The organism is Cytophagales bacterium, from assembly GCA_033344775.1.
Taxonomy (GTDB): domain Bacteria; phylum Bacteroidota; class Bacteroidia; order Cytophagales; family Cyclobacteriaceae; genus JAWPMT01.
Genome location: JAWPMT010000004.1, coordinates 1,730,147 through 1,960,832, shown reverse-complemented (window position 1 = coordinate 1,960,832; position 230,686 = coordinate 1,730,147). Strand labels below are relative to the sequence as shown.

The 230,686-nt window shown below is 43.4% G+C and carries 179 protein-coding genes and 1 other RNA gene (2 of these 180 cut by a window edge); 109 read left to right on the top strand and 71 right to left on the bottom strand.

Annotated elements, in window-relative coordinates:
• Positions 1–664: the 3' portion of a molybdopterin-synthase adenylyltransferase MoeB gene (gene moeB / locus R8G66_17125; protein MDW3194100.1), read on the top strand. Its footprint begins 473 nt before the window's first position; the window shows 664 of its 1,137 coding nt (coding positions 474–1,137); its start codon lies off the left edge, out of view; its stop codon occupies positions 662–664.
• On the opposite strand, the gene R8G66_17120 is transcribed toward moeB, so the two are convergent.
• Positions 661–1,611, bottom strand: a complete 951-nt coding sequence (locus R8G66_17120) for a hypothetical protein (GenBank protein ID MDW3194099.1) — start codon at positions 1,609–1,611, stop codon at positions 661–663. The two genes, moeB and R8G66_17120, sit on opposite strands and share 4 nt — an antisense overlap.
• A 136-nt stretch (positions 1,612–1,747) precedes the next feature.
• Between R8G66_17120 and R8G66_17115 the strand changes: the two genes are divergently transcribed.
• The gene (locus R8G66_17115) at positions 1,748–2,587 is read left to right on the top strand and encodes a hypothetical protein (protein MDW3194098.1); all 840 of its coding nucleotides are present in this window, start codon (positions 1,748–1,750) and stop codon (positions 2,585–2,587) included.
• A 69-nt stretch (positions 2,588–2,656) separates the two neighbouring features.
• Here R8G66_17115 and R8G66_17110 read toward each other — a convergent pair whose 3' ends face one another.
• Positions 2,657–3,556, bottom strand: a complete 900-nt coding sequence (locus tag R8G66_17110; GenBank protein MDW3194097.1) for a formyltransferase family protein — start codon at positions 3,554–3,556, stop codon at positions 2,657–2,659.
• Positions 3,557–3,757: 201 nt separating this feature from the next.
• Here R8G66_17110 and R8G66_17105 point away from each other — a divergent pair, with 201 nt between their 5' ends.
• The 9 genes from R8G66_17105 to R8G66_17065 all read left to right on the top strand — a co-directional run bounded on the left by R8G66_17105 (position 3,758) and on the right by R8G66_17065 (position 28,227).
• Entirely contained in the window at positions 3,758–4,921 is a 1,164-nt protein-coding gene (locus R8G66_17105; protein MDW3194096.1) for an ABC transporter substrate-binding protein, read from the top strand.
• A gap of 178 nt (positions 4,922–5,099) precedes the next feature.
• Positions 5,100–5,696 carry a tail fiber protein gene (locus R8G66_17100; GenBank protein ID MDW3194095.1) on the top strand — a complete coding sequence of 199 codons (597 nt, stop codon included), beginning with the start codon at positions 5,100–5,102 and terminating at the stop codon, positions 5,694–5,696.
• A 73-nt stretch (positions 5,697–5,769) separates the two neighbouring features.
• Positions 5,770–6,246: a hypothetical protein gene (locus R8G66_17095; GenBank protein ID MDW3194094.1), complete on the top strand. Its 477-nt coding sequence runs from the start codon at positions 5,770–5,772 to the stop codon at positions 6,244–6,246.
• Between the two features lie 322 nt (positions 6,247–6,568).
• Positions 6,569–20,752 carry a Calx-beta domain-containing protein gene (locus tag R8G66_17090; GenBank protein ID MDW3194093.1) on the top strand — a complete coding sequence of 4,728 codons (14,184 nt, stop codon included), beginning with the start codon at positions 6,569–6,571 and terminating at the stop codon, positions 20,750–20,752.
• Between the two features lie 18 nt (positions 20,753–20,770).
• Positions 20,771–21,679: a type IX secretion system membrane protein PorP/SprF gene (locus R8G66_17085; protein MDW3194092.1), complete on the top strand. Its 909-nt coding sequence runs from the start codon at positions 20,771–20,773 to the stop codon at positions 21,677–21,679.
• 11 nt (positions 21,680–21,690) lie between these two features.
• The gene (locus R8G66_17080) at positions 21,691–23,658 is read left to right on the top strand and encodes an OmpA family protein (GenBank protein ID MDW3194091.1); all 1,968 of its coding nucleotides are present in this window, start codon (positions 21,691–21,693) and stop codon (positions 23,656–23,658) included.
• Between the two features lie 117 nt (positions 23,659–23,775).
• A complete protein-coding gene (locus R8G66_17075) occupies positions 23,776–24,090 on the top strand; it encodes a helix-turn-helix transcriptional regulator (protein MDW3194090.1) in 315 nt (104 codons plus the stop codon).
• A gap of 6 nt (positions 24,091–24,096) precedes the next feature.
• The gene (locus tag R8G66_17070) at positions 24,097–26,745 is read left to right on the top strand and encodes an ABC transporter permease (protein ID MDW3194089.1); all 2,649 of its coding nucleotides are present in this window, start codon (positions 24,097–24,099) and stop codon (positions 26,743–26,745) included.
• A 96-nt stretch (positions 26,746–26,841) separates the two neighbouring features.
• Complete coding sequence (locus R8G66_17065) at positions 26,842–28,227, top strand: Gfo/Idh/MocA family oxidoreductase (protein ID MDW3194088.1); 1,386 nt, start codon at positions 26,842–26,844, stop codon at positions 28,225–28,227.
• On the opposite strand, the gene R8G66_17060 is transcribed toward R8G66_17065, so the two are convergent.
• Positions 28,224–29,123, bottom strand: a complete 900-nt coding sequence (locus R8G66_17060) for a DUF5050 domain-containing protein (protein MDW3194087.1) — start codon at positions 29,121–29,123, stop codon at positions 28,224–28,226. The two genes, R8G66_17065 and R8G66_17060, sit on opposite strands and share 4 nt — an antisense overlap.
• 83 nt (positions 29,124–29,206) lie before the next feature.
• Between R8G66_17060 and R8G66_17055 the strand changes: the two genes are divergently transcribed.
• The gene (locus R8G66_17055; GenBank protein MDW3194086.1) at positions 29,207–29,572 is read left to right on the top strand and encodes a cupin domain-containing protein; all 366 of its coding nucleotides are present in this window, start codon (positions 29,207–29,209) and stop codon (positions 29,570–29,572) included.
• Here the strand turns inward: R8G66_17055 and R8G66_17050 are convergent.
• From R8G66_17050 to R8G66_17040, 3 genes are all read right to left on the bottom strand, one after another.
• Positions 29,557–30,663 carry an acyl-CoA desaturase gene (locus R8G66_17050; protein MDW3194085.1) on the bottom strand — a complete coding sequence of 369 codons (1,107 nt, stop codon included), beginning with the start codon at positions 30,661–30,663 and terminating at the stop codon, positions 29,557–29,559. The two genes, R8G66_17055 and R8G66_17050, sit on opposite strands and share 16 nt — an antisense overlap.
• Before the next feature lie 90 nt (positions 30,664–30,753).
• Positions 30,754–31,182: a peptidylprolyl isomerase gene (locus R8G66_17045; GenBank protein MDW3194084.1), complete on the bottom strand. Its 429-nt coding sequence runs from the start codon at positions 31,180–31,182 to the stop codon at positions 30,754–30,756.
• Between the two features lie 32 nt (positions 31,183–31,214).
• A complete protein-coding gene (locus R8G66_17040) occupies positions 31,215–32,189 on the bottom strand; it encodes a polyprenyl synthetase family protein (GenBank protein ID MDW3194083.1) in 975 nt (324 codons plus the stop codon).
• 243 nt (positions 32,190–32,432) lie between these two features.
• On the opposite strand from R8G66_17040, the gene R8G66_17035 reads away from it, so the two are divergent.
• A complete protein-coding gene (locus R8G66_17035) occupies positions 32,433–34,097 on the top strand; it encodes a 1-acyl-sn-glycerol-3-phosphate acyltransferase (GenBank protein ID MDW3194082.1) in 1,665 nt (554 codons plus the stop codon).
• On the top strand, positions 34,075–35,124 hold the full coding sequence (locus R8G66_17030) for an NAD(P)H-dependent glycerol-3-phosphate dehydrogenase (GenBank protein MDW3194081.1): 1,050 nt from the start codon (positions 34,075–34,077) through the stop codon (positions 35,122–35,124). Before R8G66_17035 ends, R8G66_17030 begins: the two co-directional genes overlap by 23 nt.
• Before the next feature lie 5 nt (positions 35,125–35,129).
• On the opposite strand, the gene R8G66_17025 is transcribed toward R8G66_17030, so the two are convergent.
• On the bottom strand, positions 35,130–36,377 hold the full coding sequence (locus R8G66_17025; protein MDW3194080.1) for a M48 family metallopeptidase: 1,248 nt from the start codon (positions 36,375–36,377) through the stop codon (positions 35,130–35,132).
• Positions 36,378–36,470: 93 nt separating this feature from the next.
• Complete coding sequence (locus tag R8G66_17020) at positions 36,471–37,910, bottom strand: hypothetical protein (protein MDW3194079.1); 1,440 nt, start codon at positions 37,908–37,910, stop codon at positions 36,471–36,473.
• An 858-nt stretch (positions 37,911–38,768) separates the two neighbouring features.
• Here R8G66_17020 and R8G66_17015 point away from each other — a divergent pair.
• The 3 genes from R8G66_17015 to R8G66_17005 all read left to right on the top strand — a co-directional run bounded on the left by R8G66_17015 (position 38,769) and on the right by R8G66_17005 (position 42,515).
• Positions 38,769–40,628, top strand: coding sequence for a tetratricopeptide repeat protein (locus R8G66_17015; GenBank protein MDW3194078.1), 1,860 nt, complete (start codon positions 38,769–38,771; stop codon positions 40,626–40,628).
• 138 nt (positions 40,629–40,766) lie between these two features.
• Complete coding sequence (locus tag R8G66_17010; GenBank protein MDW3194077.1) at positions 40,767–41,537, top strand: response regulator; 771 nt, start codon at positions 40,767–40,769, stop codon at positions 41,535–41,537.
• Positions 41,538–41,780: 243 nt separating this feature from the next.
• Positions 41,781–42,515 carry a LytTR family DNA-binding domain-containing protein gene (locus tag R8G66_17005; protein ID MDW3194076.1) on the top strand — a complete coding sequence of 245 codons (735 nt, stop codon included), beginning with the start codon at positions 41,781–41,783 and terminating at the stop codon, positions 42,513–42,515.
• 28 nt (positions 42,516–42,543) lie between these two features.
• Here the strand turns inward: R8G66_17005 and R8G66_17000 are convergent, their stop codons facing one another.
• Entirely contained in the window at positions 42,544–44,094 is a 1,551-nt protein-coding gene (locus tag R8G66_17000) for a hypothetical protein (GenBank protein MDW3194075.1), read from the bottom strand.
• 76 nt (positions 44,095–44,170) lie between these two features.
• Positions 44,171–44,578 (bottom strand): EVE domain-containing protein, encoded by a 408-nt coding sequence (locus tag R8G66_16995; protein MDW3194074.1) that lies wholly within the window; start codon positions 44,576–44,578, stop codon positions 44,171–44,173.
• A 145-nt stretch (positions 44,579–44,723) separates the two neighbouring features.
• Here R8G66_16995 and R8G66_16990 point away from each other — a divergent pair, with 145 nt between their 5' ends.
• From R8G66_16990 to R8G66_16970, 5 genes are all read left to right on the top strand, one after another.
• Entirely contained in the window at positions 44,724–45,737 is a 1,014-nt protein-coding gene (locus R8G66_16990) for a glycosyltransferase family 9 protein (protein MDW3194073.1), read from the top strand.
• Positions 45,738–45,838: 101 nt separating this feature from the next.
• Positions 45,839–46,318: a histidine phosphatase family protein gene (locus R8G66_16985; GenBank protein ID MDW3194072.1), complete on the top strand. Its 480-nt coding sequence runs from the start codon at positions 45,839–45,841 to the stop codon at positions 46,316–46,318.
• Between the two features lie 191 nt (positions 46,319–46,509).
• Positions 46,510–46,755: a helix-turn-helix transcriptional regulator gene (locus R8G66_16980; GenBank protein MDW3194071.1), complete on the top strand. Its 246-nt coding sequence runs from the start codon at positions 46,510–46,512 to the stop codon at positions 46,753–46,755.
• 57 nt (positions 46,756–46,812) lie between these two features.
• The gene (locus R8G66_16975; GenBank protein MDW3194070.1) at positions 46,813–47,733 is read left to right on the top strand and encodes a type II toxin-antitoxin system HipA family toxin; all 921 of its coding nucleotides are present in this window, start codon (positions 46,813–46,815) and stop codon (positions 47,731–47,733) included.
• Complete coding sequence (locus tag R8G66_16970; protein ID MDW3194069.1) at positions 47,693–47,857, top strand: hypothetical protein; 165 nt, start codon at positions 47,693–47,695, stop codon at positions 47,855–47,857. The genes R8G66_16975 and R8G66_16970 overlap by 41 nt, the downstream gene beginning before the upstream one ends.
• 117 nt (positions 47,858–47,974) lie before the next feature.
• On the opposite strand, the gene hslU is transcribed toward R8G66_16970, so the two are convergent.
• The 3 genes from hslU to lon are packed head-to-tail and all read right to left on the bottom strand — an operon-like array spanning position 47,975 to position 52,831.
• Positions 47,975–49,351 (bottom strand): ATP-dependent protease ATPase subunit HslU, encoded by a 1,377-nt coding sequence (gene hslU, locus R8G66_16965; protein ID MDW3194068.1) that lies wholly within the window; start codon positions 49,349–49,351, stop codon positions 47,975–47,977.
• A gap of 7 nt (positions 49,352–49,358) precedes the next feature.
• Positions 49,359–50,360 (bottom strand): type IX secretion system protein PorQ, encoded by a 1,002-nt coding sequence (gene porQ, locus R8G66_16960; GenBank protein MDW3194067.1) that lies wholly within the window; start codon positions 50,358–50,360, stop codon positions 49,359–49,361.
• A complete protein-coding gene (lon, locus tag R8G66_16955) occupies positions 50,357–52,831 on the bottom strand; it encodes an endopeptidase La (protein ID MDW3194066.1) in 2,475 nt (824 codons plus the stop codon). Before lon ends, porQ begins: the two co-directional genes overlap by 4 nt.
• Positions 52,832–53,085: 254 nt before the next feature.
• Between lon and R8G66_16950 the strand changes: the two genes are divergently transcribed.
• From R8G66_16950 to R8G66_16935, 4 genes are all read left to right on the top strand, one after another.
• On the top strand, positions 53,086–54,990 hold the full coding sequence (locus R8G66_16950; GenBank protein MDW3194065.1) for an OmpA family protein: 1,905 nt from the start codon (positions 53,086–53,088) through the stop codon (positions 54,988–54,990).
• Positions 54,991–55,144: 154 nt separating this feature from the next.
• Positions 55,145–55,684, top strand: coding sequence for a sigma-70 family RNA polymerase sigma factor (locus tag R8G66_16945; GenBank protein ID MDW3194064.1), 540 nt, complete (start codon positions 55,145–55,147; stop codon positions 55,682–55,684).
• Positions 55,681–55,935: a hypothetical protein gene (locus R8G66_16940; protein ID MDW3194063.1), complete on the top strand. Its 255-nt coding sequence runs from the start codon at positions 55,681–55,683 to the stop codon at positions 55,933–55,935. The genes R8G66_16945 and R8G66_16940 overlap by 4 nt, the downstream gene beginning before the upstream one ends.
• 4 nt (positions 55,936–55,939) lie before the next feature.
• On the top strand, positions 55,940–56,608 hold the full coding sequence (locus R8G66_16935; GenBank protein ID MDW3194062.1) for an energy transducer TonB: 669 nt from the start codon (positions 55,940–55,942) through the stop codon (positions 56,606–56,608).
• 173 nt (positions 56,609–56,781) lie between these two features.
• Here R8G66_16935 and R8G66_16930 read toward each other — a convergent pair whose 3' ends face one another.
• Together R8G66_16930 and R8G66_16925 are read right to left on the bottom strand one after the other, a co-directional pair.
• Positions 56,782–57,321 (bottom strand): biopolymer transporter ExbD, encoded by a 540-nt coding sequence (locus R8G66_16930; GenBank protein ID MDW3194061.1) that lies wholly within the window; start codon positions 57,319–57,321, stop codon positions 56,782–56,784.
• Positions 57,322–57,461: 140 nt separating this feature from the next.
• Positions 57,462–60,434, bottom strand: a complete 2,973-nt coding sequence (locus R8G66_16925; protein MDW3194060.1) for a DUF2723 domain-containing protein — start codon at positions 60,432–60,434, stop codon at positions 57,462–57,464.
• A 193-nt stretch (positions 60,435–60,627) separates the two neighbouring features.
• Between R8G66_16925 and R8G66_16920 the strand changes: the two genes are divergently transcribed.
• The gene (locus R8G66_16920) at positions 60,628–62,142 is read left to right on the top strand and encodes an FMN-binding glutamate synthase family protein (protein MDW3194059.1); all 1,515 of its coding nucleotides are present in this window, start codon (positions 60,628–60,630) and stop codon (positions 62,140–62,142) included.
• A 108-nt stretch (positions 62,143–62,250) separates the two neighbouring features.
• On the opposite strand, the gene R8G66_16915 is transcribed toward R8G66_16920, so the two are convergent.
• On the bottom strand, positions 62,251–63,606 hold the full coding sequence (locus R8G66_16915) for a hypothetical protein (protein ID MDW3194058.1): 1,356 nt from the start codon (positions 63,604–63,606) through the stop codon (positions 62,251–62,253).
• 234 nt (positions 63,607–63,840) lie between these two features.
• Between R8G66_16915 and R8G66_16910 the strand changes: the two genes are divergently transcribed.
• Together R8G66_16910 and R8G66_16905 are read left to right on the top strand one after the other, a co-directional pair.
• The gene (locus R8G66_16910) at positions 63,841–65,694 is read left to right on the top strand and encodes a carbamoyltransferase (protein ID MDW3194057.1); all 1,854 of its coding nucleotides are present in this window, start codon (positions 63,841–63,843) and stop codon (positions 65,692–65,694) included.
• Positions 65,695–65,860: 166 nt separating this feature from the next.
• Positions 65,861–66,220, top strand: coding sequence for an SxtJ family membrane protein (locus tag R8G66_16905; GenBank protein MDW3194056.1), 360 nt, complete (start codon positions 65,861–65,863; stop codon positions 66,218–66,220).
• Between the two features lie 48 nt (positions 66,221–66,268).
• Here R8G66_16905 and R8G66_16900 read toward each other — a convergent pair whose 3' ends face one another.
• Positions 66,269–66,916 carry a sulfate ABC transporter permease gene (locus R8G66_16900; protein MDW3194055.1) on the bottom strand — a complete coding sequence of 216 codons (648 nt, stop codon included), beginning with the start codon at positions 66,914–66,916 and terminating at the stop codon, positions 66,269–66,271.
• 69 nt (positions 66,917–66,985) lie between these two features.
• On the opposite strand from R8G66_16900, the gene R8G66_16895 reads away from it, so the two are divergent.
• Positions 66,986–68,179: a tetratricopeptide repeat protein gene (locus R8G66_16895; protein MDW3194054.1), complete on the top strand. Its 1,194-nt coding sequence runs from the start codon at positions 66,986–66,988 to the stop codon at positions 68,177–68,179.
• Here R8G66_16895 and R8G66_16890 read toward each other — a convergent pair.
• Positions 68,176–69,153: a glycosyltransferase family 4 protein gene (locus R8G66_16890; protein ID MDW3194053.1), complete on the bottom strand. Its 978-nt coding sequence runs from the start codon at positions 69,151–69,153 to the stop codon at positions 68,176–68,178. The two genes, R8G66_16895 and R8G66_16890, sit on opposite strands and share 4 nt — an antisense overlap.
• A gap of 84 nt (positions 69,154–69,237) precedes the next feature.
• Here R8G66_16890 and R8G66_16885 point away from each other — a divergent pair, with 84 nt between their 5' ends.
• From R8G66_16885 to R8G66_16870, 4 genes are read left to right on the top strand one after another with little or no spacing between them, the layout of a single operon-like run.
• On the top strand, positions 69,238–70,539 hold the full coding sequence (locus tag R8G66_16885) for a hypothetical protein (protein MDW3194052.1): 1,302 nt from the start codon (positions 69,238–69,240) through the stop codon (positions 70,537–70,539).
• Positions 70,536–71,621: an acyltransferase gene (locus tag R8G66_16880; protein MDW3194051.1), complete on the top strand. Its 1,086-nt coding sequence runs from the start codon at positions 70,536–70,538 to the stop codon at positions 71,619–71,621. The genes R8G66_16885 and R8G66_16880 overlap by 4 nt, the downstream gene beginning before the upstream one ends.
• A 5-nt stretch (positions 71,622–71,626) precedes the next feature.
• Positions 71,627–72,775: a glycosyltransferase gene (locus R8G66_16875; GenBank protein MDW3194050.1), complete on the top strand. Its 1,149-nt coding sequence runs from the start codon at positions 71,627–71,629 to the stop codon at positions 72,773–72,775.
• 1 nt (position 72,776) lies between these two features.
• On the top strand, positions 72,777–74,084 hold the full coding sequence (locus R8G66_16870) for a hypothetical protein (GenBank protein ID MDW3194049.1): 1,308 nt from the start codon (positions 72,777–72,779) through the stop codon (positions 74,082–74,084).
• Positions 74,085–74,375: 291 nt separating this feature from the next.
• Here R8G66_16870 and R8G66_16865 read toward each other — a convergent pair whose 3' ends face one another.
• Genes R8G66_16865 through R8G66_16855 form a run of 3 tightly spaced genes read right to left on the bottom strand, consistent with a single transcriptional unit; the run spans position 74,376 to position 75,728 of the window.
• Positions 74,376–75,092 (bottom strand): SDR family oxidoreductase, encoded by a 717-nt coding sequence (locus tag R8G66_16865; protein ID MDW3194048.1) that lies wholly within the window; start codon positions 75,090–75,092, stop codon positions 74,376–74,378.
• A gap of 4 nt (positions 75,093–75,096) precedes the next feature.
• The gene (locus tag R8G66_16860) at positions 75,097–75,486 is read right to left on the bottom strand and encodes a MaoC/PaaZ C-terminal domain-containing protein (protein ID MDW3194047.1); all 390 of its coding nucleotides are present in this window, start codon (positions 75,484–75,486) and stop codon (positions 75,097–75,099) included.
• Between the two features lie 2 nt (positions 75,487–75,488).
• The gene (locus R8G66_16855; GenBank protein ID MDW3194046.1) at positions 75,489–75,728 is read right to left on the bottom strand and encodes an acyl carrier protein; all 240 of its coding nucleotides are present in this window, start codon (positions 75,726–75,728) and stop codon (positions 75,489–75,491) included.
• Positions 75,729–75,801: 73 nt separating this feature from the next.
• Here R8G66_16855 and R8G66_16850 point away from each other — a divergent pair, with 73 nt between their 5' ends.
• The 20 genes from R8G66_16850 to R8G66_16755 all read left to right on the top strand — a co-directional run bounded on the left by R8G66_16850 (position 75,802) and on the right by R8G66_16755 (position 107,693).
• A complete protein-coding gene (locus R8G66_16850) occupies positions 75,802–77,526 on the top strand; it encodes an HAD-IIIC family phosphatase (protein MDW3194045.1) in 1,725 nt (574 codons plus the stop codon).
• Between the two features lie 145 nt (positions 77,527–77,671).
• Positions 77,672–79,006: an MBOAT family O-acyltransferase gene (locus tag R8G66_16845; protein ID MDW3194044.1), complete on the top strand. Its 1,335-nt coding sequence runs from the start codon at positions 77,672–77,674 to the stop codon at positions 79,004–79,006.
• A gap of 3 nt (positions 79,007–79,009) precedes the next feature.
• The gene (locus R8G66_16840) at positions 79,010–79,948 is read left to right on the top strand and encodes a hypothetical protein (GenBank protein MDW3194043.1); all 939 of its coding nucleotides are present in this window, start codon (positions 79,010–79,012) and stop codon (positions 79,946–79,948) included.
• Between the two features lie 19 nt (positions 79,949–79,967).
• Positions 79,968–80,684 (top strand): class I SAM-dependent methyltransferase, encoded by a 717-nt coding sequence (locus tag R8G66_16835; protein ID MDW3194042.1) that lies wholly within the window; start codon positions 79,968–79,970, stop codon positions 80,682–80,684.
• A 10-nt stretch (positions 80,685–80,694) separates the two neighbouring features.
• Positions 80,695–82,548, top strand: a complete 1,854-nt coding sequence (gene asnB, locus R8G66_16830; GenBank protein ID MDW3194041.1) for an asparagine synthase (glutamine-hydrolyzing) — start codon at positions 80,695–80,697, stop codon at positions 82,546–82,548.
• A 1-nt stretch (position 82,549) separates the two neighbouring features.
• On the top strand, positions 82,550–83,728 hold the full coding sequence (locus R8G66_16825; GenBank protein MDW3194040.1) for a hypothetical protein: 1,179 nt from the start codon (positions 82,550–82,552) through the stop codon (positions 83,726–83,728).
• Entirely contained in the window at positions 83,725–84,522 is a 798-nt protein-coding gene (locus tag R8G66_16820; protein ID MDW3194039.1) for a formyltransferase family protein, read from the top strand. The genes R8G66_16825 and R8G66_16820 overlap by 4 nt, the downstream gene beginning before the upstream one ends.
• A gap of 6 nt (positions 84,523–84,528) precedes the next feature.
• Positions 84,529–85,668: a glycosyltransferase family 4 protein gene (locus tag R8G66_16815; GenBank protein MDW3194038.1), complete on the top strand. Its 1,140-nt coding sequence runs from the start codon at positions 84,529–84,531 to the stop codon at positions 85,666–85,668.
• On the top strand, positions 85,655–86,707 hold the full coding sequence (locus tag R8G66_16810; GenBank protein ID MDW3194037.1) for a glycosyltransferase: 1,053 nt from the start codon (positions 85,655–85,657) through the stop codon (positions 86,705–86,707). The genes R8G66_16815 and R8G66_16810 overlap by 14 nt, the downstream gene beginning before the upstream one ends.
• The gene (locus tag R8G66_16805) at positions 86,704–87,912 is read left to right on the top strand and encodes a hypothetical protein (GenBank protein ID MDW3194036.1); all 1,209 of its coding nucleotides are present in this window, start codon (positions 86,704–86,706) and stop codon (positions 87,910–87,912) included. Before R8G66_16810 ends, R8G66_16805 begins: the two co-directional genes overlap by 4 nt.
• The gene (gene wecB / locus R8G66_16800; protein MDW3194035.1) at positions 87,902–89,020 is read left to right on the top strand and encodes a UDP-N-acetylglucosamine 2-epimerase (non-hydrolyzing); all 1,119 of its coding nucleotides are present in this window, start codon (positions 87,902–87,904) and stop codon (positions 89,018–89,020) included. The genes R8G66_16805 and wecB overlap by 11 nt, the downstream gene beginning before the upstream one ends.
• Positions 89,017–90,237 (top strand): hypothetical protein, encoded by a 1,221-nt coding sequence (locus tag R8G66_16795; protein ID MDW3194034.1) that lies wholly within the window; start codon positions 89,017–89,019, stop codon positions 90,235–90,237. The genes wecB and R8G66_16795 overlap by 4 nt, the downstream gene beginning before the upstream one ends.
• A 53-nt stretch (positions 90,238–90,290) precedes the next feature.
• Positions 90,291–91,424, top strand: a complete 1,134-nt coding sequence (rffA, locus tag R8G66_16790) for a dTDP-4-amino-4,6-dideoxygalactose transaminase (protein ID MDW3194033.1) — start codon at positions 90,291–90,293, stop codon at positions 91,422–91,424.
• Positions 91,406–92,365 carry a GNAT family N-acetyltransferase gene (locus R8G66_16785; GenBank protein ID MDW3194032.1) on the top strand — a complete coding sequence of 320 codons (960 nt, stop codon included), beginning with the start codon at positions 91,406–91,408 and terminating at the stop codon, positions 92,363–92,365. The genes rffA and R8G66_16785 overlap by 19 nt, the downstream gene beginning before the upstream one ends.
• Entirely contained in the window at positions 92,362–93,042 is a 681-nt protein-coding gene (locus tag R8G66_16780) for a class I SAM-dependent methyltransferase (protein ID MDW3194031.1), read from the top strand. Before R8G66_16785 ends, R8G66_16780 begins: the two co-directional genes overlap by 4 nt.
• Positions 93,011–93,907 (top strand): formyltransferase family protein, encoded by an 897-nt coding sequence (locus R8G66_16775; protein ID MDW3194030.1) that lies wholly within the window; start codon positions 93,011–93,013, stop codon positions 93,905–93,907. The genes R8G66_16780 and R8G66_16775 overlap by 32 nt, the downstream gene beginning before the upstream one ends.
• On the top strand, positions 93,897–94,652 hold the full coding sequence (locus tag R8G66_16770; protein ID MDW3194029.1) for a sulfotransferase: 756 nt from the start codon (positions 93,897–93,899) through the stop codon (positions 94,650–94,652). Before R8G66_16775 ends, R8G66_16770 begins: the two co-directional genes overlap by 11 nt.
• Positions 94,645–96,090 (top strand): MOP flippase family protein, encoded by a 1,446-nt coding sequence (locus tag R8G66_16765; GenBank protein ID MDW3194028.1) that lies wholly within the window; start codon positions 94,645–94,647, stop codon positions 96,088–96,090. The genes R8G66_16770 and R8G66_16765 overlap by 8 nt, the downstream gene beginning before the upstream one ends.
• A 63-nt stretch (positions 96,091–96,153) precedes the next feature.
• A complete protein-coding gene (locus R8G66_16760; protein MDW3194027.1) occupies positions 96,154–106,860 on the top strand; it encodes a PKD domain-containing protein in 10,707 nt (3,568 codons plus the stop codon).
• Positions 106,861–107,207: 347 nt separating this feature from the next.
• Positions 107,208–107,693 carry an Lrp/AsnC family transcriptional regulator gene (locus R8G66_16755; GenBank protein MDW3194026.1) on the top strand — a complete coding sequence of 162 codons (486 nt, stop codon included), beginning with the start codon at positions 107,208–107,210 and terminating at the stop codon, positions 107,691–107,693.
• Between the two features lie 19 nt (positions 107,694–107,712).
• Here R8G66_16755 and R8G66_16750 read toward each other — a convergent pair whose 3' ends face one another.
• From R8G66_16750 to R8G66_16740, 3 genes are read right to left on the bottom strand one after another with little or no spacing between them, the layout of a single operon-like run.
• Positions 107,713–108,753 (bottom strand): hypothetical protein, encoded by a 1,041-nt coding sequence (locus tag R8G66_16750; GenBank protein MDW3194025.1) that lies wholly within the window; start codon positions 108,751–108,753, stop codon positions 107,713–107,715.
• A gap of 40 nt (positions 108,754–108,793) precedes the next feature.
• Positions 108,794–109,867 carry a glycosyltransferase family protein gene (locus tag R8G66_16745; GenBank protein MDW3194024.1) on the bottom strand — a complete coding sequence of 358 codons (1,074 nt, stop codon included), beginning with the start codon at positions 109,865–109,867 and terminating at the stop codon, positions 108,794–108,796.
• Positions 109,864–110,634 carry a class I SAM-dependent methyltransferase gene (locus R8G66_16740; GenBank protein MDW3194023.1) on the bottom strand — a complete coding sequence of 257 codons (771 nt, stop codon included), beginning with the start codon at positions 110,632–110,634 and terminating at the stop codon, positions 109,864–109,866. The genes R8G66_16745 and R8G66_16740 overlap by 4 nt, the downstream gene beginning before the upstream one ends.
• A 108-nt stretch (positions 110,635–110,742) precedes the next feature.
• Here R8G66_16740 and R8G66_16735 point away from each other — a divergent pair, with 108 nt between their 5' ends.
• Complete coding sequence (locus R8G66_16735; GenBank protein MDW3194022.1) at positions 110,743–111,189, top strand: hypothetical protein; 447 nt, start codon at positions 110,743–110,745, stop codon at positions 111,187–111,189.
• A 161-nt stretch (positions 111,190–111,350) separates the two neighbouring features.
• On the opposite strand, the gene R8G66_16730 is transcribed toward R8G66_16735, so the two are convergent.
• The 3 genes from R8G66_16730 to tsaD form a co-directional block, all read right to left on the bottom strand.
• Positions 111,351–111,857 carry an HNH endonuclease gene (locus tag R8G66_16730; GenBank protein MDW3194021.1) on the bottom strand — a complete coding sequence of 169 codons (507 nt, stop codon included), beginning with the start codon at positions 111,855–111,857 and terminating at the stop codon, positions 111,351–111,353.
• Entirely contained in the window at positions 111,854–112,318 is a 465-nt protein-coding gene (gene smpB / locus R8G66_16725) for an SsrA-binding protein SmpB (protein MDW3194020.1), read from the bottom strand. The genes R8G66_16730 and smpB overlap by 4 nt, the downstream gene beginning before the upstream one ends.
• An 80-nt stretch (positions 112,319–112,398) precedes the next feature.
• On the bottom strand, positions 112,399–113,400 hold the full coding sequence (tsaD, locus tag R8G66_16720; protein MDW3194019.1) for a tRNA (adenosine(37)-N6)-threonylcarbamoyltransferase complex transferase subunit TsaD: 1,002 nt from the start codon (positions 113,398–113,400) through the stop codon (positions 112,399–112,401).
• 72 nt (positions 113,401–113,472) lie between these two features.
• On the opposite strand from tsaD, the gene R8G66_16715 reads away from it, so the two are divergent.
• Positions 113,473–117,921, top strand: a complete 4,449-nt coding sequence (locus R8G66_16715; protein ID MDW3194018.1) for a translocation/assembly module TamB domain-containing protein — start codon at positions 113,473–113,475, stop codon at positions 117,919–117,921.
• Positions 117,922–118,119: 198 nt separating this feature from the next.
• Here the strand turns inward: R8G66_16715 and R8G66_16710 are convergent, their stop codons facing one another.
• The gene (locus tag R8G66_16710; GenBank protein ID MDW3194017.1) at positions 118,120–118,869 is read right to left on the bottom strand and encodes a DUF3667 domain-containing protein; all 750 of its coding nucleotides are present in this window, start codon (positions 118,867–118,869) and stop codon (positions 118,120–118,122) included.
• A gap of 160 nt (positions 118,870–119,029) precedes the next feature.
• On the opposite strand from R8G66_16710, the gene R8G66_16705 reads away from it, so the two are divergent.
• From R8G66_16705 to R8G66_16695, 3 genes are all read left to right on the top strand, one after another.
• Positions 119,030–119,425 carry a hypothetical protein gene (locus R8G66_16705; protein ID MDW3194016.1) on the top strand — a complete coding sequence of 132 codons (396 nt, stop codon included), beginning with the start codon at positions 119,030–119,032 and terminating at the stop codon, positions 119,423–119,425.
• A 16-nt stretch (positions 119,426–119,441) separates the two neighbouring features.
• Positions 119,442–119,830, top strand: an RNA gene (rnpB, locus tag R8G66_16700) — RNase P RNA component class A.
• Between the two features lie 54 nt (positions 119,831–119,884).
• Positions 119,885–121,036, top strand: coding sequence for a sigma-54 dependent transcriptional regulator (locus R8G66_16695; protein ID MDW3194015.1), 1,152 nt, complete (start codon positions 119,885–119,887; stop codon positions 121,034–121,036).
• Between the two features lie 279 nt (positions 121,037–121,315).
• On the opposite strand, the gene R8G66_16690 is transcribed toward R8G66_16695, so the two are convergent.
• On the bottom strand, positions 121,316–122,287 hold the full coding sequence (locus tag R8G66_16690) for an acyl transferase (GenBank protein ID MDW3194014.1): 972 nt from the start codon (positions 122,285–122,287) through the stop codon (positions 121,316–121,318).
• Positions 122,288–122,334: 47 nt separating this feature from the next.
• Between R8G66_16690 and R8G66_16685 the strand changes: the two genes are divergently transcribed.
• Entirely contained in the window at positions 122,335–123,063 is a 729-nt protein-coding gene (locus R8G66_16685; protein ID MDW3194013.1) for a hypothetical protein, read from the top strand.
• 100 nt (positions 123,064–123,163) lie between these two features.
• Entirely contained in the window at positions 123,164–123,907 is a 744-nt protein-coding gene (locus R8G66_16680) for a hypothetical protein (GenBank protein MDW3194012.1), read from the top strand.
• Positions 123,908–124,158: 251 nt separating this feature from the next.
• Here the strand turns inward: R8G66_16680 and R8G66_16675 are convergent, their stop codons facing one another.
• Positions 124,159–126,573: a transketolase C-terminal domain-containing protein gene (locus R8G66_16675; GenBank protein ID MDW3194011.1), complete on the bottom strand. Its 2,415-nt coding sequence runs from the start codon at positions 126,571–126,573 to the stop codon at positions 124,159–124,161.
• 286 nt (positions 126,574–126,859) lie between these two features.
• Here R8G66_16675 and ald point away from each other — a divergent pair, with 286 nt between their 5' ends.
• Positions 126,860–127,972: an alanine dehydrogenase gene (gene ald / locus R8G66_16670; GenBank protein ID MDW3194010.1), complete on the top strand. Its 1,113-nt coding sequence runs from the start codon at positions 126,860–126,862 to the stop codon at positions 127,970–127,972.
• 3 nt (positions 127,973–127,975) lie between these two features.
• On the opposite strand, the gene R8G66_16665 is transcribed toward ald, so the two are convergent.
• Together R8G66_16665 and R8G66_16660 are read right to left on the bottom strand one after the other, a co-directional pair.
• Entirely contained in the window at positions 127,976–128,437 is a 462-nt protein-coding gene (locus R8G66_16665) for a type I restriction enzyme HsdR N-terminal domain-containing protein (GenBank protein ID MDW3194009.1), read from the bottom strand.
• Positions 128,412–129,710 (bottom strand): MFS transporter, encoded by a 1,299-nt coding sequence (locus R8G66_16660; protein ID MDW3194008.1) that lies wholly within the window; start codon positions 129,708–129,710, stop codon positions 128,412–128,414. Before R8G66_16660 ends, R8G66_16665 begins: the two co-directional genes overlap by 26 nt.
• A gap of 282 nt (positions 129,711–129,992) precedes the next feature.
• Between R8G66_16660 and R8G66_16655 the strand changes: the two genes are divergently transcribed.
• From R8G66_16655 to R8G66_16645, 3 genes are all read left to right on the top strand, one after another.
• Positions 129,993–131,333, top strand: coding sequence for an NAD(P)/FAD-dependent oxidoreductase (locus R8G66_16655; protein ID MDW3194007.1), 1,341 nt, complete (start codon positions 129,993–129,995; stop codon positions 131,331–131,333).
• 198 nt (positions 131,334–131,531) lie between these two features.
• Positions 131,532–131,894 (top strand): response regulator, encoded by a 363-nt coding sequence (locus R8G66_16650; GenBank protein ID MDW3194006.1) that lies wholly within the window; start codon positions 131,532–131,534, stop codon positions 131,892–131,894.
• A 53-nt stretch (positions 131,895–131,947) separates the two neighbouring features.
• A complete protein-coding gene (locus R8G66_16645) occupies positions 131,948–133,852 on the top strand; it encodes an ABC-F family ATP-binding cassette domain-containing protein (protein ID MDW3194005.1) in 1,905 nt (634 codons plus the stop codon).
• Positions 133,853–134,059: 207 nt separating this feature from the next.
• Here the strand turns inward: R8G66_16645 and R8G66_16640 are convergent, their stop codons facing one another.
• From R8G66_16640 to R8G66_16610, 7 genes are all read right to left on the bottom strand, one after another.
• On the bottom strand, positions 134,060–134,230 hold the full coding sequence (locus R8G66_16640; protein ID MDW3194004.1) for a hypothetical protein: 171 nt from the start codon (positions 134,228–134,230) through the stop codon (positions 134,060–134,062).
• Between the two features lie 325 nt (positions 134,231–134,555).
• Complete coding sequence (locus R8G66_16635; GenBank protein MDW3194003.1) at positions 134,556–135,746, bottom strand: glycosyl hydrolase 53 family protein; 1,191 nt, start codon at positions 135,744–135,746, stop codon at positions 134,556–134,558.
• Positions 135,739–137,592, bottom strand: coding sequence for a glycoside hydrolase family 13 protein (locus R8G66_16630; protein MDW3194002.1), 1,854 nt, complete (start codon positions 137,590–137,592; stop codon positions 135,739–135,741). Before R8G66_16630 ends, R8G66_16635 begins: the two co-directional genes overlap by 8 nt.
• Positions 137,592–139,178, bottom strand: a complete 1,587-nt coding sequence (locus R8G66_16625) for a RagB/SusD family nutrient uptake outer membrane protein (GenBank protein MDW3194001.1) — start codon at positions 139,176–139,178, stop codon at positions 137,592–137,594. Before R8G66_16625 ends, R8G66_16630 begins: the two co-directional genes overlap by 1 nt.
• 10 nt (positions 139,179–139,188) lie before the next feature.
• On the bottom strand, positions 139,189–142,251 hold the full coding sequence (locus R8G66_16620) for a TonB-dependent receptor (protein MDW3194000.1): 3,063 nt from the start codon (positions 142,249–142,251) through the stop codon (positions 139,189–139,191).
• A gap of 22 nt (positions 142,252–142,273) precedes the next feature.
• The gene (locus tag R8G66_16615) at positions 142,274–145,369 is read right to left on the bottom strand and encodes an alpha-amylase family glycosyl hydrolase (GenBank protein ID MDW3193999.1); all 3,096 of its coding nucleotides are present in this window, start codon (positions 145,367–145,369) and stop codon (positions 142,274–142,276) included.
• A gap of 73 nt (positions 145,370–145,442) precedes the next feature.
• Positions 145,443–146,906 carry a SusF/SusE family outer membrane protein gene (locus tag R8G66_16610; protein MDW3193998.1) on the bottom strand — a complete coding sequence of 488 codons (1,464 nt, stop codon included), beginning with the start codon at positions 146,904–146,906 and terminating at the stop codon, positions 145,443–145,445.
• A 541-nt stretch (positions 146,907–147,447) separates the two neighbouring features.
• Here R8G66_16610 and R8G66_16605 point away from each other — a divergent pair.
• On the top strand, positions 147,448–148,470 hold the full coding sequence (locus R8G66_16605; GenBank protein MDW3193997.1) for a LacI family DNA-binding transcriptional regulator: 1,023 nt from the start codon (positions 147,448–147,450) through the stop codon (positions 148,468–148,470).
• Position 148,471: 1 nt separating this feature from the next.
• Here R8G66_16605 and R8G66_16600 read toward each other — a convergent pair whose 3' ends face one another.
• A complete protein-coding gene (locus R8G66_16600) occupies positions 148,472–149,131 on the bottom strand; it encodes a hypothetical protein (protein ID MDW3193996.1) in 660 nt (219 codons plus the stop codon).
• Between the two features lie 134 nt (positions 149,132–149,265).
• Between R8G66_16600 and R8G66_16595 the strand changes: the two genes are divergently transcribed.
• Positions 149,266–149,700: a BLUF domain-containing protein gene (locus R8G66_16595; GenBank protein MDW3193995.1), complete on the top strand. Its 435-nt coding sequence runs from the start codon at positions 149,266–149,268 to the stop codon at positions 149,698–149,700.
• Positions 149,701–149,833: 133 nt separating this feature from the next.
• On the opposite strand, the gene R8G66_16590 is transcribed toward R8G66_16595, so the two are convergent.
• Positions 149,834–150,433 carry a hypothetical protein gene (locus R8G66_16590; GenBank protein MDW3193994.1) on the bottom strand — a complete coding sequence of 200 codons (600 nt, stop codon included), beginning with the start codon at positions 150,431–150,433 and terminating at the stop codon, positions 149,834–149,836.
• Positions 150,434–150,722: 289 nt separating this feature from the next.
• Between R8G66_16590 and R8G66_16585 the strand changes: the two genes are divergently transcribed.
• The 5 genes from R8G66_16585 (at position 150,723) to R8G66_16565 (ending at position 154,712) form a co-directional block, all read left to right on the top strand.
• The gene (locus R8G66_16585) at positions 150,723–151,262 is read left to right on the top strand and encodes an HD domain-containing protein (protein ID MDW3193993.1); all 540 of its coding nucleotides are present in this window, start codon (positions 150,723–150,725) and stop codon (positions 151,260–151,262) included.
• A 53-nt stretch (positions 151,263–151,315) separates the two neighbouring features.
• Positions 151,316–151,801, top strand: a complete 486-nt coding sequence (locus R8G66_16580) for a TlpA disulfide reductase family protein (GenBank protein ID MDW3193992.1) — start codon at positions 151,316–151,318, stop codon at positions 151,799–151,801.
• A 102-nt stretch (positions 151,802–151,903) separates the two neighbouring features.
• A complete protein-coding gene (locus tag R8G66_16575) occupies positions 151,904–153,277 on the top strand; it encodes a pyridoxal-phosphate dependent enzyme (GenBank protein ID MDW3193991.1) in 1,374 nt (457 codons plus the stop codon).
• A 102-nt stretch (positions 153,278–153,379) separates the two neighbouring features.
• Positions 153,380–154,144 carry a glutamate racemase gene (murI, locus tag R8G66_16570; protein ID MDW3193990.1) on the top strand — a complete coding sequence of 255 codons (765 nt, stop codon included), beginning with the start codon at positions 153,380–153,382 and terminating at the stop codon, positions 154,142–154,144.
• A complete protein-coding gene (locus tag R8G66_16565; GenBank protein MDW3193989.1) occupies positions 154,137–154,712 on the top strand; it encodes a sugar O-acetyltransferase in 576 nt (191 codons plus the stop codon). The genes murI and R8G66_16565 overlap by 8 nt, the downstream gene beginning before the upstream one ends.
• 4 nt (positions 154,713–154,716) lie before the next feature.
• On the opposite strand, the gene R8G66_16560 is transcribed toward R8G66_16565, so the two are convergent.
• Together R8G66_16560 and R8G66_16555 are read right to left on the bottom strand one after the other, a co-directional pair.
• Positions 154,717–155,268: a hypothetical protein gene (locus tag R8G66_16560; protein ID MDW3193988.1), complete on the bottom strand. Its 552-nt coding sequence runs from the start codon at positions 155,266–155,268 to the stop codon at positions 154,717–154,719.
• A 33-nt stretch (positions 155,269–155,301) separates the two neighbouring features.
• A complete protein-coding gene (locus tag R8G66_16555) occupies positions 155,302–155,736 on the bottom strand; it encodes a hypothetical protein (GenBank protein MDW3193987.1) in 435 nt (144 codons plus the stop codon).
• 87 nt (positions 155,737–155,823) lie between these two features.
• Here R8G66_16555 and R8G66_16550 point away from each other — a divergent pair, with 87 nt between their 5' ends.
• Positions 155,824–156,633, top strand: a complete 810-nt coding sequence (locus tag R8G66_16550) for an RNA polymerase sigma factor (GenBank protein MDW3193986.1) — start codon at positions 155,824–155,826, stop codon at positions 156,631–156,633.
• Positions 156,623–157,066: a hypothetical protein gene (locus R8G66_16545; protein MDW3193985.1), complete on the top strand. Its 444-nt coding sequence runs from the start codon at positions 156,623–156,625 to the stop codon at positions 157,064–157,066. The genes R8G66_16550 and R8G66_16545 overlap by 11 nt, the downstream gene beginning before the upstream one ends.
• Positions 157,067–157,070: 4 nt before the next feature.
• Here R8G66_16545 and R8G66_16540 read toward each other — a convergent pair whose 3' ends face one another.
• The 4 genes from R8G66_16540 to R8G66_16525 form a co-directional block, all read right to left on the bottom strand.
• On the bottom strand, positions 157,071–157,637 hold the full coding sequence (locus tag R8G66_16540; GenBank protein MDW3193984.1) for a DUF922 domain-containing protein: 567 nt from the start codon (positions 157,635–157,637) through the stop codon (positions 157,071–157,073).
• A 123-nt stretch (positions 157,638–157,760) separates the two neighbouring features.
• On the bottom strand, positions 157,761–158,666 hold the full coding sequence (locus tag R8G66_16535; GenBank protein MDW3193983.1) for an AraC family transcriptional regulator: 906 nt from the start codon (positions 158,664–158,666) through the stop codon (positions 157,761–157,763).
• A gap of 38 nt (positions 158,667–158,704) precedes the next feature.
• Positions 158,705–159,595: a PhnD/SsuA/transferrin family substrate-binding protein gene (locus R8G66_16530; GenBank protein ID MDW3193982.1), complete on the bottom strand. Its 891-nt coding sequence runs from the start codon at positions 159,593–159,595 to the stop codon at positions 158,705–158,707.
• Positions 159,596–159,805: 210 nt separating this feature from the next.
• Entirely contained in the window at positions 159,806–161,320 is a 1,515-nt protein-coding gene (locus R8G66_16525; protein ID MDW3193981.1) for a serine hydrolase, read from the bottom strand.
• Positions 161,321–161,510: 190 nt separating this feature from the next.
• On the opposite strand from R8G66_16525, the gene R8G66_16520 reads away from it, so the two are divergent.
• Positions 161,511–161,864: a hypothetical protein gene (locus tag R8G66_16520; GenBank protein ID MDW3193980.1), complete on the top strand. Its 354-nt coding sequence runs from the start codon at positions 161,511–161,513 to the stop codon at positions 161,862–161,864.
• Between the two features lie 52 nt (positions 161,865–161,916).
• Here R8G66_16520 and R8G66_16515 read toward each other — a convergent pair whose 3' ends face one another.
• A complete protein-coding gene (locus R8G66_16515; GenBank protein ID MDW3193979.1) occupies positions 161,917–163,866 on the bottom strand; it encodes a T9SS type A sorting domain-containing protein in 1,950 nt (649 codons plus the stop codon).
• A gap of 366 nt (positions 163,867–164,232) precedes the next feature.
• Positions 164,233–164,937 carry a DUF4476 domain-containing protein gene (locus tag R8G66_16510; protein MDW3193978.1) on the bottom strand — a complete coding sequence of 235 codons (705 nt, stop codon included), beginning with the start codon at positions 164,935–164,937 and terminating at the stop codon, positions 164,233–164,235.
• A 148-nt stretch (positions 164,938–165,085) separates the two neighbouring features.
• On the opposite strand from R8G66_16510, the gene R8G66_16505 reads away from it, so the two are divergent.
• Positions 165,086–165,667, top strand: coding sequence for a TIGR00730 family Rossman fold protein (locus R8G66_16505; protein ID MDW3193977.1), 582 nt, complete (start codon positions 165,086–165,088; stop codon positions 165,665–165,667).
• A gap of 127 nt (positions 165,668–165,794) precedes the next feature.
• On the opposite strand, the gene R8G66_16500 is transcribed toward R8G66_16505, so the two are convergent.
• From R8G66_16500 to R8G66_16490, 3 genes are all read right to left on the bottom strand, one after another.
• The gene (locus R8G66_16500) at positions 165,795–166,652 is read right to left on the bottom strand and encodes a universal stress protein (protein MDW3193976.1); all 858 of its coding nucleotides are present in this window, start codon (positions 166,650–166,652) and stop codon (positions 165,795–165,797) included.
• A gap of 166 nt (positions 166,653–166,818) precedes the next feature.
• Positions 166,819–167,301 (bottom strand): gluconokinase, encoded by a 483-nt coding sequence (locus tag R8G66_16495; protein ID MDW3193975.1) that lies wholly within the window; start codon positions 167,299–167,301, stop codon positions 166,819–166,821.
• A 55-nt stretch (positions 167,302–167,356) separates the two neighbouring features.
• Positions 167,357–167,950 carry a hypothetical protein gene (locus tag R8G66_16490; GenBank protein MDW3193974.1) on the bottom strand — a complete coding sequence of 198 codons (594 nt, stop codon included), beginning with the start codon at positions 167,948–167,950 and terminating at the stop codon, positions 167,357–167,359.
• A gap of 94 nt (positions 167,951–168,044) precedes the next feature.
• Between R8G66_16490 and R8G66_16485 the strand changes: the two genes are divergently transcribed.
• The 14 genes from R8G66_16485 to R8G66_16420 all read left to right on the top strand — a co-directional run bounded on the left by R8G66_16485 (position 168,045) and on the right by R8G66_16420 (position 181,263).
• Positions 168,045–169,628, top strand: a complete 1,584-nt coding sequence (locus R8G66_16485) for an ATP-dependent DNA ligase (GenBank protein MDW3193973.1) — start codon at positions 168,045–168,047, stop codon at positions 169,626–169,628.
• Positions 169,625–172,096 carry a ligase-associated DNA damage response DEXH box helicase gene (locus R8G66_16480; protein ID MDW3193972.1) on the top strand — a complete coding sequence of 824 codons (2,472 nt, stop codon included), beginning with the start codon at positions 169,625–169,627 and terminating at the stop codon, positions 172,094–172,096. The genes R8G66_16485 and R8G66_16480 overlap by 4 nt, the downstream gene beginning before the upstream one ends.
• A gap of 200 nt (positions 172,097–172,296) precedes the next feature.
• Positions 172,297–172,725, top strand: a complete 429-nt coding sequence (locus R8G66_16475; protein ID MDW3193971.1) for a DUF2147 domain-containing protein — start codon at positions 172,297–172,299, stop codon at positions 172,723–172,725.
• Positions 172,718–173,380 carry a ligase-associated DNA damage response endonuclease PdeM gene (pdeM, locus tag R8G66_16470; protein ID MDW3193970.1) on the top strand — a complete coding sequence of 221 codons (663 nt, stop codon included), beginning with the start codon at positions 172,718–172,720 and terminating at the stop codon, positions 173,378–173,380. Before R8G66_16475 ends, pdeM begins: the two co-directional genes overlap by 8 nt.
• Before the next feature lie 133 nt (positions 173,381–173,513).
• Entirely contained in the window at positions 173,514–174,056 is a 543-nt protein-coding gene (locus tag R8G66_16465) for a sigma-70 family RNA polymerase sigma factor (GenBank protein ID MDW3193969.1), read from the top strand.
• Entirely contained in the window at positions 174,053–174,964 is a 912-nt protein-coding gene (locus R8G66_16460; protein ID MDW3193968.1) for a hypothetical protein, read from the top strand. Before R8G66_16465 ends, R8G66_16460 begins: the two co-directional genes overlap by 4 nt.
• 37 nt (positions 174,965–175,001) lie before the next feature.
• The gene (locus tag R8G66_16455) at positions 175,002–175,895 is read left to right on the top strand and encodes a permease-like cell division protein FtsX (GenBank protein MDW3193967.1); all 894 of its coding nucleotides are present in this window, start codon (positions 175,002–175,004) and stop codon (positions 175,893–175,895) included.
• A gap of 2 nt (positions 175,896–175,897) precedes the next feature.
• Positions 175,898–176,119 (top strand): DUF3098 domain-containing protein, encoded by a 222-nt coding sequence (locus R8G66_16450; protein MDW3193966.1) that lies wholly within the window; start codon positions 175,898–175,900, stop codon positions 176,117–176,119.
• A 6-nt stretch (positions 176,120–176,125) separates the two neighbouring features.
• Positions 176,126–176,920, top strand: coding sequence for an undecaprenyl-diphosphate phosphatase (locus tag R8G66_16445; protein ID MDW3193965.1), 795 nt, complete (start codon positions 176,126–176,128; stop codon positions 176,918–176,920).
• Positions 176,917–177,609, top strand: a complete 693-nt coding sequence (truB, locus tag R8G66_16440) for a tRNA pseudouridine(55) synthase TruB (protein MDW3193964.1) — start codon at positions 176,917–176,919, stop codon at positions 177,607–177,609. The genes R8G66_16445 and truB overlap by 4 nt, the downstream gene beginning before the upstream one ends.
• Positions 177,596–178,525 carry a bifunctional riboflavin kinase/FAD synthetase gene (locus R8G66_16435; protein ID MDW3193963.1) on the top strand — a complete coding sequence of 310 codons (930 nt, stop codon included), beginning with the start codon at positions 177,596–177,598 and terminating at the stop codon, positions 178,523–178,525. The genes truB and R8G66_16435 overlap by 14 nt, the downstream gene beginning before the upstream one ends.
• Before the next feature lie 40 nt (positions 178,526–178,565).
• Positions 178,566–179,390: a M48 family metalloprotease gene (locus R8G66_16430; GenBank protein ID MDW3193962.1), complete on the top strand. Its 825-nt coding sequence runs from the start codon at positions 178,566–178,568 to the stop codon at positions 179,388–179,390.
• 6 nt (positions 179,391–179,396) lie between these two features.
• On the top strand, positions 179,397–180,779 hold the full coding sequence (locus tag R8G66_16425) for an aminopeptidase P family protein (protein ID MDW3193961.1): 1,383 nt from the start codon (positions 179,397–179,399) through the stop codon (positions 180,777–180,779).
• Between the two features lie 16 nt (positions 180,780–180,795).
• The gene (locus R8G66_16420) at positions 180,796–181,263 is read left to right on the top strand and encodes a hypothetical protein (protein MDW3193960.1); all 468 of its coding nucleotides are present in this window, start codon (positions 180,796–180,798) and stop codon (positions 181,261–181,263) included.
• Between the two features lie 41 nt (positions 181,264–181,304).
• Here R8G66_16420 and R8G66_16415 read toward each other — a convergent pair whose 3' ends face one another.
• Both R8G66_16415 and R8G66_16410 read right to left on the bottom strand, forming a co-directional pair.
• Positions 181,305–182,009: a hypothetical protein gene (locus R8G66_16415; GenBank protein MDW3193959.1), complete on the bottom strand. Its 705-nt coding sequence runs from the start codon at positions 182,007–182,009 to the stop codon at positions 181,305–181,307.
• On the bottom strand, positions 181,999–182,556 hold the full coding sequence (locus tag R8G66_16410) for a sigma-70 family RNA polymerase sigma factor (GenBank protein MDW3193958.1): 558 nt from the start codon (positions 182,554–182,556) through the stop codon (positions 181,999–182,001). The genes R8G66_16415 and R8G66_16410 overlap by 11 nt, the downstream gene beginning before the upstream one ends.
• A 261-nt stretch (positions 182,557–182,817) precedes the next feature.
• Here R8G66_16410 and R8G66_16405 point away from each other — a divergent pair, with 261 nt between their 5' ends.
• The 3 genes from R8G66_16405 to R8G66_16395 are packed head-to-tail and all read left to right on the top strand — an operon-like array spanning position 182,818 to position 192,664.
• On the top strand, positions 182,818–184,698 hold the full coding sequence (locus tag R8G66_16405; GenBank protein MDW3193957.1) for a hypothetical protein: 1,881 nt from the start codon (positions 182,818–182,820) through the stop codon (positions 184,696–184,698).
• Positions 184,688–191,815 (top strand): DUF6443 domain-containing protein, encoded by a 7,128-nt coding sequence (locus R8G66_16400; GenBank protein MDW3193956.1) that lies wholly within the window; start codon positions 184,688–184,690, stop codon positions 191,813–191,815. The genes R8G66_16405 and R8G66_16400 overlap by 11 nt, the downstream gene beginning before the upstream one ends.
• A 24-nt stretch (positions 191,816–191,839) precedes the next feature.
• Entirely contained in the window at positions 191,840–192,664 is an 825-nt protein-coding gene (locus tag R8G66_16395; GenBank protein MDW3193955.1) for a hypothetical protein, read from the top strand.
• A 757-nt stretch (positions 192,665–193,421) separates the two neighbouring features.
• Here the strand turns inward: R8G66_16395 and R8G66_16390 are convergent.
• A complete protein-coding gene (locus R8G66_16390) occupies positions 193,422–194,933 on the bottom strand; it encodes a M43 family zinc metalloprotease (GenBank protein MDW3193954.1) in 1,512 nt (503 codons plus the stop codon).
• Positions 194,934–195,203: 270 nt separating this feature from the next.
• Here R8G66_16390 and R8G66_16385 point away from each other — a divergent pair, with 270 nt between their 5' ends.
• The 4 genes from R8G66_16385 (at position 195,204) to R8G66_16370 (ending at position 199,260) form a co-directional block, all read left to right on the top strand.
• Positions 195,204–195,515, top strand: a complete 312-nt coding sequence (locus R8G66_16385; protein ID MDW3193953.1) for a hypothetical protein — start codon at positions 195,204–195,206, stop codon at positions 195,513–195,515.
• A 235-nt stretch (positions 195,516–195,750) separates the two neighbouring features.
• Entirely contained in the window at positions 195,751–197,733 is a 1,983-nt protein-coding gene (locus R8G66_16380) for an amidohydrolase family protein (GenBank protein MDW3193952.1), read from the top strand.
• A 15-nt stretch (positions 197,734–197,748) separates the two neighbouring features.
• Positions 197,749–198,555 (top strand): bifunctional hydroxymethylpyrimidine kinase/phosphomethylpyrimidine kinase, encoded by an 807-nt coding sequence (gene thiD, locus R8G66_16375; GenBank protein ID MDW3193951.1) that lies wholly within the window; start codon positions 197,749–197,751, stop codon positions 198,553–198,555.
• Between the two features lie 27 nt (positions 198,556–198,582).
• A complete protein-coding gene (locus tag R8G66_16370; protein ID MDW3193950.1) occupies positions 198,583–199,260 on the top strand; it encodes a hypothetical protein in 678 nt (225 codons plus the stop codon).
• A gap of 49 nt (positions 199,261–199,309) precedes the next feature.
• Here R8G66_16370 and R8G66_16365 read toward each other — a convergent pair whose 3' ends face one another.
• The 4 genes from R8G66_16365 to R8G66_16350 are packed head-to-tail and all read right to left on the bottom strand — an operon-like array spanning position 199,310 to position 204,357.
• Positions 199,310–200,050, bottom strand: coding sequence for a LytTR family DNA-binding domain-containing protein (locus tag R8G66_16365; protein ID MDW3193949.1), 741 nt, complete (start codon positions 200,048–200,050; stop codon positions 199,310–199,312).
• Positions 200,040–201,086, bottom strand: coding sequence for a histidine kinase (locus R8G66_16360; protein ID MDW3193948.1), 1,047 nt, complete (start codon positions 201,084–201,086; stop codon positions 200,040–200,042). The genes R8G66_16365 and R8G66_16360 overlap by 11 nt, the downstream gene beginning before the upstream one ends.
• Positions 201,087–201,089: 3 nt before the next feature.
• Positions 201,090–201,923 carry a DUF4249 family protein gene (locus tag R8G66_16355; GenBank protein MDW3193947.1) on the bottom strand — a complete coding sequence of 278 codons (834 nt, stop codon included), beginning with the start codon at positions 201,921–201,923 and terminating at the stop codon, positions 201,090–201,092.
• A gap of 7 nt (positions 201,924–201,930) precedes the next feature.
• Positions 201,931–204,357, bottom strand: coding sequence for a TonB-dependent receptor (locus tag R8G66_16350; GenBank protein ID MDW3193946.1), 2,427 nt, complete (start codon positions 204,355–204,357; stop codon positions 201,931–201,933).
• A gap of 227 nt (positions 204,358–204,584) precedes the next feature.
• Here R8G66_16350 and R8G66_16345 point away from each other — a divergent pair, with 227 nt between their 5' ends.
• The gene (locus tag R8G66_16345; protein ID MDW3193945.1) at positions 204,585–205,706 is read left to right on the top strand and encodes a kelch repeat-containing protein; all 1,122 of its coding nucleotides are present in this window, start codon (positions 204,585–204,587) and stop codon (positions 205,704–205,706) included.
• A gap of 10 nt (positions 205,707–205,716) precedes the next feature.
• Here R8G66_16345 and R8G66_16340 read toward each other — a convergent pair whose 3' ends face one another.
• Positions 205,717–207,189 (bottom strand): hypothetical protein, encoded by a 1,473-nt coding sequence (locus R8G66_16340; GenBank protein ID MDW3193944.1) that lies wholly within the window; start codon positions 207,187–207,189, stop codon positions 205,717–205,719.
• Positions 207,190–207,312: 123 nt separating this feature from the next.
• Between R8G66_16340 and R8G66_16335 the strand changes: the two genes are divergently transcribed.
• Positions 207,313–207,870, top strand: coding sequence for a hypothetical protein (locus R8G66_16335; protein ID MDW3193943.1), 558 nt, complete (start codon positions 207,313–207,315; stop codon positions 207,868–207,870).
• Positions 207,871–207,951: 81 nt separating this feature from the next.
• Positions 207,952–209,709 carry a tetratricopeptide repeat protein gene (locus tag R8G66_16330; GenBank protein MDW3193942.1) on the top strand — a complete coding sequence of 586 codons (1,758 nt, stop codon included), beginning with the start codon at positions 207,952–207,954 and terminating at the stop codon, positions 209,707–209,709.
• Between the two features lie 85 nt (positions 209,710–209,794).
• On the opposite strand, the gene R8G66_16325 is transcribed toward R8G66_16330, so the two are convergent.
• The 6 genes from R8G66_16325 to pyrF form a co-directional block, all read right to left on the bottom strand.
• Entirely contained in the window at positions 209,795–210,295 is a 501-nt protein-coding gene (locus R8G66_16325) for a hypothetical protein (protein MDW3193941.1), read from the bottom strand.
• Between the two features lie 270 nt (positions 210,296–210,565).
• Positions 210,566–210,733 carry a hypothetical protein gene (locus tag R8G66_16320; protein MDW3193940.1) on the bottom strand — a complete coding sequence of 56 codons (168 nt, stop codon included), beginning with the start codon at positions 210,731–210,733 and terminating at the stop codon, positions 210,566–210,568.
• A gap of 26 nt (positions 210,734–210,759) precedes the next feature.
• Positions 210,760–211,092: a rhodanese-like domain-containing protein gene (locus tag R8G66_16315; protein ID MDW3193939.1), complete on the bottom strand. Its 333-nt coding sequence runs from the start codon at positions 211,090–211,092 to the stop codon at positions 210,760–210,762.
• A gap of 100 nt (positions 211,093–211,192) precedes the next feature.
• The gene (locus R8G66_16310; protein ID MDW3193938.1) at positions 211,193–212,401 is read right to left on the bottom strand and encodes a succinylglutamate desuccinylase/aspartoacylase family protein; all 1,209 of its coding nucleotides are present in this window, start codon (positions 212,399–212,401) and stop codon (positions 211,193–211,195) included.
• Positions 212,394–214,265: a CBS domain-containing protein gene (locus R8G66_16305; protein MDW3193937.1), complete on the bottom strand. Its 1,872-nt coding sequence runs from the start codon at positions 214,263–214,265 to the stop codon at positions 212,394–212,396. Before R8G66_16305 ends, R8G66_16310 begins: the two co-directional genes overlap by 8 nt.
• A gap of 116 nt (positions 214,266–214,381) precedes the next feature.
• A complete protein-coding gene (gene pyrF / locus R8G66_16300; protein ID MDW3193936.1) occupies positions 214,382–215,233 on the bottom strand; it encodes an orotidine-5'-phosphate decarboxylase in 852 nt (283 codons plus the stop codon).
• Between the two features lie 118 nt (positions 215,234–215,351).
• Between pyrF and R8G66_16295 the strand changes: the two genes are divergently transcribed.
• The 7 genes from R8G66_16295 to R8G66_16265 all read left to right on the top strand — a co-directional run bounded on the left by R8G66_16295 (position 215,352) and on the right by R8G66_16265 (position 223,547).
• On the top strand, positions 215,352–217,388 hold the full coding sequence (locus tag R8G66_16295; protein ID MDW3193935.1) for a hypothetical protein: 2,037 nt from the start codon (positions 215,352–215,354) through the stop codon (positions 217,386–217,388).
• A gap of 452 nt (positions 217,389–217,840) precedes the next feature.
• Positions 217,841–218,131: a hypothetical protein gene (locus R8G66_16290; GenBank protein MDW3193934.1), complete on the top strand. Its 291-nt coding sequence runs from the start codon at positions 217,841–217,843 to the stop codon at positions 218,129–218,131.
• Positions 218,131–218,718, top strand: coding sequence for a Crp/Fnr family transcriptional regulator (locus R8G66_16285; GenBank protein ID MDW3193933.1), 588 nt, complete (start codon positions 218,131–218,133; stop codon positions 218,716–218,718). Before R8G66_16290 ends, R8G66_16285 begins: the two co-directional genes overlap by 1 nt.
• A gap of 184 nt (positions 218,719–218,902) precedes the next feature.
• On the top strand, positions 218,903–219,283 hold the full coding sequence (locus tag R8G66_16280; protein ID MDW3193932.1) for a hypothetical protein: 381 nt from the start codon (positions 218,903–218,905) through the stop codon (positions 219,281–219,283).
• A gap of 2 nt (positions 219,284–219,285) precedes the next feature.
• Positions 219,286–220,116, top strand: a complete 831-nt coding sequence (locus tag R8G66_16275; GenBank protein ID MDW3193931.1) for an oxidoreductase — start codon at positions 219,286–219,288, stop codon at positions 220,114–220,116.
• A 180-nt stretch (positions 220,117–220,296) separates the two neighbouring features.
• Positions 220,297–221,184: a universal stress protein gene (locus tag R8G66_16270; protein ID MDW3193930.1), complete on the top strand. Its 888-nt coding sequence runs from the start codon at positions 220,297–220,299 to the stop codon at positions 221,182–221,184.
• A complete protein-coding gene (locus tag R8G66_16265; protein ID MDW3193929.1) occupies positions 221,181–223,547 on the top strand; it encodes an HAD-IC family P-type ATPase in 2,367 nt (788 codons plus the stop codon). The genes R8G66_16270 and R8G66_16265 overlap by 4 nt, the downstream gene beginning before the upstream one ends.
• Here the strand turns inward: R8G66_16265 and R8G66_16260 are convergent.
• Positions 223,538–224,296, bottom strand: coding sequence for a Stf0 family sulfotransferase (locus R8G66_16260; protein ID MDW3193928.1), 759 nt, complete (start codon positions 224,294–224,296; stop codon positions 223,538–223,540). The genes R8G66_16265 and R8G66_16260 overlap by 10 nt on opposite strands.
• Before the next feature lie 159 nt (positions 224,297–224,455).
• Here R8G66_16260 and R8G66_16255 point away from each other — a divergent pair, with 159 nt between their 5' ends.
• Positions 224,456–225,862, top strand: a complete 1,407-nt coding sequence (locus R8G66_16255; GenBank protein ID MDW3193927.1) for an MBL fold metallo-hydrolase — start codon at positions 224,456–224,458, stop codon at positions 225,860–225,862.
• Positions 225,863–225,963: 101 nt separating this feature from the next.
• Here the strand turns inward: R8G66_16255 and R8G66_16250 are convergent, their stop codons facing one another.
• From R8G66_16250 to R8G66_16235, 4 genes are all read right to left on the bottom strand, one after another.
• A complete protein-coding gene (locus R8G66_16250; protein ID MDW3193926.1) occupies positions 225,964–227,217 on the bottom strand; it encodes a metallophosphoesterase in 1,254 nt (417 codons plus the stop codon).
• Between the two features lie 201 nt (positions 227,218–227,418).
• Positions 227,419–227,922 carry an anthrone oxygenase family protein gene (locus R8G66_16245; protein ID MDW3193925.1) on the bottom strand — a complete coding sequence of 168 codons (504 nt, stop codon included), beginning with the start codon at positions 227,920–227,922 and terminating at the stop codon, positions 227,419–227,421.
• 3 nt (positions 227,923–227,925) lie between these two features.
• Positions 227,926–228,276: a hypothetical protein gene (locus tag R8G66_16240; GenBank protein MDW3193924.1), complete on the bottom strand. Its 351-nt coding sequence runs from the start codon at positions 228,274–228,276 to the stop codon at positions 227,926–227,928.
• Positions 228,277–228,376: 100 nt separating this feature from the next.
• The gene (locus tag R8G66_16235) at positions 228,377–229,369 is read right to left on the bottom strand and encodes an AraC family transcriptional regulator ligand-binding domain-containing protein (protein ID MDW3193923.1); all 993 of its coding nucleotides are present in this window, start codon (positions 229,367–229,369) and stop codon (positions 228,377–228,379) included.
• A gap of 205 nt (positions 229,370–229,574) precedes the next feature.
• On the opposite strand from R8G66_16235, the gene R8G66_16230 reads away from it, so the two are divergent.
• Positions 229,575–230,686, top strand: the 5' portion of a protein-coding gene (locus R8G66_16230) for an alkaline phosphatase D family protein (protein ID MDW3193922.1). 436 nt of this gene lie beyond the right edge of the window; the window shows 1,112 of its 1,548 coding nt (coding positions 1–1,112); the start codon lies at positions 229,575–229,577; its stop codon lies off the right edge, out of view.

Here is a 230,686-nt window from a genome sequence, read left to right as displayed (position 1 = left end):
ACAGGTGAGTGTATTTAACTATCAGTTTGAGGATGGTACATCAGGGCCAAACTACCGAGACTTATTTCCTTCACCTCCACCTCCGGGAATGGTGCCAAGCTGTGCCGAAGGTGGTGTGTTGGGAGTATTACCAGGAATTGTTGGAAGTCTGCAAGCATCTGAAGTCCTAAAAGTGATCACAGGAATGGGTGATCCTTTGGTGGGTAGACTTTTTCTTTTTGATGCGCTTCATTTTACCACGCGAGTGCTCAAAGTACAAAAAGATGATGCCAATCCGCTGACAGGAATAGCGCCTTCGATCACTGAGTTAATTGACTATGATGCTTTCTGTGGATTGAAAGGATTAGATGACCTTGGCCAGATCACTGTGACAGAGCTACAAGGCAAAGCTGAGGCGAGCTACACTCTTATTGATGTGCGCGAAACATACGAGTTTGATGCAGGAAACATTGGAGGAATACATATTCCACTTTCTCAGCTAGAAAAACACCTTGAGCAAATTCCCCGAAATGGTGATGTGGTGATCCATTGTAAGAGTGGGGGGAGAAGTCAAAAGGCCGTCGACTTGTTGAAGGATAAATACGGCTACAGCAATTTATTGAACCTGCAAGGTGGTGTGACGGCCTGGCAAAAGGAAATTGATCCTGATCTCGTGGTAGTTTAATCCACGTATTCTATTTCGAATCCGATATCTTCCCCTTTCGGTTTGTCTTCCTGATAGGTGAGTTTCGCTTTTTTTCGAGGAACGACTAAATTATCTAGTATCAACTTCGTGGTAAGTCCGGATTCATTGACTTTGAGCCATTCATCCTCATAGGTTTGAATGGAAGTTTTCATCATCAGCATTTGGTAATCATTCGAAGGAATAGTCAGTTCTGTTTCGTGATTCTTCTCGGGCACATTTTTATAGTCCAATTCGTAAATGCTTCCAATAACTAATTCATCTGGCTGTCCGGCAACTTTGGGGTGTTCCAATGTGGCCTCCACCTTGATATTTTGAGGAACAAAGGTGCCGTCTTCTTTCAGAAATCGTACAAGGTTTCTGGTGAGAGGAACCTGGCATTCTTTTTTGAGAGCGACTTGCATGGTCTCAGAGATAATGATGTCAAATTTTTCATCAAACTGAATCTGAGGATCGGTGCCATCGGCATTGACCCAGGCCTTTACATAATCCGTTAGTTCGAGTTGATCATACACTTTTTGGGCATTGGCCATTGGTACCTGACCAATTTCCAACATGGTGGCTTTGACCTGATTTGAATCAAAGAAATAAGTCAGCGGTGTGAAAAGTGTAGCATAAGGGCCGCATCCTGCGTAGAGTACGTGTACTGAATCCTTGGTCTTCAGTTGATCTGTAATTGCCTGGTAAAGACCTCTAATGAAACGAGCAGAGCGCGCAATGTCTTTGAGGCAATGGGCAGCGGTGATCTGGCTTACAAATTTCCCGTTTTTTGCATCACCGTAGCTTTCATGAGTCAAATCTTCAGCATAAACACCTGCTTTGACACTCAAAATTTCATAGAGTTCATTGGTTCCTTCCCCCCAGGTACCTACTTCTTCTGTGAAAAGAATTTTCTCGGTAGCTGATTTGATTTGTTCGGCTATGCTCATGGTTGTGAAGAGATTATATTTTTTGTCTAATTGTAAGGGCCTAAAATAGAAAATGCTTGCTTAGGAACTAAATTCTTCCTAAAATTATATTTCCACAGACAAATAGTTTCTAACCTTATAACTTATATATAATCAGATGACAACACAGCAAGTAGCATGGACAGTAGACGGTGATGGTAATTTGGCGGTTTTACGCCACGATCAGCAGTCACCTTCCTACACCGCAGATTGGAGAATTTTGGACCTTACGGTTTCTAAAGCAGAGACAGTGATGGTGCTTACCGTCGATGGCGCCTTTACCGTGGTGCATCACGCTCCTGAGGTTTTTCCATTACAGTGGTCAAGCACGGTAATTAATCTGGACAAAGTAAAACATACACCGGCGGGGCAATTAAATCCTGAAATAACGGAAGTGGTGAAAATAGATGCTGCTCCTGATGATACCCTTTACATGGTGTTGAATTCCGGTAAATTGGCTAAAGCCCAACTATCTAAAGAAAGCGGCGCGGAAGTAGAAGCAACCCTGGTCGACGGGGTAGAAAACGTAAAACAGATCAGTGCGGCACCGGATGGCCTCGTGTGGGTAGTGTGTAGTGATCCGAAAATTGGATCAGTAGTAAAGTGGATGGATCCTGAAAAAGGTAAATGGAAAGTGATTCCGGACCTAAGGGATGCACTTCAGGTTACAGGAGGTCCTGAAGGGAAAGCGTATATCATCAATGCTTATTCGGAATTAGCCTACTATACGCAGAAAGGTGCCAAAACGAACATTCCTTGCGAGAATTATGGGGCAAGGGTCATAAGCATTGGGCCTGATGGTCGACTTTGGATGGTTACTTCATATGGAGGAGATGGTAAGGAAGGAGGATCAGTAGTATGCTGGACAGACAATGATGGAGAAAACTGGAATGAAGTACCTGAATCCAATGCAAATAACCTTGATGCAGGACTTATGAAAATAGAAGAATTTGCCTGATTGATTTGATCAGTCGAGATAGAAAAGAAGCTGTTTCAGGAGGAACAGCTTCTTTTTTATTTCACTATACTATTGTCCTAAAATTGTCCCGACCGGTGTGCCAAGCGCGGCGATTTTATTGCCTGAAAAGATGCCTTCGTTCAAAGACAAAATGGTGATCTTTAAGTAATTACTGTCCTTGCATTTCACGACAAGTCCTTGCTCCAGGCTGCTATGAACTACCTCGCCGGGTTGTTTAGCATCCGCATCTGCAACCACCAGACTGGCTGGCATCACTTCATAAATACTTAAGGTGCCTCCTTGCAATACGGTTTTGGCGCCACCATGAACCGGATTACAAGCGTTTACCAGATTTTCGATTTGAAGGGACGTCATTTCATTCCAATCGATCATAAAATCCTGCCCCGACGGCATTGGATGATATTGTGCTCGATCAGCTTCTTGTGCTCGTGGCTTGGTGTCGCCAGCGATCAATTCCTGGACCAGTTGAATGCTCATGTGCGACAAGCGACTGGATAATAATCCGTAGTTTTCTCCCGGAGCAATATCAAAGGATTGTTCTTTGAGAATTAGTCCTGAGTCGAGATCATCGGCTGCGTTGATCTCATGTATGGCCACGTAGGCAAGCAGTTTTCCGCTTTGTAAAGTCCAAAATACAGGATCTGGACCTTTATTTTCCGGTAAAGGTCCGAAGTGAATATTCACCAATTTTGCAGTGTAGGTTCCTGTAATCTTTACAGGATACCCCATGACGATCACCAGATCACAGGAATCATTCACTGGTGGGTTTGTAGGGTCCGCAATGCGGTTGATCTCCATTGGAGCAATCATGTGGCTCAATGGTTCTCGTAACATAGATTCAGCATCAGGGTGTAACATCACCTGTTCCAAAAGTCCCTGTTGATGCAAACTGATCATAAGGGGCATGGGAAGATAAGTAGAGGTGATGATGCCTATTTTTTTGTACATGGTTGTATTTATCAGTTTGGTGTGTTTTATGAAATGAGGCATGAAGTTAAAACCATGACGGAGTTTAGCAAGATTTCTCCGAAAAATATGCGCAAGAAGCAGCGACTATCTAGTCTTCAAAATAATAAATGACTCAAGTTCAAATCTTATAGGAGGCGATAGGGTTCTTTCTATTATTTTAGCGCCAACACCTTCACAGTCATGCATAGAATAATCAGAATAGGCTTTCTCGGAAATCACTCAACCATATATCCTACCTATTCGCAAGACTTCATGGACGGTATCTGGTCAGGGATTCCGGAAAAACTTCATCGATATTTTGAACTAGTACCTGAATTCGTCAGGTTCGGAGATCCAGGGGCCATGGAGCCGGTATTGGAAAAGATGTTGTCCTTTCAAAATGTGGACCTGATCACGGGGATGACGAATTACCGTACTATGACCAATTTTACCCATACCATTAATCAGTTCCAGAAGATCTGTTTGTTCGGTGATATGGGAGAATATGTGCCTTTCATGAATGATCAATCGCCATACATTTTTTACAATAGCTTTCAGTCCTGGCAGTCACAATATGCCATGGGGTATTGGGCGCGAAAGAAATGGGGTGATGGGGGTATAATGGTCCTGGCCAATTACGAGTCAGGGTATCATTTTCACGGCTCATTTCATGAGGGTGTTCAGGTGGCGGAACCTACTCCGATGAAAATGCTGGTCATGAGAAGATACGCTGATCTGGATATCAGTGCAGAGGAAATGCTGATGGAGTATCTAGGTAACTTGAGAAAAGAAGCCCCAAGTTTTGCTAATGCGATGTTCTGTGGGGATGAGGCAGTAGATTTTTTAAGGGTGTACCACAGGGAAGGGTTGCATAAACTTTTTCCACTGGTGGTGACAGCTCCAATGGCTGCTCACGATATATTGAACCAGATATCAAATCTGGACATGACCTTATATGCAGGCTCTATTTGGGACATGGATGCCGAAGATAAATTGAACAAGCAATTCAAACAGGCCTTTGTGAATCGGACAGGGCGCATGCCCAATATGTTTGCTTTGCTTGGATTTGAGATTGGTCAGGCCCTGGAGCAGTTATTCCCATACTTTCAACGCCGTGAATTGGGAAAGATACAGCAGTGGTTGACGGAACAAACCATAGACACGCCCAGGGGCCAACAATCCTTCCATCTGGGATCCCAATATGCAACACCTGTGATCAACATTGAGAAAATCAAGATTGAAAACAATACCGTCAGGAAAATGGTGATAGAGCAGGGCAGGGCACTTCCTTATGACCACAAAGTATTTGAAGAGATTCAAACAGGAGGATCTTCCGGCTATTACAACAACTATATGTGCGTATAACTTGCACAAAAATCATTTTTAGGTTTTGTCCCTTCGATTATTTTCCTAAATTAACATCGAATTACAACATGGCATAGACAAACCATCCATCATGATCTGATACTATTTCGATTTTTGATGTCTGGATTTCGCCGGCTGTCATTCATAATTTTATTAACAACAAAATTTAAAGACATTTATGACTGCTTTTTTATGTACAGTTATGGGCTGGGCGCCAAACTTTGCACCAAGAGATTGGGCTTATTGCCACGGAGCTTTGTTGGCGATCTCCTCTTTTACGGCCATTTACTCACTAGTCGGGACCATTTATGGTGGTGATGGAAGAACGACATTTGCACTGCCGGATCTTAGAGGTCGAGCGTTGATCGGACAAGGTGCTGCCCCTGGTATGCAGCCTTACATCATAGGATATCGAGGTGGTTTGGAATTTGTTACCCTGAACATTCCTGAAATGCCAGCTCACAACCATACCGCTTCTTTATCTGGAGCCTCTGCAACGCTTAACATTGCGCCATATGTAAATAGTGGTAATGGTACTGAGCCAGGTGCGAATGGAAACTACTCGGCCACTACACGATCAGGTATGGTGTCATATAACACCTATGCAACCACAACAGATGGCACCAGAATGGGAGTCATGAATGAAACTGCTGCATTGTCAGGAGCTGTTGCTGTGGGGATCACAGGAAACTCTAACAGCCACGAGAATAGAACTCCATATCAGGTGTTGAACTGGATTTTCTGTACGCAGGGAGTTTATCCTTCAAGAAACTAATCGCGTTAAAAAGTTAAGGTTATTTATAGCCTGTCAATATCTCCAACCCACCATCGGGTTGGAGATTTTTTTTATGGGAAAAGCATACATTCGATACGATTCGCTAGGTAGGCGAGAGCTTTGGAAAGATGAGGATTTACTCATGTCCGATACTCATTTAGAAGAACGAGGTGATTATGAGGAACTGATTGAGAAATGTCAGGGTGATGTTCTCATGTTAGGCCTAGGGCTTGGGACAGTAAATCCCAAACTGGACTATACTCGGATCAATTCTGTTGAAATTGTTGAATTGCATCCGGATGTCATCGAAGTTGTCGCTGAGAGATTCCCGAAAACAAAGGTTCTACAAGGTGATGCCAGGACTTACCAGACGGAAAAAAAATACGATGTGATCTGGATTGATATTTGGGATGATATCACGATCAAGAAACTACCGGAAATGAATGAGATGATCGACCATTGGAAAGGACATTTGAAGCCCATGGGTTGGATCGACTGTTTTTACCGAAAGCAACTACAAGAAGAAGCAGATTTCCAAAAGGGAGAGTAAGGTCGTGGCGTTGCTTTTATTAAGAAAAAACGGTATGGCTTACTTGGCTTATCTGTTCGTCGTATACAAGTTGCGTTAGTTTGATGGTTTTTTCATTTACATCAAGGTTAATACGCGTTCCCATTCGTCGTTATTTTGTGTTAGGCTAGCTATATTTCTTGTTTAGTGTTCTGCCACTTTACTATATTTAACACGGACATTTAATTACAACCAAGCTGATACACCATGTTAACGCTGTTAACCTACGATTCTTTTAAGCGCTTAGGGTCTCTGCTGCTGGGCTCTATTTCTTTTCAATTAATTCAATTGCAACCACTATTATATGCCGAATAATTTTGTTAAAACCATGGGTGCCACTTGGTTAAACCTGGCACTAGCGACGACTTCTATGTCGGCACTGGGCGGACCCGGAGGTTCCTATTACCGATCTCGAAGAGGATACACCTCCCAGAATCAATACCTGGTAGAGACTGGATTGAATCCGATCTCCAGTATCAATTTCCTTGATGTACCAAAGACGGCTGCTGCTGTTGGAGGTATGGATGTTGAAGAGGAGCTTAATTTCCATTTTGAAAAAGGACAAAAAATCAAAGAACTCCTGATCGTGGATGGGGCTGTCCAGAACAAATCGGTATTTCTGTCACAGGATCGTCAAGGTGTAGATATCATTGAAATCGAGTCCGGGCAAAGTGGTATTGTGCAGCTGCTGGCTACCTTGACAAAGTATCGTAATCTGGAAGCGGTCCATGTGATCTCTCATGCCACTTCAGGTAAGTTACAATTAGGGAATGATATCATTGACGCCAAGACCTTTGAAGAAAATGTAAGTGCGTTGGTGGCTTTGAATGGCGCCATCAAGCCTGGTGGTGACTTATTGTTCTACGGCTGCGAGCTTGCCAAAGGTGCTGAAGGTCAACGATTCCTGGAAGTGGTGAAGGGCGATTATGATTTTGACATTGCCGCTTCCAATGACCTGACGGGAAATGATGCAGACAAGGCCAATTGGGATCTGGAGATCCAGACAGGAGACATTGAAGCAACTCCGCTTCCTGAATCCATTGCCTTAAAAGACTTTACCGGAACGCTGCAGTTTACCGGTACGATTGATTTTAGTCAGGTTTCAGTTGCGGGTGCGCTTAATGGTGCTGCTTCCACTGATGCGGAATTTCTGGGTGGTGCGTCAGCCCCGGAATCAAACTACACATTGGTAGTTGATGGTACCACGGCCAGTACTTATGCGTACACTTTGGTAGGGCCAATGGCTGCTCGAATTTCAAGCACAACGATAGTGAACTCGAGCACCAATGAAACGAATATCCGCTTGAGGTTTGATGATAATGCGGCTTTCACAGCCACTAGCCTTTCTATAGGTAACTACTCCACGACCAGAACTTTTACCGTAAAGAGCAGCCTCGGAGTAATAGCCACCTCGTCGGTGACCCAGAACTACGCCAATACAGTTCCGCTTTCTACGAATAATTCGGGCATTACCTATCTGGACATCTATGTGAGTGATGGAATGGGAGGTAAGTCTGCGACTTATTTCGTACTTACTGATTTGGTTATCAGTGGCGGCGGCGACACCACCCCACCAGAAGTCACTTCCATCGTACGTCAATCACCTACCGATGCGACGACCAATGCGACGAGTGCTACCTTCAGAGTTACTTTCGATGAGGATGTAAGTAATGTAAGCACTGATGGATCCGATTTCACCATTTCCGGTGCAGGAGCAGGCGGTACAGCTACCATAACCGGAGCTAGTGCGGTAACAGGAAGTACTGTATTTGATGTGACCGTAGGGTCAATAAATACAGATGGACTATTAGACCTTGGTTTTGCCGGGGGGCAGGACATACAGGATGCTGCGACGAACGCCTTCGCTTTAACTATTAACAGCGAAGAGACCTACACGATTGACCAAACAGGAGCAACGACCTCTGTACCGGATTTGGCCACAACTTCTGATTCCGGAAGTGAAGATGATACCTCTGGGGCAACCAGTGATAACCGGACCTTCGATTTAACGCCTACATTAGAAGGAACTACGGAAGTAGGAGCAGTCGTGGCAATCACATCATCCGCAGTGGGAGGGCTTGGAAATGCTATTGTGGACGGAAGTGGAAACTGGACATTCACACCTTCTTCGGATCTTCCAACCGGTGTACATACCTTCACTGCCCAGGCCACCGATGCCATAGGTAATACAGGTGCTGCTTCCGGCGGGTTAGCGGTAATCTTAGATAATACCGGACCAACCGTGACACTTTCAAGTAGCTCAAGCCCTGGTCCTACCAATGATAATCCCATTCCTGTAACGATCACGTTTAGCGAAGAGGTAGAACGGTTCAAGGAAAATGAAATTACAGTAGGCAATGGAACTACGGGTGATTTTGCCTCAGGCGATAGTACCACGTTTACCGTTAATATTACACCGAGCATGGATGGTGCGATCACGGTAGATGTCGGGTCAGTAGTAACCAACAATGTTGCTGCAGCCATCGCAACGGATCTGGCATTAAATCCTAACTCCGCGGCTACACAGTTTACAATTAATTATGATGGGACAGCACCTACCATAAGTTCTAGTACACCCACAGATAATGCAACCGGTGTTGCTGTGGCCGATGACATTACGATCACCTTCAATGAGAACATTCAGTTCGGTACCGGAGCTTTCCAGCTACGGCAATTAAGCGATAATTCTCCACTCTTTTCAATAGATGCGACAAATCCTACAGGAACAACGAATGTGGCCTCCATTTCAGGAGCTACTTTGACCATTAATCCAGGTACATCTTTAGCGGCAGAGACAGGTTATTACGTATTTATTGTTTCGGGAACACCCTTTCTTGATCTGGCAGGAAATCCCTTCAACGGATTGAACAACAATTCAGATCTGAATTTCACTACGGTGGATGTTACTGCTCCTACTATAACGGGAGTTTCTCTCGCTGCTGATAATGGGCACATCGATGTGACATTCTCAGAGGGTGTATTCAATACTAACGGTGGTTCAGGTGCGCTAGAAACATCAGATTTCTCTTTAAGCCTTACGGGCGGAGCGGCAACCAGCCCTACAGTAACAACTGTAACGAACAATGCTGGTGGAGCCTTGGCTGGTGGAGAAACGACGATAAGGGTCAATTTCTCGGTTACAGGAACTCCTAATGGCAGCGAAACCTTGGAAGTGGACATCACCGATGGCACAAGTATTTTTGATGCAGCAGGAAATGGCGCCGCAGCTAACCAGACGGCTAATAACACGGCGACACTGAATGATCAGGTAGCTCCTTCATTCGTCAGCACTTCTGACGGAGACGATGCTACTTATCGACCTGGACAAACCATCACCTTTACGGCAGACTTGGGTGAAACGGGCTTGACGGTCACTGTAGATGCCTCTGTTTTGGATACCAACTTTGGGTCTGCTTTGGCGTTGGCGGATCAAGCAGATGGTACTTACACCGTTACTACAGGTGTTGTTAATAGTGGTACGATTCAGGAAGGTACGGCAATCGCGGTAACCTTTACCGCCACTGATGCCGCCGGAAACTCCCAAACAGATAACAGCCTCACGCTTCGCATGGATAAGACCAATCCAACACCTACCATCAGTTTTCCTGCTGGAGGTGCGACCAATTCGGCTCCGATTTCCTATACGGTAACTTTCGATGAGGAGATTAACGGTACTACCTTTACTTCCAGTGACATTACATTGGTTGGAGGGACAATTACAACTGGTCCTACTTCGAGTGATAACATCACTTTTACAGGAACGCTTACCCCAACGGTAACCAACGATGACATCAGTTTCAAGATCAACTCGAATAGAGTTTCGGACCTTGTTGGATTAAATAACTTTAAAGATACGACCGGTATTGTCTATGACATTGTTGTGGGAACGATCAGTTCGGTTTCATTAGATGGTTCCAATGGATTCATTGATGTTTCCTTCAGCGAAAATGTCTACAATACGAGCGGAGGTTCCGGGGCAGTAGCAACATCAGACTTTAATCTTAGTTTAACTGGTGGGTCCGCAACCAGTCCTACGGTAACCACGGTAACGACCACAGGAGGCGGAGCCTTGTCCGGTGGTGAAAATGCGATTCGAGTGAATTTCACGGTCACAGGAACGCCTAATGGTTCAGAAACCCTGGAAGTAGACATTGCTGATGGTACTAGTATTTTTGATTTTGCTGGCAATGCTTTTGCTGCCAATCAGACTTCCAATAACACGGCAACACTTAATGATCAGACAGTGCCGGCCATTAGCTCCGTCTCATTAGATGGAAATAATGGCTTTATCGATGTGACCTTCAGTGAAGGTTTATTCAATACCAATGGAGGGTCTGGAGCGGTCGAATCTTCGGATTTTGCGCTTAGTATCACAGGTGGTGCCGCAACAAGCCCTACCGTAACAACTGTAACTAACAATGCCGGTGGAGCCTTGTCAGGTGGTGAGACCACTATCCGCGTGAACTTCACCGTAACGGGTACTCCTAATGGTGGAGAAACCCTGGAAGTAGACATTACAGATGGTACAAGTATTTTCGATGCAGCTGGCAATGCGGCCGCAGCGAATCAAACGGCGAATAATACAGCCTCTTTGAATGATCAGACTGCTCCGGAGATCACGTCAGTATCCCTGGATGCTAGTAATGATTTCATTGACGTGACGTTCAGTCAGGGCGTATTTAACACAGGAGGAGGTTCAGGTGCTGTAGAAGCCTCAGATTTTTCTTTAAGCCTTACGGGTGGAACGGCCACCAGTCCTGCAATAACCAGTGTCACGAATAATTCAAATGGTGCTTTAACTGGTGGTGAAACAGTCATTCGAATTAATTTCAGTATTACCGGAACTCCAGATGGCGGAGAAACCCTGGAAGTAGACATTACCGATGGCGCAAGTATTTTCGCGGCCTCAGGTAATGCTTCGGTAGCAGATCAGACGTCCAACAATACGGCGGCATTGAATGATGAAACAGATCCTGTTTTCACGAGTACCTCTGACGGAGATGATGCCAATTATCGACCTGGACAAACCATCACCTTTACTGCCGACTTAGGTGAGACGGGTCTCACGGTTACCGTGGATGCCTCTGTTTTGGATACCAGTTTTGGATCGGTGTTGGCTATGGCAGATCAAGCTGATGGTACATACACAGTAACTACAGGTGTATTGAATAGTGGCACCATTCAGGAAGGAACGGCGATCGCGGTGACCTTTACGGCCACTGATGCGGCCGGGAATTCCCAGACAGATAACAGCCTAACCCTCTTGCTGGATAAGACGAATCCAACGCCAACGATCAGTTTCCCGGCGGGAGGAAGGACCAATTCGGCGCCGATTTCCTATACGGTTACATTCGATGAAGAGATTGACGCTGCTACCTTTACTTCCAGTGATATTACATTAGTCGGAGCCACGATCACGACTGGTCCTACTTCGAGTGATAACATCACTTTTACAGGGACGCTTACGCCTACGGTGACCGAAGATGATGTCAGTTTCAAGATTAACTCAAATAGAGTTGCTGACCTTGTTGGACTGAATAACTTCAAAGACACTACAGGTATTGTTTATGATATCGTTGCGCCAACCATTGCCATCTCTACGCCCATTGAAGGCGATGGATCGGTAAATGCAACAGAAGATGGGGATGTGACCATTTCCGGTTCAACAACCGGTACAGAAGATGGCCAGTCAGTATCGATCTCTTTTTCTGATGGATCAAGCTCACCCGTTACTGGAACTGCTACGGTTACAAGCAATGCGTGGACCATCACTACTGATGCTGATATCAGCGGTCTGAATGATGGGGCCATCACGATTACGGCGGATGTAGATGACCTTACAGGAAATTCAGCTACTCAGGCAAGTCAGACGGTCACCCTCGATAAGGTTAGTCCTACCATCACAAGTGTAAGTTCCTCGACCCCTAACGGAAGGTATATCGAAGGGAACATGATTGCTATTACGGTGACCTTTAGCGAGGTGGTGAACGTAACAGGGACACCACAGATCACCTTAGAGACGGGCACGACAGATCAGGTCGTTGATTATAGTTCTGGAGATGGCACTAGCACCTTGACCTTCAATTACACCGTACAGGCGGGAGATATAAGTGCGGACCTGGATTATACTTCCACTACAGCCCTCGCTTTAAATTCCGGTACGATCAATGATGGATCAGGGAATGCGGCAACTTTGACGCTGGCTACTCCTGGTGCTGCGAATTCATTGGGAGCGAATAAAGACTTTGTGATAGACACGTCTGTACCGACCATTAGCTCGGTATCACTCGCTGGCGATAACAGTTACATTGATGTGACCTTCTCAGAAATGATCTACAACACGACTGCTGGATTTGGTGGATTAGAGCCGAGTGACTTTAACTTGTCTCTCACCGGAGGAACTGCGACTAGCCCATCTGTTACATCAGTAACGCCGACGACTGGAGGAACACTTGTCGGAGGAGAAACTACCGTTCGTGTGAACTTTAGTGTCACGGGTACTCCTGATGGAAGTGAGACCCTGGAAGTAGATTTAGTCGCATCAAGTGTATTTGATTTGTCTGCAAATGCAGCTGTAGCGGATCAAACGACCAATAACACCGCCACTTTGAATGATGAGACTCCACCAACAATTGCTATCTCTACCCCTATCGAAGGCGATGGAGTGGTGAATGCTGTGGAAGATGGGCACGTAACAATTTCGGGCTCAACATCTGGTGCGGAAGATGGACAAACCGTTTCTATCTCTTTCACCGATGGGTCTAGTACGCCGATTACAGGTACTGCTACCGTGACTAGTAATGCGTGGACGATCACCGCAGATGCAGACATCAGTGGTTTGAATGATGGTACGATCACCATCACAGCTGATGTGGATGATGCTGCCGGTAACGCTGCGACTCAGGCCAGTCAAACAGTGACATTGGATAATGCAATTCCTACTGCTGTGGTAAGCACCCCTTCAGCGGCCATTTCAGTTAATGCACCGAATCAGACCATCAGTGGTACCTCCAATGAGGATGGAGCCACAATCAACGTCTATATCGATGCCAATAACGATGGTGTAGCGGATAATGCTACTTCATTAGGAAATGCCACGGTAAGTAGCGGAGCATGGAGCATCAGTGTCAGTTTAACGGCAGATCAGGCCAATAACTTTGTGGTTGAGGCTTCAGATGCTGCGGGTAACCTTTCCGGGGATGTGGATGTACCTACGATCACGGAAGACAGTTCGGATCCAGCCAGTCCGGTGGTTACATCGCCAGCTTCTGCGATCTCAGTCAATGCGGCAACACAGACCATCAGCGGAACTCACAGTGAAGATGGTGTGACCGTCAATGTTTATGCGGATGCAGATAATGATGGACTCATCGATAACCTCACTCCATTAACGAGCACTACTGTTTCAGGTGGAACCTGGAGTTTGAGTGTAAACCTGACCGAGGATGATGAAAATAACTTTATTGTACGTGCTGAAGATGCGGCGGGAAATACTTCTGGCGAAGTAGATGTTCCTACCATTACGGAAGACAGTACGGCACCTACCATTTCGATTAGCACGCCAATAGAAGGAGATGGTATCGTGGAAGCGGCTGAGTCTTCTGATGTAGAGATCAGTGGTACAACTACTGGTGTTGAAGACGGACAGTCAGTAACCGTTTCTTTCAGTGATGGTACAACTTCTGCAGGACCTGTCAATGCGACGGTTACCAGCAATGCCTGGACTGCTAGTGTGGCAGATATCAGTGCTCTCAATGACGGTAATATTACTGTAACTGCTGATGTAAGTGACCTGGCAGGTAATGCCGCGACTCAGACCAGTCAGACGATCACTTTGGATCAGGCACCTCCTACGATCAGTAGCTCATCCCCAGCGGATGAAACGACCAACGTGGATATTGAGTCTGACCTGACGATCACGTTCAATGAAAACATACAGTTTGGTTCAGGAACTATTCTTTTGAATGATCTGGATAACACCACCACTGATCTAACGATCGATGCAAGTTCTCCAGGAGCTAATGCTTCCATTTCCGGCACAGTATTGACAATTGCTAATCCCAGCGGTTTCCTTGAAGAAGGTAGAAACTATGCCATTCGCATCGCTAGCACGGCGATAGAGGATATTGGTGGAAATGCTTTCGCGGGTATTGCTGATGATGTGACCTTGAACTTCACGACAGAAGCAGCTCCAACGGTTTCCATCGGAGATGCATCAGTTACTGAAGGGAATTCTGGTACCGTAAATGCGACGTTTACTGTTTCTCTGGATAAGACATCTCCAAAGACGATCACCATAGATTATGCCACTTCGGACAATACTGCAACTGCAGCCAACAATGATTACACAGCTGTAACGACTACTACACTGACTTTTAATCCTTCTGAAACATCGCAGGATGTCACCGTGGCGGTGAATGGTGATACCAGAGATGAGGATGCAGAATCTTTCTTCCTGGATGGAACCAACCCAACGAATGCATCATTCGCCGATAATCAAGGGGAAGCGACCATCACGGATGATGATGACGCGCCAACAGTAGCTTTTGCAAGTACGGCTGATGATGGGGCAGAGTCTGTTAATTCTGCAGATGCAGTCGTTCAAGTATCCACGGCTAGTTCAAAAACAATCACTGTAGATTATGCCGTTACGGGTACAGCCACGGGATCAGGTACGGATTATACGCTGGCGGATGGTACGGTTACTTTCGTCGCTGATGATGTCAGTGAACTTGTTACGATTGCTGGTATTGTGGATGATGCGATTCTTGAGACCAATGAGACGGTAATCCTTACCTTGTCCAATCCAGTGAATGCGACCTTAGGTGCGAATACGACCTTCACCTATACGATCAATGATAATGATAATGCAGCCGTAACGATCGGTGACGTTGCCCTTAATGAAGCAGACGGAACAGTTACCGTAACTGCTACCCTCGATAATGCTGTTCAGGGAGGCTTTGATGTGGATGTAACCAGCGCGGATGGAACTGCAAGTACGTCAGCTGGAGATTATACAGCAGTCAATGAAACCTTGACATTCGCAGGTACGGCAGGAGAAACGCAGACCTTTATGGTAAATGTGACAGATGATGCGACGGTCGAAGTAGCTGAAACGATCACTTTGTCATTAAGTGGACTCACTACCTCTGCTCCTGTAGATATTACTGATGACGCGACCGTAACGATCAATAATGATGATGCGGCGGTTGTAACAATAGCGGATGTAACTGCCGATGAAAATTCAGGTACACAAACCATCACGGCGACATTGGATGTAGCAGTAGATGGAGGCTTTGCATTCGATGTATTTACAACAGATGGTACAGCTACGGTAGCCGATAGTGATTACAGCTCAACAGCTGGCTCGACCCTTACATTTAGTGGAAATGCTGGCGAGACACAAACACTTAATCTTTCAGGCTTAGGAGATACCAAAGTTGAAGCAGATGAGACTTTTACAATAGCCATGCGAAATCTTGGTTTTTCTAGTTTCACAGCCGCCGAAATTGATATTACGGATGTTGCAACTTATACAATTACCAACGATGATGCAGCAGCAATAACTATTGGTGATGTATCAGGCAATGAGGATGATGGAGCCATCACCGTGACATTGACCTTGGACAATCCTGTAGATGGAGGATTATCGGTGGATGTTTCTTCTGCCGATGGTACTGCAAGTACGGCAGATAGTGATTACACGGCTGTGACTTCAGAGACATTGACCTTCACGGGTACCTCAGGAGAGACTCAAACATTTACTTTGACTCCTACTGCGGATACCAAGATTGAAGCCAATGAAACAATTACGGCGAGCATGGCTAATTTGATGGTGCCCACTGTAGCATCATCTACCATTACGATCACGGATACAGGTACTATCACCCTGGATAACGATGATACTGCAACCGTGACCATTGGCGATGTTTCTGGTAATGAAGATGATGGGAACATCACGGTAACATTCACCCTGGATAACGCTGTTGATGGAGGATTTACAGTGGACTATGCAACAGCGGATGGCACGGCCATGACATCAGACAGTGATTATACCGCCGGATCTGGAACAGTCAGTTTTAATGGTACTGCAGGGGAGACTCAAACCATACAAGTTGCACCTACATCGGATACTAAAGTGGAAGTAGATGAGACCTTGACGGTGAGTATGAGCAATGTTGCAGCTCCTACAGTGGCAACTTCCGGTGTGACCATCACGGACACAGGAACGATAACAATCTCTAATGATGATGCAGCGGTTGTAACAATAGCCGATGTAACTGCCGATGAAAATTCAGGTACACAAACCATCACGGCGACATTGGATGTAGCAGTAGATGGAGGCTTTGCGTTCGATGTATTTACAACAGATGGTACAGCTACGGTAGCTGATAGTGATTACAGCTCAACAGCTGGCTCGACCCTTACATTTAGTGGAAATGCTGGCGAGACACAAACACTTAATCTTTCAGGCTTAGGAGATACCAAAGTTGAAGCAGATGAGACTTTTACAATAGCCATGCGAAATCTTGGTTTTTCTAGTTTCACAACCGCCGAAATTGATATTACGGATGTTGCAACTTATACAATTACCAACGATGATGCAGCAGCAATAACTATTGGTGATGTATCAGGCAATGAGGATGATGGAGCCATCACCGTGACATTGACCTTGGACAATCCTGTAGATGGAGGATTATCGGTGGATGTTTCTTCTGCCGATGGTACTGCAAGTACGGCAGTTAGTGATTACACGGCTGTGACTTCAGAGACATTGACCTTCACGGGTACCTCAGGAGAGACTCAGACATTTACTTTGACTCCTACTGCGGATACCAAGATTGAAGCCAATGAAACAATTACGGCGAGTATGGCTAATTTGATGGTGCCCACTGTAGCATCATCTACCATTACGATCACGGATACAGGTACTATCACCCTGGATAACGATGATACTGCAACCGTGACCATTGGCGATGTTTCTGGTAATGAAGATGATGGGAACATCACGGTAACATTCACCCTGGATAACGCTGTTGATGGAGGATTTACAGTGGACTATGCAACAGCGGATGGCACGGCCATGACATCAGACAGTGATTATACCGCCGGATCTGGAACAGTCAGTTTTAATGGTACTGCAGGGGAGACTCAAACCATACAAGTTGCACCTACACCGGATACTAAAGTGGAAGTAGATGAGACCTTGACGGTGAGTATGAGCAATGTTGCAGCTCCTACAGTGGCAACTTCCGGTGTGACCATCACGGACACAGGAACGATAACAATCTCTAATGATGATAATGCGGCAGTTACTATCGGAGATGTAGCAGGCAACGAAGATGATGGTAACATCACCGTTACCCTAACTTTGGATAACCAGGTTGATGGTGGCCTGACGGTAGATGTTTCCACCGCAGATGGTACAGCGACTACCGGTGATAGTGATTACACAGCACTCACTGGTGAAACAGTAACTTTCACCGGATCATCTGGTGAGACACAAACGGTGACCATCGCAGCGGCGACAGATGCCAAAGTAGAAGCCGACGAGACCTTAACAGTCAGTATGAGTAACATCACAGCAACTACGGTTGCAACATCTACCATTACCACGACGGACACAGGAACCATCACCATTAATAATGATGATGCGGCAGAAGTGACCATTGTCGATGTGTCCGGAGATGAAGATGGTGGAGCGATTACGGTCACAGCCACTTTAGATAATCCAGTTGATGGTGGCTTTACTGTAGATGTGAGTACGGCGGATGGCTCAGCTACCTCTACAGATTACACTTCAGTAGCAGGTGAGACATTGACGTTCAGCGGAACGGCTGGTGAGACGCAAACTTTCACGGTGACGCCAACTGCAGATAATACAGTAGAAAGTGATGAAACGGTGACCGTATCTATGAGTAACCTTGCAGCGACTAGCTTAGCTGTAACAATAACGGATGATGCTACAGTCACGATCAACAATGATGACGCAGCAGCAGTAACCATCGCCGATGTGTCTGGTGCTGAGGATGGAGGAGCGATTACAGTAACGGCGACTTTGGATAACGCAGTTGATGGAGGCTTTACAGTCGATGTGGCCACAGCAGATGGAACCGCTACTCCATCGGATTATACATCGATCGCGGGTGAGACTTTGACGTTCAGTGGAACAGCAGGTGAGACGCAAACTTTCACTGTGACACCAACTGATGATGCAATAGTAGAAAGTAGCGAGACTTTAACGGTTTCAATGAGCAATCTGGCAGCAACGAACTTGTCTGTTACCATTACCGATAATGCAACAGTTACTATTACCAATGATGATGCCGCAGCCGTGACCATCGCGGATGCGTCTGGTGCGGAAGACGGAGGAGCCATCACGGTTACAGCTACTTTGGATAATGCCGTTGATGGAGGCTTTACGGTAGATGTTGCTACTGCTGATGCTACTGCTAATGCAGCAGACTATACTTCGGTTACCGGTCAGACTTTGACGTTTACCGGAACGGCAGGTGAAACCCAGACTTTCACCGTGACACCAACTGCAGATCAGATTGTTGAAAGCGATGAGAATTTAACCGTTTCCATGAGCAATGTTGCGGCAACGAGCTTATCCGTGACCATAACCGATGGTGCAATGGTCACCATCACCAATGATGATGTAGCAGCAGTGACCATCGCAGATGTTTCTGGTGCTGAGGATGGTGGAGCCATAACGGTTACAGCGACGCTTGATAATGCTGTAGACGGAGGCTTTACGGTCGATGTAAGTACAGCGGATGGTACGGCTACTTTGGCTGATTATACTTCGGTTGAAAGTCAGACCTTGACATTCGCTGGAACGGCTGGCGAGACGCAAACTTTCACGGTGACGCCAACTTCTGATGAGACGGTAGAAAGTGATGAAACAGTCACGGTTTCAATGAGTAATGTTGCAGCAACGAGCTTATCAGTGACTATCACCGATGAAGCAACAGTGACCATCACTAATGATGACAATGCGCCGGTAATAACCGCTGGACAAACGTTCCCGATTGAGGGTGTATTAACAGCGGGCATGGAAATAGGTACTGTGGTGGCAACAGACGCAGATGATGGTACCACGTTCTCTGGCTGGGCCATTGTTAGTGGCAATGCCAATGACGGTTATGCCATCAATGCAACAACGGGTGTACTTACGGTGAATAATCCAGCGGTGATAGATTTAGTGGCCACACCAAGCTACACGTTGACACTAACTGTAACCGACGGCACCAACACCAGTGCAGAGGAGACCGTAACGATAGAAGTGGGAGATGGCATTGCACCAACAGTTACGTTAAGTAGCGAAGTTGGGGAAGTGACAAATGTATCTCCGATATCATTCACAGCGACCTTCAGTGAATTTGTTCAGAACTTTGCTTTGGAGGATCTTACCTTAACCAATGCGACGGCTTCTAACCTGGTAGCGAATGATGCGCAGACGGTCTTTACCTTTGACCTTACTCCAGATGCAGAAGGTCGAGTCACTGTTAACATTGAAGCCGATAAGGCGATCGATGCCGTTGGTAATCCAAATGAGGCCTCAAACACCCTCTCTTATTTCTACGATGTTACGGCTCCAATAGCTACACTAACAACCAGTGCTGCTTCCATCACTAGTGAAACTTCTGCTAGTATCGTGATTGAATTTAGTGAAGTCGTTACCGGACTTGAACTAGAGGACATCCAGACCAGTAGTGGGACGATTTCGAATCTTTCAGGATCAATGAACGCCTATATGATAGACGTTGCCGGACTTAGTGAAGGCATCGCAACCATTACAGTTCCTGTAGGTTCAGCAAGTGACGCAGCCGGAAATGGTAATACAGAAGGCGCTGTTTCCTGGGAGGTTGATCTAACAGGACCATCTGGATTCTCCGTAACTATCCTGAACCCAGCAATCAATGATCTGAATGAAGATAATTTCCAATTTGAAATTTCGGATGGAGAAGCGAGTTCGACATTCATGTATTCGATTGAATCTTCGGGTGGCGGTACGGCGGTTTCTGGTTCTGGTGCGATCGATGCCAATGGAGATGGAAACAGCCTGGACGATATCGATGTTTCTGGTTTAGGAGATGGCTTGTTGACTTTGACCGTAGAATTGACAGATCAGTATAATAACGTCGGAAATACTGCTGCGGATGATGTAAATAAGAATACGGAGGAAGAGAGCAATGGTATTGCACAGGGTTACAGCCCGAACGGTGACAACATTGACGATACCTGGACCATACCTGGAATCGAAGACCTTCCGAATAATGTGGTGACCATCTTTAACCGATATGGTACTAAAGTTTGGGAAACTACTAATTATGATAATGATAATAATGCCTGGGATAGTCAAGCAAACGTGGACAACATCTTTGGTAGTGCAGGACTGCCGGATGGTACCTACTTCTACGTCATTGAGTTCCCGGGAACGAATACAGATACAAAATCAGGTTTTGTAATTCTTAAAAGATAATCGCCAATCCTAGTGAAGATGAAAAGAATATTAGCAATCACAGTTTTTAGTTTGTTCGCCATCGCTGGATTGGTGGCGCAGCAACAAGCGACGTTCACGCAGTACATGTTTAATGGCATGGCCATCAATCCTGGCTATATAGGAAGTCATGACGCACTTAGTGTAACCGCATTAGGGCGTTGGCAATGGGTAGGTCTGGAAGGCGCTCCAAATACCCAGACCATTGCCATTCATTCTCCTGTGCCAAGGAAGAATATTGGCCTTGGCTTACAGATCACACGAGATGCGATCGCCGTAACGGACCTTACCAGCGTAATGGCCGGTTATTCTTACCGCTTGCCAGTTGGCGGAGGTATCCTGAGTATGGGACTTCAGGCAGGGCTACAATCCTACAATGCGGATTTTAGTTCGGTTTATACGATCAATTCTGATCCTACCTTTCAGGAAAACTTCAGTGCCATGAAGCCCAATGTGGGAGCAGGGTTATTTTATTATAATCCGATTTTCTATGTGGGATTATCGGCACCTAATTTGATTAATAACACCATTACCAACGGAGCGACAGATGTTTTCACACAAAGAAGACACTACTTCCTGACTTCAGGAGTGATGATCAATTTGAGTGATAATGTAAAGTTGAAGCCAAATATTCTGGCAAGAGTAGTAGATGGTGCACCAATCTCATTAGATTATAATGTCAACGTGTTGTTCAATAATGTCTTGTGGTTAGGCGTTTCTTTCAGGCCTCCTGAATCTGTGAACTTTCTGATTGAGTTTGAAGTATCTCAAAATTTCCGACTGGGTTATGCGCTGGATTACATCATTGATGAAACACTGAGTGATGTAACCACCACTTCACATGAGATCATGCTGAATTATCGGTTCAAGCTATCCAAAGACAAAGTAGTAACTCCCAGATATTTTTAATGACGACTATCATGCATAAGCAATTACTAACTTACTTATCCCTGATTATGATGTCATTTGGAATGATGGCTCAGGACTTGCCCTATATGGATGGGACCATAAACTATCTGAAAAAAGGGGATTATTTGCTCGAGAAAGGTGCGTATGTAAAAGCATTGAAAGCTTACGCGAAAGGGGCTCAAAAGAACCCAGAAGATTCTTTGCAGTACTTCAGTAAGTTGGCCTACGTGACCAAGGAATTGAATCAATACGAAGAAGCCGAGAAGTATTATGCATTAGCGACGACCTCCGATCCTTCACAAGAGGATATTTTGGGGTACGCAGAAGTATTGGCTGCCAATGAGAAATACGATGAAGCCAGTGACTGGATGTCTAAATATGACGGAGATTCAGAGCTATCAGCAGAAAGAAAGGATGGATTTGATAATGTGAGGAATTTCTATGCAGATTCATTGTCCTATCTGGTCCGGACGGTAGATTTCAATTCAAATGAGAGTGATTTTTCTCCGGCCTATTTTGATGGTGGAATTTTATTTGTGTCTGGCAGAGGAGCAAAAGGTGGACTCTTCCGTGCGCTGGATTTGCGAGAAGAAACGAGCTTTCTTGATCTCTACATGCAAGGAGATGAAGGTATTGCACCTTTCGAATCAGTGAACAATATTTTGCATCAGGGTCCGGTTACGTATTCCGAGCAGCTCGGCCTGCTACTGGTTACCGCTAATCATCCTGAATCATCCAAGAATAAGGACCGGGGCAAAAACACCAACCTTCGAATTTTATTCTTTGAACAGGTAGATGGTGAATGGGAAGAGAAAAGCGAATTCCCCCATAATGATCCGGCCAGTTCGTTGGCCCATCCAACCTTTGATGAAGAAGCACAGGTATTGTATTTTGCCAGTGACATGCCTGGCGGGCAAGGTGGCGTTGATTTATATTCTTCCAAGTACGAAAATGGCAACTGGTCTGCACCAGTTAATCTAGGACCTGAGGTCAATACATCAGGAGATGAAATGTTTCCATTTGTAGATACACGCCAAAATGTACTTTACTTTTCCAGTAATGGATATGGTGGAGTTGGGGGCCTCGATGTTTATCGGGTGGCTATAACCGGTGAGAAAAGAATCGTTAACCTGGGTTATCCTATCAATTCTCCTAAAGATGATTTTGGTTTGATTATCAACAAAGCAGGGGATAGTGGGTACTTGTCCAGTAACAGAGAAGGTGGTGAAGGCAAAGATGATATCTATTCTTTCCTGGTACAACGAGTGACGGTAAGGTCTAAGTTAATCGACTTTCAGACCAAGCAGCCAATCATCGGGAATATCAGAGTAATTGATAAAGACACTGGAAGAGAAGTTCCTTACAGCGTAGAAGGCGATGAAGTGGTGTTTGATGGTATCCAGGGCAAGGATTATAAAATCGTTGGAGATAAGGAAGGGTATGCTGCAAATGAAGTGGACCTAACTGCACCTACGGATACCCGGGAGTTTTCTATTGAAGTACCTATTGAAGCTGAGAAAGTCGCGCCTGCCCATGGCCTGGTAGTGTTGGATCATATCACGGGCAAGCAGTACTTCAAAGTGACTGACGAAGGGGTTGCAGAGATCGACTATAGAGAAGAAGGGGACGAGGTTTTTGAAATCAAAAACGTCTTCTTTGATTTCGACAGTGCGGATCCAAACGAATCTGTGATTGTGATCGATGAATTGGTAAGACTACTGAAGAAATATGATCAGGTACAATTAGAAGTAAAGGCCTTTACGGATAGCCGTGGACCGGAGCACTACAATACTTCACTGGCTCAAAAAAGAGCAGATAAAATCGTTGAAATCCTTCAGCTGAAAGGAGTTGACAAATCGAGAATCTCTCACATTGCAGTCGGAGAAAGTGAAATATACAATGATTGTAAAGAAGGGACAGAATGCTCTGATGAAGACCATGCACTTAACAGACGTGTGGACTTCAGCATTGAAAAGTAACTAATCAGCATAATGCTGATGAGAGCCACGATCCTAATGGGTCGTGGCTTTTTTTTGCTGCAATGTTCTACAAATGTTGAATAAATAAATTATGTTTGTTCTACAAAAGTTGTAATAATGTCAAAGAATCTGGGCTCACTGGAAGAATCAGTGTTGTTGTTAGTGGCGGTAATGCAGGGGCAGGCCTACGGTTATGTGCTGTCGGAGGAATACCACAAGCACTTTGGGAATAGAATTTCGATCAGCGCCATACATACGGTCCTGAAGCGATTAGAAGAAAAGGGTCTCATCCATTCAGAAATGGGAGGCGCAACAACGGAACGTGGCGGCCGTCGCAAACGGATTTTTAAGGTGACCAACTCGGGAACTGAAACGTTGGAAGATCTACAATCACGAAGGATGAAACTCTGGGGTATGTTGGGCCAATCATGATCACGTATGTCTAGTCAGATACATGAGCCAAATCGTTTTGTAAATCGACTGCTTGAATGGTTTTGTTCGGATCGGTTGATCGAAGAAATTCAGGGAGACCTGCATGAGGCCTTCTATTATCGGAGCAAGGAGTTTGGTCCATTTTTGGCCAATGGCTGGTTCTTTCTTGATGTGCTTCGATTCTTTCGCCCAGGTTATATACGGTCCATTGAAACTCAAAATAATCAAATAGCTATGCATCGGAATTATTTAAAAGCCGCGTTGCGTAATTTCAAAAAGAATGGGGGATACAGCACGATCAATTTACTGGGACTTGTGTTGGGCAGTACCTGTTGCCTTCTAATTGCACTTCATATTTCGGAGGAATTCTCCTACGACGATTTCCATGCGGATTCGAAAAATACGTATCGGGTCGTGATGGATATCTATAATAACAATGAACTCACGACGAAAAGTGCACCTATTTATCCAGGGGTAGGTCCTGTGATGACAGACGAGTATCCGGAGGTCCTGGAGTTTGTCAGGATTCTGCCCTTTGGGAGTGGTGTCTATAGTGTACGGCAGCCTGATGGCACCCTGGTCAGGTACAATGAAGATCGTGCGGTCTTTGCTGACCCCAATTTCTTTAAGATGTTTGGCTTCCGGCTCATTGATGGGAATCCAGAGGAAGTGCTCAAATCTCCTAATCAAACCGTGATTTCTGCTTCTACGGCCAGACGCTATTTTGGCGATGAGAACCCCATTGGTAAGACCATCATTTATCGGGGCACTGAAGAGAATGTAGTGACGGGAGTAATGGAGGATTTTCCTGAAACCTCACACATGCAATTTGATGTCATATCCTCCTTAAATTCCTGGAATGGTTATGAGACCTGGCCTCAGAATTTTGGGTGGTATGACTTTTACACCTTCATTCGTGTCACAGAAGATACGGATCCAATAGCCCTCAATGAAAAAGTCGGTGGATTTCTGGATATAAAGAAAGCAGAGAATTACGCAAGGGAAACGAGTCGGGAACAGCTCTGGATCCAGAATGTCGCAAATATCCACTTATTTTCAAAAGGATTAAGTTGGGAAATGGGTCAAAATGGCGGAGCTAGTCAGGTGTACTTTTTAAGTGCAATTGCTGTATTGATGCTCATTGTTGCATGGGTGAATTTCATCAATTTATCTACCGCAAGGGCGGTTAGAAGAGCAAAGGAGGTAGGGATACGAAAAGTAATCGGAGCGATGCGGGGACATCTCGTACAACAATTCCTGGTTGAAGCATTTTTATACAATTTGTTAGCGCTTTTCCTTAGCCTTTTGCTGGTACTTCTCCTGGTTCCAGGCATCAATAGCCTGCTGGATATTACCTTGGATCGTACCCTACTCTTGTCACCGGAGATTGTAATGGGTGGGATTGGCGCCTTGTTGCTTGGTACGATATTGTCAGGCTTTTATCCTGCATTGGTGCTGTCATCGTTCAAGCCACTTAATATTCTAAAAGGAAGTTTTTATCTCAGAAGATCCAGGTTTGGCTTTCGACAGCTGTTGGTGACCTTTCAGTTTGTGGTTTCTGTTGTGCTGATTTTTGGGACAATTGTTGTCTTTAAGCAAGTGCAGTTCATGCAATCACAAGATCTGGGGCTCAACGTTGCTCAGACCCTGGTATTGAACGGCCCTACTTCCTCTCGAGGAGACGGAGACCTGAATAGTCGTCGGTCCATTTTCAAAGACAGGATTGCCGAGATTTCATCCGTTCAGAACTTCACCATTTCGAACATTGTTCCCGGTGAAGAAAATTTCAGCATTGGTAGTTTTTATACCCGTCAGGATCCGGACGTTCACAGAGATTGCTATCGCGTTCGGGTAGATGAAAACTATTTCCCCAATTTCTCCATTGACGTATTGTCTGGTAGGAATTTCATCAAGGACATGGCTTCCGACTCTAATGCGGTAGTGCTTAATAAGACGGCTGCAACCATGTTTGGCTTTACCGAAGCAACGGCTGTTGGGCAAGTGCTGAATTTCAATAGCGGGTACCCATTGAAAGTAATAGGTGTTGTGTCGGATTATCATCACTCTTCATTGAAAGAATCACTGGATCCTATCATGTTTTCCTATCGGCCGAATGCGGCCAACTACTTTTCCATGAAAATAGCATCGGCAAATATTCCTGAAACCATTTCAAATGTCGAGGAATTATGGAACGAAGTATATCCTGACAATCCTTTCCAGTACTTTTTTCTTGATGAATTTTTTAGCCGCCAATACAAAAGTGACCAGCAGTTCATTACTGTTTTTACGGCTTTTGCCATAATGGTCATCGTAGTGGCCTGCATGGGGCTTTTCGGACTGGTATCTTTTACGGTAGAGCAATCGCGCAAGGAGATTGGAATTCGCAAAGTGTTAGGAGCTTCCGCTCAAAAGCTTATGCTCTTGCTTACGCGAGATTATGTAGTACTTATCGCCCTTTCCATCTGTATCTCCTTACCCCTTGGTTATTTTCTAATGACGGAATGGTTAGGTGACTTTGCCTATCGGACTACCATTGGTCCTTTCGTTTATTTAGCAGGAGCTATCTCCATCATACTGATCACATTGATCACCGTCAGTTTTAAATCCATGTCGGCCGCAAATAGTAATCCGATACATTCTCTGAGGGATGAATAATGTAATGATTTGAAGAAGTACCTAGGTGCTTTGGAACAGCAATCACGGTAGAATATCTGATATTGGGCTTAAATTCGGTATTCTAAACATGATGTAATGCCCCAAAGATCACGTAGAAAATTCATCAAAAAGCTTGTAGGTACAAGTGCGCTTGCAGCAGGTGTGCCTGGTTTACTCGAAGCACGCCCGGAAAAAGAATACTTGATATCGCCCAATGAAACTTCCATACTCCAAAACAGTCCCATAAGACTTGGCGCAATTGGTATGGGGATCATGGGGTACAACAATATCCGGACTGCTTTAATGGTGCCTGGCGCAAAGTTGGTTGCCGTATGTGATCTCTATGATGGCCACCTGGAAAGCAGCAGAGAGAATTTCGGTTCAGATTTGTTCACCACCCGCAAGTACAAAGAATTACTGGATCGTGATGACATAGACGCAGTTGTGGTGTCAACTTCGGATCATTGGCACGATAAGATCTCTATTGCCGCCATGAAGAAGGGAAAAGCAGTTTACTGTGAGAAACCTATGGTCCATAAGATCGAAGAAGGGGCTGCGGTAATCAAAACGGAACAAGAAACGGGCCAGGTATTTCAAGTAGGAAGCCAGCGAGTAAGCTCAATTATTTATGAGAAAGCAGGTGAGTTGTATCGTTCAGGAGCGATTGGGGATTTAGTATTGGCTGAAACTTTTAACGATCGTTTTTCAAGAAATGGGGCCTGGCAATATTCTATACCCACGGACGCTTCAGAAAAGTCGGTTGATTGGAAAGGGTTTCTTGGAGATGCTCCCAAAAGAGGATATGATGCCAAGAGGTTTTTTCGGTGGAGAAACTATCAGGATTATGGTACCGGAGTAGCAGGTGATTTGTTTGTTCACCTTTTTTCAGGCCTGCATGTGACGCTAGGTTCTAAGGGTCCCAATAAGATATACGCCAGCGGAGGTTTGCGCTATTGGGAAGATGGGCGAGATGTGCCTGATGTCATGTTGGCTGTTATTGACTATAATGAGGCGGAAACACATCCAGCTTTCAACTTACAGATACGTGTAAATTTTGTTGATTCCAGTGGAGGGGGGTCCTTACTAAAATTGGTAGGTACAGAAGGGACGATGACCATCGGCTGGAATGATATTCGAATCAAAAAGAATAAAATACCCGATGCGCCTGGCTATGGGGGCTGGGATACCTTTGGTACGTTCACTGAAGCGCAACAGGCGGATTATGAAAAGTGGTACAAAGCCAAATACCCGAAAAGTTATGCCATTCAAGAACCCGGAGAGCAAATCTACCGTACGCCGGAAGGATATAGCGATCACCTGGATCACTGGACTAATTTCTTTGAATCCATTCGAAACGGGAAGAAAGTCGTTGAAGATGCTAGTTTTGGATTAAGAGCTGCAGGCCCTTCTCTGGCAACCAATGTCAGTTTATTCGAGCAACGAATAGTCAATTGGGATCCTGAAAAGATGGAACTGATTTAGTCAGATGTAAGCTCGTAGCTCACAAAAGCGAATCGTTTGCTGTCCGGGGACCAGGAGGGAACATTGATGGTGCCCTGACCTCCAAATAATTCAAATAGTTTAGTGATTGGTCCTCCTGTCGGAGAGATCATTCTCAACATGACATTTTTCCACGCCGGATGGCTGCCGGGATCTACTTCGTCAATGTAACTGATGAAGACCACTTGTTGTCCATCTGGTGAAATGTGCGGAAACCAATCATTGTAGGAATCGAACGTCAATTGCTCCTGATTTGAACCATCGGTCTTCATGCGCCAGATCTGCATTCGTCCGGTTCTTACAGAATTAAAGTATATCCATCGCCCATCTGGGGAGTATTCCGGTCCATCATCCAAACCTGCTGAAGAGGTAAGTCTTTTTTCTGTCCCTCCAGCTGTACTGATGGTGTAGATATCGTAGTTGTCATTACGATTGGCGCAGTAGGCAAGCATTTTTCCATCAGGTGACCATCCATGCCAATAGGATGGGCCGGTTGGAGTAACCAGTGTAGGAGTGCCTCCATTGGCATCCACCAAATAAATTCTGGAGCCTTCTGGTTGATCATTGTTTGAAAGGACAATTTGTTGACCATCCGGCGAAATGCCATGGTCGTTGTTGCAGGCGGTTGCAAAATCGGTATCCAGTTTTTGCACCTTATTATGTTTAAGATCAAACTTGAATAGCTCACCACCTTGATTGAATAAGAGATAAGAGCCATCAGGGCTCCAGTTAGGCGCTTCAAAATGAGTAGGCGCTTCATAGACTACCGTTCTTTTGGCTGTTTCCAAATCATAGATCTCAAGTCTGGAGGTTACTTTTTGTGCCTGAATGTCCATCAAGAAAAGACTGGAAATTATTAAACAAACATACCTGATCATGACAAAATCGGTTTATTGCCAAAGATTGTAACAAAGCCAGCGTGAATTAGTCTTAATTTAGGTCAATTAAGCATATAAGTAAAATGGACGTCATTAACATCAAGGATAAATTCGGATCATTTCAGGAACATTGGACTCCCAAAATCATAGGCGAGCTAAATGGGCAACAGGTCAAATTAGCCAAGCTTTCAGGGGAATTTGTATGGCACAGTCATGAAGATGAAGATGAATTATTTATGATCTTCAAAGGCACCCTCATCATGGAGTTCCGAGATCGTACGGAAATAGTCAGAGAAGGAGAGACCATCATCGTGCCACGTGGCGTGGAGCACTTCCCAAGAACAGAAAACGGCGAAGAGGTGTGGGTACTTCTATTTGAGCCGGCAGCTACCAGGCATACTGGAGAAGTTGAGCACGAAAGAACCGTAAACGATCAGGAGTGGATCTGATTTGGGACTAATTTTTCTTGCCCCAGAGATCTTAACATGTCATAGTGCAAAAACAAGGCACCCCACAAGTTCTTTTGTAGGTGATAAGGCATGTTGAATTCTTTTACCGTTTGCTTCACAATCCTGGCAATGGCCGGATAATGAACATGACAAATGTGAGGGAACAAATGATGTTCTATCTGGTAATTTAATCCACCGGAGAGCCAGGTCAGGAATGGGTTTAATTTGAAATTGGTTGTGGTCTGTAGTTGATATAGATGCCAGCTTCTTTCAATTTTATTCTCTTCTTGCTGAATGAAGTCCGAACCAGTAAATACATGGGCAGGCTGGAAAATAATGCTCAAAAGAATTCCTCCGATAATGTGCATCACCACAAACATGGACAGGGTGATGTACCATGGAATACTCAACATGGAGATGGGTAATACCAGTAAATAACCGAAATAGACTACCTTCCAGACAGCAATGTTCAGCAGTCGTTTTATGTACTCATTTTTTTCTTTCAGGATGTTTCGCTGACGGTATTTGTCCAGCATCACAAAATCCTTCGAAGTGACCCAAAAAACTGTTGCAAATGCATAAAGTAACCAAACATACAAGTGCTGAAAGCGGTGAAACCAGTGTCTTGGCTGGTGTGGCGACATTCTCAATAGAAAAGGGATGTCTATGTCATCGTCCGTCTCATCAATATTGGGATAGGTATGGTGAAGTACGTTATGCTGCATGTGCCAGACATAAGCATTTCCTCCCATCAGATTGAGTGTCAGTCCCAGCAGCTTATTGATCAGCGGGGATTTAGCGTAGGAGCCATGAATGGAATCGTGCATGATGCCCATGCCTATACCTGCCATCGCAACACCCATTACAGCCCAAAGCAAATAGTAACTCGCCAGGTTTTGAAATGGGAAGAACAAGATCAATAAATAGGGACCAAAGAATCCGGTTAGCATCATGATGGTCTTGAAAACCATGCGATAATCACCATTCTTTGATATATGATGCTCAGCAAAATAGGAATTGACCCGTGCAGTGACGGTTTTTGAAAATTCCCGATCCAACTCATTGCTGTAACGGAAGTACTGAAACGACATTTTTGGTTGGTTAATTCCAACACAAAGATACCACAAAAATGTCGGCTGCTTTACTGAACGGTTAAGCAGGCATAATATCCGCTGAGATGACTATAAGATCTCCACCAGTTCAATTTCAAAAACAAGCTCTTTCCCTGCCAACTCATGATTGGCATCTAAAAGAACGCTGCTCTCATCTTTCTCAATGATTGTTGCAGGGACTTGTTGACCTGTTTCTATTGTCGCCATCACTTTTTGACCGATCTCAGGGTTCATGCCAGGAGGGAATTGGTTTAATCCCGCCCGGAAAAACAACTTTTCATCTCTTTCACCGTATGCCTGATCCGGTGGAAGGTTTATTGTTTTCTTTTCATTCAATTCCATTCCATTGACAGCCGCATCAAATCCGGCAATCATTTGTCCGGCACCAACCGTAAATTCAAGGGGTTCACGACCAGCGGAGCTATCGAATTGCTCACCATTCGTCAATTTTCCGGTGTAATGAACTCTTACCGTGTCATTAGTCTTAGCAGTAGGCATATCTGTGTGTTTAAGTGGTTGCGAAGATTAGGTTATTTGGTTCTTTCAATGGTAAACTGTACAAGCTTCTCCAGACTCTGTCGGTATTGGGTGTCGGGAAAAGTAGCAAGGATTTCTTGTGCTTTTTGATGATAACGATCCATCGCTTCGATGGCATATTCCAGACCACCGTGTGATTTCACAAAATCGATGACCTCAGTAACAAACTTGGGCTGTTTGGCACTTTTCTTCATCTTATTGATCACCTTTTTGCGTTCTGCTTTGCCAACCTGCTTCAGTGCATGAATCAAAGGCAGGGTCATTTTTTTCTCCTTTATATCGATACCAGTAGGCTTTCCGATTTCGAAAGTACCGTAATCGAATAAGTCGTCTTTAATCTGAAAGGCCATACCAACATTCAGCCCGAATTCTCTCATTCTGGCGACCACTTCTCCATCTGACTTGGCAGAGGAGGCACCGATAGCACAGCAAGCAGCAATAAGGCTGGCGGTTTTTTGCCGGATCACATCATAGTAGACTTCTTCAGTAATGTCCAGTTTTCTGGCTTTTTCCATTTGAAGAAGTTCTCCTTCACTCATTTCTTTGATGGTCTGAGAAATGATTTTCAAAAGATCAAAATCATCATTTTCCAGCGAGACAAGAAATCCTTTTGAGAATAGAAAGTCACCAACAAGTACGGCTATTTTATTTTTCCAAAGGGCATTAATGGAAAAGAAACCCCGACGATAGTGTGAGTCGTCCACCACATCGTCATGAACTAACGTTGCTGTATGTAGCAACTCGATCATGGCAGCACCATTGTAGGTCGTATCGGTAATGTTACCTGAAACGCCTGCGCTCAGAAATACGAACAATGGCCGCATCTGTTTTCCCTTGCGTTTGACAATATAGCTCATGATTTTGTCAAGCAAGACGACATTAGTCTTCATCGACTCTCGGAATTTCTTCTCGAAAGCGACCATTTCTGAGGCCACGGGAGCCTGAATATCCTTGAGCGTTACAGCCATTATTTGCGCACAATATTAATACAGATATTATCCATTGCCTCACGGCTGTTGAGGAAAACATGAGACATGTTTGGTGAGTTTTGTGGTTTTTATAACTATTTAACTATTCAGACACGATAAGTCATGATTTTGTTAAGTGAAAATTGAATGTTCTGCTACTCGGAGCGCTCTTTTTGAGTAATGCTGGCATCTATTTTTGATTATTCTATATTTGCACCCGCAGCTCACTGCAAAGCCCCTTTCATGCGAAAAAACAAGGTTAGATACTCCGAGATCATTTCTAAAACCAGGGAGTGGCCGATATACCAACTATCCAAGAACCGGGACGAGTTCATTCGTGAGGTAACTGATGAATCTTTCGAAAATTTTTTGGAGGTTAGAAAAGGCAGATCTCTTCGAGAAGAGCTGGAAACGACTGTTTACCGGGAAAAACTCAGAATGAAGGCCAATCCATGGCGAGTGGACCCGGCCGATGAAAAAGACTTCTGGTCGGGAATTCAACATCGACTAGTGGAAAGTGAAGGGTTAGCAGATTCTGCTACCAATGAGCAGCAAATTCTTCGTGATATCATCATTCGATACAGTAGCGAGATTGCCGGAAACTTCAGAAAATCTTATTACAAGTTCGCCAAGACATTCGTTACTTTCGGATTTGCCCGATTATTGAATGCTGCGAGAGTTAAAGGCTTTTTGTCTCTGTTTAGCCGGCAGCTTGATCTGGATGATAAAATCCGCATCGAAGGCGAACCGGAGCACATTCGACAACTGGCGCAGAAAGGAACCGTAGTAATGGTCCCTACTCATTTTAGCAACCTGGATTCTATTCTGATAGGCTGGGTGATACAATTTTTAGGGCTGCCAGCTTTCATCTATGGTGCGGGACTCAACCTGTTCAATATCAAGATTCTCGCTTATTTTATGAATAGTCTGGGGGCGTACAAAGTGGATCGCCGCAAAAAAAACCCGGTCTATTTAGAGACTCTGCGTGCCTATTCTACGCTGGCCATTAAAAGAGGATGCCATAGCTTGTTTTTTCCGGGTGGAACCCGTTCTCGTTCAGGCCATATAGAAAAAGCATTGAAATTGGGTCTGTTGGGTACCAGTATCGAAGCGCAACGCATGCTCTATCAGCAAGACAATGGTGAAGACCAAAAAATATTCATCGTTCCTACAGTAATCAATTACCAGTTTACCCTGGAAGCTCCGGCATTGATTCGGGAGCATTTGAAGAGGACTGGTCAGGAACGATACTATGAAGAGAACGATGAGTTTTCTACAAGCTACAAAATCGCAAGTTTCCTTTTCAAATTCTTCACCAAAGGTTCCAATATATCCGTGAGTTTGGGACGGGGTATGGACATTTTGGGAAATTACGTGGATGATGAAGGCAATAGTTTTGACAAAAATGGGAACCCGATCTATCCAAAGGACTATTTTGTGAGTGATGGTCAGGTGACCGTGGATAAACAGCGAGAGCAGACCTACGTACGGATTCTTGCCAAACGAATTGTTGAAGAATTTCATATCTATAATAAGGTGTTTGCGAGTCATCTGGTAGCTTATACCAGTTTCAAGATGCTGGAAAGGAAAAACCCAAAGCTTGACCTTTACCATGTGTTGAGGTTGTCAGAAGAAGACCTGGAATTAGACTATCAGGAATTTAAGAAGTGCTTTAAGAAGCTTCGCAAGCAAATACTTAAGCTGGAAAAGAAAGGTAAAATAGGAATAACGGATCACCTGAAAAACAAGGCTGATGAGGCCATTAAAGAAGGGTTGAAGAACGTAGGGATGTATCATGCCAGAAGGCCAGTGATTCATCGCAAGGAGAAAATTATTGTTCAGGATCCAAATACTTTATATTACTATCACAATCGTCTCGATGGTTATGGACTCGAAAAGCACATCTAAACATATTGGAGTAATCGGGGCGGGTAGTTTTGGGTCTGCCGTGGCCAATATATTGGCGGAGAAAAGTGATAAAGTCCTCCTTCATGCCAGGACTGCAGAAAAGGCCGCTTTGCTAAACGAAACCCGAGAAAGCTCAGGTCACCCACTCAGGCCAAATATTGAGGTGATCCACGATATTGGTAGAATTGGTGCGTCTTGTGATGTGATTTTTCCCGTGGTTCCTTCTGCAAGCTTTCGGGAAATGATGCGGACACTTTCGCCGTTTTTGCGGCCTTACCATATTCTTATCCATGGAACGAAAGGTTTTGACCTAAGTCGGAAATCTACATCTTCGGAAGATCCGGTAAGCAGAGAAGACGTTCACACCATGAGTGAGGTGATCCAACAAGAAAGCTCTGTGGTAAGAGTAGGATGTCTTGCAGGTCCAAATCTTGCTTCGGAAATTTCTCAAGGAAAACCCGCTGCCACAGTGGTGGCCAGTCAATTTGATGAAGTGGTGCAAATCGGCCAAAAACTCCTGAAGAATGACCGGTTTCTTATTTATGGTAGCAGCGACCTGATTGGCATCGAATTGTGTGGTATCTTAAAGAATATCATTGCTTTGGGTGCTGGCTCTGTGATGGGACTGGGACTGGGAGAAAATGCCAAAGCTTTATTCATCAGTCGCGGCCTGGTAGAAATGGTCCATATCGGTAAAGCCATGGGAGGCAATGCACAGGCGTTCTTAGGGCTGGCAGGAGTGGGTGATCTCATGGCCACTTGTTCCAGTAATTTGAGTCGAAACTTCACCGTGGGTAGAAAATTGGCCGAAGGAAAAACCATCGAAATGATTCTGGAAGAAATGGAAGAGGTGGCCGAAGGTGTAAAGACCATAGATATCATTAGAGACCTTTCCAATTCATTTGGTATCCGTTGCCCAATCACGGAAACGCTTTATCGTGTCATTCATCGACAGATCACAGTAGAAGAAGCGCATACCTATCTGATGAAATTTCCATTTCGGGCAGAGATCGACTTTTTGGATTGAGGAATTTATTCCTGCTGATCAACAGATTTCATGGCCCGAACGCGCTCTAAAAGTGGGGGGTGCGAGTAATTCACAAATACATATGCCGGATGTGGGGTCAAGTTGGAAAGATGGTCGCTGCTCATTTTTTTCAACCCTTCAATTAGCGGAGTGCTATCATAGTTTTTTACTGCATATTCATCCGCCTCGTATTCATTCTTTCTGCTTAATTTATTCATGAATATGCCTAATATTCGGGAAAGTGGGCTGAACAGAATCGCGAACGCCAACATATTGAGATGGATCGTTGACGTTTCACCTCCCATAGCTAAGCTTACCTCATTTGTAAAGATCATCCTGGACAATAGGAAAAGCATGATCCCCATTTGAAGGATGGATAAGATCGTTGAGAGAATGATGTGTTTCTTTTTATAATGCCCCACTTCATGTGCGAATACAGCAGTCAATTCTTCGGTAGTGTGATTTGCTATTAAGGTATCAAAAAGCACAACTTTTTTTCGTTTACCAAGGCCTGAGAAGAAGGCATTGCCTTTACTGGAGCGTTTTGATCCGTCCATGACGAAAATATTGGATAGAGGAAACCCTACTTGCTTACTGAAAGCTTCTATCGAAGATTTTAGCTCACCCTCTTCTATGGGTTTTAACTGATTGAATAACGGTAATATCCAGGATGTATAGAAAACATTTATGAACAAGACGAAGACAGTGATGACGATCCAGAAGTAGATCCAAAAATTCGTTCCCATCATTTCAATCAACACCAATAGTACTGATATTAAAAGGCCTCCGATGATGATGGCCAATACATAGCCTTTGATTTTGTCTAGTAGATAAGTTTTGACGGTCGTCTTATTGAAGCCAAATCGCTCTTCGATCACAAAAGTGCTGTAAATAGAAAAGGGTGTGGAAAGGAGATCCGAACCGATAAATATGATGCCGAAAAATATCAGCGTAGAAAATAGATCGGAAGTGCCAGATGTAATGATGGCTTGATCCAGCCAGCCAAACCATCCGAAGTACAAGGCACTTAAAGTCAAAAGGAATGAAAATGTAGCAGTGAAATTGCCGAATTTGCCTGTGACCCTTTGGTACTCCTGAGATTTTTGATATTGATCCTCATCATAAACTCCCGACAGCTCTGATGGAATTGATGCTTTGGAGCTCTTGTCATTAAGGTAACCCAACACTCTTTCCAATAAAAAGTCAAGTACTACAATGGCCAGTAGCAGGTTTAGGATCGCAGATTCCGTCATGATGCGAAGATAAAGGCAAACTCGTGAAAGGGAATAGCTAGCAGCTATGCTCTTCCGGGGTTGGTTAGTGAACTCAATCGTAATATTCTTAGGTCAAGAAGCCTTCAGTTGTCGGGTTCGTAGCATTTTGTTTCCGGTATTGGGTCGGATGATTATGCCAATCAGATCGCTTGCTACTGGTTTTATTTTAGTTGGTTTTACAGGAGTTGAGGGGTGAAAACACAGTGGGAGCTGATCACTACCTTTCGGAAAATTTGGTATGTTTTGGTGCCATTGATTTAATCTTACCAATGCTTCTTTTACTGGGACTTCTTGTTGGCTTGTCTTCAATGTAAATATCGTCCGGTCATTCAATGACAATAGTGCTATGTCTGTTTTCGAGGTAAGGAAAATAATCGTTTCTTCTTCGTGTATGATGGTGTTTCGAATTAATGGTTCAAGGTCTTTTACCTTCAGTACACGATTATCTCCCTCTAGGATGAGTAAGTGATTGTCCAGGGACGCTGTGTGATTCGGCATAGCAAAATGGTCCCGCTTTTGATCAGTATTTGATGTATCCTGATGAGGTGGATATAATTGATTTTGATGATGAATCGCGTCAGAACCGGACTTTTCTTGAGGATCAGCATCTACTTCTGCATTGGTTTTGTCCCCCCCAAGATTCGTTGATTGACCAGATGCTTCTTGCTGGTCTAAGAGGATACCCAATTGGTTGATTGATTCTTCATGTTCAGGGTCTAACTGAAGTATTTTCTCAAGGTATTCAACGGCTTTCTTGGTTTCAACTTTTTGGTGAGCTGTGGTAGCTAACAATTGAAAAAGCATAATGTCAGATTCTTCAAGAAAAGTGCCTTCGTGCAGGTTGATAAGCTCCGCCGCATCCTGATAGGCCTTTTTTTCACGTTTACACACCTTTTGATAGGGATCTACAAGGATTGAGGGAACTCTCATCATGGGTTTTATGCCATGGATATATTCAGTCCAGATGACCATGTCCGCCTTATTTGCTTTACCAAAATCCCGGATTCCTTTTATCCCGGCGGGTGAGGATTTTAAGTGATCACGGTAGATAATCTCCAACTCATCAATACCTAATTCCTCTTTTAATTCTTCGTATCGATTACAAATCAGTTCGCCGATTTGACCTTCGAAATGCTGAATCGCTCCAAATCTCTTGTCGGGTAGAATAAGTAATCTGACTTGCTCATTCGATTGCTGTTTGTTTTCAGCGTTTGGAAAATGATTCGATCGAAAGTCATTCCAGCCATTATAGCCAAGATAATCGCACATGAGGTCAAGGCGATTTTGTCTCACGGAGAACTTCTTTTCCCGTTTATAGATATAGCGATAGTCTCGGATTGTGGCAGGTTGAATACTGCAATCAGCACACGATTTTGAATTGATCTTGCGACTAAGAAAGTGAAAATGGTTTTTCTGAAGGTGTTCGACGGGAGCTTCCACACCTCCTGCCGCTACTACTGCTTCCAGTAGCTTGCAAAAGGTATGAAAATACAACTCGTCATTTACCAGCATGATACATTTAGTTTTAGTCAGGTGTTATGGTTAGCCATCACTTTAGTTATTAGTGAATTGCTGGAATGAAGTTGCTGCCATCTTCTTCTACAGGCAATTATTCTTCGTGACATCTACCATTCATTTCGTGATATGTTAGGTTAGTACCGTGGAGGTATGCGCCGTTGTGTGCGCCTGGCGTGATTGGTAAGAATTCAGCATTTGGGTTTCGGTAGTTACCGATACAAAACAATTAAGTATTTGTTTTTCAGTGAGTTGTATTTCGTTTTGAATTTTTTTTTCGATGTAAGTCGACCGTCACACAGGCTACTTAAGTGTTGATTTAGTCTTGCATCAAGCTCAGCTCATCCGGAGGGCAGCGCTTAGAAAAGAAAGAACATGAAAATAATTAGTACACCTGACATGAACATTTATCGAGGCAACAGATCAGTAGCTGGTCTCTTCCGATTATACGCAATCGGTTGCTCCCTTCACCTCAGTGTCGAACTATTTATTCGAATGATCCTTCCTATCGACCAAGCTTCGTATGTGTCGCTTCATCCTTCTCCAAGGTACAATGGTAAAGGAGTAAGAAGTCTGTACCCGATAGCTCGAAGCACAAGAAAAATTCCTACGAATGAGAAAGTTTTTTGTGCGTATTTCAATGGTAGCTTTTATGATGGTCTCACTAGCAAGTTGTGTGGATGATGGTGCAGAGATAGTTCCTCTGGATGACAAATCCTCACCTACTCTAAATTCGGAGCCAGATGAGTGTAAAAGCGGTAGTTGTTAACAGCCCAAGAAACCAACTGTAATTGCAGCTGGTTTCTTTTTTTTATATCCCTTAACGATATTTAATGAATGTTTAGGAGGGGTGTAATGAATATTTCAAGTCTTTGCTCTGATGTACTGCTGATAAATAGGCAAACAATTGGTCTATGGATTCTTGTTCAGTTATTTGGTTTCCAGTCAATAGCTCAGCATAGTCCTCAGGTAAAAATTGAAACTGGTGACAGCCTTTTTGCTCTAGGTGATTCCAGTTATTTCGATAATGACTATGATGGAGCCATTGATAAGTATTTATTGGCATTGATAGAATACCGCTTGTCCAATGATACAATTAAAACATCCAACACGCTTAATGATATAGGTTTATCATTTAAGAAGTTAGGTTTATTTGATAGTGCTTTGACTTATTACAATTTGGCACTGGAATTGGATTTACTTATGCTCGATTCAGCAAGAATAATTGCGAGATATCGGAATTTGAGTAATCTTTATGTAGATCGAGGAAATTTTACACAGGCTAGTGAAATACTACTTGAGGCACGGGAAATAGCTCTAAAGACAGGTCACAGGAGTTCACTAGGTGGTGTGAATAATGCCTTGGGTAGTTTATATGAAAACCAGGAAGAATTTAATAAGGCAATAAATTACTACCATCAAGCTAAATGGGAATACCAGTGGAATGGAAATCAACAAGGATATGGTATTGCGCTCAACAATTTAGGAAAGAGTTATATAGAATTGGGAATATCTGATAGTGCTTTTTTCTATCTGCATCAGGCTTTGTCAGTCAAAAAAGAGCATTCTAAACCGAACTCAATAGCCTATACACTTCATGATTTAGGTTGCTTGTTTTTAAGTTTGTCATCTTTGGATTCAGCTGAGCAGTATTTTTTGCAAGCGTATGATATGCGAGAAAAGCTTTCGGATCAACTGGGCTTGGCTCAGACTGCTAATGAGTTAGGATTACTGTATCTTAAGATGTCAGATCCATCAGAGGCTTTTTTTTACATAACTCAGGCTCGTAAGTATGCGCAAGCAGAGGGGACACAGAAATTGTTTATAGAAAATACACATACACTCTCCAAATACTATCTTGCCACTGGAGATACTTTATTGGCTTATAATACACTCGATTTTTGGGCGAATCTAAAAGATAGCATCCTAAGTGAATCAAAATTTGAAGTATTGGAACTTCAAAGTGCATTTGAGTTGAAAAGAAAAGAGGAAGAAAGAAAACAACAGGAGAAGAAAGCCTTAAATCAATCTCGAATTGCGGAACAACGTTTATTGATTATAGGAGGTGTGACCGCCGCTGCTCTAATGTTGGTGGGGCTCGTATTGTATGTGATTAGGCAGCGATCTAAAATTAAAGCACTCAATGAGAATTTGAAGCTGGTTAACCGTGACATGTATCATCGCAAGAAAAATGATTACATGCGTCTCTTAAATGAAATATCTGAGACAAATGTGACGATCTCAGAAGACATCAGAGGGCAATTATTAGCTTCGGCTGCAGTAGATGAGTCACTTTATGAAGAGGCATATGATATGGTTGATCTTGATGATTATTTAGATGAACGGCTTGAAGATATTGCAGATGCACAAGGCTTGAGTGCGAAGGAAGTTGCCCTGAGGACTGAATTGGACCGGGTAAAGATTAGCGGACAAAGAGCAACTGCTATATTACTTGTGCTTAATGAGTTAATGACCAATTCAGCAAAACACTCTTTCGCCGATCGAGGAGGTATCATACACATAGTGATATCCGGGGAAAGCGGACATTTAAGAGTTATCTATAAAGACGATGGAGCGCCTTTTGTTTCGAAAGCTAGAAGTGGTGCAGGAATGGGGCAGAAAATCATCGAACAAGTATTGAAGACACTACGAACTGAATTGAGCAGGGAAGTACAAGGACAATGGAATCAGAGCTCATTCGTCATTAAAGTTTGATAGTAACCTAAAACAGCTAACTAAAATTAACTAGACACATATCCCTATTAATAGGTATTTATCCTAACGTCATTTGCGAATTAGTTTGATTTGTTTATTTTTTCGCAAATTAGTCTCTCTAAAAGACCGACCAAATAGATGAATGTCCTATTGGTAGAAGATGATTTGGACCAGGCTACCAAGGTAGCCAATCGCGTCCAACGACACTTGGGGAAGGATACCAACGTACTTGGACCGTATTCGGAATTCAGTGCTGTGCTCAGCATTGTGAAGGAGCAGCAATTTCACCTGGCGCTTATTGATATCCAGTTGAAGAATGATCTCTATGCTGGAATTAATATCGCTGAGACGATTCAGCAGTTCCATCCTGTACCGATTTTATTTATATCGGGAGTGACTGAAAAAGAAGTTGTGGAACGTGCAGACCAGGTCCATTCCAGTGATTTTCTACAAAAACCATATGATGAGCAGAGTTTTTTCAGAGCCCTGGATTATACAATTCAGCGAGTAGACTTAAGTCGTTCTGGTAGTATAAAACGCGTTTTTCGCCCGAGGAATAAAGATCGCTATTGGATCAAGAGTGATCGGTCCGTATATGAAAAAGTAGATCCGAAGCATATAGTTTGTGTCGAAGCATTGGATCATCATTGTCGGTTTTATATCCGTAATGAAAAGCCTATCATCACGAGTGCTAAATTGAAGCAAGAAGTATTTGAAAACGGATTAGGCCCTCTTGGATCATTTTACCTGCTGAATAGAAGTACAATTATCAATCTGGATGAAGTAGATCGGATCGAGGGAAACCAAGTGATCATGAAGGAATTGAAACCTCTGAATAAAAAATCCTTACTGGTTCCTAAGGAAAGAAGAAAGGAATTATTTAATCATTTGGGTATTCCCTTAGATTAAACCTGTCAGGTAGATTTATCCGAAAAGCTTCAATTGGGACGCAAAACCTATTTGGTGGTACGTAAATAATGGTTTGATGTACAGGAAATGATACCCTTCTTCACGACTTGTTGAGTGCGTATCACGAAGTATAAGCAGCACTTCACGAAATAAGTTTTTGATCAGTCGTTAATTCATTCATCTTCCGTAGGCATTGTCAATCTCACTTGAGGTTGATCACTTTTCCATTAGAGCCCGATCGAGATGAAAATACTGACTGCCATTAGTTCATATTCCGGAGACCCCTATAATTTAGAAGAAGCTGTTTTAGAGGCGAGTCATTCGATTGCAGTGAAAACCACGCAGGAGATTTGGCATGTGGATGAGGTAGAAAGTTTGGCATCCTTTCATGGGGCGATATTTCAAATTGAGACAGAAGAGGAATTATACTTAAGTCAGGCCATCATTCAACAGCAAACTTCACGGTTTCCTATTCCTTACCTCTATCTGGTGCAAGGCTCATTTCCATTCGATGTAAATCAGATCAGTCAGCTATTTCCTGATCAGTTGATTTTGACCCCAGTATCCCAGGATCATTTGCGACTGGTGATACGCTTATTTCTGATGAAGATACAACAAGGCTATCACATCAATGGAGTGGAACAGCGAGAAAGGAAGAAGATTTGGTTGACCGTTAAAAGAGGTGTCTATCAAAGTTTAGAGACCGATAACATCAAATGGATAGAGGCAAGTGATCACTACGTAAAAGTCCACACGGACAAGGAGGAGTATGTGATGATTAAAGCTTCCTTAAAAGACTTTTACGAAAAACATCTCAGTCACTTTGAAGACTTCTACCTATTAAATCGCTCCCTGATCATCAATACCACCAAAGTCTCGAAAATTGAGAATGGTAATCTCTATATAGATCAGGACAAACCTTTGAGCATACCTAGAACTAAAAGAGAGGCGGTGCTAGAGGTTTTGGAGGTGGGTTAGTCCCTTACTAGCCTGAAGTTCTCGAAAGCTAATTCACCAACCCCTCGCTATTGTACTGGATCTTGTTGATATAGAAGACCTTGCGACTGGACTTGAAGCCGAGGGAGCCAGGTTTGGAGAGGCTTTGAACACCTGAGGCATAGAAGCATTCTTCGTACCAGTGATCAAGGTCTTCGTCTGAAGATGATTTCGATCGCAATTCTTCCGTATCGTCGTTAAGCTTCACAGGGTTATATGTTTTGCCCTCCACTACGTCGTTCTCTCTTACGATCTTAGATCGAATCTCATTCTCATCTAAATACATTAAGATGGTTTCATCGCTGTAACTACCAACAGCAACAAGCTTGTCTAATGAATAGGTCTGAACATCTTTGATCTTGAAACTGTGGTCCCATACGATTTCGCCGTTGTTATTAAAAGCAACGACAATGGCATGTGTAAATTTATAGCCCATGAATGTGGTAGGTGTTCCACCTCTGTATCCATAGGAGTAGGGTGAGTTGAAACCATTAGCACTGCTGTACCTGGGGTAATACGCTTCTGCAACCATCAGATTCACGCCATTGTCCAATTCACGCATTTCATGAATTAGTAGACGATAATTGAATTTGCTGTTTTTGCCTAAATCTTTTCTTCGTTTGATCCGTGCTTTGATCCGTTGCTCGCGCTTGTCATTGAGGTAGCCAAAGAAATTTTCCAGGTCTGCAAAATTGTGGTACTTGATGAACTGCTGTCGGCCGTTTACAAACTTAGACAAGTACAATCCTTTACTGTAGGAGGTACTTCTTTTAGAGTGCGCCCCGGCTACTAATTGAATGCCATTGTCAAAAGTGGTGGAGGCACCATCAATCAGGTTTTTCTTTTCTCCCGGGGTGATGAACAGGTCCTGCACCATTAGCCCTTCAGAAGTGAAAGTTTTGGCTCGAATCGTGTACTGTCTACTGACAAGTTTTTCACGGACAACTACTGTAAACATTTCCTCATCATCATCAATGATGATATCCATGAGTTGATTCCTGCTTTCGTAGAAACCTGGAAGTACCTTGGGTTTCTTTTCATTTACATTGTAAGTAATGATTGCAGGCTTGCCGTTGACATTACCGCCAAGGATCAAGGTTTCCCCAATTACTTCAAAGTATTCCATTCTGATGGGGAACACCGTGGTGATCTCAAATTCATTGACATTGGCCTCTTCGTCAATTTCATAGACCATGAGGTCTTGCATGCGATACTGCGAGGCAGTGAGTAGCAGGTAATATTTTCCCCCGAAGTATTCATACCCTATCAGTCGCCCATTGATATCGATGAAGAGTGATCTCTCCCATTGCTTCTGCAGTGCGGTATCGAGTTTAGTGAGGTTCCAGTTGAACTTGCCATCAACTTTTTTGTAGGTTTCTTCCAAAACTAACAAACCATCATATCCTCCATTGATGATCGTGAAATCCTGTTGGATTTTCTTCAATTCGAATTCCACACGATTCGGTTGCACCAAAAGATTACTCGTATCTTTCTCCTTTTTCTTTTGTGCTACAAGAGGAAGTTGAATTGCGATGCACAGTAATAACAGAAGCTTTTTCATAGACATGGAGTTATTATGGGGTAACAGCCAAAATTCAAGCCTGTTTATATATAAACAACTATCAATAACATTTCCTTTATGCTTCACTCATTCCAATGATCAAATCAAACTCCTCGACTTTCACAGGTTGTACAGATAATCGTGTGTTTTTTACCAGAACCATTTCTGAGAATCTGTCATCTGCTTTGATCTCATCCAGTGTCACTTTCCTTTTTAAGGGTCTAACCGGAACAAAATCCACTACACACCAGCGCTCATCATTAGTGGTTGGGTCCGGATAGTGCTCGCGAACAACTTCGGCGATACCAACCACTGACTTTTCATTTACGCTGTGATAGAACAGTGCCTGATCACCCACTTCCATGGCCTTCATATTGTTCCGCGCCTGGTAGTTTCTAACACCATCCCAGTGATCTCTGCCTAATTTCACGAAATCATCCCATGAGTAAGTATTTGGTTCAGATTTGATCAGCCAATAATTCATGTAAAAAGTGTTTCAATAAGTTGAACAAACATCCATCAGCAAGGTTCACAGAAAGGAAGTTCCATCTACTTTTACTGGTTATACAATTTAAGTAATTCTTTGGCAATGATTTTCATGTATTCCCCACTTATGAAGCGATTGTAAAATGAAAGTGCTAATTATACGATTTTCATCTGCTGGAGATATTGTACTTACATCACCGGTAATACGGACGCTAAAAGCACAGCTTCAGGATGTGGAAATTCATTACGCCACGAAGCCAGCTTTTAAGGGCATTTTGGAGGCGAATCCCTACGTAGATCAAATTCATGAGCTAGGTGATGGCCTATTCGGGTTCTTTAAGGCATTGAAAAAAGAGTCTTTTGACGTGATCATTGATTTGCATCACAATCGAAGAACCTGGGTGTTGAAGCGCTTACTTGGCGTCAGGTCTTACAACTTCAATAAGTTGAATTGGCAGAAATTTCTGATGGTCCGATTTAAAATCAATCGATTGCCAGCCAAACATATTGTCGATCGGTACATGGACACTGTGGCAGCTTTGGATGTGAAAATGGATGCACTCGGTTTGGACTATTTCATTCCGGAAAAAGATGAAGTTGAAAAGGAATGGCTCCCAGAAACGCATCGAGATGGGTTTTATGCGGTGGTTGTAGGCGGGCAGTATGCAACGAAGCGATTACCTGCCAGACGTCTGATTGAATTATGTGATCGGATCAATAAGCCGATTATTTTATTGGGAGGAAAAGAGGATCAGGCTGTTGGAGAGGAAATTGAACAGTTTTTTGTGCAAGGAGATTCGGATGACCCTCGAGAACAACAATTGCAAAATGAATTAGGAAAGAAGGCGCTGGTTTACAATGCCTGTGGGAAATTCAATTTCAATCAGTCAGCTTCCCTTGTAAAGCAGTCTATTGCCGTTTTTACGCATGATACGGGGTTAATGCACGTGGCGGCGGCTTTCAAGAAGAAGATCTTTTCCATTTGGGGCAACACCATTCCAGAGTTTGGAATGTATCCATACCGAACGCAATTCACCATCTTCGAGAACAAAAAGCTCGGCTGTCGACCGTGTTCTAAAATCGGTTATGGTCAGTGTCCCAAGGGACATTTTAAGTGCATGAACGACCTGTATTTTGATTTCTGGTTGCCAGGGTGACGTAAATCCAGGCACCTCGTTATTCACTGGATTCTTCGTAACTTTCTAATCTTAATTGATCAAATAAACTGACTTTTTGAAAACTTGAACAGCAACTAGTTATGAAAAAGTTATACCTCGTTCGGCATGCCAAATCTTCCTGGAATTTTGATGAGCTCGATGATTATTATCGGCCACTAGGAAAAAGAGGCCGCAGAGACGTAAGTCGGATGGGGCAATTTTTAAAGGATGAAGTTGACACACCAAATTTAATCATTACCAGCGGGGCAAGCCGGGCCTTTTATACCGCACTTCATTTAGCGGATCACTGGAAGTACCCTGAAGAAAAGATCATTATTTCTGACACGTTGTATCACGCGGGTGTGACTGATTTTGAAAATGTAATAAAGGAAGTTCGTGAATTTAATTCGGTTGCCATTTTTGGTCATAATCCCGGGCTCACCATGTTTCACAACAGGATCAATGAGAACTACATTGACAATATCCCCACCTGTGGTATTGTCGGACTTGAGATTGATGAAGCTTCGGACGAAAAGTGGAAAACCAGACGACTTTTTTATCAGGTGCCCAAGGAGCTCTGAAGAGAACATTTATGCTATTAAATGCAGTGTCTTTAAGTTAAGGAAAATGCATCGTCATCGCGAAGGAAATAAAGCGATCTCAAATAAGGTAGTTAAGTAGAATTTCCAATTAGGCTGCATTGCAAGCCTGCTTGCAGTGACCGGAAGTTTAACTAAACTACATTATTTGATTGGTTAATATATTAACTAACATGCTAAAGCTCCAAAATGAGGTTAGCGAAGATCTTTCCGACAAGATTCGTCAGCTCAGAAAGGTGAAAAAGCTGTCCCAGCAGCAGTTGGCCAATAAATCCGGCGTATCACTTGGAAGCCTCAAACGGTTTGAGCGTACGAGTCAAATATCCCTGGAGTCGCTTTTGAAAATCGCGATGGTATTGGGGCGACTCAACGATTTTGATCAATTGTTCCAGCCACAAGATGAATTGCCTGCGACCTAAGATGAAATCATAAAGCCTTAAGATGGAGTTGGAATCCATTGATTGATCCAGGTGAAAATGTCTCTAGAGATACCTGTAGGGAGATTGGCCTTACATCAAGGGAAAATCCTGTTTGAATACTATCCTTCGTTCATTGAACGAGGGTTAAGTATTTCGCCATTCTATTTGCCGTTGCAGGCTGGAGTTCATGTGGGGAAACAACCATTATTTGAAGGGCTGCCTGGTGTATTCAATGATTCACTCCCAGATGGATCGGGACGTTTAATACTGGATCGAGGGGTAATGTCGAAAGGAATTCCTCACCAACAATTGACACCTCTGGACCGATTGGCATACGTGGGTTCAAAGGGCATGGGTGCCTTCATTTATGAACCTGAGTTTCATGATTTGGGAGATAGCTCGAGCGTATTGGATCTTGATGAACTTGATCAAGCGACGAAAGAAGTGTTAGGAGGCGAAGCGCAAGAAGTGATTGATCAATTGCTGGAGCTAGGAGGCAGTTCCGCAGGCGCACGGCCAAAAGTGCTGCTCAATTACGATAGAAAGACGGATACACTTTCACCAACTGGAAAGCACTTAAAGGAGCATGAAGAGCCTTGGATGATCAAGTTTGCTTCCAATATGGATCAGATTGATATCGGTAACATTGAGTACGCCTATGCGCTCATGGCGGAGGTTGCTGGAATTGACATGCCAGAAACTCGTCTCTTTCGAGGAAAGACCAACAAGGCCTATTTTGGAGTGAAGCGTTTTGATCGGGTAGGTACCGAACGAAGGCACATGCATACGGCAAGTGGTTTATTAAATGCTGACCATCGTAATTCAAGCCTGGATTATGAGAATTTGTTTCGGGGCATGCTAGCCCTTGATCCGGATATTCGAGAAGTTGAAAAGCTCTTTCGATTGGCATGTTTCAATGTGATTGCCCATAATCGAAATGATCATAGCAAAGAAGTTTCAAATCAAGAAGGCGAATGAGATCATTGATCAGGTTGCAGAAGTCGTAAATCAATGGTTGCCTTTTGCAGAACAGGCAGAGGTGGGCTCTGATTCTAGAAAGACGATTGGTAAGAAGTTGGAGGCGATGTTGACTGATATATAAACTTTCTTCTTGACTCAATTCCCTTAAGAAGAAAATCAATTTCTCACCCTTTAGGGTCGGGGTATTTGAAATTGATTTTCTAACTCGATAAAATTTATAAAAGCCTTTATTCCAGATTTACAAAATATACTGACTTAAGTCCTTGTCTTTCACCAGGCCGTCTAGCTTGGAAACAACCAGATCTTTGTCGACCAGAACATGGGAATTAGCACTGATCGTATCGGGAATTTCAAACAGGATATCATTGAGGAGTTTACTCATGACCGTATGTAATCTTCTTGCACCAATATTCTCTACTTCCTCATTGATTTGAAATGCGATTTCTGCGATCTCTTCCAAAGCATCATCCTGATAAGTCAATTTCACTTCTTCAGCACCAAGCAAGGCAGTGTATTGTTTGGTCAATGAGTTTTTAGGCTCTTTCAAGATTCGAAGGAAGTCTTCTTTGGTCAGATTCTCCAACTCTACGCGAATTGGGAATCGACCCTGAAGTTCCGGGATCAAATCAGAAGGCTTGGAGAAGTGAAACGCTCCGGCTGCGATGAATAAAATATGATCCGTATTGATGATGCCATATTTCGTATTAACGGCACTGCCTTCTACAATCGGAAGTAAGTCTCTTTGTACTCCTTCGCGGCTTACATCTGGGCCACTCTTACCATTTCTACCGCCAGCGATTTTGTCCACTTCGTCGATAAAGACTATTCCTGTATTGGCTGCTCTTTTGATGGCCTCATCCTTCACCTCATCCATATCGATGAGTTTGGCAGTTTCCTCATCCATCAAGAGTTTTCTGGCTTCCGCGATCGTGACCTTTCTCTTCTTGCTCTTCTTGGGCATCATATTGCCGATCATCTCCTGCAAGTTGATCATGGAAGCCTCGTCCATCATACCGCCGCCAATCATGCCAACTCCTGATCCATTGGGTGCCTGCACATCGATATCAATTTTACGATCATCCAGTTCCCCATTCTTCACCTTTTCTCTGAATCGTTCGCGGGTCTTCTCGTTGAGTTCTTTTTCCTCTGTTGGAGAATCTTCACCTAATGAATGCGTATTGGTGGTCGCTTTCAAAGGAGGGATCAGGGCATCCAAAATGATTGACTCCACAATCTCTGAAGCTTTTTCTTCCACTTCTTCCTTTTTGGCCAGCTTCACCATATTCACCGCTTGCTCGACCAGGTCACGAACCATGCTTTCAACATCCCGACCTACGTACCCCACTTCCGTAAATTTTGAAGCCTCTACTTTGGTGAAAGGTGCCTGGGCGATCTTGGCCAGTCTTCGGGCGATCTCAGTTTTACCAACCCCCGTAGAGCCGATCAAAAGAATATTATTCGGAACAATTTCTTTTTTGATGTCCTCTTTGACATTCATGCGACGCCATCTGTTTCTTAAGGCAATGGCTACATTCTTCTTGGCGTCCTTTTGTCCAATAATGTATTTGTCAAGCTCTCCAACAATCTGGGTTGGAGTAAGGTTAATGTCTTCCATATTTTGGTTAAAATAATTTCTTTATGCGGCTTAGGTTTCCCTGAACACTGAAGGTGCTCATTCCTCCGGCGGCATGATAGGTCGCTCTTGAAAACCTAATGTCCAATTTCTTAATTCTTGCCATGAAGCCCCATGAGAAGCCAGCTCCAAATCCTCCCTGAGCCAATCTTAGTTCTTGATTTCTTAAATGATTGTAGCCGATTAGAAAATTGAATGATTTTCCAATCAGCAATTCCATTCCCAAATTGATGTGCCGGAAGACTTCCTGAAATACGGCGGGGTTTTCCTCACTGTCGATGGTCTTTCCAAAATAAGCCAGATCCGAATCGACAAAATTGTAGGCGGATAGAGAAAATCTTGCTGGCATGTGCTCGGGTTTGAAGCTGATGCCCATGTGGACATCCAGCGGTAACTCCGGATCGATGTTGGCAAAGTTGCTAAATGAGGTTCCTAAATTTTTCAACACCATTCCAAAGGTCAATTGAGAACCGGGTTTTTGGTAAAACCCACCCAGATCTGCCATGATCGCATTGGAGGAGTAGCCTGCAATAGAGGCATTGGCGTATTTGAGACTGGCTCCTAGTACAAATGGGCCGATGCGGTGACTTTTACTCACTCGGAGCATCAAATCGCGTGGTGTAAATGTCCCTAATTCCGTCCCGATCAGGTCACGCTCAGTAAAATCACCATAGTCTACATATGCAATGCCGACAGCTAAACGTCCGGCTTTTCCCACTTCGAATGCCCCGGTCACATTGAGGTAATTGATTCCTCCGAAGAAAGGAGCATAGGCAAAAGCAAAATCGCCGGTTTTTACAGAATCCAACAGTGCTGGATTGTCTGCAACCAAAGTGATGTCTCCCGGTAATGCAGGAACTACCCCGCCTAAAGCCGCGGACCTGGCGCCCGAGGGCAATTGCAAGACACCAAAGGAGTTTTCACCGGACACCTGAGCCATGGCCAGCGAAATGTGAAGACATAGTAATAATGTGGTGATTAGGAATTTCAAGATTTTACGGCTTCATCTGGTATTACGAATTCTACTGGATTAGCCACCTTTTCATCCATAAGCGCGATGTTCAATACTTCGCTTACATCCTGAACAAAGTGGATGTCCAATCCTTTAACGTAGCTTGCCGTAATTTCTTCGAAATCTTTCTGATTCTTTTCGCAAAGAATGATCTCCTTGATACCTGCTCGTTTTGCGGCCAGGATTTTTTCCTTTATTCCCCCCACAGGCAATACTTTACCACGAAGCGTGATCTCGCCTGTCATGGCCAGTTTGCTTTTGATCTTCCGTTGCGTAAATGCAGATGCCAAAGCTGTGAGCATGGTAATCCCGGCCGAAGGGCCATCTTTAGGAACTGCCCCGGCAGGAACATGCACATGGATGTCGTAATGATCGAATACACGATAATCGAGTCCAAGCAAGTCAACATTGGATTTGAGGAAGGACAAAGCCGTAATAGCAGATTCTTTCATCACATCCCCTAGCTGTCCACTTAAAGTTAGTTTACCTTTTCCTCGGCTGAGGCTTACTTCTATGAATAAAATTTCTCCTCCTACAGAGGTCCAGGCCAGCCCAGTGGCCACACCAGCGAAGGAATTGTTTTCATAAAATTCTTTATCGAAAACCTCGGGCCCCAGAATTTTACGGACTGACTTCTCAGAGATCTTAGAACTGGTCTTTTCTTCCATGGCGATGGATTTGGCCACATTTCTGCATAGTGCGGCAATTTTCCTTTCCAGGTTTCGAACACCAGATTCACGGGTGTAATCATTGATCACTTTCTGCACCGCTTTCTGATCGAAGGAGATATCATCCTCCTTCAGGCCGTGCTCTTCTCTTTGTTTAGGGATCAAGTGTTTTTTCGCAATCTCAACTTTCTCCTCCTGTGTATAGCCATTGATCTCTACAATTTCCATCCGGTCGCGAAGTGCCGGTTGGATAGTATCTAGTGAATTGGCCGTCGCAATGAACAGGACTTTTGAGAGGTCATAGTCCACCTCTACATAATTGTCCTTGAAAGCTGTATTCTGTTCTGGGTCCAGTACTTCTAATAAAGCGGAGGAAGGATCACCTCTGAAATCAGAACTTACCTTATCGATCTCATCCAGAATGAAAACCGGGTTGGAAGATTTGGCACGTTTGATGTTCTGGATCACTTTGCCGGGCATTGCGCCAATGTATGTTTTTCGGTGCCCTCGGATCTCCGCTTCATCGTGAACGCCACCCAGCGACATCCTCACATATTGCCTTCCGAGTGCTTCAGCGATTGACTTTCCAAGCGAGGTTTTCCCTACGCCGGGAGGGCCATATAAACAAAGGATGGGCCCTTTCAGGTCATTTTTTAGTTTTCGAACTGCCAGATATTCCAGGATTCGGTCTTTCACTTTGTCGAGACCGTAATGTTCTTTATCCAGTACCTCTGATGCGTTTTTCAGATCGAAATTGTCCTCCGTGACTTCACTCCAGGGCAGGTCTACCAATAACTCGGCATAACTCATGGCTACGGGATATTCCGCTGCCGAAGGGTTCATGCGTGCAATTTTGTCCAGCTCTTTTTTGAAATGTACAGCCACTTCTTCGGGCCAATCTTTTTCCTGTGCTCTTTGCTTCAAGGTATTTAATTCCTGATCCGGACCTTCCTGGCCCAGTTCATCTTGCAACACTTTCATTTGCTGACGCAAAAAGTAGTCCCGTTGCTGCTGGTCTATATCTGTGTGTACCTTGTGTTGGATCTCCTGCTTCAATTGTAGCATCTGGATATCCTTCAACATGAATTTTAGTAGCTTTTCTGCCCGGGTTTGGGGGTCGTCTATTTCCAGCAGCCCTTGCTTTTCATGCACTTCCGCATTGACATTGGAACTCAGGAAATGCGTCAGGAAAGCTGTGTTATCTATGTTGTCCAGTGTAGATTGAGCTTCTTTCGGAATCTCCGGATTGAGCTTCATGATCTTGTTGGCCGCTTCCTTCAAGGATTGCTGGATCGCAATGATTTCCTCTTCGTCTCCATCCAATGTGCCTTCCTGTAGTAATTTGAACTCAGCAGTGATATAAGGCTCTTCTTGAACTGACTGAATCAATGAAAAGCGTTTTTGCCCTTGGATGATGATCGTCGTATTGCCATCTGGCAGCACCAACATCTTGATGATTTTGGCGACTGTACCTACCTGATACAAGTCCGAAAACGTCGGATCTTCTATTTTGATGTTTTTTTGAGCCACTACACCGATGATGCGGTCACCTTTGTAAGCCTTCTTGACCAATTTCGTGGACTTTTGTCTACCAACAGTGATAGGGATCATCACCCCAGGAAAAAGAACCGTATTTCTAATTGGAAGTATGGGCAGTGGCTGTGGTATACTATCGTCAGAAATCTCTTCCCCATCCTCAGGGCTGATGATCTGGATCAATTCATCCGTTTCTTCATCAAGAAATTCGGGGAACAAGATTTGAAAGTCTCTTTTTTCGTTCATATAAGACAATATGTCAAATTGGCAGGTGTTTTATAAATACATGCCTTTTTTGAATGCAGTTATTAAGGGTTCAAGAGGTATGCCAAATTAAAACTTAGTCCGTATTTAGTATTATCTTTAATTAAAATGCAACTTTGACTGACTTTTCGTCGGATATGAACAGGTGCGTTTCCATAAGGTGTTGGTTGCTTTTGGGTTGTTTACTCATGGTGCTGTGGAGTGATGCCCAATCACGAAGGAGGAATAGAGCCGTCGTGCCAGTGGACTCGTTGCCCTCAGATGTCGTCCTGAACATTTATCAATTTGAAAACATCAACAAGATAGCGAACTATTACGACGAAGGAAAACTCAATCGAATCAGAAAGCTGGAGCAAGAAAAGCGCTGGGAAGAATTGTTCGTAGCGCTAAAGGATTATGTAGGGAATTTTGGGGTTCGGAATTTCTACAAAGACACCCGAATGATTTGGCGGCTTGCCAAACTCACCGAACTTTTCGGGGATTATGAAGAGGCACGTTCCTTGTACCGACTTGTCCTTCGACATCACCACCAAGGAATCGATATACGAGAAATTGAGATTTACTACGACTCACTGAACAATAAGGAGGCTGAACAATACGTACCCATCGAATACTATTACGAGCTGGTGGAGCATCGTAAATTGATTGATACCTTGCGGCCACCGAGAGGGGTATTGCTCAATATGGGAACATTGGTCAATAGCAGTAAGGCGGATTACGGACCTACCCTTAGCTTCGATAACGATAAGCTGATTTTCACTTCCAAACGAAACAACCTTGAATTCTCTATCAATAGAAAGGAGAACGAGGATTTATTCATGAGTACGCTTGATGATTTGGGTTATTGGTCGGAAGCAAAACCCTTGAAGGCGATCAATTCCTATTATAATGAAGGAAGTGCTGTATTGAGTCGAGACGGTAAAACCCTTTTCTTTTCTCGTTGCAATTGTCAGAATTGTATCGGTGATTGTGATTTGTTCATGTCCGAAATGCAAGCGGACAGTACCTGGGGTCAGGTTCAAAACCTCGGCATCAACGTCAATAGCGTAGGTTGGGATTCACATCCCGCATTAAGTCACACGGGCGATACGTTGTATTTTGCCTCCGACCGATTAGGAGGATTTGGCTTAGCCGATATCTACTATACCTATAAGGAAGGTGACGCCTGGGCGCCTGCCAAAAACCTGGGGCCGGTGATCAATACCCGGAATAATGATGTCAGTCCTTTTTATCATCCGGTCTTTGATGTGCTCTATTTCACCTCGAATGGACAGCTCTACAGTTTTGGAGAATATGACATTTTTAAATCGCACAATGTAAACGGAGATTGGTCCGAACCCCATAATATTGGTCCTTTGGTGAATGGGAAAGGCAGTGAGTTCTATTTTACTATCGATAAATATTCGACCAATTTGTTTTACGCCAGATCGGCTACACGGGACTTGAATAAACAAGACTTGTACTCTTTTCCGCTTCCGATGGAGGCTCAGCCTTTGGCGACAACCCGTTTCAGAGGCTCGTTGACCGATTCAATTACAGGTACTCCCTTCCGGGGAATTGTAACGATTATTGACATGGATGAGGGGATAGAAGTGGCTCCCCGGTTTTTACAAGCAGACGGAACTTTTGAATTTAATCTAATTGATCAACGGAACTACCTGTTGGTAATCCAGGGAGATGATTTTTTCAGGATAGAAGAAGCTTTTTTCCTGGATGGACCAATGACACTTGATCGAGTTACAGAGCCTTTGGCAGCCAGAGTAAAATTTGAGTCCATTGAATTTGAAGTCGGGCAAGCAGAGTTGCTACCGGGTATGTACGGAGACCTTAACAAGATCGTGAACTTCTTATATGACAACCTTGATTTCAAATTGAAAATATCTGGTCATACCGATTCCTTTGGGGCCGAAGATTTCAATTTAGCTTTATCAAAGGACCGGGCCAAAGTGATCCGTGATTATATTGTTCTCTTTGCAGGAATTCAGCCAGATAGAGTGGAGCACGATGGTTATGGAAGTTCACAGCCCATCGTAGAGGAAAACTCTGAAGAAGATCAGGCACTCAATCGCAGGGTAGAGTTTGAGATCTATCGACCAGGAAGGGAAACGCCGGCGGCCGAAACCCAAGATGGAGATCAATAATTAAACTTTTCTTACACTTGAATTTCACGGAAATTAATTCTCTATCATCAGGATTTATTCGTTCATTATTCTGCCCTTAAAGAATAATTAAAAATTTTCTCAAATTCCCTGTGACTTTCGGCATGCTTTTGGATTATGGGTTAAAAAGATCCGAGTGCCGGAAGCGAAACAACATATTGATCATCAGGACGAGCAGCAATGGATAGCTGAAGCTCAGCGAGACCCTCAAGGTTTCGAGCCGCTATACAATCGCTATTATGATGAGATCTTTCGATTCATCTATCGGCGTACCGATCGCGAACAGCTCACGGCTGACATTTGCTCGCAGACGTTTTACAAAGCGCTGCTAAACCTCAAGAAGTACCAGTGGACAGGAAGGCCATTTGTTGCCTGGTTGTACCGGATTGCTTCCAATGAACTCAATCGTCATTTCAGAGATCAGAAACCTGTTTTTGTCATTGAAGAAGACAAAATGTGGGATTCCTTTCAGGAAGTGGAGATGAGCCCGGACATAGAGAGTTTGATCCAGGTTTTCTCGCTATTGACAGATGAGGAAGTCCATCTCCTGGAGCTCAAATATTTTGAGCAAAAGACCTTCAAGGAGATTGCAGACATTCTGGATTTCACAGAAAGTGCGATCAAGATGCGCTTGTATCGATTATTGGAAAGAATGAAGCAAATGTTACCGCCATGACGAGACGTAATTACAAAGTAAGACGTGCCTTGTTCAAGGAAGGCCAATATCAACAGCATAGGAATTTTCGACAGTTCCGGGAGCAATACCGGGAGCGACGCAGAAAGGATTGGCGGATGAAAATTGCCATTGGCATCGCCATATTGATCTTGCTGGTTACGCTGATGTTTGGTGTTTCTGCGGAAAGCACAGATCAGCGATTACAGAACTATAGTGAGATCGAATTCAAAAATGCAAACCAAAAATTATAGAATTATGGAACAAAAGAAGAATCCGGAAAAAGACCTGGAACGAAGCAGGTCTCCTTTACTGGCCCTGGGTATGGTGGTTAGTTTGGCCATTGCGATAACAGCTTTCGAGTGGCGGACGATTCAGGAACCTATTGTGGATCTTGGTGTAATTGATGACCAATTTCAGGATAATGAGATCATTCCCCAGACCATCCAGCCACCACCAGAGCCTCCAAAGCCCAAGGTGGTTTTGACGAAGGTCGTAGAGACCAAGGAAGAAGTGGAACCGCCAGAAGATCTGATTATTCTGGAACCTGAGGAATTCGATCCGGGAGAAATCTTAATTCCTTATGAACCAGAGGAAGAACCTGTTGAGGAAGTCTTGAGTTTCGTTGAGGAAATGCCTAGCCCGGAAGGAGGAATGCAAGCTTTTTATAGTTTCTTGTCCAAGAAAATGAAGTACCCCAAACAAGCTCGTAGAATGGGCATGGAAGGCAAGGTTTTCGTCCAATTTGTGGTAAACGAGGAAGGAAAGATGACAGATTTAGAAGTAGTCCGAGGCATTGGTGTGGGGTGTGACGAGGAGGCTTTACGGGTGATGAAACTGGCTCCTGACTGGAATCCTGGTAAGCAAAGAGGCCGCCCTGTCAAAGTGAGGATGGTGGTGCCGATCTATTTCCACTTGAAAAATTAATAGTTGCGTTTGTTAAGCGATGAGAGAGGAGGCTGACTCGAAAGAGTTGGCCTTTTTTTTATACAACCCTGACAGGGCTGATATCCGTTTTTGGGTAACCCTGTCAGCGTTTCTTATCGAAAGATAGACAGATCGAAATGTCGCACTTCGACAGGCTCAGTGGGACATGATGATCAATCAGGCTCTGCAATCGAGATATTCATCGGGATTCCATCTTTTCCTTTTCGATACAAGCCATATTCGTCAACATTTTGATGATTCAGACTCAGGTATTGAGTTGGAGTAAGTCCTACCCGGCCCGCATAGATTTCGTAGTAGGCCTTTTTTGTTTCATCCAGCGCGATTATGAAGTGGCTGTATTTGGTGCCTCTACTTGCTTTGATGGATACGATCGCATCTTTTGGACTATCAGAGAGATTCGGATCCAGACCCTTATTCAAGACAAAAGTTTTGATCTCTTCACTAATTCCCTTAAGATCTGACCGTATCTCACCTTCAATCAGATATTGATCATTAGCATTGATCAGAATATTGAACAAATTCCTTTCGTGAATTTCAATTTCAACCTCCTTTTCAGGTGGAGGGGGTAGTTTAAGTAGTAATCCTTTGTCTCGTTTGATCGTTGTGGTGACCAGAAAAAAGATCAACAGTAAAAAGGCAATGTCCGCCATGGAGCCACTATTGATGGTGGGCTTTTGAGGTCTTGTAAGCATAGCATTTTTGGTTTTTGATACTAAGCTTATAATCCTGAAAAGGCCGAAAGTCACACATTTGAGCTAAAGTCATGCCCAAAGAAAAAGGTCAACAACTCGATGGCTACTGACCTTTTACATATCATTGATGGCGAAATATTCTAATTATAATACTGCTTTAGTACATCGGCGTATTTCGTCGCTAGTTCATTTTCTCCATGGATTCTCAGCGATCTGCTGATTTCACTAAGAGAAAGCAATCTTCTTCTCATTTCCAGGTCTTCGAAGTTACCCTGATCGGCGAAATACCCCAGCCACTCTTCTGCTTTGGTGCCTACTTCGTTGGCAATGTTAAGTGCAAGGTCATTTTCGCCTACTTCGAACAATAAGCCCATTTGCTGAACAGAGAAGAAGTCATATGGAATCACCTCATTGGGCATCACTTCCAGAGATTTCTTCAATACTTCTGCTGCTTTTTCATAATCACCCTTTTCAATGTAGGCATTGGCCAAAGAGTTAAAAGAAGAACGATGATTCAGACAGAAATTTCTATAATCTTCTGTGTTGTATGTATCAGGATCCGACAACCCTCTCCAATGGAATTTATTCATCAGGTTATCGTACATCACATCCGTATTGATCAGGAATTCTCCAGTATTTGATGTGTATTCGATAGGCATCAATCTATAAGTCAAACCTTCTTGTACCACATGCTTGCTCAGGTCCATGCTAATACTTCTCAAGGAAGTCGTATTGAAATAGATTGGTCTTTTCCACTGGCTATTGATGATCAGGTCAATGATCGCAAGGTCCTTTTTCTCAATCCCTCGGCCTTTCACCGTCCAGGTCAGTCGATCTGTGAAATACTGAGAAAGCTCTGAAGTTTCATAAGGTACAGTAGTCAATTCTCCTTCCTGGATCAATTTCGAAGTATCGACTTTTAGGAACATCGAACGAGCAGGAACAGCATTGTAGGCACTGATCATGGTGGGTACCTGTAGACCAGGATGTTCCTTGGCAATCAGTCCCATGTATTGCTCTGCATTGATTGCTCCTTTGATGTTAGGCTGTTCCACGACAGGTAAGTAATCATTCAATCCACCTTGTTGATAATCTTTCAACGTCAATCCGAAAGGCAAAGGATCAGACTCGTAAGCCTGACGCATCATTTGCTCGATGTACCAATCCGTATTGAAGTAACTCAATACCACCACTCGAACGTCTGTACGGTAGCCTTCTACCTCCTGCACGTACCACAAGGGGAATGTGTCATTATCCCCGCCGGTAAATAAGATCGCATTTGGAGCACAACTATCCAGGTAGTTTTTAGCTGCGTCCACGGAGAAGAATCGGCCTGTTCGATCATGATCATCCCAGTTTTCACTGGCCATTAGCGTTGGAATACCCAGGCACAGGAAGGAAGCTGCCACCGCAATGATGGTCGCATTTCGTTTCGAAGAACCACTCAATAACTCATAAAGTGATAGCACGCCAAATCCGACCCAGATCGCAAATACATAATAGGAGCCCGCATAGATGTAATCTCTTTCACGAGGTTCAATCGGTGGTGAATTGAGGTAGAGTACCAGCGCTGCTCCTGTCAGGAAGAACAACAGTAAGGTGACCCCAAAATATTTTGGACTTTTATAATATTGAATGAAAGCACCCAGCAAGCCCAGGAGCAAGGGAAGCATAAAGTAGATGTTCCTTGCAGGGTTATTAGCTAGTTCTGTTGGTAGTTCTTCAAATGCATCGCTGATACCCACCCAGTCTGCATCTTGAATGTCTGATGCACGTCCTGAGAAGTTCCACATGAAATAGCGTAAATACATGTGGCCCAATTGATGCTTCCGCATGAAAGCAATGTTGTCCGAGAAAGTTGGTTTTTCACCCTCACGCAAGCCAGTAATCTGACGATAGCGCCTTTGATGACCTCCATCCGGGCTTTTGCTGTACATACGGGGAAGGATCGTAGAATGCGCGGGATCGTACTCGTATTCTACCTTGTAGTCTTTGACGATGTACTCATCATCACCCTTCATGTAGACAGGATCTCCCTTTTTCTGATCGATCAGGTCTGCGGTGAAGTACTGACCTTTCATCAGTGGCCTGTTGCCGTACTGCTCCCGCTTCAGGTAGCTTACGTATTTGATCAGGTCTTCAGGGTTGTTCTCATCAATTGGTGTATTGTAGTTAGATCGGATCAATACGACCATGTACGAGGCATAACCGATCAGGATGAAAGTAAGGCAAAGCATTGCCGTATTCAATACCAGCTTTTTCTGTCTTTCAGAGAAAATGATCCCATAGATCAAAGCGCCAAAAAATAGCAGTAAGAAAATAATTAAACCGGAGTTGAATGGAAGCCCAATCGTATTCACGAAAAAGATCTCAAAACTTCCGGCCATTGATGGCAATCCGGGGATAATGATGTTGTTGACCAGAATGATGACCGCACCACCAATTCCCATGGTAATGATGGCTCCTTTCCAGGTCCAGTTGTCATATTTTTTGAAATAGAAGATCAGTGCCAATGCGGGGATTGTAACGAGGTTCAACAAGTGAACTCCGATGGATAAGCCCATCATGTAAGCAATGAGGATCAGCCATTTGTTAGAGTAGCTCTCGTCTTTGATGGTTTCCCATTTCAGCATCGCCCAGAAAACAAAGGCTGTGAAAAATGAAGACATGGCATATACTTCGGCTTCTACCGCAGAGAACCAAAACGAATCAGAGAAGGTACAGGTGAGCGCCCCTACGAATCCGGCGCCGATGATGGCGATGGTTTTGCCAAGGTGCTCTTCGCCTTCTTCCAGATTAACTACTTTTCGAGCCAGGTGAGTGATGGACCAGAAGAGGAACAAAATGCTGAAAGCAGCACTCAATACACTTAGGATGTTGATCCAATACGCCACTTGAGTTACGTCACCCAAGGCCAGCATGGAAAAAAGTCGACCCATGAGCAGGAAAAATGGTGCTCCGGGTGGGTGAGGTACTTCGAGCTTATAAGCCGTGGCGATGAACTCTCCACAATCCCAGAAGCTCGCAGTTTCTTCCACGGTGAGTAGGTACACTACCAGAGAGAAGAAAAAAGCGGCCCATCCCGCTACATTATTAATTAGCTTGTATCCCATGCTTTGTAATTATAGACTGGCGAAATTAGCAATTAATCAAAAATTAACGGAGGCGAGAATCGTCGTTTGAGTGAATTAACAAATTTTTACACGGTTGGTTGTATTTTAAACAATGTCAACTGTCCAACAAATTGAATGTCAAGATGTTTTTAACATTGAGTGACAATCTGGAATCCCTAAATCTGAAACCCCGATGAAAGTAAGACCCGCATTTTTTCTAATTGCCTTTTTAGCCATTGCTACAATAGTTTCCATATCCCTATTTGTAGTGCCCATTTGGAGCGCTTTCATCATTGTCGGTCCGTTGATTTTAATCGGAGTTGTGGACGTTTTGCAAACCAAACAGGCCATTCGGCGCAATTTTCCGGTGATCGGACATGGCCGATATCTGTTGGAAAAAATCCGTCCCGAGATCATGCAATATTTTGTGGAAACAGACACAGAAGGTCGCCCCATCAATCGAATTTACCGCTCAATGATCTATCAAAGAGCTAAGGGGGTGAATGATACTTCGCCGTTTGGGACACAAATGAACGCGTATGAAGCAGGTTACGAATGGATGGAGCATTCCATGTATCCAAAAGCATTTGATGAGATAAATCACGATCCGCGGGTCACAGTCGGTGGACCAAACTGCAAGCAGCCTTATGATGCAAGCCTATTGAACGTTTCAGCGATGAGCTTTGGAGCGCTTTCCAAAAATGCGATCCTGGCCTTGAATGGAGGAGCCAAAGACGGCAATTTCGCGCATAATACCGGTGAGGGTGCTATCAGTCCTTATCACAAAGGGCCCGGGGGCGATTTGATCTGGCAAATAGGTACAGGATATTTCGGATGTCGAGACGATGAGGGGAACTTCAATCCCGAGTTATTCAAGGAAAAAGCAACAGATCCTCAGGTCAAAATGATTGAGATCAAGTTGTCTCAGGGAGCTAAACCTGGACATGGGGGGATTTTGCCAGGTGAAAAAAATACGCCCGAAATTGCGGCAATCAGACACGTTCCAGTAGGCAAAACCGTGTTTTCACCTCCCTACCACAAGGCATTTTCTGATGCAGAAGGATTGATGAAATTCATCCAGCAATTGCGTGATCTTTCTGGTGGGAAGCCCATCGGTTTCAAAATGTGTCTGGGTAGGAAAGAGGAATTTTTGGAATTGTGCGATGCTGTTAAAAAATCAGGAACAGGACCAGATTTCATTACTGTAGATGGTGGAGAAGGTGGGACTGGTGCCTCTCCGGTCGAGTTTTCCAATTCTCTAGGGACACCCTTGATAGAAGGATTGTCATTCATTCACTGTACTCTGGCGAGTAAAGGCCTGAGAGACGACATCAGAATATTTGCATCTGGTAAAATCATTACCGGCTTTGATATGATACGTGTGTTGGCATTGGGGGCGGATGCTTGTTATAGCGCCCGAGCCATGATGATGGCCTTAGGATGTATCCAGGCACTCGAATGTAATCACAATACTTGCCCGGTTGGTGTAGCCACTCAGGATAAAGTGCTTCAAAAAGGACTGAACCCTGCCGACAAGCGTGTCCGGGTGAAGAATTTCCATGAAAGAACGATCGAGTCGTTTGTGGAAATGCTAGGAGCAGCAGGTTTGACGTCTCCGACAGAAGTAAGCAAAAAGCACATTTTTCGACGCGTTGAGATGCATGAAGTGCGGTCTTACGAGGAGTTATATCCGTCAGTCACCGCTTGATAGGCCGCAACCTATTTATCTTGAACTGACCGAAGAACAGGTGAAGTTTGTGAATACACCGATCAATCAATTTACACAGGGGTGAGTGAGCCGCCTGTCTCTAATGTTTTACTGGATGATCTCGCTATCGAGTAATTGCAGGCCAATGAATTGCGCTATTTCATGATACCCGGATGCTGTAGGGTGCCCGTCAAATCGATAGAAATATTTGTTTTTCTCTTCTAACGCCAGGAAATGGTCGGTTAATTCCATGTATGAAATTTCATGCTGTGCTGCGACGGATCGGTAGATTGAGTCTACATGATTGTTTTCCAGAAAATACTTGCTAAGTACATCGTTAGGAGTCCTTTCTGTTAAATGCCCGGTAAATTCAGGCGTTGGCAGGTTGAGCATCACAAAATCACTGTAATATTTTGTGCAAAGCGCTTTCATGCTTTGAAGGTCTTTGCTGAAATTTCGTGTGGCTTCAAGTGTTAATGGATGATTTGGGTTGTTATACACCATATGACGATAAGATAATTCGACAGCATAGATGAGCATACTTGGATTCAAATTACCCGTTTCATAGAGCTGCCTCACCGTATCGGATAAAAAGTGGTACTGCTTACGTGTCAACGGAGACATTTCTTCTAATCTTTCTTTAACGGCGTTTTTGCGAAATTCGACTATGTCGATATTTTCCGGAGATTCCTCATCAATTAGGCCTTTGATCAATTCCAAACCGTAGTTTTTGAAAGCGTAGATCACGGTTTCTGAAACAGTCGGTTCATCATTGGCATAGGGAGAGTAATTATTCTGAGACATTTGAGCAAGGTCATCCAATTGAAGTACGCCTACTAATACCAGGTCTGGCTTCAAGAGTGGGACTACTTGTTTCATGTATTTGAGATAGTCCGTCGTATATCTTCCTTTCTGCCCACAATTAACTACTTCAATTTTTCTGGAAAGACTATCATTTAGTAGCACCTCCAATTTCTTTGGCCAGCTATTTTCTACCTCTACTCCAAAACCTTCTGTCCAGGAGTCACCAAAACATAAAATTCTGAACTGATCCTTTTTATCAATAGTGATCTCTCTATCTCTTAGTCCTAGTGAGTTGGTGCTGACCTCATAGTCATATTCTACTGACTTGAACCGGATAGTTGTGTTTTTTGGAAAGATGAGCCCTTCAGTTGAATCTTTTTTATACTTTCTAGTGAAAGAGCCGAAAACAACGACCAAACCCAATAAAATTGCTAAAAAAGTAAAACTAAACAGGTTGTTGCCAAAACGCTTTTTCACATTCGTTTTACGCAGATACCAGATGAAGAAAAGACCAGTGAAGAGTATTAAACTATGGAATAAGATCAGGAACTTATTGGTCATTAAAAACGTATCTGAATAGAGATACATGAATGTGCCTGGGTTCCAAAAAACGAGTGCTATTCCGACGAATACCGAATGGATCTTATTTTCTTTTTCCATTTTGATCTGAATAAACTGATTGCCTTGAGTTCAATGGCCCACGACTGACAGAAACTACTTCTTTAGGAATTCTTAATGGCAATTATTCCGTCAAAGTGTTGAAATTTCCTCTAATAAAACTAGAACAACAAATTCACTTAATCTTGCAGTAGAAGAATTTAGAAATTACATCTTTCCTGATCCCGTGGAGTTCTAAATTAGAGAACAGGGAACTTTCTGAATCCGAACATCAAAATGAAAATACTTGGAATCTCAGCGTTTTACCACGACTCGGCAGCGTGCTTGATCATAGACGGGAAGATCGTAGCCGCCGCACAAGAGGAGCGTTTTTCCAGAAAAAAGCATGATGCTTCCTTTCCGAGCGGCGCAGTTTCCTATTGTATGGAAGAGGGAATGGTCTTGCCAGAGCAGATTGACAAGATTGTATTTTATGACAAGCCGCTGCTCAAGTTCGAGCGACTCCTGGAAAGTTACTATGCCTTTGCTCCGAGAGGCTTAACCTCTTTTATTGCCTCAATTCCAGTTTGGTTGAATGAAAAGATGTTTCTGAAGCGACTCATTCGAAAAGAGTTGAAGCAAATTGGTTTTTCTAGTGTACCTAAAGTGTTGTTTACTGAGCATCATTTGTCACATGCAGCCAGTGCATATTACCCGTCGGGTTTTCAGGATGCCGCTATTTTGACGGTGGATGGCGTAGGAGAGTGGGCTACTGCTTCCATCTGTAAAGGAGAAGGAAACCAAATCGAGGTATTGAAAGAATTACGATTTCCGCATTCCCTGGGACTTTTATATTCCGCATTCACCTATTTTCTGGGCTTCCGGGTGAATTCCGGAGAGTACAAATTGATGGGGCTGGCTCCTTATGGAAATCAGGAAGATCCACAGGTGAAGGAATTTGAAGCCATCATAGAACGCGAATTGATTGATATTGCTGAGGATGGATCTATTTGGCTTAATCAGAAATACTTCAATTATGCTACTGGTCTCAGGATGGTGTTCGACAAGAAGTGGGGCAAACTGTTCGGGATGTCCAAAAGACTGCCCGGAGATGAGTTGGAACAAAAACACTGCAACCTGGGATTAGCTATTCAAAAAATTACTGAACGGGTGGTGGAATTGATGGCGATGGAGGCAAAACGTATCACAGGGAGTGAAAACCTATGTCTTGCAGGAGGAGTTGCTTTGAACTGTGTGAGTAATGGGAAACTTCAAAAGAAAGGCATTTTCAAGAAAATGTTCATCCAGCCAGCGGCTGGAGATGCGGGTGGAGCTTTGGGGGCAGCTTTAGCAGTACATCATATTTATGAAGATCAGCCTCTGACACAGGTGCAAGGAATGGACGGGATGGAAGGGTCTTTTTTAGGGCCTGCCATTGCTGAGAAAGACGTGTTAATGGTGAATAGTAGCTACAACGCACAAGCCCACAAGATGGAATACAATTCTCTTTATGCAGAGGTAGCCAATTACATCGATGAAGGTAAGGTTGTTGGATGGGTACAAGGTCGGATGGAGTTCGGCCCAAGGGCATTAGGTGCCCGAAGTATTTTGGGAGATCCCAGAAATCCTGAGATGCAAAAGAAATTGAACCTGAAGATCAAATATCGGGAGTCATTTCGGCCTTTCGCGCCATCGGTATTGGCAGAAGATGTAGGAGACCATTTTGAATTGGAATCAGACAGTCCTTACATGTTGCTGGTGCAGCCTGTGGTCGAGAAAATCAAGCGGCCCCTGCCCGAAGGATATGGGGATTTGAATGTCAAAGAGAAGTTGTATTACGAACGCTCGGACTTGCCGGCGATCACTCACATTGATTATTCTGCCCGGATTCAAACGGTGCATCAAGAGACGAATCCACATTATTGGAACCTGATCCATGCGTTCAAGCAAAGGACCGGTTGCAGTGTGGTAGTCAATACCAGCTTCAATGTACGTGGTGAACCGATTGTATGCACGCCAGATGATGCGTACCGATGTTTCATGCGAACAGAAATGGATGTTTTGGTGGTCGGGCAATACCTCTTCTTAAAAGAAGAGCAACCCGATTGGGACAAGAAAGATGATTGGCAGGAAGAATTTGTTCTAGATTGACAATAATGACAATTCGATTGGTCAAGCAAAGAATCTTAACTCAGTGCGTCATTCCAGAATTTTCTGGCTTAAAATTTCTTCAGAGTCAGAAAATATCAGGAATCTCTTCACGCGCTGTATGCTTAACCAATCATTTGGAAGGTGATAAAATTTTGGATGATTTAAAATGAAACAACAAGATTATAAAACGGTACTGGTCATGGTGCTGGGCTTACTCATCATCGCGATCTGGCGGGAGTGGACCTGGCTGACCTACACATCGATTGGGATCGGACTGGCAGCGGTCATTTCAAATCGAATCTTAACGCTCATCGTGAAAGGATGGTTTGGACTGGCCAAAGTGCTTGGCTACATCAATTCACGTATCCTGCTCACTGTCGTGTATGTATTGATACTCATGCCGCTTGCTTTTCTGAGCAGAATGTTTGGCAACAATTCAGTTCAGCTAAAGAAAAAGAATGGCGAATCCTATTTCGAAACGCGGAACCACAAATACGTCAAAGCGGATTTGGAGAATCCGTGGTGAGGGGATTTCTTTTTAACTCCGAAGCTTCAAGGCTCTGACTTGGAACTGCTACCCATACACCAACGAATAGAAAATCAACCAAAGCACCATGCCCAGTACATAGCTTGAGAGGACCACATACGTGGAAATCGAGATTTTTTTACCACTCAGCAAAAAGACACCTGCAATCAATGAGAGGGAATAGAGTACTTCGAAAATGTTCAGTGATTTAAAAACATAATGCCATCGCCCGGGCAGCGTTTGGAAATCGAAAAAGTTCATCAGGGAAAATGGGTAGAAGGCCTGGTATTGTTCGAAACTGGCTTCTGAAACAAAAACAGTGAACCAAATTACTTTGAACGCTTCAGGAAAGAGAAAGACCACTTCTGCGAACATGACCCACTTCCAAAGCTGCGTAAACGTGAGCCGGTAACCGAACATAAAACAGCCCATCCAAAGCAAGAAGGTCGTAAAAAGGAATTTCCAGGCAAGGAAAAAGGGTACTGATAAGTACTGCAAGCCAAAAATGATGTCAAACACCCAGAATTCACCCCTTTCCTGCAAGATTTCAAAAGCCGCTATGCTGTCAATGATAAATAGCCGCTTAAGTAATAAAAGTGCGATGTAGAGAAAACACAGCAACAGAAAAAAGACCGGGACGTTGAAGTTATACCAATCGGAAAAAAACTTTTCTCGATTGCGTTGGAGCCATTCCATTTTTCGCATTTTAAATTCGCAAAGTAAATTGAAGGCTTGATATCTGGTGAAGTTGAATCAACATAATTTATGACCGGCAGAAATTTTCTATTTCGTGTGGCCCTTTTGCTTCCAGTATTGGTGAGCTTCCAATCATATGCTCAGCAGTGGATGGTGCCGGTGGATAGTGCCAATAAGAGTATTCTCACCAATCCTCACATCCAGTTTGAAGCGACGGAGGCCATTGATGACATGTACAACTTCAACTTTGAACGTGCAAAGAACGGCTTCAATGCGCTGAAGAAACAATATGGCTGGCACCCATTGCCTTATTTTCTGCAGGGCATGAATAACTGGTGGCAAATCATTCCGCATATTCCTAACGAAACGTATGACGAAGCCTTCTATGCCGAAATGGACACGGCACTTATCCTATCCAAGCGATTGTACGAAGAGGTCAATGAAGTAGAAGGTGCTTTTTTCCTGGCGATCACGCATGCTTTTAGAGGTAGGCTGCTTTCTGAGCGGGGACAATATGCCAAATCTGCCGTTGCGGGTCGTAATACGCTGAAATACCTTGGTGAAGTACGAGGTAAGACGGATTACAGCCCGGAGATCCTTTTTGCAGATGCCCTTTTCAATTATTACGCCGTATGGATCCGTGAAAATTACCCGTTGCTCCGGCCACTTATGGCCCTGTTTCCAAAAGGAGACAAAGGTTTGGGCATTGCCCAATTGAAGGAGGTGGCGAATAATGCTTTTTACAGCCGTACGGAAGCACAGTATTATCTCATGCGGCTATTGGCGCTTGAAGAAAATGACATGATCGGAGGTGTAAGGATGGCGAGCTACCTTCATGAGTCTTACCCAAACAATGCCTATTTCCATCGGTTTTATGCACGTCTCTTGTACCAAACAGGAAAGTACCGCCAGGCCTCAGAAGAATCCAAACTTATCCTCGCCCGCGTTGATAGTGCTTATCAAGGGTACGAATCCAACTCTGCACGATATGCGAGTTTCTATCTCGGACACATCAACGAATTGCAATACAAGTACGAGGAGGCCATCGGTTATTTCAATCAGGCCATTGCACATTCCGAAAAAATCGGAGCGACCGATAAAGGCTATTACTTCTATTCCTTTTTGCACCTGGGCCGCATCGAAGAAAAGAACGGAAACGAGGACAAAGCCCGTGAGTACTACAAAAAAGTGAGAAAAGTCTCCAAACGCAGCCACGGGGCCAACAAACAAGCCAAAGCGGCATTGAAGCGGCTGAGATCTTAGATTTCAAATAAGCTTAAAAACTTTTCCCGGATGGCATTTATAGAATAATTCGCTTCAATATGCTTTCTTCCGGCGGAACCCATCTTTTGCCGCTTGCTTTCGTCAAGGATCAATTCTTCCAGGCGAGTTTTCCAGTCTTCTGTTTTGGTACAAAGAAATCCGGTCAACCCATCCTTCACGACTTCAGTGTTGACACCTACGGGTGATACTAACGCAGGGATACCAGATGCTCCATACTGAATGGCTTTAAAACCACATTTTCCTTTTGACCAAATATCATCTGTCAATGGCATGATGCCTATGTCAAATTTTTGAAGGTCTGAAACTTCGCTGGATTGAGTCCAGGTAATGAATTCAAAACCCGTGATCGGTAGTTCCGGATTTTTATTGGCGATCACGGCAAATTTCACTTTCTGCTTTTTACACAATTCATCCAGTGTGGGAACTAGAGGAATGAGGTACTGCAATGTGGAATGTGAGCCCGTCCAGCCAATGGTAATATCCGGATGTTCTTCATTGGCTGGAAGGTGATAATTTGTGTCCACAACTGTGGGTATCACTTCGACCTGATCGGAAAACTTTCTAGCAAAATCAGCAAGGTATTCATTGCCAGCAGATACTTTCCAACTCCACTGGCAAATTTTTTTGACTTTAGATTTCCACTTGACCAACCGGATCAGTGGGTTTGTCTCATTGGGATCTGGTAACCAAATGGCATCATCAAAATCGTAAATGATTTTCTTACGCAGGATTTTGGCAATGATCCATTCGAATATGGGAGGTCCCGCAGGAGTCAGCTCTCTATGGATGAAAATGATGTCGGAAGAAGGAACTTTGAGGAGGTGAGCAATTCTTCTGAAAAAACCTCCCAATATGCTGACGAGTCGACTGATCGCGCTTCCTTTATAGATTATTTTCCACCCATTCATCGAAAGAAAAGAGTGTGTATCAACCTGCCACCCCTTTTCTTTCATACTTTTGATCAATAATTCGAAACGAAAACGTTGAGAAGGCGCTTGCCCCAAAGGATACGGCACTAGCAGGAGGATCTTCACTGTATGACGACTCAGGATTTATTTGTCACGCCAATTTATATCATTCTTTTTAGTCTGATCGCTTACCTAATCAGACCTTTTGCCACGACACCTTACACAAGACAATACTTTATGCCAGCACTTTGGGTGAAATTCTTTGGTGCGATCTTATTGGGACTCCTCTACCAGTTTTATTATGGAGGAGGAGATACCATTAATTATTTCAACTATGGAAGCCGATGGATCTGGGAAGCTTTTTTGGTAGATTTTGAACAAGGAATTTCGTTGCTCCTTGATTCTGGGGGCAATAACAGAGATCCGGAAACATTTAGCTTTAACTCCAAAATTTGGTACTACCGAGACCCTAAATCGTACGCGATTGTAAGGATTACCGCAGTTTTTGATTTATTCACCTTTCATACTTATTCAGCAACGAGTCTGTTTTTTGCGACATTTAGTTTCAGTGGGCTATGGGCACTTTTTTCAAAAATCGTAACGAGATATCCCTATGTAAAGCCGCGAAATATTGCAATATCCATCCTTTTTGTTCCTTCAGTGATCTTTTGGGGTTCGGGAATACTGAAAGATACAATTACCCTCGGGGCATTAGGGTGGTTGATTTGGGCACTGATGAACCTGATCGAAAAAAGATTTGCGATTAAGTATTTAATCGTTCTTTGTATAGCCGCGATTCTTATTTTAGGAATTAAGAGTTATATTTTATTAGCATGTATTCCCGCTGTTATTATTTGGGTGTCTGTAAAATATTCTAATCGAATTCATGGGAAGTTGAAACTGGTTGCTACACCCTTGATTTTAGCAATAACGGTGGGATTTGGATTTTTAATATTGAGAAGTATTTCTTCCATTAATAGTGAGTATACCCTTGAGAATTTTTCCAGACGTGCGGCTATTACAGCTTATGACATTCGCTATGGTTGGGGTGCCCGAGGTGGCGGAGAAGGTGGCTATGATATCGGTTTGCCTGACGGATCCGTACAAAGCTTAGTTAGACTAATACCCGCAGGGGTTAATGTGAGTATTTTTCGACCCTATATTTGGGAGGTCCGCAATCCGCTGATGTTGCTTTCTGCGTTAGAATCATTGGTGATTACCATTCTTTTTTTAGCAACCCTCTACAAAAGAAACTTAAGGATGATCACAAAAGATCCATTCCTTTCTTTTTGTCTGGTTTTTAGTTTGATTTTTGCTTTCGCAGTTGGGGTTAGTTCATTCAACTTCGGTACGCTAATTAGATATAAAATTCCGATGACACCTTTCCTATTTCTATTTTTGTTTATCGGGCAATATTCCAGGAAATCTTGAAGAAATTATACTTTCCTAATCTTGATGGCCTTCGGTTTTTTGCTTTTTTGGCTGTGTTCTTTGCTCACAGTTTTTATTCAGAAGAGACCTACATTCAGGAACATGCTTTGTATCAAGCCTTCCGGTCTATTGGACATCTGGGCATCTTCGGCGTTAATTTCTTCTTCGTATTAAGTGGTTTCCTGATTACATTTTTGCTGATCAATGAAAAAGAGAGTTTTGGAACAATCAGTTTACGTAATTTCTATATCCGCCGTGTTTTAAGAATATGGCCTCTTTATTATTTCATTATAGCCGTTGGCTTTTTTGTTATTCCGACAATTCAACGGGATATTTTGGGGTCTTCCTACGAGGAAAGTGCCAATATTTGGCATTACGTTTTTTTCATCAACAATTTTTTTGATCAACCTTCCTCCGCCGTACTCGGTGTGCTTTGGTCCATTGCGATTGAAGAACAATTTTATCTTTTTTGGCCTGTTTTTATAAAGATATTTACACGCCGCTATTGGCCGGCTTTCTTCCTTTCTATCATAGTATTCTCCGCCATATCCCGGACATTTTATATTGGCTACGGGTATCAACATACTTTGTCTTGTATCTCAGATCTGGCTATTGGTAGTATGATGGCCTATTTTGCCTTTTACTCTTCAAAATTTAAGGAGACTTTTTCACGGATGAAGTTTTCATATATTGCAATAATTTATGTACTGGGTGGTAGCTTGTTCTTTTTTAGATCCTATTGGGCTGATGTAGCATGGCTGTATTTGAATGAACGCCTTTTATTCTCGTTGTTCTTTTCCTTTATCATACTAGAGCAGTGTTATTCTGAACAACCCTTAAAGCTTGGGAGATTGAAACTCATCACCAACTGGGGGAAAATTTCTTATGGCCTGTATATGCTTCATTTTGTGGCGATTTATATTGTAGCTAAGGTATTTGAACTGATCGTCCATGAAACTTTGGTCTCCGTGTTGCTTTTTGAACCGATGATGGCTTTTGTGATTTCAATCCTCTTGGCATTTCTAAGCTTTAATTTTTTTGAAAGCTATTTTCTTTCATGGAAAAAGAAATTTAACCGATAGTATTTGTGAACGTATTGCACACATTTTCCAATTACTTAAACCTTTCTGAAAACTGGGCTTATCGTCTGATTTCTAATATTCCTGAGGTGAAAACTTTTATAACAGCGGATCAATATAGGAAGACGAATTTTTACGATTCTAATTTTGAATTTGTGGAATTTCCCTTGACATACGTTGATGAAAGAATCCCATTAAATACGGCACTTAATAAGGTTATTGCGCAGGTAAGAAAAACCAATCCGCGATATGTCGCTCGGATTTTAAAAGACCGTTCCATAAATGTATTACACTCCCACTATGGCTATTCTGGATGGAATCATAGGAAAATAGCAGATCTGCTGAATATCCCACACGTGATATCCTTTTACGGTTGGGATTATGAGAAATTCACTTTTCTGAATCCTTCCTGGAAACCCAAGTATCAGAAACTCTTTGAAATTGGAGATAAGTTTTTGGCTGAAGGAAGCCATGCTAAGCAACTAATGGTGAAGATAGGATGCCCGGAACAGAAGGTTGATGTGGTTCGACTGGGTGGTGATATTGAGTCCATACCTTTTCAATTAAGGCAACGCAAAACTTCTAATTTTCGACTAGTCCAAATTGCTAATTTGACAGGCAAGAAAGGCCATGTATACACAATAGAGGCCTATGCTTTGGCGAAAGCAAAACGATCGGATATTTCTCTTACGATCATAGGGAATGGGCCAGCTTCATTTAAACAAGAACTTGTCAGCAAAGCAAGACAGCTCAATGTTCTGGAAGATATCGAATTCATCGATTATGTGAATTTTGATCATTTGCATGATCTTCTTTTGGACTATCACGCCTTTATTCATCCAAGTTGCTATACGGAAAACTTAGATAGCGAAGGCGGTGCTCCCGTTGTGTTGATTGATGCTCAGGCGACAGGTTTGCCCGTGATCAGCACAACCCATTGTGATATTCCCGATGTTGTGATTGATGAAAGCACTGGTTTTTTATCACCTGAGAAAAATAGTGAAGCCGTTGCCGAAAGTATCGTTAGATTATTTGACTTGTCTCAATCTGATTTTGATCAGATGTCCATCAAGGCCCGATCACACATGGAGGATACTTATGACATTTCGAAGAACTCCAAATATTTGAGAGGGATTTATGGACAGTTATTAACTTGAAATGAAGAAAATCCTTATCATCACTTATCAATTTCCTCCGGATAATATCATTGCTGCTTATCGGCCTCTTGCCTATGCCAGGAATTTCCCGAAACACGGTCTTGAAACAACGGTAGTCACTCACCTTTGGGAGAAAACACCTGATCAGTCTGCCTGGCAATACCATGATTCGGGTACGAGTCCTTTTTTGGAGGAAGTGGAGCATTATAAAGTTTACAGAGTTCCGAGAGAGCAGACCTGGCATCAGAAATTGTATTTAAGCCTTATCAAAGTTCCTGGTTTATCGAAGGTGATGACATTCCTACTAAATGTTTTTGGTTTTTTTGATTTAGATCTAATTGCTTCTTATCTGTGTTTTAAGCGTTTTCTGAGAAGCCATCTCAAGGATCATTCATACGATTGTGTGCTTACATTGTACAGTCCGTTTTACAACCTAAGGTTAGCGCATTGGGTAGAGCAGCAATACAGAATTCCATTTGTTACAGATTGGAGGGATTTGCATGATTTGCGCCTAGGCAACGAGTCGTTTGTTCCTTCAATAAAAGACCGGATTTATCTTTCTATACAAGAGCGATATATCAAAAAGTATTTGAAACATGCTCTGTTTGTAACCGCAGCGGGTGTTTTTTGGGCAGAGTATTTGGGTAACCTCACAAATAAGAAGGGGTTTGAGATTACGAATGGATATGATGAGACTCTTTTTGATGATGTGAGTCCGTATGTATCGGAAAAGTTTCTTATTTCCCACATAGGCACGTTGTACCCTGATCAAAACATAGAAATATTCTTCAAAGGTCTTGCCCTGTTTTTGGAGGAAAAAGCAACTGATGACGTATTGGTTTCATTTGTAGGACTCAAAGGAAACATGTTAGAGCAGATTGAAAAAATGGCAAGTAAGTACGTCAAACATGGAATTGTACGATGTGAGGGAAGAGTAGAAAGACATAAGGCATTGGAATTAAAGAAGAGTTCTCACGTCTTACTTTACCCTTGTTGGCTTGGAACAAAAGGTATTTACTCGGGCAAGATATTTGAGTACATTGGTAGCCAACGTCCCATATTATTAGCGCCGGGAGATAAAGACTTTTTGGAGAAAACGATAATCGAAGGAAATCTGGGAAGTGCGGCATATGAACCAGAGGGAGTTCGAGATTATTTAGATCTGAAGTTTCAGGAATGGAAGCAATACGGAGATGTACTTTATGATGGGGATAAAAACATGGTCAATAGTTATTCACGAGAGGTTCAAGCAGAAAAATTGGCCAATTATATAAAAAGAGAATTAATTAAAGGGAATGACCTTGTTTAACCATTAGAGACAATACGGAACTTCCCGATACAGTTGATGCGTATTAGTTGGTACAGATCCAAAAAACATTCCACAATATCTCAATAGGTTAAATGAAGGAAATTGGCCAACGGGTGAAATACCTAAAAATTGGAATGAAACGGCCTCTAAACGAATTGTGAAAGCTTTGTTTGATCTAGTGCTTTCTTGATACAGACTCCTGTAGGCCAGGACTATTAAGGTAGTTTAGTGGTTAATCCATAAAAGACAACTGCCTTTTTGATAGTTCGACTGCTCGGATACCTTCATTTTTCAAGTCTTTTCTGCGGCATTGATAATGTGATTGATGCCGGTAGTGTAGGAAGAACTTGTTGAGAAATATGCGATTGCCTCTGCGACATCTTCGATTGGCAGTAAGCCCTTCAAAGGGTGGTTTTCCTCGATGTTTTCCATGATTCTGTCGTCTACACCCAATGGAATATTGGTTTTCATGAGTGATGGACTGATGGCCATCGAGGATACATTGAATTTAATATTTTCTGTAGCCCATTGCTTGACCATAGACATTAAATAGGCCTTGTTCGCCGTGTATTCGGCCATGCCTACGGTGGGGTTTCCGATGATGTCAGCACTCAATATCGTGATGATTTTACCGTTTCTTCTTTTTCGCAATCCTTTCAAGGCACGATTGGTAATAGCGATGGTGGGCAGAACATTTTGCTCGAAACTTTTTTGGTAATCTTCGATGGTAATTTTATGTGCGTGTGCCCTGACCATTCCAGAAATGGCATTATTGACCAGTACATCAATAGACATCTCATCTATTTGTTCAATAAACTGATCAAGCGAAAATCGATCTCTAAAGTCACAATGAATTGCTTCCGCATTTGCATATGTCCCCTTGATGGCTTCTGCGTTTTCTTTCGAATTGTTATAAGTAAAGAAGACCTTGTTGTGGTGATCTTTAGCTAGTTTATTGGTGATCGCTTCACCAAGACCTGATGCGCCACCGGTGATAAGAATATTCATTAGCTTATATGATTCCAATTTGTACGATACCCTTAGCGATCATTTCTTCCAACTGATTATAGTAAGAGAATTTCAGACTTACAACTTGGAGAACGTCATGGTAGGCTGTTACTTCCGCATTGAGTCGAATTTGATCACCAAGAAAGAATGGTTTGTGATAACTGATCGTCTGCTTGTGAATGATGACATCTCTGGTAGGTAATTGTTCTCCGATGAAATAAGAGAGGAAGCCATTGAGTATGTTTCCGTGCATCACTTTGCCCTTGAATCCCTTTTTCTGGGCGAATGCTTCGTCGGTATGCAGAGGGTTGCTATCTCTGAAAAGATGGATAAAACCTGACCACAATTGCTCAGTGATTTCAAAGTCAAGTTCGAAAGACCTGCCTACTTCCACTTTTAAATCTTTAAAAGAATGGCGTCACACATTTCACCAACATTTTTGAATTCGTTGATTTCGCCACTTTTAAATCTAATTTTAAATGACTTTTCAATGGCAACTACTAATGCAATGTGATTTAACGAATCCCATTCTTCTATATCTTTCGCAGAAGTCTCGTAAGACAAAACAATGTCTTCATTTTCCAACTCATCGATAAAAATTTCATTCACTCGTCGAAGTACCTGATCAAATTCCATAATTTCCAATTTCTTTGCGAATCTAATTACAAGGACCAAGCTTTGAAGGTTCAAGTCAAATCTAATTGGAAGAATGTTAACTGATTTCAAGGGTTTAAGGAAATTAAGTAAAAAGCCCTCAGACGGACTGCCTATTAAAAAACTCGCCATATTAAGTGACTCTTCTACTCAATTTTTAAGACAAGCAATTAAAGGTCATGGATTTGAGAAGGATCTTAATCTTGAGATCTACGAAGGAGCGTTCAATCAGATGGAGTTGGAACTGCTTGACGATCGTTCTGACTTATATGCATTCAAACCTGACTTTATCTTCCTGTTTTTCTCTGCCGAAAAGCTATTGTCGGAGTTTTTGGATTTAGATCCCGGCGACAGAAAGAATTGGAGTCAACTTCACTTAGACCGTATCCAACAACTTTTAGATCTCATCAGAACCAAGAGTAAATCAAACGTTATGGTGAGTAATTGCTGGATGGTAGAGGATGCGGTTTTTGGCAATTATGGGAATAAAGCCATCAGCTCATGGAGGTTCCAGAGCTCCCTTTTCAATGTAGAATTGATGCGGGAAGCACAATCGCAGAACGAGCTTTATGTTGTTGATCTAGAAAAGGTGAAAAGCACTTTAGGGCAGACCATATTTGAGGATGATAGATTGCGGGTCAATGGAGACATTTCAGTGGGATTGGATGCGCTGCCTCAGGTTGCAAAAGTGATCGTTGACATGATTTCCGCGAATTCAGGGAAGGTGAAAAAATGCCTTGTGCTGGACCTGGATCATACCTTATGGGGAGGAGTGATCGGTGATGATGGTATGGAGGGGATTTTACTTGGCGAGTCGGGGATAGGTAGGGAATATTGTAATATTCAACGTTGGGCAAAAGCACTTAAAGAGAGAGGGGTATTGCTTGCCATTTGCAGCAAAAACGATGAGGAAATCGCAAAAGAGCCTTTCAGACAGCACCCTTCAATGATGTTGAGATTAGAAGACATCACTATGTTTGTTGCCAACTGGCACAACAAAGCAGATAATATTAGAACCATCAAGGAGGCATTGAATATTGGATATGACTCATTCGTATTTATCGATGACAATCCTTTCGAACGGGAACTTGTAAGGACCGAATTACCAGATGTTTCAGTACCGGAATTACCCGAAGATCCTGCGGAATACCTCAGTTATATCAGGTCATTAAATCTTTTTGAAGCATCCTCTTATTCTCAAGAGGATGCAAAGAGGACAGAAATGTATCAGCAAGAGGTCAAGCGTGTTGCTGTAAAAAGTTCTTTTACAGACCTGAACCAATACTTACGGAGCCTTGAAATGAAGGCAATTGTAAAGCCTTTTACCGAGAAGGATATTGCCAGGATCTCCCAATTGACTCAGCGTTCTAATCAATTTAACCTTCGGACCATTCGCTATTCTGAATCTGATATTAGCGCCATGATGAGTGATAAGTCTTACCGGACCTGGAGTGTCTTTCTACAAGATAAGTTTGGGGAGTATGGATTGATAAGTCTCGCCATTGCCAAGGTACAAAGCAAACAGTATTTTGTTGATTCCTGGATCATGAGTTGCCGCGTCTTAAAGAGGGGCGTTGAACTTTTGTTGTTGGATAACATCATGAAAAATGCCAAAGAAGATGGAGTAGAGGTTGTACTGGGTGAATATTTGAAAACCAAGAAAAATGCCCTGGTTGAAGATCATTATCCGAAATTAGGATTTACCCATTCTGATCAGAAGTGGAAATTTGAGACTTCAGGGTTTTCAACGCCTACCTATTTTATTGAACAAGTTCATTGATGATCGACAGTCATAAAGCCCTATAGCCTTGTTATTCAATTCAGTTGAGTTTTTCGTATTCTTTCCGATTGTTCTGACGCTTTATTTCATCTCACCGTCCAGGTTTGTATGGATTCCTTTGTTGAGTGCGAGTTATTTTTTTTACATGTCCTGGAAAGCGGAACTGGTTCTGCTGATCATGGGTTATACGCTGCTCAATTATTATTGTGGTCTTTACTATGCTAATGAATCGAACAAGCATAAAAAGTTAGTCTTAAACTTGAGTATGATCATCAATGTCGGTTTGTTGGTGGTCTTTAAATACCTCGGATTCTTTTCTGAAACAGCCCATGACTTAGGAATTCTTTTAGGTATATCTTATGCGATCCCAATCATTAAGGTAGTGTTGCCAGTCGGTATATCTTTTTACACTTTCCAGACCATGGGATACAATTTGGATGTGTACTATAACCGTATTTCACCAGAAAGACATTTAGGGCGATTCGCTCTTTACGTGTCTTTTTTTCCACAACTTGTTGCTGGACCCATTGAGCGTGCAGGCAATCTCTTGATACAATTCAAAATTAAGCCGAAAGTAACTTATGAGAATTTTAGCCATGGGCTGGCAATATTTTTTTGGGGCTTATTCAAGAAGGTAGTGATTGCTGATCGTTTGGCCATATTTGTGGACGCTGTTTATGGAACACCTGCTTCTTTTCAAGGAGAGGTAATGCTCATCGCTGTTTTCTTTTTCTCTATTCAATTGTTTTGTGACTTTTCGGGATATTCCGATATGGCGATCGGCATGTCTTATATGATGGGCTTTTCTCTCATGCAAAATTTCGATTTGCCATATAAGAGTCAGTCGATTACCGAGTTTTGGCGGAGATGGCACATTTCTCTCAGTAGTTGGTTTCAAGACTACATCTTTAATCCGTTAGCCATCTACTTTCGAGATCATGGAAAAGCCGGTGTAATGTTAGGCATATTCATCACTTTCTTTCTAAGTGGATTATGGCATGGAGCTAATTGGAATTATGTTGTTTTCGGCGTGTTGCATGGAGTTATTTTGATTTATGAGTTTCGAACTCGAAAAGCCAGAAAGAAGTTGACGAAAAAATGGAACAAGCTTATGGTTGCATACACATCCATATTTTTGACTTTTTTGTATGCCACATTCACATTCATATTCTTCAGGTCAAGTAGTCTAGGTGAGGCCTGGGTTGTGATCGAGCAGTGCTTTTCAGGATATTCTGTTCATCCATCCGGGATATATGAGGCCATAAAAAGTGTAGGAATGAATAAACTTGACTTCCTAGTCGCATTAGGTTCGCTTGTATTCCTGGCTTTTGTGACGCTATTGAGAAGAAATGAACAGTACCTTCAATTCATGCATGACTACCCTGTTGGGGCCAAGTGGGCAATTAAGCTAGTAATATTATTTGGGATAATCATCTTCGGTGTAGATGGTGGGGATCAATTCATCTACTTTCAATTTTAACGCATGAATCTATTCGGTTTTAAAACGGATTCATTCAAAAGTCGCATCGTTCCAGTGACGATCTTCTCACTGATTTTTGTGCTGATCAATTTTGTGCTGAATCTATGGTATCAGGACGTGATGAATGGTAGTCATATAAGAACTACTGATCGTAATTTTCATACCTATGCCCCGGGAGATTCGATCAAGTACTTGATCCTTGGACAGTCACATAGTTTCGGCCTACTAGGCAATCAGATGGTCAATGGGGTCAATTTTGGTTCTTACGGTGAAGATATTAGTAGGTCGTACTACAAATTGAGGTACGTATTAGAAAGAAATCCAGTTGAATACGTAGTTCTAAATTTTGACCTGGGCGATGTGGACGAACGAACTGGCCTTGGACGTGAAAACCTGTACTATTGGTTGCGATATGTAGATTTTTGGGAACTCGGTCAAGTCAAGGGAGAAATTCTGAACTACTCCTACAAATATGCAAAAGCACGATTCTTCTCCTACGCTGATGGTGAAATGGATGTTTTTGAATATCTGTTTCCCAAGGATCAGAATGATCTGTTGGTCGAAGATTTGGAAAACGCAACGGTAGAGGTTTCGGACAAGTCTGAATACAAGGATTGTCTGGAAGATAAACTTAGTTCCGAAGGGCTGTATTATTTCACTAAAATTATTGAATTAGCTCATTCCAGGTCTGTCAAGTTGGTCTTGTTGAAGTATCCTGTTACTGAGGCTTACTATCATCAGGTAAGCTACTGTTATTCGCCTGACACTTATTATGAAAGACTCATGACAGTATTGAAACCTTATGAAAACATTGAGATTTTGGACTATCAAAAAACCTATTTTGATAGCCTGGAGCTATTTCGCGATAGTAACCACCTTACTGCCGAATTTAGGCCTACTTTTACCAGCATAATTGAACAAGAAATCATCAGTCGATATTGATGTTATTTGATTTACAAGCATGACCGAAGTTTCAGAATTTTATGACGATTATTCCAACTTTCAACATTCAAGAGGGATTAATCATCGTCATCTAAGTATTCAAAGATGGCTTGAGTTTTTTGGTTTAAAAGGAAGTGATCAAGTGCTGGAAATCGGTTGTGGAATTGGAACTCAGACGGAGCTTGTCCTACGTTATTTAACCACCGGCTCGATTACTGGTATTGATATCAGTGAAAAAAGCATCGAACTGGCAAAGCAGCGATTGGCAAAGTACAATAATCAGGAATTGATTGCCGGTGATGTCGTTCAACTAGACATTCAGAAGAAGTATGACATCATACTAATGCCAGATGTATTAGAGCATATTCCGATTGAACAACATGCCAGATTATTCTCAAAACTTGAACTGTTGCTGAAACAAGATGGCTTATTGATTATTCATATTCCTGATCCGGATTCATTAAAGTGGATCAGAAAGAACCAACCTGAGACACTTCAAATCATTGATCAACCGATTGAATTAGGAGAATTACTTGGTAATCTTAAGCATACTTCATTCAAAATAGAATATTTGCATAGCTATAGCATCTATTCAACAGATCCGGATTATCAATTGATCGTCATGAGAAAAAACATAAGTGAAAGGTCCTATAAGAACCGGCAGGCTTTTCTTGATGATTCGTTTTCCCGAAAAGCGAAGCGCAAATTGTCTTATTATTTGAGAGGCTTAAAGTAGTGACCCTGCCATGTGTGGTATTGCCGGTATCGTCAAAAAACATAGTAGCGTCACCAAAGATGAATTAACTTACTTTGAACCTTTTCTGAAAGAAAGAGGACCTGATTCGACTGGTTACTGGAATGATAAAAACGTCGGGCTGGTACATACGAGACTAAAGATCATCGACTTGTCAGATGAGGCCAATCAACCGATGGAAGATGATCGAAGCATCATCGTTTTCAATGGAGAAATCTACAATTTTCAGCGACTAAAAAATCATTTTAACTTATCTGAATACGAATTCAGGACTGATTCGGACACGGAAGTCATTCTGGCAGGTTTTCAGGTATGGGGTTTTGAAGGACTGATGGAGCGATTGGATGGGATGTTTGCGATTGCTCTTTATGACAAACATGAAGAGGTATTATTCTTAGCCAGAGATCGATTTGGTAAAAAGCCGTTGTATTATCATGAAGATGCTAATGGACTTACCTTCTCTTCTGATATACGCTCCTTACAACAGCTCAGGCACGTCAGTATAGACATGTATTCCCTGGCTTACTATTTCAAGGAGCTATCAGTACCTCAACCATCAACAATATGGAAGGAGATCAAACAAATTTCTGGTGGCTCCTACCTTAGATATGATTTGAACAAATCCGAATCAACGTTCAAGAAATTCTGGTCACTAAAGAGCAAAGAAACCATCGTTGATGAGCAAGAAGCACTGAATACTATTGAAGTAGGTCTAAAAGATGCTATTCTCAAACGGATGGTCAGTGATGTGCCTATTGGCTGCTTTCTCAGTGGAGGAATAGATTCCGGCTTGGTCGTATCGATGCTTGCCAGTCACTCTTCCGAGAAAGTAAATACCTACACGGTAGGAATCGAAGGAGGAGCAGATGAACGGGAAGAAGCAAGGCTAGTAGCCAGAAGATACGATACCAATCATGAAGAAATTGTATTGTCTGGGGAAGAGATCGGCCAGGGACTGGATCAAATAATTAGCTATGTAGGTGAGCCATTTGCGGACTCTAGCCTTATTCCAAGCTATCATATCACAAGACAGATCAAGCGTTTCGCGACCGTTGCCTTATCGGGAGATGGCGGCGATGAGTTATTTGGGGGGTATAGTCAGTATTTGCAGGCATATCATGCAGAAATGTTAGCAACCCGATATCATCCAGCTTTACGTCAATTAGCCGTGTTAGGTGATAAAGTACTTGGAAGAATTCAGCGTCGAGAAAATCTTGGTTCCTATCAGGCATTCTTGAAAATGTCTCCAGCGGGTCAATTATCAAGGTATATGGGCTTTGATGATCATATGATGAAGGAGCTGAATCCTGAAATTCCTCGACAAGCTCCTGATGAACTTTTAGATGGTTTATGGGAAAGAACACGAGAAGTTCAGGGACTCACGAAAAAACTAATGATGACCTCTCTGGATACCCGATTGATCAATGATTATCTGGTCAAAGTCGATCGTGCTTCAATGATGAATTCATTGGAGGTCAGGTCTCCGTTTTTGGACGCCAATTTGGCAGAGATCGCGTATTCTATAGATACCAGGCTGATGTATCGCAATGGAAATGCTAAATACCTACTTCGAAAGCTTGCTGAGAAGTATGTAAGAAAAAATGCGATGACAGAATCCAAAAAAGGATTTAGTGTTCCGATTGATCATTGGATCCGGAATTCATTAAAGCAAGACATCCATGGGCGATTGGAAAATCTGAAACAGCGGAATCTAATGAACGCATCGGCAATTGATCGATTGTCTAGCGAGCATCTTCTGAGTAGAGGTGATCACCGTCATCGAATATGGTTACTTTACTGTTTGGAAATCTGGTTCGAGAAGTTTAATCCGAACTTTAGACTATAGTATGGTCCTTAAGTATCCCTTTCCCTATAATGCGTGGTTTACTATTGCCAACGACCCTGATAATACCAATATAAAGGACTGGCGGGAGCTGGATAAGTTCATTTGGCAAGAACTCGGCCTTCCAATCAGCAACAGCCTTTTTGTGCGTTCCTATAATGCCAATTTGCCCGATCAAGTAAACCTTTTTCAGCATCCGGAAATCACTTCTCAATGGCATGATATTATTCACACCTGGGGAGACTATATGCACAGCAGGGGCAAGGGTTTTGACCGGGAGGATGCCGAGGAAGCAATTAAGATTTTGAAGGCACACGGTGTTTCACCCAAGGTTTGGATTGATCACGCCGATTTCATAGGGAATTTGTTACATAATTCTCAAAAAGGTGCTTTACCATATACTAAAGACCTTTCTGGGCATCAATACAAGATCTACACTTATACGCTTGATTTGATCAAACAAATTGGGATTCACTATATCTGGGATGGTGAGTTGACTGAAATCGTCGGACAAGATAGAGCGGTAAATTCCTGGAAGTATTTTTCTGATATTTCTACTTCGCGATTAAAAGCGGTTGTCAAATTCATTTTGCTCAGGTTATTACCTGAAAAGTTCGTACTTCTCCTGAAAATGAAGATTCCCCAAAACCGCCAGTACTTTGTTGAGAAGTTTCCGGATGGTAATTCATTCTACTGCTTTAGAAGATATGGCACCTGGAAAGATGCGGATATTTATGGGCTCGGAAATATCATAGATTCAAAAGTGATCGATCAATTGATTGATCAAAATGGAACAATGGTCACTTACACGCATTTGGGGAAACGACCATTTGATAGATTACAAGAATCTTTTCATATTCCTGATAAAACACGAGAAGCACTTACTTACATTAGGAAGAAATTCGACGAACAGCAATTAATGGTGAGTCCAATCTCGCAAATGCTGGATTATCTGGTGATTCGAGATCATATCAAGATTGATGAGTCTAAAAGCACAGTTCATTTTTATCCAGATGGCATAAGGTATGAAAAACTGGAGCTTGAAGATTTAGGTGATCATGTCTTTAGTTTCAGGTCATCAAAAGTTAATGCCAATGCACTAAAGGTTTTCCTTGGGCAAAAGGAAGTTCCTTTTCATTTGGTGAAACATAAGTCTGATATTTTTTCAATACGGTTCGAATGAAAGTAACACTACTTACCAATAATACTGATGCAGCAAAGGCCCTTGCTGTAAGTATGTTGAGCCAGGGATTGGATCTGGACCGCATGGTCGTTGTTGCTTCCAGAGAACCTTCATTGAGGGATCGATTGGTGAAGTCAGTGCGTGGTGAGCTTTCCAAAATAAAACAGTTGATCACTTTAGATTCAACGACCGGAAAAACTTTAAGATTCGAGCGAAGATGTGCAACAAATGCCCAAAAACATCTGAAGCGATTCATTGGTCAGTATGATTTTAAGAAAATAAGCCATATTCCCACAAAGGTTTTTTCATCTATCAATCATCCACAGTTATTGGAGGAATTCAAACATACTCCCCCGGAAACCTGTATGGTTTATGGTACGGGGATCATCAAAGAAAATCTTTTACAATTGGCGAAGAAGGCGTTTGTCAATGCTCACTGTTCCATTCTTCCGGATTACCGAGGTACAAGGTCAGAGTTTTGGCAATGCTTTCACGATGATTTTGATTCGCTAGGTGTAACCATTCACCTTGTTAACAGTGGAGTAGATACCGGGGAGTTATTGAAACAGATACCCTTGACTAATGTGGAATACTTTGATCCGGATTGGTTGAGAGTTAGCAATACAATAAATATCATTGAAGAATTCCCCAAAATAGTAAAGGCGTTCATTGAGGGAAAAATTATACCGACAGCTCAAGACAGGGCTACTCATACAAGGGCATATCGATTTAAAGATATTACCCTTGAAAAGAGATTGACTGTATATGAAAGAATTCGAAAACAGAGAAAATAGACCATCGTGAATATTCTTTTTCTGGCGGATCCATCTTCCATTCATGACCTCAAATGGATCACTTATCAGGCAGATGAACATCAGCTGTTTTTGGTAAGAAGGGCATCACATGTAAGTCTGCAGGAAGATTACAAACATCAGATTCTGGAAGTAGGGTTCCTTCATGATTTTTCCATTATTCGGATATTTAAGACGATATCTGGCTTCTTGAAACTTCGATCCATCATCAAAACACATAAGATTGATGTTTTTCACGTGTATTTTGTAGAACCCAATATTCTTTGGGCCATCTTCAAACCCTTTTTGGGTGTCAAAATCATTGCTACTACTCGTGGCACAGATATTTTAGTTACCATAAAGAATCACTTTCGGCAATTTTCCCTAGCGAATTTGTACACGCGCATCTTGTATCAAATAGCTTTTCGAAATTGTGATTGCATTACGGGAACATCAAAAGGCCAAAAACAGATGATCCGGGAATTGTTCGGGTTGAGTGATCAAGTGCATGTCATACGAACAGGTGTAGATGTCAGCGCGATGGAAAAAATATCCAGTGGCTCGTCCTTGATTTCAGGAACCAGGAAGTATGTGTTCATGCCGCGTGTTATGAAGCCTCTTTATAATCATGAGTTTACCGTTGAGGCGATTGGCCTTTTGAAGAAGGAGATTTTGGCTGATTATGATTTCGTTTTCATTGATGAAGATGCCCAGGACCAGTCATATGTTAATCGCATCAAAACTTTGATGGAGGATAATGGGGCTGCCAATTTCATATTTTTGACAAGACAAAATCAGGAGCAATTATTTAAACTTTATTATGGTACTAGCCTGGTAATTATGAACCCCATTTCTGATGGGACACCTGTTTCTGGTCTTGAGGCAATGTATTTTGGAAAACCACTTATCCTGGGTCCTTTGGGGTATGATCGAGATGTTTTCGGAGAATGGACTTATATACTTGGTGAATGGAGTGTTCAAGAATTAGCCCATACAATAGAACAAGCCTTCCTCGGTTTTTCTGAAGAAGAATCGATCCAGGCTCGAGAGGTGGTAATTAATTTGGGGAATAGGTCGTCCGAGATGAAAAAGATTTCATCTCTTTACGAAGCTGTAACCGCTTCAGTTGAAAAAAGTGCTTCAACATAAAAACATCTTAATCGTTTCCCCTGAAAGTTGGACACATCTCTTTCTTTCGAAACATCATTACGCAGTGACACTCGCTAGTTTGGGTAATCAGGTTTTCTTCCTGAATCCACCTTCCGGTCGAGAAGCGCTAAAACACACCGAATATGACAACCTTCAGGTTGTAGATTACAAAGGTTTTGTGCCCGGGCTCCGATTTTTTCCGAAAATCATTAGAAAATTGGCGCAACGAAGGGTCTTTAATCAAATTCAAAAGCGGATTGGCTTACCAATCGATGTGGTATGGTCCTTTGATAATTCAGTGTTTTTTGATTTAGATTGTTTGCCAACTCGGGTTATCAGTATCTCACATATTGTTGATCTGAATCAAGACTTCCACTTTGATAGAGCTGCCGGTTCGGCTCACATTTGTTTTTGCTCCACGGAGCATATCTTAACTAAGGCAAAAAGAGTAAATCCAAAGTCTTACTTCATCAATCATGGATATGACAATCAGGTGTCCCGGGGGACTTTTTCTGTAGGTACTTCTCAGTCTTTGAAAGTGGGGTATGCTGGCAGTCTGGATATGGTTTACATCGATTGGGATATAATCGAACAGGTTGTAAAGAAACACCGCCAAATTACCTTTTATTTTGCCGGTAAAACCCACCAGTTCAGGTTGGAAAATGAGGAGAATGCGACGTATGTGGGAAAGCTTAGTAAACCCGAACTTTTTGATTTCTATGATCAAATGGACCTTCTGATCTTAGCGTACAAAGCAGATGAGTACAAAGAACAACTGGCTAATCCGCATAAGATGATGGAATATTTAGGCACCGGTAAACCTATTGTAGCGACACACACACATCATTACAGCGAGTTTTCAGATTTAATTGCTATGAGTAGTACGAATGATCGATGGTCACAAGTATTTTCTGAAGTAGTTGATAATTTTGACTTTTGGTCTGAAGATTCCAGAAATAGAAAACGGAGAAATATTGCGCTTGAAAATACTTATCAAAAACAAGTGGAGAGAATCGGTAGCTTGATAGCGAAATTATGAAAGTACTTTTTGTAAGTGTTGCCTTTCCTCCGAAGCGCGACCCAGAGTGTTTACAGACGGCCAGGTATGTCAAATACCTTAATCAATTCGAGGATGTATCTATCGAAGTGATTACCAGTGCCATGCCCACACTGTATATGCCGTATGATGCAGGACTGGATCAATATAGAAAAGGTTTGTATCAGGTATATGAAGTTAAGTTGCAGGAGTACAAATTACTCAATAGTATCATTCACCGGGTGAAGCCAGGGCTATTATTTCCAGACTCCAAAAGAAGTTTTATCAAACAAGCGCTTGCAGTAAATACAGATAGGCCTGATATCATCTACTCTCGTAGCTTCCCGATAAGCTCAACATTGGCTGCCTATCGACTATCTCTTAACCATCAAGTGCCCTGGGTGATGCATATGAGTGACCCCTGGTCGGCTTATCCGTTACATGATTTTTCACCAGCTATTCACCGGAAACATAAAGCGATGGAAGAGATGTGTTTAGATCGGGCAACGGCCATAACCTTTACGAGCAAAAAAACGATTGAGCTTTACAAATCACTATATCCGCAGCATGTAGATAAGTTTCATTATCAGCCTAATGTTTATGATGACGAAGATGTACAAGATTTGCCACTAGACTTTAATCGAACAATCAAGGTTGTTTATACGGGAGGGATGATCGGTAGTCGAAATCCATCTTACTTTTTTGAAGCATTCAAACAACTTAGTGCGGAAGATCAGGAAAAGTTTGAAATTCAATTTGTCGGACAAGCAGATCGATCCAGTGAAGCAATGATCAATGATTTTTCAGAGAAGGTTGCAGCAAAAGTTACGTACCTGGGACCAAAACCTTATTCGGAGGCCATCAAGTTTCAAAATGAAGCACATTTGTTGTTGCTCGTAGATAACCCTTTGAAACCCGGAGAAGAAGCTATCTTTTTCCCTTCGAAGATTCTGGATTATTTCATTGCAAAAAGAAAAATCATTGCCATTACGCCGCAAAATAGTACGACCAGTGAGGTGTTGAAAGATGAACATCATGTATATCATCATAATGAAACGCAACAATTGGCGGATTTTCTAAAAGAGGCTACTGTCCAGTTCGAAGCACAGAATCATTCCTTTTTTCAGACAGATGCGATCCCTGAGTTTTACTCGGCCAGGTATCAGGCTGGATTGTTATATAAGCTACTAAGCAGTCATGGGAAGTAAAATAAAATTGGTCATCGGTACTCGACCGGAAGCCATCAAGATGATCCCGGTTTTTATGGAACTGAAAGATCAGGGGTTTGAAGTAGAACTCATATCTACCGGGCAACATCGGGAAATGTTATTGCCCATATTTGATCTATTTAATATTGTTCCGGATAGGGATTTGGATTTAATGAAGCCGAATCAGACCCTTTCTCAGTTTGCCTCTTTTGCCTTTGAGAAAATCGAGCAAGCCTTGTCAGAAGATACAAATTTGGTCATTGTTCAAGGTGATACCATTACCGCGCAGATTGCGGCACAGGTAGCTTTTTACAATAAGATTAAAGTAGCTCATGTAGAAGCTGGCCTGAGGACAGGAGACAAGTATTCACCTTTTCCGGAGGAAGTAAATCGGAAAATTATCTCCATTTTGGCGGATTACCATTTCGCTCCTACACAAGTAGCCGTAGATAATCTCGCAAGTGAAAACGTGATAGAAAATGTTTTGATGACAGGGAATACAGTGATTGATGCCTTGTTACGTGCAAAAAAACAGTTGGAATCCGAAAAGATTGCGGAGTTTGAAGATCGGTACAATCATGTATGTTCCCCGGGAGGTGACAATATTCTGGTGACTTGTCATCGAAGAGAAAGTTTCGGAAAAGAAATGGAGGACATTTGCGAGGCGCTTAAGTCACTGGCACAGCGCTACACGACCTACCAGTTCATTTTCCCGGTCCACTTAAATCCCAATGTAAGAGAGGTGGTTTTTAAAATATTAAATGATGTTCCGAATATCCATTTAATTGATCCCGTGCCATATCCGGATATGATTTATTTAATGACTCAATCTAAAATCATTATTACTGATAGTGGAGGCATTCAGGAGGAAGCTCCTGCATTAGATGTTCCCGTGGTAGTCATGCGAAACCATACGGAGCGAATGGAGGGAGTTGAAGCGGGTTGTTCGGTACTGGTGGGCACCAATAAAGATAACATCCAACATGAAGTGTGTCATATATTGGATAATCCAGAGGTCTTTTCAAGAATGGCCAGTGCAAAAAATCCTTTTGGTGATGGACTAGCGGCTGAAAATATCGTGAATCATTTAAAGAAAGATTTTCTTTGAAAAGAACCATTGTTTTTGTTTATAACAGTTTTTCTGATCCACTGTTTCAATCCAACCTTTACCAGTATATCCTGAAGTATCAGAAGTCCTATCCTGGCAAAGTGTGGTTTACGGTCATTTCATTTGAACAAGCCGAATTTGGTTTAAACGCCGACGAGAGAAGCACGATTCATGCGGATTTGAAAAAGTTAAATATTGAATGGATTCCGCTTAAGTGGCATACGGGACAACCTAAAATATTGATCAAAGCTTTTGACTTATTGATTTCTGTTTTAATGGTGGCCAAGTTGCGGTTGAAGGGTTATCGTCAGGTCGTTAGTCTTGGTACTGTGGCAGGAGCATTTAGTCAATTGATTTCGGAAATATTTCGATTGAAACACTTTAACTATCAATATGAGCCACATGGTGAATTTTTGAGAGATTTTGGTTTGATTGGTAGCCTTCCTTTCAAAATATTGAACTTTTTGGAGGACCGTATTGGTAAGAAAGCGGAAGTAATTGCGACAGGTACGAATCACATGCTGGACCGACTGCATTCCAGAAATAGGACTAAGAACTTGTTTCTGGTACCTAGTTGTGTGGACGAGGGAAGGTTCGTTTTTTCAGCTCAGGCCCGGGAGGAAATACGAGAAAAGTTGTCGTTAAGTCCTGATCAGCATGTCTTTGTTTATGCCGGAAAATTGGGAGGTATTTATTATGATGAAGAGCTTTTGGATTTATTCAGCGTATTCGCTGAAAAGATTGAACGATCTTATTTCCTGATTTTGACAGGACAACCAATCGCGCCATTAGAGGAACGGTTGATTCAAAAGGGCATTGACCGCAATCTGTTCTGTATCATGAAAGCCCATTTTTCTGAAATGCCAAATTATTTGAGCGCTGCAGATTTTGGATTGGTATCCGTTCCTCCATTACCGAGTCAAAAGTTTAGAAGCCCAATCAAAGTTGGAGAGTACCTTTGTTGTGGATTGCCTTATTTGGTATGCGAAGGAGTATCTGAAGATGATCATTATGCTCGAGAATACCAGGTAGGGGTAGTTGTAAACAATTTTGACGTGGATTCGCTGGAACGATCAATTCCTGAGATTCAAAACTTTCTTAAAGAAAAGAAAGAACGCTTGCGAGAAAGATGTCGGAAAATCGGGATCAGCTATAGAGGATTTGATTCGCTTTCTGTAACCATGAATCAGGCCTTTGAACGACTCCATCAGGGATAATAATTGTTAAGCAAGTAGTCTTTTATAATAGGATCATATTATTAAAACAGAATTTGAAAGTACCTTTTAATAAACCGTGTGTCATTGGTAATGAGCTTGATTTTATCCATGACTTAGTCAATTCTGGCAGTAAATTTTCTGGCGATGGCGGCTATACAAAGAAGTGTAACCAATTGATTAAGGAGATTACTGCGAGTGCAAGTGTATTGTTGACTACCTCTTGCACCCATGCATTGGAAATGGCGGCGATCCTATTGGACATTCAGCCGGGAGATGAAGTGATTATGCCTTCTTTCACCTTTGTATCTACAGCCAACCCGTTTGTCCTGAGAGGTGCGAAAATTGTATTTGTCGATATCGCTCCAGCTACAATGAATATTGATGAAGATTTAATTGAAGCAGCGATTACTCAAAAAACCAAGGCCATCGTTCCTATTCATTATGGAGCGGTGGGTTGCGATATGGATAAGCTAATGGACATAGCAAAGCGCCATAACTTATGGGTAGTTGAAGATGCCGCACAATGCATTGATTCGTACTATAAGGGAAGACATCTTGGTGCAATTGGTCATCTCGGAGCCCTCAGCTTTCATGACACCAAGAACATACAATGTGGGGAAGGCGGTTGTCTGCTCATCAATGATGAACAGCTCTCAGAAAGGGCCGAAATTATTCGGGAAAAGGGAACGAATCGAGCCTTGTTTTTGAGGGGAGAAATAGACAAATACTCATGGGTAGATAAAGGTTCTAGTTACTTGCCCAGTGAATTCAATGCGGCGTTTCTATACGCCCAATTGAAAAGTGTAGTGGATGTAACCAAAGATCGGCTACAAACCTGGGAAAATTATAGAACAGTACTGAGGCCACTATTTGAATCAGGTGAGTTGGCCTGGCAAGAAATACCGGAGTATTGTAAGCACAATGCCCACATTTTTTATATAAAACTGAAAGATATTGACGCAAGACAGGAAGTCATCGAGGCATTGAAAGCTAAAGGGATTAGTAGTGTATTTCATTACATACCCTTGCACAGTGCTTTGGCTGGAGAAAAATATGGTCGTTTCCACGGTGAGGATGTCTATACAACAAAAGAGAGTGAGCGATTATTGAGATTGCCGATGTGGTATGGGTTTCCATTTGAGGAAGAATTTGTTAATCATTTGTTGGCATGTCTTACGCCAAAATAGTCGAGCGAAGAAGAGCAACCAGAGAAGAGTGGTTGACATGCTGGGAGGCATGCGATTACGCCACGTACTTCCAATCGCCAATGTGGGGAGAAGTTTGGGAGGCATATTCGCAAGGAGTGATCAAGTCCAATGCCGACTTAATTAGGTTGGACAATGGAGCACAATACATCGTGCCATTCGGGGAAGTTTTTTCCTTCAAGGGGGCTTTGCGCCATACACACATGTCACAGGCAGGAACTTACGGTGGTGTGATTGCTGAGAACTCCTCACCGGATTCGGAGGTGATGAATCACATCATTTCCGTTTATGATAATGTGACATTGAGAGGGAATCCCTACTTGCCTTTGGAGTTAGATCTGTCGAAAAAGAACGACGTTAGCCAGGTGATCGATTTAAAAGAACTCACCGATGATATCAAAGAGAGGTGGAGCACATCGCACAAACGATCCCTGAAAAAGGCGATTAAATCTAATGTCAATATCGAACTGGCTACAACGGAGCAGCAGTGGGATGAATACTTTGAGATTTATTTGAAGTCACTGGAAAGGTGGAGTGATAAGGCCACCATTGCCTATCGACGAAACTTATTTAGTCTGCTAAAAAGCCAGGAGAATTTATCGTTGTGGGTTGCCATCATCGATAAAAAAATAGTTGGAGGAGCCATCATGCTCTATTCGAAGAGAAACGTCATCTATTGGCATGGCGCATCGGATCAAGAATATTATGATAAGCGACCTATTCATCTCTTGTTCTATCAGATGATAGCAGATGCCAAACATCGGAATTTGTCTTATTTTGATTTCAATCCCAGTGGAGGCATTGAAGGAGTAGAACGATTTAAGTCTGGTTTTGGAGCAACTTATATGGATGCTCCTATCTGGGAAAAAGAAAGCATGAAATCACGTATTTTAGGTAAATTCAGATCATTCTTTTTCAAATGAGTTCATACCTTAATTTTCAAAAGAAATATTGGAATGACCTGGCTAGCCTTGATGGGTTCAGGCCGGTTTTGGATCCGAAAGATGAGGATGGTCAGAAAAATCTAAATCTGAGCAAGATCCATCATAGTCATTTAGTGACTGTTTTTGATAAGCCAATATTCGCAGATAAGAAAAGTGTAATTGATTTCGGCAGCGGAGTTGGTCGAAATGTGGACTTTTTAGTCACATATTTTAGCGATTACACGGGAGTAGATCAATCTGAAGAGATGCTAGTAAAGGCCAGAGAAAACCATCCGGAACAGGAGTTTTTTCATATCGAAGATGGCAATCTTGACAAAATAGATTTGCCTGCTGCTGATGTGTTTTTTTCGTTTTGGGTGTTCCAGCATGTTATTGAAGATCAGGATCTACTCGACATCCTGTTAAAAGCTTACAACCTCTTGAATCCTAATGGCCTTCTGGTTTTTTGTGAGAGGAGTTCGAAGGTAAGAAATGAACATGGGCAGGATATACACTATATCAATCATAGATCGCCAAAAGAATATGAAAAACTATGTCGTGAGGCGGGGTACAGAAAGAAGTACATTAACAAAGTAATGTACAGGGAGCCTTCGTTCCGTGAACGTTTTCAACGCGTGAACGAAAATGGGGAGAATATTTATGTCTTTCAGAAGTAAAAAAACGGTTGTCTTCACGGAGCTTGGGAGTTATTTTTTTCACTACTTCCCATTATTGATTCTCAATCCGTTTTATCGTGTATCAACAATATATCTATCTGTCGAAAGTAAAAAGAGCTATCATCAGTTGTTAGCATTACCTCTTAAGGATAAGCTACGTTTCTTATGGAAGCGGATCAGGCACAGAAAGTTTTCAGAACTCTTGTGTTATATTTATTTCTTTATCAGGGCTAAACGATTCCTGATTTATGATAAAACAACCTTTCAGCCTGTCGAGGTTGATTATTTGTGTAGCCTTGGCTTTTTACGATTGATTCCTGCCGCTCAAATTAGTGCTGCAACATTTTCAACGAACATGCACTGGTCACTGCTCCCTAAATATGCGGGGATGCATCCGGTTTATTGGACCATTAGAAATGGTGAAAAAAGATTTGGGTTCACACTTCATGAAGTTAATGCAGAATTTGATCAGGGAGATATCCTTATTCAGCAATCTTTTGAGTTGCAAAATCACATGACAAGCGACGATGTTAATGGGGTCTTAAAGAAATATTCCAGAAAGTCCTTCAGTAAGTTTCTGTGGAACCGGCAGAAATTTCAATCCCGTTCACGGGAGCAGGAGGTACTGGACGATGCCTTGAAAATGAAAAAGCCTTTGCCCGAGGAATTGGTGCTTCAAGAGGTCGATTCCATAGAAGAGATGGTGCTGAAGTTTAGAGCAGATATTTTCGGAACCAAAGTAGTGTATCAAGGTGAATTAATTCGTGTATACGGTGTAGGTAACTATAAGCCATTTACCCATTTAGATCAACGTTCATTCATGTTTAATGGGCTAGAAATATTTGTCTCTTCTGATGTTTTTTAAAAAATCAAAACCGGAAATTTTTGTTCTGGGTAATCAAAAATCAGGTACTTCAGCAATAGGCCACCTTATCGCGGATGCGAGCAATATCAGCAAAACAATCGACATACCTGTATTATGGCCCCCTTATATCCAACGTTTGGTGGCTGGAGAATTGCTTTTGGGTAAAACCGTAAAATCGCATAGAAAGTATTTTAGGACAACCCTGGTCAAGGAGCCTAACCTGACATTTCTTTATGGCGAACTGCTAGAAATCTTTCCTGATGCGCAATACGTTTTTGTTGTGAGAAATCCTTTCGGAAACATAAGAAGTATTCTCAACAGATATCAATTGGATGGGTCATTGCAGGAACTTAGTACGGAACAAATTCGAGATCTGGGAGCTCATTATAACTTGTTTCAGGCTGAAAATTGGAATTTTCCTGCAGAAAGAAACCCAATTGCTGTTCTTGCGGTAAGGTGGAAAGAGGCAGTCATGAATTATCTAAAGTATCATCAGGAGGTTACTACCCGGCTTGCCAGGTATGAGGATTTCAAAGCAGATAAGAAAGGTTTTATTTCTCGCATGTGTTATGAACTAGGTCTGGAAGTGAAAACAGATATCGAGGAAAAATTGCACATTCAGTTTCAGCCTAAAGGCGACCATACCCTTTCTTATCGTGAGTTTTTTGGTGAGGAGAATTTCAAATTGATCAAGAATATCTGTTGGCCTTTGGCTGAGCAGTTTGGTTATGTAACAGATGGATAAAACAACGGTAAAGGATAAGACGGTAAAAGGCTTAAAGTGGAGTCTGGTAAGTCAAGTGGTGAAGTTTGTGATTCAACTTACCTCTTCCATTGTACTTGCAAGGCTTTTGCTTCCCGAAGATTACGGGTTGTTTGGTATGATCAATGTATTGATTGGCTATGCTATGATATTTGCTGATTTTGGCTTTAGTAGTGCAATCATTCAAAAGAAGGATATTTCCGAGATTCAACTTAATACCATTTTCTGGCTCAACATCGCGGTTAGTATTGTACTAAGTCTGATTTTCTATTTTTCATCAAGTTGGGTAGCTGCCTTTTATGATAACCCAGCTTTGGTTACTGTTACTAAACTCTCCGGGCTCGGCTTTTTAGTCCTTTCAGTTGGTCTTGTGCACAGTGCGTTACTAGCTAAGCAGATGGACTTCAAGCGCCTCTTCTTCATCATGTTTATTAGTAACATGATTAGCCTTTTAGTGGCTATTTGGATGGCTTATTCCGGCTATGGTGTTTATGCCCTTGTCTTCCAGACATTGTTGATTTATTTGATCAATAGCATGTTATGTATCTTGACTGTTAGGTGGAAACCGAGTTTGCAACTTTCGTTTCAATCCATTACGTCCATTATCAACTTTTCAAAGTACTTGTTTGCAACACGTACTTTCTCTTATTGGACCAGAAGTATTGATAATCTGCTTGTTGGTAAATTTCTTAACCCAACAGCGCTTGGAGTTTACACCAAGTCGTATGCGCTGATGACAATGCCGTTACATAATGTGTCACATTTGATTTCAAGGGTGATTTTTCCTTCTTTTTCAGCCTTGCAAAACGATACGGAGCAGGTTAGATCCATTTACCTTAAGGTGACAAAAACAATTGCAATGGTCACCTTCCCTTTGATGTGTGGTATTTTGGTAACAGCAGATATCATGGTGCCTTTTGTTTTTGGAGAGCAATGGGTGGCAATGGTACCTATCGTTCAAGTGTTGTCTATCGCCGCAATCCCACAATCCATAGGGACTTTGAATGGAAACTTGTATATGTTTCAGGGGAATACCAAGTTGCAATTCAAAGTGTCGATGGTGATGAATCTGATTGTGATCGCATTTATTTGTTTCGGACTTTCTTATGGCATTGTTGGTGTTGCTACTTTCTATATGATTGGGAGTTTTGCCATTATGTATCATAATTTCAAATATCCGTTGGATTTAATTGAGATGAAATTTACAGATTTAGTGAAGAATCTTTTTAAGGTCCTAATCTGCGCGATAACAATGGCATTGGCAGTGAAATTCATTACAATATTACTCGCAGGACATTTCAACGACTATATGGTGCTTTTAATCGATTTAGTGGCTGGAATTGGAATATATTGTTTTTTAATATGGAAATTTGAAGGAGATCATGTGATTTTTTTATTGAAGACAGTTTCAAAAAAGTAGTACCGACAATAGTTTTCTGAAGTGAGATCATTCCTTACACTTCTTTATTTGATTGGGTCGTTTATGGCCTATTCTCAAGTCGCTAGTTTTAGTGTTGAGAATGAGTATTGTCTGTCTGAAAATATCCTTTTCACCAATGAGTCTACAGGAGCAGATGCATACTTATGGGATTTCTGTGTAGGAGATCTTGACTCTATCCCCGTAGCGAGCAACCAACTGACGAATAGTATTTTTAATCAATCGTTCTATCAAAAAGTAGTGTTGGTTGGCGATGACTATTACGTATTTGTCAGCGATTTCAATGATAACCGGATTTCAGTTCTGAAGTTCAGTGATAGCTTAAGCAACGAAACTTATTCCGATTTTGAGATCTCTGATCCTTTAATGAATGGATCTAGTGGATTAGCATTGTTACAATACAATGAGATGTGGTATGGTTTCCTGGCTAATTTTTCAAGTAGTGAAATATTAAGACTTAGTTTCGGTACTTCGCTTGAAAATGCGCCTACCATTGATGTCTTGACTGATATAAATCTTGTTAATCCATCCGGAGTAGAAGTGGTAGTTGAAGAAGATGATGTTTTTCTGGTTGTAAGCAATGGAGCTTCATCCGAATCTTCCTTCACAATCATCGAAATCGGGGCACCCGATTCTGATATCAATGCTTCACAAAAAATCAATAGTGCTTTTGGCAATAGATTGAGAGGCATCTCAGTACAAAAAATCGGAAATGATTATGTAGGATTTATTGCTTCTAGTAATAATGGGGATCTAGTGCGCTTAGATTTTGCGAATACCATTAATTCTACCCCGACGATAAGTAACTATCAAGGGTTGTCTTTTAGCAATACCACAAATGTGGATTTTGTCAATGAAGGTGGACACTATTATGCTACGGTGATGCAAAGGAATGGTACCTTGCATCATATCAAATTTGACTTAAACGCTACTACGATTGCCAGTGCGAGTACCTTAGGTAACTTAGGCGTATTATCGAGTAATATATTCGGATATTCCATGGTTCGCGACTCTTCAAATTATTATGCGGTTGCGAATGATTTCAGTAATAACAGTTTTTACCTGATAACATATCCTAATACTTGTGGCGGGTCAGGTGATTATTATTCAAATGATTCGAATCCATTCTTTTCGTACAACATTTCCGGAGTTAAAGGAATTTCATTAGCTGCTTTTAATGGGGATCAGGTGAATTATGCCCAGCGAACGCTGACCGTAATTGCACAATCAGCGCCAGACATAGATTTCACGATAGATGAGAACCGGTGTATCCTCATCAATAATACCTTTACTAGTGTCAATACGAGTGGTGATATATCCAGTTACACCTGGGATTTTAATGGCGAAGGGAACAGTACTGATGCAGCGCCGACATTTGATTTTGTCACTACAGGCGAAAAAACAGTCACATTAAATGTGTCAAATGCTTCGGGATGCCCCAATGAAGTTAGCAGGAATGTAACCATTTACCCCGAACCTCCCACACCGACTTTTTCAGTCTCAGGAGGTAGTTTATGCACCAATAACACTTTGTCATTCAATAATACAACAGTTGATGCTGCATACGATGGTTTGGTTACATATAGTTGGGACCTGAATGGCGAGGGAAATAGCACAGAAACCAATACACAGTTCACGTTTGCAACTGCCGGGGATAAAACCATCACCCTTCAGAGTTTTTTGACAGGATGTAGTTCAGCGGTCACGTCAACAGACATATCGATTGACGAAGGGCCAGAGGTATCCTTCACTTTTAGCAATAACTGCTTTAGTGAAGCAATAGCTTTTACGGGTGCAATCAATGGGGACTTCAATAGCATATCCTGGGATTTTGATGATGGGACCATCATCACAGGTGAATTATCTCCTGAGCATACTTATGCAACAGCAGGGAATTATACGGTTCAATTTACTGTAACAAATGATGTGGGCTGTTCTTCAACATTTTCTTCGGAACTAATTGTGAATGATGGTGCACTAGCTGATTTTGGCTTTTCTAATGAAGTAATTGAAAATGTTTCCGCAAGCTTTGACGGCCAGGATCTGACTACTTCTGGCGATGAAGTGATATCATGGTCCTGGGATTTCGGCGGGTTAGGTGTGAGTACAGAGGAGGATCCCTCTTTCACCTTCACTTCTGCGGGGGATGTTCTAGTAACGCTTACGGTGGAGACTACTCAAGGGTGTGTCTCGATGGTGACGAAGACCGTGTCGGTTGTACAGGCGGTATGCCCCACATTGGATGTGTCAATGGATTCAGACCTGTGTTTAGGTGAATTACTGACATTGAGTAATAATTCCATTAATGGACAATATTACGAATGGGATTTTTGTGGGGAGGATTTTCGTGGTGAAGCAGAAGGTATAGATCTCGGAGTTTTAACAGATCTATCCACACCGTATGACCTTATCTCCTTAAGAGGGGAAGAGGCAAATACTTTTCATTCCTTCATTGTAAGCCGGGACAATCAGAAGTTATTTAGAATTGATTTCGACTCCTTATCCGATACCTATGCGGTGGTTGATCTTGGAGATCTGGGTTTGTCTGCAAATATCCAAGGTATTGGGACCTATATAGAAGGAACAACGCGCTATGGTCTACTGGCAGATCAAAGTGGAAACGTTTATCGGCTAATCTGGTCGAGCCTGACCACTGTGCCGACCGTACAAAACCTTGGCTCCACAGGGGTGACTGACCTAAGAGGAATACAAATGTTAGAAGACGGTGGTAATTACTTTGCCATACTTGCTGGTGGAGGAAGTAGTGGCCAATTGGTAATACTAGATTTTGGATCATCACTTAGTAATACCCCTACAACTACAACGAGATCGATCAGCTCAGTACGTTTTCCTTCTGAAATCTTTGTTGTAAACGAGGCAGGTTTATGGTTTGGGTTGGTGAGTGGAACAGGGAGCAATCTGCATCATTTGTCTTTAGGAAGTGACCTTTCTAGTGGCTCAGTTACTACTACCGCATTGGGGATCGGCCGCAGCGCGGGGTTCAGCTTATTAAAGGAGTTTGATGATTATTATGCCATTGTCAATACAACGGGCAGTGGGACCATCTATCGAATGAATTTCGGAAGCAGCCTAAGCAACACCTCTCCAACCCTGGAAGATCTAGGCAATTTTGGAGGCTTGTTTAGTGTGAACACTGCATTTGAAGTAATTGCTTACGGAGGGATATACTATGGATTAGGGGTGGAATTTACATCGAACCAGTTTTCGATGATAAGATTCACGCGATCTGATTGTGAGAGTTCAACGACATTTTCACAAGATTTTGCTCCTACAGGTGAGGTGAGCTATGGTACATCAGGTACCTACCCTGTGATCCTTCGAGGCTTTGGTCTATTGGGATGTGAAGAGGTGCTGACTCAGACGGTAACAGTGAACTCATCCACAGCTCCGGATATATCCTTCACGATTGATGAAAGCCGTTGCATCCTCAATGAAAATACATTTACAAGTGTCAACACGAGTGGGGACATCAGCACCTACAGTTGGGATTTCAATGGTGAAGGCAGCAGTAGTGAGGCAAATCCTACCTTTGATTTTACGACTACAGGAGAGAAGACCATCACTTTGCAGGTGTCGAATGCGGATGGCTGTACGAATACAGTAACGGAAACGCTAACGATCTATCCGGAGCCCCCAATGCCAACGTTTACCGTATCGGGGGGTAGTTTATGTACGAATACCGCACTGACATTTACCAATACCACCGATGAAACGGGATATGACGATGTATTGACCTATAGTTGGGATTTCAATGGAGAGGGGAATAGTACGAGCAAGGATGGCGAGTTCACCTTTGCGACTTCAGGAACCAAGACGGTAACCTTGCAGAGTTTTCTTCCAGGTTGTAGTTCAGCCCTGAGCAGTACACCAGTGGAGATCACAGTAGGTCCGGAAGTGTCGTTTACGTTTGACAACAATTGTTTCGGTGAGGCGATCTCGTTTACGGGAGAAATAACGGGTTCTTCCAATAGTTTGACCTGGGACTTTGGTGATGGGACGACAGTATCGGATGAGTTAACTCCTACACATACTTATTCCTTAGCAGGTAGTTATACAGTGAGTTTGCGAGCAACAAATGCAGATGGCTGTGAGACCATATTCACAAGAGAATTGGAAGTGAATGATGGAGCCTTAGCGGCATTTAGTTTTCCATCTGAGGTTGTAGAGAACCTTCCAATTTCCTTTGATGGGGAAGATTTAACCTTATCGGGAGATGCCGTAGTTAGCTGGTCCTGGGACTTTGGCGGACTAGAAAGCAGTACAGAAGAAGATCCGACCTTCATATTTACAGATCCTGGGGAAGTAGAGGTAGTTCTGATAGTTGAAACGTCTCAAGGGTGTAGTTGGACGGTTACAAATACAGTAACGGTGATAGAGGCAGTATGTCCGACGCTGAGTTTTACTGTAGATGATGATTTATGTATCGGGGAGTCGTTGACGTTGAGTAATGAATCGGTGAATACCCAATACTATGAGTGGGATTTTTGTGGTGAGGATTATAGGGGTGAAGGCGAAGGCATTGACCTGGGCATAATCAGCGAACTATCAAGTCCATTTGGTCAGATGACGTTGCGCGGAGAGTCGGCGAATTCGGTTCACACGTTCATTGTGAGCCGTGATAATCAGAAGATGTTCCGGATAGATTTCGATTCCTTGTCGGATAGTTACGATGTGGTGGATTTGGGCGACCTGGGCCTTCCATCAGACTTTCAGGGGATAGGTAGTATGATGGAAGGATCGACACGCTATGGAATACTGACGACTCAATCAGGAATAGTATATCGATTGCAGTGGAGTAGTTTGACCACTGCCCCAACCGCAGAGAGCCTTGGAGATGTCGGCGTGAGTGACTTGCGAGGGGTGGAGCTGTTGGAAGATGGGGGTAATTATTATGCGGTAATCGCAGGTGATGGGAACTTGGTAGTACTTGACTTTGGGTCCTCCTTTTCGAATGAACCCACGGTTACCACAAGAACAATTAGTGGGGTCACCTTTGCTACGGAGGTTTCGGTTGTGAAAGAGGGAAGTGATTGGTTTGGGTTGGTAAGTGGAGCGGGCAGTAACCTGCATCATTTATCAATGGGTACGAGTCTGACCAGTGGTTCGGTTACGGTGACAGGCTTGGGTACTGGCCGCAGCGCAGGATTTAGTTTATTGAAAGAACAGGAAGATTACTATGCGCTCGTAAATACGACGAATAATGGGTCCATTTACCGGTTGAACTTTGGTAGTAGCTTGAGTAACACCTCTCCAACCCTGGAAGATCTAGGCAATTTTGGAGGCTTGTTTAGTGTGAACACTGCATTTGAAGTAATTGCTTACGGAGGGATATACTATGGATTAGGGGTGGAATTTACATCGAACCAGTTTTCGATGATAAGATTCACGCGATCTGATTGTGAGAGTTCAACGACATTTTCACAAGATTTTGCTCCTACAGGTGAGGTGAGCTATGGTACATCAGGTACCTACCCTGTGATCCTTCGAGGCTTTGGTCTATTGGGATGTGAAGAGGTGCTGACTCAGACGGTAACAGTGAACTCATCCACAGCTCCGGATATATCCTTCACGATTGATGAAAGCCGTTGCATCCTCAATGAAAATACATTTACAAGTGTCAACACGAGTGGGGACATCAGCACCTACAGTTGGGATTTCAATGGTGAAGGCAGCAGTAGTGAGGCAAATCCTACCTTTGATTTTACGACTACAGGAGAGAAGACCATCACTTTGCAGGTGTCGAATGCGGATGGCTGTACGAATACAGTAACGGAAACGCTAACGATCTATCCGGAGCCCCCAATGCCAACGTTTACCGTATCGGGGGGTAGTTTATGTACGAATACCGCATTGACATTTACCAATACCACCGATGAAACGGGATATGACGATGTATTGACCTATAGTTGGGATTTCAATGGAGAGGGGAATAGTACGAGCAAGGATGGCGAGTTCACCTTTGCGACTTCAGGAACCAAGACGGTAACCTTGCAGAGTTTTCTTCCAGGTTGTAGTTCAGCCCTGAGCAGTACACCAGTGGAGATCACAGTAGGTCCGGAAGTGTCGTTTACGTTTAATAACAACTGTTTCGGTGAGGCGATCTCGTTTACGGGAGAAATAACGGGCTCTTCCAATAGTTTGACCTGGGACTTTGGTGATGGGACGACAGTATCGGATGAGTTAACTCCTACACATACTTATTCCTTAGCAGGTAGTTATACAGTGAGTTTGCGAGCAACAAATGCAGATGGCTGTGAGACCATATTCACAAGAGAATTGGAAGTGAATGATGGAGCCTTAGCGGCATTTAGTTTTCCATCTGAGGTTGTAGAGAACCTTCCAATTTCCTTTGATGGGGAAGATTTAACCTTATCGGGAGATGCCGTAGTTAGCTGGTCCTGGGACTTTGGCGGACTAGAAAGCAGTACAGAAGAAGATCCGACCTTCATATTTACAGATCCTGGGGAAGTAGAGGTAGTTCTGATAGTTGAAACGTCTCAAGGGTGTAGTTGGACGGTTACAAATACAGTAACGGTGATAGAGGCAGTATGTCCGACGCTGAGTTTTACTGTAGATGATGATTTATGTATCGGGGAGTCGTTGACGTTGAGTAATGAATCGGTGAATACCCAATACTATGAGTGGGATTTTTGTGGTGAGGATTATAGGGGTGAAGGCGAAGGCATTGACCTGGGCATAATCAGCGAACTATCAAGTCCATTTGGTCAGATGACGTTGCGCGGAGAGTCGGCGAATTCGGTTCACACGTTCATTGTGAGCCGTGATAATCAGAAGATGTTCCGGATAGATTTCGATTCCTTGTCGGATAGTTACGATGTGGTGGATGGACTGGCTCCGATGATAGATATATGGCCCCCCCCCCCCCCCCCCCCCCCCCCCCCCCCCCCTCCCCCCCAGGATACTTATTCCTTAGCAGGTAGTTATACTGTGAGTTTGCGTGCAACAAATGCAGATGGCTGTGAGACCATATTCACAAGAGAATTGGAAGTAAATGATGGGGCATTAGCGGCATTTAGTTTTCCATCTGAGGTTGTAGAGAACCTTCCAATTTCCTTTGAAGGCGAAGATTTAACCTTATCTGGAGATGCCGTAGTTAGCTGGTCCTGGGACTTTGGTGGAATAGAAAGCAGTACAGAAGAAGATCCGACAATTACGTTTACTAGCCCCGGAGAAGTAGAGGTAGTTCTGATAGTTGAAACGTCTCAAGGGTGTAGTTGGACGGTTACAAATACAGTAACGGTGATAGAGGCAGTATGTCCGACGCTGAGTTTTACTGTAGATGATGATTTATGTATCAGGGAGTCGTTGACGTTGAGTAATGAATCGGTGAATACCCAATACTATGAGTGGGATTTTTGTGGTGAGGATTATAGGGGTGAAGGCGAAGGCATTGATCTGGGTATAATCAGCGAACTATCGAGTCCATTTGGGCAGTTGACGTTGCGCGGAGAGTCGGCGAATTCGGTTCATACGTTCATTGTGAGCCGTGATAATCAGAAGATGTTTAGGATTGATTTCGATTCCTTGTCAGCTAGTTATGATGTGGTGGATTTGGGAGACCTGGGAATCCCTTCAGATTTTCAAGGGATTGGCAGTATGATGGAAGGATCGACACGCTATGGAATACTGACGACTCAATCAGGAATAGTATATCGATTGCAGTGGAGTAGTTTGACCACTGCCCCAACCGCAGAGAGCCTTGGAGATGTCGGCGTGAGTGACTTGCGAGGGGTGGAGCTGTTGGAAGATGGGGGTAATTATTATGCGGTAATCGCAGGTGATGGGAACTTGGTAGTACTTGACTTTGGGTCCTCCTTTTCGAATGAACCCACGGTTACCACAAGAACAATTAGTGGGGTCACCTTTGCTACGGAGGTTTCGGTTGTGAAAGAGGGAAGTGATTGGTTTGGGTTGGTAAGTGGAGCGGGAAGTAACCTGCATCATTTATCAATGGGTACGAGTCTGACCAGTGGTTCGGTTACGGTGACAGGCTTAGGGACGGGCCGCAGCGCAGGATTTAGTTTATTGAAAGAACAGGAAGATTACTATGCGCTCGTAAATACGACGAATAATGGGTCCATTTACCGGTTGAACTTTGGTAGTAGCTTGAGTAACACCTCTCCAACCCTGGAAGATCTAGGCAATTTTGGAGGCTTGTTTAGTGTGAACACTGCATTTGAAGTAATTGCTTACGGAGGGATATACTATGGATTAGGGGTGGAATTTACATCGAACCAGTTTTCGATGATAAGATTCACGCGATCTGATTGTGAGAGTTCAACGACATTTTCACAAGATTTTGCTCCTACAGGTGAGGTGAGTTATGGTACGTCAGGTACCTACCCTGTGATCCTCCGAGGCTTTGGTCTCTTGGGATGTGAAGAAGTTTTAATACAATCATTTACAGTGAATAATAATACTGCACCTGATATAGAATTCAATATTACAGACTCCCGCTGCATCGATAATGCCAATATCTTCACTGCAAGCACAGATATTTATACCTACAGCTGGGATTTTAACGGAGAAGCGGTTGGTATCAGCGCAGAAGAAACATTTCAGTTTACCAGCCCCGGTGAAAAGCGAGTTACACTGGACATCAGTGATGGGACTTGTACCAATACGATCGAAGAAACGATTACTATTTATGATGCGCCGCCTGTTCCGGTTTTTGATATTTCGGGTAATATCTGCCAATCCACCAGTCTGGAGATTGCAAATAGTACGGAAGATGCTGATTGGGAAGATGTGATTGCTTACGACTGGACGTTTAATGGAGATTCCATGGTAACCGCTGATCAGCCAGACTTTGCGTTTACAGGCTCCGGAGATCAGTCAGTAAGTGTTGTTGCCACGATTCCCGGATGTACATCTGAGGCTGCAACGCAGCAAATTACCGTCAATGACTTACCAGGTATCGATTATTCCATTTCCCCTACTTGTGATCAAGAGGTGACCAACTTCACGAATCTTACCATTGGTGCGATTAGTTACAGCTGGGATTTTGGAGATGGCTTTACGAGCACACAGACTTCACCTTCACACTTGTATCAAGTTCCGGGAGATTATGAGATCTCGATGGTAGCGACCAACAGTAGTGGCTGTACCGACACGTTAAGACAAGCTTTTTCGGTTGATTTTTTACCAGAAGCTGGCTTTAGGGCACAGCTACCTTGTGAAGGAGCGATCAATTTGATCGATACTTCTTCAGTTGCAGCTTCGGATATTGTGGATTGGAGTTATTCTGTCGAAAGTATTGAGGAATTGTTTTCAGATCAGAACCCAGAATTGATTTTGAATGAGCCCGGTGACTATGAGATCACCCAGGAAGTGACGAGTAGTGCTGGATGCCAGAGTAGTGTCACGCAAATCATCACGGTTCAGGATGCAGCAGACCCGGCGATCCAAATCGATGCGGCATGCTTTGGTAGTAGCTTCCATTTTACTGATATCAGCGATATTTCTACCGGGAATCGGGTCATTTCCAGGATCTGGAATTTCGAAGGACAGAACATTGAGATAGCCGATACAAGCATTGTTGATATTGACTATGTCTTTTCTACTCCGGGCACTTATGATGTTTCACTGACACTTACCACCCAAAATCTATGTACGTCTACCATCTCAAGCAGAGTGACGGTATTGGAGCGTCCTGTCCTTGCATTTGATAATCCTCAGATCTGCCAAAATGACTTTGCTACGTTTTCGGACTTATCGACTTCTACGGAGGATGCCATTGTATCTCGACAGTGGATATTGAATGGTGCGCTTATCGGGAACGGTACCTCTGTCAGTCATAAATTTACCGTGGATGGAGATAATGACATTTGGTTGGTGACCACTACGGCTCAAGGTTGCATAGATACCCTAACTCGGCAGGTAAATGTACTTTCAGCACCTGTAGCCTCTTTTGAAGCCTCTTCGAACTTTGGTGTTGAGGGGTCTGGCTTCACTTTTACGAATACTTCCACGGGAAGTACTTCTTATCAATGGTTAGTCGATGACCAGCCGGTGAGCACCGACAATGATTTTGAAACGATTTTTGATGCCAGTGGAAATCGCGAAGTATCGTTGATCGCATTTTCTGAGTTTTCTTGTTCGGATACCACTTCCATAGATGTGCTGGTGAGGGTACCAGAGATCGATATAGCGCTAACTGGCATGCGATTAGTTCCACTAGATGAGAGTCCTGAATTTTCCGTAATCCAGGTTTCTGTTGAAAATAACAGCAATTTACCAGTCAATTCCTTGCGTTTCTCCGTAGAAGTCGAAGACCAATTGCCATTCCAGAGTACGGAGAATGTTCTCGTACCAATAGGGCAATCGAGATCTTTTGAATTGAATCTCGATGTTCCTAATCAGGCCAGTTACATCTGCGTACAAGTTACTGCTACTTATGACAGTGAGGATATGAATATGGAAAATAACAGCATCTGCGAAAATTTTGAGCCACAACCGGTATTTCCGCCGGTATATCCTAATCCCGCCACGAATGAGATCTCTGTTGACACAGTGTTGCCTACTGAAGGAGACGTGATCATCAGTTTGTTAGATGCTTCGGGTAAGGTAGAAATTCAAGAACGCTATACCGATCTGAATGAAGGCTTACAGTCATTTAGGGTCGAACTAGCACCCTTTAAACCAGGTATCTATTTCATCAGAATAGCATATGGTGAATTTGTGGAGATCAAACGGATCGTCAAACAATAAATTCCGTTAGGTAAGTCATAACATTGCTATCTACAGGCGGAATTTTTTACATTTCTTCAGAATAAAAATTATAATTCATACTTTTGCGTAGAATAATATTTCGTTGACAACTTTATTCCATTTGCAAACGTGTGTATTACGGAATAGATTGTAAAATAATCAGCGTTTTTGAGGAGAATGGCAAATGGAAATGGAGTTGATTGACACTTTTATAAACCCAAAATGAAAAATTACCGAGTTTTCTTTGGTTGAATGATTAAAATATTTGTTTTGGCAATTTTTATTCGGTTGCTTTGCAAGTCTGTTCGTTACAATAAGTAAAACTGGTATAAGAAATCGCGATTGGAATGAAACTAAACGCTCTAAACATCAAATTGGACAATACGGATCGAAAAATTCTGGAGATTCTTCAGTCCAATGCGAAAATCACCAATGCCCAATTATCAAAAGATATTGGTCTTTCACCAGCCCCTACTTTGGAACGGGTCAAGAAACTTGAAAACTCAGGGATCATCAAAAGCTACCATGCCAAGCTGGATACCAATCTCATTGGATTAGGAGTAAGCACCTTCGTTCAAGTGTCTTTAAAAGGGCATAACAGCAAAAACATTGCTACCTTCATCGAACGCATCAATGATATTCCTGAGGTGATCGAGTGCCATCATATTACAGGTTCCGGTGACTTTATCCTTAAAGTGATTTCTAGTGATATTGCTTCTTATCAGAAGTTGATGTTGGAGAAAGTAAGTGAGATTGAAGTAGTAGACAGCATGCAGTCCATGGTGATCTTGTCTACTTTCAAGGATAGCAAAGTAATGCCTGTTCCTGAATAGGGATCAACAGGACCGCTGGTCACTCACGATATAAATCAGGCTTTCTATCAAGCATTTCCAGGCTCAGTGCCACTATTGAGCCCATATTGACACACTGTAGAAATTCGGGTTCTTTGTAAAAATTTGCTAATTCCTGCCGAAGCGAATACACGTTTTTATCTGGTGCAATTCTGGATTTCTTCATGGCGGTCATTAAGTGATCTACACGGGCATGCTCCACTTTGATCCGGTTGGCTGTCAACGTACGCTCTTCTCTTTGATATTGACGCATGGTTTCGGTGGTCATTTTGTCAATTCCCAGTTGGATGATCGGATAGTTTTGCTTGTAGTACTTGGGCATGTAGATCGCTTTACGACCTTCATAAGATTGCTGGTCAAAGTCAATGGGTCTCAATCGATAGGAGACTTCCTCAAAATCCGGTGTAATATCTATGACGAAGTTGGAAGAATGCATGTCTCCCAATAATCGGATAAAGCACCGTTCATTGAATTTGACAAACTCTTTGGCAAGGCGTGTCTCATTCAATTGCGGATTTTTCATGTGGGTTTTGATGAATTGTTCAGCTGGAATACCCACAATATGCTCCTCTATCAACGTATCCTTATGGACCAAATAGTCCATTTTATTGGGGGAGAGCAAGTGCTCCAGTTCCAGGCCGTAGATTCGAGAAGCATCTGCTTTTTTGATGTAGAAATAGTCGAAATTATCATTGATGCGATTGACAATGCGGACCCTGAAAGGTTGTGTATTACCATAGGTGCAAAGGTCAACCCTGTCAATGAACAGATGCTCCATTACTGAAAGGTCGCCATCGGCCTTCATGAGTGCATAGATCTTTTTCAGCGCATACTGTACCTCTTCCATGTCCGACTGAGGGAAAAACACCGTCTCCCATAAGGTATCCTTTCCTTCACTGTCATATTGGGGAATCGAATTATTGTAGCGATGAAGATCTTCATAATTGATCGGTAGGGTGATCAATCTGGCATAGTGATCCAGGTATTCCCGGAGATGCTCGTCGATAGGATAGATGTCCTTTTTCTTAGAAATGAAGGCCATGGAAGCTTGTCTTTGCAACAATAAAGGTAACCATTACGGATCAGGTGAGGTGCTTCAGAAACAATTCCGTATTTCGATCTGCCCAGGGGCGAAACTTCACTGAAACATCCTGATAACTCGGAATGTAATCAACGAGTTTTTTAATGTTAAAAGCATTATTTTGTATACCTGCTCCGGCTTTTTCTCCATCCACGGCATTGCAGGCTTGCTCGTAATGTCCCTGTACTGGGATCATCATGGTAGGTTTTCCTAGATACATCGCTTCGCAGACGGATTCAAAACCTGCCGTGGTAATGTACCCGTTAGATTGCGCCATTTTCTCTATGAACTTCTGATCGTTCAATTGATGAAAAGTCAGTGTTTCGTCTACGACCAGCTCCTCGGGCTCATCCTTCTTGTCCCAGAAACAATCCAATGCAATTTCGGGATAATCCTTGTGAAAAGACTCCACTTCAGCACCATAGCCTGGATTCACCATGTAGATCAAGAGTGATTTGCCTGGAGTAGGTGTAAGTGCTTTTACTTCTGAACGGAGAAGGGGCGGGACAACAAATGTCTTCTTTCTTGGCTGGTCTTCAAATGGCTGAAAGGACAAGGCCAGAATTTTGTCGGCACTCAGTGTGGTAACTTTATTGGCCAGTTTCAGTGTGGCGCGTTCCAGCTTTCTGCCGGGAGGGAAGTCAAATTCCGGATGTGTGATCAAGTATTGATGTGCCAGGCAGATGAACTTTGCCCTGGGTCGATATCGGAAATTGTACAGTCCTCCCAAAAAGTCATAAAAATTGACGATAATATCCGGTTGAGTCCGTTGTACGATCTCATGAATTTTCTTTAAGCTCTTTTCATACTTGGGAGAGTTGAGCAATGTATAAATGGCCGTTTTCATCGGCTTGACGGACTTGTGCTGCTTGTCGGTTACAAAATTCGGGCTATCGAGCCGCGTAATTTTGGCGTTCATCTTTTCCACGAAAAAAGAAGGAAGCTCCCGTTGTTTGCTTTTACCCATGACCACTTCTACGATCTCATGCCCGGCATTTCGTAAGATCTGGCCTAGTGAGATGGCTTGTGTCATGTGTCCTCGGCCCTCGCCCTGAACGATGAACAGGTATTTCATGATGTTGGTTTTACAGCCATATAAATCACTTCGTTGGGTAGCGCAAATCGTACCACTTCTTCGGGCTTGAGTTGCTTCAGAAGATCTACTTCCGACACCTCAAAACCAGCCTTTCCAATTCGTTCAGGATAGTCTTTCCCGTACATACGAACATGATCATCCTGACCAAATGCTTTTTCACGTTCTTGCGGATCTGTAATGGTGGGATCTTCGTAGGTAGCCTCTCGCAATGGGTGAAAAATCGGAATTTGCAAAATGGCCCATCCTCCCGGGCGAAGGACGCGAAGCATTTCCGTCATGGCTAAATGATCATCACGCACATGCTCCAACACATGATTGCAAAAGATCACATCGAAACTATTGGCTTCAAAAGGAATCTCATGGATGTCCATTTTCACTTTAGCTAGCGGAGATTCTATGTCAGCGGTGATGTAATCAAGATTATCCAGTGATTCGAATCGATCAATGTAGCAAAGTTCCGGAGCGATGTGAAGCATTTTTAGTGGTGCTTCAAAAAATTCCGTATTTCGTTTCAGGAACAACCAGAGCAAACGATGCCTTTCGAGTGCAAGACAGGAGGGGCACAAAGCATTTTCTCTGGACACACGTCCATAAGGCAGGAATTTACGGAATTGCGATTCACAAATCGGACATTCAACCTGATTGCCGCGATAAAACAGCGACATGATGCGCAGAACGAAGTGGCTAAAAAGCTGTAAATATTTCCTGGGGATTTTTTTCAGTGCCCAACTGATGAGACTTTTGATCATGATTGTTTTAAATCCGCCTCAAATTTAATGGGTTATTGCTCAGACAAGTGCAGACTTTTGGTAACTGCATTTCCTGAAATATTGAAAAGAACTAACTTAGACCCTTTGGAAAACCTAGGATCGTTGAACAGGTACACAGTTGTCATAATGATGTTGAATGTGTTGATGCTATGCTCCATTGAGTCATGGGCACAACGCAATAAGGAGGAGTCCATCCATGACTACCTGCCTTCGGAGAATGTGGACCCTAAAAAGAAATTTAAAAAGAAGTCCAATGCCCCGCAGCGAAAGAAATATTCTCTGATTGTAAAAAACAAAACCAAAGGCCTCCTCTACGGTAACGCGTGCATGACAGAAAATACGCAGCGAATGGGTTTTGAATACTCCATTCAGGTGGAAGGGCTGCCCGGAAGTCTTTATCCGTGGGAAAGACGATGGAAGAATGCCTGGGTCCATACTAAACTCATTTTTACCAAAGGCCCCTGGTGGAAACTGATTCTCAAGAAAAGAGTAAAGAACTGCCGACAGAAGAGCGGGGATTTCGTAGGATAGTTAGTGCAATGCAATTCACTTAAAAAATTTAGGGCCCAATTAGTTGCTCTATAGAGCAATTCCTAAAACTACGATGGTTGTAGAGCAACCAATGACCTAATAACTAAAAACCAGCGATCATTGAACTGCCTAATAAATCTTTCTGATCATGAAATTGATCGCTACGCATAAGCCTTAGGCTCCAAGTACTTCAGCCAATCTTTTTGAAGACGTCCGGCACTGGATTTTAAGAAAACGAGATAAGAAGGTTTCACAGGCTTTTTGGCCAGCTTCATGCCTACTTCTTCAGGTGTGTTATCCCCTTTTCTAGAATTGCAATGCCTGCAGGCGGTCACCAGGTTGGTCCAGCTGGATTTGCCACCTTTAGATTTGGGGATCAGGTGATCTAACGTCAGATCTTTGTTGGTGCCACAATACTGGCATTCGTAATTGTCTCGTTTGAATAAATTGAATCGGGTTAGGACCACTCCACGATAGGGGACGTGTCGGTATTCCAGAATTCTGATCACCGAAGGGTAGGGGAAGGTTTTTGAGACGGATCTAAGGGACTTTCCTTCCACTCGATCAAGTAACTCGGCCTTATCCAGGTAAATGAGCAAGAAAGCCCTTTGAAGTGAACACAATGTCAATGGTGAATAATCCTGGTTAAGTACGAGTACACTGTTCATCCCTGCATTTCTTTTATCGCCTTACTTTCTTCTTTTTTCTTGATTGACTCTCGCTTGTCGAAGAGTTTCTTTCCTTTCGCCAGCGCCACTTCCAATTTGGCCAGTCCCCGGCTATTGATGTACAATTTAGTGGGAACGATCGTCAATCCCTTCTCCTGAGATTTGGCTTTCATTTTTTCCAACTCACGAGCTTTCAACAAAAGCTTTCGTTCCCGAAGCGGGTCATGATTGTTGTAAGTCCCTTCCAGGTATATGGAAATCGTCATGCCTTTTGTGAACAATTCTTTCCCCTTGAAAAAGCAATAAGCTTCCTGCAAGCTGACCTTTCCTTCACGGATCGACTTGATTTCGCTACCAGTCAAGACCATACCTGCTTCGAACGTTTCTACAAATTGATATTCGTAGGATGCTTTTCTGTTACGTACAGAGATATTCTTTGAAAATCTTTCTGACTTTTTCATTAAAAATGGCTTGTTTCAGCGCCTATAATTATTTCGATGATGCGACGAGGCACCGGTAAAATAGAGAACGGGATAGGATGCTAAAAGGACATCCTCGGTAGTGGACTCTCACGAAGGCTGTCAAACTTACCCCCAATATATTTGTAATATCCCGAGATTGCAATCATTGCGGCATTGTCTGTGCAATATTCCAGCTTCGGTATGTACAACTGCCAGTTATTGCCTTCTGCTTCTATTTTCAATTGCTGTTGCAATCCTTGATTAGCAGAGACACCTCCGGCAATTGCGATTTCTTTAATTCCTGTTTCCTTCACCGCTTTCTTCAGCTTCTTGATCAACATATTGATGATCGTCTGCTGATAGGAAGCACAAAGATCATCGAGGTTTTGTTCGATGAATTGCCCATTGGTTTTGAGTTGATCTCTCAGGAAGTAAAGCAGACTGGTTTTGATTCCGGAAAAAGAATAATCCAGTTCAGGCATATCTGATTCTGCAAATTTGAATCTGACGGGATCTCCGGCCTTGGCATGTTTGTCAATCATCGGCCCCCCGGGATAAGGGAGACCCAGGAGTTTGGCTCCTTTATCAAAGGCTTCTCCCGCAGCATCGTCTCGGGTTTGTCCAATCACGCTCATTTCCTGGTGACTGGCCACTTTCACGATCTGGGTATGCCCCCCACTGATTGTCAGGCATAAAAACGGGAATTTAGGCGCCGGATCGTCAATGAAGTGCGCCAGTACGTGGGCCATCATGTGATTGACCGAAATAATTGGAACATCAAGGGCAAAAGCCATGGCCTTGGCAAAAGAACTACCTACCAATAAAGCCCCCAGAAGTCCTGGTCCTTGTGTGTAGGCAATACCATCCAGGTCAGAAGCGTTTATTTTTGCAGTATTGAGCGCTTCGTATACAACCGGAATAATATTGCGTTGATGAGCCCTGGATGCCAATTCAGGAACTACTCCACCGAATTGCTCATGAATCGATTGTGTGGCGATTATATTATTGATTACTTTGCCGTTGTGACAGACGGCTGCAGATGTTTCGTCACAAGAAGATTCGATGCCCAGTATAGTACCCATTGAGATTGGAATGTGAAGGCAAAGTTGACAATATTTAGAGTAATAAGAGGAATCTATCGGTTCTTGCTCTGGATGAGCCTGTCCATTTTCATTCTGATTATGGTTGTTTTGCTATTTCTTCAAGTTCCCTCAGTGAAGCAATACCTGGCTGATCAGGCGCTTTTAAAGATTTCAGAGTTAACCGATCATCGTGCTGAATTAGGTGAGGTAAGGATGTCCTGGCTTGATTTTGCCAGCGGGAAAGATTTTCGTCTCTACGATTTCAATGATTCCCTGATGGTTGCTGCAGAGGAGATCAGTATCAATTTTGATCTCTTACATGCGTTCGATCAGGAGAGTATCTATCTCGATGATATCCTTTTTGAAGGAATCGAGGTGTACCTAACGAAGTACAACGACAGTACATCGATGAACCTGGTCACCTTCCTAAATCAAATCAAGTCTAAACAATACTCAGATCCGGATAAGCCCTCTTTACCTATTTATATCGGTAATATCGAATTTGAGGAGGTCATCCTCAATTACAACGACATGCGCGTTGCTCCAAAAAATAACGGGAAGCTGGATTTTAGTCACGTTGCTTTCAAGGTCGAGGAAGGCTATTTTCATGACCTTTCTGTAGAATCTGACAGTATCCATTTTCGAGTCTTATCACTAAAAGGCCAGGAAAAGTATTCGGGGTTGAGAATCAAAGACTGGACTTCTGATATCCATATTGATAGTCAGCACATTGTTTTGTCGGATTTAGCATTGATTACCCCTCACAGTGATATTCGGGATTCTGTGGCGCTTTCTTTCAATAGCTTCGGAAACCTTGCTCAATTCACAGATAGCGTACAAATGGACATCAATCTGGTCGATACTGATATTGGTATGGAGGATTTGAGGCTATTGGCCAATCTTGGCCAGCAAATTGATTCGGTAGTTCATGTTACCACAAGGATGCAGGGAACGCTCTCCAATCTCTTTGTGCCCACCTTAGATGTTTCCTTGTCTTCAGGGACGGGGCTTGTGGGAAATGCGCAGTTCATTGGGTTACCAGATTTAGAAAATACGTTCATTGACCTGAATGTTTCTTCGGGTCTTTTGAAATCCGGAGACATTAAGCAGATGATTGGTAAATACAGTTTTCGGGATGATATCCGGATCCAGGGGAACTTTCTGGGTTTTATCAAAGACTTTGTGGCCAGTGCGAATTTTGATACGCCACATGGCAATGTGGTCACAGATATTAATATTAAGATACCAACTCGCTTACAGGAAGCGGAGTATTCAGGTCAGTTGACCTTGCAATCATTCGATTTGGGCAGAGCCGTACAGAATGACCGGGTTTCGACCCTGGATTTGCAGGGAAAAGTAGAAGGTTCCGGGATCACGAAGGAAACCGCTAAGTTTTTTGTGGATGCTAAGGCACAGCACCTGGTGCTCAATGATTACTCTTATGACAGTCTTGAGGTCAAAGGAAATTTTGCGTCAAGGTTCTTCAAAGGGGATTTTTTCGTCAAAGATCCACATTGCCAGATCAAAGGGTTAGCCATTTTGGACTATACTTCTAATACCGAGCGTTTGTTTGCACAAGCCAAAGTAGACACGCTGAATTTGTACGATCTAAATTTCAGTAAAGACAAACTCAATTTTCATACCTCGGTATCGGTCAATGTCAAGAATCTCAATCTGGATGAGGTTACCGGTAGCGTCGAGTTTAGGAATGCGACCATCGAGAATCAATTCGGTTCCAAGACGCTGCATAGTCTAAAACTGGATGCTTCTGCGTTAGGGGATGAGCGGAAATATGTCCTTGAATCCTCGGAATTGAAAGGAGATTTTTCCGGAAAATTCGTACCAACAGTGCTTTTGGAAGACCTGCCAAGGGTCATCGAATCTTATTATGAATTGCTCACCAACGATCGAAGTGGGGAATTTTATTTAGCGGAAGATCAATCGTTCGATAGCCTTCGATCCTATGAATGGGACATTAGACTGGATGTAGTAGAGATCAACTCGATTCTGAAGCTATTTAACCTCCCAGTGAAGCTGTCCGACAACTCTTTTCTGGAAGCATCATTCAGGAAGAGTAAAAACGTCAACCTGTCAATGTATGCCGAAATGGACACCATTTCGATCATGGGAAATGAGCTATACAACAATGTGCTGGATGTCAACGCGTCCAGAGGCATAGCCTCCCCGGATGTCCTGGCCATTATTCAATTATCGTCAACTGCTCAGAATTGGACCTTTACTAACCCAACTACCAATCTATCACTGGAGTCCACATGGTTTAATAACGATATAGAGTCTCAGGTTCGACTGACCGAACCCAAATTGAATGATAAGGTGGTTTTGAACTCGGAGGTGACCTATTTTCCTGACTCCATCATGATGCGGGTCAAGCCCTCCAATATAAATGTGCTGGGTAATAAGTGGAAAGTCAATCCGGAGAATCGTATCAGGTGGGAAAAAGAACAATTGCACCTGGTGAAACTAGGATTTAGCAGTGGAGAACAATCCTTTCAGCTTGGAGGTGAAACCTCCCGTATTTCTGCTACTTACATGGATTTTAAATTCAAAAATTTTGAGTTAGAGAATTTAGATGCATTCTTGCCCAAGCACCTCTCCGGAAGACTCAATGCGGAAGGGATCATTACACGGACCTTGAGAGATTCCCTGGTGAAAGTTGCAAGTCAGGTAAGTATTGCTGAGATGGCTGTAGATGATTTACAGATGGGAGATCTGGAAGGGTTTACAAGATGGGATGCGAGACAAGAAGCCGTATACATGGACTTTAAAATATTGACACAAGGGATCAATACGGTAGAGTTAAGTGGCCGGTACAAGCCCAATGCCAAAACACAGCAACTGGACCTGGAATTGGATTTTGATAAAGCGGCCCTCAACATGTCTCAGCCATTTGTGGAGTCTTTGTTCAGTGATATGGATGGGGTGATCTCCGGAAAGCTGAATATCGGTGGTAGACCTGCTAATCCAACATTTTATGGCTCAGGTACCATCGAAGGGGGGAAGGCACTCTTTAACTACACTAAGACGGAATACACCTTTGACGGACGTATCGATTTTGACTCTTATGAGATTGCCTTGCGAGGGTTAAACATCACGGATGGTTTGAATGGGCGAGGCAAGCTGTTTGGGAGTATTTACCACGATCAACTGCAGGACATGCAGATGGACTTTAATGCTACATTCAACAAGCTACAGATGCTGAACACAACCGCGGTGGATAGTGATGTCTACTATGGTCGTGCTTATGGTACTGGCTCATTAAAGCTGAGTGGTCCTATCAGTCAATTGAGTCTCAATGCTGAAATAAAATCGGAGCCTGGGACACGCATATTCTTCCCACTTGAGTCCAGTGCCAGTGTGCATCAAGAGGATTTTATCACATTTGTTGATCCCAATGAGGAACCTGATCCGGACGTGATTACAAAACGACAATCAAGGTCTTCGGGAATGTCCATTCAAATGGATTTGAACGTAACACCAGATGCGTATGCAGAGATGATCTTCGATGCCCAATCCGGTGATATCCTACGAGGAAGAGCACAAGGTAATCTGCAGTTCAAAATGGACCCCAATGGAGAGTTCAGCCTGTTAGGAGGGCTGGAAATTGCTCAAGGAGCCTACAACTTTACTGTACCAGGGATCAATAAGGAATTTGAACTGGAAAAAGGCGGGACCATAAGCTGGGTAGGAGATCCGTATCAGGGGATCATTGACCTACAGGCTTCATATCGGCAGCTAGCCACCCTGAGCCAATGGGATCCGAGCATTACGAATACGACTAAAATCCCATTTCTCGTTGTACTAGGCTTAAAAGGCAGTATGCTTAAGCCAGAAATTTCCTTCCAGATCGAAACAGCAGATGATGTGACGGTACTACCAGGTGAAGATGGACAAGGTCTGAGAAGATTCCTGATCACGACTAATGATCGGGAAGATGAGCTGAATCGACAGGTCTTTAGTCTGCTCATGCTACGGAAACTTTCTCCACAAAATAGCTTTGTGGTTGGTGGTGTAGGTCGTGGTATCTCCGGGAGTGTGAGTGAGTTGTTGGCTAATCAGTTGAGCTATTGGCTCAGTCAGTCCAACGAAAACCTGGAAGTAGACATAGATCTCGCGGGCCTGGATCAGGACGCATTCAATACGTTCCAATATAGATTGGCCTATACTTTCCTCGATGGTCGATTGCGTGTCAGTGGTGGAAGTAGTCTAAATAATCAGGTGACTGGAGCAGCTACCAGTTTTGCGAATGATAATAACCTCATTGGTAACTGGGCAGTAGAGTACTTGCTTTCTCCCGATGGTAGGTGGCGTGCCAAGTTTTTTAGTAAATCTGCGCAGAACCTGACGGCTAATTCCGAAAACAACCAGCAAACCGGTATCAGCTTCCAGTACATCCGTTCATTCGATCAATTCCAGCAGTTGATCAAGAAAAGTAGAGACGATGAAGAAGCAGCGATCCAAATTCCACCTGCTGCCGATCGGACTTCTGCGAAGGCGAATTAGTATGCATTGAATACTGAGAGTGAATTCTCTGAATTACTAGCCCACTTTCTTCTTCATTTTGCCAATGGCTCTGGGTTAGAAGACCGTCAATGGGTTCTGTCCTTGGTTGAGGCCATGTTTTTTGTTATCTAATCAGATACAAAAGGCATGGAACGATAATGGGATAATGAAAACATGGTTTTTTCTTTCAGAATTCCATTAACCCAATATATTATCCAGATAGGACCAAAAGCCCTGTGGCATGATCCTGTACAATAGGTAATTCATGAAGTAGGCAATTATTTGTGGAAGAGCGATGGCGAAAAAAGCTAACAGTATGCCGCGTATGGAAAAAGCTTGGAAGAAGTAGATCAGTGCCCACAGGTTATAGCCAACATTGAAAATACCATAGATGATCGTGATTGTCTCCCCTTGAATTGTGGCCAATATAGGAATGAAAATAAGTAGGACTAAAAATTGACCGATGCCCACATAAAGGTTGAAAACCAGGTTCTCTAAGAAGTTGAATCCAGATTTAAGGAACAAAAGCCAACTGGCAACTGAGAATAAGGGAATGGCCGTGAGCGTGAAAAACGAAAAGTATTGTGTAGAGTAATGATTATACCCGTTAACGTCTACAAGAGGTATGCCAAATAGTCCTGAGTCTACGATAGTCTCATTGAATATACTAAATTGAAAAGTCAGGTAGTTCGTAACTGCTCCAACGATTAGGAACATTTTAAGAGGGTTGCTGAATTCATCTATTTCTCCGATAATGAAACGTCTCAGCCAAATCCCTGGATTAATTAGCAGCCTAAATAAAGTAATAAAGAATCCTTTGCTGAGGTCAACCGCACTGATGACCTTGTTTAGAAAGTACTTACCATCAAAACGCTGAACCCAGGTAATCTTACCACAATTGGAACAGTATCTAGAGCTTACCGGATGTCCACATTTATCACAATTCAAGGGACTTACAATTTGAGTAGCTAGGTATAATAAAGGTACTCAATTTTACTTTCAATGATTCTGAATGCGATGAATTCCGGTACTAACAAGCCTTTGAATTGCAATTGCCCATACTAATCCCTAACTTGATTAAGACCTAAACCACCCTAAAAACAAATCAATGGATTTTAAAGCCTTCAGTACCGATTTTGCAAAAGAAGTAGACGGTACCTATGATGAATACGATGACATGAAATCTGTTTTCATTATTCCATTAGCCAATGGTCGTAATCAGACGGTGATTGCAGAGATCAAAGAACATACGGACGGTCGCCAAATGATCCGGGTAGATTCAAGGATATGCAAACTTTTTTCACCGATCAAGTATTCAGAAATATTAGCGGCAAGTGCCAATTTCATTCATACACGATTCATTGCCGAAGACGATTATCTCAAAGCCGAAGCTTCCTTTTATCTGGATAATTTGAATGAAGGGATCATCAAAGAAATGATCATGGAGGTGGCTCAGGTAGCGGATGATTGGGAGTTGGAAATTACAGGTGAGGACATTCACTGATTCCTGCTAGTTTTGCAAGGCAAGCCAGTTCATCGCTGCTTCAATGCGAGTTGAGGCGGAGGAAAGTCCGGGCAACATAGAGCATCACACTTCTTAATGAGAAGTCTCCCGCCTCGGTGGGAGGAGAAAGTGCCGCAGAAAATGAACCGCCACCGACGACTTGTCGTCGGGGGTAAGGGTGAAAAGGTGGGGTAAGAGCCCACCGGTCGCTTCGTGAGAAGAGGCGCATGGTAAACCTTGTGAGTTGAAAGACCAAATAGGTCCCGCACTTCATGAAGACTTGTCTTCGAGAAACAGGGTCGCTCGCTCTGGTGGGATGGGTAGGTCGTTAGATCCTGTCGGTAACGATAGGGCCAGATAAATGATGAACCTCGACAGAACCCGGCTTATCGGCTTGCTTTCTTATTTTTACGGAAGTCCGGCACGATCCTTGGTCCGGTACTTTAAAAAACACTACGAATGTCAAAAATCCTGATCGTCGACGATGAAAAAAGCATTCGCGACACCCTTCGAGAAATACTAGAATACGAGAAGTATACCGTAGAAGAAGCTGAAGATGGAGAGGTGGCCCTGGCCAAACTCAAAGCTAATTCCTATGATGTGGTGCTTTGCGACATCAAAATGCCCAAAAAGGATGGGACAGAAGTGCTGGATGGTGCCCATGCTTTAGGGGTTTCTGCACCATTTATTATGATCTCAGCACATGGGACCATTGAGACGGCCGTAGAATGCACGAAAAAAGGAGCGTTTGATTTCATTCAGAAACCACCAGATCTCAACAGGTTATTGCTGGCCATTCGCAATGCGTTGGATAAATCTGATCTTGTTCAGGAGACGAAGACCCTGCGAAAGAAGATCAAAAAGACTTTTGATATTGTCGGTGAGTCGGAAGGCATCATGGAGATCAAAAATACCATTGATAAAGTGGCTCCAACAGAGGCACGCGTCCTGATCACTGGAGGGAATGGTACTGGAAAAGAATTGGTGGCCCGATGGTTGCATGAAAAAAGCAATCGATCTTCAGGGCAACTTGTGGAGGTGAATTGCGCAGCGATTCCTGCGGAATTGATTGAAAGTGAATTGTTTGGTCATGAGAAAGGAAGCTTTACCTCTGCACATAAACAACGCATCGGAAAGTTTGAGCAAGCGAACGGTGGCACGTTATTCCTGGATGAGATTGGGGACATGAGTCAATCAGCTCAAGCTAAGGTATTGCGTGCCTTACAGGAGAATAAAATTTCCCGGGTGGGTGGTGATAAGCAGATCAATGTAAATGTCCGTGTACTTGCCGCGACCAATAAGGACTTAAAACAAGAAATTGCGGAGGGTAATTTCCGTGAAGACTTGTATCACAGATTGAGTGTGATTGTGATCAAAGTGCCCGCTTTGAAAGACCGAATAGAAGACATACCGCTTCTATGCGAGCATTTCCTAGGTGAAATTGCTGCGGAATACGGTGCTAATAAGGTTGAAATAAACGTAGAAGCCCTGGCCGAACTTCAAAAGCTGGAATGGAGCGGAAATATCCGCGAATTGAGAAATGTAGTCGAACGACTGGTGATCATGGCCGGAAGCCAGATCACGGCGGCAGATGTAGTTAAATATGCTTGAGCCAACAACTTAAACGTTGGCTTCTTTTTGCTCAACTTCAACTGTGTCGTTTTGGGCATACGTAGGGCAAGTACGCTGTGTACATGCAGCCATTCCCAATACTACCAGGCAAAAGAGTATAACTTTTAATTTCATAGTCTGTAGCTTAAAATTGTATAGGAGATATTCCTCTTAACTTTTTCAAAAATAGGTGCTAGTTCCTTACCATCCAATTAATTCTCTATTAAAACCCTCAAACGGGAATAATATTATCTGAACGGGGGGAATTTATTTTATCCTCTAAATCAGCAAGTTACAGCCGCGAATGTCGGAATTATCGAATCTTCCGAGGATTTCAAAAGTGCCTTTGTCGCCTGGTTTACCCAGATCTTTCGTTTCGATGAAGGCGCAGGAATCCACATTGGCCATGTCTATGATATTGACCCCTCCCGTGCGACCATGGGGCAGATACACGAAAGGGTCGTTGATGTCCCTTATCATGACTTTTGCCCAATTTGGGAACTGAAAAATGCCCTTTCGGGGTGCGTAGGCTTGCGTGAATAGCTCACACATGCCATATTCAGAATGGATCTCTTCAACTGAAAAGGCTTGTTGCAGTACCTGATGTAGTTCTTCCCGGATCATTTCGTTGCGCCGGCCTTTCATGCCGCCCGTTTCCATAATGACCTGATTGGTAAGGTCCAGACGGTGTTTTTCAGCCAGATCCAACAAGGCAAAAGAAACTCCAATCAAAAGTGCTCGGTTTTTGTTGCTTTGAAGATCCTCGATCAGTTCTTCATCCCTTTTCAGATAATAGGCCGATGCTGGTGCTCTGGACATGAAATGGTCCACCATGGCAATCAAAGAGGAGTCGCCTTGTTCCTGATAAGATGGTAGAAGTGCTCTTATTTGGTAATTGTTTAGACTCCCGTAAATCGATTCGAAGGACTGGATTGTGTTTTCTAAATAAAAGTCCAGGTCCTTGACCAAGTGCTGGCTTCTGGTGGCATTTCCGGTGCCGCTGCTCTTAAAAACCTTTTTCGGACGCCATTTTCCCGATTGAATCTGATGGCTTTTGAAAAAAGAGATCGGTAAAAATGGGATATCCGTAAGTTGGCGGACGTTGGTAGGGTTTTTGCTCAGATGTTTGCAATACGATTGATAAAGCTCGTTTTCATGCCACTGGTAGTCAAATAGGGCGACTGCCGCAGCTTCGAAACTACTTTCTTCGATCTGATATATGTCTTTTTTGAAACTATCTGAAAATGACATGAGTTTCTCCCATAAGGGATTGTAAATTTACTTTTGTCCTTAAGCATATGAACAAGAAAAAGGTTCTATTCTTATTTTTCCTGGCAGGTTTTCTGATTTTCATGTCAGGATGTTTCGATCCGCCTGAGTTTTCAAACATTCCTGAGATCAAATACAAAGGCCTTCGCTTCGTACAAGTTGAAGGTGCGTTGGATACGCTGGAGCTCAGTTTTGAATTTCAGGATGGCAACGGTGACATTGGATTGGACTCTGATGATGTACTGCCTCCATATCATTCTTTAAATGAAATCAGGGACAGTGACGACAGCCTTGTGTTTTTTGGTAATCCCCAAGGGGTAAACCCCCCTCTGTTTTCTGTAAATCCGTTTGATCGACAAGAACGCGAAATATTCAGCGAGACTTACAATCCACCTCCTTACAATACAAGGGACTGGTTCATTAGAGAAGCTTTTGGTGATACGGTCATGGTGACTGAAAATGAATTTGGAAAAAACATCCGAATAGATCTGCTGAGAAAAGTGGGTGGGCAATATACCCTCATCAATGATGAGCTCTTTGAAGATTTTGATTCACGTATTCCTGTTTTCGATCGAGAAAACCTGATGCAAGAAAGGGCACTTTCAGGTACGATCAACTACGCAATGCAATCACAGGCATTTCCGATCATCTTTAGAAACGATACCATTAAGCTGCGCTTCTTTATTTATGATCGTGCACAGAACAAGAGCAACGTGGATGAGACACCCGATTTTGTATTGAGTGATCTTCCAAGGTAGTGACTCAGGCAGCTGAATCAGATATTATTCAAAAGAAACTGGAATTAATTGGGAGCAATGATTGGAAACGCCAACTGTTGTCTCTTAATTTAAAGCACACATGAAATTAGATTTAAAACATAAGTTCGTCGGACTGCTCAGTTTGCTGTTCTTGCTTGGATGTGAAGAGACAGTAGAATTGCCTGCAGAACCCGCGATTAGTTTTAAGTCTTTTGAATTTCTGGAATCCAACAAGAAGCTGGAAGCTGTTCGGCTGACCTTCGATCTACAGGATGGAGACGGAGATATGGGGTTGAAACCTGAGCAAAACTTCGTTCCGTTCCATGAGTTTGACCTGATTCTGGATGCGGATAATCAATTGGTGAAGCAGTCCAATGAAGTTAATGCGCCTTTTTACCGGCTACAGCCTAACGGCGAGCGATTCTTTTTTAGCGAAGGAAAGGAAAGGCCCATTTATAATGCTTTTGATTACATGCTAATGGACAGTGCCTCCGATGGTACGGTGTTATCTGATACGGTGTTGATCCATCGTAATCCATTTCATTATAACCTTTATTTGTCGATCCTGAAAAAGGGTAAATACGGTTTTGCATCGGTTGGGCTTAATCCGGTAGGGCGAGGACGATTGCCGATTTACGGTCGATTTGATGTCGAGCTACCACCAAAGAAACAGGGTCCATTGATTTCAGAAGTCTCCTTTGATGTGGGCAAGAGGCACTTTGCTCAGTTAAATCCGACAGATACCTTAAAGCTTCAGTTTTATATTTTTGATCGAAAACTGAACCAAAGCAACCTGGAAGTCACGCCTGAATTCATTCTAGGTGATTTGATTAGTGCAAACTAGGTAGGATTCGATTATCAGACACCTTGAAGGGAATCTCCGTTTTGGGGTGGCATTGATTCATTTTAGTTATTTGGTTCTTTTTCAGCAATGGAAAAAGAACAAGGTTTGCCGAAGGGAGTCTATATCAAATTCTAAGTTTGGTGGCAAATGGGCCTACTCTGACTTACATCAGATATGATAACATTTAATAGCAATCAAAAACTGATATTTTCAGATATTCAATCTGAAATGTATCCCTGATATAGCCAGGTTTAATATAAATCCGAATACTTCTCAGGTGCCACTTCTGCCATCATTGCATACGCTTCCTCGAAGATGTCTTCTGCATTTGGTTTTGAGAAGTAGTCGCCATCTGAACTATACGCAGGACGGTGATTCATACCGGATAAGGCCCGAGGTTTAGAATCCAGGTACTGATACGCGCCATCTCTGTCAAGCACCTGCTGCATCATGAATGCAGTTGCGCCACCGGGAACATCTTCATCAACAAATAGGACCCGATTAGTTTTGCGTACAGAGCTGGCAATCGTTCCGGTACGGTCAAATGGCAATAAGCTCTGAACGTCAATTACTTCAGCACTGATGCCGAATTCCCGTAACTGGCTCGCAGCTTCCATGACAATTCTACAAGTAGAGCCGTAAGTCACGATGGTAAGATCTTCGCCTGTGTGTAGTATCTCAGGGACTCCCAAAGGAGTTCGTACGTCTTGCAGGTTTTCAGGAATCCTTTCCTTCAGTCGATAACCGTTCAGTGACTCAATAATGATGGCAGTGTCATCAGATTCAAGCATGGTGTTGTAGAATCCTGCAGCTTGAGTCATGTTTCTAGGTACAAGTACATACACTCCTCTCAATGCGCCCAGGATCATGCTCATGGGTGAGCCCGAGTGCCAGACACCTTCCAGTCTGTGCCCTCGTGTTCTGATGATCATTGGTGCCTTCTGGCCGCCTTTGGTTCGGTATTGTAGTGTAGCCAGGTCATCAGACAAGGTCTGGATGGCATAAAGCAAATAATCCAGGTACTGAATTTCTGTGATCGGACGCAAGCCTCTTAAGGCAGCTCCAATACCCTGGCCAATGATGGAAGTCTCTCTAATTCCTGTGTCGGTTACTTTAAGTTCACCGTGTTTGTCTTGTAGACCGGCAAATCCCTGATTCACATCGCCGATCTTTCCTACATCTTCTCCGATGGCAAATACCAGCGGATTGGTTGAAAGGTGATGGTCGAAGCAGGCTTGAAGTACTTCACGTCCATCAACCATACGGCTGTCTTCTTTGTATTCAGGTCTGACTTCTCCGATTTTTATTGCCGCTTCAGGGGACTCACTGTACATATGTGAGCTGTACTCGTCAAATCTGGTTTTACGCGTTTCCTGCAACCACGCTTGTAAGGCTCTTTTAGCTTCTGTTTCTTCGTCTTTGAGATATCGCAGGCTTTTTCGAACCGCACGAAGCACGTCGGACTTGATCGGATTGAGGGTTTCTTTTAATGAGTTGGCGATCTCATTGAGTTTAGCAGGCTCAGCTGCAGCGTCGATAGCTGCTTGCAAAAGCTGTGTAGCTTCTTCCAACTCTTGCTGCAAGTCAGCGCGGAAAGCCTTCCAGGCAGCATCTTTTTCTTTTTTGGCTTTTTGCTTGGCGTCTTTTTCAATCTGAGCCAAAGTGTCCGCATCAACCACTTGCTCGTCCAGGATCCATTTTTTCATCTGGATGAGGCAATCGTACTCTTCTTCCCAGGCGAGACGATCTTTCGACTTATACCGCTCGTGCGATCCTGAAGTAGAATGACCTTGTGGTTGGGTCAGCTCGGTGATGTGTACCAGACATGGAACATGGGATTTTCGGGCGATTTCTTCGGCCTGCGCATAGGCATTGAGTAACTCCTGGTAATTCCAGCCTCGTGCCACCAAAATCTCAAAGCCATTTGTTCCTTCCTCTTTTTGATATCCAGCCAATGCAGCTGAAATGCTCTCTTTGATGGTGTGATACTTCTGGGGAACAGAAATGCCGTAACCATCATCCCAGACAGAGATCACCATGGGAACTTGTAATACACCGGCTGCATTGAGTGTTTCCAGGAAGTGTCCTTCAGAAGTAGAGGCGTTCCCGATAGTTCCGTAAGCTATCTCGTTGCCATTGATTGAAAAGTCTTTGTATTCCTGAAGATCAGGATTCTCCCGGTAGAGTTTGGAGGCGTATGCCAGCCCAAGCAGTCGGGGCATTTGGCCAGCCGTGCAGGAAATGTCTGCACTACTGTTCTTCATGTCGGTGAGTGTTTTCCACTCGCCTTTATTATTAAGTGAACGTGTGGCGAAGTGCCCGTTCATCAATCGGCCGGCAGAAGCTGGCTCTTCCTTTACATCCGTATGTGCGTAAAGTTGAGCAAAGAATTGCTGGACCGTCAATTGGCCAATGGCCATCATGAAAGTCTGATCTCTATAATATCCTGATCGAAAATCGCCATTTCGAAAGAAACGGGCCATTGCCAACTGGGGCAATTCTTTACCATCACCGAAAATGCCAAATTTGGCTTTTCCCATGAAGACCTCTTTTCGGCCGATCAAACTCGCTTGTCTGCTCTCTACAGCGAGTGCATAATCATTAAGGATTTCATCCTTGGAGAGGGTGATTTTGGTCGATTTTGAGGTGGTTTTGCTATCGATCATGAACCAGGATTTTATCTTTCAGAGGTAACAAATTTATCTAAAAACGATGAGCTTATCAAGAGAGTATGCGGAATAAGTTGAAAATTCGAGATAAAATGAAGAAAATTAATCAAATTAAATTTTGCAAATTCATCATTTTAAGAATTTTATACTGAATTACCGAATGTTGCTTTTCGTTCCTTTGGAAGTAATAAAATAACGAGATTTATTGAATCAAAGTTGGATGGAATCTCAAATAAGGCGGCGATCTTTGCGCACATTTTAACCCGGAATAAACGTTTTTATAATGGTTATTGGAGTCCCTAAAGAAATCAAAAACAACGAGAATCGTGTGGCGCTTACCCCTGCTGGAGCAAAAGAACTGACCAAGCATGGTCATACGGTTCACGTGCAGTCTACTGCTGGAAATGGCAGTGGATTTTCCGATGAAAATTACAAAGAAGCAGGTGCTTCTATTTTGCCCACCATTGAAGCAGTATATGAGATTGCCGAGATGATCATTAAGGTAAAAGAGCCTATCGAGCCTGAATACAAACTCATCAAGAAAGATCAGTTGGTATTTACTTATTTTCACTTTGCTTCCTATGAGCCACTGACGAAGGCCATGATGGAAAGTGGTTCGGTTTGTTTGGCATACGAGACGGTCGAAAAACCAGATCGCTCTTTGCCGCTATTGGTCCCTATGTCTGAGGTGGCAGGAAGAATGTCCATTCAGGAAGGAGCCAAGTACCTGGAAAAACCAATGGGTGGACGAGGTATTCTTTTAGGAGGCGTTCCTGGTGTAAGACCTGCGAAAGTATTGATCCTCGGAGGAGGTGTCGTCGGGACGAACGCTGCAAAAATGGCTGCCGGACTAGGAGCGGATGTAACCATTATGGATATCAGCCTGCCTCGATTGAGGTACCTGGATGATGTGATGCCTGCGAATGTGAATACATTCATGAGCAATGAGTACAACATTCGTGAGCTGATCACAACTCATGACCTGATCGTGGGAGCGGTATTGATCCCAGGTGCAAAAGCACCACATTTGATCACCCGTGATATGCTAAAAGAAATGGCTCCGGGAACCGTATTGGTAGATGTTGCTGTAGATCAGGGTGGATGTATTGAGACGTGTAAACCTACGACACACCAGGATCCTACCTATGTGATTGATGACGTATTGCATTATTGTGTGGCTAATATGCCGGGTGCAGTACCTTACACTTCTACCTTGGCATTAACCAATGCGACATTGCCTTATGCAATTCAGTTGGCCAACAAAGGCTGGAAGAAAGCGTGTCAGGACAATAAAGAATTAGAGCTTGGTCTGAACGTGATCAACGGGGAAGTGGTATACAAAGGAGTAGCAGAAGCATTTGATCTGCCATACACCGATGTGAAAGAATTCCTTTAATCTCTAAGAACCAGGAAAAGGCGGAAAGTCTTCCAGAGGATCGTAGGTACTGCGATCCTCTTTTTTTTGCCAGCAAAAATGCCGTAAGCCATTAGTAATGGCCACATGGTCCGCATCTAATACTTTATTGTAAGTAGCCAACTGATGAAGTGTGGCTTTGCCCATTTCAATTTTATAGGATTTGCACTCTATCAGCATGAATACTTTTGCGGATCGATCATAGACCAGTAAGTCACTGCGTTTTTCTCTGTGATTGTACTTTAATCCTGATTCAACTTTGATCAGTGATTTTGGATAACCGAGGTGGTTGATCAATAGGTGTAGGAAATGCTGTCTTACCCATTCTTCAGGGGTAAGGAAGATCATCTTCTTCCGGATGATGTCAAAGACGTAGAATTCATCTCCATTTTGTTCCAGCCTTAATTCAGCGGGAGGAAGGTTAAGCCTTGGAAACGGGAGCGACATGCTTCATTTTGACACGAGCGAGGAAAATGATCCCCAAAATGAAAAAAGTGGCCAATGCCAGGGTGCTGTTGCGCATGGAGCCAGTCACCTGTTCGATAAATCCATAGCTGAACGTGCCCAACACTACACTTACATGGAAGGTGACATCAAAAAATGAGAAAAATGACGCATGATCTTCCGAATCCTTCGGGATCAGTTTAGAGAAGGTTGCACGTGACAAAGCTTGAATACCACCCATGACCAGTCCCACCAATACGGCAATCACATAAAATTGATTGACATGATCTACGAAATAGGCACCGAAGCATACCCCGATCCAAATGATGATCATGGTATTGAGAGAGAATTTATTGCCTTTTCGCTCACTAAGACGAGCAAATAGCAGGGAACCTGCTATCCCTACAAATTGGATGATCAATAGCACAGGGATCAATTGTCCTGACTCCATTTTCAATTCTTTCGATCCGAACAGCGTTGCCAACAACATTACAGTCTGAACACCCATATTGAAAAAGAAAAAGGAGATCAGGTACATTTTCATGTTCTTCAATCCTTTTAGGGCAAAGAATACTTTCTTGATTTCCAGGTAGCCATTGAAAAGAATGCTTCCCGAAGGCTTTTTCTGAAACACATTATCCGGCAATCGGCGGAATGGGATCTGTGCCCAGCCGATCCACCATACACCTACTAGTAAAAAGACTGTTCTAGTGGCCCATCCCGTAGAGGTAAAGCCAAATACTTCGTACATCTGAATTAATATCAGACTGACAATCATCATAAGAGCACTGCCAAAGTAGCCATAGGCGTATCCAAGACCACTGACCCGGTCTGTTTCTTTTTCTGATGCAATTTCCGGAAGGAAGGCATCATAGAATACCAGACCGCTGCTGTAGCCCACACTGGCAAATACAACGCAGAAAATACCCCATTCCAGCGTTTCTCCGGTGAAGAAGAACATGCCCATGCAGGAACCGGCACCCAAATAGGTGAATATTTTTAAAAAGAGCTTTTTCTTTCCGGTGTAATCGGCGACGCCCGATAGCAAGGGAAGAATTACTGCTGAGATCAAATACGAAAATGACAAAGCGTAACTGTAAAGGACGGAGTTGACGATCTCATAGCCAAAGAACTGCACCGTTTCGCCATTGCCCATGTTTTTAGTCACGGCGGTGTAGTAAATCGGGAAGATTGAGGTATTGATGACCAGGTTGTAAACCGAGTTAGCCCAGTCATACATGCACCAGGCCTTGATAAGATTTTTAGGCTGCTTCATAAATTTCGGACTGTAATTTAAGACGGGATTTGGCATTGATCTTTGTGCGGGGGATACAAATTACTAGATCATTAAATTCAACTTTGATAGATTGAGAAAATCTTTAGTTTTACCCCGGCCCTAAAGGGCGTTTACGCTGATTTTCGACCTTGCCCTTTTAAGGAATAGAAGGGGTGATAAGGCAATCTGTCAAAGTAGAAAGTAAAATCTCTCTTTTTTCCGCAAAAAGGAGAACTTACCGGTGCTTCTTTTTCGTTTTAGTTCTAAACATCAACTACGACAATGAGTCAATCTATCGTTAAAGATTTAGAGGGTAGTCTTCCTCCAAGTGACCTGCCCAGAGTAGTGATCATCGGGGGTGGTTTTGCAGGGATCGAACTGGTACAAAAATTACGAAAGTGTCCCGTGGAAACGGTGATGCTGGATAAGAACAACTACCACACCTTCATTCCATTGTTGTACCAGGTGGCTACGGCAGGACTTTCACCTGGAGATATCTCCAGTCCTTTGCGCGAATTTTTACAAGATGACGATCATTTTCATTTTCGATTGGCGGAAGTTGAATCCGTAGATCAGGCTGCCCAAGTGGTGCGGACGGATCTGGGTGCATTGAAATACGATTACCTGGTGATCGGAACGGGCTCTAAAACCAACTTTTTTGGTAATGCCAAAATAGAAGAACAAGCACTGAAGTTAAGGGAGGTAAAGGATGCCCTTGCCCTTAGGACTCAGTTGATCAACAATTTTGAGAAAGCCCTTTTCGCCAACAACGACCAAGAGTTGGAACAATACATGAACATTGTGATCGTGGGAGGAGGCCCAACAGGAGTGGAACTGGCAGGAGCCATCGGCGAGTTACGGGACCATATTTTGCCAAAAGACTATCCAGAGCTGGATTTCAGTCAAATGCGCATCGTACTGGTCGAAGGCAGTGATCAGGTGTTGAATACCATGTCTGATTTTGCCAGCCGAAAAGCAAAAACTTACCTGGAGTCCTTTGGGGTTGAAGTGTTAATGGAGAAACGAGTGACAGATTTTGAGGAGGGACATGTCACGCTTAACGATGGTTCTGAAATCCCTTCTCGCTGTTTGATCTGGGCTGCAGGTGTCGTAGGTAATGTGCCGGCAGGTTTTGAGGCGGAATCGCTTGAACGTGGCCGACTAAAAGTCAATGATTACCATGAGGTCGCTGGAACGAACAACGTTTATGCGATAGGTGATGTGGCCATTCAATATGTCAAAGGTTGGGATCACGGCCTGCCGATGCTGGCTCCGGTAGCGATCCAGCAAGCTCAGCATTTGGGTAAAAACCTGAAACGAAGACTGGCTGGTAGGGAACGAACTGCCTTCCGTTATTTTGATAAAGGTTCTATGGCTACAATCGGTAGAAACCATGCGGTTGTGGATGCCAAAGGCTTAAGTTTTGGTGGCTTTTTCGGATGGTTTGTATGGATGTTTATTCACTTAATTTCTATCATGGGCTTCAGGAGGAAATTCCTGGTATTTATGGGGTGGGTCTGGAATTATATTTCATACAACCGAGGTAATCGGCTGATCATTGTTCCCGGTAAAACCGGAACAGCGACAGAAAAGGAAGAATTGATACCAAAAGCGCGTGCTTGATCATGTCCATGTGGGAAAAATGCCGATTCATGTAGGAAGCTCACGGAATCAATCATCTTCTTTCAGATAAATGACTAATTTTTCGTCTTGATAATTTCTTGGGAATTGATGATTGGAAGCAGATGATTGCTCCCGTCTTAAAATTCTCTAGATTTGTCTGGCTATATTTAATAAACCTACGCAACTTCAATTTGGCGAATGAGCACTAAGTACTCTTGCATCATTGTAGAGGATGACGAAGACTTTGCTGAAATGCTGCAGCAGTATCTCGTACGTATCGGCGGTCTTGACGTCTTGGCAGTCCATGGCGACACGACCAAAGCCGCTTTGGATATCGAGAAGCTGAAACCGGATGTCATTTTTCTGGATATCAACATCTCTGGCCTGGAAGGTCCGGAGTTCATGGAGTTGGTAGAACACAGACCACAGATCATCGTCTGTTCAGGTCATCCGCCTTCTGTTATGTCCAATTACGACATTGAAATTGCAGAATACCTTCAGAAGCCTTTCACCAGAGATCAACTGGAAGTAGCAGTTAAACGCTGCATTGCTTCGCTGTAATTCATAACCTTTCTATTCTTTCTTGGACTGACGGACCCTAACTTTGTCCTCCCATGATAAGCATCAATAAACTCTCCTATTTTCTGGGAGATCGCATATTGTATGATGAAGCATCATTATTCATCACGCCAAAAGATAAAATAGGTCTGATCGGACTCAATGGTACCGGTAAATCTACCCTGCTGAAGATGATTTCAGGGGACATAGAGCCGGCCGGAGGAGACATTTCCATGAGTAAAGGGACGACCATTGGTTTTCTGAATCAGGACTTGTTGAGTTATCAATCGGATGAGCCTATATTGGAAGTGGCAATGTTGGCCTTTCAGGAAGCACATGACTTGCAACATCAGATCGATAAGGTGCTCCACGAAATGGAGACAAACTATCGGGACGAGCTGGTCAATAAGCTGGCGAAGCTTCAGGAGCGTTTTGAAGCGGTCGAAGGCTACACCATTCAATCGAGGGCAGAGGAGATTTTGGAAGGGATCGGTTTCAAGACCGAGGACTTGAAGCGGCCTTTGAGAGAATTTTCAGGAGGCTGGAGGATGCGTGTGATGCTGGCTAAACTACTCTTGGAGCAGCCTTCCTTATTAATGCTCGATGAGCCTACCAACCACCTTGACCTGCCTTCTATCAAGTGGCTCGAGGGCTATTTGCAGAGCTATGAGGGAGCCGTGATCATTGTCTCTCACGACCGTCGTTTTCTCAATGCCTCTATCGACAAGATTGTAGAAGTCTATCAGGCAGATTTGCATCTCTATGCTGGGAATTACGATTTCTATGAGGAGGAAAAGGAACTGCGCAATGAGATCCAGCAAAATGCTTTTGAAAATCAACAGCAGAAGATTAAGCAAGCAGAGCGCTTCATAGAACGTTTTAAAGCGAAGGCGACGAAAGCGAAACAGGCACAATCTAAGGCCAAGCAATTGGAAAAGATGGAACGGATTGAGGCGGTAGTGGATGATACAGCGCAAGTCAATTTTAAATTCAATTTCAAAACCAAATCGGGCCGGCACGTGGTGCGTTTGGAGAATATTTCTAAAGCTTATGGGGATCTTGAGATCCTGGATGGAACAGTGGCTCATATTGAGCGAGGAGATAAGATTGCGCTAATTGGCGCAAATGGAAAAGGTAAATCCACGGTCCTTCGAATTGTAGGTGGCAATGAACCACATCAGGGCAAAGTAGAACTAGGCCATAATGTAATGACTTCCTTTTATGCGCAGCATCAACTGGAAGCGCTGGACATAGAAAGTGAGATCATTGAGGAGTTGAAGCAACAAGGAACCGGTAAGACCGAACAGGAATTACGTGGTGTCCTGGGATGTTTCTTATTCACCGACGATGATGTGTTCAAAAAGATCAAAGTCCTTTCCGGAGGAGAAAAGTCTCGTGTCGCACTGGCAAAGACGCTGATCTCCGAATCGAATTTCCTGATGCTAGATGAGCCCACTAACCACCTGGACATGCTTTCTGTGAGTATTTTGGTGCAGGCCTTGCAGCAATTTGAAGGAACGTTTCTTTTGGTTTCTCACGACCGGGATTTCATTTCCAAAGTTGCGACCAAGATATGGTGGATCGAGGGCCAGCAAATCAAGGAATACCCAGGTACTTATGAAGAGTTCGAATGGTGGATGGACCAGCGCGAAAAGACTCAAGGGAAAGTTCAGAACGTAGATGCTGCTGAAAGTAAGGTGCAGAAACCAAAGAAGCAGAATACCAAACCTAAACTGGATAATAAGGAAGAAAAGGCCTTAAAGCGAGAAATTACGGACATTGAGTCGCAGATCGAAACACTTGAAGAAGAAGTAGCAAACCTGGAAGCCAAACTGGCGGAACCTGAGGTGTACGAAAACGAAGAGAAATTGGCAGAAGTGAACCAGTCGTACCAACAAAAAAAGACCTCATTAAATGAGGTCACTGAAAGGTGGGAACAGCTTCTGGAGAAGCTGGACTGATTTAGGGCTGCTGAAAAAGTCTCAGGTTAGCCATATACTAGGCGGCCGAAAGAAGATGTATATCTAGACTTCAATTTGAGGCCAACGACGTAGATGGTTTGCCTGAGGCTAGCGATAAAATCTCGATTTCGAGAATTTATTGTGTACAAAATCTAATCTCCAAAGGAATTCTTATTGTAAATCCGAGTGGTTTTCAGCACGCCCTCATTACTTCTTCACCATGAAGTAGTAAATAATCGCCGTAATGATGCTGAAAAGCAAAGCAAAAACGGTCCAGATAACTTTTGTAAACGCAGCCATTTTCTTTTGAACAGCCCATACGTCATAGATAACGAAGATGGCACAGATGATCGCGATAATATAAAGAATATTACTCATGGTAGGTTTATTTGATTGGTGATAATGTAAATCAACTCAATGTACACAAACCTTCGCAATTATGTTCGATGAAACGGCTGAACATAAGGTTGAAAGCGCCGCTTCATTCGATTGGGATGATTATCTATAATTCAAAAAAGGATCCCCTCCCTATTCATCAAATCATAGCCGTCAATTAAGCGTCATTCCTGACTCTGATCAGGAATCTCAATGAGAGGTTGTACTTATTAAACTTGAGATTCCGGCATTCGCTCGGAATGACGAATAATGACTTTTAGCTTAAGTTGACGGCTATGCCTTAAAAGGGGGACTTTAGAAGTTCTTCTTATTCAAACTGATAAGGAAACATCGGAAAATCCACCACCGGTAATGACCGCCCCTCAAAATCGAAAAAGGTGACATTGTCCCAGGAGGAGCCTTGTCCCCACGGATCGCGAAGATCAGAACTGATCCAGCCTGGTTCCCAATAAATGACCCCTAAAGCACCAGCATCGATCGCTTTTTGGGTTAGGAAAGTCATGAAGTCCAGTTGCCCTTCTTCCGTGAAAGGGTACCCCTCCAATGGAGAGCCACCGAGAATATTTCCATAATTATCAGCATCTTCTGTGGTCCACGGATAGGCTGTTTCCAGGATCATGACGTCTTTTTGGAATTGCTCCCGGAAGCCTTCGATTGTCTGGTCAATGGATGAAAGACTTGATCCGGTATGCCACAGTGGGTAATACGAAATCCCGATGATGTCAAAGTCTACTACTACTCCTGAGGTTGTCATTTGGCCAAACCACCATTCGACATTAACAGGATCTGCAACGTGAAGGATGATTTTTGTGTCAGGATTGGTTTGCCGAACCGCAGTAATGGCAGCATTCAGTACTGTTCCAGCCTGCGACCAGTTGCCTTCACAGACATTGCAATTTGGGAAGTTTGCCGGCCGATCAGTGATGAAAAGCCCACAATTGATTTCATTTCCTATCTGAACATACTTGGGAGACAGCCCTTGAGCGCTCAGCTTCGAGAGTGTCTTTAACGTGTATTGTTCTACGGAATCAGCAAGTACCTTAAGGTCTGTGATTTCATGGTAGGCAGCCGGAATTTGTTGCCGGCCCGGATCAGCCCAAAAGTCGGAGTAGTGAAAATCAACGAGCAAGTCCATTCCCTGCTCTTTGGCCCTCGTCATTGATCTAATTACATCTTTTATGTCACTGTAAGGTCCAAATAATCCATTGGTGCCATAGACTTCTTTGGTCCATTGAGGATCATGCCATAATCGAAAGCGAGCAAGGTTTAATCCTTTTGTAGCCAGGATTTGATAGGGGTCGGCCTCTTCGCCGGAATCATCAAAGTAGGAGCCTCCCAGGTCTTCTACTTGATTGGTGTAAGATAAGTCTGCCCCGAAATAGAAGTTGTTTCGAGCGCTTGGTTCAGGTTCTTGAGAATGGCAACTTATCAGCCCCAACAGGACAAGCCCGATGAGGAGATAAGTTGCACGTTTGTTGTGGAATATTGACTCAATCAAAATCGATGATCAATGGCGTTTTCGCAGGAACAGTCAGTCCCTGACTCAAGTCCACGGATTGTCCCGAAATGATTTCTTTTCCTTTTTCATTTCCGATGATCAGTTCAGAAAAACGACTCAGATCCAGATCGACATCCTTGTCATTTTTGCTGAGGATGGTCATTACCTTGTCACCTTCCGTATATCGGAAGAGTACATATATGTCCTGCTTCGGATTGTAATGTTTCAACTGACCATAGTGAACTGCCTCACTGGTCTTTCTCCAGTTGAGAAGCGTTTTGAAATAATTCTGCGTGGCTTTTTGTTCCGCACTCATACCGGCTCCGCTAAAGGCATTTTTAGCATCTCCGTCCCAGCCACCAGGAAAATCGCTGCGGATGATCCCGTGTTCGGTTGTTCCAGGATTACTCATTAACACTTCTGTTCCATAGTAGAATTGAGGAATGCCGCGAATGGTGGTGTAGTACGCCAGACCTAATTTGAACATGTCCATGTCTTCGTTCACCTGTGTGTAAAAACGACTCATGTCGTGGTTGTCAGGGAAAACGACCAGATTGAATGGATCAGCATAAGAGAAGTCTTTGGCCAATGTCGTATAAGCTGGTAGCCAACCATTCCAATCTCCCTGAGGGTTGTTCAAAGCTTTCGTCAACTCGGCCTGAAGTGGGAAGTCCATTAAGCTAGGAAGGCAGGAGGTGTAGCCATTAGGATTGTCTTTAGCTGCTTGCCAGTAGGCCACAATTGAGGGATCTTCGAACCACTCTTCACCCACGATATTGAAATTAGGATACTCATTCATCACGGCACAAGTCCATTCCGTCATGTAATCCATGTCAGGATAAGGATAAGTGTCCATGCGAATCCCAGACATGTCCGCAAACTCAATCCACCAGATGGAATTCTGTGTCAGATAGGTGGCCATATAAGGGTTTCTTTGATTCATATCTGGCATGGTTGTTACAAACCAGCCATCGAAGAACTCTTTGCGATCGATCGCCGTGGAATAAGGGTCCTGGACCACAGGCTTACGGTGGGTCGTGATCTGGTATTCACCACGCTGGTATTCTTCCTGATAGTTCACCCAGTCTTTGGCAGGGAAGTCATCCATCCACCAGTGGAAAGATCCGCAGTGGTTGACGATCATGTCCATAATCACTTTGATGCCTTTTTCTTTGGCCTTCGTAGTGAGTTCAACATATTCTTCATTGGTCCCAAATCGAGGATCAACTTTGTAGAAATCAGTGGTAGAATACCCATGATACGACCATTCTTCCATGTCATTTTCCAATACAGGGTTGACCCAAATAGCAGTGAAACCCAAATCCTTCAAATAATCAAGGCTGTTGATGATGCCACGGATATCACCCCCATGTCGACCATAAGGTTCTGTACGGTTCAGTCCTTCTCGCATCCCATCAATTACATCGTTGGAAGGATCTCCATTAGCAAAACGATCAGGGGTGATCAGATAAAGTACGTCGGTGGTGTTGAACCCCTGTCGTTCAGCAGAACCCGCTGCTCGTTCTTTGAGCTCGTAGCTGTAGGTGGCTTTCGTTTTGCCACGCTGTTTGAAGGCAATGTCAAACGTGCCAGGCTTAGCATCCACAGCCATCTCTAAATCAATGAACAGGTAATTGGGGCTCTGTAGACTGGTAACGGCAGTGATTTCTACGCCAGGGTAATTCAATTCCGGTTTGGTCTCGGCAATGTTCTCACCATTGACCATCAGTTGCAGTTTAGGGTTTTTCATGCCAGCCCACCAGAATGGAGGTTCCATCCGGTCCACTTTTTGGGCCAGTACAGGAACCATGAGTAGGATAAGGCAAGCAGTAATTACATTTTTCATTAGTAACCAGGGTTTTGGTTAAGGTTAGGATTGACAATGAGGTCAGTGGAAGGGATAGGGAATATGCGCAGGTGATCAGAGATGCTTGCGCCCTCAGCCACACCACCTTTCCATGGCCACAAATAGGTGCCTGAAGAAAAGGCTCCAAATCGGATCAAATCCGTTCTGCGGTGACCTTCCCAATACAACTCACGGGCTCTTTCTTCCAGTAGAAAATCTAATGTGATTTCACTTGCGGCTACATCACCAGAATTGTCTCCGAAGGCCCGCTGGCGCAATTCATTGATCCGGGCTACACTTGCCGCACTGGCACTTCCTGTGTTACGAACTTCAGCTTCAGCCAGCATTAGGTAGGCATCTGCCAATCGGAACATTGGAAAATCAGTCCCAACATGATCAATACCAGGCGCTCTTTCTCCGGTACTTGCTTCAATGTTTGACCATTTTTCTACCGCATATCCTTCTTCGAATACACTCAAGTCCTGAATTTCCAAAGATTGACCTTCGCTAAAGAACATACCACGTGAATCATTGGCGTCAAATTTATTGACCAGACCGCTGGTGGTTCTTAAGCCGTTCCAACCAGAAGGTACGCCATAATTGGTCAATGCTTCGTCTTCTATTTCATTACCTGAAGCATCCAGATTGTCCTGCATGGCACCGCCAATACTTGCACGTACCAGGAAGGTAGTGCCGCCCCAGCTTTGAGAGACATTGCCATCATGAATGATAGGGAAGATGATTTCATCAGTACGCAGGTGATTGTCACCCATGAATAACTCATTATAATTCGGCGCCAAAGAGAAGGCTCCTGAATTGATGATCTTCTCGCAAGCGACAATTGCTTCCGCAGACTGGTCGCTGCCAATGTAAACACTGGCATTCAGGAAAAGCTTGGCTTGTAGCATCCAAACAGCTGCTGCATCGGCACGTCCATATTCGTTTTGCCCGGCTCCAGGGATCGAACCTTCGATATCCGATAACTCGGTTGCGATGAAGTCGAATACTTCCAGAGGGGTGCTTTGAAACGGAAGCTCTGAGGAAATGGTAGTGGTCAAAGCGATATTTCTGAAAATGTCCAGTGCATGCCAGTAGGATAGTGCTCTCAAGAAACGAGCCTCTGCCCGATATTCTTCCAGTGTGGTCAGTTCAGCATCAGTTAGTGGTGCTGTGGGGCTTTCAGATACCCTCAGGAAATCGTTGGCCAATGAAATGTTGAAGAAAATACGGGTGTAGAGTCTTAGTGACCAGGGGTCGTCTGCGGCCCACCCGTGTAGGTGCAGTTCCTGAATTCCCGGATCTACCCACGAAATAACTGATTCTTCGGTAGGCAATTGTTGCATTTTCCAGAATACCCGGAGGTAACTGGAAAATCCTTCATCACCCCCTAATGTCAGGTCAGGATCACCTGCAGGTCCCTGGTTTCCTGTAAGAGAAAGCGCTCCGTAAATTTTTGCCAGGTACGCGGTGTAGCCATCAAAGGTGGCAAATGCGACAGATTCCACGGCGCCATTTCTAGGAGTGATGTCCAGATCGGTACAAGCCGTAAAAGTGAAGATTGAAAGTATGGTTAATAATTTTTTCATGATCCCTGGGTTAGAATTGAGCACTTACACCAAACAAAAAGGTCTGAGAACGTGGATAGAGGTTGTTGTCTATCCCGTTGATACCCGCTTCAGGATCCAGTCCGCTATAACCCGTGATCAGCAAGGGATTGCTTGCGGTCAGGTAGGTGCGGAGGTTGATATTTTCCAGATTGCGGAAGGTATACCCTACTGTCACGTTATCCACGCGCATAAAAGAGCCATTTTCCAGGTAAACATCCGAGAGCACCTGATAGCTGGAGAACTGATTCGTATAAGCTGATCGGTGAATGTTATTGGGAGCAAAGTTGTTGTTCACGCCTTCAAAAGCACCATTTTGGGAAAAGACGTTGTTGTAAGTCCAGTTACCCAATTGGGCGCGAAGGGTTACAGCTAAATCCCAGTTTTTCCATTGTGTATTGGAAGTGAATCCCAGAATGAAATCAGGTGCAGGATTTTCTCCGACAATCAGGTCTTGCTGATTGATCACGCCATCTCCATTTTGATCTACATAGACATCTAAATCATCCACTACCCGGTCGCCATTTCGGTCTTCATCCGGAACCGGATTGCCGTTAGCATCGCGGATATGCTGATAAGTGAAGAAGGAATTGGCTGGAGAACCGACGCGAAGGATTTGAATACGTTGATCAAGTCCTTGTCCAGAAACCTCACCGACAGGGTATCCAATGAAGTCGGGCAAGTTGGAATTGTCCAGTTTCAGGATCTCATTTTTGTTGTAGGAACCGTTGAAGCTGATGTCCCATTTTAAATCATCGGTATTGAACAGGTTGGCATTGATGGATAATTCTACCCCCATATTCTCCATCTCTCCGATGTTGGTGACAGCTTCATCCCCGGTTAGTGTGCCTGCTGGGAAAGGAATTTCAAACAAGAGATCCGTAGTGAGTTTTCGATAGAAGTCTAAAGTTCCGTAGATCTTTCCCCCCAATATGCCATAGTCCAAACCTATGTTCCAGGATTGCGTCTCTTCCCACTTGATGCTTGGGTCTACCGCGTTGGGACGGATGGTGTTAACGGTATCGTTCCCGAAAATGTATTGGGCAGTTTCCTGTCCAGGTTCGTACAAATTGACATACAAATAGTCTTCGATTTCCTGGCTACCAGTCACTCCGTAGCTCACCCGGAGTTTCAGGTCCGAAAAGATGGTGGACAGCCCTTCAGCAAAGCTTTCATCCAATATCCTCCATCCTACAGCCAGGGAGGGGAATAGTCCCCAGCGGTTATCTTCTCCAAATCGGGTCGACCCGTCTCTTCTTAATGTAGCAGTGATCAAGTATCGATCATTGACTGTGAAGTTGGCACGTCCCCAAAAGGAGATCAATCGGTTTTCAAACTGATCAAATTGTGGGGTAAATAGGATGGAGTTCAACTCTTCCAATTGTGAATCCTCGATGATCGTAAGGGGATCACTGATGCCATAACGGCTCACGGGGATGGTGTCGATCTTTCTGAAATTGGGGAATTCACGGAAGAAATCCTGATAAGAATATCCACCGGTCAATTCCATTCTGGTATTGCCTGCAATCTCCGTGTTGTAGGTCAGGTAAGCTTCCAGTAAGTTGCTGTTACGGTTGAAATCCTCAAACTGGAACCATCCTTGTTGGTTGCGAACGCTTTGCAGCGTTTCTGGCTGGAACCTTTGTCTTTTTCCGTCAGTGCGATCATGCGCATAGTTGATCTTTCCGGACAGCCCATCCAAAAAAGGAAAGTTGTAAGTGGCTGTCACGTTGATTAGGTTACGATAAGATCGGCCGACCTCATAGGTTTGATCGATGGTAGATACAGGATTGTCCGGCGCTAATTCCTGCTCATGCTCATAATAGAATCCTGTTGCTGCATCGTCACTTCTTATGGGTTGTGTCGGGTCGAACAACAAAGCTGTACCTACTACATTCGGGGCGAATCGATCATTGGTCACGGCGTGCTTGGTATTCAGTTGCAACGTCAGGTCGTCATTGAGCAACTTCTGAGTCAGATTGAGTGAGCCGGAAATGCGTTCTGTATTTTCTGTTTTTAGTACCCCATTGAGGTCCTGATAATTGACAGAGGCCCTGAAAGAAGTCACTTTTCCGCCCATGGTAGCACTGAGTGTATGGTTATGCCCATGTGCCAATTGCAGTACTTCATCTGTCCAGTCTGTATCTGCATCACCCAGAGAGTTGGTCCAGCGTTGGCCCCTTCTTTCTACTGTGAAGATGAATTCTTCCCGATTGAGCATTTCAACTCGTTGCGTCAAAATCGAAGCGGAATAATTGCCATCATAGGAAAACTGAACCTTACCAGGCGTTGCGCCGGCTCCGGATTTGGTGGTAATGATGATGACACCATTGGCACCTCGTGATCCGTAGATCGCGGCTGCCGAAGCGTCTTTCAATACCGTGATGTCGGCAATGTCAGCAGGGTTGATGAAGTTAAGCGGGTTTCTGCCACCAGTCATTCCGCCGGGGTTGTGTGCGGTATTGTCCAACGGCACACCATCAACTACGAATAGTGGCTCATTGCTCGCTGACAGAGAGGTTCCTCCTCTCAATCGGATAGAAACCTGATCGCCTGGTCGGCCACTGTTGGAGGTGATTTGCACACCGGCCACTTTACCAGCAATCAATTGATCAGGGGAGGTCAGTACACCTCGGTTAAAAGTTCTACTATCTACTTTGCTTACCACCCCGGTGATGTCACCTTTTTCTACCTGGCCATATCCGATGACTACTACTTCGTCTAGTTGCTGGACGTCCAAAGGCATGTACACATCGATGACAGACTGGGTGCCGACGGTCACTTCTTGCGTCTGATAACCAACGAAACTGAATACCAAAACGCCTCCATCATCTGGTACGGTTATTTGGAAATTACCGTCAATATCGGTGACTACTCCGGTAGTTGTGCCTTTTAGCAATACGGCTACTCCGGGAATAGTGGAATCGTCTCCAGGGTCCGTGACTGTTCCGGTTACGGAACGCTGTGCCATCAATAACCCTGGGATAAGCAGTAGGAATAATCCTACTGCCACCCTGGGTCGGGAGTTAAACAAACAATAATAAAACTTCTTCATACTAATGGGGTTTAGGTCTAGCTCATGGTCGCTTGATCATTTTTAAGGTCTCTTTGGTATTTCCTGAAATCACTTCGATGAGGTAAATGCCTGTCTCATAAGCGGCTGCATTCACAGTAAAGGTTTTTGCAACAGGAGAGAATTCTGAAATAAGTCTACCCGACAGATCTGTGATCACAATCTGATCGATGGTGTTGACACCTTGTATAGTGAACTCCTCGACAAAAGGGTTAGGGTAGGTGGTCAGTTCCAATTGCTGTGGTCCGGTAGACAAAATGACACTGGATTCAACATTGATCGTCGTGAAATTGTCAATGGGTTCTGAAGTATAGATGTAGAACTCACCAGGCGCGAGTGTCACAGAAGCATTAGGGTCAGTAATAGTGATCTGCTCGCCAGTGAAGTAATCGTACCAATCACCTGCTGCTACAAAGTGTGGATCACCATCTCTGGAAGAAGAAGTAGGGTTACCAAACATGGAGATCTGTACATCAGGATGTTCGTAATTGATCCATCGAACACTTGAACTGGCATTCCAGCTAAAATGCTCATCTGAGAGGTAATCCGTTTGTGTTTTAAGATTGATCAATGACTGATATAATCCAAATAATTGCAATCTTTCTGCATCTTCCAGGTATTCCCAACGAGTTGGCTTGATGCCCAGACGGTCATTGTTCAGTTCCTCATCGTAAGCAAACTCACCAAATTGCCAGATCATTTTAGGCCCGGGTACCATGAAGAAGAATGCGGCATCAACTTTTGCATCGCTGATTCGTTCCTCAAGGCTTCCTGCGTTTCGGTTTTCCCACATCACACGCTCCTCATCATGACTTTCCAGATAATTGATGTTGTGGGGGCTTTGCCATCCACGGGTCTCAAAGTATTGCCAGTCCAGATTGGAATGTCTGGTGTTAGACCAAAGCATCATGCCAAGGTCTGCTAACGCACGCTCTTCCTGGTTGACCGCAAAATGCTCCAGCATCACATAAGCTTCAGGATCAGTTTCCCAGATTACATTAGCCATTCTGGAAAGCAGGTTGATCCGGGTAATGTCATATTCACCCCAAAGGCCGACGTTGCCTAAGCTGTTCTTTTGCGTAAATCCTTTGGACAGGTCAAATCGGTAGCCATCTACCTTATATTCTTCAATCCAATAAGTCACGACACGATCGACATAGTCTTGCGTGAATTGACTTTCATGGTCAAAATCGAATCCTACATTGAAATCATGCTTGGGCGTTACGTTGAACCACGCATTGTCTGCTGTCGGAGGGCCGAATGCGCCTGAAGCTTCCATTTGTACCAGTGGGCTTCTGCCGAAGTGATGGTTCAGTACCATGTCGATGATGATGGCCATCCCGCGCTTGTGCGCTTCATCGATGAGGGTTTTGAGTTCATCCTCGGTCCCATAAAACTTGTCTACTGCGAACTTGTAAGAAGGATTATAACCCCAGCTGATGTTGCCTTCGTATTCTGTAATAGGCATCAACTCGATGGCGTTGACCCCTAATGAATCCAAGTAATCCAGACGCTCTGTTACGGCGTTGTATGTACGCTCCTCGGTGAAGTCCCTTACCAGTAGTTCATAGATCACCAGGTCTTCTGCAGCCGGTTTTTGGAAATCAGTGACCTCCCAATCAAACTCCGGGCGATTGGTTTGTAATACGGCTGTTTCACCTGTCGTAAATGCACTGGGGAAAGCAACAAGTCCAGGGTATCGATTTTCGTCTCTGATCTGACCGTCATCATAACTGGAAATAACTTTTTCCGTGTAGGGATCGGCAATGACAATCTCTCCGTCGATCAGGTATTGATAGAGGTATTCTTGTCCGGAAGTTAAACCTGTGATTTCCAGCCAAAATTTATCTCCGTCTTTGTTCATAAGGAAATCCTGATCCAGCGACCAGTTGTTGAAACTTCCCAGTACAAACACATTGTCCTTCCCAGGAGCAGTAAGGACCAAATAGGCTTGTGTATCATCTTCTGTATAATTGGCACCGTCTACCAGACCCGCAGGTAAGGCTACTTCTGGTGTAGTTGGCGTCGTAGAATAGGAGTGAGTGAACGTTTCTGTATCTGTTCCATTAGTAGCCTCAATCACCAGGGAGTGTGCTGCTCCGTCAGTGATGACTTGGTGCGTGTATTGTAAGGCAGTGGAGCCTGATACGGAACTTACAGTAGTTCCATCCAGAGATACAGTGATCGTTGCTGCTTCAGAAGTGGCTACATCCACTTCTACCTGGTCACCAGGGTTGTAAAAAGTTCTTGTGGTCTCAGGAGAATTCACTTTCATCGCAAACCCATCTGAAATCTCAATGAAGGAATCAGTTGTTTGGCCATTGGACCAATCATCACCTTTCATGAGAATACCAACGCGATTGAGTTCGCTTGCTGAAGCCTGAATAAGATCAGTTGGTGTAAAGGTGATGGTAAAAGCTTCCTGGCCGTCAATTACCTCTCGGGTGAATTTTGCGGGATCCGTGGCAGTAGGATCGCTCGAGGCAGGGTTGATATTGGAATTCACACCTGCATTGGAAAGGTCGGGTGCCCAGGTCCAAAGCCAGGCTTCGCCAATCCCCTCTAAATCGGTACCACCGGTAATGTAAGTAACTGTAACGGGTTCATCCGCCGCAGGGAAGTCCGGAGAAACGATCGGTTTGATGTCATGTGTGCCAGACGTTTCGCCTCCACCTGTAGTGGTACCTGCATTGAAAATGAAATCTGAAGTTTGTCCCCCAGACCAATCATCCGCTTTGAGGAGCACCCCTACTTCGTTGATGTCCGAGGCATCTGCGAATTCGGAAATGGTCAGGGTAATAGAGAAAGTGACGACACTGTTTTCCTCTGTTTTGGTGAACTTCGCTACATCCGTGGCGCCTGCGTTGCTGGTAGCAGGATTCACATTCGATGCAACGTCCACATCATCCTTGTCAGGGAGCCAGAGCCAAAGCCAGGCGTTATCGAGCGATTCCAGGTCTGTGCCTGTGACATCATAAGTGATGGTTAATTCTTCGTCGGCTGTGGGATTTTCCGGTGACAAGGTAGGTTCCAATGATACCGTCTGTCCCCAGGAGTAAAAACCGAACGCACATAGAAGGAGAGAAAGGAGCTTCTTCACGGATTTAGAAATGTTTGTAGAAAAAAAGAGCTGTCACAGTGGACAGCTCTTATTTCTATTGCTTGAAAATTGATTAATCAAAGGTTAGCGTCCAGGTAGCTCCATTGTCGCTTGTGGAGAAGGTCACATCATGTGAGCCAGCTTCAGCGAGGTTGAAGTTCCCGTCTGCATCGGTGATCAAGGCAGCATTGGTTCCGTCGATGGTTACATCAGGGAATCCGAAGCCAATTTCCCAGCCATCGCCGATTCGGATCTTCCATCCACCGGCGTTGAATGAATACTGCTCGATTTTCCAGCTCAGGTCGGTTCCGCTGGTAGTTACTGCAGGGATATCAATGTCTGGTCCATCCCATCCGTTTTCGGTTGCTTCACCGATCAGGCCTGGATTTACAATGTCTACTTCCAGGTTCCAGGTTGTACCTTCCTCACCTTCAACAGCAGAAACTCTTACGAAGTAAAGTCCTTCTGTAGCTGTTACGAAGTTGCCATCGCCATTGTCAGTTACCGTTTCTGAAGTCAGGTTCACATTACCTGGGTTCAACTCAGCAGACCATGCATCATCATTTCTGAATTTGAATACGTCAGCAGTCAAGTAGAAAATGCCAGTCCAGGTATTAGCCCAATCCAGATAAGTCAAATCTGTATCAGCATCCCATCCTGTCTCAGTACCAGCACCGATGATACCCCAAGGGAAATCAAGCGGATCATAAGTCAATTCTTCTACGTCACCAGTTCTTTCCTGATTGAATGAAATGTCAGTAGGGCTGAAAGATGCAGAAACCGTGTAAACCCCATCATCACCTTCGAAGTTGAAGTTTGAGCCACCAAGTAATAAGCCACCATCGGTAAGACCGAAGTTGGTGAAGATGTTGAAATCTTCAATGTCATCGAATGCAAGGTCCCAGTTGCTGTTGTATCGATACTTGTACTCATTAGGGCCTCTTAGTACGATTCCTTCAGTAGAGAAAGTAGTACCAGTAGCATCGCTGGATCCCAGAGCAATTTGAGTTCCTTCATTCCAGCCAAGCTCTTGTGCAGGGCCGATGATTTCCCATTGCTTCACAGGAGAAAGGTAGATTGTGCCAGACTGCTTGTCAATTACGACGTGGTGCAAGGTGTTCGCTTCCAAGGGAGATATAGCCGCACCATCCTCAGCTGCAGTACCTGTACCCATGTTATAATTAGATCCTTCAGCCATAGGAGCAACCGTGATCTCACCACCCCAGATAGTAGAGTCTCCGTTGATGTACTCTATGAATTGGAATGTTCCCTCTCCCAGGAATACGAAAGTGGTGAACATACCTGTTCTGTCTAAAGTAGTGAAGTCAGGACCACCAACAACACCAGGACCCATGGTGAAATCACTTACAGGACTAGTACTAGTTGCGGAGCCAACCAAATACATTCCATCAGGAACAGGAATAGGCTCTTCTTCGTCAATGATTGGAGCCGGATCGTCTTCTGAACAAGAGACGAAAACAGTTAATGCCAGAAAAGAGGCACAGACCATTAAAAAATTAAAATACTTCTTCATCATAATCATTTAATCGTGATCAAATTATTGTTTGTTTCTTCTTGATAAAGTTCAATTTGTCTGTTTGAAAACTCCCAAATGTCACCATACCAACTTCTTTTTCACCTGGCCTCGAGATTTTCAAAAGATTTCAACGGATTTGATTGATAAATTTCCAAATCAGAGGACATGGTTTTTTGAATTTAGTAGAGGATTTGTAATTCAAAGACTCTGAAATGAAGTTTTTTCAATTCCGATTTTTCGGAACCGTTTGCAATTTTTCGCAACCGTTTTCGAACTATTCCTCTATTTTAGAAATTCCTGATTTGGGTAAGATTTTTCGAGTCATTGGCAAAAAGTCCTCGAATTCAGGTTTTTCGATGAAATAGGGTGTCGAAGTAGGTCATTTCGACCAATACAAAAGGGGGCTTGTTTTATCGAAGAGTTGCAAAGGTTGAGTTGGGTTTCTTGAAATAGTACAAAAATTGAAGTTTCCGTGTGCTTTTCCCTTCATGGAAATTCACCATGGTTGACCCGTATTAGTTATGTATCTTGCTAGCAGCGTATGAAGAGGAACATCACGATTAAAGACATTGCGAAGGAATTGGGTGTGGCACCAAGTACCGTTTCTCGTGCTTTGAAGGATCACCCTGAGATCAATGTTGAGACCAAGAAGAAAGTGCATGCACTTGCCAAAGAGTGGAACTACGAGCCCAATGCGATTGCGCTGAGTCTCAGGAATCAGAAGACCAACACCATTGGTGTGATCCTGCCGGAATTTGTTCACTTCTTTTTCTCTACGGTGATCAGTGGAGTAGAAGATGTCGCCTACAGTAAAGGTTATCAGGTTTTTGTGACTCAATCCAATGAGGATTACGAAAAAGAAGTTTTGGATTGCAAAGCAATGTATAATGTTCGAGCAGATGGCTTTTTGATCTGTCCATCAAAAAACACTTATCAATTTGACCATATTAGGGCGTTGATTGATCGCAGTGCACCGGTGGTCTTGTTCGATCGAAATGTAAAAGAACTGGGATGTTCCTATGTGAGCGTTGATGATATTGCAGGAGGATACGAAGCGACCAAACACCTGATTGAAAAAGGATGTAAAACCATAGGCTACATTGGCGGACACGAAAACCTGATCAACGTAAAGGAACGCCACACCGGTTATCTAAAAGCATTGGAGGAGGCAGGCTTGCCTCTGAAAGAAGACTTGGTTGTGACAGTTGATTATCCGGTGGATTCGGACGAAAAGGTGAAGCTTCTACAAGAATTGATCCGAAAAAAGCCAGACGGGATTTTTGTGCACAATGACATGGTCGCCATTGAGCTGTTGAAGGAGGCTAAAGAGATGGGGGTGAAGGTACCGGAAGATCTCAAAGTCATTGGATTTAGCAACTGGTTTTTCACACGTCATACAACCCCTTCATTATCTACCATGGAGCAAAGAGGTTTCGAGATTGGCAGAGAGGCAGCCTTATTATTGTTTGACGAAATCATGTCAAATAAGGGAGAACATGGTTTTGTGGAACCCAAACACGTTTTGGTGCAGCCCGAATTGATCGAAAGAGACTCTTCCAAGTAGATTAACTAGCGGCCGCAGTTTTATAACGTTTGATCACTCGCCCGATAATTGTACCACCAATGGCTCCAGGCAATACCCAGAACAACCATTGGAAAGAGGTGTCAGGCATCCAGGCATCTCCATTCTGAACGACAAAAGCGGTTACTGCGGCGATGTATGAACTCCCCATGGCATTGATATGATTGTGCAGCCACCATTCCGAATGATCTGCTTTCTTTCTGCGATAGAAAACCAGGTCTGTCCAGCCACGAGAAAAAGTAAGCACGCCAAATACAATGCTTAAAAAACCAACCCAGTGCCACCCGGCGATGTTAAAAACATAAATAGCATAACCGAATAGCCCTATCGCAAATAAGCAGGTGATGATCGCTGCCCCCCAATCGTACCATTCTTCGGTACCAACTTTTTTTCGCCTCGTTACTCGTACTCCTACAAACGTGGAATAAAAAGTCAATACACCTACCACCATCAGGAAGAAACTAAAGCGATAAAAGCTAATGATCGTGAGTGCACTCAGACATATGATGAACATGGCGATCGAATAAATCCAGCCCAATCGGATATGCGTTTTGGTTCCTTTGGGTCTTAGCATCAGGATAAGTCCCGTCAGTAATGCGGTGCTTCCTGCAAAAATATGGCTGAAGATTAGAATAGATTCCATGTCAATTTTTCTTGCAATGAAATGGTTTATTACCGATGCTTATCGAATGGATATACTCATCTGTCGTAAATGTGCGATGAATTGTAGGGTTTTTCATGAAAAATCGAAATATTTGGTAAGCTCAATTTTTTTCTATGCGTCCCTATTTTCTCATTTATGCGAGCTACGCAACGCGGGATTGGACGGATCAGGAGCTATTTGATCTACTTAGAACTTCCCGATTGCGTAATTCAAGACGAGGTATCACTGGATTGCTGGTATATGCCCAACGTCGCTTTTTACAAATCATAGAAGGTGATCAGTCTCAAGTGTTGGCACTTTACAGTTCCATCAAAGACCATCCGGGGCATAAAAATGCACAGGTCTTGCTTGATGATGAGCTGGAAGACCGACTGTTCCCCGACTGGAGCATGGGCTTTGAAAGGCTTGATGAAGATGAATTGAGCTCCATCTCAGGATACACCGATATCGATCAGTTCATCCAAAGCCTGGGGACCTCTCATCCGGTATTTTCATTCGTGAAGTTGTTTTACAATAAAAATTTTCAGGAGCAGCAGGAAGGTAGTTAATTAGCTCTGGCTTGCATCTTCGCCACCCGGTCTATGTGACCCCTGAATTGTATCCGGACCCGTTTTGAAACGAGAAAATCCAGAGCCCGCGTTGAAAATGCGGACCAGCGCAAGGACCTCAAAGGCCGAAATGCTATTGCCTAAAAATCACATTAGGTGTAGTCTCTGTATAGCTTTCTCCATTATCCAACACGATATTGACCGTGAAAGATGCGGTATCTGATGCTGTGGGCCTTTCTGTTAATTGAAGGAAAAACTGAGGACTTAAGATGGCCCTTTCCTCATCAGCTAAAAATTCATTCAGAGTCCTGGTGGTGATGAAATCGTTAAAGGTCAACAGGTTATTGATGGTGTCCCCGGCGAGGTAATTTTCATTGATGTCCAGGTTGGTCGTAACAATGAATTCACTGATGGTTTCCTGAGAACCTTCGTAACCACCCGCTAAACACGAGAGGGCATAAGAACGACTCATAAATCCGCCCTTTGAAGGTTGAAAGGCATGCAGCGAATATTCATAAGACCCGAAGATGCTAAAGTTTTCAAAAGGAACACTTTCATTGTTGAGTATCGCATTGCCACAGCATGAAGTGTCAAAAAGACGATTATCCACGTTCAGGCCATTGATATCGAAAAAAGGAAGGGCTTCGGGACATTCGCCCCAGCCACCATCATCGGTGACTTCACAACCCCAAAATAAAGTAAACAAAAGCGCGAGGGCGACGAATTTTTTCATTTCTTATCGTGTACAATAATCCGGCCAAAAAACATGGCTAACTTTTACTGATGTCCGGTCAAATCCTAATTCCATCAAAAAGATGTGTTTATGGCATGTTACGGTAGATTTTTCTGGAATCTCAAATATACCGCAGTGACGGACCGTCCCTACCCTAAAGGGAGAAATAGAAACCACCTCCCAGCCGCGTAAGGCTTTAGGGAATTTAAGGGGCGCCCAGCAAGGGTGATTTTACAGGTTTATAATCATTTCGAAAAATCTTCCGGACACTACTGATTATCTTTCTCCAATGCAAAAAGTAAGAGCTCAGGAAATATTGAACTCCATGACCAAGGGGGATAGCCTGCTCCGACATGCCAGAACGGTGGAGCTGGTGATGGAATCCTATGCCGAAAAACTAGGCGAAGATGTGGAAGAATGGGGGAATACCGGCCTTTTGCATGATGCGGATTATGAAGCTTATCCTGAGGAACACCCCAATCGAATTGTGGCTTTATTGCGGGAAGAAGGGGAAGAGAAAATGGCCCATGCCATTTCAGCGCATTATACCAAATGGGGTGTTTCTTATGATACGATTTTGGACAAGGCATTGCTCGCCTGTGATGAAATCACCGGTTTTGTGGTGGCATGCTGTCAGGTAAGACCGGAGGGAATAGCAACACTCACGCCCAAATCAGTCAAAAAGAAGCTGAAGCAAAAGAGTTTTGCTGCGTCGGTGGACCGGGAGGAAATTGAGAAAGGCCTGGAGTTGTTCGAAGTGTCGCTTGACGATCATTTGCAGTTGATAATCGAAGTGTTGAAGGCGAATAAGGAAGAATTGAAGATCTGAGTGAACTAAACGGCAGTGTACAACGTACTCACTTCCATATACATGACAAAGTTATGAAGCAGACCTTCGTCTTATTTTTATTGATCTTTGGTTTTTCTCAGGTGTCGGCACAAGCACCAAAATTGGTTGGGAAAACGGCCCCCGAAATTTCTTTGAAAAACCTTGAAGGCGAAACAGAAAACCTGTCTGATTACCGAGGGAAAGTGGTATTGGTCGAATTTTGGGCAGGATGGTGCGGACCATGTATCAAAGACATGAAGACATGGCTCAAGCCCATGTACAGCGAGTACAAATCCGAAGGTTTTGAAGTGTTCGCCGTAAACTACGACAAAACTGAAGCATCCTGGAAGCGATCTACCGAGCGATTTCAAGTGCCGTGGCCACAAGTGTGGGATTATGCGACTGCAGAGGCTTATAAAGATTACAATGTAGAGGTGATCCCGACCAATTATCTGGTGGACCAAAACGGAAAGATCGTTGCTCGAAATATCAAAGGAGCCAAACTTTCGAAAAAACTAGACCAGTTACTTTCGCAATAACCAAATTTTAATTCGAATAATTAACAAACTCAACACATCAATTGGTGAGGTTTGTATGAAGAAGCCTGTAGTTTTGCGGCTGCATTATCCAATCAATCATTCATGAAGTATTACAATTCGATCGTAGATACCATAGGAGATACTCCCCTGGTGAAGCTCAATAGCGTAAACAAAGGGATCAAAGGCACGATCCTGGTGAAGGTCGAGTATTTCAATCCCGGCAACTCGATCAAAGACCGAATCGCCCTCCAGATGATCGAAGACGCGGAAAAAGAAGGAATCCTAAAGCCTGGAGGGACGATCATTGAAGGGACCTCCGGAAATACCGGAATGGGGCTGGCCCTGGTAGCGATCAGTAGAGGATACAAATGCATTTTTACCCTAGCTGATAAACAATCGCAGGAGAAGATCGATATTTTGAGAGCGGTGGGTGCGGAAGTAATCGTATGCCCTACGAATGTAGAGCCCGAAGATCCCAGGTCTTATTACTCTGTGGCCAAAAAATTGAATGAGGATATTCCAAATTCCTTCTACCCGAACCAATACGACAATAAATCAAATACCGCCGCTCACGTTGCTTCTACCGGACCGGAGATCTGGAGAGATACGGAAGGCAAGATCACTTACTATGCTGCCGGAATGGGAACCGGAGGAACGATCAGCGGAACTTCTAAATACCTGAAGTCGCAAAACACAGAGGTAATCACGGTCGGTATCGATACGTATGGATCAGTGTTTAAGAAATACAAGGAAACAGGCATTTTCGATGACAAAGAAGTGTTTCCTTATCTCACTGAAGGCATTGGTGAAGATATTCTTCCAAAGAATGTTGATTTCAGCCAGGTGGATCACATTGTGAAAGTGACCGATAAGGATGGTGCGGTAATGACCAGACAATTGGCCCGTGAAGAAGGCCTTTTCGTAGGTTGGTCATGCGGGTCGGCTGTGTTTGGTGCGTTGGAGTATGCCCGTGAAAACCTAAAAGAAGAAGACGTAATGGTGATCATTTTGCCAGATCATGGTACCCGCTATTTAGGTAAGGTGTACAATGATAACTGGATGAAAGATCATGGCTTTCTGGAATCCAGAAAATTTGCGACTGCCAAGGATATCATCGAACATAGAAACGGAACTGCCTCATTATACACCATCGACAAAGATCTGAAGATCGGTGACGCAATCCTGAAAATGAACGAAAAAGGCATTGATCAGGTACCTGTTGTGGACAAAGAGTACTTTGTGGGAAGCCTGTCAGATAATAAGGTGTTGAAGAGTCTGATTGAAAAGCCGGAACTCAAAGATCAGCCTGTTTCTGAAATCATGGATCCATCTTTCCAATTTGTGGGTATGGACAACACCGTGGATGTACTTTCTTCATTGATCAGCAAAGACAACAAAGCGTTGCTGGTGAGGGATGTTACACATCAAGTGCATATCATCACGCAAAGTGATTTGTTGATGGCCATGACGAACTAGGTCAACATTTGTTATCTTTACGATATAAAAGTTAATTATTAACTCTTTGCTTGCAAAATCCCCCTGCTTCGGTAGGGGGATTACTTTTTTCAGGCCAGACCTATGGCATCAAGTGATTCATTGATAGGTATATTCGATAGTGGTGTTGGTGGGCTTACCGTTTTGGAAGAAGCCCGTAAGCGCATGCCTAACCATTCCTTTTTATATTTCGCGGATCGTGCTCATGCACCGTATGGTGAAGGTTCAAAAGCCAAAACACTGGAACTGACCCTGGATTGTGTGGCTTTTATGGAACCTCTGGGCTTAAGTGGGTTGGTACTGGCCTGCAATACTGCAACCAGCGCGGCTGTAAAAGAGCTGCGTAATCGCTATGATTTCCCGGTCATTGGTATGGAGCCTGCCGTAAAGCCAGCGGTGGAACGCGGAGAAGGGAAAGTGCTGGTATTGGCTACTCCACTGACCCTACGTGAGGAGAAGTTTAAAAAACTGGTGCAACAAATAGATAAGGAAGGGAAAGTTGATGGTGTGGGGATGCCTGATCTGGTGAGACTCGCTGAAAATGGCCTTTTTAATGGTGAGGAGGTCCAACGTTATTTGAAGCAACAACTAGGCCATGTGTCCTGGGAAGATTACTCAGCAGTAGTGTTGGGATGTACGCACTTCATTTATTTCCGTGAAGCACTGAAGGCTTTGGTGCCGGATCACGTCGCCATTATCGATGGTAACGAAGGAACGGTCCGACGGCTGATGGATCAAGTGGATCATAAAACTCCGGGAACTACTGAGGATCAATTTTATGATTCCAAACAGCTTGTTGCCCCCAGTTATTTTGGAAAGTGGTTAGCTTACCTGCATGCCCATGACTGAACGCGAAAAAATGCTAGCGGGCTTGCCTTATGATTCCCGTGATGCTGAACTACTGGAAATGTACCATACGGCTCGAGCCACCATGCAGGCCTACAATCAACACGATTCCCGAGACCTGGAAGGCAGACAGGCTTTATTAGAGCAAATGTTGGGAAAAGTGGCCACGGGTGTTTGGATCGAAAATCCATTTTTCTGTGATTATGGCAAGCACATTGAGATCGGAGCCAACACATTTGTCAATACCAATTGCATCTTTCTGGATGATAATTTTATTCGTATCGGATCAGATTGCCTGATTGGTCCCTACACCCAGATCTACACGGCAGGTCATCCGCTTCGCGCAGAGGAGCGCATTCGAAGCAATCCGAGCGAAGGAGGATCTTATGTGACCAATACCCAACCGGTAACCATTGGAAATAAGGTTTGGATCGGTGGGAATGTGGTGATCTTACCTGGAGTTACGATCGGGAATGGGGTCACCATTGCTGCCTCTGCGTTGGTGAAAGAAGATGTGCCTAACAATTCTTTGGTCGTGGGAAACCCGGGTAGGGTGGTGAAGCAGTTATAAGTTGCTAAGAAAGTTCCAGGAATAATATCATTGCGATCAACATGATTAATGAACAAAGCAGAATCACTGGAATATTTTGGCCGGCAGACTCCCTCTCTTCATTGTAATTTGATTGAGAGGCCTTTGCCTTTCTTCGAATAAATTTCGTTAGTTGGGCTTCTTTCTTACGAAAAGGGTCTTTGTGGGCTGCCTGTTCGCTGAAACTTCCCAACGTGTAGAACTGATTGAATTTTCCAAGTTCATCACGATAACTGATTTTTATAATTACAGGTTTGATCAGGGAAGATTGATAAACATATTCAATCTGATCATATTGTATTTCTTCTTCATAGGCCATGGTTGTGGAAATGAGCTTATCATGCATGGCTTTGACATGTCTCAGTTTTCTAAATAAGAGGATTTGTATGGGTGAGAAGCCAAATACGACTAGCAGGGCAGACATGACTAAATCATCAAAGGGCACATCTGTGAATAGATAAACTAATGCTGCCAAAGCAATCATGACCAATGGTAAATAATACCTGTAGAAAAACGTGGTTGAAGAGCTGGTGTACATTAGTGTTTGCTTTATATCAGTCGACTCGGGGTACTAAGCAACCTCCTCAATCGCTTTTGCGAGTTTCGCTAACCCTGCCGGCGCACTTCTTTTGAGCATGTTCATGCCTTCAACAAACTCCGTTGCTTCCGGACCACTCAGTTGCATGGTTTGTGTGATCAACGTATGATCATCGGCAAGCGATTTGAAGCGCATGGTATTGTGTAATATGGCTCCTGATAATTCAATATCGATGGTTGCATATTCGTCAGCTACCAGATCGGTGATGGTCCAATGCTGTGGTTCCTGACCAGGGGTTTTGGTCATTCCTTTTGTTCCTTTTTGGAAATCACCTTCCAGTCGGATCCACTCTACCGTATCTCCCTCTATCTTTTCCCAGTTGGAGACATCAGTCCAAAAACTCCATGCAAAAGCACTGTTCGCTTTGCAAGATGCCGAGTGTTTAAATTGTAGATCTGTGTTGTCCATGAGCACTTTAGCCAAAAATCGACAACAATCTAATGAGTATTTCCCAACCCTTGTCACAACGTGTGGAAGAAAGCAGTCTAATTGAATATGAATCAAGAATTAGAAAGATATGTAGCGCAGGCAATCGCTGGAGATAAGCAAGCTCTTGAACAGGTCTTGCTGGGGGTCAAGGACCTGATCTATAATTTGTCAGTGAAAATGTTGCTTTTCCCTGAAGATGCGGAGGACGCAACACAGGAAATTTTAATCAAACTGGTCACGCGTCTCAGTACTTTTCGAGGACAAAGTCAATTCACCACCTGGGTGTACCGTGTTGCTTCTAATTACCTGTTGACGATCAAGGGAAAGAAGTCCCGCGAGTTTTCAATGGATTTCGAGCAGTATGCCCATTTCATCGATATGGGTCAGTCTCATCAGGTCCGGGCCGCTAGCAATGCGGGGGAGCTTTTGTTGCTTGAGGAAGAGGTAAAGGTCAGCTGTACACAGGGATTATTGCTATGCCTTGATCCTCCCCATCGATTGACATACATCCTGGGCGATATTTTGGAATTCCCAGGAAAAGAAGGTGCCAGGGTATTATCTATTGCTCCTGAAACCTTCCGGCAGCAGTTATCCAGATCCAGGAAGAAGATCAGAAACTTTCTACGACACAAATGCGGTCTGATCAATCCATCTAACCCTTGCAGATGCCTAAAGAAAGTGGATTTTCTGGCAAACCAGGGGTTGATCAATACCTCCGAACTACGTTTTGCAAAATTCAAGGAACGAAGTATTGATCTCATGGAAACCATCGAAGCCATGGAAAAAGAGACGGCTGTTTATCGATCCAATCCTAACCTGCAAGCCCCTGAGTCCATCACTGCCAACCTTAAAAGACTGCTTCGAAATGCAAATTGAAAAATTCAATCTCAGACAATTCATACTCATCGCATTGGTAACCAGTATCTGGATCAATGCGTCAGAAATTTTTCGCTACTTCGTGTTTGTGATGCCCATGACCAAAGACTATTGGCAAGCGGCAAATCAGGCTGTAGCCGAAATGAATGTAGTGGTTTTCTCCATTTGGGGACTTTGGGATATTTTATTGACAGGCGTGCTGGTATTTGTGGTTTGGCTTTATGGACAAGTATTTGGGAGTAGCATGAAGTCGATACTGACATCTGCTACCTTGGTTTGGGCTGCTGTCTTTGTCATATTTTGGGTGGCCTCCGCGAATATGGGATTATCCAATTGGGAGATTTTACTGGTTGCCCTTCCTTTGAGTTGGATCGAGATGGTGATCGGTGGCTGGATAGCTACCCGACTGTATGATTCCGGTCGTTGGGCCTGAAGGTTTAGGGATCAGTAGCCGCAAGAATTGTGTTTTCAGTTGATAATTCCTGCAGTTCACTGAGTAGGTAATCAACACGAACCTGCCATGATTCTTGTTGCGTTTTTATAAACCCATGAGCCGTTTGCTTGTCATATTCTTCTTGAAATAACTTGCATTCATTCAGTAATCGTGTGATCTCATTGGTATACTTTTCCTTATCCTCAACTCCAGCATCTCTCAATGCTAGAATGCTCGCTCGAATCCTCCTGGCATAAAGCTCATAAATGTCAAAGTGGTATTGTTCGTGCTTTAGCAAATCGAGAGAAGTGCTGTCGGTGGTCCAGGAAAGGCTGCGATTGAATCTGAAGGTGATTTGATAGTCCGGAAGATCATCCTTTTCATACGGATCGACGGAGATTCTTATGGCGGTTGATGCATTTGCTGTATGAATACTCACGGGTTCTCTATACCTAAAGTCCGACCATTGTAATTGGCGTTCTCGCGACCAATAGATTAATTGGCCTCTTTTGATTTGAGCTTCTACGAATATGGGAGACAGGCCGAGGAAGAGAATGAAGAGTTTTAACATGTTGTTTGGGCGAAAGATCATAAAAGTTAGGTCAATCCTGTGAAAAATCCACAAGAATGATGCCATCGTCTTTGCTAAGAACTCATCAGAGTCACTCGAAGAGGACTCTGATTTCAGGAGAGATCAAAAAACAGGAATACAGAAATCTACGATGGATTTCTTCTCCGGGTGCTGATTGAAGTCGTTGTGATAGATTTCGAAGGGTTCACGATCCGCCTTTTGATAACCGTTTTCGTTCATCCAAACAAATAGTCCCGTCCAGGATTGCTCATATTCATGCATGCCAATTTCAAAACTACCAATGATACATTTTCCCGATTTGATAGAAGTAAGTCCAATTTCACCGTCAGTTTCTGTTGGTTGATTCAGGAGTAGACAAGCACTCATTCGCACTTTGCTTGATTCCGTCACTTTGTAACTGTCATAGTAGATCGTTACGAGCTTACCACCTTCGATTAAGCCCTTTGGTGTAGCCCAACGGATAAGCTTCTGATAGGCCGCAGGCATGTTCTCAGGTCCGGTACAGGCCACATAGGCCAACTCCATTGCAGGCATTTCTTCAACTTTGATCTTCGCATTCATGGAAATCCAATTTTTAAGTTTATCAATGACACGAAGGTATTTTTCCTGGTCAGGGTAGCTTTGACCATTCTTGCTTTCTAGTTGACGAATCTTGCTAAACCGATGCGGATGGTCTTTTCTAAACGCTGAAGGGCTGGAACCGTAAAACTTTTTAAAGGCTCGGGTAAATGAGGAGTTGTCATTGAAACCATACTTCAGGGCGACCTCTGAAATGCCCTGATCTTTATGGAGTAAGTCCAATGCCGACCTTTCCAATCGCTTTCTGGTCACATATTCATTGACGGTTTCGCTGGTAATGGCTTTAAAAACCCGATGAAAATGAAACGAGGAGAAATATCCAATTTCTGCCAGGGTACCTAGCGAGAGGTCGCCATCCAGATGGGTTTCAATGTATTCAAAAACCCGGTTGATCCGAATTTTGTAATCGGTTTGTAGTGCTTGCTCCAATTCGTGATGTTTATGACATCAAATTTGGCTGATTTAGGTTACTGTACAAATTGTTTCAATATGTTCGACAGGTCGGTACGATTACCGTTTACCATGCGAAAGTTATCGTAATACTTGTCGGTGATGGCATGAAACTTTTCTGCCTGTTTTGCCTCGGACCAACCATCTTTGATGGATGCCAGTGCCTGGGGGTCCGCTTCGTGGAGTTTCAGGATCAATGCTGTCATTCTGGTTCGGTCAGACGATGAAAAGCGCTTGTTTAATAAAACTGGTCCCAGAGGAATTTCTTCGGAAATCCACAGCAATTGGGTTGATGCACCTAAACTTGAATCAGCCGCGATTTGCTTGTAATATTCATTGCTGCCTATGGCACATAGATCAGTTACTCCTTCTTTCAATAGATCAAAAGTGGAGGTATGATTACCTCCATACGCTACTTTACTGAAAGTAGCTTCAGGCTGCTTTATGCCTATCGCACTTAGCATAAGCCTGGGTACCAAATTACCAGAAGTAGACCCAGGTGCAACGAACATCATGGATAAGGTATTGGCGTTTGCTGATATTGCCTCCAGGTCCGTCACCCTTTCATTATTTGTTAAAAGAACAGTTTTGTAATTGTCTACAGCATCTTCTTTTACCTTTAGCGTAGCGATTGGGTCCATATATTCATTGTCCCGCGCCAGGAGTAAATATCCTAAGGTATTGATGAAACCTACGTCGACCTGATCCGATTTTATGCCTTCGATGAATGATGCAACATCAGGATAGCTTTGTACTTCAACAGGTCTTTTCATTTCAGCTTCTAAAGCTTTTGCAAAATGAGTTAAATTATTGATCCGGTTGTTGGTTGCATAGGTATAAGTGGCTATTCGAATGGGTTGTTTTGCTTTTTGGCAAGAAAGTATACAAACAGACAGCAGGACTATCATTGTAACCTGCAAAAAGTTGAGCTTCATCTCCGGAATGGTGTGATTTTGTGGATGATATAAAAATGTCCATTATGGACAAGTTGTATCATACGGACTTGGTACCTGAAGGTTTTGAAACCATTTTGAGTGGCTGCTGAATTCTCCTTTTGAACAAATAAACTATCAGAAATCAGACGTTACCAGTACTTAAGGGTGGTTATGTCACAAATATCACTCTCGCTTTTTGGTTTCAATCTCGTGAAAGAAGATGTCGTAATTGGGTACGTCAATTTCCATTCCAGTGACCTTTGCATTGTGATCCAATTCGAATTGTACCGTGCCGAAATCGAACCAGGCATGGGTTTCATCCCAAAGGATCTCCCAGGTGTCATTATGCCAGTGCTTTAAGGTCGCTGACAACAATGCTGCTCGATCAAAATGGAGTCTTAATTCACCGTCCTCTTCTTTGATGGTGATGTCTCCGTGCATAGGCGCATCATAGACACCTGTGTAGGCTGAGATGGGTAGGCTTGGTTTAGTATTGGAGATTTTTGCAGCCTTTCGTTCTTTGATCGGATCTGTTCCTTCGGAAGGTCTGTTCAGGAATTCCTGTGACCAGTCTCGTTGATCTTCTTTGATGAAATCATTGATCAATTTCATGGTCAGTGGAAAAGTGATCCCGGACATGCTGTTGGTCAGGATCACAATGCCCAGGTTTTCATCCGGCATCATCGCCACGCGTGAATACATGCCATCATATCCGCCACTGTGAGTAACCACCATCCGACCATGATAATCATATAATCCCCAGCCCAGCCCATATCCATTGAAGTGCCTTCCTGGTATCTGTGTTCTTGATAGATCGGTCAATACGAAATTATTATGGGGTGTCCATAGGACATTTTGCTGTTCACGGGAAAGAATGGTGTCACCTTGCCAGATACCGTTATTAAGGTTCATACGCATCCAATTAGCCATATCATTGACCGAAGAGATGATGCCTCCGGCGGCCCCCATGTTGTCCCAGTCTACCCAGGCAATGGGCTGGTTTTTATCATCTACAGGCTTATGTGGAGTAGCAACATTATCATTGTTTTTGATCTGATTGACGGAAGTGATCGTACGATTCATTTGAAGGGGCTGCAGAAAGGTTGATGCCACATAGTCTGCCCAGCTTTTGCCCGTCACAGCTTTGATCACTTCGCCGGCGGTGATGAACATGAGGTTAGAATAACCATATCCTGCCCTAAAAGAATAGGCTTGTGGGATATATTGTATTCTTTTGATCACCTCCTCGGCAGTAAAATCCGATTTGTACCAGATGACATCTCCACTGAAGGTACCTAATCCCACCCGATGACATAGCAAATCTCTCACAGTGGTTTCTGCTGAAGCATAGGCATCGTAGAGCCTGAAATAAGGAAGATATTGGGTGACTTTATCGTCCCATGAAATTTTGCCTTCGGCGACAAGGGTGGCTAACGCTGAGGCCACGAAAGCTTTGGTGTTTGAAGCAATGGCGAACTGCGTGTCCCTATCAACATCCTGCTTGCCACCATTTTTGAGTTGCCCAAATCCTTCGCTAAATACTACATTTCCGTCTTTGACAATGGCAACAGCCATCCCAGGTACACCCCAATCTGTCCGTGCTTGCTCAAGGTATTTTCGGGTCTTTTTGAAGTTGGGCTGACCTTGTACATAAAGAACAAGGAATAAGCTGAGTACTAACAATGCGATTCTCTTCATCTGTCCAGGATTTAAAAGGCACGGAAAACTAAACATTTTAATACATCGATCCTGAAAGCAATTCCATCAAAGTTGTAATTACTAAATAAGAAATAGGATCAGGCAGGTTTTTGAAAAATTCAAGAACCCACACTGGGTTTCGGTCGGAATATTCGAGATATTCGTTCTATAACATTAAACGTATACAACCATGATTTTAGATGAAGCCCAGATTAACTGGATAGTCAAAGAAGTAAACAAGAAAGTGAACGTCCCCTTGTTAGGCGAAAAAGCCGAAGGGAAATTGATTCGGAAAGCAGTGGATTTGGTGTTGGCCAAATTAGATGATGCGCTACCGGAAGAAATTACGAAATTCATGACCGATGCTGCGGATGGTATTGAGCCCGGAGCAGATACAGCGGAAATGCAGGAAAACACCGTAGATTTCCTGAATAAGGAAATCAATCTGCCAATTTTGAATGAGAAGCAGGAAGGTGACCTGATCGGAAAGATCGTAGCCTTGTTGTTTGATGCTTTGGAGAAAGGAAAATCAGTTCCTTCTTAATCGCAAGAAAAAATATAGAGGTTGTTTTAGTAAGCACTAGAACAGCCTCTTTTTATTCCCGAATGATTTTTCTTCTCTGACGTTCTCCATTTTCCATCCACGTCAGGAAGTATATCCTGTTTTTTAGGGAGCGCAAGTCCAACTCAATTTTTTGATCACTTTTCTTATCTAGTGATATTGGCATGATTCTGCCGAGAAGATCTGTCAATTGAACACTTTTTATCTCGATCACAGATTTTTCATCCAATAGTACGACATAATCAGGTGTGGGATTTGGAAATGAAAAAGTAGAAGTGCCAACCCCTTCTGAGGATAAAACATTTTCTCCAAAAAAAATGTCATCAAGTTTCAAGCTAATTTCGCTTGATCTACCAAATTTGATTTGAAAGCTTTCACCATATTCCTGGTCATCGTTGGTCAGTGTATCACTGATATTAGGAATGGTGATATCGTATATCAGTTGATGTTCATTGTCTCTGAAATAGAACAAAGGTATCCACGGCATGTCCATGCTTCCACGGATTGAAATGGCATCGTCTTCTCTGGTCCCAAACCCGAATTCCCTGTGCCAGTACCGGAATGAAAGCTCAGGTTGGTAAGCTCCCACTGAGTGATCGGAAAGATCTATTGTAAAAATGAGATTTTCATTCCGTCCGGATCCAGTAGCATTTCGATAGTATATGTAGCTCCCGAATTCATCGTCAAATCGAAAAGAAGATCCTCTGCTAAAAGCATCGGTAAAAAAGGTGTTTTCTGTTTGTCCTTCAACGACAAGGATTTCATTATCGGTCTCGTTTTCAAAGTCCACAATAAAAGGTAAATCTCCTTGATAGGGTCGCAGTTTGCCGGTAAAATAAGGTTTTGAATAATTGTTAGTGCTATCAGAGTCGTCTGCTATGTTGCTCGAAAATTGTATTTGATATGGGCCGACTTCCGATAAATTCACCCCTTGCTGGAATGCATAATTAATGGTTTTCCCGGGAGCAATTGTATCAGTGACTACTTCCGTATGTTCGAGGACATCTCCATTAGGGAGGGTAATATGGATGGTGATGGGAATTTCTGAGAGATCATTCGTACGGCGGTTGATGATCTGTGCGGAAAAAGGATCAAGATTTTCAGTTAAGATTCCCACAGCTGGAACCTCACCCACTCCGATCGCAGCATCGATAGGTGGTCTCTCAAAAACCATGACATCATCAATGTAGAAAAGCTGAAGTTCGGGATAAAAATCTCTTAAAGACTTTGTGCGGAACAGAAGCTGAAAGGCCGTACCATAGTCCTGTCCATTTGCTCTTAAAAGTCTACTGATATCATTGATATGGATTATTCTGTCATCTATTTCATTAACTTTATCTTCCGCCCAATCATAAATTTTGATCCATGGTTGGTCCGCATTGCCCTTCATCATGATTTGCACTTGACTTGACCAATGTGGTACATTCAGGTTATGTCCGCTCAGTTTTACCTTGAAACTTAACTGATCAGATAGCGATGAGTAGTCTGATAAGTCATAGGTGAATACTAATTTGTTTTCACCCCAACCATGAAATTGTGCAAAGGTCCCTGTCAATAAACTTTGACAAGTGTAACAAGCGGGAAAACCTATCGTATTTGGTGTATCTCCACCTCCTTGAATGATGTAAAATGAAGCCTCCGGAACTCCGGGAATACTGTCCCGACTGTAGGAATAATAGGTTTCTTGAGCTGCCTCTTCAAATCCCTGTACGATCGGCAAGGAAAGCTTTGTTGTGCGTATTTTTCCGGTAAAGTTGAAACCGCTTCTGGATCGGGGATAAATATTGTGGTTGTAATTGTAACGATAGAAAACGTCGGCATTCACTTTGTATATACCGTATTTGGAAAAATCAAGCTTTGAATCCAGAAAGAGTGTGTCGATTCTCTGATTGGTGATTGTTTTTGATGTAGCCTCATGAATTTCAAACACGGAATCATTGGGATTTGTGATGGTCAGGTGAACACTGTCAAGATTGAATTCCACAATTCCTGAAGAATATCTGGTTTCAATTAATAAAGCAATTGACTCGCTTTCACCTAAAAATGGCGAAGGGTCAGGTAGGAGCACTTCTTTTACCTCTAGTTCTTAGCTAAAACACAGAAAAGGACTAAAAAATAGGATGACTGTTAGTTGCCTGGCCCATATAGATGTTTCTCTATTCAAAACTTTAGTATTGGATTGATGGTATTTTGTAGTTAGTTGATTTCAATTAATGGACGTTCCAAAAGATCAAAAGGTTGGAATTGCCGTGGTGGCTATTAAAGATAAATGGATTGATAAATTAAGAATGAATTAAAAAAGGTGCTCGGAAGGATTCCGAGCACCTAAGTTTATTTATCTATTATTCTATCAATTATATCCTGTGGCGCGCTTCAATCTTCTCACACTTGACTGGAAACTAAATGCATCAAATACCAGGTAATATTCTTCCACATTACAGACGCGTGTATAAGCGAATGTAGCCAGTTCGAGTTTCGAATCGTCAAAAGTCAACTGTTCCAGCAGGTACTGTAAGTCATAGGCGTATATGCTTGTATATCGGAGGGCATTTTTGGCCAACTGTACTTTTCTGCCATCAAAAGATTCACAATTCATCTGATTGATCAATCGATCCGCGTTAAAGTATCGGGCATCCTCACAAAAATCAACGGCATGCCCTCTGGTAGGAGGAACATCGTGCAAACGGCCTCTTCGGTTCCGTGTGTGATCAACGACGATTGGATCAAGGAACAATCCGCCTCTTCTTCCCGCCGAGCGAACCGCAAACTGATTGGCTCTTCTTGGACGAATAGATAGTACATCCCGTGTTTCTTTGGTGCGTCTGGGACCGTAGGCGACCACCCGTACCCGATGATTGCCCGGTCTCAATCGAATTTGATTCACTTGATGCTGCGGACGATAATTTACCGCCCTTCCATTGATGAAGACCTTGATCTTGAAAGGTCCTTCTGAAACGAAACTTGCGCTTGACCAACCTCGCTTGTTTCCGTTGCCATGGTTTGCTTGGGTTAGGCCAGGTGCTAATAATACGAGTAAAAGTATAAGTGTTCTCATAACCCTTTTATTTTGATTCAACCATGTCCAGCAATTTGCAAGCACTGTGCCAACTTTTGAGACGTTGACATTTTATGACAATTGAATTCCCCCGAAAATGAATGCTGAGTTGGAGTTATATGATTGAAAAAGAGCTACTTTCGGAGCTATGAAGAGCATAGCAGTTTTTTGTGGATCAAGCATGGGTAATTCTCCAGAGTTTCCGGTGGTCACTGAGCAACTAGGGGCTTTTATGGGATCAAAAGGTATAAGATTAGTTTATGGTGGTGCTCAGGTTGGCTTAATGGGTGTGGTAGCAGATGCTGTGTTGAAAGCTGGCGGTGAAGCCATTGGCGTTTTACCTGGATTTCTCGGGTCTAAGGAGATTGCTCACCATGGATTGAGTGAATTGATCATGGTAAATTCTATGCACGAACGCAAGCAAAAAATGAGCGAACTCTGTGATGGAGTGATTACCCTGCCAGGAGGCTATGGGACCATGGAAGAACTCTTTGAATTCATTACCTGGGCTCAACTTGGATTGCATAGTAAACCGATCGGGCTGTTGAATGTTGCAGGTTATTATGATGCTCTGGTGAGACTTGTGGATGACATGGTTAAGTTCGAATTACTGAAGCCGATCAATCGTGAGATGTTACTTATTTCGGATAACCCAGAAGAACTCTTGCAACTTATGCATGACTACCAGGCACCAGAAGTGCCCAAATGGATCAATCCGGAGACTACTTAAGTTGAGCAGTAATGAATTCCGGACTTTATTTGGCGACGCCTGGCCGGCCGCATCAAGTCCGGTATCTTCTATAAATCTATAAATAAAGATGCAGGCACGGAGACCGGCAAACGAATTAATTGATCATTTACTCGAAATGCTTCTTATTCAGTGTCAGTACAGGTATATCAAAATCTTTGGTGACGTGTGTTGCAAGAGAGCCTTGAACAAATCTCCACAAACCGGATTTAGCCTCAGTTAATAGTGCAATGGCACTCGCATTTTGCTCTTTTACATAGTTTTTTAAAGTGCCTTCTACATCCGTATTCTCAAGTACATGCAAGGTAGCTTCATTCAATTGCATCCTTCTTCGCAACTCTTCTAATGCCTCTTGAGCAAAATCTCTGTTTTTTGGATCCTCAATTACCGTAACCATTTGTATACGCGCGTTAAAATTCAATAGCGCGTCTTTCATTTTTACTAAGGCGGAAGGTGAATAATATTCATGAACCACATCAAAAGCCATCACTACCTTTTTGATCTCATTAAAGTGTTCTTTCTTCTGAATACTGATCACGGGGATATCCAGATGTTCAATGAGTTGTTCTGTGTGGTTCCCTGAGAAAAATTCCTGTAGATTTTGTTCGCCTGTGGTGCCTATCAGAATAGCACTCACTTCGTTTTGTCGAACAAATTCCTGTATGCCTTTTAAGAAGCCATTTCCGGCCAGATCAGCTTTTACCTTGACACTGTCGTTTTCAAAGCGATTAGTAATTTCTTGTAGTTTGTTCTTATTAGAACGCATGAGTTGAATATTGAAAAGCGTTTCGTCCGTGGTTCCCACCACCGCCGTATCTGCAGTAACGAGTGTTGCTTCCTCATGAAGGATTTCCACAAAATGGACCGCCTGTACGTCCGCCACAGCATATCTGGCCATCTCCACGGCAAATTCAAGTGCATTGTTTGATAGGTCAGAGAAATCAGTAGGTACTAAAATGGTATTCATGATTTTGGGATTTGGATAGACATAGCCAACTTCTGTTGGTCAGGATTCAATTGATTCCGAGTGAAGATAGACTTGCCTAGTACCAGGATTACTGATTTTCCTTATGTCGGGAATTGATCTTTAGCAGTTGTTCGAATTTGCCTGGGAAGGAAAAAGGGCAGCTTTATCAGAGTTTCGCAAGAATTTCAGCTACCATTTCCTTAGGCGTGTTTTCAATGTTCACATCAATGGCATTGGTCGGGTTTTCCAACGCGTCAAATTGTGATTGCAGCAGACTTTCGGGCATGTAATGATTTTTGCGAGTCAGCATCCGTTCTCGAATGACTTCAAAACTCCCTACCAAATGCACCCACTTGATCGGTAGTTGATTGGATTTGCTCAAGGTCCGTCGGTATTTTTCTTTCAAGGCAGAACAAGCTAAAATGGTTCCTGTGTCTGACCAGCCTTCCAGCTTGTCGGAGAGCAACTGTAACCAGGGTTCTCGATCCTGATCATTCAATGGATTTCCTTGCTGCATCTTTTGCACATTGGCTTCAGGATGGAAATCATCCGCGTCATGATAAGGAAGTTGAAGCTTCTCGGACAGCAGTTCACCGATGGTACTTTTTCCAGTTCCGGAAACACCCATGATGATGATCAATTGAGCCATGCAGTTATTGATATTTTAACGAAGGAAAATTAGTGAAATCCTGAAATCGAGCCGCTTATTTAAACATCAGGTATAGGAAATAGGGTAATATACCCAGCACTCCAATCTCATACAATTTCAGATTTCGACGAATGATGACGAAAATACTCAGCAAGGCCAGCAACAGATGCGTAATATTCGTTAGTAACAATCCTGCTTCAAAGATCAATGGAGAATTGATGACTTCTATAAGGCTTAGATCGTGAATCGCCATGACGGTAGATATATTGATCATGGTGGCCTGAATGAGTAAAAATGTAAACAGCACGAGAAACAGTCGCAGCCTTTTTTGGAAAAACACTTTATAATCCACTGCATACTTTTCATCAGGAAAAAGAATGACGCCCACGAAAAAGAACAAGGATGGAGTGAGGATAACTATGAATAAAAAGCTACTGTAGTTGGTCACCAACTCAAAACCAGGATTGTTGAGGCCGATGTAGTATCGCTGTGTGAATCCTACGAATAAGTAGATGGTGGTCATCAGGTGCGCCCAGTAGTTTTTATTGCCCTTGGTTTTGATCATGTAATACCACCCTTGCAGAAATCGAGCAGTGACCAGCCCATAGATGATGGACTCGAAAACATGGAAGTATTCAACTTTTGACATAAAAAGGCGCTTCTCTATCTAAATTAGGAAGAAATCCGCACAAGAGATCAGGGATTGACGATAACCATTGCTGTCCGATAATAATTATGCTTATATGAAACAATTTTCGGCATTGATCCAGGCGCTGGAAAACACCTCGAAGACGAATGCTAAGATCGAACACCTGAAAAGCTATTTCGAGACAGCACCGGAAGCGGATCGCGTGTGGACCATTGCTTTATTTACCCATCGCCGGCCGAAGCGTCAGGTAAATTCCCGGATGTTGGCCGAATGGGCCATGCAGGTCGCCATGCTGGATGCCTGGTTGTTTCAGGAATCCTACGATGTGGTGGGTGATCTGGCGGAAACGATTGCGTTAGTCTTGCCTCGTCAAAAACAAGTCTGCCCTGATCGCTCTTTGACGGATTGGATCGATTTCCTGATGGATTTAGCAGGTAAAACCGATGAGGAAAAAGCGACTAAGGTCAAACAGGCCTGGAGCGAACTTCCGGAAGGAGAACGATTTGTATTCAATAAACTGATCACAGGTGGGTTTCGCGTAGGTGTTTCCCAAAACCTGATTGTAAAGGCTTTGGCAGATCTCTATGACCTGGAAGCTTCTGATGTGGCTTATGCGCTGAGTGGAAAATGGGATCCGCAGACCATCTCGTTCTCCGCTTTACTTTTTCAGGAAGGAGAGCAATCCCACTCCAAACCTTATCCATTTTATCTGGCTTATCCCATTGAAGGAGAAGTGAGTGATCTTGGTAAAGCTGAGGACTGGTCCGCAGAATGGAAATGGGATGGTATCAGAAGTCAGTTGATCATTAGGGACAATACCTTGTTTCTTTGGAGTAGGGGGGAGGAGTTGATTACAGAAAAATTCCCTGAACTACATCCTTTGGTAGGTCTGCTTCCGAACGGCACGGTGATCGATGGAGAGTTATTACCATTCAAAGAGGGTGTTCCATTATCTTTTCATTTGCTACAGACCCGAATTGGACGGAAAAATGTGACCAAAAAGCACCTCAAAGAAGCCCCGGCGGCTATTCTGGCTTATGACCTGCTGGAACACGAAGGAAAAGACATCCGCCAACTGCCCTTTGCAGAACGAAGAAAGTTGTTGGCTGAATTGATAGAACGATCCTTAAGTGATCCGCTATTAAAATATTCTGATTCCTTACATTGGTCATCCTGGGAGGAATTGACCACATTGCGAGAACAATCCCGCGAACACCATGCCGAAGGGTTCATGATCAAGCGAAAAATATCTCCTTACCTGTCGGGAAGAAAACGGGGTGACTGGTGGAAATGGAAAGTTGATCCTTACACCATTGATGCGGTGATGGTATATGCGCAAAAAGGGCACGGCAAACGGGCTGATCTCTATTCAGATTACACGTTTGCGGTATGGAAAGAAGGGGAGCTGGTTCCTTTTGCGAAAGCATATTCAGGACTCACTGACAAGGAACTATATGAAGTGACCCAGTTTGTGCGAAAGCATACTTTGGAGAAATTTGGTCCGGTTCGGACGGTAACCCCTACCTTGGTGTTTGAAATCCATTTTGAAGGGATCAACTTGTCACCCCGACACAAATCGGGAGTGGCCGTTCGGTTCCCGAGAATCCACCGGTGGCGTCGCGATAAAGTAGCTGCGGACGCCAATACCATTGAAGACTTGATGACTTTGTTGAAGTGACCGACGATAAACAACTGGTACAGGTAGCAGAAGACTGGTTCCAATCACGTGGTTGGGAGCCTTTTGAGTTTCAGCGGAATTGCTGGCAAGACTATCTGGCCGGAAACAGCGGTTTGCTCAATGCACCCACAGGAAGCGGTAAAACCTACGCCATGTGGATTCCTTGCGTATTGGAATTCCTCCGGAATAATGAGCGGCATGAAGTACTGCCGGAAGTGCAGATCCTATGGGTGACACCACTTCGTGCATTGGCGAAAGACATTCATCGGGCCATGCAGGAGTTTTGCGATGAAATTGAGTTGCCCTGGAAAGTAGGTCTGAGAACTGGCGATACTTCGAGTTCTGAACGTCAAAAGCAAAAAAAGCATGCCCCCCAGGCCCTGGTAATCACGCCAGAAAGCTTGCATATTCTGTTGAGCCAAAAAGATCATCCTAACTATTTCAAATCTTTGAAAGCGGTGGTAGTTGATGAGTGGCATGAGATCATAGGAACCAAAAGAGGTGTAGCGACTGAGCTGGCCCTATCGAGGCTAAAGAAACTGACCTTACAACCCTTGAAGATCTGGGGCATCAGCGCGACTATAGGGAACCTGAAACAAGCGGTGAGGGTGCTGCTGGGAGAGGACATGTACAAAGAGGCGGTATTCATTCGAGCAGAAATTGACAAGCGCATTGAAATCGAGTCGATCCTCCCTGATGAAGTAGAGAATTTTCCATGGTCCGGACATCTGGGGACGAAGTTGCTGCCTAAGATCATTCCGATCATTCAAGAGAATAATACCACACTGTTATTTACCAATACTCGATCTCAAACAGAGCTCTGGTATCAGGCCATATTGAAGCAATCTCCTGAACTGGCGGGAATCATTGCCATGCATCACGGAAGCATGGATCATGATGTGCGAACCTGGGTGGAAGATGCCTTGCATGCTGGAAAACTGAAGTTGGTGGTTTGTACTTCCAGTCTTGATCTTGGGGTCGATTTCCGACCGGTCGATCTGGTGATACAGGTTGGGGGACCCAAGGGCGTAGCGCGTTTTCAGCAGCGAGCAGGACGAAGCGGTCACAGGCCGGGGGAGCTTTCCAAGATCTATTTTGTGCCCACACATTCCCTTGAACTGGTGGAAGGGGCGGCCTTGAGAGAAGCCGTATCCAGAGGTCAGTTTGAGAGCCGAAAGCCCTTGGAAAAGTGCATGGATGTACTGGTGCAATACTTACTCACGCTGGCCGTGAGTGGAGGTTTTAAGCCCCTGACCATCCTGGAAGAAATTAAGCATACCTTTTGCTACCGCTTGTTGACTGCAGTCGAATGGAATTGGGCACTGGATTTCATTACCACAGGAGGAAGCACACTTGGTGAATACGATGAATATGCCAAAGTGTATCAGGAAGATGGTATTTATAAGATCATCAATCGCAAATCAGCGACACAACATCGTTTGTCCATCGGGACGATTGTAGGAGACCCTTCGATGAAAGTGCGGTTCATTACCGGTGGCTATCTGGGTACGGTGGAAGAGTATTTTGTGAGTAAACTCAATCCCGGAGATACGTTTTGGTTTGCTGGCCAAAACCTGGAATTTGTTCAGATCAAAGAACTCACCGTTTTAGTTCGGAAATCGAAAAAGAAAAGTGGTGTGACTCCTGCCTGGGGCGGTGGTAGATTGCCCTTGTCTTCCTTACTTTCAGATGTGATCCGGGAAAAGCTGGAGAAAGCCGTGATCGGTAAGGACCTGGAAGCCGAACTGCTGGCCATCAAACCAATCCTGGATCTTCAGCAGAAGTGGTCCATTGTGCCCCACCGCAAATCTCTTCTCATTGAGAAGACTACTTCGAGATTCGGCAATCACATCTTTATCTATCCTTTCGAAGGCATGTTTGTGCATGAAGTGTTAGCGGGAGTGATTGCTTATCGCATCAGTAACCTGCAGCGGATCACTTTTTCCATTTCCATGAATGATTATGGATTCGAGCTGCTTTCCGATCAGGAGATCCACATTGAAGAAGCCTTGGAGTTGGATTTGTTCAGCGAGGAAAACCTAATGGAAGACATCAATGAAAGTCTGAATAAAACGGAATTGGCTCGTAGGAAATTTCGGGATGTAGCTACGATCGCTGGATTGATTTTTCAGGGATATCCGGGAAAGAATGTCAAAGCCAAACACCTGCAAGCGTCCAGTAATATCATTTATGATGTATTTGAAACCTACGATGGGGGCAATCTGCTGCTGAAGCAATCCATGGATGAGGTCATGAGCCAGCAATTTGAACAATCGAGGATGCTGGAAGCTTTCAGAAGGATCAATCAGCAGGAAATTATTTTGAAAGAAACGCCTCAGCCGACGCCATTTGCCTTTCCGATTTTAGTGGATTCATTGAGACGGCAAAACCTGTCTTCCGAAGAGCTCAGTGATCGTATTGCGAAAATGCAGGTCCAACTGGACAGATATGCGAAAGGCCACAACTAATAAATTAAGTAACCTTCAAGCAGAAGGTCGAGTTATAAAACAATTTATAGATAGTTTTAAAACGCAATTCTTAATATAGATCAAGAAATGAGCATTAGTCGACAATCAAACCAATCAAGGATGAGTTTTGTTGATGCGAACCTGCCTGCCGGCAAGGCTGGTTCCCGCTTCGGGTGGTCTTTGAAATCAATTTTATACATATGAAACAATTATTAATCGTTGCTCTTGCACTTTTTGGAATGACTGTAGGCTTGCAGGCTCAGTCCATTGTTGGAAAATGGAAAACGGTGGATGATAACAGCGGAAAGGAACGTTCCGTAGTGGAGATATTCCAGGAGGATGATAAATACTTTGGAAAGATCATTAAGTTTATTCCGGGACCAGATGAAGATCCTGATCCGATTTGCGACGAATGTAAAGGCAAAAAGAAAGATCAAAAGATCGTAGGCCTCCAGATCATCGAAGACATGGAAAAAGAGGGTGATCAGTATGAGGGTGGCGAGATCCTTGATCCTGAGAATGGAAAAGTTTATGACTGTAAGCTTTGGATAGAAGATGGTAAGCTTAAAGTCAGAGGCTATATCATGTTTTTGTACCGAACACAAACCTGGCTGCCTTACGATGGTTGAACCATCCGTAGTAGGAGCATTCAAAATACGATTGAAAGGGGAGGAGTTGTGGTTACTCCCTGATAAAGCTTTGTATTGGCCTGCCCAAAAGGCGCTCGTAGTGTCCGATATTCATTTGGGTAAGGCGGGGCATTTTCGAAAAAACGGAATTCCAGTTCCCGCGATTGTTCATCACCATGATCTATACATCCTGACCGATCTGTGCCAGCAATATGAAGTTGAATACTTAATTTTTTTGGGGGATCTGTTTCACAGCGATCCGAATGCCCAGTGGCGTCAATTTGAAGACTGGACCCATCAATATGGAACAGCTAAAATGACCCTGGTAAAAGGGAATCATGACATTTTGCCGGACAAAAACTACACGGATTTGGGGTTGGAGGTCATCGATGAACTCATTTTGGGGCCTTTTTTGTGGACACATGAAAAAGTATTACGTGAAGGATTCTACAATATTTCCGGACATTTGCATCCGGCCATCCGATTGCGGGGCGCTGCCAAGCAAGGGCTGAAGGTTCCCTGCTTTTATTTTAGTCCGGATCATGGTTATATGCCTGCATTCGGGCAATTTACGGGGTTGTATGCGCTTAGGAAGAAAAAAGAAGATAAGGTCTTTGGGATCGCAAATGGCCAGGTATTTTCAACGGAGCGATAACCCTAAGTAACGCCAAAACTCATTTCCTATTAGCTTTGTTGTAAATTTTTTTTAGCACCTTTTGGATGTTGCTGGTTACCTATCTGGTTTTTGTCGTATTAAATAACAGGATATTTATGTCCCCGCTTGCTCCATGAAAGACAGTGAAGTGCTGAAGCGGATTGAGAATGGAGACGAGCGTGCGCTGGATTACCTCTATCAGAAACACTATCGCATGATGACGAATGTGGTCATGAAAAATAGTGGGACAGAGGTAGAAGCGCAGGACATATACCAGGAAGCATTGGTTGCATTCTGGCAAAAAGCGACAAGTGGTAAGTTGGTTTTAACTTCTAAAATCAGTACCTATTTGTATAGCATCTGTCAGAATTTGTGGCGGAAGGAACTCGATCGGAAAAGTCGTCTGTCCAATGAGGAAAAAGATGGCGAAGAGTTTCAGATGTATGAGGAGAATGAAAACCTCCAAATAGTCTTGAAATGTATCGAGGAGTTAGGGGAAACCTGCCAAAGCATCCTGACCTATTATTACTTTGACGGATTGTCCATGAATGATATTGCAGACCGAATGGGTTTTGCGAATACAGACACGGCAAAGACGAAAAAGTATAAGTGTAAAAAGAAATTAGATAGTTTAATTAAAGAACGTTATACCAGGACAGATTTCTTCGATCAATGAACGCCAGCAACCAGATAGAGACCATTGATGCCTACTTACGAGGAGAATTGACTCCTGCTGAGGTAAGTAACTTTGAAGCTCAGCTAGAGAAAGATCCCTCCCTTGCGGAAGAGCTTGCTTTTCAGAAGCAGGTAGTTTCCGGTATTCAACAGGCCCGAAAACTTCAACTTAAAAATCGATTGGCACAAGTAGATGTTGCCGGTGGTTCTGTTGCAGGTCAATCAACATGGCTAAAAGTTGCAGGAGGTGTAGTATTAGCCACATTGATTGGTGTTGTTACCTGGCAGTTGCTACCAGAAGAAGCTTCTGCCTCCGTAGCGGGAGAGATTGATGCTCCGACCTTCGAAGTGAGAGAGATTCCTGTTATCGAAGTTCCTGAAAAGACTATAATTGTTGAGGCACAACTTGATCAAGTTGCTGAGGGACCTAAAGCCATCAAGGTCATCGTACCTGAGCCAGTGCCATCAGATGAAAGCACCACTATTACTCCGGTAGAAACGGAAGAGGCGTCTGAAGATAATACTGTCTTTGCTCCTCAGGTAGATCTTCCTGCGGATGAAAGCGAACTGGATTCCAGTGAATTTGAGCCGGAAGATTTAGAAGAGACCTTCTCCAATACCGTCATCGAATCCAGTGATATCGATGCCCTAAACATTGAGCGTTTGGATCAAAAAGCCAAGTCGCTTCGTTATCGCTACTATGATGGTAAATTGGCGCTCTATGGAGATTTTGGTGATTCCCCTTATCAGATCCTTGAGATCAATCAACAGGATGGGGGCAAGCAAATTTTCCTTTTCCATGCTGATCAATACTATCGATTGGAAAGTACCAAAGAGGAGAAGAAACTTGATGCGATCAAGGATGCAGCGCTGCTAAGCGAATTACAAGTATTTCAGAACAAGAAGTAAAGCCCTTCTTCAGGGCGCTTTTATTACTTTTGGGTTGATGGAATCCCGGAAACCAAGAAAAAAGCGCAAACTCGGCAGTTACCCGTTCATGAGCGTGACATTTAGCATCACGCTGGCTTTGCTCGTGATCGGCCTTTTCGGGTTATTGTTGGTCCATACCAATCGTCTGACCACTATTATTCAGGAGAATGTCGAAGTTCAGGTTTTTCTAAAGAAAGACATTCAATCCGGTGAGCGAAACCGGATCCAACGCATCCTTACGTCCAAAAGATATGTGCCACAAACCGATGATCAGCGCCTGGTGCGGTTCGTGAGTAGAGATGAAGCTGCTGAGCAATTCATCAAAGACACAGGAGAAGATTTTACCCAATTACTGGGAGAAAACCCCTTGCGAGATCTGTTTGTGCTCAATGTCGGGCAGGACTATCAATCCGTGGATAGCCTGAAGGTGATAGAAAAAGAGCTAGAGGCATTGACAGGGGTATATGAAGTAAGTTACGTGGAATCGCTGGTACGTAGCATCAATCAGAACCTGACCAAGATCAGCGTGATTTTACTGGGTTTCGCATTGATCTTGCTGATCGTAGTGGTGATCTTGATCAATAATACCATCAAACTGGCCCTGTTTTCCCAAAGATTTCTCATTCGCAGTATGCAGCTGGTAGGTGCGACCGGGCGGTTCATAAAAAGGCCTTTTCTTAACCGCGCCGTGTTGTATGGCGCGTTGGCAGGACTATTGACCAGTGGTATTCTTTACGGATTATATCAGTCAGCGCTCAATAGGATGGAAGATTTGAAACAATTGCAGGACGAACAGAGTATTTTAATACTTTATGGCCTGCTTGTACTGCTTGGGATTATAGTTGCGTATCTTAGCACCCTGCTTGCCATAAGAAGATATTTGAAAACATCGTTAGACGAACTTTATTAAATATGTCAGAACAATCAAAATTTGCGTTTACCAAAAAGAATTACCTGATCATGTTGTTGGGTATTGCGATCCTGGCCATCGGTTTTTTCATCATGACACTGGATACAGAACCTTACGGATTTGGATTTTTGGGACTTACGCTGGGTCCAATCACCGTGATATTCGGATTTGTGATCCAATTTTTTGCCATTCTTTACAAAGACAAAAGCACCCCTACTTCCTGATCCTGAATGTCCTGGCTTGAGGCCCTTATACTTGGTATAATCCAGGGATTAACCGAGTTCTTACCCGTTAGTAGCAGCGGTCATCTAGAAATTGGCAACGTCTTGCTAAACGTCCAGACTTCTGATCATTTGCTATTTGCAGTGGTCGTTCATGCTGCTACGGCATTGAGCACCATAGTGGTCTTTGGGAAGGACATACAAGTGATTCTCAAAGATCTTCTTGCGTTCAAATGGAATGAATCCTGGTCATTTACGATCAAGATCATCATTTCTATGATCCCCGTTGGCGTAATTGGTATTCTTTATGAAGATCAAATCGAGATCTTGTTTGCAGGCAACATGTTGTTGGTCGGTTCAGCGCTCATCTTCACCAGCGTATTGCTGTTTTTCACTTATTTCAAGAAGAACACCGAGGGAGAAGTTTCTTATCTCAGCGCCTTGATCATAGGAATGGCCCAGGCGGTGGCAATCTTGCCAGGTGTTTCACGGTCTGGATCGACCATTGCTACCGCGTTGTTACTGGGGGTAGATAAAACCAAAGCAACACGGTTTTCATTTCTCATGGTGCTGATTCCCATCTTAGGCGCAAGCTTGCTCAAGGCGAAAGACTATTTCGAAGCACCGGAAGCGGCTGGTGATATCAGTGTGGTTGCGCTTGTTGTTGGATTTTTGGCAGCATTTATATCAGGCTTTTTGGCCTGTCAATGGATGATCAAGCTAGTTCGACGTGGTAAACTGACTTATTTCGCTATTTATTGTTTGATTGTCGGAGTGCTTGCTATTTTGAGTTCCCTGATTTGAAACCCTTAGAGAAATACCAGGAAGGTCAATTGTTGTTGATTGACAAACCCTACCAATGGACCTCCTTTGATGTAGTGAAAAAGCTACGTTATGCGCTGAAAGTCAAAAAGATTGGCCATGCAGGAACGCTAGACCCTTTAGCGACAGGCTTGTTGCTCATTGGGACTGGAAAGTGGACCAAAAAGCTGGAGCAATTACAAGGCCTGAACAAAACTTATGAAGGGATCATTGAAATAGGCAAGACTACACCTTCCTATGATCTGGAAACGGAATTTGATAGTCAGGCTGAAATAGATCACATTTTCGCATCGGATTTGGAAGCGGCCAGGCTAAAGTTAACGGGACCTATCGAGCAAATCCCACCGGCTCATTCGGCTGTAAAAATTGATGGTGAACGAGCCTACAAAAAAGCCCGCCGCAACGAAACTGTAAAAATGAAGGTTCGGTCAGTGCAAATCCATCGTTTTGATATAGAGGCTAATTTGCCGGATGTTGCTTTTAAGATCGAATGCTCGAAAGGTACTTATATTCGAAGCATGGCTCAGGACTTTGGACAACACCTGGGCGTTGGTGGATACTTGAAAAGCTTACGAAGAACCAGTATCGGTGAATACCATGTGGATCAGGCGAAGACCGTAGAGGAATTTCTAAAAGAAGTGCAACTCGAACGCGCCCATGAAGATCATTGAGGACATTACCCAAATCGAAGGGATTCGGAATCCTGTGGTGACCAGTGGTACCTTCGACGGGGTGCATGTGGGCCATCAGAAGATTTTGAAACGGGTGACGGACCTGGCAAAGAAGCAAAACGGAGACAGTGTTGTAATCACATATTGGCCGCACCCCCGATTCGTTCTTGGTAAAGGCTGGGGCGACCTGAGATTACTCACCACCTTTTTGGAGAAGGCTACGTTTTTGGCGGATCAGGGTATTGATTACCTGATCAAAATCCCATTTACACGAGAGTTTTCTGAGATGAGTTCTACCACATTCATTCAGGACATCATCATCAATCGGATTGGGACAAAGAAGCTTGTCATTGGGTATGATCACAAGTTTGGTCGAAATCGTGAAGGGAGTTTCCAGTTTTTACAGGAACATCAGACGGATTTTGGCTTTGAAATAGAAGAGATCCCCCGACTGGATATCGATGATGTAGGCATCAGCTCCACCAAGATCCGAAACGCATTAAAGGCGGGTCAGTGTGAAGAAGCCGCCAATTTCCTCGGGCGCGTCTATTCCTTGAAAGGCATTGTCATCAAAGGAGATCAGCTTGGTAGAACGTTGGGCTATCCCACGGCCAATATTTACATCGCAGAAGAGTTTAAACTGATTCCATCCGATGGAGTATATGCCGTACATGTATTGGTTCGTGAAAAGCGCTATCAGGGAATGCTAAATATTGGTATCCGTCCTACGGTGGCAGGCACGCGCATGCAGATTGAAGTCAATCTTTTTGACTTTGAACAAGATATTTATGGTCAGAACATTCAGGTGGAATTTGTAAAGATGCTACGCAATGAAATGAAGTTTCCAAGCAAAGAAGCCCTGGCCGAACAGCTATATCATGACAAACAACATGCGTTAGCCGTTTTGAATCCTTAACTTTGAGGGATAATTGACCTTCAATTAGCTTAGTACTGCCATGAAAAACATTCGTTTCTCCCTATTTGCCATTTGTCTGGCTTCATTCACCTTTTTCATCAGCTGCGGTGAAGATGGTTCAATCATTGATCAAATTACCGGATTAACTCCTGCCAATGATGTGGAGTTGGGTAGGACTGTCGTTCAACAGATCGAATCCGATCCTACTCAGTTTCCTATTCTTTCTGCGGCTGACTACCCAGAGGCTTATGCTTACATCAGAGCGATGACCAGCAATATCCTGCAAAGCAATGATGTAGAGCACAAAGACATTTTTCAATACGATGAGGTGAAAATCATCCACAACGATGACGTGCTTAATGCTTTTGCCACACCTGGGGGTTTCATTTATGTATATACAGGTCTGATCAAGTTTTTGGATCGTGCAGATGATCTCGCCGGAGTAATGGGGCATGAAATTGCGCATGCATCCCTACGCCATTCAAAAGAACAGTTGCAGCAGCAACTTGGGCTACAGTTTTTGATTTCTATTGCATTGGGTGATGGCTCAGCAGCAGATGTTGCTGCTCTTGCCAGCAATGTGTTGAGTCTACAATTCAGTCGTAATGATGAGGCGGAATCTGATGAATATTCTGTGATCTATCTTCAAGCTACTGATTATGCCTGTAATGGAGCGGCTACCTTTTTCGAAAAAATAGAAGCGGCTGGAGGCAGCGGTGTGCCTGAGTTCTTAAGTACGCACCCATCACCAGCCACCAGAGTAGCCGATATCAATGCGAAAGCTACGGAACTGAGCTGTTCCACAGCAGCCATTACAGAGTCAGGTATGACCTATGCTGACTTCATTGCAAGTTTACCCCAATAAAACCCTATGTCAAGCCCCTTATTCGCCCCTACTACCTATCACGAACGTCGAGCTGAACTCAAATCAAAGCTAGCCGGAGGACAGATCCTCTTGCTGGGTAATGAAGAGAGCAGCATGAATTATGGTGACAATCACTATCCGTTCCGACAAGACAGTACCTTTCGGTATTTCTTCGGGTTGAATCAGCCTGGTTTAGCAGGGTTGATCGATGTGGATAAGGATGAAGTGATCCTGTTTGGGAATGATCTGAGCATGGATGATATCGTCTGGACTGGCCCACAACCAAGGATGGCTGACCTGGCCGCTTCCGTAGGGGTAGAAAAGGTATTACCTACTTCAGCAATCGGAAAGTCGCTCGGAGGTCAGGTGCATTATTTACCGCCTTATCGAGAACGAAATATTCTAAAGCTTGCTGAATGGCTTGGAAAAAGTGCCTTTGATATTCAGGAAGGTAATTCTCTTGATCTGATCCATGCGGTAATTAGCCTAAGGGCCTATAAAAGTGACGAAGAAATTGAGCAGCTACATGATGCCGTAAGTATTACCTCACTAATGCATCAGGAAGCCATGAAGATGGCGAGGCCAGGCATGGTGGAACGCGAGATTGTGGCTCATCTGAATGAAGTGGCCTTGTCTAAAGGGGCAGGAGTTTCGTTTCCACCAATCGTGACCATTAATGGCCAGACACTGCACAACCATTATTACGGCAATACCATGCAATCTGGAAGGCTCTTGTTGTGTGACAGTGGTGCCGAAAACCTGTATGGATACTCCGGGGACATGACCCGAACGTATCCGGTAGACCCGGCTTTCAGTCAGAAGCAAAAAGAAGTTTATCAGATCGTTTTGGATGCTCTGAAGTCAAGCGCGGAGATGTCTAAGCCAGGGGTGACTTATCAGCAAGTGCATTTGAATGCCGCCAGGGTGATTATCTCAGGATTGAAAGAAATTGGATTGATGTCTGGAGATGTGGATGAAGCCGTTGCGCAGGGTGCACATGCTTTATTCTTTCCGCATGGTCTGGGGCATTCGATGGGTATGGATGTACATGACATGGAAGATTTTGGAGAAAACCACGTAGGATATGATGACGTAACTCCCCGATCTACTCAGTTGGGGTTGAGTGCGCTTCGGTTTGGAAAAGCCCTTGAAGAACGCCTCGTACTGACCAACGAACCTGGTATCTATTTCATTCCTGAGCTATACGAACAATGGAAATCCGAGAAGAAACTAGCCTCTTTCATCAATTACGATAAGTTGGCAGGGTACATGGATTTTGGCGGCATTCGCATCGAAAACGACTATGTGATCACTGGTGAGGGTGCTCAATTGTTGGGAGAGCCTGCTCCGATGGAAATAGCGGATGTGGAAGCGTTAAGAAACGTATGATCGCTATATTAGGCCAATGAAAATTCCCGAAACAATTAACTTTTTTAAAAATCAAGTCGACAGTTCACTGAGTAATGCTGAAATGCGGACCTGTCTGGCTTTTCTAAAAGTACTCAATAACTTGAATGACCGGGAATGGTCTGAGGAAGACCTTCGAAAGCTAGAAGGAAAATTGAAAGAGCTGGAATTGGATGCTCAGACGGCTAATCGTAGGAAGTATTTAAGGAAGAAATACACAGCCCTCACTGCTTTTCTGCAAAAGGAATTTTCGTTAATCACCCAAGGTTCTTACACAACCATGGGAATGGTTTTTGGGATGGTCTTCGGTCAGGGTTTGGGGATGACATTTGGAGTTGCTATCGATCCCACTATGGGCATTGCTTTGGGCTTGTCTATGGGTACAGGAATGGGTATGGCGTTGGGGATAGCCATTGGAGCTTATCGAGAAGCCGCAGCCAAAAAGGAAGGCCGGGTATTGGCTTGATCTATTGCTAACTGTTATAGTTAAACAAATTTTGCTTTGTTTTATTTCCGTAATTCCTGAGTGATGGCTTCCGCATCGGGTTGATGTTGTGAACTAACAGGAATGGATTGAAGATAAAAAATAGCAGAATCCTCTTCCTGAAGTAACAAATAAGCCAGGCCTTTGTACCAGCGTACTTCTTCATTCAGGATGAAGTTGGTTTTTGGAAGCTGATCGAATAGCTGAAGCGCGCTATCTGCTTGCTGTAGCCCAAGAAAACTCAAGCCTTTAAAAAAAAGGGTGGTGTCATTTTTCACGATCACGGGAAATAAGGACAGTGCTTCCTCATACTTGCCATTTTGGTATTTGTTCACTGCTGCTGCTTCATCGGATTGGCTGGCGCTGCCAGTCCGGTCCTGGAAAAGATAAGGATAGGGCGAAAAATGTTCCTCAAATAAGGCCAAATGGGAAGGACTTTGATTTCTGTTAAAAATCACCACGCCTAATAAGATAGAAGCAGCGATACCTATAGGAATCAATCGCACAAGAATCGATTTTTTACGTTGCTCACCACCTCGGACTTCCCCTATATCGGTTATAAAACCTTCTATGTCCAGCGCGCGTCTACCCACCTTATACGCTTCATAGTCTCTGGCAAATTCATTGTCACTTGCCAATTGCTTACCAAAAGCATCCCTTTCTTCTGAGGTGGCCTGACCCTGGCTTATCCGGTCAAAAAGCTCGATATGATCTTGTTCAGAACTCATGGGTGATGAATTGGTCCATGGTCAGGTTTTTGTCCTTCACGATTTGAATCAAATGCTTCATGCAATTTCTTTTTTTATTCTTTGCTACTTGCTCACTTTTCAAACTGAAAAGGGCTTTGATCTCCGCCATCGATTGGTTATAGTAATAAAACGCCAATAGCAGTTTTTTGCATGAATTATTCAGGTGTTCGAGGAGTGTCATGAGTTTGTCCTGGTCGTAGTTTGGTTCAGATGCCTCTTCTGTTGGAGATTGGTTATCATCCCACTTTTTTATTTTATTCCAACGCTTCAACCATCGGTTTTTACAGATCGCGAAGAGATAAGTTTCCACGGAAGATTCATTCCTGAATCGGTTGTCCAGAACGGCTTCATACAACGCCACAAGCCCTTCCTGAAATATGTCTTCTGCATCTTCTGAATTCCCGCCATTATTCAGGATATACTGCTTTATTGACTTAAAATAATACCGATAAAGGTATTGGATCGCAGCCTTTCTTTCAGAGGGCGAAGATTTTAATTGATTCAGTAAAACGCGTTTTTCGATCAATGTATATGGAATTCAGTTGTTTCCTTCTGTTTGAAACACAAGGTTTTACAAAACTAATGTATCTGAATTTTATGGTGTTCCCACATCGTTGGATCAATTGATTTTTTAAAAATATATGTGGAATGGGTATTACCTCTTACCTGTCCTGGGTACTAAGGTGGAAAACGAGAATGAAGGAATCCTTATGCATCGGTATGCTAGTAATAAGATGCTGATACAGGAGTTCCGGATTCTTGGAATGAAATAAAACTTAACATCAAAATGAAATCGCAATTCAAGATCATCTTAATTTCTGCCATACTTTTTTCGGTCTGTCACCTCGGATTTGCCCAATGGGAAGGCCCGGGAGTCAACGGCTCAGGAAACATCTACATTCAAGACAGCAAAGTGGGGATTGGCGTGACCGACCCCAAGGAAACTTTACATATCAATGGCCCGATCAGAGGGAATCAGTCCGGTGCACTTAGAATACGCTCCAACTATGGATATGTAGATATTGGTTCGAAAAATTCGAATTGGGCCCATTTCCAAACGGACCGTGCCAGGATCTTTCTTCAGAGAAAAGTCGCTCTGGGTGAAGGAATTCTTGCCTCACACGATACGAAAAACTTGATTTTCAATACTGGAATGACAAGTAGTTCAACTGGCAATACCCGGATGACCATTCTGAATAGCAATGGATTTGTCGGAATTGGAACAGAGACTCCAGAAGGAACATTACACATCAATAGAAATGCGACCGTGGGCCGATGGGGGCAAATGGATCTGTCAAAAGCAGGATTGAGAGTTCAGGATAATTCATTTTCTATGTACATCGATGGAAATACCCTTTTTACAGATGGCATCATGCACATTGGCTCATTTGGGAATTATGATTTTACAATAGGCACAAATGATGTAGAAAGGGTAAAAGTATCGGCAGATGGCAATGTAGGCATAGGGACTACTACGCCCCTTGCAAAACTGCAGGTCAAACAAAGCAATGATAACGGCTTTCGATTAGAAAGAGACGGGCATGATCTCTATGAGCTGCGGTTGCAAGGAAATACCGGTCTTCAAATCCTGAACAAAACAGATAGCAGAAGAGAGATGACATTTGCCGGCAATGGAAACATTGGTATTGGAACCATGGCTCCCGATTATACGCTGGAGGTTGAAAAAAACAACGCCGGCAATAATGTAGAGTACTTGCTTGGGGCTTTTAATCATAGTGGCAATGCGGGTGGTGTTTACATGGGATATGTTGGCGATGGTACAGATGCCAAGAAGGCAGTGATAAGATCAGGAGGGAACATCAATCTGAACCTGGGAACTACCGCATATAAGACTGCCATGACCATCAGAAATTCAACCGGTGCGGTGGGAATCGGAACTGAATTGCCCAATGAGGCTTTGGACGTAATTGGCAATGTCAAGGCTACGGCATTCCTGAATTCAGCCGGCGAGTCGATCATTAATACCATTTGGAAAGGTGCTTCCAATGATAACGACCTGATCCACCGTGATGGGAGTATCATTTTGGGAGGAAACAGTGTTATGGGAAATTATGGTAGCAATTGGAAATTCCTGGAATTGCAGGATGAAGGAATCATTTCAATAGGGCCCTCCGTTACAGATCGCCTACAATTGGTTCATTCATCATTTGGGAGTTCAATTGGATCTCAGAAAACGATGGTCTTGTCAGGGAATGATGGTCTGAATTTTCAAACAAATGGTGATTGGCAAAATAACAAGATGACCATAACACAAGAGGGGAATGTTGGTATTGGTACAGAGAACCCTACGAATAAGCTTGAAGTAAATGGCATCATTCGTTCCAGAGAAGTGTTGGTACAAGCTTCGCCATGGCCTGATTACGTTTTTGCTCCTGAATACAACTTGCTGTCCTTAGAAGAAACCGCGCAATTCATTGAAGACAACCATCACCTTCCGGGTATTCCAAGTGCCGCAGAAGTAGCCGCAAATGGTGTCGCTGTTGGTGACATGAATGCCAGGTTATTGGAGAAGATTGAAGAATTGACGCTTCATCTGATCAAGCAAGAGCAACGCCTTGAACAGCTAGATCAGAACAATCTTGAACTCAGAAATACGGTAAGTGAACTACAAACTCAACTGAAGGAACAGCACAACAATGAGGACTAATTTCTATTGGCAATTGACTCATAGCGTAGCTGTGACATTGCTCTTAATACTCTTTTGCGGGTATAACCTATGGGCACAAATAGGTGAAGACAATGGGGGTGGGCAGAACACCCCAACGTTGGAGGAATTGGTGAAAATTCCACCTTCTCCGGAAGCCCAGGCATTCATTAAGTATGGAAGCACGCCTGTTTCCTTATACACAGGTTCTCCTAATATTTCCATTCCCATCCATACCATACAAGGAAAGGATATTCAGATGCCCATTAGTTTGACCTATGATGCGTCCGGAGTGAAAGTGAATCAGCTAGCCACCTGGGTGGGCTTGGGTTGGAACCTCAATGCCGGAGGTGCAGTAACTCGTCAACAGAATGGCAAAGTGGATGATTGGATTACTGCATCACCTCAATATCAAATGTACTACAGTGATGCATTTGTAGGTAGTGGCCATACCATCAATGAGGATTATGAGTTTGTAAAGCACTTTGTCGATAATGGTGCGTGGAAACCAGCTGGAGAATATGGAAGGTTTTATGATTTCATAGATAAGGTAAAAGAAGGATATTTCGAAACGCAACCGGACGTGTACTCTTTTAGTATCAACGGGCTTAGTGGGACACTCTTTATCGATTACTCCAACCTGAGCGCCCATTGCATGGAGCATCCTGGATTGCGAGTAGAAGTGTTGACCAACGGCAATACCAAGAATCTAGTCATCACAGGTTGGATCATTGATGATACACAAGGAAACCGATATACCTTCAGTCAGGTGGAAAGGACCCTTGTCCGACAAAACAATACGACGGATGATGTGCAGGTGTACAATTCCTCCTGGTTGATCACCAGTATCGTTTCTGAGCGAGATGTCATTGAGTTTGATTACACTGCTCCACAGTCATGGGAAAAGCCTCAGTATGTCGGAAGTACTGAAGTGTACATAGATCAGAATGCGAACGAGAATCTTGATCGACGTTCAGGTGGTTCACTTCCTACTTATGAGATCACCCAGTCTGAGCTGCGGGCTATTTTGTTGAATGGTAATGAAGAAATGACGCTGCTCCCAAGTGCCGAGGATCGTGCGGATCTTCGCGGGCGAAACGCCCTTGAAGCGATTCAGATCAGTGATGTCTTTGGCAATGAATTGAGGAGTTACTACTTCAATCAGTCCTACTTTGGCGATGACATGACGGATGAATATGCCGTGCGCCTGAAACTAGATGGTATTGAACTGTATGGACAGGGAAATGGGGAAGCGCCCCAGGTCTATGATTTCCATTATATCTCAGGTGATTTGCCCAGAAGAGGTTCTTTTGGCCAGGACTATTGGGGTTACTATACGGGTAGAGATACGAGCCCTACTTTGATTCCATATAATGCCTATTTTGATCAGTACAATACCACATTTCAAGGAGCAAACCGGACACCTAACTTTCAATTTGCGAAACGGGGTACGTTAAAAAAGATCACTTACCCGACAGGAGGAACATCGGAATACCATTATCAACCCCATCGATCCAAAACTTCAGTTTGGCAGGAAGGGGCAACGGAAGTCTTGTATAATGGAGTGGCAAGAGGAGGACAAAATGATACAGATCCCTACGACTTTTTTCAATGTGATGATGCGCATGGCGCATACAACACAAAACCTAATGGAACAGATAACCTATTTCTGGTAAAGGAAAGGACGCAATACTATATGGATATCCGGGCCGATGGAATTGTTGTACCTAATCAATTGGGCAACTATCAGTTTTTCGCGCTCTATCGATCCGGGGATATCATTTCCTGCGACACACCTCCAGGAAACACGTTTGACTTTTGTCACTATACCGATGAGGTTAAGCAGCCTTGCGATTTTATTGATCCGGTAAATGGTCCGTCTGCTTTCGCAGAATACCAGTTCTTTGATCAATTGCCGCAAGGATATAACGAACGATTCCCGATTACCCTGGATCCAGGTGTCTATCGTGTAGTGATGTTGAATTCGGATGAAAACATAACGCTGCAAGCTAAGGTGACCACACCTGATGTGATTGATCATCATGAAGTAGGGGGCTTAAGGGTTTTTAAAATTGTGGATAAATCCGATGCTACTGAAATGGCACAAACCCGGTTTTTCCATTACGACGCACTTTCCAGACTTCCTGTTTTTGACGAGACTTTATTTGCAGGAGAAAACGGCAAGGGCACCTTACACTTGCCTCTGAACTTTGAGTCTAGTACCAAATCCACTGGATTTGTGTCAAATGGAAGCTTTTCTGGCCCAGGAACTACTGAAACCGTAGAACGGGGCGGAAACAACAAGTCAAACGGTGATCACTACATGACCTATCCCGTGGTTACGGAGATTGCTTTTGATGGAACATTTGATCAGGGCTATGTTGAAAACTATTTTCACGATAAGCGTACCACGCATACCGCTATCTATCGAAAGTCAATTAATAATAATGGGAAACTCTACGAGCAGCGAACGTATGATGCGACCAAAGGATTAGTTCAAAAACAAACCAATCATTATTCTAATTCGACTTTAGGTAGTGAAATCGGCTTTGGGATTTCGCCTGCTTCTCTGGCTAATCCAAATAGTATTCTCGATCGATACATACATACTGAGTTGGGTAGTACGGATGAATCTGTCATATACAAGTTCCAGGCCAAAACTGCCAGTGGAACTGATTTTTGCAATTGGGATGGCCGGAACTATTGGGTATGGGAAGCCAGCAATCAAAGTCAGTTTGATGATCAAATGGTTGAGGCGCTGCAGTTGAAAAATCAATTCATTGCCCAGGGTAAATTAGATGTGAGGCTTGAATCCTGGCAAGCTGATCCTGTTTTTATCCCCAGGAGAGGCTGGATCCATGTTTCTTATCAGCAGTACAATGTGGTGAGCTGTGCTGCAGGGGTTGGAGAATTGAAGATATCCAAATTCACGCTCCCTATGTGGTGGAACCGACTAGATAGTACCACAACCGTTCAGTATTTTGAGGAAGGTTCTTTAAGAAACGTAACCCGGAACACCTACGATGCTACATATCGACATTTTCAATTGGTTCAGAGCGAGACAATTAATAGTGACGGTTCGCAATCCCTCCAGAAATTGTTTTACCCACACGACATAACCGAACTCTCCGCTTTAGCAGGATTGATAGAGAACAACAATATCTCAGAACTGATCAGGACGGAAACTTGGAGGGATGGAGCACTTCAGCAGACATCTCAGTTAGACTACAATTATTACGGTGGCAAAATCCTGGCTTCCGGTGTACGACAGTCTTTCAAGGACCATCCGCTGGAAGACGTTTTTGAAATTACTGCTTATGATAATCATGGTAATCCCACTGAAGTTATTGGCCGTAATCAAGTTCCAAAGACCTATTTATGGGCCTATGACCATACGTTACCCGTATTCCAGATTCAGAATGCTTCTTTGGATGAAGTCAATTCGGTTTTATTGGTGCACGGTGTGTCGGATGTAAATGCACAATCAGAGACACAACTCTTACAACTAGGACAATTCCTGAGAAATGATCTTCCTAAAGCCCGGGTTACGACGGTTTTGTACGATCCAGGAGTAGGCATGAAGTTGATGAAAGATGCAAACGGTCGAGCTACTGCCTATGAGTATGATGATTTTAACAGGCTTCGTCTCGTGCGTGATGGTCAGGGAACAACCGACTACAATGGTAACATCCTTCAAATGCATACCTACAATTACGATGAAGGCTATCAGCGAACATTCACCTATCGAACCCCCAGGACCACTGAGCTATCAGAAAGTGCTTCGATGGCATTGGACAAGTCACAAGTAAGCGTAACTACCCAATACGTGGATGGGCTTGGACGACTCGAGCAAACCGTGAGTAAGCAAGCTTCTCCCAATGGAAAAGACCTGGTGTCTTTTGTTGAATTTGATGGGTTTGGTCGGAATCCCGTCCAATATTTACCCTATGCCGAGGGCACTACTGGTACTAAAAAGTCCCATCCGGTAATCGAGCAGATCAATTTCTTCTATGGACAAGGATTTGGAGACGATGGAGACTTTGCCTTTAGCGAGCAAGTGTTTGATCAGTCCCCGCTCAATCGGGTATTGACACAACATGCTCCTGGTCTCTCCTGGAACAGAGAGGAGTCTCCAGATAGAGGCGTGACTTCAGTGTACCGCACAAACATGGTGTCAGATCAAGTGATTCGGTGGGGGTTGAATGACGAAGGATTTTATCACGATGGCCTCTATCCCGCTTCAAATGGAAGCAGTGAAGGATCCCTAATCGTTTCTGAGACCACTAACGAAAATGGATTTAAAACCATTGAGTTTAAGGAAAAATCAGGTCAGGTGATCCTGAAGAAAGTGCAAAAGAACACCTCGGAATACCTATCGACCTATTATTTGTACGACGATTTGAATAATCTACGATATGTAATTCAACCTGAGGGCGTTCGCCAGTTTTTGAACCAGGGGAATACGGCTGTGAGTCCGGATTGGGTTGGTCAATTCTGTTTCCAATATCAATATGACTATCGCAATCGGATGATTGTGAAAAAAGTACCTGGAGCCGAAGCCTCATATATGGTTTATGATTTGAACGACCGCTTGATACTAAGCCAGCAAGGGAATGATCACGGACTTTCAGATTCAGGTGATGCGAATTTGGAATTGATCTACGAAGACCTGGCAATTGATCAATATCAGGGGCAATCCTATGCTTTGTTGAATAACAAATCAGGAAGGTTGACAAGTGGCTTTAGTTTCACTTCTTCTGCAGGTGAATCTTTCAGGCTGACGTCCAATGAAGTGAATTACACCAGCGAATGGGATTTCACCAAGTATGATGTGTATGATCGACCCGTTCAGACCGGACGTGTTTCACTGGTGGGTAACCGCGATGCCATTCAAAGTCAGGTCAATGGTGAAAGTGTGCTGAATGAAGCGTCGCTTAGTTCAGGAGGGCTGTTGTTGTACACCAATCAGGCTTTTCCGCGAAACATCAATTCATCAAACGTTTTGACGGTCAGTTATTATGATGATTATGACTTCACGACGGAAACGCCACCTGCTGGTGCTGAGATGGGCATAAAAGGGTTGGCTACCGGAGCGAAAACGAAAGTCCTTGGTTCCAGTGATTTTATGAGTACGGTAAGCTTTTATGATGAGCAATTGCGTGTGATTAAAGCTGTCGGTGACAATCATGCCGGAGGAAATGAGGTGGTTACTAACTCCTATATTAACAAGGTGTTGCCTTCAATCGCTCAATCCGTTCGAACGCAGACAGCACATGGTTTCACAACTACTGTGGAGGAGAATTTTGCCTACGATCACGCCGATCGATTATTGTCCGTTACGCATCGCGTTGATGGTCAGGCTCCCGTGACCTTGCTTCGCAATAGCTACAATGAGAGGGGCGAACTTCAGGAGAAAGAACTCAGTAACGAAGAATTGTCTACAAGTTACCAATACAACATCCGGGGCTGGTTAACGCACATCAATGGTGGTACCACCTTTGATAGCCAGGAAGATGTATTCGGAATGGAATTGTTGTACAATGCCGCAGGTCAGTACAATGGCAATATCGGTCAAATAAAATGGAAGACTGTAGGAGGAAATGGAGTCTTCAATGGAGAACAAACTTATACCTACACCTACGATGGGGCCAACCGTTTGAAAATAGCTCGTTACACGGGTCAGTCCAATGATATGTATAATGTCGGTGGCAATGATGCTGGGATACGGTATGATAACAATGGAAACATTCTGAACCTATTCCGGCGTGGCACTGGCGGTATCTCCGACGATCTTTTATATGCCTTTACCGGGAACCGACTGATGCGGGTGGATGATCAGGCATCTGAAGATCCCAATGCCTTGTTTTTGGATGGTAACACCTCAGGAGACGATTATGCTTACGATGCCAACGGTAACATGATCCAGGACCTGAATAAGGGGATCACTGAGATCAGGTACAATCATTTGAACCTGCCAGAATTGGTGATCAAGTCCAATGGAGATCAAATTGCCTATACCTATGATGCTGCAGGAACCAAGCTGCGGAAGGTATCAACGATTGGAAATAATACTGAAGCGACCGATTACCTGAGTGGCTTTCATTACGTGAACAATGACCTGAAGTTCCTGCAACATGCCGAAGGTCGGGCCATTAGAAATGGTGCTTATTTCGCTTACGAATACAACATGACCGATCATTTGGGGAATGTCAGGGCCTCTGTGAACCGAGATGGCGTATTGAAACAGCGTGATGATTATTATCCGTTTGGGTTGAGTTTCAATTCAAGTGCAACAAGCCCCGAGAATTTGTATAAGTACAATGGGAAAGAAGAGCAACGGGGATGGGGAGTATTTGACTATCAGGCTAGATTCTATGATCCGGCACTAGGGAAATTTCTAGCGATAGATCCTCACTCAGAGAACTATCTGGCATGGTCACCTTACAATTATGTCGGAGGTAACCCGATTCTCAGAATTGATCCTGATGGTAAGGATTGGGAAGATGTAGTTAAAGGATTCAAAGCATTAGGGAATCACCTAAGTGAAACTTTTTCAAGTTCTGGTGCCAAGAATGTTGCTGATGGGTTTTCGGAAGCCGGTCAAATCATGAATTCAGGGTTAGGGGATGGTTACGGAGCCGTTTTCGGAGAAGATAGTAAAGCAGGTGTTTCTGCAGAAGGGAAAATTAACTTTGGATTACAAATTGCCGGAGAGGTTGAAAAAGGAGCAGGTTTGACAGCAAATCTTGGAGCACTCACAATAATCAAGGGTAAAATTGGAATAAGTCTGTCTTCCGAAGGCGTAAGTTTCAATTTTGATATTGATCCTATTGGTGGGGAAGGAGGAATCGAAGGTGAATCAGAATTCAGCGCGTCTTTATTAGCAGGTGGCGGTGTTAAGAATACAATAACTTTAGATGAAAATGGGTTTCAAGATAAATTTTCAGGTTCAGTTGGGGTTGCTGGAGTTTCTGCGGAGTTGGAAAATAATCTGACAACAGGTCAAGTTGATTCGAAACTCAAAGCGGGAGCTAATTTTAATATAGCACTTTTTCTTGGTATTTCTGGAGGTGTTAATGCTGAAATTGAGAAGAATGTTCGAGCAAAAAGAGAGGAATAATACTTGGCTGTTAAGTTGTTGACTATGAGCTTATATCGCTATTCGAATTTACTAATTGTTTTTATCTTCCTGGTTTCTGGTTGTATTGAAAAGAATGATCCTGTAGAGGAATTTTATAAAAATGGTAGCCTGAAATCAAGGTATATTTTGATTGAAAAAAAGCTTCAAGGGAATTATTTTGAGTTTCATGATAATGGAAATATGAAATCCTCAATTCATTATGAAAATGGTTTGATGGATGGAGAAGCTAAGGAGTACTATAAAAACGGTAAACTAAGATTTACAGGCCAGAACCAAGGTGGGAAAAGAGTAGGATCCTGGACTTACTTTGACGAAGCCGGTAAAGTGATTGCAATAGGAAAATATGAAGATGGTTTTAAAGTAGGTTTTTGGAACTATTTTCAAGAGACTAGCAAGAAAAATTATCGTATAAATTGGTACGTCCGATCTTTTCAGAATTTCAAGATAAACCTTCCGTCAAATTGGAAGGTTATTGAAAATCCAATCGACGGGATTATTGTTTCCGTCATTGATTCTAGCAACGATCGTAACAATTTCAATATCTACAGGGATGAGATTGGTAGTGAATATGCCTTACACGATTTGGTTTATTCTAATTTTAATACAAATGAAATCATAGTTGTGAGGAAAATGGGTTCCACAACAATCAATAGCCTTGAGGCGATTTGGGTTGTTGCAGGAATTAAATCAGAACCCCCACAAGATTTAATTCAATTCAATATCAAGCGAGATACGGAAGTGTATACCAGTAGCTTTTTCTGCAATCCAAACGATTTTGATCTTATGAATCAGCTTTACAGAGAAATTGCACTGAGCTTGACTTTCTGAATATTGGATTGAATTACCCTACGCTTCCCAATGTTCTATTAGGTCAACGGTAAGAGTAGATAAAACCAATTACGAGCACCCATTATTGAGCGTAGATTCCGATCTGCGCTCTTTTTGTTTTATGCAATTGGAGTATTCGAAGATATTTTGAATGGATCATAAGCTGATGCGACGAAGGATGGTGCAGTTTCACAATAAGCTAAAGAAGATGAATCCATAGATAACAACCCCTGGTAAAAAGTAAGATGTTAAGCGAAGAAGAATTGATAACAATTGAACAGAGGTGTAGTAAAACCCAAAATGGGCCGTGGAAGGCATCTATTGAGTGACGAGATCATACGAGTGGTTCAAACATGGTAATGACGGGAGAGGGTTCGAGCCGAGGAGAAGATATCGAAATGCACGGAACGACTATTAAGGATTTTGATTTCATCGCACACACAAAACAAGATATTCCAATGCTCATCGGTGAAATACGAAGACTCAATGATCAACTGGGGAAATAAGTTATGAATTTGTGTCCCAATGATGGAATGAGATTAAAGGAAGAGGGAACGCGTGTTTGTAAACCTCTGGTGATTAAATAGATCCGTAGCAGAGACTAATCATGCTAAAGTGTGTGCCCATCTCGAGAAGTAGACAAGAAGATCAAAACAGGTTTTACGACTTCTATAAAACAAAAAACCGGTACCCCATCGACTACCTTCCTTCAGGTATGTCGATAGTGGTACCGGCTCTGTCGGTTGGGTTTTTTATCCTACTGTTTTTCGTTCAATAGCCGTTTCGTGGTTACTCCATTAGGTGATTCTATGCGTAAGAAGTACAAATTGGATTCCAGTCCGAGATGTTTGAATTCGAATGATTGCTGACCAGCTTCCAGATCTTCGATCATCAGTTCTTGCTGCTGTCCGGTAAGGGCATTGACCAATACAACTCTATACTTCCCAGGGACTTCTGCATTGAAATTCAATCCTACCTGATCATGCTTCACTGGATTAGGAAAAGCGGTTGCATCTATTTCGATTGGGTCCAGTATCGCGCGGGGTATTTCCACGCATTCATTTTCGATCGACACCTGCATTTGTGTAGACCTACTTTGGCAGCTGGATTGTGCCGTTGCTTTAACCGTAAAGGAGCCTCCCGAAGGAACGAATCCGAATGGATTAGCGATGGTCGTTTGTGAGATCCTGATTCTTACAATTCTGTCCTGTGGTAATGCTGGGATGGGTGCATTGGTGGCTTTACCGGAATTGACAAGGTGACAATTGGTAAGTACATAGTTACCATTAACCTTTTTGTAACATTTAGTGATCGTACCAAAAGTTGTTGACCAGTTGAACTGATCGGCTTCTGATATCATAGCACCAGGTAAGTTGTAAAATTCGTGAGTTGTAGTACCGGGAGTGATTTCGAAGCAGTCAGAGCCACTGATTGGAGGTGCTGCCAGAGAACGTAAGGTGGCTGTGACGTATGGCGTTACATTTGGGTTGTTGAGCATCTGATTCCGCATTCTTTCGACTTGTCCTGCAGTGAATTCTTGTCTGCATTCATCTGGAAATTTTGACATCAGGTTGACTCGATTGATACTGGAAGAACTACACATGGAACAATTTCCAGCTGAATTTCCGCAATTCTCACCTGTTTCTTGTGTACGAGGCGTATCACACACCCGGTCGCCCGTAGTTTCGCAATTGCCAATAATGTGACCTTGATGGTAGGTGTGATATAAGCCCAATGCATGCCCCACTTCATGTGGAAATGTGGTGTCATGGACATTAACCCATAGGCCCTGGTAATTTCGGCCAATTACGATGGTATTGCTACCAATGGCATAAGTTATGGGCTGTGTGTTACTTCTGGGTACGATGAAGATGTTTAGTGCATTATGATCAAAATCAGCATGACTCCTTAATGCATTCATGCTTCCAGTATTGGCCAGGTTGTCATCGAAAATGTAGTTAGTCTCTTTTTTTGAAAAGAAGATTTCATGTTCAGAATAGTATGATTGCATGTCTGCAAGTGCATCATTCAGGAAGATCTCGTTATTCCCAGGATCATAAGCTTCCTCAAAGTTAAGGTGAGGAGGGTCGCACTCTCCTCCGCAGATATCCACATCGGTTTCTTCGAAAGCGACAATGTGGAATTTGATGTCTATTGCAAATCGATAGTCACAATTTGATGAACCCGTTGGAATTTGACATTGACTACTTGCAATCGTACTGACATAAATTGCTATACAAATGGCCATTTGTAGGTATTGTTTTTTCATAATTGAAATGATTATTGTGTTTGTGTGATTAGTACCCTATGATGGAAATAGGTAATAGTTTGTTCGTATATTTTTTTAGTTTGCTGGTGATCAATTCACCGTGTCATTTTGAGCTTTTTCTTTTTGCTAGAAAAAAGACGGCAAATCTATGTTACCTCCCGCTAAAGTCAGGGACTAAGTGTCGTTCGGTTTTTTGATAATCCGACAAGTCTGAGTAAGCCGAAATAGGACTGGAAAATGAGAGTAGGCAGTACATAAAATTGAATAAGTATGATTGTTTGGTCAGGAAGAGGTTTCCTTTCAGCCATTGTTTTGATTGTTGTGTTTGTGCTTTTCGTGCAGATCTTACCTTCCGCATATAGTGATTATGCCTTTGTTGTAGCCCTTTTTAGTACCGCAGGATTCAGTTGGTTCATGGGAAAGAAGTGGAACGGTGAGCCAGGAAGAATGGTGATTGATAAAGCCTCAGGGCGAGAAATTGAAATCAAGCCACACCACTCGCTTTTTTGGATCAAAATGGAATACTGGGGAGTAATCTTCGGAATCATAGGGCTGATCATATTGATCCAGCAATTTGTCTAAGTATAGCCCTGGCTGATTAACGAGTATTCGAGCAAAGCAGCAAGGTGTTTCGCCATCGAAGGCATTCGAAAAGCTTGGACATTAACCAGTCAGGGCAATATGCTTGCTCCTTAAGTTCGGGTTGATTTACATCCGGAGTTACAAATAAAGGTCGGGCGTAAGTGTAACTTGCGCTCTTCTTTTTTTGTGCTAAGGGCTATTTGTTCAATTACTACATTTACTAAAAAGTACTGCTATGAGATCAGGTGTCGTATTGTCATTGTTTTTGCTATCCTTTATGGCGTTCGGTCAGGAGAAAGATACCGTCAGGTATTCTTTGCTTTTTGGTGATACAAAGGCGGGCTTCATGAAGAAGTGGAAGAATACCGACGGGAGTTTCACCGAATGGTTTCAATACAATGATCGAGGAAGAGGAGATAGTACGGTCACACGATATCATTTGGACGATACTGGTGAAATAGTCTGGATGGAAGGGCGTGGTGTGGACTACTTCAAAAAGCCAACTTACGAGAAGTTTCGGTTAGAGAATGACACGGCTTATTGGGAAAATACCACCGAAAAAGATTCAGCTTTTACCCCTGAAAAGGGGACTTACATTCCTCTGAGTGTTGGAGCTGGTACTTCGATGAAGGCTTACTTTTTGTCCCCTGATAGTACAATTTCTTTAATTCCTTCGGGTCGATCCAAATTGGAAGTGCTTTATCATCACACACTTGATAATGGAGAGGTAATACGACTTATTTCTACAAGAGGGGCCGGGTTAGCACCTTCATTCATGTGGATCGATGAGGAAGATGAATTTTTTGGGTTTACAGGTTCCTGGATGTCGTTTTTACCGATAGGTCATGAGTCATTGAGGGAGGAACTCGATGAAATCGAAAAGAAGTATTCAAAAGGATATTTTAAGCGAGTATCGGAGCGGGTGACTCAAAACATCGGTCAGGGTCTGGTCATTTCTAATCTCAGAGTATTCGATCCTGCCACTGGTGACTTAACACCCAATACCACTATTGTCATGAATCAAGGACGTATTCTTGAGGTAACTCAAGGAGATTTTACTGTTCCTGAAGGATACCAATCCATGGATGGTCAAGGCAGGTTTGCCATGCCAGGTTTATGGGATATGCATGTGCATTATGGAGATGGGCTACCGGGATTACTTCATTTGGCCAATGGTGTGACCAGTGTTAGAGACATGGGCAATGGTACGGATCTGGTACAGATCAAAGATCAAATTGATGCCGGAGAGCTTCTGGGGCCAAGGATCCAGGCAATGAGTGGGTTCATTGATCGTGCGGGTGAATACGCAGGCCCTACAGGAGAGAAAATTGAATCACTGGAAGAGGGGATAGAGGCCATCAGGATGTATAGCGATCTAGGCTACCAACAGATCAAGTTGTACAGTTCCATCAAACCGGAATGGGTCGAACCATTGGCTGCGGAAGCACATAAATATGGGATGAGGGTCAGTGGTCATATCCCTTCATTTATGCTGGCATCAGAAGCGGTAGAGGCTGGATATGATGAGATCCAGCACATGAACATGTTGCTGTTGAATTTTTTGGGCAAAGAGATCGATACCAGAACACCGGCCCGATTCAATGAAGTGGGCAAGCAGGCCGCATCGATCGACTTTGATAGTCAGGAATTCAAAGACTTCATTGCTTTATTGAAGGCGGAAGATGTGACTATTGATCCCACTGTGACCATTTTTGAAGGGATGTTGACCGGGGAGGCTGGAAAACCAGATCCATCATACGAACGCATCGTCCATCGATTGCCAATCAATACACAGCGAGGATTCAAGACAGGCTCTGCGCTGGATATACCAGCAGGTATGGAAGACACCTATAGAGCTTCTTATGAGAAAATGCTGAAACTCATCCGTATACTCCATCAAAATGGTATTACCATGGTTGCCGGAACAGATGCGTTTGCCGGATTTACCTTACATCGGGAATTGGAAAACTACGTGAAGGCAGGGATCCCGAGTGCTGAGGTATTGAAGATAGCCACGCTAACTGCAGCAACAATCGCGAACAAATCAGAAGATTATGGCACATTAGAAAAAGGAAAAGTGTCTGACCTGATATTAATTGAGGGTAATCCACTAGAGAATATTCAGGATTTAACTCGTATATCGCTGGTGATCAAAGGTGATCTGATGTACGAAACCCGTGAGTTGCTAGAGGCTGTATCCATTGCTTATTTTCAATAGTTAATGGATACTGATATGAATAAAGCTTATCCCGCCGTGTTGACCATTGCCGGAAGCGATTCCGGAGGCGGTGCTGGTATTCAGGCGGACATCAAAAGTATCAGTGCTTGTGGTGCTTATGCAGCTTCAGTCATCACGGCTACGACTGCCCAAAATACTCAGGGTGTGACGGATATACATGCGATTCCTATCCCTCATCTCGAAATGCAACTGAATGCGGTATTGAGCGATATCGCTTTTTGCGCTATCAAAATCGGTATGCTGCATTCATGTGAAGTGATCCAAACGGTTGATGAAAAACTAAAGGAATATGGCGGTGGTAATATTGTCCTCGATCCGGTGATGGTCGCCACTTCGGGGGACAACCTGATCGATGAAGCTGCCATTGATTGTTTGAAAGCCTTTCTTCCGAAAGCGACGCTGATCACACCGAATTTACCCGAAGCTGAGATCCTGATCGGGCGGCCTATTGAACCTCATGAAGCGGCAACTGTTGCCAGAGAGCTTGGACAAGCTTTCCAAACTTCTGTTTTACTGAAAGGCGGTCACTTAGAAATTTCAGGTGACAAGATGCTGGACCATCTCTACCATTTCGCGACGGATGATATTCATGTAATAGAAAGTCCGAGGATAAATACAAATAACACCCACGGAACTGGTTGTAGTTTGTCATCAAGTATTGCTGCGTATTTGAGTCTTGGAGACGGATTGGTGGCAGCAGTTGGAAAGGGCATTCGATACGTCAATCAAGCCATTGCATCAGGGAAGGATAAGGTGCTCGGAAAAGGTCATGGTCCCATCAATCATTTTGGGATACCGTAAATTAGGGCTGGTTTTAGCTACGCAATGATGGATAAGTCGCTTGAAGCAATAGTACAGTCAACAGAATCATGGCTGGCCAATCCTGTTCAGAAAGATATTGAAGGAGCCTTACAAACTTCCAGGGAATTGGTGGTTGATCTTGTTGCGTTGATCAAAGAAGAAAATGCTCCCAAGCAACAAATAGGTCCATTGCTTGCGAAGGTCAAAGGGACGAAAAAGGCCATTGAAAACCTGGAAATGATGAACTGGGTGGAATTAGGAGGTGGCCACCTGGCTATCGGGCACCGGCCCAGTACAAAAATGGGCATTGATCTAAAACTTCAAAATGCAACCCACATCCTGACCCTACTTTCTGAAGGTGAGCAAGCAAAAACTATCCGGTCGATTGCTATCAAAAACAGCCTGGGCTGGCTGTGGTTTCCAATGGAATCCGCACAGCCTCCTGTCGAAGGACGATATCAGGAATTGGCGGAGTTATTCAAAAGTATGCAGGCAATCCTAGATGAAGGAGGTAAAATCTATTTGCATTGTTCAGCCGGCATCCATAGAACGGGCATGATCGGATTTGCTTTTCTCCGATTTCTGGGAAAGGATGCATCACAATCTATGGAGATGCTGAAAGCTTTAAGGGTAAAAACCAGTGAGGAGGTAGGGGACGAAAGGGTCGCCTGGGGCAACGATTATGCAAAACTATTCAAGAACTAAGGCAAGTTTTTCGATGAAGGATGCTGGGGTGCTTAGGTCTTGATACCTACTAGATGTTCATCCAGGCTTTGAGTAGTTGAGCTCGTCTACGGCTTACCACGATGCCTGAGAGGGATTTCGGGAAGAGGTTTATGAGCAAGCGACCATTAAAATAACGTTCGATGTGGCGTATGCTATTTCGATGAATCAGGTATTGTCGATTGGCGCGAAAAAAGAGTTTTGGATCTAATTGCTCCGACAATTCTTCGAGTGTCTCTTCCATCAAGAACATTTGGTCCTTTTTGGTAAACGCTTTCACCACCCCATGAGTTACCGTGAAATATTGAATGTCATCCACGTGTATCGGGACCAGTCGATCTCCTTGAGATAGCAGAAAGTTACTTCTGTAAATTACCTCCTTGATAGTTGGGAATTGCTCCTTAAATGAAGGTGTTGTGCCTAGTGCTCGGAGCCTCTCAAATTTTGAAAGAGATTGTTCCAGCTTTTCAGGTTTCAGCGGTTTAAGAAGATAATCGAGGCTGTTATGTTCAAAGGCTTTTATGGCATATTGATTATACCCTGTAGTAAAAATAATTGGGGTTTCTGTGCGTTCCTGTTTGAAAATTTCAAAGGATAAACCATCTGCCAGGTAGATGTCCGAAAAAATCAAATCCACTACCTGATTGTTGCGTAGGGTGTGTATTCCAGAAGCAATGGAATGAGCAGTAGCGACTACTTTATATTCCTTTGCAATCTCCTGAATCATGGTTTCTAGTTGTTCAGCAAGGAGTTCTTCATCTTCAATGATCATTACGTTCATGGTCTATCAGGGGTAGGTTCACAATGAAGCTATTCTCTAGCTTTCGAATGACTATTTCCTGCTTAGACAAATGAATGTAGCGTTGGTTTAAATTGAATAGACCTATTTCTGACGATTTTTCTACTGGTCTTGGGCGCAAACTGTTTTCAATGACCAGAAAACCATCCTGATCAAATATTTTTATGTGCAGTGGATTAGATTGATCGAACTGATTGTGCTTTACGGCATTTTCCAACAGTAACTGTATTGAGAAAGAAGGTAAGTTTTGTCGCTTTGCAATATCGGCCACAGATACTTCGAAAGTGATACTGTCAGGAAATCTGGTTTTGAATAACTTGATATACACATGGGCAAAGTTTAATTCCGATGCTAGCAAAACGAGATCTTCCTTTCCATTTTCCAGTGCATAACGAAAGACATCAGACATTTCCCGGATAAAGGATTTCGCCTCTTCAGGATTCTTATCAATCAATCCGGTAACCGCATACAGAGAGTTGAAAAAGAAATGAGGGTTGATCTGTGCTTTCAATGCCTCATATTTAGATTTTTCATTTTCCGCTTTTAGTTGTGAATTGGCAAGAGAAATTTGATGATTACGGTCAATCAGTCGGTAAATCCAACTGATCACCAGAATCCCTGCGACTAGCATCGCATTACCGATGATGCTTCTTATCAAAGACCTGGGACCTATAGGTAAATCAGCTTCAAATGCGTGAAGCAGGCTGTCCATCAACATATGTAGTACCAGAAAAGCGAATAGGTTTAGGACGATCCTAACTCCAGTACTTTCTAAGTTTATGGTCCACTGACCAATTTTGAGAAAACCATTCAATAGGTTGAGCCACAGGAAGACGTAGGTCAAAATGAATGGGAACACCATCCTTAGGACATAAGTTGAAAAACTGAAGTCCATCCACCAGCCATCCATTCGTTGCATAATGCCAATTCGGGCACCGCCTACCAGGCTCATCATCGCCACGGATATGCATACAACTATTAAATGTTTATTCGCTGGTTGTTTCATCATGCTTTAATCCGGTCTTTGTAAAATCTCGAAGTTTACTGTATCACTTGAAAAGGCAGAGAAGACCCCTACACCATTAGTAATGTTACTAAAAGGCTCATTCAAGTCCCTCGAATCTTGTTCGAGACTTTCATAAAGCAGCGCATACTCGGGATTTACTCGAAATAAAATCAGCTGATGTGATCCAAACTGAGTAAAATGAGCGAAAGCCGATAAATTGAAAAAGTCGTCCTGTGTAGGCTCGGAAGTAAAATTGAAGTTGAAGGGAATCAATTCATTCGGATCCAGAGGCAAAGGATTTTCTTCAACATTCCGTATTAAAATATAATGATACGCACCTCCAAGGTTTTCCCATTCGACGAGGAGTTGATTGTCCCCTGATTGAAAGAAGCGGATCAAATCCCTACGTTCTTCAATGGCTGGTACTTCCAGTGTGTCCGTTACCATGGTCAAGCCTATCGGGGGTGATGGAACAGTGGTTTCACCTGTAACTTGTACCGAACCAAAATCCACTGAAAATTCATAGGTTTCGCCTATTTCAATGATCAGATCTGTCCCAGAATAGAAATAGTGCCCAGGATTCCCTTCACTTTCTGTGAGTTCAAAAGCATTTTCATTCCTAAGGATTTGTGGTTGCAACCCTGTTAGAAATACTTCAGTTCCTTCCGTGGCTCCGAAAGGCTGAACTTCCTTTATTATGATGTTTTGAACGGGTTGATTGGCGTATATGAATGCCTCTATAACCGGAACAGTTTCATTCTCCCCGAATTCAGGTACATCTTCGCAAGACTGTAGTAAGGAGATAGGCAGCGCTAAAATGAATATCAATTTTTTCATCATACTTCATTTAAAATTTGATGCTCAGATTAAGATTAGGAGTAAGTCCAATCAAATTGACGCCCGTTTCAATGACCTCTTCTTCTTCGATCAAGAATTCCTTGTACCAGATATTGGTACGGTCGTAAAAATTGAATAGGGAAAGACCAATATTCCCTTCTCCCTGGCCTAGACGTATCTTATAATTTACGGACAGGTCTAATCGATGATAATCTGGTAATCGGAAAGCATTTTTTGCTCCGACGCTGATGAATTCATAGTCCGTTCCGTCCAATGTTGTAATTTGATATTCCCCATAAGGAGCGGTATATGGTTTACCTGTTCCATACACCCAGGTGGCACCAAAAATCCACTTTCCCAATTCGTAGGTGGACACCACATTAATTTCATGTCGGGAATCGTGCAAGGCGTAAAATGGATTGTCGCTGATTCCATCAATGTCATGCACAACCTCGCTTAACGTATAACTAACCCAGCCCTTTAGGTTGCCGTCTTTTTTTTGAAGTAATACTTCCAGGCCTCTGGCGACCCCAGTTCCTTCAAAGAAGAATTGACCTTCATTATTGGGATTCGCAGTAAACCGGAGACTGAATTCCGAGATTCCTTCCAATGTCTTGTCAAAGAACTCAATGTTCAACAGCCAATTAGGAATCTCATAGGCGATTCCCCCTATTAGGTGACGAGAAAAACTAATAGGACTTTGATTGTCATCCGCCAGTAACCAGAAATCACGGCTTCCTTGTGTGACATCTTCCCGGACTATTCGATTGACGAACTGATAGTAATGTCCCCATGCTCCACTTAGCCTCACCCGATCATTCAGTTCATAAGAAGCAGAGAGCCTGGGTTCAAAAAAGGTTGATTCGGTGACGTCAAAATAGGATCCACGGAGGCCGCCGGTTATTGTTAAATCTTTTTGCGGTTTCCAGCTATCCTGAAGATAAAGGGTGAACAGCGTACCGTCGTTTCTATTGTCAATTAACTGGATTGTGTCATTCAGGTTGTACTGATAGGAGATGTCATTATAGGTGATTTGAGTTCCGAAATTCAACGTGTGCGATTGGTTAAGAATGTACTCATTACCAATTGCCAGAGAATAATCCCTCAAATCATTACTTTCTACGGTTCCAAAACTTCTTAAGATTGTAGTGTCGGATCTTCCGATTTCGATGGAAGTCAGTCGGTTCCTGTCACTGAAATAGTTGGAGTATCCAATGTTCACATGACTATAGTATCGGTCATTCCATTGCCGGGCCCACCGAATACTGGATCCTATATTACCCCATTTCAGTACATCATCTATGTCACTTGCGATGTTAATTGTATCTCCGTTGTTTCGTTCAAAACTATTACTGGTAGTTCGAGAATTATCCAGGTCATCCACGCCATTATAAACAGACAGAGAAACTACATCCTTGTCTGAAGGTCGAAAGGTTAGTTTCGAATTGAGGTCATAGAAGAAAAACGAGGGTTCTGTGACTTCTTGTTGTGTTTGTCTATTTCCTTGTCTTCTTTGGATTCCCTGATTTTGATTTTGGGGTACGGTTGTCTGAGCATTAGCATCATTGTATAAATCGAAGATGTTATTGTAGACACTACTTTTGATAATGTCTGTATATGATCTTCGTCCGGCTACAAAAAAGTTAAGCTTCCTGCCAAGAGGGATTTCTAAGTATGCATTAGCCGAAATGGCTCCGATTCCTAATCCACCCGCTAGTCTGGTTTGATTACCAGATTTGCCAGTCAATTCCATTACGCTGGAGAGCCGCCCTCCATATTTTGATTCAAACCCCCCTTTATACAATTGGACATCTTTAATAGCATTTGGATTAAATGCACTGAAGAAGCCATAGAAGTGATCAACATGATAGACCGTGAAGCCATCCAGTAAGATAAGATTTTGGTCGGGCGTTCCACCACGTACATATAAGCCAGAAGATGCTTCATTCGTCCCACTGACACCAGGGAGCAATTGCAGTGCCCTAAAAATGTCTTGTTCCCCCATGCTGGGTATGGCAGCCAGTGCTTTGGGAGATAGACTAACACGACTCAATTGTCCGGAGGCCTTGATCATTTGTCGGTCCAGATTTGATCCGGTAACAACGACTTCATTCAGCATTTGACTGGAGACCTTCATCTGGATCACCGGTCGATCTAGCTTTAGGAACTCACTGATCGGGAATGTCAGCGTCTCATACCCCATGTATTGGATCTGTAAGGAACAAGTGTCTGAAGGAATCGATACGAATGAAAAGTACCCATCCATGTTACTTGTGGTCCCAAGCGATGTTCCTTCTATTGAAACTGTCGCATAAGGTAATGGTTCTCTAGAGGAAACATCGATGATCAATCCACTGAGAGATTGGATAACCTGACTTCTTCCAGAGAAGCAAACTGTGATCAACAAAAACGCGAAATAAACTCTTAATCTCAGCATGAATCTCTATCAATTACAGAGACAAGAGTCATACCTTCAGGGAAGAAACAAAAGAACAATCGGGCTCAAACTACATCAGACCAGGGTGAACTGACGAGAAAACCACTTGAAGTAAAAACTAAAATGAATAATAGTTACCCGATTTGCTTTCATTAGAAAGGTCCTTCAATTTCATTATCTTCATATTGATGAAAGGCCTGATAAAGATAGGAATCCTTCTGGGGTGTATGCTTTTAATAGCAGCCTGTAATGATGAGCCAATCAGAGTACTGGTGATCACTTCCTTTTCGCCGGAAAGTGAAGGAGTGGGGAATTTGGTCTCGATTGAAGGTTGTGGTTTTGGTGTGGAAACAGGTGCGATGAATGTTGATTTTAATGGCACCTTGGCAGAGATTATTTCCCTGAATGACTCTTTGCTGATGGTGGAGATTCCATCCGGAGCAACTACTGGACCTATTTCCATTCAGGTAAGTGATCAAATGATCCGAAGTGACCAGGATTTCACCGTTCTTGAGGGCACCTGGACTCAAAAACAGGGCATTCCCGCAGAAGTTGGTTTTGGTGCATCGGTCGGCTTTGCTTTTGGCGGATATGGATATGTAGGTGCCGGTGGGGATAATGGTCGTATTCTGGATGATTTCTGGAAGTATGATCCGAGTAGTGATTCGTGGACTGATTTACCTACAATACCCAATGGCGCCAGGCGATTCAGTTCGGGCTTTGTGATTGGCAATCAGGTATATGTTGTCTTAGGCGTAAAGGATAATGAAACGGAGATCACAAGAGAATTTTATGCTTTCGGTCTACTAACAAATACATGGAATAGGTTTAATGATTTTCCGGGTACTTTGCCTGATTTTAGGGACACTTATCCAGCTTTCATGATCGGAAATGAGGGTTACTTGTTGCTGGGGGAGGAAATATGGCATTATGATCCTGGTAAAGATGAATGGATCCTTGTAGATACTTATCCGGGGGCAGGAACTTCCAGCCACGTTACAGAAGTAATCGATAAACTGGCTTATATCGGGCTTGGCTTCAACGATGCTTTTGACTGGTGGAGCTATGATCCTGAAACCAAGGAATGGAAGGAGTTGGCCATATTTCCAGGAGATTTGACATGGGGGCTACAGAGTTTTCAATTGCGAGGTAAGATCTATGTAGTGGGAAAAACATGCTGGGAATATGATCCGATCACCAACCAATGGATTCAGAGGAATTCCCATCCGGATGGTCGAAGATTTGCAACTGCCTTCAGTATAGGAGAAAAGGGATATTTTGGTACGGGCATTTCTGAATCAGGGATGTCCCAATTTCAAAAGGATTTTTGGGATTTTTCTTTAGAATGACCGGGCCATTTTAGCTTCCTAAAGGCTTGTCCTTAAAACTTCCCAGCCATAACATCAACGCACTGGCAGCTATCCCGAAAGTTGGTGATAAAAAGATCATGTTATCATCTCCAATGATTTTGCCCACGATGGCCATGCCCCAACCGACAATGAATCCTAGTACTACTCCTATGGAAGCACGCTTGGAATATTGATGCAGCCGCTCACTCGGTAGGTAAAGTGATAGTAAAATGGGAGGGAAGAGCGCCAATGCCCCTCCATAAATGGCAAAAACAAGGTCGGAGATAGAGAAGCCAATCAGTTTTAGTCCCTCAACCAGCGCAACAGCAATGATTGTTGCAATGATGATGGTGATTCGAGCAGTGCGAAATTCTCCTTTAGCTGTGATCTTCTTTGCAACTTCTTCGGACCTGAAGTTGGCGATCACATCTTCATAAAAGGTATGCACGGTCGCTATCAATAGTGTGGAGGCAGTGGAGAGCATCGCTGCATAAAGCCCGACGGTGATGATGAAAAGTAAGATTAAACCAAAAGTAGAGCTAGAGAATACCTGTAAGAACTGATACAAATAAGTGGTGTTGTCTTCTGGATTGACGAACGCCATGCCCAAGACCGAAACGACAGCCAAAAACCCCCAGGCCATGGCAATCATCCAGGTGCTTCTTTTCAGTCCATTGTTCACCACCCCCTGATCTGAAGAGGCGCCAATGCGCTGCCAGATGCTCATGTTGCTAATGTGAGTAGGGATATTCATGATTGCGATCCCAACCAAAAACCAGATCAACCCATCTCTATTGGAAAAATCAAGCGCGGTGGTAGGGATTGCGCTAAGTTGTCCAAGATCTGCAGTGAAGATCCCGTAGCCGATGAAGACAAAAAAGGCGATGATTAGGGCCCAAATTGCATTCATCATGATGTTGTCTGTTTTGATTACGGCGCGGTACCCTCCCAGGAAAGTATATACTACAGAAACTAATGACAAAGTAAGTACGGTGATCCATTCTGGAATTGAGGGGACCAGAAAAGCCAGAAAACGGGATCCAACTAACAGCTCTGTTGCGAAGATGAGCAGGAATCCGACACTGCTACAGATTGCCCCTACAACTTTGACAATTCCTGAGGCATATTCGGAACCCAGGTATTCATGTAAGGAAGGTCGGTGATCGTAAGCTGCAAGTTTTTTGAGGATCAAAGGGCTGACTTTGGACAGCCAAAACATACCGATAGCAGTAGTGAGTACGGTCCACAAGAGCCACATCCCGAAATAACCCGCTAATTGGAAATAGGAGATAACGATAGTTGCCAGACTCACGGTGGTAGCTACCGTTGAAGCTGAGAATTCGGTACTATTCCGTACGTGGCTTTTGCCCAAAGTGATGGGGATAAAGTCGGAAAGGCTCTTGTTTTTGGAGGAAGTGGTAAAGCCGATACCAAGGAAAATCACCGATGATACGATGATAGAAGTAAGGATGACAATTTCCATGTCTCACACAGGTCTGGTTGCAAAGAGAATGGAAGATAAGATCAATTATCGATTCAAAAAAAAATGAATAAAAAGAGCGTATCTTGTGAATAGGCCCAAAAAACTCAAGTCGTGTTAATTTTCATGAAAGATCATCTGTCGGAGGTAATGTTCATCGTGATTTTATTAATCCTGATTCCTGACCGACTAATTGCTCAAAATCCCCCACCTGAAACCTTGCATTTTGATAGGATGGCGCAATACCTGACTAAAGGTACCGGTAAATGGAAGGCAGATAACCCTAATTATCAACCCAATAATCCGAGATCAGCCAAGGCCTTTGGCTTATGTTTTGAGCGTCCGATGAGGAATTACATGAGTCTGACCATTGTCAGTTATCAGAAGGATACTGTTTTGATCAATTCTGAGGGATTCTTTTCATGGCATCCAGGTAAACAGCAATATGTTCACGTCAATGGAAATCGTGGAAGCGGTTTTGCGGAAGGGATCACTACTTTTCCGAACGATTCTACTTTCATTTCGACCATGACCATCTTCAGAAGAAACGGAAGTTCATACGATCATAAAGATGAGAATTTCATCGTCAATGAGGACGTTCATCGGAATACTTCCTACAAGAAGGTTGCCGGAGATTGGGTCGCTGAAGGCGAATGGGTATGGTCAAGGGTGCCGGAGAATTGATCGAAGGATCAATAATGAATTAGGTCAAGTATTTAGTTCCAGGAATTTATTATTCTTACCGAAAGATCACAACCCGACCTCATGGACAACAATATTCAGGAAATTTTCCAGGTGGCCCATACGCACCATCAGAACAATCAATTGCCAGAAGCTGAAACTGGGTACCTGGAGGTTTTGCAACTACACGCAGATCATGTGGAGTCGCAGCTGAACCTTGCAAATATCTATTTGCTGACCAATCGCCCGAATGAAGCCCTTAATTTGCTCAAGCCTCTATCCGAACAGCTACCAGAAATAGCCTTGGTTTGGAGTAATCTTGGAGTAGCTCAGAAGTTCTTGATGAATTATGAACAGTCATTGATCGCGTATGAAAAAGCAACCACTTTGAATCCGGATTCGCCGGAAATCAAACACGACCTGAGCATGGTATTGCAATTGCTCAACCGAAATGATGAAGCGATTCAGGTGTTGCAATCACTGACGGCCACCCATCCGCAATATCTCCCTGCGCGTTTTTTTCATGTGCAGTTACTCAATTCACTATTTCATTTTGATCACGCAGAGAAGGAATTGCTTGCCATTTTGGATGATGTGCCCAGGCAACTGGATGCCTTGGTGGAACTTGGGAAACTTTATAATAGGACTGGCGCACTCCAACAGGCCACGACTTATTTCAAACAAGCCATTGATCAGAATCCTAATCACGTAGATGCTCAGATGGGGTATGGTAACCTTTTGTGTCATTTGGGAGATTTTCAGGGAGGTGCACAGCATTTACTTCATGCCACACAGCTAACTCCACAGGATTGGACGGTCCATTTTCATTTAGGCAACGCACTCTTGAAAGGTGCAAGGTTTGAAGATGCCCTAGCCCCCTTAAAAAGAGCGCTTGAGTTATCTCCGGGCAATGAATCGGTGCGAGAGGCGCTAGGTTGGATCTATAAACGATTTGTTCCGCAATGGCACATGAGTATGGTGGCTGATTCTGTCCGTAATCAAGCTTATGAACAAGCCCTGGACAAAGTGGTCAATCCTGAAAGCATCGTGTTCGATATTGGGGCTGGTTCGGGTTTGTTGTCCATGATGGCTGCCCGACAGGGTGCCCGACGAGTCTATACTTGCGAGATGTCAAAAGTGATGTCAAACATGGCGGAAGAGATCATTACTAAAAATGGATACGAAGACCAGATTACTTTATATCCATTGAAATCAACCTCGCTTACGCCAGATCAATTTGAGGGAAAACCCAATGTTCTGGTTTCTGAGATCCTGGATGCGGGGTTGATTGGTGAGCATGCGATTCCGACGCTAAGGCATGCACTGACTGAATTGTGTGATGAAGCCTGTACGATCATTCCCGCCCGGGCAAAGATCATCGGAAAGCTGGTCAGTATCCCAGCGATGCGAGCTGTGAACCCTGTCCAGGAAATTGAAGGATTTGATTTTACACCTTTTGATCAGTTTCGAGTTCCCAAAGAATATTTGGTAGATGACCTCACCAAATATGAACATCAATCACTTACCCAGTCGACCGACCTGATGGCTTATGATTTTTATGACATGGGTGATCCTATTCCTGAGCATCAATGGCGTGAAAAGTATTTTGATATGGACATTGAGGAATCGGGTTTGTTGGATGCGTGCGTATTTTGGTTTAAGCTTTGGTTGGATGATGAAATAACGATTACTACAGACCCTGATGCAGTCGTAAAACATCATTGTTGGAACCAGGCCTTATACTTTTTTGAAAATAAGATCGAAGTGAAGAGGGGTCAGAAAGTGCGAATGAAGATGATCTACAATGATATCAAGATACGATTTGAGGTGATGGCGTATTGACATGAGAATGAATCACTTTAGAGATTGTCAGAAAAGGCCTCTATTTCCCAGAGTGATGAAGTTATTGAGCGCTTCTGATTGATCATCAAGTGCCCTTTGGTAGGGCCAAATTTACTTGAAATTTAGATAGCAAAACGATGCTGACTTTTTTAGGAAGTTCAGGAAGTTGCTGGAATAATTGACTGTTTCCTTCTGTAGATAATGCGGTGGTGTCGGAACGTTGGATATTTCGAAGAGAATCTTGGTCATCTACTGAAAGTGTATCGCTCTGATGTTTAGCAGGAGCAATCATTTTAATGGGTTGTTTCATGATGGATTTAAGCTCATATTTTGAGGCAACAGTAAATGAAGCAATAATTAGAATAAAAGTGATTATAGTAGGCATGGTGAGCTGTTTTAAGTTTGGTTTTTTCATGGTTTCAATTAGGTGATTGCTACATATAGCAGCAATGCTCTTATTATTAGCACGCAATAAAATGAAAATGGTTGTTGTTTTGCTAATATTTATTTCATCTGCTAAAAAATGTAGAATAAGCAATGGATGCCTGCTATTGATTGTGTCCGGATTCACGCCGATAACCTGCATGTTTTGTTGAAGGTGAAAATGCTCTTAAGCTAAGGCTGAAATTTCTAAGCAAAGAAGTCATTCCATGGATGGAATCTTTGAAAATCAGAAAAACAATACATCCATTTAAGCAAAGACTCCTTTGGTCGTACGCTGAAGCGGAGTGAACTTAGCTTAAAAGCATTGATAGGGTGCAGAGGGGTTTTGAGAACTAAACTGAAAGCTATAAAACGCCTGGCTTGTAAAAGGAAGTTATTCTTGAATTGAATGATAACGATCAATTTCCATTCTTCATTTCTGCTTCTCCTCCAGTGCTTTCAATCGCCGTTCGATCTCCATGAGTTTGTGAATGATGATGATGTGGGTCTTCTTCGCATCGATTCCGACTACACTCTCTTCACTACTAATCATTTTTTCGATGGCTTCATATTCAGCGCTGGGTATTTCGTGATTTTCCATGTTGCGTTTTTGCTTAAACTTAGTGTTTACTGTCCAGCATTCCACTCAATGATCCCACCTTTGAAATTATACAGTGACTGAAAGCCCATGCCCGACATGATGCGGCATGCTTTAGCACTGCGCATGCCGCTTCGGCAATAGATGAGGTAGGTTTTTGATTGATCAAGTTTGGCAACTTTTTCTCTGAAGTCACTTTCGGAAATATTGATGGCCAAGTGGCCTGGAACTGCACCGGAGGCAATTTCTTTTGGATTCCGTACATCAATGACAATAGTATCCTTTTGTTGACGCATTGCATTAAATGCTTCGAGTCCTATGTTTTGGTAGGTGTCTTTTTTACGCTTGAATAAACCGAACATGCTTAAGAATGATTACCGAGCATAGTTAATCAAAATGAACAGTTTGCAGCGCAACAATTGTTACTTCCGATATTGAATTCTAATTTCCGGAAACAGGGTTTTATGATCCGGCGTACCAAAGCGCTTCCCGGTAATCTCTGTTTTTCGATTGAAATTCCCGGCTTTTGATCGTCAGATGGTGTTCATCAATGTGTCTGCTGCGATAGCCCAACAGGTGTAAAATTGGCTTTGCCATGATGCGCGCAATTCGAAGGTTCAGGACAAATTCACCGGGGTAGGTTGATGCTTGCTGTACACCTGGTAGATAAGTAACCAACCGGTCCATTTTAAATTTTCTAAGGATTTTTGAAAGCCATAGAAAAATGTCAGGGATCTTTCTGATCAGGAAATAACCATCATTTCCCTGTGCCTGATACAATGGCATGAACATGGTGCTGCTGATTTCTGCATGGATAGGATTTCCATTGCTATGAGCCAGTAAGGTACCCGCTGGAATGTGTTGAAAATTGCTGAACCCCTTTTCCATCACAAACTTTTCCTGATGTGCCACTTCATACCTTTTACGAATCTCAAAAAAGGAGTGATGTTTGCCAAAAACACGCAACCAGCTATCCATGTATTGGTCAAAGGCTACATCCTGCTTATTGATCAGTTGTGAAAATACCAGCGACAGATAAATGAAAATCCGATGATTGTCGATGGAGCTTAGTTCATCATGTTGTCCCGCTTCAAACCCAAAGGAAACATATCCCAACTCGTTGAGATAACTCAGGATGGGACCTTCCAGATGTTCTTCGATTCCCAAAATCAATGGGATAGGGAATTGCTTGGCAAATTTGCGGTTCAGCAAACTGTCATTGACGGGTATGAAAGGAATGGTTTCTCCAGAGGTGGTATGAAGATCGAAAAAGTAAAACGGACCTTTTTGTTCTTGAAAAAGCTGATCAAGTACCCGATAGATCTCCAGCTGCTCACGCTCATCTTCATTTTCGGGTTGAAAGGTTCCGGCTTCTATTTGCGCCATTTGCTTCAGTGTCCAGATGCGATTCAGGTCCACCTGATGATACCTTTCTCCCCGCTCGAGCGCCCATAAGTTGCCGGAAATACCAATGATTGTTCCTTGTACCGGGGTGTTGTTTTCACGTATTTCCTGTAAAGCCTGGTGTAAGGCGAATACACCAGAGGGTTCATTCCCGTGAATGCCAGCAAAGAATACGACACATGGGTCGTTTTTAGGTCCGTCGATCCGACCAATGATGCGGTCAATATCCAGATGTTGGTCTAAGGCTTTGCTGTAAACTTTAGGCATCCGCAAATTTCAGCACATCCTTGACAGTAATGATACCAACAAGGTGATTTTCTTCAACAACTGGCAGACATCCGATGTTTTTAGCGCGCATCAGGTTGATAGCTTCCTTGATCGGGGTAGAGGATTCGACTGAAATGACTTCTTTAATCATGATTTCTCCAGCGCTGATGACGTGATCTGCATCCATGATCTCATCCAGGTATTTGAATAAGTGTTGCCAGGTGATCAGTCCAACCAGTCTTTCGTCTTGGTCAACAACCGGCAGGTGGTGGACATTGTTCCACTTCATGTAGCGCAGCGTCATTTCGCCACTGTCGCCTGCATCGGCTGTGACCAGTGTGGTTTTCATGATGTGGCCTACCTTATTGGCTGCAGAATTGAATGTCGTCAGGTCCTGTTCTGTGGGCCATTCATTGATGGACTCATAAGACTGCTGGTTACGATGGAGCGATTCTGTCAGCGCAATAAGCGCATCATCGGTTTTGAGGCTCTTTTTGAATCTTCGATAATTCGAGACCATCCATTGAGAACCCGTATGTCCGTTCATCCGCTTTTCGATTACTTCCAGCGATTGATTGATGTCCGCTTCATCAATGTTCATTTTTTGGAGACCGGTCCTCGCGATGGGAAGTAGTTCCTCGCTGATAAGATCGGCTAATGGGATGCGTTTGCCTTTCCAGCTCATGACAGTTTCGGTACCATTGCGACAAGCTCGCAGGAAATTGGCTTTGGCATCCTGGAAATCCATGGTTTTTGGAAGGTCGTCAAATTCCGCAGGCCGTCCTACCATCAGGCCGACCCAGAATGCGAGGTTGGCCATTTCATCTTTCACGGAAGGGCCTGCAGGAATGTATCGGTTTTCAATCCGGATATGAGGTTTACCACCGCCTACGCCGTAACAAGGTCTGTTCCAGCGGTAAATAGTGCCATTGTGCAAGCTCAATGCCTGAAGTTTAGGGATTTGTCCTCCTTTCAGTGTTTCAAGAGAATTTTGTTCAATCTCACGAGTAAGTAAGGCTTTGTATTTCGAGACTTCATGTTTGAAATAATCCACCACATCGCCATGCACCCAATTGCTGCCGAAGGTGACCCGGGCTTGTTTGTCCAGATGGGCCCGTGCGATTACGCGGGTGTCCAGGGTTTGCTGAAATAGCGCAATCCGGGTTTCGCACCAAAGTTCTTTTCCTAATAGTAAGGGTGAATTCACACAGGCGGCCAAAACAGGTCCGGCGATGGCTTGTGACCAATTGTAACTCTGCACAAAGTCATCAGGACGGATTTGCAAGTGCATTTGAAAGCTGGTATTGCAAGCCTCAAACATCACCGAATTGTGATTGATCGAGAATTCATCCACACCACTGAAATGCATGCGGAAATCACCCCCGCGCGCCTTTTTGAACAGGTCATTCAAGGCATAATACCGGTCTAGAGGAGTCATGAAGTCCAACTCCATCTCATGCATAGAAATACTGGGGAGGATTCCTGTAAGAACAATCTTGCTACCATGCTTATCGGCAGCTTCATTGGCCTTCTGCATCAATTGATTCAATTGGCCTTCCATCTGACTGAAAGCCGAGCCTTTCAAGTCAACAGGATTCAGGTTGATCTCTAAATTGAAGCGCGCTAACTCTGTAGTGAAATGAGGATCATTCAACTCTTGCAGCACTTCCATGGCATTTGTAGCCGGTCGCCATTGTTCATTGACGAGGCAAAACTCTTGCTCTGCGCCTATCCGGATAGCATCATCTTCGATCATGCCTTCCTTGTGCATGCGCTCAAGTGCTTTCAGGTCGTTGAGCAGGTGTTGTAAAAATTGGAGTCGTTCTTCCCCGCTGGTATTTACATGGATATTCAGTTCACCCATACCGATAGTTTTGATCTAATCGGTCGAGAATTTAGTGATTCCCGTGTGAGCACGCAAACCAAAAAGCAAGATCATGGCTTTCCATGATAAAAATCAATGAAATTGACTCAGTCTCATTAGGCTTTATCGATGATTCCCGAGACTCGATTTCCTGAAAAATCCATCAGGTTTTTAGCCATTTGCTGTTGGACTTTACGGGCAGCTTCAGCGGCTTTTTCTGCAAAGTCTTCGCCATCTCCGGCGTAAATGATCCCGCGTGAAGAGTTGACAAGCAGGCCACATTGCTTATTCATGCCATATCGACTCACATGATTTAAATCACCGCCTTGTTCTCCGACCCCAGGTATCAATAGGAAGTGATTTGGAACAATGGATCGAACCTTAAAAAGTGATTCTTTACGTGTGGCACCTACCACATACATCAAGTTATTCGGATTACTCCAGTCCTGGCTTTTGCGGATGATGCGCTCGTACAATTTTTCACTGTTGTTATCTACCAGTAGCTCCTGGAAGTCGAAGGAACTTGCATTAGACGTAGCTGCCAATAGGATTACCCATTTACGCTCATATTCGAGAAATGGAGAAACAGAATCTTCGCCCATATATGGAGCGACAGTCACTGCATCGAAATCCATGTTTTCAAAAAATGCCTTTGCATACATTTTGGAGCTATTTCCAATGTCACCACGCTTGGCATCGGCGATGGAAAAAAACTCCTTGGGCATGTACTCCATGGTGCGCTCCAGCGATTCCCAACCTCTGGATCCCAAAGCCTCGAAAAAGGCAATGTTTGGCTTAAAGGCCACTGCATACTCTCCTGTTGCGTCGATGATCCTTTTGTTGAATTCAAAGATGGGATCATCCATTTTTTTGATATGAGCAGGAATTCTGTCCAAATCTGGATCCAGACCTACGCATAAGAACGATTCTTTTTCTTTAATCTTATCAAAAAGCTGTTGACGAGTCATGTAAAGGCTAATTAAGGCAGCCGCAAAATTAATGATTTATTGACCATGCTGAAAACGACAGATTAGCTTAAGGTCACTAAATAATGGACAACCCGGTCAATATCATATCTTTGATGACATGGTTAAAAAGTGGTCAATCAGAACATGTGCCTGGGCGCTACTGATAGGAATGTGGTTGCTTCCTGGCTTTATAACAGCTCAAAATGACCGGGATTTCTGGCAAATTTCTGATCGAGGATCCATCGTTTGGTCGGTAGGTAAGCATGGGCAATTGCCACATACGGAAAATATTGAGATGGCTGGAAAACAAGTTGCGGCCATCATCTATTATGCAATTGATTCCAGTCAGAACTTACAGTTGTCCCGAGATGTAATTTTTCCGCAACTGAGAACCTACAACAAATACGATGAACCGGACTGGAAGAAATACCGGGCATACTTTCGGAGAACTGTAGCGGATGAGGTAATGCCTTCCATTCATTTGAATGATAAAGTGATTCGTCCAAGTCGAGTTGATTCTGTGGAGATTGGAGGCTGGCTACGTTTTCATCATACCCCCCTCGAAGGATTGAAAATTACCAGAATGCTGTATCCTTCCCTGGAAGGTCGTTTTTTCGTGGAAGAATGGCAATTGATCAATTTGAGTGATCAGGTCTTGTCCATCGATTTAACCCATAATCTTTGGAGTCAGTCTGAGATGGGATATAAAGGGCTTTATACGTTCCATGCATATGGGGATCGTACAGAGAAAGTTCAACTGGCGCAAGGTGAATCCATGACTTTTCCTGTCTATTTTGGAGCGACACTTAATGAGGAATCGTCCCAGTTCAATGCTGAAGAGGCCTGGGATCAGCGGCAATCATTTCTCGATGAAATGCGATCTGGTCTTGAATTGATAACTCCCGATCCGGTTATCAATCAGCTTTTTTACTTCTCCAAGATCAGGGCTTCGGAAAGCATTTTTAAATCATCCATGGGATTGATACACTCTCCCGGTGGAGGTAATTATTATGTAGGGACCTGGGCCAATGATCAGGTTGAATACAGTGGGCCATTTTTTCCATACCTCGGATATCAGGTTGGGAATGAAGCAGCATTCAATACCTATCAAAAATTCAAAGCACACATCCCGGCAGGAGATGGTCATATTCCCTATGCGTTCGAGGTGGATGGCAATTTCACCATGGATTTTCTGGACCGGGGAGACGCAGCTATGATTGCTTATGGTACTTCAAAGTACCTCCTGGCAAGAGGTGATTTGGATGAAATGAGGACATTATGGCCGTTGGTTGAATGGAGTCTGAAGTATTGCCATGAGCATCGAAATTCTGCAGGTGCCGTCATGTCGGAATCGGATGAAATGGAAGGTAGAATATCAACAGGTAAAGCGAACCTTTCTACCTCTTCATTGTATTACGGTGGTTTAAAATACGCAACTCGACTGGCGGGCATCATGAATCAAAACAAGCTGGCTGGTCAGTATCAAAAGCGTGCTAAAGCAATGGAGAAAGTCATTGAACAATACTTTGGAGCTCGGATGGAAGGGTTAGATACGTATCGTTACTTCGATGGGAATGAATACTTGAGGCACTGGATTTGTTTGCCATTAGTAATGGGAATCACGAACCGACAGGAAGCGACACTTTCTGCTTTGTTCGAGCACCTCTGGACTGAGAATGGTGTGTTGGTTGAGAAAAAGCCAGATAGTAAAATCAACATGTTTTGGGACCGTGCAACTTTATATGCGTTGAGAGGCGCCTTTCGTGTGGGCGAAACGGAACTGGCTTTTGAGAAATTGAAGGACTATTCCAGGAAACGCTTGCTTGGAGATCATGTGCCGTACGCGATTGAGGCTTATCCGGAAAATAACATGAAGCACCTTTCGGCGGAGAGTGCCCTTTATTGCCGCATAATTACCGAAGGCATGTTGGGTATTGAACCTGTGGCATATCGTTCTTTTCAATTAACGCCTGCCTTGCCTGCGGAATGGGACTTCCTGGAATTGAAGAGTCTCTCCTTGTTCGGAAAATCAACTGATCTCTCTTTGCAAAGAATAGATAACAAAATCTTGGTTGAGGTTATGCTTGATGGAGAAACAATTCTAAAGAAGCAGGTTGCGGAAGGTAAAGAGGTATTGGTGCAGCTTCCTAATTGAATTGGGTTATATCTGTAACGGTCTAAAAAACAAAAAGGGCTTGTCCATTGCTGAACTTGCCCTTCTTAGTTCTGCAGTTGCCTTAGCATCTGCACAACTTCAAACTACTGTTCGGACTCCCGATGGTTCCGTTTCATCGAGTTGCCTCTCTGTTCGGTTTTCCATCACAACTTTTTAAGCTTCGCTGGTTTGAGTCGAAACTCACTCCAACTTCCCCTTGTCTGGTTGGAAACTTTCGTTTCAGTTTCCTATCCCTCGTTTGATGAATCTAAGGTAGACCATATTTTTGCCATTCCAAATTTTCCAACCCCCTCATTTTCAACAGGTTTTACACCAAATAATACCCGGGTTATACCATAGTTATGCACCAGGTTATCCACAAAGAGGTTGTTACCTTTATAAGCGTCTTATTTTTAGGTGGTTTCTGAGCTGTTAATCAATTAAATTGAAATATGACATTACAATTAATTCTTGGGACACTGTTGCTTTTGCATGTCTATGACGCATATACAACTCAATTAGAGCTGGATAAGACAAGCTCTTTAGGAGATCAAAAGAAACAATGGAACACAATATTGATCTGGATCATACCTTTTATTTGGCCGCTATTGGTCCGTTCAATGATCAAGAAGAAAAGATTAACAGTGATGACCAAAGGCAAGCGAAAGCCAAATCGAAGAAGAGGCACAGATGATTGGGGAAATTTGACTGGGTACGGTGGAGGAGGTAGTTTAGGGGATTGATGTCTGATACAGCTCCCATACTCACCAATATCCGTCGCTATGTCGACTTTTCCGAATCAGAAGCAGAACGATTGCAAGCAATCATTAAAACGACACGCTTCAAGAAACGACAGTTCCTGGATCAGCCCGGGTATACCAGTAATTATCGAAACTATATTCTAAAAGGAGCTTTTCGGTCCTTTTTCATAGATGAAGAGGGCAAAGACCATACCGTACAAATTGCAATAGAGGATTGGTTTGTGAGTGACTTTTACAGCTACATCACTCGTATGCCCGCGACATTGTATGTAGAGGCATTGGAAGATTCGGTTTTGCTGCAGATGCGCTATGAAGACATTGAAGGCTTGTGTAAGGAGTTGCACAGCTTGAGTGAGTACTTTCGGATCACTACAGAAAGGGCTTTTGCCTATTCGCGGATGCGTGCTTTGTCTAATCTGAGCAAATCAGCTGAAGAACGCTATTTGGAGTTCAATGAATTGTATCCGGGTATCGTGCAGCGAGTACCACAAAAGATCGTAGCCTCATACCTGGGGATGTCTCCTGAGTTTTTAAGTAAGATCCGATCGCAGTTGAGTAAGAAGGGGTGAAACTTCGAAACCTGGTAATCAATAGTATTAAATCCCCCGCCCATGCCTCGTCCGGCAGGCGGGCTTTCAGGGCACGCCCTTGTCAAGGGGGATTCTTAATCTAGTTCAAGACTTTTTCCTAATCCAGTTCATTTTTCACGCGTACAGACCCATCCAGTTTTGCATCAATAAAAATTATTTAGTCATGCAAAATTTAAAAGAAACCATTCCTGGAGTCGTACTCGGCATCCTGATGATCATATTCGGATTGAATAAATTCCTCGGCTTTATTGCGGTGGATCCACCTGCTGATCCAGTTGCTCAGTCATTTTTAGGCAACATGTTCACGACCTACCTTTTTAAAGTAGTGGCCCTGGCAGAGATTTTAGGAGGTATCCTGCTATTGGTGCCAAAATTGAGATTACTGGGATGGATGCTACTTGCACCCGTAGTATTCAATATCGCTGCTTTTCATGTAGCACATGATTTTATTGGTAATGGGATTTGGTTGCTTCCTACCGCGCTATTCGTTTGGGTGGGTATTAATTTCCGAACCTCTTTGTCTCAATTGATAAAAGTAGCCTGATCATGAAAAAGCAAATTTGGTTCATCACCGGAATCTCGAGCGGCCTCGGAAAATCATTAGCTGAAGCAGTTATAGAAGCGGGACATTACGTTATCGGCACCTTTAGGAAAGCGGATCAGGTAGCAGCTTTCAATGACACCTATGGTGGGAAAGCCGAAGGAATTCTGTTAGACATCAATTACATGAATACCAGTGCTGAAGCTGTACAGCAAGTTCAAGAAAAACATGGCAAAATTGATGTCCTGGTCAATAATGCAGGGATGGGGTTTGTAGGAGCCATTGAGGAGACTTCCATGGAAGAAGTTCGCAAAGTTTTTGAAACGAATTTTTTCGCTACCCTTGGACTCACTCAGGCGGTTTTGCCATTGATGCGTAAGCAGCGTTCAGGACATATTGTTCAGATCTCCTCTCATGGGGGTGTCAAGGCTTTTGGAGGGTTTGGGATCTACAATGCCAGCAAGTTTGCCTTGGAAGGGTTCAGTGAAGCCCTTGCCCAGGAAGTAGCTCCGCTGGGTATTCATATAAGTATCGTCGAGCCTGGTCCTTTCCGAACAGCTTTTGCTGGGAATAACCTTGGATTAGCCTCGAGTGATATTGCTGATTATCAGGATACCGCAGGAGCATTCAAAACCAAACTTCAAGGAGTAGACGGCAAACAGGAAGGTGATCCTGATAAAGCGGCTCAGGCTATTATTGATCATGTTAATCAGGAAAATCCAACCTTGAGATTACCGCTTGGGAAGGTACCGATGGTAACGATTGGTGCCAAGATTGAAAGCCTTAAGGCTGATCTGGAAGCGAATAGAGCAATTGCCGAAGGGGCGGTTTATTAGATAAACTCCAACCCTGACAGGGTTAACCGCCACGGTAATAAACCCCTGTCAGGGTTAATTTCATTCCGAAAAACCTCGTTAAGGTTATAATAAATCAACTCGTAACCTGTCAAAAGTCATGTTCAGGGGATAGGGTGCCGTGTACCTTGCTTTCAGTTTTCAAACAAATAATAAAGCGCCATGGAACACATCATCGTCCCTACCGATTTTTCAGAAGAGGCCAAATCTGCCCTGGCCTTTGCCACTGAACTAGCCAAGCGTGAAGATGCAGAGATTACGTTGTTGCACGTGGTGAACACCACCCAGGTTTTCCATCCTGTTTACATGGATCCTATCCTGACATCCCGACTATTAAAAGACCTTAAAACCAACGCCGAAAACACCTTAGAACAATGGCGGACCGAATTTGCTCCGGAAGCTAAGACGCATACTAGCGTAGAAGAGCTTTCTTTAAGTGAAGCGATCGACCTCATTGTAGAAGAAAGACCAACAGATCTCATTGTCATGGGGACCAAAGGGTCTTCCGGATTGACAGAGTTTTTTGTAGGATCTAATACAGAGAAGGTCGTGCGCTTTGCCAATGTACCTGTTCTGACTATTCCTGCCGATTCATCACCGGATGCGATCAAGAATATTCTGATCCCAGTACAATTGGATCGGGTACCAGTTCGATTCCTTGAAGAGGTGAAGCTACTAAGAACGCTATTTCAGGCGAAATTAAATTTTGTCTGGATAAAATCTCCTCATGATGTTGGGGCATTCGATCAATTACACAAGCAATTTTCGGACTACCTCAGTGCTTATTTCGAAGGAGAAGACTACAGCCTGTTCACGGGAAGAGACTTCTTACCGGAAGAAGCGATCGTCACTTTTGCAAAAGAATGTAATGCGGACATGGTAGCTATGGCAACATGTCAACGCAAGGGTATTGCCCACCTGTTTTACGGTAGTACCACGGAGAGTGTGGTCAATCACGCTAACGTACCGGTACTGGCCTTTCCTTTCAAAAAGCAAGACATCATGCTATTTGAAAAGACGAATGCCGGATTTACGGGTGTAATTATATGACGGGAGTAGCTCCCTCACCAAAGACACAAACAGATCATTGTCATTTGTGCCAACAGCCAATTGAGGATGAAGCTGTATTAGATACCCAGGGCAACGAGTTTTGTTGTTCTGGGTGTCAAACTGTATATGCCATTCTGGAGAATGATCCTGAATTGCAATTCAAAGAGATCGGGACTGCCAATCGGTTCCAATACCTGGACTTGCCCGAGATCACGGAACAATTACTGGTTTTTCAATCAGAACAATTCGGACGAGTACGATTTCACCTGCCCAATATTCATTGTAGTTCTTGCGTGTATCTGTTGGAACAGTTACCCCAGTTTTATCCTGACATTGTACAAAGCAGGATCAATTTCCCAAAGAAGGAAGCAGATATTCTCTTCAAAAAGCAGCTTCCACTCAGTCAACTGGTGCAGTTGCTTTGTGTGATGGGGTATGAACCGAGTATTAACCTGGGGATTGACAACAAAAAAAAGAAAAAACAAAACAACATCGGGAAGAAGATTGCTGTGGCTGGATTCTGTTTTGGCAATACGATGTTGCTCAGTTTGCCCGAATACCTGGACACCAATTTTCTGTTGGATCAACAATTCCAGTGGTTATTCCGTCTTCTAAATCTGGTCCTTACCTTGCCCGTTCTTTTTTATTCGGCACAAGAGTATTTTAAAAGTGCATGGGGTGGCCTGTCGAAAGGTCTCTTCACTATTGACGTGCCTATTGTACTGGGCGTACTGACTTTATTCGCGAGGACATTGTATGAAGTAGGCGCTGGAGTCGGAGCGGGCTACTCCGATTCGCTGACCGGATTGGTGTTCCTATTACTGATTGGAAAATGGTATCAACACAAGACTTATGAGGCCCTGTCTTTTGATCGGGATTTTAAATCGTACTTTCCCATAGCGGTGAGTAAGCTCATGGAGGGAAAAGAAGTGCCTACGCATGTGAAAGACCTGCATCGGGGTGATTTGGTGACGTTACATCATCAGGAACTTGTGCCTTGTGATGCTTATCTGGAGTCAGAGGTGGCAAGTCTTGATTACAGTTTTGTATCAGGTGAGTCAGAACCAGTTCAGGTTCGCAAAGGCGAATTACTGTATGCTGGCGGCCGAAATTTAGGAAGTCGCATGGAGCTGAAGGTGGAGAAGCCTGTAGATATGAGCTACCTGACTAGCCTATGGAACCATGAGGATCTACAGGAAGAAGAATCTACCTTTCAGAACCTGACCGATCGCATTTCGAGGTATTTCACGTTTGTTGTACTTGTACTGGCCAGTGCTTCGGCGGCCTACTGGTATTTTGTGGCGCCTGCCCTTGTGTGGAAAGTGGTCGCTTCGGTACTGATCGTCGCTTGCCCCTGTGCCTTAGCGTTGGCTTTACCTTTTGCTTACGGTCATGCCTTGCGTGTGCTCGGACATCACGGGATCTATCTGAAGAATGCCAATGTCGTAGAAAAATTGAGCCAAATCACCACACTGATTTTTGATAAAACCGGAACCCTGACCTATCAAACGGCCAAGCAAGTTGCGTTTATAGGTGATCTCTCAGCTTTTGAATTAGAACTGGTCGATGCGCTTATCCGACAATCTGCTCATCCGCTGAGTCGAATGATTCATGATAGCCTTAAGGGTGCCTCCGAACACCCAGTATCTGATTTTGAAGAGATCGTTGGCAAAGGGTTGAAGGGGGAGGTTTTCGATAAATCGCTCCGAATCGGTTCTGCGTCTTTTTTGGGTGTGGATGAGGCCCAGGAATCCCGACAGGCAAGGGTTTATGTTAGTGTCCAGGGGGTAGTTAGAGGCTATTTTCGCATCGATCACAACTATCGAAAGGGATTGGGAAAGGTCCTTGAGAAATTACGCAGCGGTTTCAAATTGCAATTGTTATCTGGTGACCGACCTACGGATGGAGAAGTCCTTACAGATAATTTTGATGAATTACATTTTAAGTTGAAACCCGTCGAAAAGCTGGACTTTGTACGAAGGGAACAAGCTGCTGGAAACATAGTAGCCATGGTGGGGGATGGACTTAATGATGCTGGTGCGCTCCGAAAAAGTGAAGTAGGTATTGCGGTAGCAGATGATGTCCATCAGTTTTCTCCGGCCTGTGATGCGATTTTGGATTCAGATCAATTTACAAAGCTGCCCCGGTTTTTCCAATTCGCGGGGAGGATGCAAAACGTTTTGAAAACCGCTTTCGTCTTTTCATTTCTGTACAATATCGTAGGATTAAGCTTCGCGATTTCAGGGCACCTTTCACCCTTGGTTTCTGCGATACTAATGCCAGTCAGTTCTGTTTCGGTAGTAGGACTCGTAGTTTTGATGGTCAATCATGCCGAACGTCAAATGCTTAAAACTCAAGGTTGATTATTCGAAGAAAAATATTGAGGATACTTCTCCCTCACTTCATCTACATTCTTCAGAAGGTCTGACAAAGAATAAGTGGCTTGTTTTTCAAGTACGGTAAATAACTTCCTTATTCTGACCCCTAGAAAAGACTGCACTTCATTCAATACAGTCTCAGGGTCTTGGGTCAACGATTCGTAGGATAAAGAAATCATGGAGTGCTCCTTGAAATCTTCCAGGCTTTGAGCTTGCTGTGCTTTTTGTTGATGGACATGAGCTTCAAAAGCAGCTAAGTCAAGGGTGATCTTATCTTCATTGGATGTCTCTTTTTTTGTGGTCCATTCCCGTTTTTGCCAGGCCAATACTTCTGAGATGTATTTCTCCAGCATGTTCTCACGCGTGAGATGGATCACTTTAAGGTCTTTGTCTTGGGTCAGTTTGGAATAAAGATCATCGTAAGGTGCTTGCTCTGAAAACTGGTAAAAGACTTTAAATCCGATTGCTTGAATAACGTTGGGATACGGCTTGAAATAGTCCGTATCAATTCCATTTTCTAATTCGCGCCAGGGCAGCTCGCCAAGTGAATAAATGTTCAGGTTTGAATTTAGGTAGGTGTGTAATAGAGTAGAACCGCTACGAGGGGAAGAGAGAAGAATAAATTGGCGATGAGTAGACTTCCCGGGTAAGGTATTGATGAGGAACCTCCTGTAGCGTTGTAAAACTGATGTTTTCAGGTAGGAAAAACTAAAAATGCGGAATTTATGGGGCAAGGAACGTTTGGGTATAACTAATGAACATAAACATAGAAAAATCCACGATATTCTGCAGCTTATATGCTGATTTTAATCACACATCTTTTGTAACATAAGTTGCAGATTTACAGGCTCTTAATGGGTTGTTTTGTGATATAAACCTTCGAAAAAAAGACCATGAAAATCGAGCAAATATATACCGGATGCCTGGCTGAGGCTGCCTATTACATTGAATCGGAAGGAGAAGCCGCTATCATCGATCCCCTCAGAGAGGTTTCACCTTATTTGGATATGGCTTCTGCCGACGGAGCCAACATTAAATTTGTTTTCGAGACGCATTTCCATGCAGACTTTGTTTCTGGTCACCTGGATCTGGCCAAAAAGACTGGAGCGGCGATTGTCTACGGTCCTACGGCAAAACCCGACTTTGAAGCTTATATCGCTGAAGATGGTGAGGAGTTGAAATTGGGCAAGGTGACGCTCAAAGTCCTGCATACCCCGGGTCATACCATGGAATCTTCGTGCTTCCTATTGATTGATGAATATGGCGTTCCGCATGCATTGTTCACTGGAGATACCTTGTTTATCGGAGATGTAGGCCGACCCGATCTGGCGGTCAAGTCGGATCTTTCTCGCGAAGATCTAGCGGGTCTGCTATTTGATTCACTTCGCAATAAAATCATGACTTTGTCCGATGATATCATCATTTACCCTGGGCATGGTGCAGGATCGGCTTGCGGAAAGAATATGAGTAAAGAGACGAGTGATACCCTCGGCAGACAAAGGCTATTCAACTATGCATTGGCACCCAGGATGTCACGAGAAGATTTTATTGAAAAAGTTACTTCGGGATTAGTGGCACCACCGCAGTACTTTCCCAAGAATGCAAGCATCAACAAACAAGGATATGAAAGCATAGATCATATCCTTAGAAGAGGAACCGCCGCATTGTACCCAAATCAATTTGACGAATTACAGCAGCGGCATCAGGCACTCATTTTGGATACACGTCCATCCCAGGACTATATTGAGTCCCACATTCCTGGTTCTCTGTGGATAGGGATTGACGATAATTTTGCTCCATGGGTGGGTGCACTGATTGAAGATTTGGAACGTGAAATTGTTTTCATTTCCGAACAAGGCAAAGAAGAAGAAGTGGTGACAAGATTGGCCAGGGTTGGTTACGATCATGCCATCGGGTATCTTGATGGGGGTGTGGAAGCCTGGAAACGTTCTGGTAGAAAAACGACCAGTATCAAATCAATAGGGCCGCACGATTTTGTAGGGTTATTCGATACTCAACTCCTACATGTGCTTGATGTAAGAAAAGCATCCGAATTTGATGCTCAACATGTGGAAGGGGTCGTGAATTTTCCACTGGATTTTATTTTTCAAAACCTTTCAGAGCTGAACCCCGATTTGAAGTATTATGTGCATTGTCAGGGTGGATACCGTTCGATGATCGCATGCTCCATTTTAAGTAACCATGGATTTCATGTAGTCAACATCGAAGGAGGGTTGAATGAGATTAAAAAATCTTGTGTTCAGGTCACCGCTTACAAAGAACCTGAGACCATGCTTTAATAGCATGAGGCTGTCTGACTTTGTCTAGAACAGACAGCCTATTTTCTTCTGTTGGATTAAGTCTGTGCCTTAATCCCAGAATCTATTCGAGGAACTCTTTTTTATCGATAATTAATTTGATAGGGATTGTTGAGGTCTATTTCCGAGATCAATTTCGGTTGAGTGATATTTGTTGGACTCACTTTCAGCCTGCTTCGAAGTGGATGAATGATGATCTTCCGCTCACGTTCAAAAACTTCAATTGTCATCAGGTTGTGATAAAAGACCGCACCGCATTTGAATACAGGAACATCTAATATGTTCTCACCCTTATACTGAATGTTTTGACCTGTAATACCAAAGGATTCGTGCTGGTGTCCAACGAAAATAGCCAGCACCTTAAACCGATTCATGATATCAGCAAACACTTTGTTCATGAGTTCACGTTGGTCTCTGCTCAATTTAGCCCCATTTTGAAGCTCTCCGGTTAAAGGGAGTGGGAAGTGACATTTATCGTCGCCCATCTGATGAAAGTTGACAATGATTTGTTTACCTCTGTTTCGTGCTTGCTGTAAATCTCCGTAAAGCCATACCAATGAAGGAAGGATATTGGCATCCCAGTCGTACGAATTCCTGGCTTTATGAATGTACAAAGGGTGATTATTGAGCTGCACAAAATGAATATCTCCCACTTCCCAGGAATATGCCAAACTTCCGTCTAGGCGTTTAATTGCTGGATATGGATTTTCCTTGTCTCCTGGAGGGTTATTGTCTTTGATGAGTGCGTCAAATGAGTAAGCGGGATTATTGAATTCAATGGTGTTGGCTTTACCTGTGACGACTTTTTTGATCAAATTGTGATAATCAGGAGAATAAGGAGGAATTCGATGTTTGATGACCTTTTTGCTTAAATATTGTATGCTGCGAATGGCATTTTTATCATTCTTGTTGAAATCGTGATTGCCTAACCCGGGATATAATGGGACTTTTAGGTCCTTGTAGAGCGTTTCATAGACTTTCATTTGTTCTTCACTTCCGGAGTTGGTCAGGTCTCCATTTAAGATAAGGCCTTTGACCCTGCCTCTCGTAGCTCGTTGAAGCCAATTGATGGTTCCTATGCTGGCTTTCATACTCGCCACTGAATGTAATCGCTTCCGGTCATCCGTTGCATTCTTTAGGTTTTTTGGAGGAAATGGAAATTGAGGATCCGATCCTACGACCATGTACCAATCTCCCGTGAAGCGGTGTTGCTTGATTGGTGCATAATTTGCCGGGCGCTGGATATTATCAGGCGGATCAATCTGCGCGGAGGCGGCATGTTCGCTTAGTACTAGAAACAGAATTAACAATATACTGGTCAGGTTAAATCGATTCATATTTGGAAAATAATTACCTGACAGATACAGGTCAAGTATTTTTCACTGACCCGGTGGAAAACAGCGGAATTACAAGGTTCTTGATTAAATAAAATTGCTCGATTAAGTCTGTGACTTAATCTCTATGATAAAGCCAAGTCTGAGGCTTGAGAATATGGGTAGGCCTTTGAAGCCAGTTTGGGAAGCTAGGCCTACTGATTCTTACGATTGCTTCGAGGAAATAAATAGACCTATCAATGCCAGCAAGAATGAAAGTACCGCAAACACGGACCGGATCGTGTGAAGTTTATTCCATTTCGTTTCGTAGAAAGTTCGAAAAGTAGCAAGTGCACTTTGATCCATTCCTAACAATTCCAATTCACCCAATTGATCATTCAAAGGGACATTACTCATGCCAGTGACGCCAATGGTTCCAATCAAATAGCTAATGAAAGACGCTAGTAGCAATGAAAAGGCCAATTTGCTAGCATGAAATTCGTAAATGCTAGCTATGCTCAACAGCACTGCACTTCCAAGGAAAATCACAAAGAAAGCCGGATTCAGGATCGCTCGATTGATGGATTGCATCGTTTGCAGGTAAACTTCATCAGACACTTTTTGTGTGCCAGGGATTACAGAAACTGACCATGCGTAAAATAAGCCTGCTGAAAGTCCGGTCAGGAGAACTGCCCCTAACAGGATGATTGATTTAATTGATAAGTCCATGAGTTAAAGTATTTCTTGGGTGAAAAGCCATTTTTCGAGGGTAGTGTATTCTTCATTCGTCAATTTGATCTCATTCCCTCTTGGCATTTTGCGTTCCACAAAAACCATCTGATAGATTTTTGGAGCACGTTTTTCCATGTTTTTCTCTTTGAAAACCATAAATGGGTTTTGCTTCCGGTGGCACACATTACATTTCGATTCAAGTACCTGGAAGGCCGCCCTTTTAAGTGTGTCATTATTGAAGGAAGTATTGGTAAGCAGTTGTTTACTTACTTCACCCTTAGATTGATTGATCAGGATCAAGGTAGCCAGCAGGATGCCGATCCAGATTACGACGATCGTTTTCAATTTCATTTTACTACCGTTTTGCATTCGGAGGTAAAATTGAATACTGAGATCAGCCTTTACTTGACCCTTCACGCCAATGCTTTGACAGTTTAAGCCAAAGGCGAGATTAGGCCAATTTTTTACGAAATTCTATCGGTGAGACTCCTGTCCACCGTTTAAAGGCCCTGTTAAAAGCACTTTGCTCCGAAAAGCCCGTTTGAAAGGCAATTTCAGCGACGGTTCGATCAGCGCCTTTGAGCAATTCCTTGGAGAGTCGTTCTTGTGTCTTCTGGATGAGGTCCCGAAAAGTCACCCCGTGTTCTGACAACCTTCGGGTCAGTGTACGGTTACTCATGCCCATGTGAGCACCTAATTCTTTGATGCTGGGAATACCACTCGGTAGGGCATTTTGGATCAATGATTCCACCTCCGTGGCAATTTGGTTAGGGCTTATTTCAATACCATTGGTTTCTTCTTCCACCCGTGCAACCAGAAATTGATTGATGCTGAAATCGGCTTTGGCAGTCCTTGTTTCCAGGTCGGCTGTTTTGTAGGTAATTGTATTTACTGATTGATCAAAATTTACCGGGCATTGGAATGCTGCCGTGTAATCTTTCAGATTGGAGGGAGAACGATGTTTGAAGGATACTGAGACAGGTGAGATATTTGTTTCTGTAATGGCACGAATTACTACGACTGTGGCAGAAAACGTGGATTCATTGGATCGGGCCACACCAGCACGATACGCCTCTCTATTCAGGTGAACATGCGATAACTCACCTTCTTTTTGTACCTGAAAGACATAGGTATTGGAAAGGAGTTTGAAATAGCGTTCGCATCGTTCGAAGATCTCTCCGGCTTTGGAGCATGTCCTCCATGACAACCCCAACACACCATAATCGTCCATTTTCATGGCTTGCCCTACCCGGATAGAAAAACCCGGACCTAAGCGGTCGTCCAACCATTCGTGCAATTCGAAAAACTGATCGGCAGGCACCGCCTGGATTTTACTTAGAATGTCTATAGGTGTTGCCAGCCATTTGAAGTCTGCTTCCGCCAAACCTTCATTGATACCATGATCAATGATTTTTTTGTATAAGTTGACGGAGATGTAGTTCATGAATTAGTGCCGATTTGAACACAATGATATAACCTAAAAATGTCATTCTGAACTTATCGAAGTAGGCATTTTGGTGAAGTAAATATCTGATATGATAATCACTTCAGAAACAGGTAAAATTCCCAAACTTCATCATTCCTTCACAATCAAATAGGAACGATTAAGGTTGGTCAAGTTAATTTTCCGGTCTCACATTTCCATGACCATGAAGAAGACCAACCTGATTGTTACGCTTATTTGCTGCTTCTTCGCAGCTTGCCAACCGACCTATCCTCCTTTTATTGAAGCGCTGGATCACCTGAAAGATCAGACAGAAGCACCTTTTTATCATGGGGTAGCTTCTGGGGACCCACTGCCAGATGCTGTCATCATCTGGACACGAGTGACCCCTCCATCACGGGTGCCATCTATTGCCGTAAATTGGGAAATAAGTGCAGATAAGAGTTTTTCAGAAGTGATTCAGTCAGGAGCAGTCACGACTGATTCTACCCGAGACTATACCGTAAAAGTGGATGTGAAAGCGTTGAATCCAGGAACTCCTTATTATTATCGGTTTAGCGCCCTGGAGGCATCATCTCCGATTGGGAGGACTAAAACGGCACCAAAATCGGGTGCGGTTAGTTTCGCTGTTGTCAGTTGCAGCAATTACGAATGGGGCTACTTCAATGCTTATCAGGCCATTGCTCAACGTATTGACCTGGATGCTGTTTTGCATCTTGGAGATTATATCTATGAATATGGACCAGGAAGCTACGGAGATACCACGCTGAATCGAATCAATATTCCTGCGAAAGAGATCATCACTTTAAGTGACTACAGAACCCGATATGCGCAGTATCGTCTGGATAAAGACCTGAAAGCGGCCCATGCGAGTGTCGCCTTTATCAATATCTGGGACGATCATGAGATCGCCAACGACTCTTATAAAACAGGCGCTCAAAACCATCAGGAGGACGAAGGGTCGTATGAAACAAGGAAAAGTGCTGCTGTAAAAGCTTATTATGAGTGGATGCCCATTCGGGAAAGTGAAACACTATATCGTAAGTTTGATTATGGAAATATCGCTGAAGTATTCATGATGGATGAACGCCTGGAGGGAAGAACTTCTCCGGTGGATAGCTTGAAAGATCCAAACATCAATGATGCCAGCAGAAGCATGTTGGGAGAGGGGCAGTTGAACTGGTTATTAAATGGCCTGGAAGAGTCACCCGCACGCTGGAAAGTCATCGGAAATCAGGTGATCTTTTCTTATCTGAACTGGGGCTTTGAGCCAAGCTTCACGATCAACCTCGATTCCTGGGATGGCTATCCTTATGA

Coding starts and splice junctions, on each gene's coding strand:
- murI (MDW3193990.1), top strand. CDS start 153,380: ATGGCATCAAGTGATTCATTGATAGGTATATTCGATAGTGGTGTTGGT.
- R8G66_16565 (MDW3193989.1), top strand. CDS start 154,137: ATGACTGAACGCGAAAAAATGCTAGCGGGCTTGCCTTATGATTCCCGT.
- R8G66_17120 (MDW3194099.1), bottom strand. CDS start 1,611: ATGAGCATAGCCGAACAAATCAAATCAGCTACCGAGAAAATTCTTTTC.
- R8G66_16330 (MDW3193942.1), top strand. CDS start 207,952: ATGGACAACAATATTCAGGAAATTTTCCAGGTGGCCCATACGCACCAT.
- smpB (MDW3194020.1), bottom strand. CDS start 112,318: ATGAAAAAGTCAGAAAGATTTTCAAAGAATATCTCTGTACGTAACAGA.
- R8G66_16590 (MDW3193994.1), bottom strand. CDS start 150,433: ATGAAAAAATTCGTCGCCCTCGCGCTTTTGTTTACTTTATTTTGGGGT.
- asnB (MDW3194041.1), top strand. CDS start 80,695: ATGTGTGGTATTGCCGGTATCGTCAAAAAACATAGTAGCGTCACCAAA.
- R8G66_16405 (MDW3193957.1), top strand. CDS start 182,818: ATGAAATCGCAATTCAAGATCATCTTAATTTCTGCCATACTTTTTTCG.
- R8G66_16305 (MDW3193937.1), bottom strand. CDS start 214,265: ATGGGTGAACTGAATATCCATGTAAATACCAGCGGGGAAGAACGACTC.
- R8G66_16435 (MDW3193963.1), top strand. CDS start 177,596: ATGAAGATCATTGAGGACATTACCCAAATCGAAGGGATTCGGAATCCT.
- R8G66_16365 (MDW3193949.1), bottom strand. CDS start 200,050: ATGATCATTGAAGATGAAGAACTCCTTGCTGAACAACTAGAAACCATG.
- R8G66_17105 (MDW3194096.1), top strand. CDS start 3,758: ATGCATAGAATAATCAGAATAGGCTTTCTCGGAAATCACTCAACCATA.
- R8G66_16475 (MDW3193971.1), top strand. CDS start 172,297: ATGAAACAATTATTAATCGTTGCTCTTGCACTTTTTGGAATGACTGTA.
- R8G66_16530 (MDW3193982.1), bottom strand. CDS start 159,595: ATGATAGTCCTGCTGTCTGTTTGTATACTTTCTTGCCAAAAAGCAAAA.
- R8G66_16585 (MDW3193993.1), top strand. CDS start 150,723: ATGCAAAAAGTAAGAGCTCAGGAAATATTGAACTCCATGACCAAGGGG.
- R8G66_16920 (MDW3194059.1), top strand. CDS start 60,628: ATGAAAGTAAGACCCGCATTTTTTCTAATTGCCTTTTTAGCCATTGCT.
- R8G66_16250 (MDW3193926.1), bottom strand. CDS start 227,217: ATGAATCGATTTAACCTGACCAGTATATTGTTAATTCTGTTTCTAGTA.
- wecB (MDW3194035.1), top strand. CDS start 87,902: ATGGGAAGTAAAATAAAATTGGTCATCGGTACTCGACCGGAAGCCATC.
- R8G66_16390 (MDW3193954.1), bottom strand. CDS start 194,933: ATGAAAAAACAATACCTACAAATGGCCATTTGTATAGCAATTTATGTC.
- R8G66_16580 (MDW3193992.1), top strand. CDS start 151,316: ATGAAGCAGACCTTCGTCTTATTTTTATTGATCTTTGGTTTTTCTCAG.
- R8G66_17010 (MDW3194077.1), top strand. CDS start 40,767: ATGAATGTCCTATTGGTAGAAGATGATTTGGACCAGGCTACCAAGGTA.
- R8G66_16885 (MDW3194052.1), top strand. CDS start 69,238: ATGACGACTCAGGATTTATTTGTCACGCCAATTTATATCATTCTTTTT.
- R8G66_16655 (MDW3194007.1), top strand. CDS start 129,993: ATGAGTCAATCTATCGTTAAAGATTTAGAGGGTAGTCTTCCTCCAAGT.
- R8G66_16575 (MDW3193991.1), top strand. CDS start 151,904: ATGAAGTATTACAATTCGATCGTAGATACCATAGGAGATACTCCCCTG.
- R8G66_16295 (MDW3193935.1), top strand. CDS start 215,352: ATGGTTAAAAAGTGGTCAATCAGAACATGTGCCTGGGCGCTACTGATA.
- R8G66_16560 (MDW3193988.1), bottom strand. CDS start 155,268: ATGTACACCAGCTCTTCAACCACGTTTTTCTACAGGTATTATTTACCA.
- R8G66_16400 (MDW3193956.1), top strand. CDS start 184,688: ATGAGGACTAATTTCTATTGGCAATTGACTCATAGCGTAGCTGTGACA.
- R8G66_16545 (MDW3193985.1), top strand. CDS start 156,623: ATGCAAATTGAAAAATTCAATCTCAGACAATTCATACTCATCGCATTG.
- pdeM (MDW3193970.1), top strand. CDS start 172,718: ATGGTTGAACCATCCGTAGTAGGAGCATTCAAAATACGATTGAAAGGG.
- R8G66_16370 (MDW3193950.1), top strand. CDS start 198,583: ATGGATAAGTCGCTTGAAGCAATAGTACAGTCAACAGAATCATGGCTG.
- R8G66_16510 (MDW3193978.1), bottom strand. CDS start 164,937: ATGAGAACACTTATACTTTTACTCGTATTATTAGCACCTGGCCTAACC.
- R8G66_16730 (MDW3194021.1), bottom strand. CDS start 111,857: ATGAACAGTGTACTCGTACTTAACCAGGATTATTCACCATTGACATTG.
- R8G66_16630 (MDW3194002.1), bottom strand. CDS start 137,592: ATGAAAAATGTAATTACTGCTTGCCTTATCCTACTCATGGTTCCTGTA.
- R8G66_16805 (MDW3194036.1), top strand. CDS start 86,704: ATGAAAGTACTTTTTGTAAGTGTTGCCTTTCCTCCGAAGCGCGACCCA.
- R8G66_16985 (MDW3194072.1), top strand. CDS start 45,839: ATGAAAAAGTTATACCTCGTTCGGCATGCCAAATCTTCCTGGAATTTT.
- R8G66_17020 (MDW3194079.1), bottom strand. CDS start 37,910: ATGCTGGTAAATGACGAGTTGTATTTTCATACCTTTTGCAAGCTACTG.
- R8G66_16395 (MDW3193955.1), top strand. CDS start 191,840: ATGAGCTTATATCGCTATTCGAATTTACTAATTGTTTTTATCTTCCTG.
- R8G66_16325 (MDW3193941.1), bottom strand. CDS start 210,295: ATGCAGGTTATCGGCGTGAATCCGGACACAATCAATAGCAGGCATCCA.
- R8G66_16275 (MDW3193931.1), top strand. CDS start 219,286: ATGAAAAAGCAAATTTGGTTCATCACCGGAATCTCGAGCGGCCTCGGA.
- R8G66_17085 (MDW3194092.1), top strand. CDS start 20,771: ATGAAAAGAATATTAGCAATCACAGTTTTTAGTTTGTTCGCCATCGCT.
- R8G66_17070 (MDW3194089.1), top strand. CDS start 24,097: ATGTCTAGTCAGATACATGAGCCAAATCGTTTTGTAAATCGACTGCTT.
- R8G66_17015 (MDW3194078.1), top strand. CDS start 38,769: ATGAATATTTCAAGTCTTTGCTCTGATGTACTGCTGATAAATAGGCAA.
- R8G66_16240 (MDW3193924.1), bottom strand. CDS start 228,276: ATGAAATTGAAAACGATCGTCGTAATCTGGATCGGCATCCTGCTGGCT.
- R8G66_16640 (MDW3194004.1), bottom strand. CDS start 134,230: ATGAGTAATATTCTTTATATTATCGCGATCATCTGTGCCATCTTCGTT.
- R8G66_16620 (MDW3194000.1), bottom strand. CDS start 142,251: ATGAAGAAGTTTTATTATTGTTTGTTTAACTCCCGACCCAGGGTGGCA.
- R8G66_16310 (MDW3193938.1), bottom strand. CDS start 212,401: ATGCCTAAAGTTTACAGCAAAGCCTTAGACCAACATCTGGATATTGAC.
- R8G66_16780 (MDW3194031.1), top strand. CDS start 92,362: ATGAGTTCATACCTTAATTTTCAAAAGAAATATTGGAATGACCTGGCT.
- R8G66_16900 (MDW3194055.1), bottom strand. CDS start 66,916: ATGGAATGGCTCCAACGCAATCGAGAAAAGTTTTTTTCCGATTGGTAT.
- R8G66_17040 (MDW3194083.1), bottom strand. CDS start 32,189: ATGGCTGTAACGCTCAAGGATATTCAGGCTCCCGTGGCCTCAGAAATG.
- R8G66_16855 (MDW3194046.1), bottom strand. CDS start 75,728: ATGGAATTTGATCAGGTACTTCGACGAGTGAATGAAATTTTTATCGAT.
- R8G66_17000 (MDW3194075.1), bottom strand. CDS start 44,094: ATGAAAAAGCTTCTGTTATTACTGTGCATCGCAATTCAACTTCCTCTT.
- R8G66_17030 (MDW3194081.1), top strand. CDS start 34,075: ATGGACTCGAAAAGCACATCTAAACATATTGGAGTAATCGGGGCGGGT.
- R8G66_16970 (MDW3194069.1), top strand. CDS start 47,693: ATGATCATAGCAAAGAAGTTTCAAATCAAGAAGGCGAATGAGATCATT.
- R8G66_17075 (MDW3194090.1), top strand. CDS start 23,776: ATGTCAAAGAATCTGGGCTCACTGGAAGAATCAGTGTTGTTGTTAGTG.
- R8G66_16360 (MDW3193948.1), bottom strand. CDS start 201,086: ATGATGAAACAACCAGCGAATAAACATTTAATAGTTGTATGCATATCC.
- R8G66_16315 (MDW3193939.1), bottom strand. CDS start 211,092: ATGTTCGGTTTATTCAAGCGTAAAAAAGACACCTACCAAAACATAGGA.
- R8G66_16695 (MDW3194015.1), top strand. CDS start 119,885: ATGTCAAAAATCCTGATCGTCGACGATGAAAAAAGCATTCGCGACACC.
- R8G66_16610 (MDW3193998.1), bottom strand. CDS start 146,906: ATGATGAAGAAGTATTTTAATTTTTTAATGGTCTGTGCCTCTTTTCTG.
- R8G66_16915 (MDW3194058.1), bottom strand. CDS start 63,606: ATGGAAAAAGAAAATAAGATCCATTCGGTATTCGTCGGAATAGCACTC.
- R8G66_16270 (MDW3193930.1), top strand. CDS start 220,297: ATGGAACACATCATCGTCCCTACCGATTTTTCAGAAGAGGCCAAATCT.
- R8G66_17115 (MDW3194098.1), top strand. CDS start 1,748: ATGACAACACAGCAAGTAGCATGGACAGTAGACGGTGATGGTAATTTG.
- R8G66_17005 (MDW3194076.1), top strand. CDS start 41,781: ATGAAAATACTGACTGCCATTAGTTCATATTCCGGAGACCCCTATAAT.
- R8G66_16550 (MDW3193986.1), top strand. CDS start 155,824: ATGAATCAAGAATTAGAAAGATATGTAGCGCAGGCAATCGCTGGAGAT.
- R8G66_16980 (MDW3194071.1), top strand. CDS start 46,510: ATGCTAAAGCTCCAAAATGAGGTTAGCGAAGATCTTTCCGACAAGATT.
- R8G66_16485 (MDW3193973.1), top strand. CDS start 168,045: ATGAAACAATTTTCGGCATTGATCCAGGCGCTGGAAAACACCTCGAAG.
- R8G66_16430 (MDW3193962.1), top strand. CDS start 178,566: ATGAAAAACATTCGTTTCTCCCTATTTGCCATTTGTCTGGCTTCATTC.
- R8G66_16320 (MDW3193940.1), bottom strand. CDS start 210,733: ATGGAAAATCACGAAATACCCAGCGCTGAATATGAAGCCATCGAAAAA.
- R8G66_16420 (MDW3193960.1), top strand. CDS start 180,796: ATGAAAATTCCCGAAACAATTAACTTTTTTAAAAATCAAGTCGACAGT.
- R8G66_16910 (MDW3194057.1), top strand. CDS start 63,841: ATGAAAATACTTGGAATCTCAGCGTTTTACCACGACTCGGCAGCGTGC.
- R8G66_16870 (MDW3194049.1), top strand. CDS start 72,777: ATGAAGAAAATCCTTATCATCACTTATCAATTTCCTCCGGATAATATC.
- R8G66_16285 (MDW3193933.1), top strand. CDS start 218,131: ATGTCTGATACAGCTCCCATACTCACCAATATCCGTCGCTATGTCGAC.
- R8G66_17065 (MDW3194088.1), top strand. CDS start 26,842: ATGCCCCAAAGATCACGTAGAAAATTCATCAAAAAGCTTGTAGGTACA.
- R8G66_16935 (MDW3194062.1), top strand. CDS start 55,940: ATGGAACAAAAGAAGAATCCGGAAAAAGACCTGGAACGAAGCAGGTCT.
- tsaD (MDW3194019.1), bottom strand. CDS start 113,400: ATGGGTACTATACTGGGCATCGAATCTTCTTGTGACGAAACATCTGCA.
- R8G66_16385 (MDW3193953.1), top strand. CDS start 195,204: ATGATTGTTTGGTCAGGAAGAGGTTTCCTTTCAGCCATTGTTTTGATT.
- R8G66_16660 (MDW3194008.1), bottom strand. CDS start 129,710: ATGAAGCAGCCTAAAAATCTTATCAAGGCCTGGTGCATGTATGACTGG.
- R8G66_16460 (MDW3193968.1), top strand. CDS start 174,053: ATGAACGCCAGCAACCAGATAGAGACCATTGATGCCTACTTACGAGGA.
- R8G66_16235 (MDW3193923.1), bottom strand. CDS start 229,369: ATGAACTACATCTCCGTCAACTTATACAAAAAAATCATTGATCATGGT.
- R8G66_16750 (MDW3194025.1), bottom strand. CDS start 108,753: ATGGCCTTCATTTCTAAGAAAAAGGACATCTATCCTATCGACGAGCAT.
- R8G66_16255 (MDW3193927.1), top strand. CDS start 224,456: ATGAAAATCGAGCAAATATATACCGGATGCCTGGCTGAGGCTGCCTAT.
- R8G66_16280 (MDW3193932.1), top strand. CDS start 218,903: ATGCAAAATTTAAAAGAAACCATTCCTGGAGTCGTACTCGGCATCCTG.
- R8G66_16715 (MDW3194018.1), top strand. CDS start 113,473: ATGAGCCTGTCCATTTTCATTCTGATTATGGTTGTTTTGCTATTTCTT.
- R8G66_16445 (MDW3193965.1), top strand. CDS start 176,126: ATGTCCTGGCTTGAGGCCCTTATACTTGGTATAATCCAGGGATTAACC.
- R8G66_16540 (MDW3193984.1), bottom strand. CDS start 157,637: ATGTTAAAACTCTTCATTCTCTTCCTCGGCCTGTCTCCCATATTCGTA.
- R8G66_16605 (MDW3193997.1), top strand. CDS start 147,448: ATGAAGAGGAACATCACGATTAAAGACATTGCGAAGGAATTGGGTGTG.
- R8G66_16345 (MDW3193945.1), top strand. CDS start 204,585: ATGCTTTTAATAGCAGCCTGTAATGATGAGCCAATCAGAGTACTGGTG.
- R8G66_16990 (MDW3194073.1), top strand. CDS start 44,724: ATGAAAGTGCTAATTATACGATTTTCATCTGCTGGAGATATTGTACTT.
- R8G66_16785 (MDW3194032.1), top strand. CDS start 91,406: ATGTCTTACGCCAAAATAGTCGAGCGAAGAAGAGCAACCAGAGAAGAG.
- R8G66_17100 (MDW3194095.1), top strand. CDS start 5,100: ATGACTGCTTTTTTATGTACAGTTATGGGCTGGGCGCCAAACTTTGCA.
- ald (MDW3194010.1), top strand. CDS start 126,860: ATGGTTATTGGAGTCCCTAAAGAAATCAAAAACAACGAGAATCGTGTG.
- R8G66_16940 (MDW3194063.1), top strand. CDS start 55,681: ATGACGAGACGTAATTACAAAGTAAGACGTGCCTTGTTCAAGGAAGGC.
- R8G66_16595 (MDW3193995.1), top strand. CDS start 149,266: ATGCGTCCCTATTTTCTCATTTATGCGAGCTACGCAACGCGGGATTGG.
- R8G66_17050 (MDW3194085.1), bottom strand. CDS start 30,663: ATGTCGTTTCAGTACTTCCGTTACAGCAATGAGTTGGATCGGGAATTT.
- R8G66_16350 (MDW3193946.1), bottom strand. CDS start 204,357: ATGCTGAGATTAAGAGTTTATTTCGCGTTTTTGTTGATCACAGTTTGC.
- R8G66_17060 (MDW3194087.1), bottom strand. CDS start 29,123: ATGATCAGGTATGTTTGTTTAATAATTTCCAGTCTTTTCTTGATGGAC.
- R8G66_16340 (MDW3193944.1), bottom strand. CDS start 207,189: ATGGAAATTGTCATCCTTACTTCTATCATCGTATCATCGGTGATTTTC.
- R8G66_16690 (MDW3194014.1), bottom strand. CDS start 122,287: ATGTCATTTTCAGATAGTTTCAAAAAAGACATATATCAGATCGAAGAA.
- R8G66_16895 (MDW3194054.1), top strand. CDS start 66,986: ATGACCGGCAGAAATTTTCTATTTCGTGTGGCCCTTTTGCTTCCAGTA.
- R8G66_16380 (MDW3193952.1), top strand. CDS start 195,751: ATGAGATCAGGTGTCGTATTGTCATTGTTTTTGCTATCCTTTATGGCG.
- R8G66_16415 (MDW3193959.1), bottom strand. CDS start 182,009: ATGAGTTCTGAACAAGATCATATCGAGCTTTTTGACCGGATAAGCCAG.
- R8G66_16455 (MDW3193967.1), top strand. CDS start 175,002: ATGGAATCCCGGAAACCAAGAAAAAAGCGCAAACTCGGCAGTTACCCG.
- R8G66_16755 (MDW3194026.1), top strand. CDS start 107,208: ATGAAACTAAACGCTCTAAACATCAAATTGGACAATACGGATCGAAAA.
- hslU (MDW3194068.1), bottom strand. CDS start 49,351: ATGGAAGACATTAACCTTACTCCAACCCAGATTGTTGGAGAGCTTGAC.
- R8G66_16760 (MDW3194027.1), top strand. CDS start 96,154: ATGGCCTATTCTCAAGTCGCTAGTTTTAGTGTTGAGAATGAGTATTGT.
- pyrF (MDW3193936.1), bottom strand. CDS start 215,233: ATGACTCGTCAACAGCTTTTTGATAAGATTAAAGAAAAAGAATCGTTC.
- R8G66_16890 (MDW3194053.1), bottom strand. CDS start 69,153: ATGAAAGAAAAGGGGTGGCAGGTTGATACACACTCTTTTCTTTCGATG.
- R8G66_16775 (MDW3194030.1), top strand. CDS start 93,011: ATGGGGAGAATATTTATGTCTTTCAGAAGTAAAAAAACGGTTGTCTTC.
- R8G66_16680 (MDW3194012.1), top strand. CDS start 123,164: ATGAAATTAGATTTAAAACATAAGTTCGTCGGACTGCTCAGTTTGCTG.
- R8G66_17025 (MDW3194080.1), bottom strand. CDS start 36,377: ATGACGGAATCTGCGATCCTAAACCTGCTACTGGCCATTGTAGTACTT.
- R8G66_17055 (MDW3194086.1), top strand. CDS start 29,207: ATGGACGTCATTAACATCAAGGATAAATTCGGATCATTTCAGGAACAT.
- R8G66_16925 (MDW3194060.1), bottom strand. CDS start 60,434: ATGGGATACAAGCTAATTAATAATGTAGCGGGATGGGCCGCTTTTTTC.
- R8G66_16685 (MDW3194013.1), top strand. CDS start 122,335: ATGAACAAGAAAAAGGTTCTATTCTTATTTTTCCTGGCAGGTTTTCTG.
- R8G66_17035 (MDW3194082.1), top strand. CDS start 32,433: ATGCGAAAAAACAAGGTTAGATACTCCGAGATCATTTCTAAAACCAGG.
- R8G66_16705 (MDW3194016.1), top strand. CDS start 119,030: ATGGATTTTAAAGCCTTCAGTACCGATTTTGCAAAAGAAGTAGACGGT.
- R8G66_16665 (MDW3194009.1), bottom strand. CDS start 128,437: ATGTCGCTCCCGTTTCCAAGGCTTAACCTTCCTCCCGCTGAATTAAGG.
- R8G66_16625 (MDW3194001.1), bottom strand. CDS start 139,178: ATGAAAAAATTATTAACCATACTTTCAATCTTCACTTTTACGGCTTGT.
- R8G66_16995 (MDW3194074.1), bottom strand. CDS start 44,578: ATGAATTATTGGCTGATCAAATCTGAACCAAATACTTACTCATGGGAT.
- R8G66_16450 (MDW3193966.1), top strand. CDS start 175,898: ATGTCAGAACAATCAAAATTTGCGTTTACCAAAAAGAATTACCTGATC.
- R8G66_16975 (MDW3194070.1), top strand. CDS start 46,813: ATGTCTCTAGAGATACCTGTAGGGAGATTGGCCTTACATCAAGGGAAA.
- R8G66_16675 (MDW3194011.1), bottom strand. CDS start 126,573: ATGATCGATAGCAAAACCACCTCAAAATCGACCAAAATCACCCTCTCC.
- R8G66_16825 (MDW3194040.1), top strand. CDS start 82,550: ATGGTCCTTAAGTATCCCTTTCCCTATAATGCGTGGTTTACTATTGCC.
- R8G66_16905 (MDW3194056.1), top strand. CDS start 65,861: ATGAAACAACAAGATTATAAAACGGTACTGGTCATGGTGCTGGGCTTA.
- R8G66_16850 (MDW3194045.1), top strand. CDS start 75,802: ATGTTAACTGATTTCAAGGGTTTAAGGAAATTAAGTAAAAAGCCCTCA.
- R8G66_16865 (MDW3194048.1), bottom strand. CDS start 75,092: ATGAATATTCTTATCACCGGTGGCGCATCAGGTCTTGGTGAAGCGATC.
- R8G66_17090 (MDW3194093.1), top strand. CDS start 6,569: ATGCCGAATAATTTTGTTAAAACCATGGGTGCCACTTGGTTAAACCTG.
- R8G66_16500 (MDW3193976.1), bottom strand. CDS start 166,652: ATGAATACCATTTTAGTACCTACTGATTTCTCTGACCTATCAAACAAT.
- R8G66_16265 (MDW3193929.1), top strand. CDS start 221,181: ATGACGGGAGTAGCTCCCTCACCAAAGACACAAACAGATCATTGTCAT.
- R8G66_16465 (MDW3193969.1), top strand. CDS start 173,514: ATGAAAGACAGTGAAGTGCTGAAGCGGATTGAGAATGGAGACGAGCGT.
- R8G66_16505 (MDW3193977.1), top strand. CDS start 165,086: ATGAAGAGCATAGCAGTTTTTTGTGGATCAAGCATGGGTAATTCTCCA.
- R8G66_16490 (MDW3193974.1), bottom strand. CDS start 167,950: ATGTCAAAAGTTGAATACTTCCATGTTTTCGAGTCCATCATCTATGGG.
- R8G66_16600 (MDW3193996.1), bottom strand. CDS start 149,131: ATGGAATCTATTCTAATCTTCAGCCATATTTTTGCAGGAAGCACCGCA.
- R8G66_16645 (MDW3194005.1), top strand. CDS start 131,948: ATGATAAGCATCAATAAACTCTCCTATTTTCTGGGAGATCGCATATTG.
- R8G66_16555 (MDW3193987.1), bottom strand. CDS start 155,736: ATGGACAACACAGATCTACAATTTAAACACTCGGCATCTTGCAAAGCG.
- R8G66_16290 (MDW3193934.1), top strand. CDS start 217,841: ATGACATTACAATTAATTCTTGGGACACTGTTGCTTTTGCATGTCTAT.
- R8G66_16820 (MDW3194039.1), top strand. CDS start 83,725: ATGAAAGTAACACTACTTACCAATAATACTGATGCAGCAAAGGCCCTT.
- R8G66_17080 (MDW3194091.1), top strand. CDS start 21,691: ATGCATAAGCAATTACTAACTTACTTATCCCTGATTATGATGTCATTT.
- R8G66_16650 (MDW3194006.1), top strand. CDS start 131,532: ATGAGCACTAAGTACTCTTGCATCATTGTAGAGGATGACGAAGACTTT.
- R8G66_16765 (MDW3194028.1), top strand. CDS start 94,645: ATGGATAAAACAACGGTAAAGGATAAGACGGTAAAAGGCTTAAAGTGG.
- R8G66_17045 (MDW3194084.1), bottom strand. CDS start 31,182: ATGCCTACTGCTAAGACTAATGACACGGTAAGAGTTCATTACACCGGA.
- R8G66_16335 (MDW3193943.1), top strand. CDS start 207,313: ATGAAAGATCATCTGTCGGAGGTAATGTTCATCGTGATTTTATTAATC.
- R8G66_16745 (MDW3194024.1), bottom strand. CDS start 109,867: ATGAAATACCTGTTCATCGTTCAGGGCGAGGGCCGAGGACACATGACA.
- lon (MDW3194066.1), bottom strand. CDS start 52,831: ATGAACGAAAAAAGAGACTTTCAAATCTTGTTCCCCGAATTTCTTGAT.
- R8G66_16355 (MDW3193947.1), bottom strand. CDS start 201,923: ATGATGAAAAAATTGATATTCATTTTAGCGCTGCCTATCTCCTTACTA.
- thiD (MDW3193951.1), top strand. CDS start 197,749: ATGAATAAAGCTTATCCCGCCGTGTTGACCATTGCCGGAAGCGATTCC.
- R8G66_16520 (MDW3193980.1), top strand. CDS start 161,511: ATGATTTTAGATGAAGCCCAGATTAACTGGATAGTCAAAGAAGTAAAC.
- R8G66_16525 (MDW3193981.1), bottom strand. CDS start 161,320: ATGAAGAGAATCGCATTGTTAGTACTCAGCTTATTCCTTGTTCTTTAT.
- R8G66_16245 (MDW3193925.1), bottom strand. CDS start 227,922: ATGGACTTATCAATTAAATCAATCATCCTGTTAGGGGCAGTTCTCCTG.
- R8G66_16425 (MDW3193961.1), top strand. CDS start 179,397: ATGTCAAGCCCCTTATTCGCCCCTACTACCTATCACGAACGTCGAGCT.
- R8G66_16770 (MDW3194029.1), top strand. CDS start 93,897: ATGTTTTTTAAAAAATCAAAACCGGAAATTTTTGTTCTGGGTAATCAA.
- R8G66_17110 (MDW3194097.1), bottom strand. CDS start 3,556: ATGTACAAAAAAATAGGCATCATCACCTCTACTTATCTTCCCATGCCC.
- R8G66_16930 (MDW3194061.1), bottom strand. CDS start 57,321: ATGCTTACAAGACCTCAAAAGCCCACCATCAATAGTGGCTCCATGGCG.
- R8G66_17095 (MDW3194094.1), top strand. CDS start 5,770: ATGGGAAAAGCATACATTCGATACGATTCGCTAGGTAGGCGAGAGCTT.
- R8G66_16495 (MDW3193975.1), bottom strand. CDS start 167,301: ATGGCTCAATTGATCATCATCATGGGTGTTTCCGGAACTGGAAAAAGT.
- R8G66_16840 (MDW3194043.1), top strand. CDS start 79,010: ATGAATCTATTCGGTTTTAAAACGGATTCATTCAAAAGTCGCATCGTT.
- R8G66_16845 (MDW3194044.1), top strand. CDS start 77,672: ATGTCCTGGAAAGCGGAACTGGTTCTGCTGATCATGGGTTATACGCTG.
- R8G66_16835 (MDW3194042.1), top strand. CDS start 79,968: ATGACCGAAGTTTCAGAATTTTATGACGATTATTCCAACTTTCAACAT.